The sequence below is a fragment of the Rugamonas rubra genome, assembly GCF_900114705.1.
GTDB classification, from domain to species: Bacteria; Pseudomonadota; Gammaproteobacteria; order Burkholderiales; family Burkholderiaceae_D; genus Rugamonas; species Rugamonas rubra.
The window spans coordinates 169,002-393,554 of sequence record NZ_FOTW01000004.1 but is presented as its reverse complement, the minus strand read 5'-3'; the positions used below and the strand labels follow the sequence as shown (position 1 = coordinate 393,554).

The 224,553-nt window shown below is 67.7% G+C and carries 211 protein-coding genes and 2 tRNA genes (2 of these 213 running past the window's edge); 86 read left to right on the top strand and 127 right to left on the bottom strand.

Annotation, left to right across the window (positions count from 1 at the left end; translation table 11 throughout):
• Both BM252_RS01815 and BM252_RS01810 read right to left on the bottom strand, forming a co-directional pair.
• On the bottom strand, positions 1-984 hold the 5' portion of the coding sequence (locus BM252_RS01815) for a carbonic anhydrase (RefSeq protein ID WP_093382811.1). The gene continues 75 nt to the left of window position 1, outside the view; 984 of the gene's 1,059 nt are visible here — the first part of the coding sequence; its start codon is at positions 982-984; the stop codon falls past the left edge of the window.
• A gap of 198 nt (positions 985-1,182) precedes the next feature.
• Complete coding sequence (locus BM252_RS01810; protein WP_093382808.1) at positions 1,183-1,827, bottom strand: VTT domain-containing protein; 645 nt, start codon at positions 1,825-1,827, stop codon at positions 1,183-1,185.
• 257 nt (positions 1,828-2,084) lie between these two features.
• On the opposite strand from BM252_RS01810, the gene BM252_RS01805 reads away from it, so the two are divergent.
• The 3 genes from BM252_RS01805 to miaA are packed head-to-tail and all read left to right on the top strand — an operon-like array spanning position 2,085 to position 6,073.
• Positions 2,085-3,020, top strand: coding sequence for a peptidylprolyl isomerase (locus tag BM252_RS01805; RefSeq protein ID WP_093382806.1), 936 nt, complete (start codon positions 2,085-2,087; stop codon positions 3,018-3,020).
• Between the two features lie 27 nt (positions 3,021-3,047).
• Positions 3,048-5,105, top strand: a complete 2,058-nt coding sequence (gene mutL, locus BM252_RS01800; RefSeq protein ID WP_093382803.1) for a DNA mismatch repair endonuclease MutL — start codon at positions 3,048-3,050, stop codon at positions 5,103-5,105.
• A gap of 11 nt (positions 5,106-5,116) precedes the next feature.
• Positions 5,117-6,073 carry a tRNA (adenosine(37)-N6)-dimethylallyltransferase MiaA gene (miaA, locus tag BM252_RS01795; RefSeq protein ID WP_093382800.1) on the top strand — a complete coding sequence of 319 codons (957 nt, stop codon included), beginning with the start codon at positions 5,117-5,119 and terminating at the stop codon, positions 6,071-6,073.
• 108 nt (positions 6,074-6,181) lie between these two features.
• Here miaA and BM252_RS01790 read toward each other — a convergent pair whose 3' ends face one another.
• A complete protein-coding gene (locus BM252_RS01790; protein WP_093382797.1) occupies positions 6,182-6,586 on the bottom strand; it encodes a VOC family protein in 405 nt (134 codons plus the stop codon).
• Positions 6,587-6,758: 172 nt separating this feature from the next.
• On the opposite strand from BM252_RS01790, the gene BM252_RS01785 reads away from it, so the two are divergent.
• Positions 6,759-6,835, top strand: a tRNA-Met gene (locus BM252_RS01785).
• Positions 6,836-6,887: 52 nt separating this feature from the next.
• Positions 6,888-6,964 (top strand) — tRNA-Met (locus BM252_RS01780).
• Positions 6,965-7,030: 66 nt separating this feature from the next.
• On the opposite strand, the gene BM252_RS01775 is transcribed toward BM252_RS01780, so the two are convergent.
• Entirely contained in the window at positions 7,031-7,234 is a 204-nt protein-coding gene (locus BM252_RS01775; protein ID WP_093382794.1) for a type II toxin-antitoxin system VapB family antitoxin, read from the bottom strand.
• Between the two features lie 98 nt (positions 7,235-7,332).
• Here BM252_RS01775 and BM252_RS01770 point away from each other — a divergent pair, with 98 nt between their 5' ends.
• Together BM252_RS01770 and BM252_RS29835 are read left to right on the top strand one after the other, a co-directional pair.
• A complete protein-coding gene (locus BM252_RS01770; RefSeq protein ID WP_093382791.1) occupies positions 7,333-7,917 on the top strand; it encodes a type II toxin-antitoxin system antitoxin SocA domain-containing protein in 585 nt (194 codons plus the stop codon).
• Positions 7,918-8,301: a hypothetical protein gene (locus BM252_RS29835; protein WP_139236237.1), complete on the top strand. Its 384-nt coding sequence runs from the start codon at positions 7,918-7,920 to the stop codon at positions 8,299-8,301.
• 182 nt (positions 8,302-8,483) lie between these two features.
• Here the strand turns inward: BM252_RS29835 and BM252_RS01765 are convergent, their stop codons facing one another.
• From BM252_RS01765 to BM252_RS01750, 4 genes are all read right to left on the bottom strand, one after another.
• Positions 8,484-10,211 carry a lactate permease LctP family transporter gene (locus BM252_RS01765; protein ID WP_093382788.1) on the bottom strand — a complete coding sequence of 576 codons (1,728 nt, stop codon included), beginning with the start codon at positions 10,209-10,211 and terminating at the stop codon, positions 8,484-8,486.
• 179 nt (positions 10,212-10,390) lie between these two features.
• On the bottom strand, positions 10,391-11,836 hold the full coding sequence (locus BM252_RS01760) for a LutB/LldF family L-lactate oxidation iron-sulfur protein (protein WP_093382785.1): 1,446 nt from the start codon (positions 11,834-11,836) through the stop codon (positions 10,391-10,393).
• A complete protein-coding gene (locus tag BM252_RS01755) occupies positions 11,833-12,576 on the bottom strand; it encodes a LutC/YkgG family protein (protein ID WP_093382782.1) in 744 nt (247 codons plus the stop codon). Before BM252_RS01755 ends, BM252_RS01760 begins: the two co-directional genes overlap by 4 nt.
• Positions 12,573-13,358: a (Fe-S)-binding protein gene (locus BM252_RS01750; RefSeq protein ID WP_093382779.1), complete on the bottom strand. Its 786-nt coding sequence runs from the start codon at positions 13,356-13,358 to the stop codon at positions 12,573-12,575. The genes BM252_RS01755 and BM252_RS01750 overlap by 4 nt, the downstream gene beginning before the upstream one ends.
• Positions 13,359-13,482: 124 nt before the next feature.
• Between BM252_RS01750 and BM252_RS01745 the strand changes: the two genes are divergently transcribed.
• A complete protein-coding gene (locus BM252_RS01745) occupies positions 13,483-14,193 on the top strand; it encodes a FadR/GntR family transcriptional regulator (protein ID WP_093382777.1) in 711 nt (236 codons plus the stop codon).
• A gap of 117 nt (positions 14,194-14,310) precedes the next feature.
• Here BM252_RS01745 and BM252_RS01740 read toward each other — a convergent pair whose 3' ends face one another.
• A complete protein-coding gene (locus BM252_RS01740) occupies positions 14,311-15,078 on the bottom strand; it encodes a helix-turn-helix transcriptional regulator (protein WP_093382774.1) in 768 nt (255 codons plus the stop codon).
• A gap of 182 nt (positions 15,079-15,260) precedes the next feature.
• Between BM252_RS01740 and BM252_RS01735 the strand changes: the two genes are divergently transcribed.
• The 6 genes from BM252_RS01735 (at position 15,261) to BM252_RS01710 (ending at position 22,391) form a co-directional block, all read left to right on the top strand.
• Positions 15,261-16,193, top strand: coding sequence for a 4-hydroxyproline epimerase (locus BM252_RS01735; protein WP_093382771.1), 933 nt, complete (start codon positions 15,261-15,263; stop codon positions 16,191-16,193).
• A 73-nt stretch (positions 16,194-16,266) separates the two neighbouring features.
• Positions 16,267-17,403 carry an NAD(P)/FAD-dependent oxidoreductase gene (locus tag BM252_RS01730; protein WP_093382768.1) on the top strand — a complete coding sequence of 379 codons (1,137 nt, stop codon included), beginning with the start codon at positions 16,267-16,269 and terminating at the stop codon, positions 17,401-17,403.
• Complete coding sequence (locus BM252_RS01725) at positions 17,396-17,692, top strand: (2Fe-2S)-binding protein (RefSeq protein ID WP_245774031.1); 297 nt, start codon at positions 17,396-17,398, stop codon at positions 17,690-17,692. Before BM252_RS01730 ends, BM252_RS01725 begins: the two co-directional genes overlap by 8 nt.
• Positions 17,689-19,005 (top strand): NAD(P)/FAD-dependent oxidoreductase, encoded by a 1,317-nt coding sequence (locus BM252_RS01720; RefSeq protein ID WP_093382766.1) that lies wholly within the window; start codon positions 17,689-17,691, stop codon positions 19,003-19,005. The genes BM252_RS01725 and BM252_RS01720 overlap by 4 nt, the downstream gene beginning before the upstream one ends.
• A 28-nt stretch (positions 19,006-19,033) precedes the next feature.
• Positions 19,034-19,945, top strand: coding sequence for a dihydrodipicolinate synthase family protein (locus tag BM252_RS01715; RefSeq protein ID WP_093382763.1), 912 nt, complete (start codon positions 19,034-19,036; stop codon positions 19,943-19,945).
• Positions 19,946-20,267: 322 nt separating this feature from the next.
• Positions 20,268-22,391 (top strand): TonB-dependent receptor, encoded by a 2,124-nt coding sequence (locus BM252_RS01710; RefSeq protein WP_093382761.1) that lies wholly within the window; start codon positions 20,268-20,270, stop codon positions 22,389-22,391.
• A gap of 121 nt (positions 22,392-22,512) precedes the next feature.
• On the opposite strand, the gene BM252_RS01705 is transcribed toward BM252_RS01710, so the two are convergent.
• The 4 genes from BM252_RS01705 to BM252_RS01690 all read right to left on the bottom strand — a co-directional run bounded on the left by BM252_RS01705 (position 22,513) and on the right by BM252_RS01690 (position 27,205).
• Positions 22,513-23,823 carry an MFS transporter gene (locus BM252_RS01705; RefSeq protein ID WP_093382759.1) on the bottom strand — a complete coding sequence of 437 codons (1,311 nt, stop codon included), beginning with the start codon at positions 23,821-23,823 and terminating at the stop codon, positions 22,513-22,515.
• A gap of 506 nt (positions 23,824-24,329) precedes the next feature.
• Positions 24,330-24,656: a thioredoxin family protein gene (locus BM252_RS01700; RefSeq protein WP_093382756.1), complete on the bottom strand. Its 327-nt coding sequence runs from the start codon at positions 24,654-24,656 to the stop codon at positions 24,330-24,332.
• An 88-nt stretch (positions 24,657-24,744) separates the two neighbouring features.
• A complete protein-coding gene (locus BM252_RS01695; protein WP_093382754.1) occupies positions 24,745-25,680 on the bottom strand; it encodes a ChaN family lipoprotein in 936 nt (311 codons plus the stop codon).
• 73 nt (positions 25,681-25,753) lie between these two features.
• A complete protein-coding gene (locus tag BM252_RS01690; RefSeq protein ID WP_093382751.1) occupies positions 25,754-27,205 on the bottom strand; it encodes an MFS transporter in 1,452 nt (483 codons plus the stop codon).
• 107 nt (positions 27,206-27,312) lie between these two features.
• On the opposite strand from BM252_RS01690, the gene BM252_RS01685 reads away from it, so the two are divergent.
• Positions 27,313-28,173, top strand: a complete 861-nt coding sequence (locus BM252_RS01685; RefSeq protein WP_093382748.1) for a LysR family transcriptional regulator — start codon at positions 27,313-27,315, stop codon at positions 28,171-28,173.
• 217 nt (positions 28,174-28,390) lie between these two features.
• Positions 28,391-28,714: a PEP-CTERM sorting domain-containing protein gene (locus tag BM252_RS01680; RefSeq protein ID WP_093382745.1), complete on the top strand. Its 324-nt coding sequence runs from the start codon at positions 28,391-28,393 to the stop codon at positions 28,712-28,714.
• Between the two features lie 68 nt (positions 28,715-28,782).
• On the opposite strand, the gene BM252_RS30820 is transcribed toward BM252_RS01680, so the two are convergent.
• The 3 genes from BM252_RS30820 to BM252_RS01670 form a co-directional block, all read right to left on the bottom strand.
• On the bottom strand, positions 28,783-28,953 hold the full coding sequence (locus BM252_RS30820; RefSeq protein WP_174900380.1) for a hypothetical protein: 171 nt from the start codon (positions 28,951-28,953) through the stop codon (positions 28,783-28,785).
• Between the two features lie 80 nt (positions 28,954-29,033).
• A complete protein-coding gene (gene gstA / locus BM252_RS01675) occupies positions 29,034-29,648 on the bottom strand; it encodes a glutathione transferase GstA (protein ID WP_093382742.1) in 615 nt (204 codons plus the stop codon).
• A gap of 79 nt (positions 29,649-29,727) precedes the next feature.
• Complete coding sequence (locus BM252_RS01670) at positions 29,728-31,317, bottom strand: sensor histidine kinase (RefSeq protein ID WP_093382739.1); 1,590 nt, start codon at positions 31,315-31,317, stop codon at positions 29,728-29,730.
• Positions 31,318-31,529: 212 nt separating this feature from the next.
• Here BM252_RS01670 and BM252_RS01665 point away from each other — a divergent pair, with 212 nt between their 5' ends.
• Positions 31,530-31,871: a hypothetical protein gene (locus BM252_RS01665; protein ID WP_093382736.1), complete on the top strand. Its 342-nt coding sequence runs from the start codon at positions 31,530-31,532 to the stop codon at positions 31,869-31,871.
• The gene (locus BM252_RS01660; RefSeq protein ID WP_093382734.1) at positions 31,868-32,734 is read left to right on the top strand and encodes an HDOD domain-containing protein; all 867 of its coding nucleotides are present in this window, start codon (positions 31,868-31,870) and stop codon (positions 32,732-32,734) included. Before BM252_RS01665 ends, BM252_RS01660 begins: the two co-directional genes overlap by 4 nt.
• Before the next feature lie 43 nt (positions 32,735-32,777).
• Here the strand turns inward: BM252_RS01660 and BM252_RS01655 are convergent, their stop codons facing one another.
• Both BM252_RS01655 and BM252_RS01650 read right to left on the bottom strand, forming a co-directional pair.
• Positions 32,778-33,113: a hypothetical protein gene (locus BM252_RS01655; RefSeq protein WP_093382731.1), complete on the bottom strand. Its 336-nt coding sequence runs from the start codon at positions 33,111-33,113 to the stop codon at positions 32,778-32,780.
• Between the two features lie 493 nt (positions 33,114-33,606).
• Positions 33,607-33,903, bottom strand: coding sequence for a hypothetical protein (locus BM252_RS01650; RefSeq protein ID WP_093382728.1), 297 nt, complete (start codon positions 33,901-33,903; stop codon positions 33,607-33,609).
• Between the two features lie 279 nt (positions 33,904-34,182).
• Between BM252_RS01650 and BM252_RS01645 the strand changes: the two genes are divergently transcribed.
• The 9 genes from BM252_RS01645 to BM252_RS01605 all read left to right on the top strand — a co-directional run bounded on the left by BM252_RS01645 (position 34,183) and on the right by BM252_RS01605 (position 43,827).
• Entirely contained in the window at positions 34,183-35,229 is a 1,047-nt protein-coding gene (locus BM252_RS01645; RefSeq protein ID WP_093382725.1) for a PhoH family protein, read from the top strand.
• Complete coding sequence (gene ybeY / locus BM252_RS01640; protein WP_093382722.1) at positions 35,213-35,686, top strand: rRNA maturation RNase YbeY; 474 nt, start codon at positions 35,213-35,215, stop codon at positions 35,684-35,686. Before BM252_RS01645 ends, ybeY begins: the two co-directional genes overlap by 17 nt.
• A gap of 105 nt (positions 35,687-35,791) precedes the next feature.
• Positions 35,792-36,670, top strand: a complete 879-nt coding sequence (locus BM252_RS01635) for a CorC family transporter (protein WP_093382719.1) — start codon at positions 35,792-35,794, stop codon at positions 36,668-36,670.
• 1 nt (position 36,671) lies between these two features.
• Entirely contained in the window at positions 36,672-38,258 is a 1,587-nt protein-coding gene (gene lnt, locus BM252_RS01630; RefSeq protein WP_093382717.1) for an apolipoprotein N-acyltransferase, read from the top strand.
• Between the two features lie 115 nt (positions 38,259-38,373).
• Positions 38,374-39,285, top strand: a complete 912-nt coding sequence (gene glyQ / locus BM252_RS01625) for a glycine--tRNA ligase subunit alpha (RefSeq protein ID WP_093382714.1) — start codon at positions 38,374-38,376, stop codon at positions 39,283-39,285.
• A 21-nt stretch (positions 39,286-39,306) separates the two neighbouring features.
• Positions 39,307-41,415: a glycine--tRNA ligase subunit beta gene (gene glyS / locus BM252_RS01620; protein WP_093382711.1), complete on the top strand. Its 2,109-nt coding sequence runs from the start codon at positions 39,307-39,309 to the stop codon at positions 41,413-41,415.
• Positions 41,416-41,430: 15 nt separating this feature from the next.
• Complete coding sequence (gmhB, locus tag BM252_RS01615; RefSeq protein ID WP_093383271.1) at positions 41,431-41,997, top strand: D-glycero-beta-D-manno-heptose 1,7-bisphosphate 7-phosphatase; 567 nt, start codon at positions 41,431-41,433, stop codon at positions 41,995-41,997.
• A gap of 31 nt (positions 41,998-42,028) precedes the next feature.
• Complete coding sequence (locus tag BM252_RS01610) at positions 42,029-42,769, top strand: lysophospholipid acyltransferase family protein (protein ID WP_093382708.1); 741 nt, start codon at positions 42,029-42,031, stop codon at positions 42,767-42,769.
• A 191-nt stretch (positions 42,770-42,960) separates the two neighbouring features.
• Positions 42,961-43,827 carry a M48 family metallopeptidase gene (locus tag BM252_RS01605; RefSeq protein ID WP_425442252.1) on the top strand — a complete coding sequence of 289 codons (867 nt, stop codon included), beginning with the start codon at positions 42,961-42,963 and terminating at the stop codon, positions 43,825-43,827.
• Here BM252_RS01605 and BM252_RS01600 read toward each other — a convergent pair.
• The 11 genes from BM252_RS01600 to rfbB form a co-directional block, all read right to left on the bottom strand.
• Complete coding sequence (locus BM252_RS01600) at positions 43,824-44,513, bottom strand: PEP-CTERM sorting domain-containing protein (RefSeq protein ID WP_174900379.1); 690 nt, start codon at positions 44,511-44,513, stop codon at positions 43,824-43,826. The genes BM252_RS01605 and BM252_RS01600 overlap by 4 nt on opposite strands.
• Before the next feature lie 326 nt (positions 44,514-44,839).
• The gene (locus BM252_RS01595; protein WP_093382702.1) at positions 44,840-45,181 is read right to left on the bottom strand and encodes a hypothetical protein; all 342 of its coding nucleotides are present in this window, start codon (positions 45,179-45,181) and stop codon (positions 44,840-44,842) included.
• 132 nt (positions 45,182-45,313) lie between these two features.
• Positions 45,314-46,672 (bottom strand): lipid IV(A) 3-deoxy-D-manno-octulosonic acid transferase, encoded by a 1,359-nt coding sequence (gene waaA, locus BM252_RS01590; RefSeq protein WP_093382699.1) that lies wholly within the window; start codon positions 46,670-46,672, stop codon positions 45,314-45,316.
• 2 nt (positions 46,673-46,674) lie between these two features.
• Positions 46,675-47,691, bottom strand: coding sequence for a lipopolysaccharide heptosyltransferase I (waaC, locus tag BM252_RS01585; protein ID WP_093382696.1), 1,017 nt, complete (start codon positions 47,689-47,691; stop codon positions 46,675-46,677).
• Between the two features lie 5 nt (positions 47,692-47,696).
• Positions 47,697-49,079, bottom strand: coding sequence for a phosphomannomutase/phosphoglucomutase (locus BM252_RS01580; protein WP_093382694.1), 1,383 nt, complete (start codon positions 49,077-49,079; stop codon positions 47,697-47,699).
• Between the two features lie 184 nt (positions 49,080-49,263).
• A complete protein-coding gene (locus BM252_RS01575) occupies positions 49,264-49,572 on the bottom strand; it encodes an H-NS histone family protein (RefSeq protein ID WP_093382691.1) in 309 nt (102 codons plus the stop codon).
• A 76-nt stretch (positions 49,573-49,648) separates the two neighbouring features.
• Positions 49,649-50,743 carry an MraY family glycosyltransferase gene (locus tag BM252_RS01570; RefSeq protein ID WP_093382688.1) on the bottom strand — a complete coding sequence of 365 codons (1,095 nt, stop codon included), beginning with the start codon at positions 50,741-50,743 and terminating at the stop codon, positions 49,649-49,651.
• A 259-nt stretch (positions 50,744-51,002) separates the two neighbouring features.
• Positions 51,003-51,860, bottom strand: a complete 858-nt coding sequence (gene rfbD / locus BM252_RS01565; RefSeq protein WP_093382685.1) for a dTDP-4-dehydrorhamnose reductase — start codon at positions 51,858-51,860, stop codon at positions 51,003-51,005.
• Complete coding sequence (rfbC, locus tag BM252_RS01560) at positions 51,857-52,402, bottom strand: dTDP-4-dehydrorhamnose 3,5-epimerase (protein ID WP_093382682.1); 546 nt, start codon at positions 52,400-52,402, stop codon at positions 51,857-51,859. The genes rfbD and rfbC overlap by 4 nt, the downstream gene beginning before the upstream one ends.
• On the bottom strand, positions 52,399-53,301 hold the full coding sequence (gene rfbA, locus BM252_RS01555) for a glucose-1-phosphate thymidylyltransferase RfbA (protein ID WP_093382679.1): 903 nt from the start codon (positions 53,299-53,301) through the stop codon (positions 52,399-52,401). Before rfbA ends, rfbC begins: the two co-directional genes overlap by 4 nt.
• Complete coding sequence (gene rfbB, locus BM252_RS01550) at positions 53,298-54,371, bottom strand: dTDP-glucose 4,6-dehydratase (RefSeq protein ID WP_093382676.1); 1,074 nt, start codon at positions 54,369-54,371, stop codon at positions 53,298-53,300. The genes rfbA and rfbB overlap by 4 nt, the downstream gene beginning before the upstream one ends.
• A 123-nt stretch (positions 54,372-54,494) precedes the next feature.
• Here rfbB and BM252_RS01545 point away from each other — a divergent pair, with 123 nt between their 5' ends.
• On the top strand, positions 54,495-55,355 hold the full coding sequence (locus BM252_RS01545; RefSeq protein WP_245774030.1) for a symmetrical bis(5'-nucleosyl)-tetraphosphatase: 861 nt from the start codon (positions 54,495-54,497) through the stop codon (positions 55,353-55,355).
• On the opposite strand, the gene BM252_RS01540 is transcribed toward BM252_RS01545, so the two are convergent.
• The 6 genes from BM252_RS01540 to BM252_RS01515 form a co-directional block, all read right to left on the bottom strand.
• The gene (locus tag BM252_RS01540; RefSeq protein ID WP_245774029.1) at positions 55,352-56,116 is read right to left on the bottom strand and encodes a lysophospholipid acyltransferase family protein; all 765 of its coding nucleotides are present in this window, start codon (positions 56,114-56,116) and stop codon (positions 55,352-55,354) included. The two genes, BM252_RS01545 and BM252_RS01540, sit on opposite strands and share 4 nt — an antisense overlap.
• A gap of 99 nt (positions 56,117-56,215) precedes the next feature.
• Positions 56,216-57,526 (bottom strand): dihydroorotase, encoded by a 1,311-nt coding sequence (locus tag BM252_RS01535; protein ID WP_093382670.1) that lies wholly within the window; start codon positions 57,524-57,526, stop codon positions 56,216-56,218.
• The gene (locus BM252_RS01530) at positions 57,523-58,488 is read right to left on the bottom strand and encodes an aspartate carbamoyltransferase catalytic subunit (protein WP_093382667.1); all 966 of its coding nucleotides are present in this window, start codon (positions 58,486-58,488) and stop codon (positions 57,523-57,525) included. Before BM252_RS01530 ends, BM252_RS01535 begins: the two co-directional genes overlap by 4 nt.
• Entirely contained in the window at positions 58,481-59,005 is a 525-nt protein-coding gene (gene pyrR / locus BM252_RS01525) for a bifunctional pyr operon transcriptional regulator/uracil phosphoribosyltransferase PyrR (protein WP_093382664.1), read from the bottom strand. The genes BM252_RS01530 and pyrR overlap by 8 nt, the downstream gene beginning before the upstream one ends.
• Positions 59,006-59,079: 74 nt before the next feature.
• Positions 59,080-59,463 carry a Holliday junction resolvase RuvX gene (gene ruvX, locus BM252_RS01520; protein ID WP_425442251.1) on the bottom strand — a complete coding sequence of 128 codons (384 nt, stop codon included), beginning with the start codon at positions 59,461-59,463 and terminating at the stop codon, positions 59,080-59,082.
• Between the two features lie 66 nt (positions 59,464-59,529).
• Positions 59,530-60,189: a YqgE/AlgH family protein gene (locus tag BM252_RS01515; RefSeq protein ID WP_093382661.1), complete on the bottom strand. Its 660-nt coding sequence runs from the start codon at positions 60,187-60,189 to the stop codon at positions 59,530-59,532.
• Positions 60,190-60,389: 200 nt separating this feature from the next.
• On the opposite strand from BM252_RS01515, the gene BM252_RS01510 reads away from it, so the two are divergent.
• A complete protein-coding gene (locus tag BM252_RS01510) occupies positions 60,390-61,856 on the top strand; it encodes a cryptochrome/photolyase family protein (protein WP_425442241.1) in 1,467 nt (488 codons plus the stop codon).
• Between the two features lie 52 nt (positions 61,857-61,908).
• On the opposite strand, the gene BM252_RS01505 is transcribed toward BM252_RS01510, so the two are convergent.
• The 6 genes from BM252_RS01505 to BM252_RS01480 all read right to left on the bottom strand — a co-directional run bounded on the left by BM252_RS01505 (position 61,909) and on the right by BM252_RS01480 (position 71,773).
• Positions 61,909-67,722: a hybrid sensor histidine kinase/response regulator gene (locus tag BM252_RS01505; RefSeq protein WP_245774028.1), complete on the bottom strand. Its 5,814-nt coding sequence runs from the start codon at positions 67,720-67,722 to the stop codon at positions 61,909-61,911.
• A gap of 66 nt (positions 67,723-67,788) precedes the next feature.
• A complete protein-coding gene (locus BM252_RS01500) occupies positions 67,789-70,098 on the bottom strand; it encodes a methyl-accepting chemotaxis protein (protein ID WP_425442240.1) in 2,310 nt (769 codons plus the stop codon).
• 32 nt (positions 70,099-70,130) lie between these two features.
• Positions 70,131-70,697 (bottom strand): chemotaxis protein CheW, encoded by a 567-nt coding sequence (locus BM252_RS01495; protein WP_093382652.1) that lies wholly within the window; start codon positions 70,695-70,697, stop codon positions 70,131-70,133.
• A 3-nt stretch (positions 70,698-70,700) separates the two neighbouring features.
• Positions 70,701-71,108 (bottom strand): response regulator transcription factor, encoded by a 408-nt coding sequence (locus tag BM252_RS01490; RefSeq protein WP_093382649.1) that lies wholly within the window; start codon positions 71,106-71,108, stop codon positions 70,701-70,703.
• Between the two features lie 18 nt (positions 71,109-71,126).
• Positions 71,127-71,540 carry a response regulator gene (locus BM252_RS01485; protein WP_093382646.1) on the bottom strand — a complete coding sequence of 138 codons (414 nt, stop codon included), beginning with the start codon at positions 71,538-71,540 and terminating at the stop codon, positions 71,127-71,129.
• Between the two features lie 80 nt (positions 71,541-71,620).
• On the bottom strand, positions 71,621-71,773 hold the full coding sequence (locus tag BM252_RS01480; protein ID WP_093382643.1) for a rubredoxin: 153 nt from the start codon (positions 71,771-71,773) through the stop codon (positions 71,621-71,623).
• A gap of 96 nt (positions 71,774-71,869) precedes the next feature.
• Between BM252_RS01480 and thiD the strand changes: the two genes are divergently transcribed.
• The 3 genes from thiD to BM252_RS01465 all read left to right on the top strand — a co-directional run bounded on the left by thiD (position 71,870) and on the right by BM252_RS01465 (position 74,900).
• Positions 71,870-72,733 (top strand): bifunctional hydroxymethylpyrimidine kinase/phosphomethylpyrimidine kinase, encoded by an 864-nt coding sequence (thiD, locus tag BM252_RS01475; protein WP_093382640.1) that lies wholly within the window; start codon positions 71,870-71,872, stop codon positions 72,731-72,733.
• A 162-nt stretch (positions 72,734-72,895) separates the two neighbouring features.
• A complete protein-coding gene (gene hemL, locus BM252_RS01470) occupies positions 72,896-74,188 on the top strand; it encodes a glutamate-1-semialdehyde 2,1-aminomutase (protein ID WP_093382637.1) in 1,293 nt (430 codons plus the stop codon).
• Between the two features lie 214 nt (positions 74,189-74,402).
• Positions 74,403-74,900 carry a hypothetical protein gene (locus BM252_RS01465; RefSeq protein WP_093382633.1) on the top strand — a complete coding sequence of 166 codons (498 nt, stop codon included), beginning with the start codon at positions 74,403-74,405 and terminating at the stop codon, positions 74,898-74,900.
• A 144-nt stretch (positions 74,901-75,044) separates the two neighbouring features.
• Here BM252_RS01465 and corA read toward each other — a convergent pair whose 3' ends face one another.
• The 9 genes from corA to mpl all read right to left on the bottom strand — a co-directional run bounded on the left by corA (position 75,045) and on the right by mpl (position 83,912).
• Complete coding sequence (gene corA / locus BM252_RS01460) at positions 75,045-76,013, bottom strand: magnesium/cobalt transporter CorA (RefSeq protein WP_093382630.1); 969 nt, start codon at positions 76,011-76,013, stop codon at positions 75,045-75,047.
• Positions 76,014-76,208: 195 nt separating this feature from the next.
• Positions 76,209-76,664 carry a DUF4124 domain-containing protein gene (locus BM252_RS01455; RefSeq protein WP_245774027.1) on the bottom strand — a complete coding sequence of 152 codons (456 nt, stop codon included), beginning with the start codon at positions 76,662-76,664 and terminating at the stop codon, positions 76,209-76,211.
• A 28-nt stretch (positions 76,665-76,692) separates the two neighbouring features.
• A complete protein-coding gene (mtgA, locus tag BM252_RS01450; RefSeq protein WP_245774026.1) occupies positions 76,693-77,367 on the bottom strand; it encodes a monofunctional biosynthetic peptidoglycan transglycosylase in 675 nt (224 codons plus the stop codon).
• Positions 77,368-77,393: 26 nt separating this feature from the next.
• Positions 77,394-78,212 (bottom strand): shikimate dehydrogenase, encoded by an 819-nt coding sequence (gene aroE, locus BM252_RS01445; protein ID WP_093383253.1) that lies wholly within the window; start codon positions 78,210-78,212, stop codon positions 77,394-77,396.
• A 12-nt stretch (positions 78,213-78,224) separates the two neighbouring features.
• Complete coding sequence (locus BM252_RS01440) at positions 78,225-79,109, bottom strand: TonB family protein (RefSeq protein ID WP_093382624.1); 885 nt, start codon at positions 79,107-79,109, stop codon at positions 78,225-78,227.
• Positions 79,110-79,262: 153 nt separating this feature from the next.
• Complete coding sequence (locus BM252_RS01435; protein WP_093382621.1) at positions 79,263-81,329, bottom strand: ribonuclease catalytic domain-containing protein; 2,067 nt, start codon at positions 81,327-81,329, stop codon at positions 79,263-79,265.
• Positions 81,330-81,331: 2 nt separating this feature from the next.
• Positions 81,332-81,904, bottom strand: coding sequence for a chorismate--pyruvate lyase family protein (locus BM252_RS01430; protein ID WP_093382618.1), 573 nt, complete (start codon positions 81,902-81,904; stop codon positions 81,332-81,334).
• A 50-nt stretch (positions 81,905-81,954) separates the two neighbouring features.
• Positions 81,955-82,533, bottom strand: coding sequence for a YqiA/YcfP family alpha/beta fold hydrolase (locus BM252_RS01425; protein ID WP_093382616.1), 579 nt, complete (start codon positions 82,531-82,533; stop codon positions 81,955-81,957).
• Positions 82,530-83,912: a UDP-N-acetylmuramate:L-alanyl-gamma-D-glutamyl-meso-diaminopimelate ligase gene (gene mpl, locus BM252_RS01420; RefSeq protein ID WP_093382613.1), complete on the bottom strand. Its 1,383-nt coding sequence runs from the start codon at positions 83,910-83,912 to the stop codon at positions 82,530-82,532. Before mpl ends, BM252_RS01425 begins: the two co-directional genes overlap by 4 nt.
• Positions 83,913-83,997: 85 nt before the next feature.
• Between mpl and BM252_RS01415 the strand changes: the two genes are divergently transcribed.
• The 8 genes from BM252_RS01415 to BM252_RS01380 all read left to right on the top strand — a co-directional run bounded on the left by BM252_RS01415 (position 83,998) and on the right by BM252_RS01380 (position 91,294).
• Positions 83,998-84,663, top strand: coding sequence for a hypothetical protein (locus BM252_RS01415; RefSeq protein ID WP_093383251.1), 666 nt, complete (start codon positions 83,998-84,000; stop codon positions 84,661-84,663).
• Positions 84,660-85,208, top strand: a complete 549-nt coding sequence (locus BM252_RS01410; protein ID WP_093382610.1) for a TlpA family protein disulfide reductase — start codon at positions 84,660-84,662, stop codon at positions 85,206-85,208. Before BM252_RS01415 ends, BM252_RS01410 begins: the two co-directional genes overlap by 4 nt.
• 85 nt (positions 85,209-85,293) lie before the next feature.
• The gene (gene aroQ, locus BM252_RS01405; RefSeq protein ID WP_093382607.1) at positions 85,294-85,731 is read left to right on the top strand and encodes a type II 3-dehydroquinate dehydratase; all 438 of its coding nucleotides are present in this window, start codon (positions 85,294-85,296) and stop codon (positions 85,729-85,731) included.
• 91 nt (positions 85,732-85,822) lie between these two features.
• A complete protein-coding gene (gene accB, locus BM252_RS01400; protein WP_093382604.1) occupies positions 85,823-86,287 on the top strand; it encodes an acetyl-CoA carboxylase biotin carboxyl carrier protein in 465 nt (154 codons plus the stop codon).
• Between the two features lie 116 nt (positions 86,288-86,403).
• On the top strand, positions 86,404-87,801 hold the full coding sequence (accC, locus tag BM252_RS01395; RefSeq protein ID WP_093382601.1) for an acetyl-CoA carboxylase biotin carboxylase subunit: 1,398 nt from the start codon (positions 86,404-86,406) through the stop codon (positions 87,799-87,801).
• Positions 87,798-88,739, top strand: a complete 942-nt coding sequence (gene prmA / locus BM252_RS01390; protein WP_093382598.1) for a 50S ribosomal protein L11 methyltransferase — start codon at positions 87,798-87,800, stop codon at positions 88,737-88,739. Before accC ends, prmA begins: the two co-directional genes overlap by 4 nt.
• Positions 88,740-88,747: 8 nt before the next feature.
• On the top strand, positions 88,748-90,346 hold the full coding sequence (locus BM252_RS01385; protein WP_093382595.1) for a DUF3426 domain-containing protein: 1,599 nt from the start codon (positions 88,748-88,750) through the stop codon (positions 90,344-90,346).
• 9 nt (positions 90,347-90,355) lie between these two features.
• Positions 90,356-91,294, top strand: coding sequence for a carbohydrate kinase family protein (locus BM252_RS01380; protein ID WP_093382592.1), 939 nt, complete (start codon positions 90,356-90,358; stop codon positions 91,292-91,294).
• Positions 91,295-91,499: 205 nt separating this feature from the next.
• On the opposite strand, the gene BM252_RS30815 is transcribed toward BM252_RS01380, so the two are convergent.
• The 4 genes from BM252_RS30815 to BM252_RS31380 form a co-directional block, all read right to left on the bottom strand.
• The gene (locus tag BM252_RS30815; RefSeq protein ID WP_174900377.1) at positions 91,500-91,646 is read right to left on the bottom strand and encodes a murein transglycosylase A family protein; all 147 of its coding nucleotides are present in this window, start codon (positions 91,644-91,646) and stop codon (positions 91,500-91,502) included.
• A gap of 42 nt (positions 91,647-91,688) precedes the next feature.
• Positions 91,689-91,994 carry a DUF167 domain-containing protein gene (locus tag BM252_RS01375; protein WP_093382589.1) on the bottom strand — a complete coding sequence of 102 codons (306 nt, stop codon included), beginning with the start codon at positions 91,992-91,994 and terminating at the stop codon, positions 91,689-91,691.
• Positions 91,991-92,506, bottom strand: a complete 516-nt coding sequence (locus BM252_RS01370) for a YggT family protein (RefSeq protein WP_093382587.1) — start codon at positions 92,504-92,506, stop codon at positions 91,991-91,993. Before BM252_RS01370 ends, BM252_RS01375 begins: the two co-directional genes overlap by 4 nt.
• A 94-nt stretch (positions 92,507-92,600) precedes the next feature.
• Positions 92,601-93,422, bottom strand: coding sequence for a hypothetical protein (locus BM252_RS31380; protein WP_217429856.1), 822 nt, complete (start codon positions 93,420-93,422; stop codon positions 92,601-92,603).
• Here BM252_RS31380 and BM252_RS31375 point away from each other — a divergent pair.
• On the top strand, positions 93,412-93,924 hold the full coding sequence (locus BM252_RS31375) for a hypothetical protein (RefSeq protein WP_217429855.1): 513 nt from the start codon (positions 93,412-93,414) through the stop codon (positions 93,922-93,924). The two genes, BM252_RS31380 and BM252_RS31375, sit on opposite strands and share 11 nt — an antisense overlap.
• A 1,046-nt stretch (positions 93,925-94,970) precedes the next feature.
• On the opposite strand, the gene BM252_RS01360 is transcribed toward BM252_RS31375, so the two are convergent.
• The 10 genes from BM252_RS01360 to BM252_RS01315 all read right to left on the bottom strand — a co-directional run bounded on the left by BM252_RS01360 (position 94,971) and on the right by BM252_RS01315 (position 107,445).
• Positions 94,971-96,116, bottom strand: coding sequence for a ribonucleotide-diphosphate reductase subunit beta (locus BM252_RS01360; RefSeq protein WP_093382581.1), 1,146 nt, complete (start codon positions 96,114-96,116; stop codon positions 94,971-94,973).
• A gap of 143 nt (positions 96,117-96,259) precedes the next feature.
• Complete coding sequence (locus tag BM252_RS01355; RefSeq protein ID WP_093382579.1) at positions 96,260-99,190, bottom strand: ribonucleoside-diphosphate reductase subunit alpha; 2,931 nt, start codon at positions 99,188-99,190, stop codon at positions 96,260-96,262.
• Positions 99,191-99,468: 278 nt separating this feature from the next.
• Positions 99,469-100,134, bottom strand: coding sequence for a 1,6-anhydro-N-acetylmuramyl-L-alanine amidase AmpD (gene ampD, locus BM252_RS01350; RefSeq protein WP_093382575.1), 666 nt, complete (start codon positions 100,132-100,134; stop codon positions 99,469-99,471).
• A gap of 56 nt (positions 100,135-100,190) precedes the next feature.
• A complete protein-coding gene (locus BM252_RS01345) occupies positions 100,191-101,705 on the bottom strand; it encodes a sigma-54-dependent transcriptional regulator (RefSeq protein WP_093382572.1) in 1,515 nt (504 codons plus the stop codon).
• 24 nt (positions 101,706-101,729) lie between these two features.
• The gene (locus BM252_RS01340) at positions 101,730-103,475 is read right to left on the bottom strand and encodes a sensor histidine kinase (RefSeq protein WP_093382570.1); all 1,746 of its coding nucleotides are present in this window, start codon (positions 103,473-103,475) and stop codon (positions 101,730-101,732) included.
• 2 nt (positions 103,476-103,477) lie between these two features.
• Entirely contained in the window at positions 103,478-103,753 is a 276-nt protein-coding gene (locus BM252_RS01335) for a PP0621 family protein (protein WP_093382567.1), read from the bottom strand.
• On the bottom strand, positions 103,750-104,553 hold the full coding sequence (locus BM252_RS01330; protein WP_093382565.1) for a cytochrome C assembly family protein: 804 nt from the start codon (positions 104,551-104,553) through the stop codon (positions 103,750-103,752). The genes BM252_RS01335 and BM252_RS01330 overlap by 4 nt, the downstream gene beginning before the upstream one ends.
• A 171-nt stretch (positions 104,554-104,724) precedes the next feature.
• Positions 104,725-105,522, bottom strand: a complete 798-nt coding sequence (locus BM252_RS01325) for an ABC transporter ATP-binding protein (RefSeq protein ID WP_093382563.1) — start codon at positions 105,520-105,522, stop codon at positions 104,725-104,727.
• Complete coding sequence (locus BM252_RS01320) at positions 105,519-106,343, bottom strand: ABC transporter permease (RefSeq protein WP_093382561.1); 825 nt, start codon at positions 106,341-106,343, stop codon at positions 105,519-105,521. The genes BM252_RS01325 and BM252_RS01320 overlap by 4 nt, the downstream gene beginning before the upstream one ends.
• Before the next feature lie 115 nt (positions 106,344-106,458).
• Positions 106,459-107,445, bottom strand: a complete 987-nt coding sequence (locus BM252_RS01315) for an ABC transporter substrate-binding protein (RefSeq protein WP_093382558.1) — start codon at positions 107,443-107,445, stop codon at positions 106,459-106,461.
• A gap of 211 nt (positions 107,446-107,656) precedes the next feature.
• Here BM252_RS01315 and BM252_RS30810 point away from each other — a divergent pair, with 211 nt between their 5' ends.
• Positions 107,657-109,522: an NHL repeat-containing protein gene (locus BM252_RS30810; RefSeq protein ID WP_093382556.1), complete on the top strand. Its 1,866-nt coding sequence runs from the start codon at positions 107,657-107,659 to the stop codon at positions 109,520-109,522.
• A 39-nt stretch (positions 109,523-109,561) separates the two neighbouring features.
• Here BM252_RS30810 and BM252_RS01305 read toward each other — a convergent pair whose 3' ends face one another.
• On the bottom strand, positions 109,562-110,323 hold the full coding sequence (locus BM252_RS01305; protein ID WP_093382553.1) for a substrate-binding periplasmic protein: 762 nt from the start codon (positions 110,321-110,323) through the stop codon (positions 109,562-109,564).
• Positions 110,324-110,463: 140 nt separating this feature from the next.
• Here BM252_RS01305 and ffh point away from each other — a divergent pair, with 140 nt between their 5' ends.
• Complete coding sequence (gene ffh / locus BM252_RS01300) at positions 110,464-111,831, top strand: signal recognition particle protein (protein ID WP_093382551.1); 1,368 nt, start codon at positions 110,464-110,466, stop codon at positions 111,829-111,831.
• A gap of 266 nt (positions 111,832-112,097) precedes the next feature.
• The gene (locus BM252_RS01295) at positions 112,098-112,478 is read left to right on the top strand and encodes an SWIB/MDM2 domain-containing protein (RefSeq protein ID WP_093382548.1); all 381 of its coding nucleotides are present in this window, start codon (positions 112,098-112,100) and stop codon (positions 112,476-112,478) included.
• A 105-nt stretch (positions 112,479-112,583) separates the two neighbouring features.
• Here the strand turns inward: BM252_RS01295 and BM252_RS01290 are convergent, their stop codons facing one another.
• Positions 112,584-113,237 carry a lytic transglycosylase domain-containing protein gene (locus BM252_RS01290; protein WP_093382545.1) on the bottom strand — a complete coding sequence of 218 codons (654 nt, stop codon included), beginning with the start codon at positions 113,235-113,237 and terminating at the stop codon, positions 112,584-112,586.
• Complete coding sequence (locus BM252_RS01285) at positions 113,237-114,973, bottom strand: proline--tRNA ligase (RefSeq protein WP_093382543.1); 1,737 nt, start codon at positions 114,971-114,973, stop codon at positions 113,237-113,239. Before BM252_RS01285 ends, BM252_RS01290 begins: the two co-directional genes overlap by 1 nt.
• Positions 114,974-115,176: 203 nt before the next feature.
• On the opposite strand from BM252_RS01285, the gene BM252_RS01280 reads away from it, so the two are divergent.
• Positions 115,177-115,806 (top strand): RNA pyrophosphohydrolase, encoded by a 630-nt coding sequence (locus BM252_RS01280; RefSeq protein WP_093382540.1) that lies wholly within the window; start codon positions 115,177-115,179, stop codon positions 115,804-115,806.
• 218 nt (positions 115,807-116,024) lie between these two features.
• Here BM252_RS01280 and BM252_RS01275 read toward each other — a convergent pair whose 3' ends face one another.
• Positions 116,025-116,606, bottom strand: a complete 582-nt coding sequence (locus BM252_RS01275) for a malonic semialdehyde reductase (RefSeq protein WP_093382538.1) — start codon at positions 116,604-116,606, stop codon at positions 116,025-116,027.
• A 106-nt stretch (positions 116,607-116,712) separates the two neighbouring features.
• Between BM252_RS01275 and BM252_RS01270 the strand changes: the two genes are divergently transcribed.
• Positions 116,713-117,144: a DUF1841 family protein gene (locus BM252_RS01270; protein ID WP_093382535.1), complete on the top strand. Its 432-nt coding sequence runs from the start codon at positions 116,713-116,715 to the stop codon at positions 117,142-117,144.
• A gap of 75 nt (positions 117,145-117,219) precedes the next feature.
• On the opposite strand, the gene BM252_RS01265 is transcribed toward BM252_RS01270, so the two are convergent.
• Positions 117,220-117,561: a c-type cytochrome gene (locus BM252_RS01265; RefSeq protein ID WP_093383248.1), complete on the bottom strand. Its 342-nt coding sequence runs from the start codon at positions 117,559-117,561 to the stop codon at positions 117,220-117,222.
• Between the two features lie 11 nt (positions 117,562-117,572).
• Positions 117,573-117,914 carry a c-type cytochrome gene (locus BM252_RS01260; protein ID WP_093382532.1) on the bottom strand — a complete coding sequence of 114 codons (342 nt, stop codon included), beginning with the start codon at positions 117,912-117,914 and terminating at the stop codon, positions 117,573-117,575.
• A gap of 236 nt (positions 117,915-118,150) precedes the next feature.
• On the opposite strand from BM252_RS01260, the gene BM252_RS01255 reads away from it, so the two are divergent.
• Together BM252_RS01255 and BM252_RS01250 are read left to right on the top strand one after the other, a co-directional pair.
• On the top strand, positions 118,151-119,017 hold the full coding sequence (locus tag BM252_RS01255) for an AAA family ATPase (RefSeq protein WP_093382529.1): 867 nt from the start codon (positions 118,151-118,153) through the stop codon (positions 119,015-119,017).
• Positions 119,018-119,021: 4 nt separating this feature from the next.
• Positions 119,022-120,191 (top strand): vWA domain-containing protein, encoded by a 1,170-nt coding sequence (locus tag BM252_RS01250; RefSeq protein ID WP_093382526.1) that lies wholly within the window; start codon positions 119,022-119,024, stop codon positions 120,189-120,191.
• A gap of 80 nt (positions 120,192-120,271) precedes the next feature.
• On the opposite strand, the gene BM252_RS01245 is transcribed toward BM252_RS01250, so the two are convergent.
• Positions 120,272-120,451, bottom strand: coding sequence for a hypothetical protein (locus tag BM252_RS01245; RefSeq protein WP_093382523.1), 180 nt, complete (start codon positions 120,449-120,451; stop codon positions 120,272-120,274).
• A gap of 330 nt (positions 120,452-120,781) precedes the next feature.
• Between BM252_RS01245 and BM252_RS30805 the strand changes: the two genes are divergently transcribed.
• Both BM252_RS30805 and BM252_RS01240 read left to right on the top strand, forming a co-directional pair.
• Positions 120,782-121,144 (top strand): hypothetical protein, encoded by a 363-nt coding sequence (locus tag BM252_RS30805; RefSeq protein WP_174900376.1) that lies wholly within the window; start codon positions 120,782-120,784, stop codon positions 121,142-121,144.
• The gene (locus BM252_RS01240; protein ID WP_093382520.1) at positions 121,065-121,637 is read left to right on the top strand and encodes a GNAT family N-acetyltransferase; all 573 of its coding nucleotides are present in this window, start codon (positions 121,065-121,067) and stop codon (positions 121,635-121,637) included. The genes BM252_RS30805 and BM252_RS01240 overlap by 80 nt, the downstream gene beginning before the upstream one ends.
• Here BM252_RS01240 and BM252_RS30800 read toward each other — a convergent pair.
• The gene (locus BM252_RS30800; RefSeq protein ID WP_174900375.1) at positions 121,630-121,791 is read right to left on the bottom strand and encodes a hypothetical protein; all 162 of its coding nucleotides are present in this window, start codon (positions 121,789-121,791) and stop codon (positions 121,630-121,632) included. The genes BM252_RS01240 and BM252_RS30800 overlap by 8 nt on opposite strands.
• Positions 121,788-122,102, bottom strand: coding sequence for a hypothetical protein (locus tag BM252_RS01235; RefSeq protein WP_093382517.1), 315 nt, complete (start codon positions 122,100-122,102; stop codon positions 121,788-121,790). Before BM252_RS01235 ends, BM252_RS30800 begins: the two co-directional genes overlap by 4 nt.
• Positions 122,103-122,410: 308 nt before the next feature.
• On the opposite strand from BM252_RS01235, the gene BM252_RS01230 reads away from it, so the two are divergent.
• The 4 genes from BM252_RS01230 to BM252_RS01215 all read left to right on the top strand — a co-directional run bounded on the left by BM252_RS01230 (position 122,411) and on the right by BM252_RS01215 (position 126,502).
• Positions 122,411-123,613 carry a class I SAM-dependent rRNA methyltransferase gene (locus BM252_RS01230; RefSeq protein WP_093382514.1) on the top strand — a complete coding sequence of 401 codons (1,203 nt, stop codon included), beginning with the start codon at positions 122,411-122,413 and terminating at the stop codon, positions 123,611-123,613.
• 124 nt (positions 123,614-123,737) lie between these two features.
• Complete coding sequence (locus BM252_RS01225; protein WP_093382511.1) at positions 123,738-124,211, top strand: potassium-transporting ATPase subunit C; 474 nt, start codon at positions 123,738-123,740, stop codon at positions 124,209-124,211.
• A gap of 21 nt (positions 124,212-124,232) precedes the next feature.
• On the top strand, positions 124,233-124,682 hold the full coding sequence (locus BM252_RS01220) for a GNAT family N-acetyltransferase (protein WP_093382507.1): 450 nt from the start codon (positions 124,233-124,235) through the stop codon (positions 124,680-124,682).
• A 302-nt stretch (positions 124,683-124,984) separates the two neighbouring features.
• Complete coding sequence (locus tag BM252_RS01215) at positions 124,985-126,502, top strand: RimK family protein (protein WP_093382504.1); 1,518 nt, start codon at positions 124,985-124,987, stop codon at positions 126,500-126,502.
• A 54-nt stretch (positions 126,503-126,556) separates the two neighbouring features.
• On the opposite strand, the gene BM252_RS01210 is transcribed toward BM252_RS01215, so the two are convergent.
• Entirely contained in the window at positions 126,557-128,581 is a 2,025-nt protein-coding gene (locus BM252_RS01210) for an alpha/beta fold hydrolase (RefSeq protein WP_245774025.1), read from the bottom strand.
• A gap of 261 nt (positions 128,582-128,842) precedes the next feature.
• Between BM252_RS01210 and BM252_RS01205 the strand changes: the two genes are divergently transcribed.
• On the top strand, positions 128,843-130,300 hold the full coding sequence (locus BM252_RS01205) for a condensation domain-containing protein (protein ID WP_174900374.1): 1,458 nt from the start codon (positions 128,843-128,845) through the stop codon (positions 130,298-130,300).
• 39 nt (positions 130,301-130,339) lie between these two features.
• Here BM252_RS01205 and BM252_RS01200 read toward each other — a convergent pair whose 3' ends face one another.
• The 12 genes from BM252_RS01200 to BM252_RS01145 all read right to left on the bottom strand — a co-directional run bounded on the left by BM252_RS01200 (position 130,340) and on the right by BM252_RS01145 (position 144,908).
• A complete protein-coding gene (locus tag BM252_RS01200; RefSeq protein ID WP_093382498.1) occupies positions 130,340-131,245 on the bottom strand; it encodes an acyl-CoA desaturase in 906 nt (301 codons plus the stop codon).
• Positions 131,246-131,251: 6 nt separating this feature from the next.
• Positions 131,252-131,536 (bottom strand): acyl carrier protein, encoded by a 285-nt coding sequence (locus BM252_RS01195; RefSeq protein ID WP_093382495.1) that lies wholly within the window; start codon positions 131,534-131,536, stop codon positions 131,252-131,254.
• Positions 131,537-131,557: 21 nt separating this feature from the next.
• Positions 131,558-132,448, bottom strand: coding sequence for an alpha/beta fold hydrolase (locus tag BM252_RS01190; protein ID WP_093382492.1), 891 nt, complete (start codon positions 132,446-132,448; stop codon positions 131,558-131,560).
• 3 nt (positions 132,449-132,451) lie between these two features.
• A complete protein-coding gene (locus BM252_RS01185) occupies positions 132,452-134,545 on the bottom strand; it encodes an iron-containing redox enzyme family protein (RefSeq protein ID WP_093382489.1) in 2,094 nt (697 codons plus the stop codon).
• Positions 134,542-136,302, bottom strand: a complete 1,761-nt coding sequence (locus BM252_RS01180) for a carbamoyltransferase family protein (protein WP_093382486.1) — start codon at positions 136,300-136,302, stop codon at positions 134,542-134,544. The genes BM252_RS01185 and BM252_RS01180 overlap by 4 nt, the downstream gene beginning before the upstream one ends.
• Positions 136,303-136,352: 50 nt before the next feature.
• The gene (locus BM252_RS01175; protein ID WP_245774024.1) at positions 136,353-138,029 is read right to left on the bottom strand and encodes a fatty acyl-AMP ligase; all 1,677 of its coding nucleotides are present in this window, start codon (positions 138,027-138,029) and stop codon (positions 136,353-136,355) included.
• Positions 138,030-138,113: 84 nt separating this feature from the next.
• Entirely contained in the window at positions 138,114-139,034 is a 921-nt protein-coding gene (locus tag BM252_RS01170) for a beta-ketoacyl-ACP synthase (RefSeq protein ID WP_093382483.1), read from the bottom strand.
• A 45-nt stretch (positions 139,035-139,079) separates the two neighbouring features.
• The gene (locus BM252_RS01165; RefSeq protein WP_093382480.1) at positions 139,080-140,228 is read right to left on the bottom strand and encodes a hypothetical protein; all 1,149 of its coding nucleotides are present in this window, start codon (positions 140,226-140,228) and stop codon (positions 139,080-139,082) included.
• Positions 140,225-141,172: a fatty acid desaturase family protein gene (locus BM252_RS01160; protein WP_093382477.1), complete on the bottom strand. Its 948-nt coding sequence runs from the start codon at positions 141,170-141,172 to the stop codon at positions 140,225-140,227. The genes BM252_RS01165 and BM252_RS01160 overlap by 4 nt, the downstream gene beginning before the upstream one ends.
• Before the next feature lies 1 nt (position 141,173).
• A complete protein-coding gene (locus tag BM252_RS01155; protein WP_093382474.1) occupies positions 141,174-141,443 on the bottom strand; it encodes an acyl carrier protein in 270 nt (89 codons plus the stop codon).
• Positions 141,440-143,392 (bottom strand): class I tRNA ligase family protein, encoded by a 1,953-nt coding sequence (locus tag BM252_RS01150; RefSeq protein ID WP_245774023.1) that lies wholly within the window; start codon positions 143,390-143,392, stop codon positions 141,440-141,442. The genes BM252_RS01155 and BM252_RS01150 overlap by 4 nt, the downstream gene beginning before the upstream one ends.
• Positions 143,379-144,908 carry a PLP-dependent transferase gene (locus tag BM252_RS01145; RefSeq protein WP_245774022.1) on the bottom strand — a complete coding sequence of 510 codons (1,530 nt, stop codon included), beginning with the start codon at positions 144,906-144,908 and terminating at the stop codon, positions 143,379-143,381. The genes BM252_RS01150 and BM252_RS01145 overlap by 14 nt, the downstream gene beginning before the upstream one ends.
• A 287-nt stretch (positions 144,909-145,195) precedes the next feature.
• On the opposite strand from BM252_RS01145, the gene BM252_RS01140 reads away from it, so the two are divergent.
• The 3 genes from BM252_RS01140 to BM252_RS01130 all read left to right on the top strand — a co-directional run bounded on the left by BM252_RS01140 (position 145,196) and on the right by BM252_RS01130 (position 147,180).
• A complete protein-coding gene (locus BM252_RS01140; RefSeq protein ID WP_093382465.1) occupies positions 145,196-145,906 on the top strand; it encodes an acyl-homoserine-lactone synthase in 711 nt (236 codons plus the stop codon).
• Between the two features lie 269 nt (positions 145,907-146,175).
• Positions 146,176-146,925, top strand: coding sequence for an autoinducer binding domain-containing protein (locus tag BM252_RS01135; protein ID WP_093382462.1), 750 nt, complete (start codon positions 146,176-146,178; stop codon positions 146,923-146,925).
• 45 nt (positions 146,926-146,970) lie between these two features.
• Complete coding sequence (locus BM252_RS01130; protein ID WP_425442250.1) at positions 146,971-147,180, top strand: DUF7661 family protein; 210 nt, start codon at positions 146,971-146,973, stop codon at positions 147,178-147,180.
• Between the two features lie 255 nt (positions 147,181-147,435).
• Here the strand turns inward: BM252_RS01130 and kdpE are convergent, their stop codons facing one another.
• The 6 genes from kdpE to BM252_RS01100 all read right to left on the bottom strand — a co-directional run bounded on the left by kdpE (position 147,436) and on the right by BM252_RS01100 (position 155,755).
• Positions 147,436-148,134, bottom strand: coding sequence for a two-component system response regulator KdpE (kdpE, locus tag BM252_RS01125; protein ID WP_093382457.1), 699 nt, complete (start codon positions 148,132-148,134; stop codon positions 147,436-147,438).
• Complete coding sequence (gene kdpD / locus BM252_RS01120) at positions 148,127-150,874, bottom strand: two-component system sensor histidine kinase KdpD (protein WP_093382454.1); 2,748 nt, start codon at positions 150,872-150,874, stop codon at positions 148,127-148,129. The genes kdpE and kdpD overlap by 8 nt, the downstream gene beginning before the upstream one ends.
• Positions 150,875-151,085: 211 nt before the next feature.
• Entirely contained in the window at positions 151,086-151,670 is a 585-nt protein-coding gene (gene kdpC, locus BM252_RS01115) for a potassium-transporting ATPase subunit KdpC (RefSeq protein ID WP_093383243.1), read from the bottom strand.
• Positions 151,671-151,683: 13 nt separating this feature from the next.
• A complete protein-coding gene (gene kdpB, locus BM252_RS01110) occupies positions 151,684-153,768 on the bottom strand; it encodes a potassium-transporting ATPase subunit KdpB (protein ID WP_093382452.1) in 2,085 nt (694 codons plus the stop codon).
• A 92-nt stretch (positions 153,769-153,860) separates the two neighbouring features.
• Positions 153,861-155,666: a potassium-transporting ATPase subunit KdpA gene (gene kdpA, locus BM252_RS01105; RefSeq protein WP_093382449.1), complete on the bottom strand. Its 1,806-nt coding sequence runs from the start codon at positions 155,664-155,666 to the stop codon at positions 153,861-153,863.
• Positions 155,666-155,755, bottom strand: a complete 90-nt coding sequence (locus BM252_RS01100; protein WP_093382447.1) for a potassium-transporting ATPase subunit F — start codon at positions 155,753-155,755, stop codon at positions 155,666-155,668. The genes kdpA and BM252_RS01100 overlap by 1 nt, the downstream gene beginning before the upstream one ends.
• A gap of 354 nt (positions 155,756-156,109) precedes the next feature.
• On the opposite strand from BM252_RS01100, the gene dapA reads away from it, so the two are divergent.
• Positions 156,110-157,066 carry a 4-hydroxy-tetrahydrodipicolinate synthase gene (gene dapA / locus BM252_RS01095; protein ID WP_093382444.1) on the top strand — a complete coding sequence of 319 codons (957 nt, stop codon included), beginning with the start codon at positions 156,110-156,112 and terminating at the stop codon, positions 157,064-157,066.
• Positions 157,063-157,626: a hypothetical protein gene (locus BM252_RS01090; RefSeq protein ID WP_093382442.1), complete on the top strand. Its 564-nt coding sequence runs from the start codon at positions 157,063-157,065 to the stop codon at positions 157,624-157,626. The genes dapA and BM252_RS01090 overlap by 4 nt, the downstream gene beginning before the upstream one ends.
• A 174-nt stretch (positions 157,627-157,800) precedes the next feature.
• Here BM252_RS01090 and BM252_RS01085 read toward each other — a convergent pair whose 3' ends face one another.
• From BM252_RS01085 to BM252_RS01075, 3 genes are all read right to left on the bottom strand, one after another.
• The gene (locus BM252_RS01085) at positions 157,801-158,535 is read right to left on the bottom strand and encodes a TorF family putative porin (protein ID WP_093382439.1); all 735 of its coding nucleotides are present in this window, start codon (positions 158,533-158,535) and stop codon (positions 157,801-157,803) included.
• A 78-nt stretch (positions 158,536-158,613) separates the two neighbouring features.
• Entirely contained in the window at positions 158,614-159,258 is a 645-nt protein-coding gene (locus BM252_RS01080; protein WP_093382437.1) for a ParA family protein, read from the bottom strand.
• The gene (locus BM252_RS01075) at positions 159,255-159,605 is read right to left on the bottom strand and encodes a hypothetical protein (protein WP_093382434.1); all 351 of its coding nucleotides are present in this window, start codon (positions 159,603-159,605) and stop codon (positions 159,255-159,257) included. Before BM252_RS01075 ends, BM252_RS01080 begins: the two co-directional genes overlap by 4 nt.
• A 370-nt stretch (positions 159,606-159,975) precedes the next feature.
• Between BM252_RS01075 and BM252_RS01070 the strand changes: the two genes are divergently transcribed.
• Together BM252_RS01070 and parC are read left to right on the top strand one after the other, a co-directional pair.
• Entirely contained in the window at positions 159,976-161,973 is a 1,998-nt protein-coding gene (locus BM252_RS01070) for a DNA topoisomerase IV subunit B (protein ID WP_093382432.1), read from the top strand.
• A gap of 39 nt (positions 161,974-162,012) precedes the next feature.
• Positions 162,013-164,364, top strand: coding sequence for a DNA topoisomerase IV subunit A (parC, locus tag BM252_RS01065; protein ID WP_093382429.1), 2,352 nt, complete (start codon positions 162,013-162,015; stop codon positions 164,362-164,364).
• Between the two features lie 110 nt (positions 164,365-164,474).
• Here the strand turns inward: parC and BM252_RS01060 are convergent, their stop codons facing one another.
• Positions 164,475-165,110 carry an FMN-dependent NADH-azoreductase gene (locus tag BM252_RS01060; protein WP_093382427.1) on the bottom strand — a complete coding sequence of 212 codons (636 nt, stop codon included), beginning with the start codon at positions 165,108-165,110 and terminating at the stop codon, positions 164,475-164,477.
• Positions 165,111-165,236: 126 nt separating this feature from the next.
• On the opposite strand from BM252_RS01060, the gene BM252_RS01055 reads away from it, so the two are divergent.
• On the top strand, positions 165,237-166,220 hold the full coding sequence (locus tag BM252_RS01055) for a LysR family transcriptional regulator (protein WP_245774021.1): 984 nt from the start codon (positions 165,237-165,239) through the stop codon (positions 166,218-166,220).
• A gap of 135 nt (positions 166,221-166,355) precedes the next feature.
• On the opposite strand, the gene BM252_RS01050 is transcribed toward BM252_RS01055, so the two are convergent.
• The gene (locus BM252_RS01050) at positions 166,356-166,838 is read right to left on the bottom strand and encodes a hypothetical protein (RefSeq protein WP_093382424.1); all 483 of its coding nucleotides are present in this window, start codon (positions 166,836-166,838) and stop codon (positions 166,356-166,358) included.
• 227 nt (positions 166,839-167,065) lie between these two features.
• The gene (locus BM252_RS01045; protein ID WP_093382421.1) at positions 167,066-168,508 is read right to left on the bottom strand and encodes an IgA Peptidase M64; all 1,443 of its coding nucleotides are present in this window, start codon (positions 168,506-168,508) and stop codon (positions 167,066-167,068) included.
• A 32-nt stretch (positions 168,509-168,540) separates the two neighbouring features.
• On the opposite strand from BM252_RS01045, the gene BM252_RS01040 reads away from it, so the two are divergent.
• The gene (locus tag BM252_RS01040; RefSeq protein WP_093382419.1) at positions 168,541-169,122 is read left to right on the top strand and encodes an IS1096 element passenger TnpR family protein; all 582 of its coding nucleotides are present in this window, start codon (positions 168,541-168,543) and stop codon (positions 169,120-169,122) included.
• Positions 169,123-169,276: 154 nt separating this feature from the next.
• Here the strand turns inward: BM252_RS01040 and BM252_RS01035 are convergent, their stop codons facing one another.
• Together BM252_RS01035 and BM252_RS01030 are read right to left on the bottom strand one after the other, a co-directional pair.
• A complete protein-coding gene (locus tag BM252_RS01035) occupies positions 169,277-169,939 on the bottom strand; it encodes a hypothetical protein (protein ID WP_139236236.1) in 663 nt (220 codons plus the stop codon).
• Positions 169,940-169,961: 22 nt separating this feature from the next.
• Entirely contained in the window at positions 169,962-170,915 is a 954-nt protein-coding gene (locus tag BM252_RS01030; RefSeq protein WP_093382414.1) for a LysR family transcriptional regulator, read from the bottom strand.
• Between the two features lie 215 nt (positions 170,916-171,130).
• Here BM252_RS01030 and BM252_RS01025 point away from each other — a divergent pair, with 215 nt between their 5' ends.
• Complete coding sequence (locus BM252_RS01025; RefSeq protein WP_093382411.1) at positions 171,131-171,895, top strand: sulfite exporter TauE/SafE family protein; 765 nt, start codon at positions 171,131-171,133, stop codon at positions 171,893-171,895.
• A gap of 86 nt (positions 171,896-171,981) precedes the next feature.
• Here the strand turns inward: BM252_RS01025 and BM252_RS01020 are convergent, their stop codons facing one another.
• The 3 genes from BM252_RS01020 to BM252_RS01010 all read right to left on the bottom strand — a co-directional run bounded on the left by BM252_RS01020 (position 171,982) and on the right by BM252_RS01010 (position 177,238).
• The gene (locus BM252_RS01020; RefSeq protein ID WP_093382409.1) at positions 171,982-173,241 is read right to left on the bottom strand and encodes a cyanophycinase; all 1,260 of its coding nucleotides are present in this window, start codon (positions 173,239-173,241) and stop codon (positions 171,982-171,984) included.
• Positions 173,242-173,399: 158 nt separating this feature from the next.
• The gene (locus BM252_RS01015) at positions 173,400-176,171 is read right to left on the bottom strand and encodes a TonB-dependent receptor (RefSeq protein ID WP_093382406.1); all 2,772 of its coding nucleotides are present in this window, start codon (positions 176,169-176,171) and stop codon (positions 173,400-173,402) included.
• Between the two features lie 41 nt (positions 176,172-176,212).
• Complete coding sequence (locus BM252_RS01010; protein WP_093382403.1) at positions 176,213-177,238, bottom strand: MurR/RpiR family transcriptional regulator; 1,026 nt, start codon at positions 177,236-177,238, stop codon at positions 176,213-176,215.
• 193 nt (positions 177,239-177,431) lie between these two features.
• On the opposite strand from BM252_RS01010, the gene BM252_RS01005 reads away from it, so the two are divergent.
• Both BM252_RS01005 and BM252_RS01000 read left to right on the top strand, forming a co-directional pair.
• Entirely contained in the window at positions 177,432-178,562 is a 1,131-nt protein-coding gene (locus BM252_RS01005; RefSeq protein WP_093382401.1) for a succinylglutamate desuccinylase/aspartoacylase family protein, read from the top strand.
• Between the two features lie 11 nt (positions 178,563-178,573).
• Entirely contained in the window at positions 178,574-179,962 is a 1,389-nt protein-coding gene (locus tag BM252_RS01000) for a YfcC family protein (protein ID WP_093382398.1), read from the top strand.
• A gap of 122 nt (positions 179,963-180,084) precedes the next feature.
• Here the strand turns inward: BM252_RS01000 and BM252_RS00995 are convergent, their stop codons facing one another.
• The gene (locus BM252_RS00995) at positions 180,085-180,516 is read right to left on the bottom strand and encodes a GNAT family N-acetyltransferase (RefSeq protein ID WP_093382396.1); all 432 of its coding nucleotides are present in this window, start codon (positions 180,514-180,516) and stop codon (positions 180,085-180,087) included.
• 167 nt (positions 180,517-180,683) lie between these two features.
• Between BM252_RS00995 and argH the strand changes: the two genes are divergently transcribed.
• From argH to BM252_RS00980, 3 genes are all read left to right on the top strand, one after another.
• Positions 180,684-182,081, top strand: coding sequence for an argininosuccinate lyase (gene argH, locus BM252_RS00990; RefSeq protein WP_093382393.1), 1,398 nt, complete (start codon positions 180,684-180,686; stop codon positions 182,079-182,081).
• A gap of 137 nt (positions 182,082-182,218) precedes the next feature.
• On the top strand, positions 182,219-182,788 hold the full coding sequence (locus BM252_RS00985; RefSeq protein WP_093383238.1) for a TRAP transporter small permease subunit: 570 nt from the start codon (positions 182,219-182,221) through the stop codon (positions 182,786-182,788).
• 34 nt (positions 182,789-182,822) lie between these two features.
• Positions 182,823-184,481, top strand: a complete 1,659-nt coding sequence (locus BM252_RS00980) for a TRAP transporter large permease (protein WP_093382391.1) — start codon at positions 182,823-182,825, stop codon at positions 184,479-184,481.
• A gap of 236 nt (positions 184,482-184,717) precedes the next feature.
• Here the strand turns inward: BM252_RS00980 and BM252_RS00975 are convergent, their stop codons facing one another.
• Positions 184,718-185,374 carry a hypothetical protein gene (locus BM252_RS00975; RefSeq protein WP_093382388.1) on the bottom strand — a complete coding sequence of 219 codons (657 nt, stop codon included), beginning with the start codon at positions 185,372-185,374 and terminating at the stop codon, positions 184,718-184,720.
• Positions 185,375-186,172: 798 nt separating this feature from the next.
• Between BM252_RS00975 and BM252_RS00970 the strand changes: the two genes are divergently transcribed.
• The 14 genes from BM252_RS00970 (at position 186,173) to BM252_RS00905 (ending at position 201,606) form a co-directional block, all read left to right on the top strand.
• Positions 186,173-188,689 carry a M4 family metallopeptidase gene (locus BM252_RS00970; RefSeq protein ID WP_425442238.1) on the top strand — a complete coding sequence of 839 codons (2,517 nt, stop codon included), beginning with the start codon at positions 186,173-186,175 and terminating at the stop codon, positions 188,687-188,689.
• A gap of 220 nt (positions 188,690-188,909) precedes the next feature.
• Positions 188,910-190,142, top strand: coding sequence for a type II secretion system F family protein (locus BM252_RS00965; protein ID WP_093382382.1), 1,233 nt, complete (start codon positions 188,910-188,912; stop codon positions 190,140-190,142).
• Positions 190,139-191,830 (top strand): GspE/PulE family protein, encoded by a 1,692-nt coding sequence (locus BM252_RS00960; RefSeq protein WP_093382380.1) that lies wholly within the window; start codon positions 190,139-190,141, stop codon positions 191,828-191,830. The genes BM252_RS00965 and BM252_RS00960 overlap by 4 nt, the downstream gene beginning before the upstream one ends.
• Positions 191,817-192,662, top strand: a complete 846-nt coding sequence (locus tag BM252_RS00955; RefSeq protein ID WP_245774020.1) for a hypothetical protein — start codon at positions 191,817-191,819, stop codon at positions 192,660-192,662. The genes BM252_RS00960 and BM252_RS00955 overlap by 14 nt, the downstream gene beginning before the upstream one ends.
• Positions 192,659-193,294 carry a hypothetical protein gene (locus BM252_RS00950; RefSeq protein ID WP_093382378.1) on the top strand — a complete coding sequence of 212 codons (636 nt, stop codon included), beginning with the start codon at positions 192,659-192,661 and terminating at the stop codon, positions 193,292-193,294. The genes BM252_RS00955 and BM252_RS00950 overlap by 4 nt, the downstream gene beginning before the upstream one ends.
• Positions 193,282-193,890 carry a hypothetical protein gene (locus BM252_RS00945; protein ID WP_093382376.1) on the top strand — a complete coding sequence of 203 codons (609 nt, stop codon included), beginning with the start codon at positions 193,282-193,284 and terminating at the stop codon, positions 193,888-193,890. The genes BM252_RS00950 and BM252_RS00945 overlap by 13 nt, the downstream gene beginning before the upstream one ends.
• Positions 193,887-194,465 (top strand): hypothetical protein, encoded by a 579-nt coding sequence (locus BM252_RS00940; RefSeq protein ID WP_093382373.1) that lies wholly within the window; start codon positions 193,887-193,889, stop codon positions 194,463-194,465. The genes BM252_RS00945 and BM252_RS00940 overlap by 4 nt, the downstream gene beginning before the upstream one ends.
• On the top strand, positions 194,462-196,456 hold the full coding sequence (locus BM252_RS00935) for a general secretion pathway protein GspD (RefSeq protein WP_245774019.1): 1,995 nt from the start codon (positions 194,462-194,464) through the stop codon (positions 196,454-196,456). The genes BM252_RS00940 and BM252_RS00935 overlap by 4 nt, the downstream gene beginning before the upstream one ends.
• A gap of 2 nt (positions 196,457-196,458) precedes the next feature.
• The gene (locus tag BM252_RS00930; protein ID WP_093382371.1) at positions 196,459-196,965 is read left to right on the top strand and encodes a type II secretion system protein; all 507 of its coding nucleotides are present in this window, start codon (positions 196,459-196,461) and stop codon (positions 196,963-196,965) included.
• A 4-nt stretch (positions 196,966-196,969) separates the two neighbouring features.
• Positions 196,970-197,356 carry a type II secretion system protein gene (locus BM252_RS00925; RefSeq protein WP_093382368.1) on the top strand — a complete coding sequence of 129 codons (387 nt, stop codon included), beginning with the start codon at positions 196,970-196,972 and terminating at the stop codon, positions 197,354-197,356.
• Positions 197,353-197,898 (top strand): type II secretion system protein, encoded by a 546-nt coding sequence (locus tag BM252_RS00920; protein WP_093382366.1) that lies wholly within the window; start codon positions 197,353-197,355, stop codon positions 197,896-197,898. Before BM252_RS00925 ends, BM252_RS00920 begins: the two co-directional genes overlap by 4 nt.
• A 60-nt stretch (positions 197,899-197,958) precedes the next feature.
• A complete protein-coding gene (locus BM252_RS00915) occupies positions 197,959-199,182 on the top strand; it encodes a M24 family metallopeptidase (RefSeq protein ID WP_093382363.1) in 1,224 nt (407 codons plus the stop codon).
• A 237-nt stretch (positions 199,183-199,419) separates the two neighbouring features.
• On the top strand, positions 199,420-199,896 hold the full coding sequence (locus tag BM252_RS00910; RefSeq protein ID WP_093382361.1) for a cache domain-containing protein: 477 nt from the start codon (positions 199,420-199,422) through the stop codon (positions 199,894-199,896).
• Positions 199,897-199,971: 75 nt separating this feature from the next.
• Complete coding sequence (locus BM252_RS00905) at positions 199,972-201,606, top strand: methyl-accepting chemotaxis protein (protein ID WP_093382358.1); 1,635 nt, start codon at positions 199,972-199,974, stop codon at positions 201,604-201,606.
• A gap of 21 nt (positions 201,607-201,627) precedes the next feature.
• Here BM252_RS00905 and BM252_RS00900 read toward each other — a convergent pair whose 3' ends face one another.
• The 18 genes from BM252_RS00900 to paaA form a co-directional block, all read right to left on the bottom strand.
• Positions 201,628-202,086, bottom strand: coding sequence for a hypothetical protein (locus BM252_RS00900; RefSeq protein WP_093382356.1), 459 nt, complete (start codon positions 202,084-202,086; stop codon positions 201,628-201,630).
• A 162-nt stretch (positions 202,087-202,248) separates the two neighbouring features.
• A complete protein-coding gene (paaZ, locus tag BM252_RS00895; protein ID WP_093382353.1) occupies positions 202,249-204,300 on the bottom strand; it encodes a phenylacetic acid degradation bifunctional protein PaaZ in 2,052 nt (683 codons plus the stop codon).
• Between the two features lie 173 nt (positions 204,301-204,473).
• The gene (locus tag BM252_RS00890; RefSeq protein WP_093383229.1) at positions 204,474-205,085 is read right to left on the bottom strand and encodes a phenylacetic acid degradation protein PaaY; all 612 of its coding nucleotides are present in this window, start codon (positions 205,083-205,085) and stop codon (positions 204,474-204,476) included.
• Between the two features lie 20 nt (positions 205,086-205,105).
• Positions 205,106-205,834, bottom strand: coding sequence for an ABC transporter ATP-binding protein (locus BM252_RS00885; RefSeq protein ID WP_245774054.1), 729 nt, complete (start codon positions 205,832-205,834; stop codon positions 205,106-205,108).
• A gap of 2 nt (positions 205,835-205,836) precedes the next feature.
• On the bottom strand, positions 205,837-206,592 hold the full coding sequence (locus BM252_RS00880; RefSeq protein ID WP_093382348.1) for an ABC transporter ATP-binding protein: 756 nt from the start codon (positions 206,590-206,592) through the stop codon (positions 205,837-205,839).
• A gap of 1 nt (position 206,593) precedes the next feature.
• Complete coding sequence (locus tag BM252_RS00875) at positions 206,594-207,616, bottom strand: branched-chain amino acid ABC transporter permease (RefSeq protein WP_093382346.1); 1,023 nt, start codon at positions 207,614-207,616, stop codon at positions 206,594-206,596.
• Positions 207,613-208,488, bottom strand: coding sequence for a branched-chain amino acid ABC transporter permease (locus BM252_RS00870; protein ID WP_093382343.1), 876 nt, complete (start codon positions 208,486-208,488; stop codon positions 207,613-207,615). The genes BM252_RS00875 and BM252_RS00870 overlap by 4 nt, the downstream gene beginning before the upstream one ends.
• A 91-nt stretch (positions 208,489-208,579) precedes the next feature.
• On the bottom strand, positions 208,580-209,731 hold the full coding sequence (locus tag BM252_RS00865; protein ID WP_093382341.1) for an ABC transporter substrate-binding protein: 1,152 nt from the start codon (positions 209,729-209,731) through the stop codon (positions 208,580-208,582).
• A 153-nt stretch (positions 209,732-209,884) separates the two neighbouring features.
• The gene (pcaF, locus tag BM252_RS00860; RefSeq protein WP_093382338.1) at positions 209,885-211,093 is read right to left on the bottom strand and encodes a 3-oxoadipyl-CoA thiolase; all 1,209 of its coding nucleotides are present in this window, start codon (positions 211,091-211,093) and stop codon (positions 209,885-209,887) included.
• A 9-nt stretch (positions 211,094-211,102) separates the two neighbouring features.
• On the bottom strand, positions 211,103-212,431 hold the full coding sequence (gene paaK, locus BM252_RS00855) for a phenylacetate--CoA ligase PaaK (protein ID WP_093382334.1): 1,329 nt from the start codon (positions 212,429-212,431) through the stop codon (positions 211,103-211,105).
• 66 nt (positions 212,432-212,497) lie between these two features.
• Positions 212,498-212,896: a hydroxyphenylacetyl-CoA thioesterase PaaI gene (gene paaI / locus BM252_RS00850; RefSeq protein WP_245774053.1), complete on the bottom strand. Its 399-nt coding sequence runs from the start codon at positions 212,894-212,896 to the stop codon at positions 212,498-212,500.
• 88 nt (positions 212,897-212,984) lie between these two features.
• Positions 212,985-214,541 (bottom strand): 3-hydroxyacyl-CoA dehydrogenase PaaH, encoded by a 1,557-nt coding sequence (gene paaH / locus BM252_RS00845; protein ID WP_093382329.1) that lies wholly within the window; start codon positions 214,539-214,541, stop codon positions 212,985-212,987.
• A gap of 3 nt (positions 214,542-214,544) precedes the next feature.
• Positions 214,545-215,336, bottom strand: a complete 792-nt coding sequence (gene paaG, locus BM252_RS00840; protein WP_093382327.1) for a 2-(1,2-epoxy-1,2-dihydrophenyl)acetyl-CoA isomerase PaaG — start codon at positions 215,334-215,336, stop codon at positions 214,545-214,547.
• 192 nt (positions 215,337-215,528) lie between these two features.
• Complete coding sequence (gene paaE, locus BM252_RS00835) at positions 215,529-216,605, bottom strand: 1,2-phenylacetyl-CoA epoxidase subunit PaaE (RefSeq protein ID WP_093382324.1); 1,077 nt, start codon at positions 216,603-216,605, stop codon at positions 215,529-215,531.
• Positions 216,606-216,609: 4 nt separating this feature from the next.
• Positions 216,610-217,140 (bottom strand): 1,2-phenylacetyl-CoA epoxidase subunit PaaD, encoded by a 531-nt coding sequence (paaD, locus tag BM252_RS00830; RefSeq protein ID WP_093382322.1) that lies wholly within the window; start codon positions 217,138-217,140, stop codon positions 216,610-216,612.
• Complete coding sequence (paaC, locus tag BM252_RS00825; protein WP_093382319.1) at positions 217,141-217,893, bottom strand: 1,2-phenylacetyl-CoA epoxidase subunit PaaC; 753 nt, start codon at positions 217,891-217,893, stop codon at positions 217,141-217,143.
• A gap of 17 nt (positions 217,894-217,910) precedes the next feature.
• Positions 217,911-218,195, bottom strand: coding sequence for a 1,2-phenylacetyl-CoA epoxidase subunit PaaB (paaB, locus tag BM252_RS00820; protein WP_093382317.1), 285 nt, complete (start codon positions 218,193-218,195; stop codon positions 217,911-217,913).
• A 101-nt stretch (positions 218,196-218,296) separates the two neighbouring features.
• Positions 218,297-219,283, bottom strand: a complete 987-nt coding sequence (gene paaA, locus BM252_RS00815) for a 1,2-phenylacetyl-CoA epoxidase subunit PaaA (RefSeq protein WP_093382314.1) — start codon at positions 219,281-219,283, stop codon at positions 218,297-218,299.
• A 273-nt stretch (positions 219,284-219,556) separates the two neighbouring features.
• On the opposite strand from paaA, the gene paaX reads away from it, so the two are divergent.
• Positions 219,557-220,474, top strand: a complete 918-nt coding sequence (gene paaX / locus BM252_RS00810; protein ID WP_093382311.1) for a phenylacetic acid degradation operon negative regulatory protein PaaX — start codon at positions 219,557-219,559, stop codon at positions 220,472-220,474.
• Between the two features lie 57 nt (positions 220,475-220,531).
• Here paaX and BM252_RS00805 read toward each other — a convergent pair whose 3' ends face one another.
• A complete protein-coding gene (locus BM252_RS00805) occupies positions 220,532-220,786 on the bottom strand; it encodes a hypothetical protein (RefSeq protein WP_093382309.1) in 255 nt (84 codons plus the stop codon).
• Between the two features lie 165 nt (positions 220,787-220,951).
• Complete coding sequence (locus BM252_RS00800; RefSeq protein WP_093382306.1) at positions 220,952-222,037, bottom strand: TRAP transporter substrate-binding protein; 1,086 nt, start codon at positions 222,035-222,037, stop codon at positions 220,952-220,954.
• 202 nt (positions 222,038-222,239) lie between these two features.
• Between BM252_RS00800 and BM252_RS00795 the strand changes: the two genes are divergently transcribed.
• Complete coding sequence (locus BM252_RS00795) at positions 222,240-223,364, top strand: M14 family metallopeptidase (RefSeq protein ID WP_093382304.1); 1,125 nt, start codon at positions 222,240-222,242, stop codon at positions 223,362-223,364.
• A gap of 96 nt (positions 223,365-223,460) precedes the next feature.
• On the opposite strand, the gene BM252_RS00790 is transcribed toward BM252_RS00795, so the two are convergent.
• Together BM252_RS00790 and BM252_RS00785 are read right to left on the bottom strand one after the other, a co-directional pair.
• Positions 223,461-224,042: a hypothetical protein gene (locus BM252_RS00790; protein ID WP_093382301.1), complete on the bottom strand. Its 582-nt coding sequence runs from the start codon at positions 224,040-224,042 to the stop codon at positions 223,461-223,463.
• Positions 224,039-224,553, bottom strand: partial view of an AAA family ATPase gene (locus BM252_RS00785; RefSeq protein WP_217429854.1) — the 3' end only. The gene runs 697 nt beyond the window's last position; 515 of the gene's 1,212 nt are visible here — the last part of the coding sequence; the start codon falls outside the window, past its right edge; the stop codon is at positions 224,039-224,041. Before BM252_RS00785 ends, BM252_RS00790 begins: the two co-directional genes overlap by 4 nt.

Sequence of the window (224,553 nt, the reverse complement as noted above, 5' to 3'; positions counted from 1 at the left end):
CAGCGCCATTTGCGCCGGCGAGGCCTGCAGCGGCTCCTTCATCACCAACCACAACACGCCCTCGCTGCACGGCGGCGTGGTCAACGAGCCCATATAGGTGAAGTAGTCGCGCCGCTGCGGGATCAGGTCGGCCGGGTCGAGCACGATCGACGGCGTGCTGGTCTCGTGCTTCTCCAGCGGCAGGTTGTTCCACACCGTCTGGATGGTCGGCTGCGGCCGGCCCCGTTCCAGCATCAGCGCCACCACGGCCAGGCGGCCCTCGGCGTCCTTGTGCACCAGGTGCAGCACCATCTCGTAACCCTTGCCGTTGATGCGCTCCTCCGACGGCCGGTGGAAGTGGAACTGCACCAGCTCGTACATGCGGTTCTGGATGGTGATGAAATTGCCGCCACTGAGCATCACCTGCACGGTGTGGCCGTTGTCGGTCACGCTGAACGAGGACGGCTTGTAGTCGAAGGCGATCTGCTCCAGCTCGACCTTCATGCCGTCGCGGATGTCGATCGGCGACTGGCGGTTGCCGCTGCCGCACTTGGCCCAGTCCGGATTGATGCGGCCCCAGTTGGCCGGCCCCGTCTCGCCCTCGTAGGACCAGTGGTTGCTGCGGAACTGAGGCGGCGGCGTGGCGGCGACCACGGCGGCGGCCTTCCTGGCGCGGGCCTGGGCGGCGACGCGGGCGGCCTGGTTGGCGCGCATCACGGCCAGCCGGGCGGCGATCTTGGCCGACAGCTCGGCCTCGGCCTGGGCCTCGCGTTCGCGCTCGCTCATGCGCGGGCTGGACGCCGAGGAAGACGAGGACGAGGAGGACGACGCGGACGACGACGAGGACGAGCCGCCCGTCTTGGCGCCCTGGTTGCCGGGACCGGGATACTGTGGACGGACCGGTTCGATGCCCTTGGCGGGCGCCGCCTTGATGGGCGGAGGATCGTTCGCGCTTGCCGTCGCGATGACGAAACAGCAGGCTATCAGGGCGATCAGAGTACGCATGGGGATCCAGGTAGTAAAAGAGAATTACATACTGGTTTACGGATGCACTAGGGCAAAACTTGAGCCATGCGGGCCTTGCATTGGAGAATATATATGCTTTGGGGAAAAACCGGGCGCGCGCGAAAACGCCACGGCGGGGGCCGTGGCGTCGGATTCAGGCGTTCGGTCCGGCGCCGGGCCGGACGGTCCATCGGGCGCTCAGCGGCCCAGCATGCGGCGCGACAGCTTCCACATGCCGCCCAGCGCCATCGGCACGACGGCGATGCCGACGCCGAACAGCACGATCTCGGTCAGGTGTTCGCGCACGATGGCGATGTTGCCGAAGAAGTAGCCGGCCGTGGTCAGCGCCACCACCCACAGCAGGGCGCCGGTGATGTTGTAGAGCTGGAAGCGGGCATGGGTCATGTCGGACACGCCGGCGACGAAGGGGGCGAAGGTGCGCACCACCGGCACGAAGCGGGCCAGGATGATGGTCTTGCCGCCGTGCTTCTCGAAGAAGTCGTGGGTGCGGCGCAGCGCGTCCTTGTTGAGCCAGCGGTAATCGTGGGTGAACACCCTCTGCCCGATCTTCTCGCCGATCCAATAGTTCAGCGTGTTGCCCGTGATGGCCGCCGTCACCAGCAGGAACATCAGCAGCGCCAGGTTCATCTCGCCCACCGCGCACAGCGCGCCGGCGATGAACAGCAGCGTGTCGCCGGGGAAGAAGAACAGCACCACCAGGCCGGTCTCGCAAAAGATGATGGCGAACAACACGGCATACACCAGCGTGCCATATTGCTGAATCAGCAGTTCGAGCGTCTTGTCGACATGAAGGATCATGTCCAAAAATTGCATCAAATCCATATTCTTCCCATTGAGGTTGCGGCGGAATCATACACCACCGGCGGGCCCGGCGGCCGGCCGGCGGGGGATATTTGCAGGGGAAATTGTAAGTTTCCATTTCGGCCATATTGCGGATTACAATTGGCGACGGATGGTCCCGCCGCGCGCCGCGTCGCGGCCGGCCCCGCCGCCATTCCCACCAGGAGACCCGGATGCAAGTTTCGACCGCCCAAACCCGCCCACGCGCCGCCCCGGCGCCGACCCTGTTGCCTCTGCGAATGCTGGCGCTGACGCTGGGCGCGCTGGTGCTGGCGCCGGCCGGCGCCGCCCGCGCCAACGCCGCCAGCGAGGCCAAGTCGGCCCCGGCGCCCGTACCGGCCGCCAAGGCCACCGTGGCCGACGTCGTCAAGGCCTCCAAGCCGGGCGACTGGCGCCCGCTCGACCCGAACAACACCCTGTACATGGAGTTGCCGGGCGGCCGCGTGGTGATCGAATTGGCGCCCGACTTCGCCCCCAACAACATCGCCAACATCAAGGCGCTGGTGCAGGAGCGCTACTACGACGGCCTGGCCGTGCTGCGCTCGCAGGACAACTTCGTCGCCCAGTGGGGCGACCCGGACGAGAAGAACCCCAAGCCGTTCAAGAACGCCAAGGCCAAGGTGGCCGGCGAGTTCACCGTGCCGATGGCCAGCGACAAGCACTTCGTGCGCCTGCCCGACCACGACGGCTACGCCCCGCTGGTGGGCCACTCGAACGGCTTCCCGGTAGGGCGCGACCCGAAAATGCGCAGCACCTGGCTGGCCCACTGCTACGGCATGGTCGGCGTCGGCCGCGACAACGACAGCGACAGCGGCAACGGCGCCGAACTGTACGCCGTGACCGGCCACGCGCCGCGCCAGCTCGACCGCAACATCACCGTGGTCGGCCGCGTGGTGGCCGGCATGCCGCTGCTGTCGGCGCTGCCGCGCGGCGCCGCGCCGATGGGCTACTACGACAAGCCGGAGCAACGCACACCGATCAAATCGCTGCGCCTGGCCGCCGAGCTGCCCGAGGCCGAGCGCAGCCGGCTCGAGGTGATGCGCAGCGACTCGCCCACCTACCAGGCCGCCGTCGAGGCGCAGCGCAACCGTGGCGGGCCGTGGAACAAGTACGCGGCCGGCTACATCGAGCTGTGCAACGCTCCCATCCCGGTGCGCGAGCAGGCCGCCAAATAGCCGCCCGCTACCCGGTATAATCGCGGCATGAACGCGCCCGACCCCCCCCCCCGCCCCCCCCGCCCCATCCAGGCCCTGCCCGACCAGCTGATTTCCCAGATCGCCGCCGGCGAGGTGGTCGAGCGGCCCTCCGCCGTGGTCAAGGAGCTGCTGGAGAACGCGCTCGACTCGGGCGCCACCCAGATCACCGTGCGCATCGAGGAGGGCGGCGTCAAGCGCATCGCCATCACCGACAACGGCCGCGGCATCGCCCCCGAGCAGCTGCCGCTGGCGCTGGCGCGCCACGCCACCTCGAAGATCGCCTCGCTCGACGACCTGGAGAACGTCGGCACGCTGGGCTTCCGTGGCGAGGCGCTGGCCTCGATCGCCTCGGTGGCCTCGGTCACGCTGACCTCGCGCACCGCCGACGCCGTCCACGCCTGGGAGATCGTCGGCTCGCACCACGGCACCGTGGCGCCCTCCTCCGGCGCGCACGGCACCACCGTCGACGTGCAGGACCTGTACTTCAACACGCCGGCGCGGCGCAAGTTCCTCAAGTCCGAGCAGACCGAGTTCGGCCACTGCGCCGAGGTGGTGCGGCGCATCGCCCTGGCGCGGCCCGACGTGTCGTTCTCGCTCAGCCACAACGGCCGCACCGTCGACCATTGGAACGTCAGCGAGATGGCCAAGCGCAGCGCCCACATCCTCGGCGACGGCTTCGCCGAGGCGCGCCTGGCCATCGACGAGCAGGCAGGGCCGCTGCGCGTGCACGGCTACGTCGGCCTGCCGACCGCCTCCAAGGCGCGCGCCGACGCCCAGTTCTTCTATGTGAACGGCCGCTTCGTGCGCGACAAGCTGCTGGTCCACGCCGTCAAGGCGGCCTACCAGGACGTGCTGCACGGCGACCGCTTCCCGTCCTACGTGCTGGCGCTCGAACTGGACCCGGTGCTGGTCGACGTCAACGTCCACCCGTCCAAGATCGAGGTGCGCTTCCGCGACAGCCGCGCGGTGCACCAGTTCGTCTTCCACGCCGTGCAGCGCGCGCTGGCGCAAACCTCGGCCACCGCCAACGGCACCGTGCCGGCGCCGCAGGCGGCCGGCGCCGGGCTGGGCGGAGCGCCCGCCCCAGCCATGCGCGAACAGGAGCAGACCAGCTTCGGCGCCCTGCTCTCGCCGCACTACACGCCGACCTTCTCGCCGTCGCCGTTCGGCGCGCGCGGCAGCGGCGGCGGCGTGGCGCAGAGCAGCGAGCGCTATGGCGCGTTGTTCTCCGACTCCGGCTCGGCCGCGCGCTCCGGCGGCGGCTCGGGCGGCTCGGGCGGCGGTTCGACCGGCTCCGCCGGTTTCGGCGGCGGCTTCGGCGCCGAACGCAGCACCTCCGCCGGCGCGGGCTTCGGTAGCAGCAGCGCCGCCAGCACCGGCTTCGGCCCCAGCAGCAGCTTCGACCTGGACAAGACGCTGCCGCAGGCCTCGGCCTACACCGCCACGCCCGAGGCGATGGCGCAGGAGGAGTTCCCGCTCGGCTTCGCCCTGGCCCAGCTGCACGGCATCTACATCCTGGCGCAGAACAGCAAGGGCCTGGTGCTGGTGGACATGCACGCCGCCCACGAGCGCATCCTCTACGAACAACTGAAGAGCGCCCTCGACGGCCAGGTGGCCGGCCACGACATGCAGATCCAGCCGCTGCTGATCCCCATCACCTTCTACGCCGACGCGCTGGAGGTGGCCACGGTGCAGGAGAACCAGGACACGCTGCACGCGCTCGGCTTCGACATCGCCGCGCTGTCGCCGACCACGCTGGCGGTGCGCGCCGTGCCGGTGCTGCTGAAGAACGCCGACGCGCAAACCCTGGCGCGCGACGTGCTGCGCGACGTGCGCGAATTCGGCGGCTCGCGCGTGCTCATCGAGCGGCGCAACGAGCTGCTCGGCACCCTGGCCTGCCACACGGCGGTGCGCGCCAACCGCATCCTGTCGACCCAGGAGATGAACGCCCTGCTGCGCCAGATGGAGGCGACCGAGCGCGCCGACCAGTGCAACCACGGCCGCCCGACCTGGGTGCAGGTGGAGATCGCCGCGCTCGACAAGCTGTTCCTGCGCGGCCAATAAAGAAACGATTCATGACTACTCAAGCACACCGTCCGCTGGCCGTCGCCATCATGGGGCCGACCGCCTCCGGCAAGACCGCCGCCGCCCTCGCCATCGCCGCGCGCATCCCCTCCGAGATCATCTCGGTCGACTCGGCGCTGGTGTACCGGGGCATGGACATCGGCACCGCCAAGCCGACCCGCGCCGAGCGCGCCGCCGCGCCGCACCACCTGATCGACATCATCGACCCGCTCGACGCCTACTCGGTGGCGCAGTTCCGCAACGACACGCTGCGCCTGGTCGACGACATCGTCGGGCGCGGCAAGCTGCCGTTGCTGGTGGGCGGCACCATGTTGTACTTCAAGGGACTGGCCGACGGCCTCGACGAGCTGCCCGGCGCCGACCCGGCGCTGCGCGCCGAACTGGAGGACGAGGCGGCGCGGCACGGCTGGCCCGCCATGCACCAGCGCCTGGCCGCGCTCGACCCGGTGACGGCGGCGCGGCTGGCGCCCAACGACGCCCAACGCATCCAGCGCGCGCTGGAGATCTGCGCGCTGAGCGGCAAGCCGATGTCCGAGCTGTTGGCGCTGCGCGAAAAAACCGAGCTGCCGTTCGAACTGTTGTCGTTCGCGCTGGAGCCGTCCGACCGCGCCGTGCTGCACGAGCGCATCGCGCGCCGCTTCGACATCATGCTCGACGAGGGCAACGACGACAATCTGATCCGCGAGGTGGAGGTGTTGCGCCGGCGGGGCGACCTGCATCCGGGCCTGCCCTCGATGCGCTGCGTCGGCTACCGCCAGGCGTGGGAGTATTTGGACGGGGAGATCGACTACAAGACCATGCGCGAGACCGGCATCATCGCCACGCGCCAGCTGGCCAAGCGCCAGCTGACCTGGCTGCGCTCGATGCCGCAGCGGGGCGTCATCGATTGCCTGGGAAGCGATCCGGCCGCGACGATGCTGGCGCAGATCGCGGCGCACGGCCGCTAGGCCGGCGCCGGTGTTACGCCAACTTAGCGGGCCGGCTTCGAACCTTCGATCTTGCCAAAATTTTAACAGCCCAAACGATTCCGCGTGCGCCGCCGGCCAAAGCGCGCGTCAAGCCGGCGCGCCGGCGCCATCCATATAAATGATTTCCCAAATATGGCCGTCGAGGTCCTGGAAGCCGTGGCCGTACATGAAGCCGTGGTCCTGCGCCGCCTTGTACAGCGCGCCGCCGGCCGCCTGCGCCTTGCCGACCAGGGCGTCGACCTGCTCGCGGCTGTCGACCTGCAGGCAGATCAACACCTCGGTGCTGGTGTGGGCGTCGCAGATCGGCTTTGGCGTGAAGCTGCGGAACTTCTCCTCGCTCAGCAGCATGACGAAGATGTTCTCGGCGACCACCATGCAGGTGGCCGTCTCGTCGGTGAACTGTTGCTTGAAGCTATAACCCAGGCTGCTGAAGAAGGCGATCGACTTGCCCAGGTCCCGCACCGGCAGGTTGACGAAGATGTTGGTGGCCATGCTCTCTCCCGTAAAAGACGGCCGTCGCGCGCGGCCACGCCCCAGCATACCAATTTGCCAATTTTTCGGCGCCGCGCTGGCGGAAAACGCCGGCGGGACGGAAAATCGCGCAAATTTCTCCGGGCCAGCCTTGACAGCTTTTCGCCCACGCCCGATAATGCTGGGCGTTGCAGGTGATATAGCTCAGTTGGTTAGAGCACAGCATTCATAATGCTGGGGTCGGTGGTTCAAGTCCACCTATCACCACCAAGAACACATCAAAACTGGTCCGAGCCTACACCGTTCGGGCCATTTTTGTTTCGGTGATATAGCTCAGTTGGTTAGAGCACAGCATTCATAATGCTGGGGTCGGTGGTTCAAGTCCACCTATCACCACCAATACCGAGAAGCCGCCGTCCCGCAAGGGTCGGCGGTTTTTTCATGGCCGCCCGACGAGTACACCACTCATGTGACCGGCTCGGACCGGCGGCAAGGTACTTCTGATATCTCGGGCATCGTTCCACCCAACGCCGCCAGGCGCTTGTTGGCTCGCACGCGCACAAAGGTCTTGATGGCTTCGCGGAAGAGGTCTGCTTTGTCCATGGATGGGTCTGCGACCTCAAGGGCTTTGTTGTACAGTTCGTCGTCAATTGTGACGGTGGTTCTCATGACTCCTCCTTGCATACTCTGCGCAGTACAGAATACGATACCATGGTGCTATGCTATGAAATCAGCAAAATTTGTATTGGATTGGATCGGAGTGAGCAATGTTCTCTACTGATATCTTTGACGAGAAGAAGGCATCCGAGGCGGCGGCCTACTTTTTACTTCAGTCCGGCGGCCGAATGCCCGCGCTACAGTTGCTGGCATTGCTCTATCTCGCCGAGAGACTCTCGTTTCAATTGCACAGCGAGCCGCTGATTGGGGACTGCCTGGTATCGCTGCCTCACGGCCCCGCCCTCTCGATCACCTGTCGGCACATGAATGGCGAGCTTGACTCGACAATCGGCGGCTGGGATTCATGGCTGGCGCTCAGAGTGGGCAACGACATTGGATTGCAAGATGGTGTGCTCCGCTCACAAGTCGACGATCTGCAGGAACTGAGCGATTCCGATCTCGACACACTTGAGAAAACCTGGACTACGTTTGGCCAAATGTCGCAACATGAACTGCTGGCCTATACGCAAGAAAATTGCTCGGAATGGAAGAATCCCGGCGCGCTGATGATCCCGATAAGCCATAACGATCTATTCGATGCACTGGGATTTTCGCAGGAACGGAAGCGCGACAGTCTCGCGCTGTTGGAGGAGCGCAATGCGATCTCCCGCAGCTTCAAACAGGCTTGCGCGTAAATGCCGGCGGCGGGCGACGCCATATTGATTCCTTCTGGCCCCGCCAGACACCTGTTTATTGTCCTCAATGACCCGATGCCCATATCCGGATATGGCGCTCGCGACCATTGCATCCTGGTAAACATCAGTTCCATTCGCTCGCACGTTCCACACGATCCCACTTGCGTGCTGATGCCGGACGTTCATCCCTTTATCCAGCAACCAAGCTATGTGTACTACCAAGACGTGCGGGTTGAACCGGCGCAGCACATTGATGCCTGCCTTGCGAGCGGCTATTTCATTTTGCGCCCGCCACCGGTGGATTTGGCAGTTGTAGAAAACATCAAGGCGGGATTTCAAATCTCCCGGAAAATCAAGCGAGTGTTCAAAAATCTGTTCCCTTAACCAAGGCGGGCACACCATACCAACGCGTGCCTCCAGCATGGCTGGCGCGCCAACGCAATACGTCTCGGGCGACGTCAACGCTCAGCACGCCGCAGGCGAGGAAAAAGACCGCCAGCGCAAACGCGAGGCGGTCGGATGAAAGTGCCGCGCGCATGGCGGCAGCCTCATCGCGATCAAACTCCTCAGTGCGGAATCATCCCGGTCAGGAAGTAGGCCTGGACGGTGGTGATGATGCCGACGATGGTGGCGAACATCAGGCTGTGCTTGAGCGTGAAGCGGAACAGCTCCGACTCCTTGCCCACCAGGCCGGTGGCGGCGCAGGCCACGGCGATCGACTGCGGCGAGATCATCTTGCCGGTCACGCCGCCAGTGGTGTTGGCCGTCACCATCAGCGTGTCCGACAGGCCGAGCTGGTGCGCGGTGGTGTTTTGCAGCGAGCAGAACAGCGCGTTCGACGAGGTGTCCGAACCGGTCAGGAACACGCCCAGCCAGCCGAGGAAGGGCGAGAAGAACGGGAAGGCGACGCCGGTCCCGGCCAGCACCAGCGCCAGGGTCGACGACATGCCGGAGTAGTTGGCGACGAAGGCGAAGGCCAGCACCAGGCCGATCGACAGGATGGGACGCTTGAGTTCGACGATGGTCTGGCCGAAGGCCTTGACGGCGGCGGCCGGCTTCATCTTCAACAACACCACGGCGATCAGCGCCGTCAGCAGGATGGCGGTGCCGACGGCCGACAGGAAGTCGAGCTTGAGCACGGCGTCGTAGGCCTTCGGCGAGGCGACGATGGGGGCGGTCTTGATGACCAGCTTGTCGAGGTAGGGCACGTGGAACTTGAGCACCGTGTCGGCCAGCGCGCCCTTGCCGGCGAACAGGCCCTTGAACCACGGCAGGCTCCACACCGTGACCACGGCGGTCAGGATCAGGAACGGCGACCAGGCGCGCACCGTCTGCGCCAGTGTGAACGGCGAGGCCTTGCGGCCGTCAGGCTTGGCGCCTCCGCTAAAGCCACCTGCGCCGCCGGCACCACCGAAACCGCCCAGCGCGGCGGCGCCGCCACCGAGCGAGACGCTGCCGCGCGCGGCGGCCTTGGCGCTGGCCGGCTGCCAGACTTTCAGGAAGCCGGTCAGCGAGACCAGGCAGACCAGGGCCGAGGTGATGTCCGGCAGTTCCGGGCCGATGAAGTTGGAGGTGACGTACTGGGTCACGGCGAAGCTGGCGCCGGCCACCAGGGCGGCGGGCCACACCTCGCGGATGCCGCGGAAGCCGTCCATCATGAACACCAGCCAGAACGGCACCAGCAGCGACAGCAGCGGCAGCTGGCGGCCGGCCATGGCGCCGATCAGCATCGGGTCGATGCCGGTCACCTGGCCGGCGACGATGATGGGGATGCCCATGGCGCCGAAGGCCACCGGCGCGGTGTTGGCGATCAGGCACAGGCCGGCCGCGTACAGCGGGTTGAAGCCCAGCCCGACCAGCAGCGCGGCGGTGATCGCCACCGGCGCGCCGAAGCCGGCCGCGCCCTCGAGGAAGGCGCCGAAGGCGAAGCCGATCAGCAGCATCTGCAGGCGCTGGTCGTCGGTGATCGCCACCACGGAGGCGCGGATCACGTCGAGCTGGCCGGTCTGGTCGACCACCTTGTAGAGGAACACCGCCGTGACGATGATCCAGGCCACCGGCCACAGGCCGTAGGCGAAGCCGTAGCCGGCCGCCGCCAGCGCCTGCGACACCGGCATGCCGTAGGCGAAGATGGCCACCACCAGCGCCAGCGTCAGCGTGACGGCGGCGGCGATGTGGCCCTTGATGCGCCAAACGGCCAGCGCGAGGAAGAAGAAGATGATGGGTACGGCGGCCACGAACGCCGACAGCCCTAGGCTGCCGAGCGGTGTGTATATTTGACTCCAGGCTTGCATGGTGACTCCTCCAAGGATGCTTGTTGAACTATTTTTATGTGGTACGACGGGACAGGCAAAACAACAAAATCTGCGGACGCGGGCGGCCGGGCCGGCGGGCGGCGCGGCGGCTTGCGGGTGCTACGTGGACGACGCTTTCGGGCTCAGGGAAAGCGCCGCAACGACTTCGACTCGACGGCCTACTCGGGCTGGTCGCGCTCGCGCAGCAGGTCGGCCAGGCTGCGCGCGGCCGGCTTGAGCGGGGCGCGGTGCGCGGTCCAGCCCAGCTGCTGCTTGGGCGCGAAGGCGCGCAGGCGCGTGGCGGCCCAGCGGAACAGGCGGTACACCTGGGGCCGGGCGAAGGCGCCGCTCCAGAAGCGCCACACCAGCTTGTCGGCGCGCGAGAACTGGGCGCCCTGGCCGCGCAGCGGGTTGTCGACCTGTTGCGCCGGATCGCGGTTGGCCTCGGTGCGCAGGCGGATCAGCAGTTGCGGAATCGGGATGCGCACCGGGCACACCTCGCCGCAGGCGCCGCACAGGCTCGAGGCGGTGGCCAGGTCGGCGGTGGCGGCCAATCCCAGCAGGTGCGGCGAGATGATCTTGCCGATCGGGCCGGGATAGGTGGTGCCGTAGGCGTGGCCGCCGACGCGGGCGTACACCGGGCAGTGGTTCATGCAGGCGCCGCAGCGGATGCACTGCAGGGTCGAGCGCAGCTGCTCGTCGGCGTAGGCCTGGCTGCGGCCGTTGTCGAGCAGGACCAGGTGGACGGCGCGCGGGCCGTCGCGCTCGTCGCCCCGGCGCGGGCCGGAGATCAGGTTGAAGTAGGTGGTGATCGCCTGGCCGGTGGCCGAGCGGGTCAGCAGGCTGGCCAGCGGCACGATGTGCTCCAGCTTGGCCACCACCTTCTCCATACCCATGATGGCGATATGGGTATCCGGCACCGTGGTGCTCAGGCGGCCGTTGCCCTCGTTCTCGACCAGCCACAGCGTGCCGGTGTCGGCCGCCGCGAAGTTCACGCCGGACAGGCCGATGTCGGCGTCGACGAAGGCCTGGCGCAGCGCGCGCCGGCCGGTCTGGATCAGGCTGTCGACGTCCTCGGTGTAGGGCGTGTCGGGGATGTTCTGCTCGAACAGGGCGCCGATGTCGGCCTTGGTCTTGTGGATCGCCGGCATGACGATGTGCGAGGGCTTCTCGCCGGCCATCTGCACGATGTACTCGCCCATGTCCGACTCCAGGCAGGTCACGCCGTGCCCCTCGAGGAAGTGGTTCAGCTCGATCTCCTCGCTGGCCATCGACTTGCCCTTGATGACCTTGCGCGCGTCGGCCTGGCGGGCGATGGCCAGGATGATGGCGTTGGCCTGGTCGGCGTCGGCGGCCCAGTGCACCTGCACGCCGGCGGCGGACAGATTGGCCTCGAGCTGCACCAGCAGGTCGGGCAGGTTGGCCAGCGCGTGCTGGCGGATCGCCTCGCCCAGGTCGCGCATCTGTTCCAGCTCGGCGCCGTCGGGGAACTGCACGACGCGCTTGGCCTGCAAGAAGTCCATCGCGCCACGGAAGCTCTTGCGCAGCTTGGGGTCGTCCAACGCGGCGCGGGCGCGGCTGCGGAAATCCGCCGCCGGCACGAAGTGAAGCGGGGCGGCGCTCATTGCAGGCCTCCCTGCGAGGCCAGCGACAGGCCGGCGGCGGCGCCGGCCAGTTCGCCGTCGAGCACGATCACCACCCACATCCAGCGCGGGCCGTGGGCGCCGTAGGCCAACGTCTGCTGGATGTCCGAGGTCTTCGACGGGCCGGAGGCCAGCACCAGGTTGCTCGGCATGCCCTCGCCCCAGCGCTCGGCCTGCGCGGCGGCGTACAAGTCGCGGTGCAGCGTGCTGGCGTAGACCAGGGCGACGTGCAGCGGCGGCACCAGCGAGACGGTGCGCGGCGTGCCGCGGTCCGGCGCCAGCACCAGCGTGCCGGTGGCGGCGATGCCGGAGCGGGCCACGGTGAAGCCGGCGCCGACGCTGTCGAACAACTCGGCCTTCCAGTGTTCCAGCGGCCAGTCGAAGGCCAGCGGCTGCACCGAGTCAGGCAGGGCCTGGGCCAGCGCGGCGCCCTCGGCGCTGGCCGGGTCGAGCAGCAGGCGGCGCACGCCCTTGGCGGCGAGCTTGTCGGCCAGCAGCCGCGGCCAGTCCGCGCCGTTGGCCAGCCAAACGTCGGCGTGCGAGGCGCTCATCGCCTCCTGCATGGAGTGCACCAGGTCCAGCGGCGCGAGCGGCTGGGCGGCGTGGCGGCCGGCGTAGTAGTCGTCGATGCGCTGCTGCAGCTGCGCCACGTCGCCGCCGTCGGCCGGCGCGGCGGCGCGCAGGCGGCCGAGCATTTGTTCGCGCGCGCCCGGGCCGCTCATTTGGCGCTCCCGGCGGCCTTGCCGTTGACGCGGCGCCAGAGGAAGCTGGCCATGTGCTCGACCTCCAGCGGCGCCTGCTGGAAGCGGGCGGCGTGGCCGATGTTGAGCAGACAGCCGCAGTCGGCCGAGACCAGCCGGCCGGCGCCGGTGGCGCAGGCGGCGGCCACCTTGTCCTTGACCATGGCGCCGGAGATGTCGGCGTGCTTGAGCGCGAAGGTGCCGCCGAAGCCGCAGCATTCCGATTCGTGTTCGTGTTCGATGCGGCGCACGCCGGGCAGCGCGTCGACCAGCGCCACGCCGTGGGTGCGGGTGCCCATCTCGCGGCGCGCGCCGCAGGAGGTGTGCAGCACCACGTCCTCGGCCGGCGCGCCGACGGCGGCGCGGTAGTCCACCTTCAGCACGTGCAGCAGGAATTCGCTCAGTTCGTAGACGCGGCCGGCCAGCTCCTGCGCCTTGGCGGCGTTGGCCGGGTCGTCGGCGAACAGCTGCGGCCAGTGGTGGCGCATCATGCCGGCGCAGGAGCCGGACGGCACCACCACCGGCCAGGGTTGGGCAAACAGGTCGAGCTGGGCCAGCGCCACGGCGCGCGCCTCGTCGGGATTGCCGCTGCTGTAGGCCGGCTGGCCGCAGCAGCTCTGGCCGCGCGGGAAGTGCACCGTCAGGCCCTCGCGTTCGAGCAGGCGCACGGCGTCCAGCCCGGCTTCGGGCATGAACAGGTCGATCACGCAGGTGCCGAACAGGTAGACCTGCTTGGGGGCGGTGGGATAGTCTCGGTCCTGCATGGTGTCTCCTCGATGGGGGCGGTTTGCGTATTGTTTTTATAGCGTCCATAATCCCAGCGTATGCGGCGGGCCACAAATTGGTTGGACCAGTCGCACAATCGGACAAAAAAACGAGGGGACGGCGATGCGCGGCAGGCAGGCGGTTGGACGGGTGGCGGAGGTGATACAGCGGCTGGAGGCGGCCATGCTGGACGGCTCGCTGCCGGCCAACGCCAAGCTGCCGGCCGAGCGCGTGCTGGCCGAGCAGTACCAGGTGTCGCGCAACACGGTGCGCGAGGCGATCCAGCGCTTGGGCGCGCGCGGCTTGCTGCGCAGCCGGCCCGGCGCCGGCGTCTACGTCACCGACCAGCTGCGCACCGGCATCAGCACGCCGTGGGGCGAGCTGGTGGCCGACCACCCCGGCGTGCGCGAGGACATCCTCGAGTTCCGCCGCGTGCTGGAGGGCGCCACCGCCTACTTCGCGGCGCAGCGCGCCACCAGCGAGGAGCGCGCCAACATCAAGGGCCTGATGCAGGAGCTGGAGCAGGCGCGGCGCGACGACAACCGGCCGGCCGAGGCCAACGCCGACACCCGCCTGCACGAGGCGATCGCGCTGGCCTCGCACAACTCGATGTTCCTGCACCTGCACACCAGCATATTGAGCATGCTGCGCGAGCACATCACCCTGAACGGCAACGGCCTGCGCGAGATCGACGCCAGCGTCGCCGAGCAGCTGCTGCAACAGCACCGCAGCGTGGCCGAATCGATCTATTCGAACCGGCCGGAGGAGGCGCGCACCGCCATGCAGACGCATATCGACTTCGTGCGCAGCCGCTTCGGGCCGGAGCTGGACTAGCCCGGCTAGTCGCGCGTGCCGGCGGAATTGGTCCTACCAACGCTCGACAAGTTGGCTCGGCGGCCGCGAAACGGCCTTGGCCGCCGGTCCAACTGATAAAAAAATAGGCAATCTGTCTCACCCCCGCAACATCAAGCGGTACTGGCTGGGCGTTACGCCCACCGTCGCCTTGAACTGCCGGGTGAAGGCGCTGTGGTCGCCGTAGCCGCAGGCCTGGGCGATCTCGGCCACGCTGGCCGGCCCCATCAACAGGCGCGAGGCGGCGTCCAGGCGGGCCTTGATGATCATCTGACGCGGCGTCAGGTGGAAGATGCGCAGGAAGTAGCGCTCGATCTGCGCCACCGACATATTCGCCGTGCGCGCCAGCTGGGTCAACGGCAGCGGCTGGTCGAAGCGCTCCTGGATCATGCGCGCGGCGGCGGCCACCCTGGCGTAGGCCGGATTCTTTTGGTCGGCCATCGCCAGGTCGCGCGACACGCCGCTCAGGCCGACGATGGCGCCGGCCGCGTCGCGCAGCGCCACCTTGCGCGTCAGGCACCAGCCGGGGTCGCGGTTCGGGTACAGGTGCAACTCCAGCTGGTCGTCGATGTCGGCGCCGCCGGCCAGCACCGCCAAATCCTGCGCCAGATAGGTCTGGCCGAAGGGATGGGCGAACACCTCGGCCGGCGTGCGGCTGATCAGCGCCGCCTTCTGCTTGACGCCGCAGCGCTTGACCAGCGCCTGGTTGACCACCACGTAGCGGCCCTCGACGTCCTTGACGAAAAAGACCACGTCGGGCAGCGCGTCGAACAAGTGCTCGGCGAAGAAGGCGTCGACGATGCGGGCGCCGAGCGCGTCGCGGGCGTCGGCGGCTTGCTCTCGTTCTTGCAGCTGTGCTTGGGCCATCTGACTCCTTGCTGTGTGTTTGCCACTGCGGTGGCCTTCGATTAAACCACCGTTTGGCCTTTCTGTCACACCGGAATTGCACCGCGATTGTGCCGCGATTGTGCCGCGATTGTGCCGATTTCGTCATCTTTGATGGCGGGCGCGTGCAAGACAGCGTGGCGCGGCGGGCATATGATTTAGCCATGAAACTCATCTCCATCATCGACTCCCACACCGGCGGCGAACCGACCCGCCTGGTCACCGCCGGCGGCCCCGACCTGGGCAACGGCCCCCTTGCCGAACGCCTGGCCACGCTGCGCCGCGAGCACGACCGGTTCCGCTCGGCGGTGGTGTGCGAACCGCGCGGCTCGGACGTGCTGGTCGGCGCCCTGCTGTGCGAAGCGCACGCCGCCGACTGCGTCGCCGGCGTCATCTTCTTCAACAACGTCGGCTATCTCGGCATGTGCGGCCACGGCACCATCGGCCTGGTCGCCTCGCTGGCCTACATGGGACGCATCGGCGTCGGCCGCCACCGCATCGACACGCCGGTCGGCGTGGTCGAGGCCGAGCTGCACGCCGACGGCAGCGTCACCGTCGACAACGTCGCCTCCTACCGCAGCCAACAACAAGTCAGCGTGAACGTGCCCGGCCACGGCGCGGTGGTCGGCGACGTCGCCTGGGGCGGCAACTGGTTCTTCCTGGTCGCCGAGCACGGCCTCGAACTGCGCGTCGACAACGTCGAGGCGCTGACCGCCTTCGCCGCCCGCGTCGGCGCGGCGCTGGCGCAGGCCGGCATCACCGGCGCCGACGGCGCCGAGATCGACCACATCGAACTGTTCGGCCCCTCGCGCAGCGGCGCCGACAGCCAGAACTTCGTGCTCTGCCCCGGCAAGGCCTACGACCGCTCGCCCTGCGGCACCGGCACCAGCGCCAAGCTGGCCTGCCTGGCGGCCGACGGCAAGCTGGCCGAGCACGCGCTGTGGCGCCAGGAGAGCGTCATCGGCAGCGTCTTCAGCGCCTCCTACCGCTACCGCGACGGCCAACTGATTCCCAGCATCCGTGGCCAGGCCTGGGTCAACGCCCAGGGCCAGCTGATCCTCGACACCAGCGATCCCTTCGTCTGGGGCATCCGCTGATGGCCGTGCTGCTGCGTTTGCGCCGGCCGCGTGGGGGAGTCCGCGCGACCGGTCTCTTCCACCGGAGCGCGCCATGACGGCGGACGTGATCGTGGTCGGCGCCGGCATCGTCGGCGCCGCCTGCGCCGACGCGCTGAGCATGCGCGGCCTGCGCGTCACCCTGGTCGAGCAGGACGGCGTGGGCGGCGGCGCCACGGCGGCCGGCATGGGCCACTTGGTGGTGATGGACGACAGCGCCGCCGAGCTGGCCCTGTCGGCCTATTCGATCCGGCTGTGGAACGAGCTGGTCGAGGCGGCGCCGCTGCGCCACGAGTACAGCCGCTGCGGCACCATCTGGATCGCCGCCGACGAGGAGGAGATGGCCGCCGCCCGCGCCAAGGCGGAGACCCTGGCCGGCCACGGCTTGGCCTGCGAACTGCTCGGCGCCGCAGCGCTGTATGCGCACGAACCGCAGCTGCGCGCCGGCCTGGCCGGCGGCCTGCTGGTGGGCGGCGACGCGCTGGTGTATCCGCCCAAGAGCGCCCGCATCCTGCTCGACAAGGCGCTGGCCCGTGGCGCCACCCTGCTCTGCGCCGAAGTGGCCGCCATCGAGGACCATGGCGTGCTGCTGGCCGACGGCGGCCGCCTGCAAGCGCCGCACGTGGTGCTGGCCGCCGGCACGCGCGCCAGCGCGCTGCTGCCGCAACTGCCGATCCAGCCGAAGAAGGGCCACGTCGCCATCACCGACCGCTACCCCGGTTTCGTGCGCCATCAACTGGTGGAGCTGGGCTACATCAAGAGCGCCCACGCCGCCAGCGGCGACTCGGTGGCCTTCAACCTGCAACCTCGCCCGACCGGACAAATCTTGATCGGCTCGTCGCGCCAGTTCGGCAGCAGCGACCTGGCCATCGACCCGGCGATGATGACGCGCATGCTGCGCCACGCCACCGGCTTCACGCCGGCGCTGGGCAAGATGAACCTGCTGCGCTGCTGGACCGGCCTGCGCGCCGCCAGCCCGGACGGCCTGCCGCTGATCGGCCCCAGCGCCTTGCGCCACGGCCTGTGGTTGGCCACCGGCCACGAGGGCCTGGGCATCACCACCTCGCTGGCCACGGCCCAACTGCTGGCCGCGCAGATCTGCGGCGAGCGATCGGCGATCCCCTGCCAGCCGTATCTGCCGCAGCGCTTCGAAGCGCAAAGCGCCCTTGTCATGGCGGCCGGCCATGCATAACGCCGGCATGGATGGCGCCAGCATGGTTGGCGCCAAGGTCAGCCTGCGCATCGACGGCCGCGAGGTCTGCGTCGCCGCCGGCACCAGCGTGGCCGCCGCCATCGCCATGAGCGGCAGCCCGGTGACGCGCCGCTCGGTCGGCGGTATGCCGCGCGCACCCTTGTGCGGCATGGGCGTGTGCCACGAGTGCCGCGTTTGCATCGACGACCTGCCGCACCAGCTGGCCTGCCAGACGCCGTGCGCGGCCGGCATGCGGGTGGTGACGGCGCAATCGCAGGAGGCGCGATGAGCGGCGCTACAAAGCTAGAAACAACGCAAGCGACAACGCCAACCACGGCGCGCGGCGCGACGCGCGCCGTCGACCTGCTGGTGGTCGGCGCCGGCCCGGCCGGCTTGGCCGCCGCCCACGCCGCCGCGTCCAGCGGCGCGCAGGTGCTGGTGGTCGACGACAACCCGCAGGCCGGCGGCCAGATCTGGCGCGGCGGCCCGCAACACCAGCCGGACCCGCGCGCCCGCGCGCTGTGGGACGCGCTGCACGCCACCCCCAAGGTCGGCTTCCTGCACCAGGCGCGGGTGCTGTACGCGCCGGCGCCGGGCCAGCTGCTGGTGCAAACACCGGACGGCGCCGCAACGCTGGCCTACCAAAGACTGATACTCGCCACCGGCGCGCGCGAGCGCCTGCTGCCCTTCCCCGGCTGGACCCTGCCCGGCGTGACCGGCGCCGGCGGCCTACAGGCGCTGGCCAAGGGCGGCTATCCGCTGGCCGGCAAGCGCGTGGTGGTGGCCGGTTCCGGCCCGCTGCTGCTGGCGGTGGCCGCCACGCTGAGCGAGCGCGGCGCGCTGGTCGTCGCCATTGTCGAACAGGCCGCCCCGCCCCGGCTGGCGCGCTTCGCGCTCGGTCTGCTGGCCACGCCGTCCAAGCTGACCCAAGCCTGGCAGCTGACGCGGCGCCTGCGCGGCGTGCCGTATTGGCGCGACAGTTTCGTGCGCGCCGCCGCCAACGATGGCGGCGGCGCGGCCCTGCGCGTCACCGTGCAACGCGGCGGCGCCAGCGAAACGCTGGACTGCGACTACCTGGCCTGCGGCTACGGCCTGCTGCCCAATCTGGAACTGGCGCTGGCGCTCGGCTGCGCCAGCGCAGCCGGCGCGGTGCGCGTCGACCAGTGGCAGCACAGCTCCGTGGCCGGCGTCTACTGCGCCGGCGAGGGCACCGGCGTCGGCGGCGTCGACCTGGCGCTGGCCGAAGGGCGCATCGCCGGCCTGGCCGCCGCCGGCCTGGCCGAGCAGGCGCGCCGGCACTTCGCCGAACGGGCGCGCTGGCAGGCCTTCGCCGGCCGCCTGGCGCGCGCCTTCGTGCTGCGCCCCGAATTAACCGCACTGGCCGACGACGACACCATCGTCTGCCGCTGCGAGGACGTTTGCCATGGCGAGCTGCGGCAGCACAACAGCTGGCGCAGCGCCAAGCTACACAGCAGATGCGGCATGGGCCCCTGCCAGGGCCGCATCTGCGGCGGCGCCACCGAGCTGTTGTACGGCTGGCGTCCCGACTCCGTGCGTCTGCCGATTTCGCCGGCGCGCATCGACAGCATCACCGCTTCATAACCGCAGTCACAACAACCAGGAGAACAGCATGGCCGCAGCAAAATGGGAAGGCGTATTCCCCGCAGTCACCACCAAGTTCAAGCCGAACGAGGATCTCGACCACGACGCCATGGAGCGCCACTTCGCCTTCCAGATCGACAGCGGCGTGCACGCCCTGCTCACCTGCGGCTCGCTCGGCGAAGCCAGCACGCTGTCCTTCGACGAGAAGCTGGCCGTCACCCAGACCGCGCTGCGCGTCGCCGCCGGCCGCGTGCCGGTGCTGGTCAACGTCAGCGAGACGCGCACGCTGAACGCCTGCCGCTTCGCCGCCCAGGCGCACGAGATGGGCGTGCAGGGCCTGATGGTGATGCCGTCGGTGCTGTACGCGGCCGATGCGCGCGAGGCCAAGGAGAACCTGCGCACCATCGCCGACGCGGCGCGCCTGCCGATCATGGTGTATAACAATCCGGTCACCTACAAGGTCGACCTGACGCCGGAGGACTTCCAGGACCTGGCCGACTGCGAGTGGATCGTCGCCATCAAGGAGTCGAGCGACAACGTGCGCCGCATCACCGACCTGCGCAACGCCGTCGGCCAGCGCTACCAGCTGTTCATGGGCGTCGACGACCTGTCCTTCGAAGGCCTGGCGGTGGGCGCCGACGGCCTGCTGGCCGGCCTGGTGGTGGCCTTCCCCAAGGAGACCGTGGCGCTGTACAAGCTGATGAAGGCCAAGCGCTGGGACGAGGCGCTCAAGTTGTACCAGTGGTTCATGCCGCTGATGCACCTCGACGTGTCGACCAAGCTGGTGCAGAACCTGAAGCTGGTCGAGACCCTGGCCGGCGTCGGCAACGAGAACGTGCGCCGGCCGCGCCAGCCGCTGCAGGGCGCCGAGCGCGAGCGCGTCAGCGCCATCGTCAACCAGGCGCTGGCCACCCGCCCCGACCTGAGCCGCCTGTTCTAGACTAGTCGAGTCCTTCCGGGCCGGCCATCCGCCGGCCCAAGCCCGAGCGCAAGCCCTCCGCCACCCCGTCGGCAGCGCGCTCCGGGCCGGCGGCCGGCCTTATCCGGCCGGGCCGCCGCCTCCCTCCCCGCCCCTGCCGCCGCCGTCGCGCCGCAACCACAAGTCCAGCGAATCCTTAATTAATATCAATAAACAAGTGACTCGGCCTTGTGCCGCGTCAACAGTCCGGCCATAATTTGAATGGTAATGATTCTCATTTGAGCCAGCAAAGCGTGTCACAGCGTGGTAGCCAGCGCATCCCCATATTTGACTAGGACTGTTCATGGCACTCAACAAGACCCCGCTCGCGCTGCTCGTCGCACTGGCCGTTCAATCGCTCTACGCCACCGCCCAGGCGGCCGGGGCCGGCCCAACGCCGGCCGCCGCCGCCGAGCAAACCATGACGGTGGTGACCGTCAGCGGCAGCCAGGACAGCGGCTACAACACCACCAGCGCCAGCAGCGCGACCAAGACCGAGGCGCCGCTGCGCGACATTCCGCAGACCGTCAACGTGGTGCCGCAGGAGCTGCTGCGCGACCAGGCGGCGCGCTCGATGCAGGACGTGTTGAAGGCGGTGCCGGGCATCGGCCTGTCGACCGGCGACGGCCAGCGCGACCAGGTGACCATCCGTGGCTTCTCCGCCATCGCCGACCAGTTCATCGACGGCATGCGCGACGATTCGATGTACTTCCGCGACCTCTCCAACATCGAGCAGGTCGAGGTGGTCAAGGGGCCGGCCTCGGTGTTGTACGGGCGCGGCTCGTCGGGCGGCTTGATCAACCGGGTCAGCAAAAAGCCCGGCGTCGAGCGCAGCGAGGTGAGCGTGCAGGCCGGCAGCAACGCGCAAAAGCGCGCCGAGTTCGACCTGGCGCGCAAGCTGCCGGAGCAGGCCATGGCGCTGCGCGTCACCGGCGCGGTGGAGGATTCGGGCAGCTACCGCGAGCAGCAGTTCCTGCAGCGCGAGGCGCTGGCGCCGTCGCTGCAGTTCAAGCTGGGCGCCGCCACCACGCTGCTGCTGCAGGCCGAGTACCTGCACGACAAGCGCCTGACCGACTTCGGCGTGCCGTCCTACCAGGGCCGCGTGGTCGACGTGGCGCCGGGCACCTACTACGGCGCCGCCAACGCCAAGGACAAGGACTACAGCGAGACGCGGGTGCACTCGCTCGGCTTCACGCTGGAGCACCGCCTCAACCAGGACTGGTCGCTGCGCAACGCCTTCCGCCACTACGACTACTCGCTCGACCGCAACAACACCCTGGTCGGCTCGGTCAACGAGGCGGCCAAGACCGCCTCGCTCACGCGCGGCAACGTCAAGCGCGACGAGCACGGCTACTTCAACCAGACCGAGTTGACGCAAAAGGCCACGCTGGCCGGCATGCCGCACCAGCTGCTGTACGGCCTGGAACTCGGCCAACAGACCAAGGACATCCTGAACCGCTCGCAGACCAACGTCGCCACCGTGTCGCTGTTCAACCCGGTCAATCCGGTGGTGCCGTTCACCGCCGGCGGCGCACCGGGCAGCGACAACCGCGGCACCTTCAAGGTCGCCGCCGCCTACGTGCAGGACCTGGTCAGCTTGACGAGCCAATGGAAGGCGCTGGCCGGGCTGCGCTACGACCAGTTCGAACAGCGGACCGAGGACCACCGCGCCGGCCAGCCCAACCTGGGCCGCACCGACCGCAGTTGGAGTCCGCGCGCCGGCCTGGTCTACCAGCCCAGCGCGACGCAGTCCTACTACGCCTCGTTCAGCCGCTCGTTCCAGCCGTCGGCGGAGAGCGCGGCGCTGGCCGCCAACAACGCCGAGCTCGATCCCGAGGTCACCAAGAACAAGGAGGTCGGCGCCAAGCTCGACCTGTTTGGCGGCAAGGCCACGGCCGGCGTTTCGCTGTTCCGCCTCGAACGCACCAACATGAAGCTGACCGACGCGGTCACCAACAAGCTGGTGCAGATGGGCACCCAACGCACCGACGGCATCGAGCTGACCCTCAGTGGCGAGTTGGGCGACGGCTGGAAAACCTGGGCCGGCTACGCCCTGCTCGACGCCAGCATGGTCGCCTCGCTGGCCAAGGACGACGGCCAGCTGGTGCAGGGCAAACGGCCGACGCTGACGCCGCGCCACAGCGCCAACCTGTGGCTCAGCAAGGCGCTGGGCGGCGGCTACGGCGTCGGCGCCGGCGTCAACTACGTCGGCGACCGCTTCGCCAATCCGGGCAACACGGTGACCCTGCCCAGCTTTGTCACCGCCGACGCGATGGCCTACTACCGCAGCGGCAAGGTCGAGCTGCAGCTCAACGCGCAGAACCTGTTCGACCGCCAGTACATCGTCGCCGGCCACGGCAGCAGCAAGAACCTGAACCTGCCGGGCGCGCCCCGCTCGCTGCAACTGACGGCGCGCTACCGCTTCTGATCGCGGCGGTGCCGGCACACCCCGCACGGCGCCGGCCCGGACTGGGCCGGCGGCGCCGGTTTTGGGGTCAGACCCCGAGGGGTCTGACCCCGGGGTGGCTTAGGGGTTTGCCGGTTCCGCCTCAACCCCAGTCATGCTCCTTCGGCTTGCCGGTCGCCACCAGCGCGGCCAGGCTGAGCAGCGCGGCGGCGGTCAGGTAGTAGCCGACGTACTGCAGGCCGTGGTTGGTCGCCAGCCAAGTGGCGATGTAGGGCGCCAGCGAGGCGCCCAAAATACCGGCCAGGTTGAAGGTCAGCGAGGCGCCGGTGTAGCGCACCTCGGCCGGGAACAGCTCGGACAGCATGGTGCCCAGCGGGCCGTAGGTCATGCCCATCAAACCCAATCCCAGCGACATGAACAAGGTCACCTCCCAGGCGCTGCCGGAGCCGAACATGGGCGCCAGCACCAGGCCGAACAGGGCGATCGCCGCCGACACGGCGATCAAGGTCTGGCGCCGGCCGTGGCGGTCGGCCAGCACGGCGGCGAGTGGAATGGTCAGGCCGAAGAACAGCACCGAGAACAGCTGCAAAATCAGGAAGTCCTTGCGCGAGAAGCCCAGCGCCGTGGTGCCCCAGCTGAGCGCGAACACCGTCATCAGGTAGAACAGCACGAAGGTGGCCATGGCGATCAGGGTGCCCAGCACCAGCGCGCGGCCGTGGTCGCGGAACACCGCCACCACCGGGATCTTGACGCGCTCGTTCTTGTCGAGCACCTGCTGGAAGGCCGGCGTCTCGGTGATCCTCAGGCGCACGTACAGGCCCACCAGCACCAGCAGCGCGCTGGCCAGGAAGGGGATGCGCCAGCCGAAGCTGAAGAACTCGGCGTCGCTCAGCGTCTGGGTGAGCAGCAGGAAGATGCCGCCTGAAAGGAAGAAGCCGATCGGCGCGCCCAGCTGCGGGAACATGCCGTACCAGGCGCGCTTGCCGGGCGGCGCGTTCTCGGTGGCCAGCAGCACGGCACCGCCCCACTCGCCGCCCAAACCCAGCCCCTGGCCGAAGCGGCACAGCGCCAGCAGCAGCGGCGCGGTGGTGCCGATCGCCGCGTAGGTCGGCAGCAGGCCGATCGCCACCGTCGACAGGCCCATCGTCAGCAGCGCCGCCACCAGCGTGGCCTTGCGGCCGACGCGGTCGCCGAAGTGGCCGAACACGGCCGAGCCGACCGGGCGGGCGAAGAAGGCGATGGCGAAGGTGGCCAGCGATTGCAGCGTGGCGGCGGCGGCGTCGCCGGCCGGGAAGAACAGCTTGGGGAACACCAGCACGGCGGCGGTGGCGTAGATGTAGAAGTCGAAGAACTCGATGGTGGTGCCGATCAGGCTGGCGAACAGCACGGTGGCCGGCGAATTGGTCTTGACGGCGGCCGGCGCGGACGGCGGCTTCGGTTGAGGCAAGGACATGGGTAGCGCTCCAATTGGGGAGGGTGCGTGAACACTGCGGGTGGCTCGGATGGGCGACACGGCGCGGGCGCGCGGCGGCGCCGCCAATCGGCGGCGCGGCGGCGCGGCGGCTGGTGCCGGTCGCGGCAGCGGGACGGTGGCGAACGGGCGCAGGGGTGGTCGGCCGGTTTGCCGCGAGCGCCGCGGTCGGGCGCTACGCTTGTGGGGCGCCCGGGGTCGGTGACGGGGCGCGCTGTCCTGCTGAAACGAGGCATGATACGCGGCACCGGCGGCAACTGCCAAGCGCCGCAAGGGCGCTGCGTAATACTACGCAGGCCAGGCGGGCGGCGTTTCCGGCCCCCCGCGCGGGCCGCCGCGCGACTGGAGGAATGGGCGCGGCGGCGGGCCGGCGCGGCACGCGCGCGCGCGCGGGCGACGCGGCATGCGCACGGGCGGCGCCGCGCGAGCGCGCCCGCACCGACGGCGGCAAACGCCGCCGCCGGCTAGGAAGCTAGGAGGCTAGGAGCTTAGGCGGCCGCTTCGATGCGGCTGAAGGCGGCGTCGATCTGCGCGGCCTCGAGCGGCCGCACCAGGCGCGCCAGCTCGACGCCGTCGCGCAGGAAGATCAAGGTCGGCCACAGCTTGACGCGGAAGGAGCGGCCCAGCGCGCGGCCCGGGCCGTCCTCCACCTTGATGTGGCGCACGCCGCCGTGGCCGGCGTAGGCCTCGGCCAGCGGCGCCTGGGTGGCGCGGCAGTGGCCGCACCAGTTGGCGCCGAACTCCAGCAACACGGCGCCGGCCAGGGTGTCGATCTCGGCGCGTTCGGGGGCGCCGGCTTGATAGGTGGTTTCCATGCTGTTCTCCGCGAGGTGCTGCCGTGGCCCGGATGCGCGGCGGCGCGGCGGGTCGACGGCGAAAATCGGACGGTCTGTCCGGTATGGTCTACGATTTCGGCTTGACACCGGCGCACGGGTCGGGTCGGCTCTGCGGCGCCAAGGGATGGCTGGCGTCGTAGCGGCCGGCCGCCTCCCGGCCCTCGGCCTTGCCTTCGACGAAGCCCTCGCTGCGCAGCGTCAGCTTGGGTTCGACCCGGTCCAGCCAATACGGCACGCCGACGTCCTTGCGCACATGGCCGTTGCCGGCGATCAGGACGACGTCGCGCGGGCGCTGGTCGCGGATCAGTTTGGCCATCCAGATGTCGCGCGCCACCTGGGCGTCGACCATGCCGCCGACCATCGCCTCGGGCAGCATATTGCAGTGGCCGGCGACGATCTCCTCTTGCTGCGCGGCGCGCAGGGCGGCCGGCAGCGGCTCGCCCAGGCGGTACTCGGCCACCACCAGCGGATTGAAGGACGAGGCGACGCCGTCGCGCACCACGCGCGAGGCGTCGGCGCGCGACAGGTTGACCGCCACCAGCGGCAGTTGGTACTCCAGCGCCAGCTCGATCAGCGGCCGGTATTGCTGCCAGTCCCAGCGCGGCCCGCCGATCACGCGGATCAGGCACTCGGCGTCCAGGCAGCCGGCCTGCGCCTTGCTCAGCAAGTCCTGCCGCTCGCGGTCGAACTGCTCCATGGCGATGGCCGGCCGCCAGCCCGCCTCGACGCGCCGGCGCAGCAGCTCGTAGCGCTGGCGGTGGCCTTGGGCATTGTCGTGCACCTCGCCGAGCAGCAGCACCTGCGGCTGCACGGCCGCCGCGGCGGCCGCCGCAGCGGCCGGCGCGGTCGGCGCGGTCGGCGCGGCTGCCGTCTTGGCGGCGCCGGCGCCGCCGGACTTGAACAGGCCGCAGCCGCCCGCGCCCAGCAGCAGGGCCAGCGCGGCGGCCAAGGCGGCGGCCCGGGCGGGAACGGCGCGGCGGCCGGTGGAATTCGGTGTCGTCATGGTTCTGCTTCTTCCGCAACATGCATCCCGGAGTGGATGCGCAAACGCTTGCGCAGTATGCCACGCGCCAAATTTATCGCGCAAGCGGCGCCTGCCGCGCGGCGCCGGCCGGCACGCTCCACCAGGCCAGCGCGGCGCCGGCCAGCAGCAGCGCGCCGGCGCAGTACAACGCGGCGCGCATGCCGTCCATCGCGGCGGCCGGCGTGGCGCCGGCCGCCAGCGCGCCCAACAGCGCCACGCCGACGGCGCCGCCGACCTGGCGCGCCGTGTTGAGCACGGCCGAGGCGACGCCGGCCCGGCCCGGCCCGACACCGGCCAGGATGGCGCCGGTCATGGCCGGCACCGCCAGCCCCATGCCGGCCGGGATCAGCAGCAGGCCGGGCAGCATGTCGAGGAAGCCGGCGCCGGCCGACACGCCCAGCAGCGCCAGCAGCGCATAGCCGGCGCCGCCGACCAGGGCGCCCAGCAGCATCGGCGCGCGCGGCCCGGTGCGCGCGGCCAGCGCGCCGCTGGCCAGGTTGGCGACGATGAAGGTGGCCGTCAGCGGCAGGAAGGTCAGCCCGGCCTGCCACGGCGTCATGCCGCGCACGCCCTGCAGGTACAGGCTGAGCACGAACACCACGCCGTAGTAGCTGAGGTTGACCAGCGCGCCGAACAGCACCGGCCCGCTGAAGCCGCGCCGGGCGAACAGGGCCAGCGGCAGCATCGGCGCGGCGGCGCGCCGCTCGACCCGCACGAAGGCGGCGCCGGCCAGCACGGCGGCGGCCAGGCCGGCCAGCACCGCCGGCGCGTTCCAGCCCAGCTGCGGCGCCTCGATCACCGCGCCCACCAGGGCGCCCAGCGCGACAATCGCCAGCAGCTGGCCGGCCAGATCGAAGCCGCGCCCCGGCGCGCGCGGCGGCGTGGCCGGCACCACGCGCCAGGCCAGCCAGAAGCCGGCCAGGCACAGCGGCAGGTTGATCCAGAAGACGGCGCGCCAGCCGGCCAGCGCCAGCAGCAGGCCGCCCAACAGCGGCCCGGCGGCGATCGACACGCCGCCGGCGGCGGTCCAGCAGCCCACCGCCCAGGCCAGGCCGGCGCGGTCGTCGGCGTAGGCGGCGTGCAGGATGGCCAGCGAGTTCGGCAGCAGCAGCGCCGCGCCGGCGCCCTGCGCCAGCCGCGCCAGGTTCAGCGCCGCCACCCCGGGCGCCAGCGCGCAGCCCAGCGAGGCCAGCGCGAACAGCAGCAGGCCGGCGAGGAAGACGGCGCGCGCGCCGAGCCGCTCGCCGAGCGCTCCCCCCGACAGCAGCAGCGCGGCGAAGCCCAGCGTGTAGGCGTCGACCACCCACTGCAGCGCGGCCAGGCCGGCGCCCAGCTGCCGTCCCATCTGCGGCAGCGCCACGTTGACGATGCTGACATCGAGCTGGACCAGGACGAAGGCGACGCTGCTGGCCAGCAGGATCGCCGCCGGTGCGGCGCCGGCGCGCACCGCCGGCGAAGGCAGCGACGGCGGCGAGGACGGAAGCCGAGACGGGGACGGGAACATGGCGCGGGCCTGGACGGTGGACGAGTGTTGAAACTATAGCGCCGCCCACACATCCTGAAAAATGAATAATAATGTCGATCCCCATCACATTTACAGAAGGAACAACCATGGACCTGTCGGCGCTGAGGATCTTCAAGGCGGTGGCCGAGGAAGGCAGCGTGACCCAGGCCGCGCTGCGCCTGCACCGCGTGCAGTCGAACGTGTCGGCGCGCCTGACCCAGCTCGAGGAGTCGCTCGGCGTCGCGCTGTTCCACCGCGCCGGCCGGCGCCTGCTGATCTCGGCCGAGGGCGAGCGCCTGCTCGACTACGCCGGCCGCCTGCTGGCCCTGGCCGGCGAGGCCGAGGCCTCGGTGCGCGGCGAGCAGACGCCGTCCGGCGTGCTGCGCATCGGCGCCATGGAGACCACGGCGGCGGCCCGCCTGCCGCGCCTGCTGGCCGCCTTCCACCGCGACCATCCGCAGGTCGAGCTGCAGCTCGAGACCGGCCCCACCGACGAGCTGCTGCAGGCGGTGTTGCAGCACCGCCTGGACCTGGCGCTGGTGGCCGCGCCGGTCGGCCACGCCGAGCTGGCCCAGCAGGAGGTGTTCGACGAGGAGCTGGTGCTGCTGACCGACGCCGGCCACGCCCCGGTGGCCACGCCGCAGGACGTCGCCAAGCGCACGCTGCTGGTGTTCCGCGCCGGCTGCGCCTACCGCCGCCGGCTCGAGGCCTGGTTCGCCGAGGCCGACGTCGGCATCGCCCGGGTCTGCGAGTTCGGCACCTTCGAGGCCATCCTCGGCTGCGTCGCCGCCGGCATGGGTGTGGCGTTGATGCCACGCGAGGTGCTGCGCCAGCGCGGCCTGGCCGACAGCATCGCCTGCCACACGCTGCCGGCGCGCACGGCGCGCGTCAAGACCGTGCTGGTCTGGCGCGCCGACGTGCTGCGCCAGCCGGCCCGCCAGGCCTTCGCCGCCAGCCTGCTGGCCTGAACCGGCGGCGCAACGGCGCGTCCGAGAAGCCGGCCGGCACCGGCGAATAAGTTGCATGTTGGCAAAAATAAATTACTATATGCAAATATAGATATCAATTTTGAATCGAATGTGCTCTAATCACGTTGTGGAACAAGTTTGCGTTTCATCCAAGTAAGTCGCGTGATGGTCGATCGGGCCGGCAGTGCGCAGTGCCCCAACACCGGAAAGAAAACATATGTTCAAGCTCACCAACCCCCGCATGGCCGCAGCCTTGCTGCTCGCCCTGGCCGGCGCCGCCCAAGCGGCCCCCGCCCCCGCCGCAAGCCGCGTCGCCACCTTCGACAACAGCAGCTGCGCGCAGGCCGCGCCGAACGACGCCTGCGGCTTCGCCGGCTCGACGGAAGAGGAGCCCGGCGCCCCGGCGGCCAACCCGGCGGTCTACGACGAGGCGGCGGCGCCGGTGCCGGAACCGGTCACCGTGCTGATGCTGCTGCTCGGCCTGGCGCTGCTCGGCCTGAAGGGCGGACGCCGCCAAGCCTCGGAGAAATTCGCCGACTAGGCGCCGCCGCCGCAAAAAAAATCCCGCCTCGTCGGCGGGATTTTTTTATGCGCGGGCGCCGCGCGCCGCTACAAGCCGCAGACGGCATGCACATTGCTCAACGCAATGCCGTGCGACAAGGCGCGGAAGACGCAGCCGAGCTTGTCGACGCCGTGGTCGGTCGCGGCCACGGCGCCAACAAACAGGGCCAGCAGCACGCCGGCCAATATCAGGATGCCCTTAATCAGATCTTTGTTCATGCGGCGCCATGGGCGGAAGTCGATCGGCCCCCATTCTAGCCCGCCGCGTCGGCCTCAGGCAATCGGCGGCGGCGGCCGGCTCACTGCGCCGGGACCAGCCCCTCCTCGCGCAGCGCCTGCTGCACCGCCGGACGCGCCGCCACGCGCGCCTGGAAGGCGGCCAGCGCCGGCCAGGGGCCGAGGTCGAGCTCGACCTTGCCGGCCCAGTTGAGCACGGTGAACAGGTAGGCGTCGGCGACGCCGAACTGTTTGCCCATCAGATACTCGCTGGCGGCCAGCGCCTCGCCGGGGTGGGCCAGGCGGCGCGCCAGGTTGGCGCGCGCGTAGTCCTTCACGGCGGCGGCGGCGGCGGGGTCGAACAGCGGGCCGAAGTTCTTGTGCAGCTCGGTGCCGATGAAGTTCAGCCAGGCGGCCAGCTGGTAGCGGCCCAGGCTGCCGGCCGGCGGCGCCAGCTGCTTGTGCGGCGCCAGGTCGGCCAGGTATTGCACGATGGCCGACCCCTCGGTCAGCACCAGGCCGCCGTCGAGCTGCAGCGCCGGCACGTAGCCCTGCGGCTGGATGGCGTAGAAGTCGGCGCCGCCGGCGGTGCGCTTGCTGCGCAGGTCGACCTGCTCGGCGTCGAAGGCCAGGCCGGCCTCGTGCAGCACGATGCGCGGCGAGAGCGAACAGGCGCCCGGACTGAAATAAAGTTTCATACATCCTCCCGTATAAGTGGGGCTAATCGTTGGGGGCCGGGCATAAGCGGGCCTAATGCGCCGGCCGCGCCGGCCCGGCTCAGGCGGTGACCTTGGCGTCCGCCGTGGCGACGTCGGCATGGCCGGCCTCGACCGGCGTGACGAGCGGCATGCGCAGCATGAAACTGGCGCCCTGGCCGAGCGTGCTGCTCACCGTGATGCTGCCGGCAAACTGCTTGACGATCAAGTTGAACACGATGTTCAATCCCAGGCCGGTGCCGCCCTGGCCGCGCCGGGTGGTGACGAAGGGGTCGAACACCTTGTCGAGCATGTCGGCCGGGATGCCCTTGCCGTCGTCGACCACCTGCATCTCGATCCAGTCGCCGTCGCGCTTGACGTTGATGCCGATGCGACCCTCGGCCTCGGGCTCGAAGGCGTGTTCGAGGCAGTTCAGGGTCAGGTTGGTGATCACCTGGGCCAGCGCGCCGGGGTAGCTGTCGAGCACGATGTCGGCCGGGCAGTCGATGGCCACCGCGATCCGCGTCTTCTTCAACTTCGGCTGCAGGCTCGAGACCACCTCGCCGATGTAGTCGCGCAGCTCGAAGCGGCGGCGCGCCTCGCTGACCTGGTCGACGGCGATCTGCTTGAAGCTGTGGATCAGGTGGGCGGCGCGGTAGGCGTTGTTCATGATCAGGCGGGCGCTCTCGCCGGCCGTCTCCAGGTAGCGCAGGATGTCGGACTTCTTGATGTTGCCCTCGGCCACGTCCTGGCGCACCTTGTCGGTCGCCTCCATCAGCACCGAGGCGCTGGTCAGGGCGATGCCGACCGGCGTGTTGATCTCGTGGGCGACGCCGGCCACCAGGCCGCCCAGCGAGGCCAGCCGCTCGGCCTGCAGCAGCGACTCCTGGGTGCGCTGCAGGTCGTCCATCGCCCGCGCCGTCGCCTGCGCCGACTTGCGCGCCTCGTCCTCGGCCTCGCGGATGCGGGCGATGATCGACTTGATCTTGCGCTGGATGGCGTTGAAGCCGCGGATCACCTCGCCGAGCTCGTCGCGCCGGTTGTCGGCCAGCTCCTCGACCTCGTCGCTGCCGCGGGTGGCCAGGTCGAACAGGCCGTCGCGCAGCTGTTTCAGGGGGTCGAACACGATGCGCAGGCTCAGCGCCAGCGCCGCCACCAGGATCGAGTCGAGCAGCAGCACCTCGATGACCTTGCGGCGCACCTCGGCGGCCAGGGTGGCGTCGATCTGGGCGCGGCTGAAGTTGACCACCACGCGGCCGACGATCACCGGCTTCAGGGCGGCGCCGGCGGCGCCCGAGTCGCGGTAGGCCAGCTCGGCCACCACCGCCGAGCCGGGCACCGGCGCGTCGGTGTCGAGGCTGGCGACGCCGCCGTTGTCGCGCCGCAGCTTGCCGGAGAACAGGCCGACCGAGGTGTCGTAGACGCGGATCGCCACCAACTCGGGCGGCAGCATCTCGGCGGCGACGATGTTGTCGACCTTGGCCTTGTCCAGGTCCCACAGCGCCGACGGCAGGCTGGTCTGCAGGCGCGTCAGCACGCCCTGGCGCAGGCGCTGGTTGCCGACCTCGAGCTCGTGGCCCAGGCTGTACTGGGCGTAGGTGCCGGAAATGCCCAGCACCACCGTGACGATCAACACGAACAGCAGTGTCAGCCGACCTTGGATTCCAAACATCTACCACTCCCCCCTCGCCCGCGCGGGACGCCAGCTGTTTTCGACGGCAACGCCCCAATGTACGGGAAGCCCCGCGACTTGGCAAGAAGTTGCCACCTCCTGCCACCGCGCGCCGCCTGATGCAGCGCAACGTTGCGAAGCGTCAATGCAGGGCGCGGCAGACATGGCCGGCCGGCAATGGTAAGATCGGACAAAGCGATCAGGGAGGATGTATGACCACCAACTACCAGCAGCTGCCGCTGGCGCAAGTGCTGCCGGGCATGAGCTTGTCGGACGAGCTGCTCGACGTGCAGGGCCACGTGCTGCTGCCGCAGGGCACGGTGCTGAGCGAGGCGATGATCGCGCTGATGCCGCGCCACGGCATCGCCGTGCTGCCGATCGCCCTGCAGCCCGTCTCGGCCGAGCAACTGGCCGCCGAGCGCGAACAACGGCTCGAGCGCATCGCCCACCTGTTCCGCAAGAACGACCCGGAGGCGGAGCAGGACTGGGCCACCGCCCTGCTGCGCAGCCACGTCAGCCATTTCCGCGCCGGCGCGCCAGGGGAGCCGGCATGAGCGCCGCCGCCGTCCCCGCCCCGCTGCCGCTGAGCTACGACGACGTCGTCAAGAACTTGGAGGACCTGCCGTCGCTGCCGGCGGTGGTCATGGAGCTGCTCAACAGCATCGACCAGGAGGACGTCGACATCTCGGTGCTGGCCAAGAAGGTGTCGAACGACCAGGCGCTGACGGCCAAGACCTTGCGCCTGGCCAACTCCTCGCTGTACGGCCTGCAGATCAAGGTGACCACCATCCAGCAGGCGATCACCTACCTGGGCTTCCAGACCACGCGCAACCTGATCACGGCGGCGGCCGTCACCGGCTGCTTCGCCGAGGGCCGCTGCCGCGGCTTCGACCACCGCGCCTTCTGGCGCCACTCGATCGCCACCGCCGCCTGCGCCAAGGTGCTGGCGCGGCAGATGCGCTTCAACCAGGACTACGCCTTCACCGCCGGCCTGCTGCACGACATCGGCCGGCTGGTGCTGGTGGCCAGCTTCCCCGAGCGCTACGAGCAGGCGCTGGCCTACCGCGCCGAGCACGACTGCTTCATGCTCGACGCCGAACGGGCCGTGCTGGGCATCGACCACGTCGAGGCCGGCATGGCGCTGGCCGAGCACTGGAACTTCTCCGACACCATGCGGCTGGCCATCGGCGGCCACCACGACCCGGAAAAGCCGGGCGCCGGCTTCCTCGCCGCCATCATCCACGTGGCCGACGCCGTGGTCCACGCGCTCGACCTGGCGCAGGCGCCCGACGGCCTGGTGCCGCCCGTCTCGCCGGTGGCCTGGAACGCGCTCGGCCTCGACGAGGCCGTCTACCTCCAGCTGTTCCGCGAAACCGAGCTGCAGTACGAGGAGATCACCATGGCCCTGCTCTCCTGAGCAAGGCCGGCCGCGCGCCGCCGGGGCGCCGGCCCGGCCCGCCTCAGTGGTGGGCGTAGTTGCCGCCGGCTTCCTTCTTGTCGCCACGGTCTTCCGGCTTGGGCCGGCCCTGGGCGTCGGACAGGCGGTACTTGGTGCGCCGGTCGCCCATCAAGTCGCGCAGGTCGCGGATGCTCATGCCGGTCACCTCGTGCATGCGGATCAGCAGCGAGGCGCCGACCGGCAGGCGGTGGTGGCGGATCTTGCTGATCACCGGCGGCGCCACTTCGAGCAGGCGCGACAGGGCGGCGTCGTTCTTCAACTGCATCTTGCCGAGCAGGATGTCGAGCAGATGGTTGGGGTTGTAGCTCTCTTGGGATGCAAGCGCGTGATGTGCCATGATTTTCCTCGTCTGTGTTGGTGAATCAAATAGTGCGGTTCCGAACTTAAGGGCGACTTAGAGACCCCCGCCAGGGTTGTTGCCTATCTCCCCGCCCGCGCCTGGCGCGCCGGCGGCGATGCCAGCCACTCTCGCCCTCCTTTTTTGCATTGCAATTTAAACAATATTCTATACCAAAATTGCTAGTTTCCCCCTTGGCGGGCACCAGCGAAGATTGTGTAAGATCAATCATTGGCTGGAAAGCTTGACAACTTTGATGCCATTTCAACACATGGCGGCGATGGGTGGCGCACGCAAGAACCTGTAGGAAATTGTTACAAAATGGATGGCCGGGCGGCCGGCGGCCTGGCCGCCGCCCGGACAACTGTGAAATATCGGGCGCGGCGGCCGCCACGCGGCGGTGCAAAGGGAGGGATGGCGGGGGACGGCGGGGGACGGCGGGACGTGCGGCGAGCGCCGGCCGGCGAGCGTCGCGCAAGTGAAACCGGGGGACTCAGGCGGTGGTGTCGATATGCCGGCCCAGGGTGGCGCGCTCCTGCTGCGCCTTGACCTGCTGCTGCGCCGCCTCGACGCGGGCGCCGGCCTGGCGCTGCTGCTCGGCCTTGGCGGCCTGCTCGCGCTCGCCCAGCTTGGCGGCCGACTCGGCCGCCTTGCCGCCGGCGCGCGCCTGCTGGCTGCGCTCGGCCTGCTGGCTGTCGTCGACGCGCCGCTCGCTGCGGCGTTGGGCGGTCTGCTGCAGATTGGTGGCCGGCGTGGCGGGGCCGGCGGGGGCGGCGGGACGAACGGACATGGCGGGCTCCTATCGAGGGGGGGGCGGCGGCGCCGAACATTGCCGGCGGGCTACATCTTCACTGTAGAGCGCGGCGGCGGGAATGCAAGCAAAAAACCGCGCCGGCGCGGCCGGACAGGCTGTCCACCCCGGCAATTTACGTTACACTTACGCCTATCCGGCCGGCGCGCCGCCGCGCCGCCACCACCCTGCGGCCGCAGTGCCCAGCCCGGCCGCTGCGCCCCGCCCGGCGCGCCGCGGCCACGCCGCCGCGCCCTCACACAAGAAGCACACGTCCCATTGAAAACCAAGACCCCAGTCCAGCCGCACTACTTCATCCCCGAGCCGCTCGATAACACGCGCCTGGCCCACCTGTGCGGCCCGCTCGACGAGAACCTGCGGCAGATCTCCGCCGCGCTCGACGTCACCATCTTCCGCCGCGGCGAAAAGTTCATCGTCAGCGGCAGCAACGCCGAGCGCGCCGTCGAGATCCTCGAGCAGTTCTACCAGATCGCCAACAAGGTGGTGCCGATCGAGGAGGTGCAACTGGCCCTGGTCGAGCAGCGCGCCGGCCTGTCGGCCGCCAGCGAGCACCACGCCCCGACCGCCTTCGTCGAGCCCGACATCGCCAGCCCGGTGCTCAAGACGCGCCGCACCGACCTGCGCGGCCGCACGCCGCACCAGATCAAATACCTGCGCCACATCCTCGAGCACGACATCAGCTTCGGCGTCGGCCCGGCCGGCACCGGCAAGACCTACCTGGCGGTGGCCTGCGCCGTCGACGCCCTCGAGCGCGACGCCGTCAAGCGCATCATCCTGACCCGTCCCGCCGTCGAGGCCGGCGAACGGCTCGGCTTCCTGCCCGGCGACCTGGCGCAGAAGGTCGACCCCTACCTGCGCCCGCTGTACGACGCGCTGTACGACCTGCTCGGCTTCGACCGCACGCAGAAGATGTTCGAGAAGCAGATCATCGAGGTGGCCCCGCTGGCCTACATGCGCGGGCGCACGCTGAACCACGCCTTCGTCATCCTCGACGAGGCGCAGAACACCACCGTCGAGCAAATGAAGATGTTCCTGACCCGCATCGGCTTCGGCAGCAAGGCCGTGGTCACCGGCGACGTCACCCAGATCGACCTGCACAAGAGCCAGAAGAGCGGCCTGGTCGACGCCATCGCCGTGCTGCGCGAAGTGCGCGGCATCGCCTTCACCCAGTTCGGCAGCGAGGACGTGGTGCGCCACCCGCTGGTGGCGCGCATCGTCGACGCCTACGAGGCGGCGCAGGAAGCCAACGCCGACATCACCCATTTGATCAAACCCACCGCCGTCAAAAATGTCCGAAAAAAATAAACTCTCGCTGTCGGTGCAATACCCCGACGCCCGCCTGCAGGCGAGCATCACCCGCGCCAAGGTGCGCCGCTGGGTCCAGGCCGCGCTGCTGGCGCCGGCCGAGCTGACCATCCGCTTCGTCGCCGCCGCCGAGGGCCAGGCGCTGAACCGCGACTACCGCGGCAAGGACTACGCCACCAACGTGCTGACCTTCGCCTACAACGAGGGCGAGCAGATGGCCGACGACGCGCCGACCCAGGCCGACATCATCCTCTGCACCGACGTGCTCGAGCGCGAGGCGGCCGAGCAGCACAAGACGGTCGAGCAGCACAGCGCCCACCTGATCGTCCACGGCGTGCTGCACGCCCAGGGCTACGACCACATGGACGACGCCGAGGCCGCCGAGATGGAGGGCCTGGAGACCGCGATCCTGGCCGCGCTGGGCATCGCCGATCCCTACGCCGACGCGGCCGGCTAAGTCCACCGATGGCGGCGCAGGCGGACATGTCCTTTTGACAAAATCCGTTTGCCCCGTCCATTTGGTGTATCCTATACCCCTTCGAAACAACGGCTCACGCCTCCTATGCAAGAGCACCCTAGTGGCGTCAAGACTGACGCCAAGCCCCACCGGTCACTGTTTGAACGCCTGACCGCACTGATTTCCCCCGAGCCCGAGAACCGCGCGGAACTGCTCGAAGTTCTGCATGACGCCCACGAACGCAACCTGATCGACGCCGACGCCCTGTCGATGATCGAAGGCGTGTTCCAGGTGTCGGACCTGTCCGCCCGCGACATCATGATCCCCCGCTCGCAAATGGACGTGATCGACATCTCCAAGCCGATCGAGGAATGGATGCCGACCGTGCTGCAGACGGCGCACTCGCGCTTCCCCGCCATCGAGGGCGAGCGCGACAAGGTGATCGGCATCCTCTTGGCCAAGGACCTGCTGCGCTACTACGCCGAGGAGTCCTTCGACGTGCGCGACATGCTGCGCCCGGCCATCTTCATCCCCGAGTCGAAGCGCCTGAACGTGCTGCTGCGCGACTTCCGCGCCAACCACAACCACATGGCCATCGTGGTCGACGAGTACAGCGGCGTGGCCGGCCTGATCACCATCGAGGACGTGCTCGAGCAGATCGTCGGCGACATCGAGGACGAGTACGACTTCGACGAGGAGGAGGACAACATCCTCTCGATCAAGGAGGGCGTCCACGGCCCGCGCTGGCGCATCAAGGCGCTGACCGAGATCGAGCAGTTCAACGAGGAGCTCGACACCGCGCTGCCCGACGACGACGTCGACACCATCGGCGGCCTGGTCGCCAAGCACCTGGCGCGCATGCCGCACAAGGGCGACGTGTTCGACTTCGAGGGCCTGCGCTTCGAGGTGCTGCGCGCCGACGCCCGCCAGATCCACGTGCTGCTGGTGGAAAAACTGCCGACCGCGCCAGGCGACGACGCCTGACATGCGTTTTCGCTCCGCCCGCCCCGACGCCCCTCCCCCGCCCCAACGCAGCACCCGTGGCCGCATGGCCATCGCCGCGCTGGCCGGCGCCGCCTGCGTGTTCGCCTTCGCCCCCTTCGGCTGGTGGCCGCTGCAGATCCTCGGCCTGGCCGTGCTGTTCTACCAGGTGCTGCGCAGCGCCACGCCGAAAAGCGCGGCGCTGGTCGGCTGGGCCTTCGGCTTCGGCTGGACCGCCGCCGGCACCCACTGGCTCTACGTCTCCCTGCACAACTTCGGCGGCATGGCCGCGCCGCTGGCGGCCGCCGCCGTCGCCCTGCTGGCCTTCGGCATGGGCGCCTACGTCGCCCTGGCGATGGGCGGCGCCGCCTGGCTGCGCCGGCGCTGGGCGCTGCCGCTGCCGGCCGCCAACCTGCTGCTGCTGCCGGCCATGTGGGCGCTGTTCGAATGGATCCGTGGCTGGCTGTTCACCGGCTTCCCCTGGCTGTCGGCCGGCTACGCCCACAACCACGGCCCGCTGGCCGGCTACGCCGCCATCGTCGGCGTCTACGGCCTCGGCTGGCTGGCCGCCGTCTGCGCCGGCGCCCTGCTGCTGCTGGCGCACCGCACCCGCTGGCGCGCCGCCGGCCTCGTCGCCGGCATCATGGCCGCCGGCCTGGGCCTGGGCCAGCTGCACTGGACCCACGCCGAGGGCAAACCGATCAGCGTCCGTCTTTTACAGGGCAACATCCCGCAGGACGAGAAGTTCAACGGCGCCCACGTCATGACCACGCTGCGCCAGTACCAGGAGGCCATCATGGCCGCCCCGGCCGACCTGATCGCCACGCCGGAGACGGCGGTGGTACTGCTGCCGCAGCAGCTGCCGCCCGACTACCTGCCGACGCTGGCCCAGTTTACCCAGAAGACCGGCAGCAGCCTGGTGCTCGGCATCCCGCTGGCCGACAGTCCCAGCGTCTACCACAACAGCGTGATCGGCATCGCGCCGCGCGCCGGCGCCGCCGTCTACCGCTACGACAAGCACCACCTGGTGCCGTTCGGCGAGTTCATCCCGCTCGGTTTCCGCTGGTTCGTCGACCTGATGTCGATCCCGCTGGGCGACCAGACCCGTGGCGCCGCCGTGCAGCCGGCGCTGGCCGTCAAGGACCAGCGCGTGCTGCCCAACATCTGCTACGAGGACTTGTTCGGCGAGGAGATCGCCGAGCAGCTGAACCACCCGGCCGCCGGCCAGCTGCCGGCCACCCTGCTGCTCAACGTCTCCAACCTGGCCTGGTTCGGCGCCACCATCGCCATTCCACAACACCTGCAGATCTCGCAGATGCGCACGCTGGAGACAGGCCGGCCGATGCTGCGCGCGACCAACACCGGCGCCACCGCCGTCATCGACGGCCGTGGCGTGGTGCGGGCTGAGCTGGCGCCCGATACCCGTGGCACCCTGGCGGCGACGGTGCAGGGCATGGCCGGCAGCACGCCGTACATACTTTGGGGCAATAAACTATTCCTCGCCCTGGCCGCCCTGGCCCTGGGCGGCGCCTGGCTGGCGGCGCGGCGAAATGCCGCGTCGCGGGCGAAAAACCCGGCGCAAGCGGGTTAGACTCGGCTTAAACTCTGCTTAAACTCACCAGCCGCCCGCTAAAACCCGCTAAAATTAGCCGCTTTAGCGAACCTGCAACCGCTCGCGCAGCGCTGCGCCCTACCGACCAAACAAGATGCTCACATTTCAACAAATCATTCTGACCTTGCAAACCTACTGGGACAAGCAAGGCTGCGCCCTGCTCCAGCCCTACGACATGGAAGTCGGCGCCGGCACCTTCCACACCGGCACCTTCCTGCGCGCGATCGGACCCGAGCCTTGGCGCGCCGCCTACGTGCAGCCGTCGCGCCGCCCCAAGGACGGCCGCTACGGCGAGAACCCGAACCGCATGCAGCACTACTACCAATACCAGGTGGTGCTCAAGCCGGCGCCGGAAAACATCCTCGACCTGTACCTCGGTTCGCTGGCCGCGCTAGGCCTGGACTTGCAGCAGAACGACGTGCGCTTCGTCGAGGACGACTGGGAAAGCCCGACCCTGGGCGCCTGGGGCCTGGGTTGGGAAGTCTGGTTGAACGGCATGGAGGTGACCCAGTTCACCTACTTCCAGCAGGTCGGCGGCCTCGATTGCAAGCCGGTGCTGGGCGAGATCACCTACGGCATCGAGCGTTTGGCCATGTATCTGCAGGGCGTCGAGAACGTCTACGACCTGGTCTGGACCGAGTGGGAAGAAAACGGTATCAGCAAGAAGCTGACCTACGGCGACGTGTTCCACCAGAACGAGGTCGAGCAGTCGACCTATAACTTCGAGCACGCCAACACCGATCTGCTGTTCGCCCAGTTCGCCAACCACGAGTCCGAGGCCAAGCGCCTGATCGAGTTGCAGCTGACCCTGCCGGCCTACGAGCAGATCATGAAGGCCTCGCACAGCTTCAACATGCTCGACGCCCGTGGCGCCATCTCCGTCACCGAGCGCGCCGCCTACATCGGCCGCGTGCGCACCTTGTCGCGCCTGGTCGCGCAAGCCTACTACGACTCGCGCGAACGCCTGGGCTTCCCCATGCTCGGCACCGCAGCGGCAGCAGCCTAAGCCCCACAGAATATGAACAATATGAACCAGACCCTCCTCATCGAACTGCTGACCGAAGAGCTGCCGCCGAAGGCGCTGGCCAAACTGGGCGCCGCCTTCGCCGCCGGCATCGTCAACGGCCTGAAAGCGCGCGACTTCCTCGAGGCCGACAGCGTCGCCACCTCGTTCGCCTCGCCGCGCCGCCTGGCCGTGTCGATCACCAAGGTGCGCGCCACCTCGCCCGACAAGGCGATCCGCGAGAAAGTCCTGCCGGTCAGCGTCGCGCTCGACGCCAACGGCAACGCCACCGCGCCGCTGGCCAAGAAACTGGCCGCGCTGGGCTTCCCCGAACTCACCGTGGCCGAGCTGGAACGCGCCGTCGACGGCAAGGCCGAGAGCTTCTTCTACACCCACACCGCCGCCGGCAGCGCGCTGCACAGCGGCCTGCAGGCCGCGCTGGAGGAGTCCGCCGCCAAGCTGCCGATTCCCAAGCTGATGAGCTACCAGCGCCCCGACGGCACCACCGTGCAGTTCGTCCGCCCGGCGCACAGCCTGATCGCCCTGCACGGCGCCGCCGTGCTGCCGCTGACCCTGCTCGGCCTGGCCGCCTCCAACACCAGCCTGGGCCACCGCTTCCTGATGGCCGACGGCAGCAAGAAGATCGTCATCGCCGACGCCGACAGCTACGCCGCCACCCTGGCCTCCGAAGGCAAGGTCATCGCCAGCATCGAGCAGCGCAAGGAGAAGATCCGCGCCGCCCTGCTGGAGAAGGCCGGCGCCGACCAGGTGCTGATGCCCGAGGCCCTGCTCGACGAGGTCACCGCGCTGGTCGAATGGCCGGTGGTCTACGAGTGCCGCTTCGAGGACGAGTTCCTCGCCGTGCCGCAGGAATGCCTGATCCTGACCATGCAGACCAACCAGAAGTACTTCGCCCTGACCGACAGCGCCGGCAAGCTGCGCTCGCGCTTCCTGATCGTCTCCAACATCGAGACGGCGACGCCGGCCGCCATCGTCGGCGGCAACGAGCGCGTGGTGCGTCCGCGCCTGGCCGACGCCAAGTTCTTCTTCGAGCAGGACAAGAAGAAGACGCTGGAATCGCGCCTGCCGCTGCTCGACAAGATCGTCTACCACAACAAGCTGGGCACCCAGGCCGCGCGCGGCGAGCGCGTCGCCGCGCTGGCCGGCCACATCGCCGGCCTGATCGGCGGCGACGCCGCGCTGGCGATCCGCGCCGCCAAGCTGTCCAAGGCCGACCTGGTGACCGACATGGTCGGCGAGTTCCCCGAGCTGCAGGGCATCATGGGCACCTACTACGCCCGCAACGACGGCGAGCACGAGGACGTGGCGCTGGCCGCCTCCGAGCACTACCAGCCGCGCTTCGCCGGCGACAGCCTGCCGAGCACCGTCACCGGCACCGCCGTGGCGCTGGCCGACAAACTGGAAACCCTGGTCGGCATCTGGGCCATCGGCCTGGCGCCGACCGGCGACAAGGACCCGTTCGCGCTGCGCCGCCACGCCCTCGGCGTGCTGCGCATGCTGATCGAGAAGCGCCTGGCGATCTCGATCGGCGCGCTGCTGTCGACCGCCGCGCAGATGTTCGAATTCGTCGCCGGCTTCAAGGACCCGTCGGCCGAGATCTACACCTTCATGATCGACCGCCTGCGCGGCATCCTGCGCGAGCGCGGCTTCTCGCCCAACGAGATCGAGGCCGTGGTGGCGCAGAACCCGGACCGCCTGGACGACATCGTGCAGCGCCTGGAGGCCGTGCAGGCCTTCGCCGCGCTGCCCGAGAGCGCCTCGCTGGCCGCCGCCAACAAGCGCATCACCAACATCCTGAAGAAGAACGAGGAGGCGCTCACCGCCTCCGGCAACGTCGGCGTCAACCCCGCGCTGTTGGTCGACACGGCCGAGAAGAACCTGGCCGCCGCCGTGCTGCGCGTGCAGCCGCTGGTCGACGCCGCCTTCGCCGCCGGCGACTTCGCCGACACGCTGAAAACGCTGGCCCAGCTGCGCGACGACGTCGACGCCTTCTTCAACGACGTCATGGTGATGGCCGAGGATGTCGCCCTGCGCAACAACCGCCTGGCGCTGTTGTCCTCGCTGCACGGCATGATGAACCGCGTCGCCGACATCTCCAAACTGGCGGCATAAATGGGAGCGCCGGCCATGAAACTGATCATTCTGGATCGCGACGGCGTGATCAACCATGACTCGCCGGACTTCATCAAGTCGCCCGCCGAGTGGCAAGCCATTCCCGGTTCGCTCGAAGCGATCGCCCGCCTGAACCAGGCGGGCTACCGGGTGGTGGTGGCGTCGAACCAGTCGGGCATCGCCCGCGAGTACTTCGACATGAGCATCCTCAACGCCATCCACCAGAAGATGCATTTGCTGGCGCAGCAGGTCGGCGCCACCATCGACGCCATCTTCTTCTGCCCGCACGCGGCGGCCGACAGCTGCGACTGCCGTAAACCCAAGCCCGGCATGTTCGCCGAGATCTCCAAGCGCTACCAGGTCAGCCTGAAGGGCGTGCCCACCGTCGGCGACTCGCTGCGCGACCTGCAGGCCGGCTTCGTCAGCGGCTGCGTGCCCTACCTGGTGTTGACCGGCAAGGGCGAGAAGACCCACAGCACCGGCGGCCTGCCGCCCGGCACCATGGTCTTCCCAGACCTGGCGGCGATGGTCAACCACCTGCTCAAGACCGGCGCGGCGCCCGCGCTGCACGTCGTCAACTGAACCAACCAAAAAAATAATTCCGGAGTCCGCATTGCGCCATACCTTCCTGTTCCTGCGTTCCCTGCTGTTCATGACCATCATGACGGTGGCCACCATCGTCTGGGCCTGCGTCTGCTTCCTGGTCGCGCCGCTGCCGTACAACCAGCGCTTCTACGTCACCTCGCGCTGGAACGTGTTCATCATCTGGTGCGCCAAGGTCATTTGCGGCATCCGCTACGAGATCAAGGGCGCCGAGAACTTCCCCGACGCGCCGGCCGTCGTGCTGTCGAAGCACCAGTCGGCCTGGGAGACCATCTTCCTGCTGCCCAGCATGCCGCGCCCGCTGGTGTTCGTCTTCAAGAAGGAGATTTTGTACATTCCCTTCTTCGGCTGGGCCATGGCGCTGCTGCGCATGATCCCGATCGACCGCAAACAAGGCAAAAACGCCTTCAAACACGTGGTCACCCACGGTAAACGTCGCCTCGCCGACGGCCAATGGATTATCATGTTCCCCGAGGGGACCCGCATCCCGGTCGGACAAAAGGGCAAATACAAGAGCGGTGGCACGCGTTTGGCCATCGAGACCGGCGCGGTGGTGGTGCCGATCGCCCACAACTCCGGCGAATGCTGGCCCAAGAATTCGTTTATTAAGCGTCCCGGCCTGATCACGGTGTCGATCGGCAAACCGATTCCTTCGGCCGGGCACACACCGGACAGCTTGATGCAACAGGTGGAAAATTGGATAGAATCAGAAATGCACGTCATTTCGCCCCACGCCTACAACGCTGGCTAGATGACATCGCGAGCGTAGTCCGGCCGGCAGCCGCCGCGGCGCCGGACGACGCTTCGCAGCTCGACCTGTTCGGGCAGACCGGCGCGGCCGCGCCGGCCGCCGCATTGCCGGCCCAGGCGACGCCGGCCCCGCCGTCACCCCCCAACTTGTGGCAGCGCACCGCCTTGCCGGCCCACCCGGCGCCGGCCCAACTGCTGCGCGAACCCGACTCCGCCTTTCCCGCCGCACCGCGCGCCACCGCGCCGACCTCCACGCCCTTCCCGCAATCGCCACCACCGGTGCCGCGCAAGCCGCCCGCCGTGGCGCCGCCGCCGCCGCCCGACGCCGCGCCCAAGCGCCAACTGCTGGTCGGCCAGTTCGTCCTCGAATACACACTGCGCCGCTCGACGCGCCGCTCGATCGGCTTCATGATCGACGACGACGGCCTGCGCGTCACCGCGCCCAAGCGCATCAGCATCGCCGAGGTCGACAACGCCATCCGCACCAAGCAGGCCTGGATCCTCAGCAAGCTGCACGAGCGGCGCGAGCGCCGCGCGGCGCGGCTGGAAAAGCCGCCGGTGGAATGGGTCGACGGCGCCACCCTGCCCTACCTGGGTGGCGAGATCGTGCTGCGCCTGCTGGTGGGCGGGCGCAACCGCAGCAGCTACAACCCGGCCACGCGCGAGCTGTCGATGGTGCTGGTGCCCGGCGCCACCGAGCTGCTGCTCAAGGAGCGTGTGCGCGCCTGGCTGCAGCTGGAGGCGCGCCAGCTGTTCGAGCAGCGCCTGGATTTGTACGCGGCCCGGCTGGGCGTGCGCTACCACTCGTTCGCGCTGTCCTCGGCCGGCACGCGCTGGGGCTCCTGCACGGTCGACCGCAAGATCCGCCTGAACTGGCGCCTGGTGCACTTCTCGCTGCCGCTGATCGACTACGTGGTGGCGCACGAGCTGTCGCACCTGCTGGAGATGAACCACAGCGCCCGCTTCTGGGACACCGTCGGCACCATCTACCCCGAATACGAGGAGGCCAAGCAGCTGCTGCGCAAACGCGCGCAGGAGCTGCCGGTGCTGTTCGGCTAGCTGGAACGGGGGCGGCGCGCCGCGCAGGCCGCCGCCGCCGCGCCGATGGCCAGCAGGGGCAGGCTGGCCGGCTCCGGCACCGCCGCCGTGACGTCGAGCGACACCGCGTCGAGCAGAAAACCGGCCGGGCCGGCGAAGTTCTCCGGCACGATGGTGCTGAAGGCGATGTTCAGATTCTCGCCGACATGCGCCGCCAGCAGCGCGCTCAGGTCCAGGCTGTGCGCGGTCAAGCCGAAGCCGGTACTCGCCCCGGCGGCGAACGCCTCGTTGTACAGGTTGGCGATCAACACATTGCCGGCGTCGCGCAAGTCGATCGAAAACTCCCTCGGCAGGCTGCCGAAATTGTCCACCTGGGCCGCCTCCGACCAGGCCAGGGTCGCCGCCGACAACCCGGCCAGGACGAAGGATTGGCTGATGGTGCGGGTCAGCGGACCGCTGCCGTCAAGCGAGGTGTAGGCGCCGAAGCCGCCCACCGGCGCGCCCAGCGGCTGGCACTCCGAACCGCTGGCGGCGACGGTCCAAGGCTGGTCGCAGCCTCCCGCCCCGGGATTGGGGCCGACGTTCCAGCCGGTGAAGTCGCCCGTTTCAAAGCCGCCGTTCAACAGAATCTCAGTCGCCTGCAGCGGCGCCGCCAAGGGCAGACCCAGCAGCAGCGCCGACAAACTGCGTAGCCATCGCGTTTTCATTTTTTTCTCCTTTGAACTCCATCGTTGGTCCCGTCCCGCCGGGCCGGAACGGCGGCGGCGGCGGACAGCACAGACGAGCATAAAGGGTGCCAATCGGCCGCGCGCCTGTCGCGGCGCGGCGGCGCAGGCCTGCGTGGGGCCACCGCATGGCGCCGTGTGTAAGAACGGGCGACAGGCCGGCCGCCGGACTCGGCGGGAGGAATAGAATAGTATGCGGCGGAGGGACCGGGGAGCGCTCCCAAGCGGACTCAGCCTAGCCGCCCGGGGAAACGGACTCAGCGCGGCAGCAGCAAAGCGGGCGGGCGGCGGACCAGCTTAATGAAGGATCATGCCGATTTCACGCAGGCACCAGGGTCCAACGTCAACTTGTGCATTTGCTGGCCAAACCAAGTTTCGTATTCTGCAGGAGTATTGAACTGAGGCACGCCTGAACGCGCCAGTAAGCGATACAGCGGCGCGTCCACGACTCCCGCATCGACCGCCAATATGGCCAAATCGCCGTAAGCTTCGGCTAGCGCCGACAGCGCCAACATCCCGCCCACCCGCTCGTCGGTGTGTTCGAGCGACTGCACGGCAAGCCTCAGATACTCGACAGCCAGCTCCCGATCAGCCCGCAACTCCGCGACTTCACGTTCGTGGTGGGAAACGTGCGCAGGGAATGCGTTCATGTGTGCCTCCTTTTCCAATCGCTCCAAAAACGCCTGGCGTTTTAAAACTTGGAGGCGATATCCAGCTTAGGATCTAAAAAAGGCAATTGCAAGCCCAGCAAGCACTTGCTGTTGGCTGGAACGTTCGTATGTTTAGCCAGACGGCAATAACGTCCGCAGCAAGGCCAGCGTGCGCGCGGTGGCGCCACGGTGCTGGTTGGCGAAGGCCAGTGCGCGCCGGCCCATGTCGGCGCGGGCGGCGGCGTCGCCGAGCAGGCGCGCCGTCCCGGCCATCAGCTCGGCGGCGTCGGCCACGCGCAGGGCGCCGCCGGCGGCCAGCGCGTCCTCCGTCACCACGGCGAAATTGAAGGTGTGCGGGCCGATCAGCACCGGCTTGCCCAGCGCCGCCGGCTCGATCAGGTTCTGTCCGCCCAGCGGCAGCAGGCTGCCGCCGACGAAGGCGCAGTCGCAGGCGGCGTAGTAGGCGAACATCTCGCCCATCGAGTCGCCCAGCAGCACCGCCACGTGGACCGGCAGCGCGGCGCCGTCGAGCGCCAGCTTGCTGCGCCGCTCGACCGGCAGGCCGCGCTCGGCGACCAGCTTCTCCACCTCGTCGAAGCGCTGCGGATGGCGCGGCACGAGCAGCAGCAGCACGTCGGCCGGCAGGGCCTCGCGGGCCTGCTGGAAGGCGTCCAGTATCAGCGCCTCCTCGCCCTCGCGCGTGCTGGCGCACAGCAGCACCGGACGGCCGCCGATGTGGCCGCGCAGCGCGGCGCCGGTGGCCAGCGCGGCGGCCGGCACCACGACGTCGAACTTGATGCTGCCGGTGACCTCGACGCGCGGCGCGCCCAGCGTGGCCACGCGCGCGGCGTCGGCCTCGGTCTGCGCCGCCACCAGCGTGATGCCGCGCGCGGCGTCGAGCAGCAGGCGGCCGAAGCGGCCGGCCTTGCGCAGCGAGCGCTGGGACAGGCGGGCGTTGGCCAGCACCACCGGCACGCCGCCCCGGCCGCACTCGGCGATCAGGTTGGGCCACACCTCGGTCTCCATCAGGATGCAGATCTGCGGCGCGAAGTGGCGCAGGAAGCGGCGCACCATGGTCGCCGTGTCGTATGGCAGGTAGGACTGCACCAGCCGCGCGCCATGGCGGGCGAACAGCGTGGCGCCGGTGGCGCGGCCGGTCGGCGTCATATGGGTCAACACGATGCGGTGTTGCGGATAGGCGGCCAGCAGGGCGTCGACCAGCGGCTCGGCGGCGCGCGTTTCGCCGACCGACACGGCGTGCAGCCAGATCGTCGGCATCGCCGCGCCGGTGCGGCGGGAATCGGCGCCGGCCGCGCCAAGATTGGCGGTGGAACCGGCTGCGCTGGCGGTGGCGGCGGCGGCACGGCCATAGCAACCCAGCCGCTCGCCCCAGTGGGCGCGGTAGCCCGGCTCCTTGCGGCCGCGCAGCCACAGCCGCGCCAACACCAGCGGCAGGGCCAGCCACCACATCACGGAATAGAAGGTGCGCATGCTCAGGCCAGTAGACTCTTGGCGGCGGCGGCCACCTCGGCCACGCCGGGCGGCGCGCCCTGGTCGCCCAGGTTGATGATCTTCGGCGACCAGTTGCCCTCGGTCTTCCAGCGCGGCGAGTCGACGTAGATCTCCACCGTCGGCACCGTGAAGGCGGCGGCGATGTGGGTCAGGCCGGTGTCGACGCCCACCGCCAGCGCGGCGTGGCGCGCCAGCAGCACCGCCTCGGCCATGCTCAGCTTGGGCAGCAGGCGGGCGTTGGGCAGGCCGGCGGCCAGTTGTTCGGCCTCGGCCTTTTCCTTGGCCGAGCCCCAGGGCAGCAGGATGGGCATAGGTGCTAATTGGCGGCCCAGTTCTATCCAGTGCTGCGCCGGCCACTTCTTGGCGTCGCGGGCGGTGCCGTGGAAGTAGACGGCGTAGGGTTCGGCCGGCATCCAGTCCGGCCGGGGCGCGCCGGCGTCCAGCGCCGGCAGGCCGAAGTCGGCCGGCGTGTCGACCGAGTAGCCGAGCGCCGCGCCGGCCACCAGGCGGCCGCGCGCCACCGCGTGGGTGCGCGGATCGGTCGGCACGCTCTCGCTGTGGAAGATGCGCGAGACGCCCTCGTAGCCGGAGCCCTCGCTGCCGTTGGCCAGGCCGACCTTGCGGCCGCCCTTGACCACCCGCGCCATGCCCATGATGGCGCCGGTCTTGAGCAGGCCCTGGGTGTCGAACACGTAGTCGTACTGCTGCTCGCGCAGGCGGCGCCAGAAGGCCTTCATCTCGGCGCGCGTCCCGGGCTTGCCCAGGCTCTTGCGCCAGCGCCGCAGCGCGAACGGGATGATGTTGCGCACCCGGCCGTTCTGCCGCACCAGGCTGACAAAGCCCTCCTCCACCACCCAGTCGATGTTGGCGTCGGGGCAGTGGCGGGCGATGTCGGCCACCATCGGCAGGTTGTGCAGCACGTCGCCCAGCGAGGAGACGCGCACCAGCAGGATGTTCAGCGGCCGGGGGCCGCCCGCGCGCGCGGCCGGGGAAACCATGGCGCTTAGAACGGCAGCACCGCGTCCGGCTTGGCGGCCAGGATCACGCTCTTGAACTGGCCCTGGATGCGCGCCAGCGCGGCCGGCGTCTCGGCCTCGAAGCGCATGACGATCACCGGCGTGGTGTTCGACGAGCGCGCCAGGCCGAAGCCGTCGGCGTACTCGACGCGCAGGCCGTCGATGGTGATGATCTGCTCGTGGCCGGGGAACACGGCGTCGCTGCGCAGCTTGTCCATCAGGGCGACGTTCTCGCCCTCCTTGAGCTCCAGGTGCAGCTCGGGCGTGCTGTCGGACTGCGGCAGGCCGTTCAGCAGGGCCGACGGGTCGCTCTCGCGGGTCAGGATCTCGAGCAGGCGGGCGCCGGCGTACAGGCCGTCGTCGAAGCCGTACCAGCGGTCCTTGAAGAAGATGTGGCCGCTCATCTCGCCGCCCAGCGGGGCGCCGGTCTCGCGCAGCTTGGCCTTGACCAGCGAGTGGCCGGTCTTGTACATCAGCGGACGGCCGCCGTGCTGGCTGATCCACGGCGCCAGGTGGCGCGTGCACTTGACGTCGTAGAGGATCTGCTCGCCCGGATGGCGCGTCAGCACGTCGGCGGCGAACAACATCATCTGGCGGTCCGGATAGATGATCTGGCCGTCCTTGGTGACCACGCCGAGGCGGTCGCCGTCGCCGTCGAAGGCGATGCCGATCTCGGCGTCGGTCTCGGCCAGGCAGCGGATCAGGTCCTGCAGGTTCTCCGGATGGGCCGGGTCGGGATGGTGGTTGGGGAAGTTGCCGTCGACCTCGCAGAACAGCTCGACGACCTCGCAACCCATGCCACGGAACAGGTCGCCGGCGAAGGCGCCGGCCACGCCGTTGCCGCAGTCGACGGCGAGCTTGATCGGCCGCGCCAGCTTGACGTCGCCGATGATGCGCTGCAGGTAGGCGGCGCGGATGTCGTGGGTGCTGTAGCCGCCCGGCTGGGCCGCCTCGTCGCCGCCGTGCTCGACGATGCGCTGGTGCAGCGAGGTGATCGCCTCGCCGTGGATGGCCTCGCCGGCCAGCACCATCTTGAAGCCGTTGTAGTTGGGCGGGTTGTGGCTGCCGGTGACCATGATGCCGGACTGGGCGTCGAGCACGTTGGTGCCGAAGTAGACCATCGGCGTGGCCACCACGCCCAGGTCGACCACGTCGACGCCGGCGGCCTGCAGGCCCTGGGCCAGCGCGGCGGCCAGCTCGGGGCCGGACAGGCGGCCGTCGCGGCCGATCACCACCTTGGTCTGTCCCTTGGCCAGCGCGGCTTGGCCGAAGGCCAGACCGATCTGCCGGGCCACGCCGGCGTCCAGTGTCTGGTCGATGATGCCGCGGATGTCGTAAGCTTTAAAGATCGTTTTTGACAGGGAAACCATGGTGTTTGAATTCACGTGATGCGGCAGACGCGCCGCGGCGGCGCCGCCGGCGCGGGTCTGGCCCGCTGGATGGATGGGGAAAAGAGTGGCGGCCCGCGCAGTTCACGGGCACAACATTGATATAGTAAGTGCGATGCCAGCGGCAGGCAAGCCCCGCCGCCTCATCGGCGCGTGGGAAACGCGCTCAGAGGCGCAGCAAATCGATCGCTTTGCCGGCGTCGACCCATTCCTTGACCCACTTCGGCTGGCGGCCTCGGCCGGTCCATTGCTGGCTGGCGTCGGCCGGATTGCGGTAGCGCGGCGCCACCGTGCCGGTCTTGGCGCGCACGCCGTTACCGATCAAGTCCTTCAGCGGGACGCCGACGCTTTGCGCGATGGCGAATATCTGCTCGCGCGCCTTGGCCTGGTCCTGCGATTCACGTTTTTTTAATTCGCGTTTGATTTGTTCCTGCAGATTGCGCAAATCGGCCGCCGACAAATTGGATAGATCCATCTTTGCTTCCTTTTAAAAGGTGGTGAAACCATTAAAACCGTTGACGATATAAATATACTACAAAGCGCGCCGGATACTAGTTCCTCTTGTGTCGTATCATCCAGCGCGGCGCCTTGAAACGGACAATGCGTACATACAGCCAGATATAACTGACGATAAACAACAGGCAGAACACCATTAACACCCAGGTGTGGCGCCAGAATACCGTGGCCGGAATCACCGCCATCAGCGAAAACATCCACAAATAGGGCGAGGTCAGCGAATTGCGCCGCATTAAGGCGCGCGCCTCCTTGCGGCCGACCGCCCATTGCACGATGCGGCGGAAGATCAGGCTGTGCAAATGTATGCCGTCGGGCATGGCCGGCGATTTGCCGCGCACAAACATGCGCCGATACACCGAAAACAGGGTTTCGAAGGTCGGGTAGAGCAGCAGCAGCGCGGCGTACCAGGTCGACACCTGCGGGTTGCGCATCACCAGCAGCAGGGCCAGCTCGCCCAGCATGAAGCCGATGAAATAGGCGCCGCCGTCGCCGAGGAAGATCAGGCCGACCGGGTAGTTCCACACCAGGAAGCCGGCGGTGGCGCCGGCCACCATCAGCGCGGCCACCAGCACGAACATGTCATTGACCTGCAGCGCGACATAGCCGAGCGAGAGCAGCATGCAGATGGTGACCACGCTGGCCAGGCCGTTGAAGCCGTCGATGATGTTGACGGCGTTGGCGATGCCGGCCACCGCCAGCACCGTCAGCGGCAGGGTCAGCCACATGTATTGCAGCTGCCAGGCCGAGAAGGCCCAGTCGATGCGGTCGACGCGGGCGTCGAGCAGGTAGTAACCCATCAGCGCGGCGAGCATGGTCAGCACCAGGCGCCGGGTCGCGCTGACGCGGCCGGTGTAGTCCTCGACGATGCCGCCGACGAAGGCCACGCTGGCGCAGCCGAGCAGGGGGATCAGCAGGCCGGCCATGGCCGGCACGCGCCAGGCGGAAATGGCGCAGCCGAGCGCCACCGAGAGAAAGATCGACAGGCCGCCGATCCGCGCCACCGAATGCGAATGGACCTTCTGCACCGCCTGGAAGTCGTCGTCCAGCGCCGGGCCGTGCAGGCGCGACTCCTTGATGACCAACAGCGTCAGCAGCGCGGAGGCGACAAAGCTCAGTAAAAAAGAAAACATTATTTTTATCAGTACAAAAATGCCGGCCGCGCTGACGCCCCGGCAACACCATACGATGTGGCGATTATCCCGTGCCTTGACACTTTATTATCGGCACGCCAAGCCGCGATTGTACCGGATTCGGCAATCGGCAATTCCCAATTCGGGCAAAGCGACTGGTTGACGGCGTTGAATGCGCGGATTCTAACAAACCGCGCCGGCCGCGCGGCCGACGCTTACCAATCGATACAACTGGGCGCGCCGCCGCCTCCCCTGCCCGCTACTTCAGGCACAGGCGCAGCGCCTCGCGCCAGTGCGGCAGGCGGCAGAACTGGCCCATCAGGCGCTCGGACGAGAGCACCGAGTTCTGCGGGCGGGGCGCCGGCAGCGGATACTCGGCAGTGCTGATGGGCAGCAGGCGGCAGTCGATCTGCGCCTCGGCCAGGATGGCCTGGGTGAATTCGAACCAGGTGGTCTGGCCCTGGCTGCTCAGGTGGTAGGTGCCGCCGTGGCGCTGCCACCAGTCGGCGCCGCCGGCCTGGGCCTGGGCCAGGATCAGTGCCGTGCTGTCGGCGATGCTGCGGCTCCAGGTCGGCGCGCCGTGCTGGTCGGCGACCACGCGCAGCTCGTCGCGCTCGCGCGCCAGGCGCAGCATGGTCAGCAGGAAGTTCTTGCCGCGCATGCCGTAGACCCAGCTGGTGCGCAGGATCAGATGCCGGATGCCGGCCGCCGCGATGGCCTGCTCGCCGGCCAGCTTGCTGCGGCCGTAGACGTTGATCGGGCCGGTGGCGTCGGACTCGACGCGGGGGCCGGCCTGCGTGCCGTCGAACACGTAGTCGGTCGAGTAGTGCACCAGCGCCGCGCCCAAGCGCCGGCACTCCTCGGCCATCACGCCCGGCGCCTCGGCGTTGACGCGGAACGCCAGCTCGGGCTCGCGCTCGGCCTGGTCGACCGCCGTGTAGGCGGCCGGGTTGACGATCAGGCCGGGCCGCACCTCGCGGATGACGGCGCGCACCTGGTCCAGGTCGGCCAGGTCCATGCGCGCGCGGTCGACCGCGACCACCTCGCCCAGGCCCTGCAGGCTGCGCTCGAGCTCGTAGCCGACCTGGCCGCTGCATCCGGTCAGCAGGATTTTCATGCGAACACCTCGGCCTCGGCCAGCGGCACGGCGGCCTGGTCCTTGCCGGACAGCAGCGGCGCGCCGTCCAGCGGCCACTCGATGCCGATCGCCGGGTCGTTCCACAACACGGCGCGCTCGTGCTCGGGGGCCCAGTAGTCGGTGGTCTTGTAGAGGAACTCGGCGTGCTCGCTGGTGACCATGAAGCCGTGGGCGAAGCCGGGTGGAATCCACAGCTGGCGCTTGTTGTCGGCCGACAGCTCGACGCCGTACCACTGGCCGAAGGTGGCCGAGCTCTTGCGCAGGTCGACGGCGACGTCGAACACCGCGCCGCTGCTCACCCGCACCAGCTTGCCCTGGGCCTGCTCGATCTGGTAGTGCAGGCCGCGCAGCACGTTCCTGGCCGAGCGCGAATGGTTGTCCTGCACGAAGGCGGCCGTCACGCCGGTCAACTCGGCGAAAGTGCGGGCGTTAAAGCTCTCGTAGAAGAAGCCGCGTTCGTCGCCGAACACGCGCGGCTCGAGCAGGACCAGGCCGGCCAGCGGGGTCGCAATCGTCTTCATCGTGGAATGACCTTGTCTTCAAGAATTTGCAGCAGGTATTGGCCGTAGTTGTTCTTCTTCAAGGGCTCGGCCAGCCTGCGCAGCTGGGCGGCGTCGATATAGCCCTTGCGGTAGGCGATCTCCTCCGGGCAGGCGACCTTCAGGCCCTGGCGTTTCTCGATGGTGGCGATGAACTGCGAGGCGTCGAGCAAGGAGTCGTGGGTGCCGGTGTCGAGCCAGGCCATGCCGCGCCCCATCAGCTCGACGTTCAATTGCTGGCGCTCCAGGTAGACCCGGTTGACGTCGGTGATCTCCAGCTCGCCACGGGCCGAGGGCTGGATGCTGGCGGCGATGTCGCACACCTGCTGGTCGTAGAAGTACAGGCCGGTGACGGCGTAGTTCGACTTCGGCTCGAGCGGCTTCTCCTCGATGCTGACGGCCTGGCGCTCGGCGTTGAACTCGACCACGCCGTAGCGCTCCGGGTCTTGCACGTGGTAGGCGAAGACGGTGGCGCCATGGCCGCGCTCGGCGGCGCTGCGCAGCAGGGCGTCGAGGTCGTTGCCATAGTAGATGTTGTCGCCCAGGATCAGGGCCGACGGCGAGTCGCCGACGAACTCCTTGCCGATGATGAAGGCCTGCGCCAGGCCGTCCGGCGAGGGCTGCACCGCATAGCTCAGCTGGATGCCCCACTGACTGCCGTCGCCCAGCAGGTCCTGGAAGCGCGGCGTGTCCTGCGGCGTCGAAATGATCAGGATCTCGCGCATGCCGGCCAGCATCAGCGTGGTCAGCGGGTGGTAGATCATCGGCTTGTCGTAGATCGGCAGCAGCTGCTTGGACACGCTCATCGTCACCGGATACAGCCGGGTGCCCGAACCGCCGGCCAGGATGATGCCCTTGCGGGTGTGGATGGCGTCGCTCATTGTGGGTTCTCCCGGTTGAAATAGTTGGCGGCGACCCAGTTGGCATAGCCGCCCGACTGCACGTCGGCGACCCATTCCTGGTGGTCCAGATACCACTGGACGGTCTTGGCGATGCCGCTCTGGAAGGTCTCGGCCGGTTTCCAGCCCAGTTCGCGCTCCAGCTTGCGCGCGTCGATGGCGTAGCGGCGGTCGTGGCCGGGACGGTCCTTCACATAGCTGATCTGGGCGCGGTAGCTGGCGCCGTCGGCGCGCGGCTTGAGCTGGTCGAGCATGTCGCACAGGGTGTGCACCACGTCGAGGTTGGCCATCTCGTTCCAGCCGCCCACGTTGTAGGTCTCGCCCAGGCGGCCCTCCGCCAGCACCCGGCGGATCGCCGCGCAGTGGTCGCTCACATACAGCCAGTCGCGCACCTGCTGGCCGTCGCCGTAGATGGGCAGCGGTTTGCCGGCCTGGGCGTTGGCGATGATCAGCGGGATCAGTTTTTCCGGGAAGTGGTAGGGGCCGTAGTTGTTCGAGCAGTTCGTCGTCACCGTCGGCAGGCCGTAGGTGTGGTGGTAGGAGCGCACCAGGTGGTCGGAGGCCGCCTTCGAGGCCGAGTACGGGCTGTTCGGCGCGAACGCGGTGGTCTCGCTGAACGGCGCGTCGTCCGGCCCCAGCGTGCCGTACACCTCGTCGGTGGAGACGTGCAGGAAGCGGAAGGCGGTTTTGTCGGCCTCGGCCAAGCCGCCCCAGTAGGCGCGGGCCGCCTCGAGCAGGCTGAAGGTGCCGTTGATGTTGGTGTTGATGAACTCGCCCGGGCCGAGGATGGAGCGGTCGACGTGGCTCTCCGCCGCGAAGTGGACGATGGCGCGCGGCTTATGTTCCAGCAACAGAGCCAGCACCGTGTCCTTGTCGCAGATGTCGCCGCGCACGAACAGGTGGCGCGCGTCGCCCTTCAGCGAGGCGAGGTTGTTCAGATTGCCCGCGTATGTCAATTTATCGAAGTTCAGCACCGCCTCGTCGGACTGGGCCAGCCAGTCGAGCACGAAATTCGAACCGATGAAACCAGCCCCGCCTGTCACAAAAATCATTTAGTATCCCGTCCGGCATGTTAAATCAGTTGTATGCATGATTTTAGGTGAAACTGGAGCATTGCCGCTAAAAAATATCGGTCTTTTTACCAGACTATTCCTTAATTCACACACTGGGAAAACATGATGCAACGCAGCACCTATGTGATCGGCGACCTGCAAGGCTGCCACGCGCAGACCGTGGCCCTGCTCGAGCGCATCGCCGCGACGGAAGGCGGCGCGGCCGCGCCGCGCATCCTGTTCGCCGGCGACCTGATCAACCGCGGCCCCGACTCGCTGGCCACCCTGCGCCACGTGCGCGCGCTGGCCGAGGCCAGCGGCGGGCGGGTCGACAGCGTGCTGGGCAACCACGACCTGCACCTGCTGGCGGTGGCCCACGGCATCCGCCCGCCGCACCCGTCCGACACCCTGGACGCCATCCTCGCCGCGCCCGACCGCGACGAGTTGATCGACTGGCTGCGCCGGCGCCCGCTGGCCATCGAGGCCGACGGCCACCTGCTGGTGCACGCCGGCGTGCTGCCGCAGTGGAGCAAGGCGCAGGCCTTGGCGTTGGCCGGCGAGGTCGAGGCGCGGCTGCGCGGCGCCGACCTGGCCGGCTTCCTCGGCGGCATGTACGGCAACGCGCCGGCCGCCTGGGACGAGGCGCTGCAGGACGCGGCGCGGCTGCGCGTCGTCGTCAACGCGATGACGCGGCTGCGCTTTTGCGACGCCGCCGGCGTGATGGATTTCAAGATGAAGGAGAGCGGCACGGCGCCCGAGGGCTCGGGCCTGATGCCCTGGTTCGAGGTGCCCGGCCGGCGGACCGAGAACGACACGGTGGCCTTCGGCCACTGGTCGGCGCTGGGCCTGCTGCTGCGGCCGAACTTGATCGGCCTCGACAGCGGCTGCGTCTGGGGCGGCCAGCTGACGGCGGTGCGCCTGCACGACCGCGCGCTGTTGCAGGTGCCCTGCCCGTCCTACCAGCAGCCGGGCGGCAAGAACTAGACCGGCGGCGTGTGCGCGGCGGCCGGGGCGATGCCGAGCGCGCCGGCGACGGCGGCGTGGGCCGCCTCGGCCAGCTCGCGGCGGTGGGCGCCGTCGCTGGGTATGCCGGCCAGGCAGCTCAGCCGCGCCGTCACCGGGGCGCCGCCGAGGATCATCACCAGGCTCTCGGCGAAGCTCATCTCGCCGACGAAGTCGATGGCGCCGTGCGGCCGCCCGGCCGGGTCGACATAGGCCAGCGCCAGCGGCTGCACCGGCGCCTTGGCGTCGATGGCGGCCTCGAACAGGTTGGCGTGGAAGGGCAGCAGGCTGCCCTGCACCGCCGTGGTTCCCTCGGGGAAGAAGGCGACCCGCTCGCCGGCCTGCAGGCTGTGCACCAGGCCCTTGAAGATGTGGCGCAGGTCGCGCCGGCTGCCGCGCGAGATGAACACGGTGCCGGCCTGCTGCGCCAGCCAGCCGAGCAGCGGCCAGGCGCGGATCTCGGCCTTGGCGACGAAGCGGCAGGGGTACAGGGAATTGATGACGAAGATGTCCAACCAGGAGACGTGGTTGGCCACCATCATCGCCCGTGGCAGGATGGCCTGGCCGTTGGCCGCCTGCTCGACCGTCACATTGCACATCGCCATCAACTGGCGCGACCAGCGGCGGATGTGGCCGTTGCGCTTGTCGGCGCCTATCCAGGGGAACACCACGGCGCAGGTGGCCATGCCGGCGAAGACGTGGCACATCACCCGCGCCAGGCGGAACATCAGCTTAATTTTCAAATCACACCACACAAAAAGCGCCGGGGCCGCGGGCCGGCGCCGCCCTCCGCCATGGCGGAAGGCGCCGGCCGGCGGCCCCGGGGTTGAGCCCGGGAAGGCTTAGCGCGCGGCTGCGCGTTCGAAGGCGACGTGGCCGGCGACGATGGTGGCGCGCACCTGCCCGCTCAGCTCGTAGCCGAGGAAGGGCGTGTGCTTGCCCTGGCTGGCCAGGGCCGAGGCCGCCACGGTCCAGCGCGCGGCCGGGTCGAACAGGCAGACGTCGGCCACCGCGCCGACCGACAGCGTGCCGCTGGCCAGGCCGGCGACGCGGGCCGGATCGGCGCTGATCTTGCCGACGGCGCGGGCCAGCGGCCGCACGCCGCCGTCGGGCTGGCCGGCGGCGTAGTCGTCGGCCCACTTCAGCGCCAGCGACAGTAGCAGCTCGAGGCCGGTGGCGCCGGGCGAGGCCTCGCCGAAGGGCAGCAGCTTCTCGTCGTCGTCGACCGGGGTGTGGTCCGAGCACAGCGCGTCGACGGTGCCGTCGAGCAGGCCGGCGCGGATCGCGTCGCGGTCGCGCTGGCTGCGGAACGGCGGCGTGACGCGGGCGTTCGAGTCGAAGAAGCCGATGTCGGCGTCGGTCAGGTGGATGTGGTGGGCGCCGACGTCGCAGGTGACCGGCAGGCCCTCGCGCTTGGCGGCGCGCACCAGTTCGAGGCCGGCGGCCGAGGACATGCGGCACAGGTGGACCCGCGCGCCGGTCGAGCGCATCAGCTCGAAGATGGTGTGCAGGGCGATGGTCTCGGACATCACCGGCACGCCCGACAGGCCCAGGCGCGAGGCCAGCGGGCCGGCGTGGGCGATGCCGCCACGGCCGATGTGGGCGTCCTGCGGGCGCAGCCAGACGGTGTATTCGAAGGTCTTGGCGTACTGCATGGCGCGCAGCAGCACGGTGGTGTCCTCGATCGGCTCCTCGGCCTGGGCGAAGCCGATGCAGCCGGCCTCGGTCAGCTCGGCCATCTCGGTCAGCGCCTGGCCCTTCAGGCCGACGGTCAGCGCGCCCAGCGGGTGGACGTTGGCCAGGTTGAGCGTCTTGGCGCGGTGCTTGAGCATCTCCACCAGGCCGGGCTCGTCGAGCACCGGGTCGGTGTCGGGCGGGCAGACCAGGCTGGTGACGCCGCCCTGCATGGCCGCCTGCAGCTCGGACTCGAGCGTGGCCTTGTATTCGTAGCCCGGTTCGCGCAGCCGCGCCGACAGGTCGACGAAGCCGGGCGCGACCACCAGGCCGGCGGCGTCGATGGTGCGCTCGGCCGTGAAGCCGGCCGGCGCGGCGCCCACCGCGACGATCTTGCCGTCGGCGATGAACAGGTCGTGGGGGGCGTCGATGGCGTTGGCCGGGTCGACCAGGTGGCCGTTCTTGATATGTAGTTTCATCCTTGGTTTCCTGCCAAAATGCTCATTACCGCCATCCGCACCGCGATGCCGAAGGTGACCTGCGGCAGGATCACTGCCTGCGGGCCGTCCGCCACCGCCGAGTCGATCTCGACGCCACGGTTCATCGGGCCCGGGTGCATGACGATGGCGTCCGGCTTGGCCAGCGCCAGCCGCTCCGGCGTCAGGCCGTAGCTCTTGAAGTATTCCTGCGCCGACGGCAGCAGCGCGCCGCTCATGCGCTCGTTCTGCAGGCGCAGCATGATGATCACGTCGACGCCCTTCAGACCCTCGTCCATGTTGGTGAAGGTGCGCACGCCCATCTGCTCGAGGCCGCCCGGCAGCAGGGTGTGCGGACCGATCGCCCGCACTTCCGGCACGCCCAGCGTGGTCAGGGCGTGGATGTCGGAACGCGCCACCCGGCTGTGCAGGATGTCGCCGACGATCGCCACCGTCAAATTGGTGAAGTCCTTCTTGTAGTGGCGGATGGTGTACATGTCCAGCAGACCCTGGGTCGGGTGGGCGTGGCGGCCGTCGCCGGCGTTGACCACGTGGACGTGCGGCTGCTTGGTGTCGATCAAATGCTTGGCGATCAGGTAAGGCGCGCCGGACTGGGCGTGGCGCACCACGAACATGTCGGCGTGCATGGCCGACAGGTTGTCGATGGTGTCGAGCAGCGACTCGCCCTTGCTGGCCGAGGAGGCCTGGATGTTCAGGTTGATGACGTCGGCCGACAGGCGCTTGGAGGCGATCTCGAAGGTGGTTCGGGTGCGCGTCGAGTTCTCGAAGAACAGGTTGAAGACGCTCTTGCCGCGCATCAGCGGCACCTTCTTGACGTCGCGGTCGGAGATGCCGACGAAGGAGGAGGCGGTGTCCAGGATGTGGTTGACGATGGCCTTGGGCAGGCCCTCGATGGTCAACAGGTGCTGGAGTTCGCCGTGTTTATTCAGTTGCGGATTAAGCATGGTCGTCGTCTATGGTTAGCGTGAATGTTCCGTCTGCGGCGCGGCCGAGCACCAGCGCCTGGCCCTCGGCCACGGCGACGGTGGCGGCGACGAAGTCGGCGGCCACCGGCAGCTGGCGGCCGCCACGGTCGACCAGGGCGGCCAGCATGATGCGCGCCGGGCGGCCGTAGTCGAACAGCTCGTTGATGGCGGCGCGGGTGGTGCGGCCGGTGTAGAGCACGTCGTCGACCAGCACCAGGGTGGCGGCGTTGACGTCGAAGCCGATCTGGGTCGGCTTGATGTCGGCGTGCAGGCCCTTCTCGGCGAAGTCGTCGCGGTAGAAGGAGACGTCGATGACGCCGAAGCGGGCGGTCAGGCCGAGGTCGGCGGCGAGCCGCTCGGCCAGCCAGGCGCCGCCGGAGTGGATGCCGACGATGGCGACGTCGCTGGCGCCGGCCAGGCCGGTCTTCAATTGCGCCAGCAGCGTGGCGTACAGCGCCTCGGCGTCGAGCGCGGTGGTGGGGCTTGAGTTGGACATGGGTGGTGGCGCTCTCAGGGGGTGGTCAATTCGGGAATGGTGGTTCTTGTCTCGCTGTGCTCGCTGGGCGGCCCTCAGCCCTGCGAGTCGAAGTATTGTTGCAGGATGATGGCGGCGGCGCGGTCGTCGATCACCTCGCCGCGCTTGGCCGAGATCACCGCCGACGAGTAGCGCTCGTCGACCAGCTCGACCGGCAGGTTGAAGCGGCCGTGGAGCTGGTTGGCGAAGCGGCGGCAGCGCGCCGTCATCTCGTGCTCGGCGCCGTCCGGGTGGGTCGGCAGGCCGACGATCAGGCGCGCCGGCGCCCACTCGGCGATCAGCGCGGCGATGGCGCTGAAGCGGGCGGCGTTGTCGATGGCGGCGATCACCTTGAGCGGCTGGGCCTGGCAAATCATGGTGTTGCCCATCGCCACGCCGATGCGTTTGACGCCGAAATCGAAGCCGAATACCGTTTCCAGACTCACCGCGCGCACCCCGCCGGGGTGTTGGCGGCGGGGGCGGCGGCGTTGGCGCGGTTGGCAAGCTCAAGCATGGCCGACCTCGGTGGTCAGCATCAGCGGGTCGAAGCCGAGCAGCTTGATGGCGGCCGTGTAGCGCTCCTCGATCGGCAGGTCGAAGACGACGCGCGGGTCGGCGGCGACGGTGAGCCAGCCGTTGCGGCTGATCTCGTCCTCCAGCTGGCCCGGGCTCCAGCCGGCGTAGCCGATCGACACCAGCAGGCGGGTCGGGCCGGTGCCGGCGGCGACCGCCTCGAGCACGTCGATCGAGGTGGTGAAGGCGACCTGGTCGGTCACCGTCAGCGACGACGAGTATTGCGCGCCGGGGGTGTGCAGCACGAAGCCGCGGTCGTCCTGCACCGGGCCGCCGAACATGATGGGCTCGTCGACGACGGCGCTGTCCAGGCCGGCCTGCAGCGGCAGGTCGATGCGCTCGAACAAGACCTGCATGGTCATGTCGGTGGGCTTGTTGATGACCACGCCGAGCACGCCGTTGTCGTTGTGTTCGCAGACGTAGACGACGGTGCCGCCGAAGATCGGGTCCTGCATCGATGGCATTGCAATCAGGAAATGATTAGCCAGGTTCAAGGCCGGCGGCTTCGCCACGTGCAGCGACGCCAGCGGGTCAATCGGCTCCGGCGGCAGGCCGGGCACAGCCAGAGACTGGTCGATTTTGCTTTTCTTCATACACGTTGCTCTCTCTGCAGGGCTGCTGTTCTGGTGCGGCAAGTCCGCCGTTTGCTGTAGGATACGCTCGGCGGAGCGCTATGGTAATTTCGATAGTTTACACTGAATTGACGCCACCACCACCCGCAGCGCCTGTCGGACGGCCTTCCAGCCCGATGGTAGGCGGTAAAACCCGCCCCGACCTTGACCTCCAACACGAGATGGACACCCCCGACATGGCCTTCAACACCTCGCTGGTGTGGTTCCGGCGCGACCTGCGCGCCTTCGACCACGCCGCCCTGCACCACGCCCTGCGCCAAAGCAAGAGCGTGTACTGCGTCTTCGTCTACGACAGCGCGATCCTGGCCGGCCTGCCGCGCGCCGACCGCCGCGTCGACTTCATCCATGCCAGCCTGGCCGAGCTGGCCGCCGAACTGGAGCAGCTGGGCGGCCATCTGATCGTGCGCCACGCCGACGCCGCCGAGGCCATCCCGCGCCTGGCCGCCGAGCTGGGCGCCGACGCCGTCTTCGCCAACCACGACTACGAGCCGCAGGCGATAGCCCGCGACGGCGCCGTCGCCGCCGCGCTGCAAGCGGCCGGGCGGCACTGGTCCAGCCACAAGGACCAGGTGGTGTTCGAGCGCGCCGAGGTGCTGTCGCAGACCGGCGGCGTGTTCTCGGTCTACACGCCGTACAAGAACGCCTGGCTGAAAAAGCTGCTGGCCGACCCGACGGTGTTAATTCCATACAACATCGAGCCCCTGAAGGCGGCCCTGGCGCCCGGCCGCAGCGTCCTGCCCCCGCTGGCCGAGCTCGGCTTCGAGCCCAGCAACCTGGGGCAACTGGCGATTCCGACCGGCATGTCCGGCGCCGCCGGCCTGTTCGAGCAGTTCCTGCCGCGCCTCGCCAACTATGGCGTGGCGCGCGACTTCCCCGCCGTCAAGGGGCCGTCCTACCTGTCCATGCACCTGCGCTTCGGCACGCTGTCGATCCGCCACCTGGTGCGCACCGTGCTCGACCTGATGGCGCGCGGCGCCGGCGGCGACGGCGCCCAGGTCTGGCTCAACGAGCTGGTCTGGCGCGAGTTCTACGCCATGATCCTGTTCCACCATCCGCACGTGGTGGCCAGCGCCTTCAAGCCGGCCTACGACGCCATCGAATGGGAGGCCGGCGGCGAGGCCGACGCCGCCTTCGCCGCCTGGTGCGAGGGCCGCACCGGCTACCCGCTGGTCGACGCCGCCATGGCCCAGCTGAACCAGACCGGCTATATGCACAACCGCCTGCGCATGGTCACCGCCTGCTTCCTGATCAAGGACCTGGGCATAGACTGGCGCCGCGGCGAAGCCTATTTCGCCCTGCACCTGAACGACTTCGAGCTGGCCTCCAACAACGGCGGCTGGCAGTGGGCCTCCTCGTCCGGCTGCGACGCCCAGCCCTACTTCCGCATCTTCAACCCGACCACCCAGTCGGAGAAGTTCGACGGCGCCGGCCGCTTCATCCGCCGCTACCTGCCGCAGCTGGCGGCGCTGGGCGACAAGGAGATCCACGCGCCCTGGCTGGTGCCGCGCATGCTGCTCGAGCAAAGGAACATCGTGCTCGGGCGTGACTACCCGCAGCCCATCGTCATGCACGACGAGGCGCGCAAGCGCACGCTGGAGCGCTACGCGGTGGTGAAGAAGCCGGGCTAGCGGTGCGACAAAACAAGGGGGCCGGCGGCCCCCTTGTCGATTCCAAGCCGGGCTAGCCGAGCAGGCTGGCGATGGTGCCGAGCAGCACCGGCTCCTGGAAGGGTTTGCCGAAGTAGGCGTTGACGCCCAGCGCCAGCGCGACGTTGCGGTGCTTGTCGGCGCTGCGCGAGGTGATCATGATGATCGGCACGGCCGCCGTGCGCTCGTCGCCGCGCACGTTGCGGGTCAGGTCGAAGCCGTCCATGCGCGGCATCTCGATATCGACCAGCATCAGGTCGGGCACCCGGCCCTGCAGCTGTTCGAGCGCGTCGACGCCGTCCTTGGCCAGCAGCACCTGGTAGCCCTCGCGCTCGAGCAGGCGCTGGGTGACCCGGCGCACCGTCAGCGAATCGTCGACCACCATGATGGTCTTGCCCTGCGCCGGCGGCAGCGCCGGACTGTCGACGGCCGCCGCCGCGTACTGCGCCTGCAGCTCGGGATGCTGGGCCAAATGCTGGGCCAGCGCCACCGGGTTGAGGATCAACACGATGTCGCCCGAGCCGAGCACGGTGGCGCCGGCGATGCCGACCATGCGCGCCAGCTGCGGCCCGACGTTCTTGATCACCACCTCGCGGTTGCCGAGCACCTCGTCGACCTGCAGCGCCAGCCGCTCGCTGCCGCTCTTGAGCAGCAGCACGGGACTGGAGCGCTGGCCGGCCGGGCGCGCCCGCCCCTCGCCCAGCAGCACCGGCAGGTAGTGCAGCGCAGCGTGCTGGCCGTGGCTGGCGATGTGGCCCTGCCGCCAGGCCTCGGCCAGCGCCGCCTCCTTCAGCTGCAGCACCTGCTCGACCAGCACCGACGGCAGCGCGTAGGTCTTGCCGCCGGCGCCCAGCAGCACCACCTGGGCCACCGCCAGGGTCAGCGGCAAGTGGATGGTGAAGCGGGCGCCCTTGCCCGGATCGGAAAACAGGTCGACGCGGCCGCCCAGCGCCTGCGCCTCGGACTGCACCACGTCCATGCCGACGCCACGGCCGGACAGCTCGGTGAGCGCCTCGGCGGTGGAGAAGCCCGGCGCGAAGATCAGGTTGGCGGCCTGCACGTCGCCGATCTCCTCGCCGGCGGCCAACAGGCCGAGGCTGGCCGCCTTGGCGCGGATGCGCGCCAGGTCCAGGCCGCCGCCGTCGTCGGAGAAGTCGATCACCACCTCGTTGCCCTGCTGGCTGACCTGCACCAGCAGCTCGCCCGTTTCGTTCTTGCCGGCGGCGGCGCGCGCGGCGCGCGTCTCGACGCCGTGGGCGATGGCATTGCGCAGCAGGTGCTCGAAGGGCGCGGCCATGCGTTCGAGCACACTGCGGTCGATCTCGACGGCGCCGCCGCGAATGTCCAGGTTGACGCGCTTGTCGACCTCCTTGGCGCTCTGCCGGGCGACGCGGAACAGCCGCTCGGCGATGCTGGCGAAGGGCACCATGCGCACCCGCATCAGGTCGCGCTGCAGGTCGCGCGTCAGGCGCGCCTGCCGCACCAGGTCCTCGCCGGCGCTGTCGACGCTGCGGCTCAGGCTCTCGTGGAAGGAGGCGACGTCGTTGACGCTCTCGGCCATCATGCGGGTCAGTTCCTGCAGGCGGGTGAAGCGGTCGAATTCGAGCGGGTCGAACTCGCGCTCGCTCGACACCGCCATGCGCGAGGCGATCTGCGATTCGGCCTGCATCTCCACCTCGCGCAACTGGCGGCGCAGGCGGGCCAGGTTGTCGGAGAAGTCGAACAACGAGCCGCGCAGCGCCGCGACCTCGTTCTCCAGCCGCGAGCGCGAGATCGACACCTCGCCGGCCTGGTTGACCAGGCGGTCGAGGATGTCGGCGCGCACCCGCACCAGCGCCGTCTTGGCGGCCGGCGCCTCGTCCGGCGCGTGGAGCTGGGCGGCCGCCGGCTCGGCCGGGTCGCCCACCGTGGCCGCCGTGGCGCGGCCGCCGTCGGCGCCGTCGGCCGGGCTTGGCGCGGCGTCCGCCGGCGCCTGCTGCAACTGCTCGAACAGCAGCATGGCGTGGTCGTAGTGGGCCAGCAGCTCGTCGAAGGCCTGCGGCGTGGCGCTGCCGGCGTGGACCATGTTCTCGATGTGGGTTTCGATCTCGTGGGCGTGCTGGCCGAGGCGCATCGCGCCGGCCATGCGCGCGCTGCCCTTGAGCGTGTGCAGGATGCGCAACAGCGACTGGGCCGGGGCGGCGTCGGCCGGGGCGGCGTGCCAGGCGCGCAGCAGCTGGCCCACTTGCGGCAGCAGGTCGGCGCCCTCCTCCAGGAACACCGGCAGCAGGTCGGCGTCGATCTCGTCGTGGAACAGCGCCGGCGCGGCGGCCAGCAACTCCGACGCGGCCGCCAGCGGCAGGATGGTGGCGGCGAAGGACAACGCGGTCTCGGTTTGCAGCGGCGGCGCGGTGACGACTTCGGCCGGGGCCTCCAGCTCGGCCAGCGGTTCGGGTTCGGGTTCGGGTTCCGGCTCGGACTCGGGCTCGGGTGTTGGTTCGGCTTCGGCTTCGGGCTCCGCTGCCGCTTCCACTTCGGATTCCGACTGCGCCACCGGCGCTGGCTCGGCGTCCGGCACGCTTGGCGCGGCGATCTGGGTCAGCGCCGGCTCGTCGAAGGCGTCGTCGAAGGCGGAGTTGAACAGGTCGTCGATGTCGTCGGCGGTGCTGACGGGCTTCGGTTTTTGCACCACCGGCGCCGGCTCCTCCAGCGGAATCGTGCCGCTAATGCTGTTGAAGCACTGGCGGAACAGCGCGTCCAGCGGCGTCGCGTCGACCTCGTCGGCTGCGGGAGCGGCCGGCTGGACCGGCGGCGCCGTGATGCTTTCCATCGTCTCGGCCAGCAAGCTGTCCAGGCGGGCCTCGATGTCGTCGCTGGCCGCCGGCGCGGTCGCCGCCAGTTGGGCGCGCAGGGCCAGCAGCGCGGCGACCAGCTCCGGTTGCGCGGCGGGCATGTCGCCCTGGGCGAAGCTTTGCAGCATCTGGCGTATCCGCTCGATGGTGAAGTCGAGCAGATCGTGCTGCGCCGGGTCCAGATGCGGCGCCGGTGGCAGCAAGGCCTCCAACGTCATCTCCAGCGCGTGGGCCAGCTCGCGCAGCGCCATGAAGCCGACCGTGGCGGAGGTGCCGGCCAGCGTGTGCGCCGCCTGCAGCGCCTCGCCGCTGACGGGACGGCGCGGCTCGTGGCGCCATTCGCCGAAGTCGCGCGCCAGCAGACGCACCAGCTCGTCCGTTTCGGCCAGGTAGATGTTGAACAGCGGCAGAGGGATGTCGAGCTCGCCGATGTGCTTCAGATTGTCGTCGCGGGCCGGGCGCGGCGCGCCGATGCCCGGGAACTCGATCACATTGCCGGCCGGCGCGGCGCTCGGCGCGGGCGCCGGGACTGCGGCCTCAACAAGCGGCTCCGGCGGCTCGGGCTCGATGGTCTGCGCGGACGATCCAGTTCCGGCGATCTGCCCCGCTGTGTCGGGCGCGGCGACCGTGGCGGCAGCTTCGGCAAATTCTGCTGGCGCAGCCGGTTCGGCCGGCGTGTCGTCCGGCGGCGGCGCGAGCGCCTCGAGCTGCTCGTCGACCCGCGTTTCGGCCGGCGCCATGGCGAAGGCGCCGCCCTGCTGCACCACGGCGGCGGCGGCGACCAGCGCGGCGCCGTCGCGCGCCGAGCGGCCGCTGGCGGCCAGCTCGGCCACCCACCGGCCCAGCTCCTGCGCGGCGTGCTCGAGCAGCGCGAACAAGGCGTCGTTGGCCGGCCAGGCCTCGGCCAGCCAGACGTTCATCACCCGCTCGACGCCGGCGGCGGCGTCGGCGAAGTGGCCCAGGCCGACCATGCGGCCGCTGCCCTTGAGCGTGTGGAAGGAACGGCGCAGCATGCTCAGGTTGTCGACGCCGCCGGCCAGTTGGCGCGGCTGCGCCAGCGTGCGGTCGACGAACAACAGCACCTCGCGCGCCTCGTTGATGAAGATGTCGAGCAGCTCGGCCTCGACGGCGGCGTCGCTGGCGGGCGCCGGCGGGGCGACCTGCGGTCCGGCCGGCGGCGGCGCCGCCGGCATGGCCTCGTCGAGCAGCGGCACGGCGCCGGCCGCCGCGATCTTCTTGAACGGCAGCGAGCGGAAGGTGCCGCGCTCGGCGTCGAAGGCGAAGCGCTCGCGCGCGCCGGCGGCGTTCTGCGCCAGCATGTCGACAAAGAAGCCGAGCGCGCCGACGTTCTGCGCGATCTCGTCGAGCGCGCGGGCCTGCTGCGCCGCCTCGCCCCGCCCCTCGGCCAGCTGGCGCACCGCCTCCCTCAGCTGCAGCACGGCGCGCATGGCCTCGTCCTGGTCGAGCATGGCCAGGGCGCCGTGCAGCTGGTGCAGGGTCGGATCGAGCGCGCCCAGCGCCGGCCGCGTGGCGGCGTCGACGTGGTATTCGTCGAGCACCTTTTCGACCTGGCGCAGGCCGTTTTTCATTTCGGCCGACAAGGCGGCCACCGTGTCGTCCTGGCGCATGCGCTGGGCCAGGCCGCCCTGCCACTGGGCCGGCTGCGGCGGCGTCTCGCCGGCCACCAGCGCCAGCAGGCGCGCGCCGATGGTGTCGGCGTGGGCGCTGAAGTCGTCGGGCAGGTGGCGGATCTGCTCCAGGCCGTGTTCGGCGAACAGCAGCGCGGTGGCCATCTCCAGCGCCAGCTCCTCGCCGCGGCCGGCGCTGACGGCGCGGGCGGCGACGTCGGCCAGCTGGCGCAGCAGCGTGCTCAGCGCGGCCAGCCCCAGCGTGTCGCAGTGCTGCGCGCTCTGGCGCAGGGCGGCGTCGAAGGCGGCGCCCTGCGCCGGGTCGACCGGCGCCTCGGCCTGGCCGTCCCAGCTGGCCTTGGCCTGCGCCATGCCGGCGCGGGCGCCGGCCAGCGCCTGCTGGTCGATCTGGCCGTAGCGGCGCGCCTCGTAGTCGGCCGGCAGCAGGCCGTCGAGCGCGAAGGCGCGGCGCAGCTGGCGCGCCACCGGCGCGGCGGCGGTGGCGGTGGCGGTGGCGGAATCGTCCTCGGTGGCGGGGTCGGCGGCGGCGACGAAGAACAGCGCGTCGCGCAGCATGCCCTCGGGCTGGGCGGCGCTGCCCTGGCTGAGGCGGCGGATCTGCAGATTGATCAGGCCGAACAGCTGCTTGACGTACAGGCCGCCGGCCACGCGGCCGGCCGCCACCAGCTCGGCGAAGCCCTGCTGCGCCAGCCAGAAGGCGCGCGCGGCCGGTTCGCGCTGGGCGCCGGCCACCAGGGCCACGGCGTCGCGCAGCGCGGCGGCGTGCTCGCGCTGCTGCGCCGCGTCGGTGCTTTTCAGGTAGGGCAGCAGCGCCTTCTCGAAGCGCTGGCGCCAGGCCGCGTAGTCGGCCACGCCGGCGGCCACGCCGGCGGCGGCGGCCGGCGCCAGGGCCGCCGAGGCGGCCGCCGACAGGTCGGGGAAGAACAGGTCGGCCGGATGGATGCGCTCGGCGCCGAGCATCTCCAGCGCCGCGCGGTAGTAGGGGAACAGGCGCGCCGGCTGCGGCGCCGCGCCGTCGAGCAGCTCCTCGACGTATTCGACCAGCGCCTGGTACAACTGGGCGACGACGTGGACGTGGTCGGCGCTGCATTTGAGGCTGCCGTCCTTGAAGCGCCCGAGCGCGTGCTCGGCCGCCGCCGTCAGCAGGGCGGCGCCGTCGACGTCGACCATCTGCAGCGCGCCGTGGGCCTGGTGCAGGTGCGACTTGGCGTGCTGCAGCTGGGTCGCCTGGTCTTCCTCCGCCCGCCCGCCCGCCTCGAACAGCGCGGTGCGCGAGCGCGCCAGCGCCTCGCGGATCTCCACCATCACCCAGGACAGGGGTCCGGTGTCGAATTGCGCCTGCGCTGGGTTCGGAACATCAGTCTTCATGCTTGCTCGGCCTTTCAATGGATGCGCGCGGGCGGTTGCCGGCCGCCCGCGCGTGGGTGGTGCCGCTCAGGCCGCGATGCGGAAGCGCGACACCGAGTTTTTCAATTCCTGCGCCAGCTGCGACAGCAGCTGGATCGACTGCGCGGTCTGCTGGGTGCCGCCCTGGGTCTGCTCGGTCACCGTCAGGATGTGCTGGATGTTGCGCGCCACGCCGTTGGCCGAGGTGGCCTGCAACCCGGTGGCGAAGGAGATCCCGGAGATCAGCTCGGCCAGCCGGTTCGACACCTGGCTGATGTCGTTGAGGGCGGCGCCGGCCGCGTCGGACAGGCGCGCGCCCTCGACCACGCCCTGGGTCGAGCGCTCCATCGCCGCCACCGCGTCGTGGGTGTCGGTCTGGATGGTGCGCACCAGCGCGCCGATCTGCTTGGCCGCCGCCGCCGAGCGCTCGGCCAGGCGCTGCACCTCCTCGGCCACCACCGAGAAGCCGCGCCCGGCCTCGCCGGCCGCGGCGGCCTGGATCGCCGCGTTCAGCGCCAGCACGTTGGTCTGCTCGGTGATGTCGGAGATCAGCTCGGTGATCTCGCCGATCTCCTGCGACGACTCGCCCAGCCGCTTGATGCGCTTCGAGGTCTCCTGGATCTGCTCGCGGATCTCGTGCATGCCCTTGATGGCGTTCTCCACCGCCGTCGAGCCCTGCCGCGCCGCCGCCACCGACTGGCGCGCCACGTCGGCCGACTCGCTGGCCGAGCGCGACACGTCGGTGATCTCGCCGGCCATCTTGACCACGGTGGCGCTGGCGTCCTCGATCTCGCGCGACTGCCGCTGCGAGGCCAGCAGCAGGTCGCTGGCGATGCCCTGCGCCCGGCCGGAGGCCTCGGTGACCTGCTCGGCGGTGCTGGTGACGCGGCCGACCAGGCCGCGCAGCTCCTCGACCGTGTAGTTGACCGAGTCGGCGATGGCGCCGGTGATGTCCTCCGACACCGTGGCCTGCACCGTCAGGTCGCCGTCGGCCACCTCCTGCAGCTCGTTCATCAGGCGCAGGATGGCCGCCTGGTTCTGGTCGTTCATCGCCTTGGCCTCGGCCTCCTGGCGCTGCGACTGCTGGCGCATCGCCTCGGCCTCGCGGCGGCGCCGCTCGGCGCCGCGGGCGCGGTTGTGCGAGTCCTGCAGCAGCACGCGGCCGATGGCGGCCGCCGCCGTCAGCGTCAGCAGGCCGCCGGCCACCATCAGCCAGAAGGTCAGGTCGAGCGAGTCCTGGTCGGCGCGGTAGGCCTGCTGCAGGGTGGCCAGGTGCTGGCGCAGCGTCTCGTTCTGGCCGAAGATGAGCTGCTCGGCGTTCTTCGCGGCGCTGAACTTGTCGAGGTTGTCGAGGATGGCGCCGACCTGCTTCTGGTAGTGTTCGAAGGCGCCCTCGAGGGCCTCGAAGCGGCCGCGCAGCTCGCCGTCGCGGCTGGCCGGCAGCTGCAGCGCGGCGCTGCCGTTGAGGAAGCCGTCGATGGTGGCGCGGAACACCGTGGTGTCGCGCCCCAGCTGGAAGGCGGTCTCCGAGCTGATGCCGCCGGAGGTGAGGAACTCGCCGGCGCTGCGGCTCATGCGCTGGGTCAGCATGGTCAGCCGGCCGATCGCCGCCAGCTCGTGGCCGCTGCCGCCGCGCGCCAGCTTCAGCGCCGAGATCTCCTCGCACATCGCCAGCAGGCGCGGCGAGGCGGCGTTGATCTCGCGCAGCGCGTGGTCGAAGCCGCCCAGGTCGGCCTTCAGCAGCAGGATGGTGGCGGCCGCCTGGTCCGAGTTGTTCCACTGCTGGCGCGCCGCCGCCACCACCGGCGCCAGGGCGGCGCGCGGCGCGGCGATGCCGCGCCCCTGGTAGTTGCCGCCGCCGGCCATCAGGCGGAAGTCGTCGTTGAGCTCCTTGCGGCTCTCCTCCAGCTGGCGGAAGGCCTCGGCGTTGCCCTGCACGGCGTTGGGCGCGGCCTTGCCGATGCGCTGCGAGTGCATCAGCGCGTCGCTGGCCACCTGGGTCTGGGTCGAGCGGCCGGCGCTGCGCACCGTGTTGAGCGCGACGAACAGCACCGACAGGCCGAGGCTGACGGCCAGCGTGCTCGACAGGATGCTCAGCTGGCGCTGCGGCGGCAGGTGGCCGATCAGCGGCAGCTTCAGGCCGGGGCCGGCGTCGGCCGGCGCGGCGGCGGCGCCACGGCGGCGGATGACGTCGCGCAGGCGCAGCGGCGCGTCGGCCTCGGCCGCGCCGGCGGCCGCGGCGGCCGGCGGCGCGGCGGCGCCGAGGAACTGCGAGTCGCCGGCGTCGGCGAAGGCCGAGTCGGGGCCGGGGCCGGGGCCGGCCCGGTCGCGCGAGAACAAACCCTTCATGAATCCCATTCCACCGTCTCCCATTCGTGCGGCCAGGCCGACTACAAACCGACTTGCAAAAAGCGTGGCTCGCGCAGCAACAGCGCCAGGTCGAGCCGGGTCCAGTGGGCGCCGTCGCGCTCGCGGAAATGCTGTTCGCACCAGGGCGCGGCCGGCGCCGCCGTGGCCGGCGCGGCGGCCGGCTCGAGCTGGTCGAGCCGGCGCAGGCCCAGCACCTGCTCGACCAGCAGCGCGCAGGGGCAGCCCAGGCCGGGCGCGAAGCTGACCAGGCGCGCCTGCGGCCCGCCGGCCACGCCGCCGAGTTCAAGGTAGCGGGCCAGGTCGACCACGCCGCACAGCGCGCCGCGCAGCTTGGCCAGGCCCAGATACCAGGGTTGCGCCAGCGGCACCGTGGTCAGCGCCTGCGGCGGCGCGATCTCGCCGATCTGCGTCAGGTCGAGCAGGAAGCGGCGCCCGCCCAGCTGCACGCCGAGCTCGCGGCCGCCGGCCGCCGGGCCGCTGGCGGCCGCCTGCACCCGTTCGAGCAGTTGCACCTGGTACTGGCGCAGACGGCTGCGCCGCTCGGCGCCGTCGGGCGCCGTCACGGGATCGCGGCCGCTGGCGCCCATCGCCTAGCTGGACTCGCCGGGGGCGGCGCTGCGCTTGAGCTCCGCCAGGTCGAGCGCGGCGATGCAGGCCAGCAGCGCCGCCGCGTCGACCGGCTTGACCAGATAGTCCTTGGCGCCCTGGCGCAGGCCCCAGATGCGGTCGGTCTCCTGGCTCTTGCTCGAGCAGATGATCACCGGCACGTCCTGCAGCGTCGTGTCGCGCGCGATGGCGCGGGTCACCTGGAAGCCGTTCGGGCCGGGCATGACCACGTCCATCAGGATCAGCTCGGGCTTGTCGGCGCGGATCTTCAGCAGCGCCGCCTCGCCCGTTTCGGCGCTGCTGACGGAGTAGCCGTTGCGCTCGAGGATGTCGGTCAGGTAGTAGCGTTCGGTCGCCGAGTCGTCGACGATCAGGATGCGGTGGATGGGCATGGGGTGCCTGCGGCTTTCTTATGCATGGGGGGGCGGGACGGCCGCGCCGGCGGTGTGCTCGCGCACCGCCGCCAGCAGGCTGTCCTTGCTGAAGGGCTTGGTCAGGTAGGCGGCCGAGCCGACCATGGCGCCACGGGCGCGGTCGAACAGGCCGTCCTTGGACGACAACATCAACACCGGCGTGGCGTGGAAGCGCGCGCTCTTCTTGATCAGCGCGCAGGTCTGGTAGCCGTCCAGGCGCGGCATCAAAATATCGCAGAACACCAGCGCCGGGTGGTGGTCGTTGATCTTGGCCAGCGCGTCGAAGCCGTCCTCGGCCAGCACCACCTGATAGCCGGCCTGGCTCAGGAAGATCTCGGCAGAGCGACGGATCGTGCTGCTGTCGTCGATCACCATGATTTTCAAACCTGTCGATTGCGGCGTCGTCGTCATAGTCGGTTCACTGGGATGAGGCTACACGATAGCATAGCGCGGTGCCGCCGCGCGCCGGCGACGGCCCGGCCGGGCGGATATTAGAACGCCACCATCTCGAAATCGTCCTTGCGGGCGCCGCATTCCGGGCAGGCCCAGTTCATCGGCACGTCGGCCCAACGGGTGCCCGGGGCGATGCCCTCGTCGGGCAAACCGGCCGCCTCGTCGTAGACCCAGCCGCAGATCAGGCACATCCAGGTCTGGAACTGCTGCGTTGTTTCGTTGCTACTCACGTTCGCCCATCCTTCTATCTAGTAAAATGCTGAATTAGGTATCTTAATCTACCCGCCGTGCAAAACCAAACTTCTCCTCTCATATTCAGCTTCGGCGTCGCCGATCCGGTCGGCGCCATCGGCGTCCAGGCCGACCTGGCGGTGTTCGCCGCCCACTCCTGCAACGGCATCTCGGTGACCACCGCCCTGCTGATCGGCGACAGCGCGCGCATCGAGGACCAGCAGCGGATCGACCCCGACTGGGTCAGCGACCAGGCCCGCGTGCTGCTCGAGGACATGCCGGTGGCCGCCTTCAAGGTCGGCGCGCTGGACAACGTCGAGCACGTCTCGGCGATCGCCGAGATCCTCTCCGACTACCCGGACGCGCCGCTGATCCTCGACCCGTTCAGCTCGCGCATGCCCGAGCAGCCCGACGACGGCGAGCACGAGGAGCTGCTGACGGCGCTGCGCCAGCTGCTGATCCCCCAGGCCACCCTGCTGATGCTGTCGCAGGTCGAGCTGGGCCGCCTGGCCGAGACCTGGCGCGAAAGCGCCGACGAGACCATGGAGTCGGACGTCGAGCACCTGCTGGCGCTGGGCTGCGAGTTCGTGCTGGTGACCGGCACCCCGGCCGGCGTGGGCGGCGAGGCGGCCCAGGCGGCCACCCTGGCCAACACCCTGTTCGGCGCCGACGGCATGATCAGCCACGACACCTGGCAGCACCTGCCCGGCCCCTTCATCGGCGCCGGCGGAACGCTGTCGGCGGCGATCACCGCCAACATGGCGCGCGGCGCCGACGCCATCGAGGCGGTGCTGGCGGCGCAGGAATACACCGTCGGCGCGCTGGCCAACGCCCAGCGCTACGGCATGGGCAAGCTGGTGCCGAACCGCTTCTTCATGCTCAACGCCGGCGCCGCCGCGCCGGCCGCCGGCAGCCAATGAGCGTAGCCGGGCGCCGCCGGCCCGACGTGGCGCGACCGAACCTGGCGCGGCCGAACGCGGCCCGACCGATCCACCGTCGCGGCGCCGGGCCGCCGCCCGGCGGCTAGCCCGCCCGGCCCGCCGGCGCCGCAGTCCCCCCTACAACCTTGTGAAGAACCGACCATGACCACGATCTCCAACAACGACACGCTGTTCGCCCGCGCCCAAAAAACCACCCCCGGCGGCGTCAACTCGCCGGTGCGCGCCTTCCGCTCGGTGGGCGGCACGCCGCGCTTCATCACCCGCGCCGACGGCCCCTACTTCTGGGACGCCGACGACAAGCGCTACATCGACTACATCGGCTCCTGGGGCCCGGCCATCGTCGGCCACGCCCACCCGCAGGTGGTCAAGGCGGTGCAGGAGGCGGCCACCCGTGGCCTGTCGTTCGGCGCGCCGACCGAGGGCGAGGTGCTGATGGCCGAGGAGATCTGCCGCCTGGTGCCGTCGATCGAGCAGGTGCGCCTGGTTTCGTCGGGCACCGAGGCGACCATGAGCGCGCTGCGCCTGGCGCGCGGCGCCACCGGCCGCGACAAGATCGTCAAGTTCGAGGGCTGCTACCACGGCCACGCCGACTCGCTGCTGGTCAAGGCCGGCAGCGGCCTGCTCACCTTCGGCAACCCCACCTCGGCCGGCGTGCCGGAGGACTTCGTCAAGCACACCCTGGTGCTCGACTACAACAACGTGCAGCAGCTCGAGGACGCCTTCGCCAACATGGGCGGCGAGATCGCCTGCGTCATCGTCGAGCCGGTGGCCGGCAATATGAACCTGATCAAGGCCAGCCCCGAGTTCCTGCAGGCCATGCGCCGCCTGTGCACGGCGCACGGCGCCATCCTGATCTTCGACGAGGTGATGTGCGGCTTCCGCGTCGCCCTCGGCGGCGCCCAGCAGGTCTACGGCATCGTGCCCGACCTGACGGCGCTGGGCAAGGTGATCGGCGGCGGCCTGCCGGTGGCGGCCTTCGGCGGCAGCGCCAAGCTGATGAGCCACATGGCGCCGCTGGGCGCCGTCTACCAGGCCGGCACCCTGTCGGGCAACCCGGTGGCGGTGGCGGCCGGCATGACCACCCTCAAGCTGATCCAGGAGGACGGCTTCTACGAGCGCCTGGGCGCCAGCGCGCGCCGCCTGGCCGACGGCCTGACCGCCGCCGCCAAGGAGGCCGGCGTGGTGTTCTGCGCCGACGCCATCGGCGGCATGTTCGGCCTGTACTTCAGCGCCACGCCGCCCAACAACTACGCCGAAATGATGGCCGGCGACCGCGAGCGCTTCAACGTCTTCTTCCACCACATGCTCGACGAGGGCGTCTACTTCGCGCCGGCCGCCTACGAGGCCGGCTTCGTCTCGGCCCAGCACGACGACGCCGTGATCGACGCCACCATCGAGGCGGCGCGCCGCGTCTTCAAGAAGCTGGCCGCCTAAGGGCAGCGCCGACACGGCGGCGCCGCGCGCGCCGCCGCTCCCCCCGGACAGGCCGCCGCCGCATCGGCGGCGGCCCGCTCCCGCCCCGCCCGCTTGAAAGAATATTTCATTTTTTGCTAAAATTTGAAATATTTATCAATGTGTGAATGTTGGTGAATATTTAAGCAGTGCAAACGCGGCATAATCAGACTCTTGATTTGATAGCGACACCGGCATGAAACTGATAGCGGAAAAACGCTCCAAGACGGACAAGTACGACGTGCTGCGCTTCGTGCGCAACAACGGCAGCTGCGGCGACACCCTGATGCCGCGCCAAGGCATCCTGCCGCACGACCTGGTGCACTACGTGGTCGAGTCGGCGCTGCCGCTGCGCTTCGGCTTTCTCAGCCTGCTGGCGCGCGGCGCCGAGGTGCAGGCGGTGATGGACGAGGTGCACGACAAGGGCAACCCCCACGTCGCCCAAGAGGCGGTGCAAGCCGAGGCCATCGTCGAGGGATTGCAGACCCAGTTGTGGGCCGGGGTCTTCGACCTCGACGCCTTCCTGGCCGGCGCCGCCAGCGCCTGCACGGCGCGCGAGCGCAAGCCCTTCGACTTCGGCCAGCTCGACGTCAAGAGCGCCTTGTTCGACCGCGCCGTCGCCCTGCACCAGCAATGGCAGGCGGCACCCTACTACAGCACCCTGTCGCTGGAGTTCAGCCCGCGCGCCCTGTAAGCCGCACTGAGCCAGATCAAACCGCGCGCAAGGCGCCGGAACCGCCCCGCCAGCACAGCGGCCTACACCATGAACCCCCTCGGGAGCGCATCATGGTTCTGGCCGACATCCTCCGCACCGCCTTCCATCACCGGCCGCAGCCGCCTACTTGAGCCAGCCGCGCCGGCGGAAGTACCAGAACGGCGCGATGGCGCTGGTGAGCATCAGCGCCAGCGCGAAGGGGTAGCCGAGCGTCCAATCGAGTTCGGGGAACCAGCCGTGGAAGTTCATGCCGTAGATCGAGGCGATCAAGGTCGGCGGCAGGAAGGCCACGCTGGCCACCGAGAAGATCTTGATGATCTTGTTCTGGTTGATGTTGATGAAGCCGACGGTGGCGTCCATCAGGAAGTTGATCTTGTCGAACAGGAAGGAGGTGTGGCCGTCCAGCGATTCGATGTCGCGCAGAATCTGCCGCGCCTCCTCGAACTGCTCCGCGTTGAGCAGGCGGCCGCGCATCAAAAAGCTGACGGCGCGGCGGGTGTCCATCATGTTGCGGCGGATGCGGCCGTTCAAGTCCTCCTCGTGGGCGATGGCGTTCAGCGCGGCGGCCGCGTCCTGGTCGGTGAACTCCTCCTGCAGCACGCGGCCGGAGACCTCCTCCAGGTTCTGGTAGATGCCCTCGAGGGCGTCGGCCGAGTACTCGGCGTCGGTGGCGTACAGGTCGAGCAGCACGTCCATGTAGTCGGCGATCGAGCCGGGCCGCGAGCGGGCGCGCATGCGCACCAGGCGGAACACCGGCAGGTCGTCGGTGTGCACCGAGAACAGCATCTTGCGCGCCAGGATGAAGGCCACGGTGACGACGCGCGACGGGCCGTCGTCCTCCTCCAGCAGGAAGTCGGTGCGCAGGTGCAGGTCGCCGTTCTCCGCCTCGTAGTAGCGGGCCGAGGCCTCGATGTCCTTGACTTCGTCCTCGCCCGGCAGGGTCACGCCATAAATCGTCTTGACCCAGGCCCGCTCGTCGTCGTTCGGATCGGTCAGGTCGACCCAGACCGGCTCCACGTTTTCCAGGTCTTCGCGCGAGTCGATGGGAACCTGGTTGAGCCGGCCATTTTGCAGGACAAAAACATTAATCATGGGCACTCTCAGCCGACGGTTGGTATGGGCGGCGACCCCGCGCGGCAGGGTGCGGGCGGGCGGGGGTGACGCGGCATGGCGGGCGCGGCCCCGTTCAGGTGCGCCAAATTCGAAACAGCGCAAGTGTACCCGCAAAGCCCTTTTGCCGACCACCCCGGCGTGCTATTTTTTACACGGCCATGCGCGCCGGCGCGCTCAGCGCGTTGCCTTTTCGATCATCTTGTCCTGCATCGTCGGCGGCCCCGCCTCGGCCGGCTCGGCCTTGGGCGCCCGGGGTGGCTCGATGCCGCGCGTGTCCAGCGGCTTGACCACGCGGCTGCTCGGATTGGCCGCCGTGCAATCGACGTCCGACAGCACGGTCTTGCCGTCGATCAGGCACTTGCGCAGCACGCCGGCCGGCGCCGCTGCGGCGGCCGGCTCGGCAGCGGCGCGGGCGCCGTTGCTGTTGGCCGCAGCGCCAGGGCCGCCCTGCCCCGCCGTCCGCTGCTGTTGCTGCTGGTGTTCCACCGTCTGGCCGCGCAGCCGCGCCAGCGCGTCGGCGAACAGGTTGCGCTCCTGGCGCATCGACATCAGCGCCGCCATGGCGACGGCCGCCAGCGCCGCCATCACGATCGCCACCTGGATCAGACCGATACCGCGCTGCCGCTCCATCGCACCCTCCTTGGCGCCACCTAGTTTATCAAGGCAATTCGGCCGAACCCATGCGGCGCAGGATCACCCCGGTGCGCCGCGCCAGGTAGCCGGAGTCGCGGTGCTTGTCGAAGAAGCGTGGATTGGGCAGCATCACCGCCAGCTTGGCGGCCTGCGCCGCGCCCAGCTTGGCCGCGCTGACGCCGTAGTAGTGCCGCGCCGCCGCCTCGGCGCCGAACACGCCGGTGCCGAACTCGACCACGTTCAGATAGATCTCAAAGATACGCTCTTTGTCCATCATCGTCTCGAGCATATAGGTGATGGCCAGCTCCTGGCCCTTGCGCAGATAGCTGCGCGAACCGGACAGGAACAAATTCTTGGCCAGCTGCTGAGTGATGGTCGAGCCGCCCGACACCACCTTGTGCTTCTTGTTATTCTTTTCATACGCCTTTTGCAGCGCCTCCCAGTCCACCCCCTCGTGCTCGGAGAAGTTGGCGTCCTCCGAGGCGATGATGGCCCGCTTCAGATTGTTGGAGATGCGCGCGTAGGGCACCCACATCTGCTGGATGTTGGCGTTCGGATTCTTCTGCTGCAACGCGCTCTGCTGCTCGCGCATGAAGCTGCTCATGGCCGGATTGTGCTCGACCCACCAGCAGATATGCAGGAAGTAATACAGCTGCACAAACAGCACCAGCAGCACGGGGATGATGAAAATCCACTTCAACCAGCCGCCGCGCGCGGCAGCCCGGCTCACAGGGCGGCCCGCAGCTGCGCCAGCACGGCGGCCGTGTCCGGCCGCACGCCGCGCCAGACGGCGAAGGCCTCGGCGGCCTGCTGCACCAGCATGCCCAGACCGTCGCGCGTGCGCGCGCCGTGGGCGGCGGCGAACTGCATGAAGACGGTCGGCTCCTTGCCATACATCATGTCCAGCGCCAAGGTGGCGGGGCCGAACACGCCGGCCGGAATCGGCGGCAGCTCGGCGCTCAGGCTGGCCGAGGTGGCGTTGATGACGATGTCGAATTCGCCCTCGATGTCGGCGAAGCCGCAGGCCGACACCACGCCGGCGCCGCCCAGCGCGGCGAACTGCTGCACCAGCGCCTCGGCCGTGGCCACGGTGCGGTTGGCGATCAGCAGCTTGGCCGGGCAGTGTTCCAGGATCGGCAGCACGACGCCGCGCGCCGCGCCGCCGGCGCCCAGCAACAGCACGCGCTTGCCGGCGATGGCCGTGCCGGCGTTGTCGACGATGTCGGCCACCAGGCCGGCGCCGTCGGTGTTGTCGCCGATGATGCCGTCGGCCGTGAAGTGCAGCGTGTTGACCGCGCCGGCCGCCTGCGCCCGCATGGTCAGCGCCTGCGCCACCTTGCAGGCCTCCAGCTTGAAGGGCACGGTGACGTTGGCGCCCTTGCCGCCCTCGGCCATGAAGCCGCGCACGGCGGTGAAGAAGCCGTCGAGCGGCGCCAGCCGTTTCTCGTACAGCAGTTGCTGGCCGGTCTGGGCCGCGAAGGCGGCGTGGATGTCGGGTGATTTACTATGGGCAATCGGGTTGCCAAACACGCAGTAGCGGTCCATCTGGTCCATTGTTTAGTGTCCTCCACCGTTCATGTCGGCTTGCAGCCGGTCTTCGCGGGTGAATTTGAAGGTGGTGATGATGACCCACAGGTCGTCTTTTTCGTTCGACAGCATGTTGGGCGGGAACTTGCCGAACGGCGCCGAGCGGCGCACGATGTTCAGCGCCGCCGCGTCGAGCGCGGCGTTGCCCGAGCTGCGGTCGATCTTGGCGCCGCCGTCGCGCTGGTAGATGGTGCCGTCCTGGAACACCGGGATCGAGATCACCAGCTGTCCGTACAGCTTGCGGCCGTTCTGCTGCGGGAAGTTCAGCGTGCCGACGTCCTCGATGCGCTTTTGCATCGTCTTGTAGTAGATCGCGTAGCCGACCCCGCGCGTGCTCGGCGTGACGAAGGTCTTCTTGGGCCGCTTGTTCTGGTCCTCGATGGTCTCGCTGATCTCGGCGCTCATGCGGGCGATGGCCTTGCTGGTTTCCAGCAGGTCGGCGCCGCTGGGGGCCGGGTCGGGCTTGTTCTTCTCCGTCACCGGCGCGGCGGCGAAGGGGTTGGGCCTGGCCTGGGTCAGCAGCTCGCTCTGCTTTTGCTCCAGCTCGCTGATGCGGCGCTTGACCGCCTTCACGCTGTCGCCGGTCTCGACCTTGCGCATGTCCGGCAGCGGCGACTTGCTGCGGCCCTTGTCGACCGTGCCGCCGCCGTCCAGGTTGGCCTGGGCCAGCGCGTCGGCCTTCAAGGGCGCCTTGTTGTGCTTGGCGTTGACCAGGATGACTTCGAGGCCGGGGTCGGCCGGTTGCAGGCGGAACGCCGTCGGCGCGACGAAATGCACCGCCAGCAAGGCCCCATGGACCAGCAGGGAAATGCCGATGGCGGTGTAGAGGAAGCGGTTTTCTTGGAAGGACTTCACGCGGTGCCGGGCGGATGGTTGGAACGAAAGATGGCCTGATTCTACGTCATGGCACCGGACGGCTGCGATATTTTTGTGTGCGGCGGGAAGTTTTGCTTGTTGGCGCGGCAAGCCAGAGTCAGACCCTAGGGTCTGACCCTCGGTTCGCCGGAGTTAGCCAGCCGGCGGCGTGGCGCCGGCCTCGCCATCCGCCTCGACTACTTCGAGCTCGATGTCGGCGGCGCCCTCCACCATGGCCGCGTCGGCCCCGGCTTGCGGCGTGCCGTCGCCACCTTCCTCGTCCTCGTAGTCCAACTCGGCGTCGGCGGCCACCGTGGCGGCCAGCGGAATCTCCAGCAGGCGCGCCTCGATCGACAGGTCGACCTCGTCCCAGCGCAGGATGTCGAGCTTGACCTGGGCGCCGCGCGCCACCTGCGGCATGCCCGGCAGCTTGATGATCAGCGGAATGTCCACCAGGCGCAACACTTCATCCTTCAGCACCACCGCCTCGACCTGGCGCGCGTTCTCCTGGCCCAGCCAGCGCAGGCACCAGTAGCGCTCCATGTTCGACTGGAAGTCGCCGTAGGCGGCGTAGGCGGCGTCGAAGGCCGAGACGATGGCGAACAGGTTGGCGTCCTTCGGCTTGAACGGCGCCACCAGCGGCGCCGTCACGCCGTGCTCGGCGCAGGCCAAAATCTGCCACTGGTTGACCAGGTCGGTGTAGCGGCGCAGCGGCGAGGTGCTCCAGGCGTACTGGTCGACGCCCAGGCCCTGGTGCGGCGCGGCGTGGGTGACCATGCGCACCTGCATTTTGGCGGCCCAGCCGCCGCTGCCGCCGCCCTGGGCGCGGTAGATGCCCGGCACGCCGTGCTCGTGCATCAGCTTGCCCCAGGTGCTGTTGGCGAAGATCATCAGCTCGGCGACGATCTTGTCGAGCGGCGCGCCGCGCTTGCGGCGGCTGACGGTGACCACGTCGTCCTCGACGTAGAAGTTGAAGTCGACGCGGTTGTTCTGTTCCGGCTTCAGGCCGAAGCCCTCGCGCTTGGCCATGCGGCCCTGCTCGAGCTGCTGGGCCCATTGCCACAGCAGCGCCAGCTCGGCCTTGTGGGCGTATTCGCCCACGCCGCTGGCCAGGGTTTCCTCGTTGACCAGCTCGTCGAGGTCGTTGTGGCGCAGGTTGTTGGCGATCGGCACCATCTCGGCGCGCGTCTCGGTCTTGACCACGCTCCAGTCGGCCGGGTCCAGGGTGGCGTACAGCGACAGCGCCGGGCAGGTCTTGCCCTCGGCCAGGGTGAAGGCGTTGACGATGGAATCGGGCAGCATGGTGATCTTGTCGCCCGGCATGTAGACGGTGGACATGCGGCCGCGCGCCATCTTGTCGACCACGTCGTCGGGCTTGATGCCCAGCGCCGGCGCGGCGATGTGGATGCCGACCTTGACCTTGCCGTCGGCCAGGTGGGTGATCGAGAAGGCGTCGTCGATCTCGGTGGTGGTCACGTCGTCGATCGAGAAGGCCTGCACCTCGGCCAGCGGCAGCTTGCTCGGCGCCTGCGGCACGGGCACGTCGGGGAAGCCGGCGCCACGGGGGAAGTTCTCGAACAGGAACTTCGACATGTGCAGGTCCTTCGGCGAGGCGATGCCGCCGGTGGCCAGCATCAGCCGCTGCGGATTGCTGTGCAGCTCGTTGCAGGCCGCCTCCATCGCCTTGTACTCGATGGAGTTCTTGTCCGGCTTGAACAGCAGTTGCAGCACGATGTTCTGCATCGATTCCGGCAACTGGTTGGCCTTCAGCTGCTCGACATACTCGGCCTGGACCAGCGCCTGCTGCTTCTTCTTCTCGATGCCGGCCTGGGCCGCGCGCAGCGATTGCTCCGGCGCCGCCTTGTAGCGGCCCCGGCCTTTTTTATAGAAGTAGATCGGCGCCGTGTGCAGGCTCAGGATCAGGCCGGCCGCCTCGTAGGGCAGCGGGGCGTGGCCGAAGTACTCGACGCCCAGCTCGGCGAAGCCGAACTCCTCCTCGCCGGCCACTTCCCACAGGAAGTCCAGGTCGATCTCGGCGGCCACTTTCTTGGCCTGCTCGTGCAGCTCGGCCGGCGCCGGCTTCTCGTACTGCAACAGCACGTCCTTGACCTTGACCTTGGTGCGCTTGCCGCTGGCCATCTCCACCTGATAGGCCTCGCCCGCTTGGGAGAGCACGGTGCCGACCTTGAAATCGCCGGATTCTTCAAAAAATAGGTTCATTGCTAGCTTCGATTCATCATTATTGTTGTGTTGTTCTGCAATACCAGGTCCAGCACGCTAGGCAGGAAGACCTCGGTAACCAGCAGCAATCCTTGGTGGCGCCGATACAAACAGCGCCGGGCATACAGTATCTGTTCGGGCGGCAGCGGTCCGCCCGCTCCGTTCAAGCCGCCCAGCGCCAGCCGGGCCCGCTCGTGCAATGGGTGGCCGCCGCGCAGGCGGGCGAACTCCAATTCGCCGCGCCGCACCTGCGGGTCGCCGAACAGCGTCGAACCGAGCGAGCGTTCGCCCAGCGCGCTGAACAGCGGCCAGTCGCTGGCCGTGGCCGCCACCGGCACCGCCGTGTGGGCGTACACCACCGGCGTATTATCACACCGCAGCAGCACTTCGCGTTCCCAAACCCGGCCGGCGCGTGGCAAACCGATCGCCGCCGCCTCGTCGCTCAGGCAGCGGCCGCTGCGCTGGCGCAGGCGCTGCACGCGGAAGGCCAGGCTGTGCGCCTTCAATTTGGCCGTCAGCGAGGCGCCGGTGGTGAGCCAGTGGCGCAGCGCGGCCGGCGCGTTGACGCCGCCCACATGTTCTATCCAACGTGCCTGGCGCAGCGACGATGGCCGTGCCGGCCCCGTCACCGCCCCGCCCCGACGCCGCAGAAGGCCAGCACCGGCGCGACGTGCTCGGCGAACTCGCCGATGGCGTGGTCGCTGCCTTCGATCACGTGCTGGCGCGCGCCCGCATAGTGCGCCAGCATGTCGCGATAGTCCAGCACTTCGTCGCCGCTGGCGGCGATCAGGAAATAGCGCTCGGGCCGGCTGATTTTTGCCACCGCCAGCGCGTCCAGCTCGGCGATATATTCCTGTTTGAACTCGAACGGTTCGTCCGAGTGGAACTGGGTGGTGACGCCGACATGCTGGTCCAGGTTGCGCAGCGGCGTCACCGCCGGGTTCAGCACCACGGCGCGGCAGCCGACGCGCTCGGCCAGCCAGGTGGCGTAGTAGCCGCCCAGCGAGGAGCCGACCACGCACAGCCGCTCGGCCGGCACGCCATCTATTAGGTTGAGCGCCAGCGCCATCGCCGCCGCCGGCGAGGCCGGCAGTTGCGGGCAGACGAAGTCGGCGGCCAGGCCCAGCTCGGCCATGCGCTCGCCGACCAGACGCGCCTTCATCGAGCTGGGCGAGGAACGGAAACCGTGCAGGTACAGGATCATCGCGCCAGCGCCTCGAGGATCTTCTGGTGCACGCCGCCGAAGCCGCCGTTGCTCATCACCACGATCTGGTCGCCCGGGCGGGCGGCGCCGGCGATGGCCGCCACCAGCGCGTCGATCTGCTCGTAGGCCGAGGCCTTGGCGCCCAGCGGCGCCAGCGCGTCGGCCAGGCTCCAGCCCAGCGCCTCGCGGCTGCCGAAGCCGAACACCAGGTCGGCCTCGGCCAGGCTGCCCGGCAGCGCGTCCTTCATGGCGCCCAGCTTCATGGTGTTCGAGCGCGGCTCGAGCACGGCCAGGATGCGCGTCGCCGCGCCGACCTTCTGGCGCAGGCCGCCGACGGTGGTGGCGATGGCGGTCGGATGGTGGGCGAAGTCGTCGAACACGGTGACGTCCTTGACCACGCCGCGCACCTCCATGCGCCGCTTGACGTTCTCGAAGCGGGCCAGCGACTGCGCCGCCTGGGCGATCGGCACGCCGACGTGGCGCGCCGCCGCGATGGCGGCCAGCGCGTTGGCGCGGTTGTGCTTGCCGGTCAACTGCCACTCGACGCGGCCCGCCGTCTCGCCGCGGAACACCACGTCGAAGCTGCCGTCGGCGTGCTCGTTGAGGGTCCAGTCGGCGCCGGCGCCGTGGCCGAAGCCCTCGTGCTCGCTCCAGCAGCCGCGCGCGACGACGCGCCGCAGCGATTCCTCGTCGGCGTTGACCACCAGCCGGCCGATGCCGGGCACGGTGCGCACCAGGTGGTGGAACTGGGTCTCGATGGCGGCCAGGTCGGGGAAGATGTCGGCGTGGTCGTATTCCAGGTTGTTCAGCACCGCCGTCTTGGCGTGGTAGTGGACGAACTTGCTGCGCTTGTCGAAGAAGGCGGTGTCGTACTCGTCGGCCTCGATGACGAAGAAGGCCGTCTCGGCGCTCTTGCCGTCGGCGTGGCCGGACAGGCGCGCCGAAATGCCGAAGTTCATCGGCACGCCGCCGATCAGGAAGCCCGGCGCGTAGCCGGCGTCCTCCAGGATCCAGGCCAGCATGGCCGAGGTGGTGGTCTTGCCGTGGGTGCCGGCGACGGCCAGCACCCATTTGTCGCGTAATATATGTTCGCCCATCCACTGCGGCCCGGACACATAGGGCAGGCTGCGGTTGAGGATGGCCTCGACCAGCGGATTGCCGCGCGAGACAACATTGCCAATCACATAAAGGTCGGGATTGAGTTCGATCTGCTCGGGACCGAAGCCCTGGATCAATTCGATGCCCTGGGCTTCCAGCTGGGTGCTCATCGGCGGATAAACGTTGGCGTCGCAGCCGGTGACACGGTGGCCGGCCTCTTTCGCCAGTACGGCAAGGCCGCCCATGAAGGTGCCGCAGATGCCGAGTATATGAATATGCATGTTGTGAGTTGCGTTAGGCGAATGGTCAAGTATGGGATTTTACCTGACGCAGTGACTTTTACCGGTTGAGAGTATGATCTCGTCCATGATGCCCAAGCCACCCGATGATGCCCAGCTGTTGCGCGCCGAGATCGCCGCCGCCGCCGCGCGCCTGATCGCCCAGGACGGCGCCGACTACGGCAGCGCCAAACGCAAGGCGGCGCGGCAGATCCTCGGCGAGGCCCAGGCGCCCGCCAACGTGCTGCCCGACAACGCCCAGATCGAGGTCGAGCTGCGCCTCTACCACGCCCTGTTCAAGGCCGACAGCCAGCCGGCCCGCCTGTTCCGCCTGCGCACCATGGCGCTGCAGGTGATGGAATCGCTGGCCCAGTTCAACCCCTTCCTGACCGGCGCCGTGCTCAACGGCACCGCCGGGCCGCACGACGACATCCACCTGCAGTTGTTCGCCGACAGCGCCAAGGAGGTCGAGATCTTCCTGCTCAACCGCAACGTCAACATCGACATCAGCGAGACGCCCCACTTCAAGGGCGCCCGCCACGACCCGGTCGAGACGGTCAGCTTCCTGTGGCACAAGGAGGGCGTGCACGCCGCCCTGTACGAACTCGACGACCTGCGCGGCGCCCTCAAGGCGCGCGCCGACGGCAAGACCATCCGCACCGACATCGCCGGCCTGCGCGCCCTGCTAGTTAATAGCAGCCCGGGCGACGGCGCCGGCGACACCGAATATTCCACCACCGACCTGCCATCATGACCAAAAAGAACCTGATTGCCTACACCGTCATCGCCCTGATGTTCGGCGCCATGGGCGCCTATGTGGGCACCCACCGCAAGGAGGCGGCGGGGCCGCTCACCACCACCGTCGCGCCCGGCGTCACCGGTCCGGTCGACGCACTATATAAGCAGTCGCTGCCCGACGCCGCCGGCACCACCCAGGCGCTGGCCCAGTTCAAGGGCAAGGCCCTGCTGGTCAACTTCTGGGCGCCGTGGTGCGGCCCCTGCGTGCAGGAAATGCCGGAACTGTCCGCGCTGCAGGCCGAAGGGGTCGGCAAGAACGTGCAAATCATCGGCATCGGCATCGATTCTCCGGCGAACATCGCCGAATTCGCCGGCAAATTCAAGATCGCCTACCCCGTCTACGTGGCCGGCATGGGCGGCACCGACCTGTCCCGCCAATTCGGCAACAGCGCCGGCGGATTGCCATACACGGTATTGATCGGCGCCGATGGACAAGTCAAGAAGACTTATCTAGGGCGCCTGAAGTTTGACCAGCTGCGTGCGGACTTGGCAACACTGTAAATAGTTTTGCAAGATATTTTTGTCTTGCCAAGGCCGGCGGTTGGCGGCAAAATGCGGAACTTTCGCGGAAAACGGTCTCGACTACATGGCAAAAAACCTCCTACTGCTCAACGGCCCCAACCTGAATTTGCTGGGGACGCGCGAGCCCGAGGTGTACGGCGCAAGCACTTTGGCCGATGTTGAACACGCTGCCCAGGCCCAAGCCACGGCGGCCGGGGCGCAGTTGTCTTGTTTTCAGAGCAACCACGAAGGCGCCTTGATCGACCGCATCCACACCGCCAAGGCGGAGGGCGTCGACGCCATCGTCATCAATCCGGGCGGGCTCACCCACACCAGCGTGGCCCTACGCGATGCCTTGGCCGGTGTCGCCATCCCGTTTGTCGAGGTGCATATTTCGAATATTTATTCGCGCGAGGCGTTTCGCCACCATTCTTTTCTCAGCGCGATCGCGCAAGGGACGATCTGCGGCCTGGGTATCGAGGGATATCGCTTTGCCATCGACTTTGCGCTTAAAAACCGTTAATCTACGCGATCTGCGCGCATTCTAGCGCGGCGACGCCCATAAGGCGGCACCGCACTCACTCACAAAACAAGATAATTCCAAGGGGTTTCAGATGGATCTACGCAAGCTCAAGACCTTGATTGACTTGGTCGCCGAATCGGACATCGCCGAACTCGAAGTGACCGAGGGCGAAAGCAAGGTACGCATCGTCAAGTCCTCCGCCATGCCGCAAAACCAAGTTGTGATGATGCAGCCGCAGGGCATGCAGCAGCATTACCAGCAGGGCGCGCCGATGGCCGCCGCACCGGCCGCCGCCGTCGTCGCCGCCGTGGTCGAACCGACCGGCTACGTGGTCAAATCGCCGATGGTCGGCACCTTCTACCGCTCGTCGGCCCCCGGCTCGCCGGCCTTCGTGGAAATCGGCAGCACCGTCAAGGAAGGCGACACCCTGTGCATCATCGAAGCGATGAAGCTGTTGAATGAAATCGACTCCGACAAAGCCGGCGTCGTGACCCAGATTCTGGTCGAAAACGGCCAACCCGTCGAATTCGGTCAACCCCTGTTTGTGATAGGCTAAGTCCGCCGCGCGCACCGGCCAGGCTCCCGCCGGCCGGTGTCCCGGACTTCGTACCGCATTCTCCCTCCAGATGTTTTGCCGGCTTGCCGGCGCTCACAGACATACGCGAACCTATCATGTTTGAAAAAATCCTCATTGCCAACCGTGGCGAAATTGCCCTCCGTATCCAACGCGCCTGCCGCGAAATGGGCATCAAGACGGTCGTGGTCCACTCGGAAGCGGATAAAGACGCCAAGTACGTGAAGTTGGCCGACGAATCGGTGTGCATCGGCCCGGCGCAGTCCTCGCTGAGCTATCTGAACATGCCGGCCATCATCAGCGCGGCCGAAGTGACCGACGCCGAAGCCATCCACCCCGGCTACGGCTTCCTGTCGGAGAACGCCGACTTCGCCGAACGGGTGGAAAAATCCGGCTTCGTCTTCATCGGCCCCCGCTCCGAATCGATCCGCCTGATGGGCGACAAGGTCTCGGCCAAGCAAACCATGATCAAGGCCGGCGTGCCCTGCGTGCCCGGCTCCGAGGGCGCGCTGCCCGACGATCCGAAGGCCATCGTGCAGATCGCCCGCAAGGTCGGCTACCCGGTCATCATCAAGGCGGCCGGCGGCGGCGGCGGACGCGGCATGCGCGTGGTCCACACCGAGGCGGCCCTGATCAACGCCGTGGCGATGACCAAGACCGAGGCCGGTTCGGCCTTCGGCAACCCCGAGGTCTACATGGAGAAGTATCTGGAGAATCCGCGCCACGTGGAGATCCAGATCCTCGCCGACGAGCACAAGAACGCCGTCTGGCTGGGCGAACGCGACTGCTCGATGCAGCGCCGCCACCAGAAGGTCATCGAGGAGGCGCCGGCGCCGGGCATCCCGCGCAAGCTGATCGAAAAGATCGGCGACCGCTGCGCCGAGGCCTGCCGCAAGATCGGCTACCGTGGCGCCGGCACCTTCGAGTTCCTGTATGAAAACGGCGAGTTCTACTTCATCGAGATGAACACCCGCGTCCAGGTCGAGCACCCGGTCACCGAAATGATCACCGGCATCGACATCGTGCAGGAGCAGATCCGCATCGCCGCCGGCGAGAAGCTGCGCTTCCGCCAGCGCGACGTGATGCTGGCCGGCCACGCCATCGAGTGCCGCATCAACGCCGAGGACCCGTTCAAGTTCACGCCTTCCCCGGGCCGCATCGCCTCCTGGCACACGCCGGGCGGCCCCGGCATCCGCGTCGACTCGCACGCCTACGCCGGCTACTACGTGCCGCCGCACTACGATTCGATGATCGGCAAGGTCATCGCCTACGGCGCCACGCGCGAGCAGGCCATCAAGCGCATGCAGATCGCGCTGTCGGAAATGGTGGTCGAGGGCATCCAGACCAACATCCCGCTGCACCGCGAGCTGATGATCGACGCCCGCTTCATCGAGGGCGGCACCAACATCCATTACCTGGAACAGAAACTGGCCGATATGCCGGATCTGCACAAGCTGAGCTTGAGCAACAAACCCGACCTGAAGGCGGCATCATGAGCTGGACCGAAATCGTTATTGAAATTGCCCGCGAACACGCCGAGGCATTGTCCGACGCGCTGATGGAAACCGGCGCCCTGTCGGTTTCCGTCGAGGACGCCGACGAGGGCACCGACGCCGAGCAACCGCTGTTCGGCGAGCCGGGCATGGAACCGAAGGAAGCGGCCTGGGAACACAGCCGCGTCGTCGCGTTGACCGACGAGGCGGCCGACCAGGCCGCCATCGTCGCCGCCGCCGCCGCCCGGATCAAGCTGGCGGTGCTGCCCAAGTACACCCTGCGCAAGGTCGAGGAGCAGGACTGGGTGCGTTTGACCCAGTCGCAGTTCGCCCCCATCCACATCGGCAAGAACATCTGGGTGGTGCCGAGCTGGCACGAGGCGCCGGACCCGTCCGCGCTGATCCTCGAGCTCGACCCCGGCCTGGCCTTCGGCACCGGCAGCCATCCGACCACCCGCCTGTGCATGGAGTGGCTGGAAGCCCATCCGGCGCCGGCCAAGACGGTGCTCGACTACGGCTGCGGCTCCGGCATCCTGGCGATGGTGGCCAAGAAGCTCGGCGCGGCCGAGGTGGTCGGCGTCGACATCGATCCGCAGGCGATCGAGTCGGCGCATGACAACGCCGAACGCAACAAGTGCGCCGTCGACTACTACCTGCCGGACACCTTCGCCACCACCAAGCACGCCGAGCAGAAGTTCGACATCGTCGTCGCCAACATCCTGTCGAGCCCGCTTAAGGTGATGGCGCCGATGTTGTCCGGCCGCGTCGCCCCCGGCGGCGCGCTGATCCTGTCGGGCGTGCTGGCACGCCAGGCCGAGGAAGTGGCCGCCGCCTACGCGCCGTTCATCAAGCTGGGCGTGTGGGCCGAGCTCGAAGGCTGGGTCGCCCTGCATGGCCGCCTCGGCAGCGATGTGGTGCCGCCAGCACGCGAAGGCGCGTAACCACCGCGATGGCGCTCGCCACCAAATGCCCCCACTGCAACACGATATTTCGGGTCGCCCTCGACCAGTTGAAATTACGTGGGGGCATAGTGCGCTGCGGCGCCTGCAACCAAGTCTTTGACGGCAACGCGGCGCTGATCGAGCCGCCCGCCAGGGGCGCGGCGGAAACGCCGCCGCCCTCCCCCACGCCAAGCCCAGCCTCGGCTGCCAGTCCCGCCCCCGCTCCAGTACCTTCTGCCGCATCCGCTTTGACGGCCGCGCCGACCAGCTACGCCCCGGCGCCGTTCGACGCCGCCATGGCCGCGCTCGACACCCGCGCCGCCGAGGTGCTGCCGCCGCCGACCGAACAGCCGTATGCGCTCGATCTGGGCGGCCACGACGGCGCCGACGACGCGCCGACCACCCCGCTGCGGGAAATCGACGCCGAGGCCGTCCAGGCGCCGGATATCGTACCGGATGCGCCGCCGCGCGCGCCGATGACGGTGGCCGACCTGGCGCCGGCGCCGGCGCCAACCGCGTTCGAGCAGGCGCTAGAGCTGGACCTGGAAATCGAGGCGGAAGCGCCGGCGGCGCCTGCCGAAGTCGCAGCGCCGGCGAAGGCCGCCGTCTGGCGCAAGGCGGCAGCGCCCTTGGCCGAGGCCGAACCATCACCGCCGGCCGACTCCGCACCCCAGCGCGCGCCCCTGCCTGAACGCGCGTCCGCGCCATGGGCCGAGCCACCATCCGCGCCCGCGCCGGAGCGCGCGCCTTCGCCCGAGCACGAGGTCGCGTCCAGGGCCGGGCCGAACACCGAGTCCGAGTCCTCTCCCGCGCGCGACGCCACGTCTTGGCCCGAGCCGGAGGAAACCGAACTCGAACACGAACCATTGCCCGAACGCGAGTCCGCGCCCTGGCCCGAGGTGGAGCCATGGTCGACGGCGGCGGCGGACCCGCTCGCGCTGCAAGCCGAGCCGGCCGCCGCGCCATCGGCGCGCCAGGAGCCCGTGCTGGGCGAGCCGGCCGTCGAGCCGGCCGACGACGCCGTCGCACACCAGCCGCCCGCCACACCGGCAGCGGCGGGCGACGAGCCGGCCGACGCCGGCGACGAGGAACCCGGCTTCGTCAAACGCGACCGCAGGAACCAGCGCGTCGGCAAGGCCGCGCGCATCGTCATGGCGCTCGGCTCCGTGCTGCTGCTGGCGGCGCTGGCGGCGCAGACGGTGGCCACCTTCCGCAACCCGCTGGCCGCGTACCTGCCGGCGCTCAAGCCGGCGCTGCTGGCGATCTGCGCGCGGGCCGGCTGCAAGGTCGAGCTGCCGTCGCAGATCGACGAGCTGAGCATCGAGCCGGGCGAGCTGCTGACGGTGAGCGAGACCACCTTCTCCTTCGCCACCCAGCTGCGCAACCAGGGCCGGGTCGGCCAAAGCTGGCCGCACATCGAGCTGACCCTGAACGACGCCAACGACAAGCCGGTGTTGCGCCGCGTCTTCACGCCGCGCGAATATCTGGCCAGCCAGGCCGAAGTCGACAAAGGCTTCTCGCCGCGTAGCGAACAATCTGTCAAACTGTACTTCGAATTAGCCCACGTCAAGGCGTCCGGCTATCATATCGCCGTCTTCTACCCCTAAAAAACTATCATGAACAAGACCTCCCTGATCTGCGGATCGCTCGCCATCGACACCATCATGCAATTCCCCGGCCGCTTCGGTGACACCCTGCTGGCCGATCAGCTGCACAAGGTCAACGTCTCCTTCCTGGTGCCGACCATGCGCACCGAATACGGCGGCTGCGCCGGCAACATCGCCTACAACCTGGCGCTGCTGGGCGGCGAGCCGCGCATCGTCGGCGTGATCGGCCTCGACGGCGGCCCCTACCTGGAGCGCCTGAACAAGCTCAACATCGCGACCGCCAACATCCTGCTCAAGGACGACAGCTACACCGCGCAGTGCTTCGTCACCGCCGACGCCGACAACAACCAGATCAACGCCTTCCACCCGGGCGCCATGTCGTTCGCCCACGAGAACCCGATCGCCAAGGCCGGCGCCGCGCGCGTCGCCATCATCTCGCCGGACGGCCACCTGGGCATGCTCCAGCACGCCGCCGACCTGGCCGAGCTGAACATCCCCTTCATGTTCGATCCGGGCCAGCAGCTGCCGATGTTCAGCGGCGAGCAGTTGATCGACTTCATCAACAAGGCCACCTACCTCACCGCCAACGACTACGAGATCGAGCTGCTGATGGACCGCACCGGCCTGACCCTGCCGCAGATCGCCGAGCGCCTCGAGGCGCTGATCGTCACGCGCGGCGAGAACGGTTCGGAGATCTACACCAAGGGCCAGCGCATCGAGATCCCGGCCGTCAAGGCCGAAGCCGAGCTGGACCCGACCGGCTGCGGCGACGCCTACCGCGCCGGCCTGCTGTTCGGCATCACCAACGACTGGAGCTGGGAAACCACCGGCCGCCTGGCCAGCCTGCTGGGCTCGATCAAGATCGCCCACAAGGGCGGCCAGAACCACAAGCTGAGCACGGCGCAGATCGCCGACCGCTTCGAGGCGGCCTTCGGCTACCGCTACTAACAGCGCGCGTCGCCGTGGACGCCAGCAGCACCCCGGGACGTCAATGGGGTCAGACCCCGTACGGCGCCAAGGCGGGGAGTCTGACCCCGCCCTACCCGGGTTTGCCTGGCGCCGCCGAGTCCCGCAAGTAAAAAAGCCCCGGCCGCAGCGATGCGGTCGGGGCTTTCGCGTTGCGCCGCGAAGGCGGACGCGGTGGCGGCGGGCCTTAGCGCGCCGGCGCCGGCGCGGCGGGCGCCGCGTCCGGGCCGAACAGCGACTGCTCGTACTTGCCCCACTCGTAAGTCGGCTGGCTGGCGCAGCCGCTCAGCACCAACAAGGCCACGCCACAAAATAGGATCGATCGTTTCATCATGCCACCTCCAGGTTATCAACAAAATGGACGCTGCCGGCTCGCTTATGGCTCGCCCAGCAGCAGTTTCGCCACGCTCTCCGGCGTCAGTTTGCTGCTGGACAGCTCCAGCAGCTTGCGTTTGTTCGTTTGTCCGTGCGTCAGCGCGATCGCGCTCTTCGGCACGGACAGGGCATCGGCCAGGAAGCGGATCAACGCCTCGTTGGCCTTGCCTTCGATCGGCTGCGCGTGCAGCTTGATCTTCAGCGCGTCTTCCAACACGCCGATCACCTCGGTCTTCTTGGCGTTGGCCTGAATTTGCACCGCCAGGCGGACTCCGCCCGGCAGCGCTGAGCACCAAGCTGGCTTCATAGACCGCTAAACAGCATCCCCAGCACCAACTGGGCGATCTGCAACAGGATCAAGGCCACCAGCAACGACAGGTCCAGATTGCCGACCAGCGGCACGACGCGGCGCAGCGGGCTGAGCAGCGGCTCGTTGAGCGCGCGCACGAACGGCGCCAGCGGCGCGTGCGGGTTGACCCAGCTGAAGATGGCCTCGACCACCAGCAGCGCCATGAAGCCGTAGAGTATCCACTGCAGGAAGCGCTGCAGCGCCTGCATCAGCACGGCGTGCACGGTCCAACCGGCGACGAACAACACCGAGGTGGCCAGCAGCACGATAAGGAAGGCGCCGATCAGGCTGGCCCAGTCGTAGCCGCCGACGCCCGGCACGACGCGGCGCAACGGGCGCACCAGCCAGTCCGACAATTGGAAAGTGAATTGGGCGACCGACGACGGCGGCCTAACGCGGATAGCCTGCATCCAGAAGCGCAACAGCAATGCCCCGCCCAACAGGGTGGCGATGGCATCGACAATCAACATAACAATACTAAGCACGAGGTCCCTCCAAAAAAAAGCCGCTGTGTGATTGTCTCACACAGCGGCAGCTTGCCTCAGCAGGCACCTAAGTATTTGCTTAGGATGGGCGCGTGCTGGTTGGGAAAGGCCAAGCGGCGGCCGGCGCCAGCACGGTCTTCGCGGCTGGCGTTGCGGCGACTGCGGGTGCCGGTTTGGCGACTGCGGCCTTCTTCGGCGCGGCGGCTTTTTTCACTGCTGGCTTGGCTGCTGCGACCGGTGCCGCTGCCGCAGGTGCGGCTGCTGCAGCTGGTGCTGCTACCACTGGCGCCGGAGCGGCCACCGGTTTGGCGGCGGCTTTCTTGGCGACCGGCTTGGCTGCTGCCGGCTTGGCCGCTGCTACTGGCTTGGCTACGGCTGCTGGCTTGGCTGCTGCTGGCTTGGCTGCTGGAGTAGCGGCTGGCTTGGCGGCGGCCTTAGCTACCGGCTTTTTTGCCGCTGGCTTAGCCGCAGCCTTTGCAGCCGGCTTGGCTGCTGCAACTTTGACGGCTGGTTTAGCTGCTGCCTTGGCGCCCGCCTTGGCGACAGCTTTGACGACCGGTTTTTTCGCTGCCGGTTTGGCGGCGGCTTTGGCTGCTGGCTTGGCGGCGGCTTTGGCTACCGGTTTCGCTGCGACCTTGGCGGCTGGTTTGGCGACGGCTTTCTTGGCAACCGGCTTGGCGGCGACCTTGGCTTTGGCGACCGGCTTGGCGGCGGCTTTCACTTTGGCTGCTGGCTTGGCGGCGGCTTTCTTGGCGACCGGCTTGGCGGCGACCTTGGCTTTGGCGACCGGCTTGGCGGCGGCTTTGGCTTTGGCTGCTGGTTTGGCGGCGGCTTTTTTCGCGACCGGCTTGGCGGCGACCTTGGCCTTGGCGACCGGCTTGGCGGCGGCTTTGGCTTTCACTGCAGGTTTGGCTGCCGCTTTTTTGGCGACTGGCTTGGCTGCGGCTTTTTTGGCGACCGGCTTGGCCGCTGCCTTGGCTTTCACTGCTGGCTTGGCTGCTGCCTTGGCCTTGACGGCTGGCTTGGCTGCGGCGGCTTTTTTGGCCACCGGTTTGGCTGCTGCCTTGGCTTTGACGGCCGGCTTCGCAGCGGCTTTCACCGCTGGCTTGGCGGCGACTTTCGCTGCCGGCTTGGCTTTTGCCGCCGGCTTGGCGACGGCTTTCACCGCTGCTTTTGCGGCTGGCTTGGCGGCTGCTTTGACTGCTACTTTCACTGCTGGTTTTGCGGCTGGTTTTGCTGCGGCTTTCGCGGCTGGCTTGGCAGCGGCCTTGGCTGCGACTACCGGCTTTTTAGCGGCAGGGGCGGCCTTGGCGGCTGGTTTCTTTACTTCGGATTTCTTAGCGGCTGTAGCCATTTTTGTCTCTCCTTCATCTGGGATGGGAAAAAATCACGCACAAGATTAAAACCCGTCCAGCCCAGGATTGGGCCAGGCGAATTATTCATCGGCGCAAACCAAGGGTTTGCGCTAATGAATTCGGCACCAGCTGAACTGCTGCAATTGCTCACGTATTGCAGCGCTTCAGCCATCGACTTGGGCCGCCGCCCTGTTGCGGACTGGCGGCCTTGTCTGAATCTTGTCGCGACGTCTCGCGGTTTTTCGGGCGTGCGCTCAGCACCGTCACCGACGTCGTTGTCACTGCACCGTTTTAATTTTCAAAGAAAAAACCGCCCGGCCTGAACTCAATCAGGCAAGGCGGCCGAAAAAAAACGGTGTGGACTTGTGCATATCTGTGCGAATCTCGTTCCCATTTTTTCGATCTTCCAGCGTGCTGCGCGGTTCGTGTTACGCCGCTTTCACAAACACACTATTACAATCTCGTAAAGTACACGAAAACCTTACTTGTACGCAACCAGCACGGCAACTATTCAACGCTTTTTTGCAGCATACGTCCGCCGGCCGCGGCGCCCGGCGCGCTGCGTCGTCGTCGCAGCCGCCGCCGCGACGCTGGGTCGCCGCGCCATCGGCGCGGTTTTTGGCGCCGCCGGGCGCGGCGAAAAAAACCGCCGCGTCAAAGCGCACCAATTGCCGCCTGGGTGTATGCGATCGCGCCCGCTTCGGCGCGGGCCGCCGCGCCGATCGCGGCGCGCCGTCCGACGCGGCACACGCCACGTCCTTCTCTACTCTGCTCTGTTTTCAAATTCGTCGCGATTATGAGACACGGGGAAGGTATTGGCAAGCGGATTGCCGCAGCGGTGCGCGCGGACGGCGCATGAACACTGGCGCGCGGCGGCGCGCGCGCGGAAAAAGCGCCGCAATCAAGGCGCCGGTGACGCGGGCAAAATCCAAGGCCGAAGAGCCAGGGTCAGACCCTGAGGGTCTGACCCTCGATGTCTGCCGCCGGTTTTCTTCGACGTGTCGGCGCGCCGCGCGGGCATAAAAAAAACCCGGCGCCGAGGCGCCGGGTTGGCAGTGTGGCCGGCCGCCGCGCGCGGCGGCGCTGGCCGATGCTTAGTCCCAGTTCAGCGCGCCGCCGGTCTGGTATTCGGTGACGCGGGTCTCAAAGAAGTTGCGCTCCTTCTTCAGGTCGATCATCTCGCTCATCCACGGGAACGGGTTCTCTTCCTGGTCGAACAAGGTCTCCAGGCCGATCTGTTGGGCGCGGCGGTTGGCGATGAAGCGCAGGTAGCCCTTGAACATCGGCGCGTTCAGACCCAGCACGCCACGCGGCATGGTGTCTTCGGCGTAGGCGTATTCCAGGTCGACGGCCTTGAGGAACAGCACCTTGATCTCCTCGCGGAAGGCCGGCGTCCACAGCAGCGGGTTCTCCATCTTGATCGTGTTGATCAGGTCGATGCCGAAATTGCAATGCATCGACTCGTCGCGCAGGATGTACTGGTACTGCTCGGCGGCGCCCATCATCTTGTTCTGCCGGCCCAGCGCCAGGATCTGGGTGAAGCCGACGTAGAAGAACAGGCCTTCCATCAGGCAGGCGAAGACGATCAGCGACTTCAGCAGCTTCTGGTCGTTTTCCACCGTGCCGGTGGCGAAGGCCGGGTCGGTCAGGGTGTTGATGAAGGGGATCAGGAACTCGTCCTTGTCGCGGATCGACTTGACCTCGTTGTAGGCGTTGAAGATCTCGCCCTCGTCCAGGCCCAGCGATTCGACGATGTACTGGTAGGCGTGGGTGTGGATGGCCTCCTCGAAGGCCTGGCGCAGCAGGTACTGGCGGCATTCCGGCGCCGTGATGTGGCGGTAGGTGCCCAGCACGATGTTGTTGGCGGCCAGCGAGTCGGCGGTGACGAAGAAGCCCAGGTTGCGCTTGACCAGGCGGCGCTCGTCGTCGGTCAGGCCGTTCGGGTTCTTCCACAGCTCGATGTCGCGCTGCATGTTGACCTCTTGCGGCATCCAGTGGTTGGCGCAGCCGGCCAGGTATTTGTCCCAGGCCCATTTGTACTTGAAGGGCACCAGTTGGTTGACGTCGGTCTTGCCGTTGATGATGCGCTTGTCGTCGGCGTTGACGCGCAGCGCGACTTGTTCGGCGTTGGCCTCGCCGGCGATGCCGAGGCCGGTGGTCGGCTCGGCGGTGCCGAGCGGCGTTTGGTTGGCTGGACGCGGCGCGGCGGCCGACGTGGCTTCATCATCCCAAGACAACATGGTGGTGTTCCTTCCTATGGCCGGCGGGGCGCCGGCGTGTTCTGTAAAAAGAAGCGCCCGGCGGGGCCGGGTCGGTTCTAGGTGTATATTTTAGCGCCGCCGGCCGGGGCCGGGCGGCGGCGCTTTACTGCCGATTTACTTCATTACTGGCAGGCTTCGCATTCCTCGAAACCGTCGTCGCCCGGACGCAGGTAGCAGGCGGCGCCGTCGGCTTCGGCCTGGGCCGCGGCGGCGGCGGCCACACCGGCCGCCTGGGTCGCCAGCGCGCTGGCCGACATGCCGCCGTCGACCGACACGGCGTTCAACGCGCCGGTCTTGGAGGTCGACTTCTCCATGTGGGTGGCGGCGATGGTGCGCAGGTAGTAGGTGGTCTTCAGACCGCGCAGCCAGGCCAGCTTGTAGGTCTCGTCGAGTTTCTTACCGGAGGCGCCGGCCATGTAGATGTTCAGCGACTGGGCCTGGTCGATCCACTTCTGGCGGCGCGAGGCGGCCTCCACCAGCCAGCTTGGCGACACTTCGAAGGCGGTGGCGTAGATGTCGCGCAGGTCTTGCGGGATGCGGTCGATCTTGGCCAGCGAACCGTCGAAGTACTTCAGGTCGGAGATCATCACCTCGTCCCACAGGTCGCGCGCCTTCAGGTCGCGCACCAGGTAGGCGTTGATTTCGGTGAACTCGCCCGACAGGTTGGACTTGACGTACAGGTTCTGGAAGGTCGGCTCGATGCAGGCCGACACGCCGATGATGTTCGAGATGGTCGCCGTCGGGGCGATCGCCACGCAGTTCGAGTTGCGCATGCCGAACTGCTTGATGCGGTCGCGCACCGGGGTCCAGTCCATCGCCGACGAGCCGTCGACCTCCAGGTAGCCGCCGCGTTCTTCGGCCAGCAGCTTGACCGAGTCCTGCGGCAGGATGCCGCGGTCCCACAGCGAGCCCTTGTACGAGGCGTAGTGGCCGCGTTCCTCGGCCAGCTCGGTCGAGGACAGGTAGGCGTAGTAGCACACCGCTTCCATCGAGGTGTCGGCGAAGGCCACCGCCGTGTCCGACGAGAACGGCACGCGCATCATGTGCAGGCAGTCCTGGAAGCCCATCACGCCCATGCCGACCGGACGGTGGCGCATGTTCGAGTTGCGCGCCTTGTCGACGGCGTAGTAGTTGATGTCGATCACGTTGTCGAGCATGCGCATGGCGGTGCGGACGGTCTTTTGCAGCTTGACGTGGTCGAGCTTGCCTTCCTTCATGTGGGCCGGCAGGTTGACCGAGCCCAGGTTGCAGACGGCGATCTCGTCCGGACCGGTGTTGAGGGTGATCTCGGTGCACAGGTTGGAGCTGTGCACCATGCCGACGTGCGACTGCGGCGAGCGGATGTTGCACGGGTCCTTGAAGGTGATCCACGGGTGGCCGGTCTCGAACAGCATCGACAGCATCTTGCGCCACAGGTCGAGCGCGGCGATCTTCTTGCTGACGCGGATCTCGCCGGCGGCGGCCTTGGCTTCGTAGCCCAGGTAGGCCTTCTCGAAGGCCTTGCCGACCAGGTCGTGCAGGTCCGGCGCGTCGCTAGGCGAGAACAGGGTCCAGTCGGCCTTTTCCATCACGCGCTTCATGAACAGGTCGGGAATCCAGTTGGCCGTGTTCATGTCGTGGGTGCGGCGGCGGTCGTCGCCGGTGTTCTTGCGCAGGTCGAGGAACTCCTCGATGTCCATGTGCCAGGTTTCCAGGTAGGCGCAGACGGCGCCCTTGCGCTTGCCGCCCTGGTTGACCGCGACGGCGGTGTCGTTGACCACTTTCAGGAAGGGCACCACGCCCTGCGATTTGCCGTTGGTGCCCTTGATGTGGGCGCCCAGCGCGCGCACCGGGGTCCAGTCGTTGCCCAGGCCGCCGGCGAACTTGGCCAGCAGCGCGTTTTCCTTGATGGCGTCGTAGATGCCTTCCAGGTCGTCCGAGACGGTGGTCAGGTAGCACGACGACAGCTGCGAGCGCAGGGTGCCGGAGTTGAACAGGGTCGGGGTCGAGCTCATGAAGTCGAACGACGACAGCAGGTGGTAGAACTCGATGGCGCGCGCCTCGCGGTCGCTCTCGTTGAGGGCCAGGCCCATCGCCACGCGCATGTAGAAGGCCTGCGGCATTTCGATGCGGATGTCGCGCACGTGCAGGAAGTAGCGGTCGTACAGGGTCTGCAGGCCGATGTAGCCGAACTGCAGGTCGCGGTCGGCGACCAGGGCCTTGGCCAGGCGGGCCAGGTCGAACTCGGCCAGTTTGGCGTCGAGCAGCTCTTCCTTGATGCCGTTGGCGATGTAGCTGCCGAAGTATTCGACGTAGGCGGCGGCGGCGGCGGCCTGCGGCACCTCTTTGCCGAACACTTCCTTGCGGATGGTGTGCAGCAGAATGCGGGCGGTCACCTGCGAGTAGGCCGGGTCCTTCTCCATCAGCGCGCGGGCGGCCAGGATGGCGGACTTGTGCAGCTCTTCGACGGGCACGCCGTCGTACAGGTTCTTGACGGTCTCGGCCAGGATGGCGTCGGCGTCGACGTGTTTCTCCAGACCGACGCAGGCGGCGGCGATCAGGTCGCGCACCAGTTGCATGTCGAGCACGCGGCGTTGGCCGTTTTCGATGACGTGGATCTGCGGCGCGTCGATCTGCGCGGCGGCGCCCAGCGCCTCCTTCTGCGCGCGGCGCTCTTCCATGTGCTTGGCGCGGTACAACACGTAGGCGCGCGCGACGTCGTGCTCACCCGAGCGCATCAAGGACAATTCCACCTGGTCCTGCACATCCTCGATGTGGAAGGTGCCGCCGCCCGGCTGGCGGCGCACCAACGCCGCGACCACGCCGGCGGTCAGCTGTTCCACCAACTCGCGCACGCGGGCCGAGGCGGCGCCCTGGCCGCCGGTGACGGCGAGGAAGGCCTTGGTCATGGCGATGGCGATCTTCGACGGCTCGAAAGCGACGACGGCGCCGTTGCGGCGCAGGATGCGGTAATCGCCGAGCAGGCTCGCCGCCGTGGTGTGGCCGCTTGCCGCGCTCGCAGACGCTGGCGATACCGGCGCTGGATGGATGGAAGTGTCTTGTGTAGATTGCATTTAAGCTCCCCGGGATAACAGCGTGCAGTCGTACTGCGCGGCTAGTTGTTGTGTAAAAAAGGCCAAAATGAAGCGCCCAGCCTAGCTGCGGGCTGGGGTGACAGCGACAAAAAGGATTAGAAATCGGTTCGGTGGGCTAGTGGCGGACAGCTGAGCGTTCGGTGAACCTTTGACATGTTTGACCACTACATTTAGTGAATTGCGTGAATCGATACACTGATTGTAGTGTTCAAAAATGCCCAAGACAAGCGGAAATTTTGTTCAAAGCGGGAATATTCCTATTGACTTTCCGGCAGGCCAACCGGGAAGCGCAGCTCCCGGTTAGCACATACTAACGCATCGGCCCCGCTTGCCTTTTCCTTAAGCAGATGCATCCATGAAACAATGTATTTTTCCCAACTAAAACACGGCCCCGGGTCGGTTTTGCGGCCCGGCGCGATGTGTTCGTGGCCCTGCACGTCGCGCAGCGGATAGCGCTCCTGTAGTGCCAGGGTCAGCGCCGCCAGGGTGGCGTACTGGGCCGGCTCGAAGGGCAGATCGTCCGTCCCCTCCAGCTCGACGCCGATGGAAAACTCGTTGCAGCGCTCGCGGCCGTGGAACATCGAGACGCCGGCGTGCCACGCCTTGTCGTTGCAAGAAACATATTGCACGAGGCGGCCGTCGCGCCGGATGAAGAAGTGGCTGGACACCCGCAACCCGCGCAGGCCGGCCAGGGAGGGATCGGCATTATAGTCTAAGCGGCCGGTCAACAAGTCGGACACGTGCGGCCCGCCGAAGCGCCCGGCCGGCAAACTGATGTTGTGCACCACCAGCAGGCTGATGCCGGCGCCGTCCGGACGGGCGTCGAAATGGGGCGAATCGTAGCGGCGCGCGCCGGCGCACCAGCCGTCGGCGCCGAGCAGCAGCGGCGCGGACGGTGGCGGATTGCTGGTCGAAGTGTTCATCGAATTGGGCGTTGGATTGGGCGTTGGATTGGGCGTCGGAAGGTTCATTGAATGGCTCAGGTCTCCGGCTCCTGGATGCCCAGCTTTTGCATCTGGTAGCGCAGCTGGCGGAAGCTGATGCCGAGCAGCTGGGCCGCCTGGGTGCGGTTGTACTGGGTCTGCGCCAGCGCGCGCACGATGATGTCGCGCTCGATCTGGTGCAGGTAGTCGGGCAGGCTGGCCGGCAGCGCCTCCAGCGCAAGCAGCGGCGGCGCGGCCGGTTCGGCGGCGCACGACGACGCGCCCAGCTGGGCGGATTGGGCTGGCTGGGCTGCCTGGGCGGCGGCGGGGCCGGCGGCCGGCGCCGAGGCTGTCCCGGCGGGCGGCGCGCCGGCGGTGGCGCCGGCGGTGGCGCCGGCGCCGCCCTCGGCCGGCCGCGCGGCCTTCAGCGCCAAGTCGGCCACCTCGATGACGCCGTCGTCGGAGAAGGCCAGCGCGCGCTCGAGGATGTTCTCCAGCTCGCGCACGTTGCCGGGGAAGGCGTAGCCGCGCAGCGCCTCGAGCACCTGCGGCGCCAGCACCACGCGCTGGGCGAAGCTGCCCAGGCGGGCCAGGATGGCGTCGGTCAGCGGCCCCAGGTCGTCGAGCCGCTCGCGCAGCGGCGGCAGTTGCAGCTCGATGACGTTGAGGCGGTAGAACAGGTCCTGGCGGAAGCGCCCGCTCTCGACGCACTGCGCCAGGTCCTGGTGGGTGGCGCTGATGATGCGCACGTCGACCGGCTCCTCGGCGGTGGCGCCGAGCTTGCGCACGCGCCGCTCCTGGATGGCGCGCAGCAGCTTGACCTGCATCGCCAGCGGCAGGTCGGCCACCTCGTCGAGCAGCAGGGTGCCGCCGTTGGCGGCCTGGAAGAAGCCGTCGCGCTCCTCGGCGGCGCCGGTGAAGGCACCCTTGCGGTAGCCGAAGAACTCGGCCTCCATCAGCGCCTCGGGGATGGCGCCGCAGTTGACGGCGACGAAGGGCTTGCCGGCGCGCGAGCTTTGCGCGTGGATCTCGCGCGCGGCCAGCTCCTTGCCGCTGCCGGACTCGCCGTGGATGGCGATCGGCGCCATCGAGCGGGCCAGCCGGGCGATCTGCGCGCGCAGCGCCTGGATCACCGCCGAGTCGCCCTTCAGCCGACTGGCGGCCGGCGGCGCCGGCGCCTCGGCGGCCGGCGCGTTCAGGCGCAGCGCCGACTGCACCATCAGGCGCAGCTGGTCCAGCGCCACCGGCTTGGAGACGTAGTCGAAGGCGCCGGCCTTGAGCGCGACGACGGCGTTGTCGGCGCTGCCGAAGGCGGTGACGACGGCGATCGGGGTGTTCTTGTAGGCGGCCACCACCTCGCGCACCAGCTCCAGGCCGAGGCCGTCGGGCAGGCGCATGTCGGTCAGCACCAGCGCGTAGTCGTGCTCGGGCAGCAGGGCGCGCGCCTGCGCCAGGGTGGCGGCGCTGTCGACGTCGAGGCCCATGCGCACCAGGGTGATCTCGAGCAGCTCGCGCAGGTCCGCCTCGTCGTCGACGACCAGGACGCGGGGACAGGCGCGGACAGCGGTCATGGCACTTCCTTTACTGTGGCGCGCTCAGGCGACCGGCACGGCCGCCGCGGCCGGCCGGGCGAAGGTGACGACGAAGCGGCCGCTGGAACGGCGGCCGTCGGCGCCGGCCTCGGCCCCGACGGCGCCGGCGGTCTCGCCGTCGGCGTCGAAGCGGTACTCGTAGTCGAGCATCGCTTCGTTATTCAAGCACAGTTCGCGCGCCAGATACAAGCCCAGTCCGGTGCCCTTGCTCGAGGTGGTGTAGAACGGTTCGAACAAATGCGCCCTCACCTCGGGCGTGATGCCCGGGCCGTCGTCCTGCACGTGCAATTCGAGGCGGCGGCCGTTGTCGCTAATCAGATACAGGCGGATGCTGGCCGGGCCGCCGCTGGCGTAGCGCACCGCGTTGTTGAGCAGGTTGAGCACCACCTCGCGCAGGTGCAGCGGGTCGAAGCGCACCGCCGCGCCGGCGGCCACGTCGAGCCGCAGCAGTTCGGCCGCCAGGCCGTGGCCGGCGTCGAACTCGGCCTTGAGCTCGGCCAGGAAGGCGGCCAGCGCCAGCGGCTCGCCGTGCGGCTGCACCTTGCGCGACAGTTGCAGGATGTCCTCGACCATGCGGTTGACGCGGGCCACGTTGTCGCCGACGATCTGCAGCAGGCGCTGCTGGCCGGCGCCGGCCAGGTCCTCGGCCAGCAGCGCGGTGGCGTGGCCGATGGCCGACAGCGGGTTGCGCACCTCGTGGGCGATGCTGGCGGTGAGCCGGCCCATCGAGGCCAGCTTGAGCTCCTGGGCGCGGTTCTCGATGCCGCCGACGTCCTGCAGGAAGATCACGCTGCGTTCGGTGTCCAGGCCGCTGGTGTCGACCGCCGCGAAGCGCAGCTTGAGGTGGGCCAGCAGGTCGCGCCGCGCGCGCCAGGCCGCCGTCACGCCCTGCAGCGCGTTGTCGTGGTAGGGCTTGATGGTGACGAAGGCGCTGTCCTGCGCCGGCGCGGCGCGCCAGCGGGCGTAGGCCTGGGCCAGCGGCTGCAGCGCCGCCGCGTCGGCCAGGCGCGGCCGGGCGGTGCCGTCGAGCCCCTCGAGCGCGGCCAGGCCGAGCATCTGCTGGGCCGCCGGGTTGCCGGCCAAGACCTCGCCGTCCGGCCCGATGACCAGGATGCCGTCGCCCACCGTGGCCATCACCAGGCGGTTGACGGCCTGCTGCACGTCGATCTCGACGCCGCGTTGCAGCGCCAGCGCCTCCTGGCCGATCAGGCGGGCCGCCATGCGGTTGACCACCAGCACGGCGGCGAAGAAGGCGGCGCAGTACAGGCCGGCCTGCAGCAGCGCCGTCTCGCCGTCGAGCAGCAGGGTGCGGTAGATGCTCTCGCCCAGCACGAACAGGGTGACCAGGGCGGCGCAGAACAGCGCCAGCAGCAGCGGCGCCAGGATCGCCACGCCGGCCAGGGGGAACAGGTAGAGGATGGCCAGGCCGCTGCGGGCGCCGCCGGCGGCCAGGTAGAGCAGCGAGATCAGCGCCAGGTCGCAGACGATCTGCGCCATCAACTGCAGCAGGAAGCGGCGCCGCACATACAGCGTGGTCAGGGCGAAGCCGAGCGCCAGCAGCAGGTAGGCGACGCAGACGCGGCCGTACAGCGGGTCGGCGCCGCCGCGCGCGCCGTGGCCGGCCTGGTCGACGCTGAGGTAGACCAGCAGCACCAAGGCGATTGCCACCCGCGTGCCGTTGAGCGTTTGCAGGGAGCGCCAGAAGGTCTCGCGCGTTGCTGCCGACAAGGCCTGCAGGCGCGCGACCACCGTCAGGGAGCCGGCAGGCGGGCGTGCGCGGCGCTGCAGTAGTCCAGGCCCTTGGCCTGCACCGTCTCCGAGGCCGGGTAGTAGATGCCGCAGTGGGCGCAGCACAGCATGGTTTCGATCTCGGCGGCGGCGCGGCGGCCGCGCGCCGCGCCGCCCCGCTCCGCGTCCGGCGGCGGCGCCTGGCGGCGCGGCTGCGGCGGACGGCCGCCCTGCAATTTGGTACGGATGGCGAACATGACCAGGAAAACCAGGCCCAGCCAGAACAAGATGCGCGTCATGCCAATCCCCGATGCAAGACCACTTCAAACACGAACCGGCTGCCGACGTAGGCCAGCAGCAGGGTGGCGAAACCGGCCAGGGTGAAGCTGAGCGCGGTCTTGCCGCGCCAGCCACGGAAGCGGCGGCCGGCCAACAGGGCCGCGAACAGCAGCCAGGACAGCATGGTGAAGACCGACTTGTGGTCCCATTTCAGGGCCTGGCCGAACAATTGTTCCGAAAACACGATGCCCGACAGGACGGTCAGGCTGAGCAGCACGAAGCCGAAGCCGATCAGGCGGAACAGCAATTTCTCCATCGTCAGCAGGGCCGGCAGCTGGTCCAACGCGCCGGCCAGGAAGCCGCCGCCCTCGGTGCGGGTGTGCAGGCGCGACTCCTGCAGCGCCATCAGCACGGCGTGGAAGGCGGCGATGGTCAGGCTGCTGTAGGCCATGATGGCGATGGCGATGTGCCAGCCGAACATGCCGGACTTGCCCTCCAGCGTCACCAACACGCCGGGGAACAGCGCCTGCAGCGCCACCGACAGGGCGGCGCTGGGCATGACCAGGCGGCGCAGGCCGTCCAGGCTGAAGTTGCGGTTCTCCACCCAGTAGGCGCAGACCGAGACCCACAGCGCCGACGACAGCATGGTGGCGAAGCCGATGCGCAGGGTGCCGGGCGCCAGCACGTCGAACCACAGGGCGACGCCGTGCACCAGCCAGGCCAGGCCGGTGACGGCGGTGATCAGGGCGCCCTGGCGCGCGGGCAACAGGGCACAAACGAGGTACAGCGCGGCGGCTGCGATGAGGAGGATGGTCTGCATAGGCGAAGTTTACACCACAAGGGCGGGCGTGTGCGCTCCGCCGCGCTTTTCGCGCCGTGCCGGCCGCCACCCCGCAATGCGGCTGGCAGGGGTCAGACCCCGCATGGCGCCAAGGCGGGGAGTCTGACCCCGGCGTCCGGGGTGCGGGGTCAACGCTCAATCCCAAGCCGCCTAGTCGATGGCGGCGACGCGGATCTCGTCGTTGTGGTGGCGCTGCTGCTCCTCCATCACCAACTGGCCCAGCTCGCGCTTGAGGGCGTTGAACTCGGCCGAGGCCGGGTCGCGCAGGCGCGGCAGGTCGACCAGGATGTCGCGCTTGACGGTGCCGGGGCGGTAGGTCATGACGACGATGCGGTCGGCCAGGTAGATCGCCTCCTCGATCGAGTGGGTCACGAAGATGATCGTCTTCTTTAACTCGGACCAGATGCGCAGCAGCTCGTCCTGCAGGTTGCGCCGGGTCAGCGCGTCGAGCGCGCCGAACGGTTCGTCCATCAGCATGATCGGCGAGTCGAGCGCCAGCACGCGGGCGATGGCGACGCGCTGGCGCATGCCGCCCGACAGGTCCTTGGGGAAGCGCGTCTTGAAGTCGCCCAGCGACAGCATCTGCAGCAGCTGGTCGACCTTGGCGTCGATCTGCGCCGGCGCCAGGCCCTTGATCTCCAGGCCGAAGGCGATGTTCTTCTCCACCGTCATCCAGGGGAACAGCGCGTATTCCTGGAACACCATGCCGCGCTCGGGGCCGGGGCCGGTGACCAGCTTGCCGTCGGCGCGGATCTGGCCGGACGAGGGCGGCGCGAAGCCGGCCACCGCGTTGAGCAGGGTCGACTTGCCGCAGCCCGAGGGGCCGAGCAGGCAGACGAACTGGCCCTGCGGAATGTCGAGGTTGATGTCCTTGAGGGCGACGACCTCGCGGCTGTCGGTCTTGAAGACCTTGTTGACGCCGGCGATGGTGATGTGGGCTGCGCTCATTGGTTCTCCAGGCCGCGGTGCCAGCGCAGCAAGTGGTTGTTGAGTTTGTTCATGGCGACGTCGATGGCCAGGCCGATCAGGCCGATGCTGATCATGCCGGCGATGATCTTGTCCGACCAAAAGTATTCGCGCGCCTCGAGGATGCGGAAGCCCAGGCCGTTGTTGACGGCGATCATCTCCGAGACGATGACGACGATGAAGGCGGTGCCGATGCCGATGCGCACGCCCGACAGGATGTACGGCACGGCGGCCGGCAGGATCACCCGCAGGAACATGGTCGAGCCGGAGGCGCCCAGGTTGCGCGCGGCGCGCAGGTAGATGCCGTCGACCTGGCGCACCCCGGCGATGGTGTTCATCAGCACCGGGAAGAAGGCGCCCAGGGCGATCAGGAACACGGCCGGCGGGTTGCCCAGGCCGAACCAGAGGATAGACAGGGGGATGTAGGCGATCGGCGGGATCGGCCGCAGCAGTTGCACCAGCGGGTTGAGCCAGGCATAGACGCGCGGCTGGGCGCCCATCGCCAGGCCGAGCGGCAGGGCCAGGCCGGCGCCGATGACGAAGCCGAGCACCACGCGGTACAGGCTGCCGATGGAGTCGGTGATCAGCTCGCCGGAGACGGCCCACAGCAGCCAGGAGCCGGCCGCCGGATCATAGGGTTGCATCGGCAGCAGGTAGGCGATCCACTTCTCCAGCACCGCCAGCGGCGACGGCAGCACCTGCGGATTGACCAGGCCGGCCATCGCCGCCGCCTGCCACAGGGCCACCACCACGACCGGGACGACCAGGCCGACGCCGACCTCGCGCCACTTCGAATTTGCCATGCAGACTCCCCTGCCGCCGCGCGGCGGCCTGTGATTAGCGAGTGATAAGCGGCGCTTACGGCGCCGCCCTTCTTATTAGTGCTACTTATATATGTATGTAGCGCCGCTTGGCCACCTACTTGACGTTCAGACTCTTCTTGGCGGCGTCGAGCAGGTCGGTCTTGACCCAGTCCTTGGCCACTGGCGGCTTGCTCATCTTGCCGACGCCGGTCTTGACCATCACGTCGGTGGTGGTCTGGATGTGCTCGGGGCTGATGTCGTAGGAGTACGGCGAGTTGCCGATGGCGTCGTCGAAGTCGTCCTTGGTGAGCTGGCCCTTGAACACCGTCTCGCGCACGTACTTCTCGGCGATCGCCTTGTTGTCGATGAAGGTCTTGGTCGCCTCGACGAAGCAGCGCATGAACTTCTCGGCCACCGGCCGCTTGTCCTTGTAGAACTTCTCGGTCATCACCATGGTGCGCACCGGCTCGCCGATCGGCGTGTCGTAAGGCTTGACGATCTCGTTGCCGAAGCCCTTGTTGATGGCCTGCGACGATTGCGGCTCGGACTGCATCATGGCGTCGATGTTCTTGCCCAGCAGCGCCTGGTTCAAATCGGCGTAGGCGAGGAACACCAGTTGCACGTCCTTGCCCGGCTGGTCCGACACCGTCAGGCCGTTCTGCTGCAACTCGGCCAGCAACAGCACCTCCTGGATGCCGCCGCGCGTCACGCCGACCCGCTTGCCCTTCAGGTCCTTGATGCTCTTGAGCTTGAGGTCGGCGCGGCCGACCAGCCGCGCGCCCCCCTTGGCGAAGCCGGCCACGATGAAGATCGGCGCGCCGCCGGCGCGGCCGGAGATGGCCGCCTCGGAGGCGGTGGTGCCGACGTCGAGCTCGCCGGCGATGATCGCCTGCATCACGTCGAGCCCCTTGGCGAAGATGTGCTCCTCGACCTTGATGCCGCACTTGGGGGCGATCTCCTTGATGTAGGCGACGGCGCCGTAGTGGGCGAACTTCAGGTTGCCGAGGCGCACCACGTCCTGCGCCCGCGCCGCGCCGGCGGCCAACAACGCAGTCGACAACGCTGCCAGGGTCAGGGTCTTGCCTATCGATACGAGTTTCATCCGCGCTCTCTCCAAGTGGGTGTTGCAAAGGTGCACCGATCATACCAAGCCCGGGCGCGCTTGCCTATCGCCGGTCCGCCCGCGCCGCGCCGGCGTGACATTGTGTGTATTTATCCATGTTGAAAAAGTGCATAATGGCAAGTTTTTAAAAATTCACAACAGTCAATATTGACTGATTCAACACGCGCGCGAACGCACGAAACAAAGGTAGATGATGACGAAGCAAACCAAACCCTCCCTTCCACAACTGGCCCGCCGCGCCTGCGCCCTGGCGTTGGCGCTCGGCGTGGCGGCCTGCGGCGGGGGCGGCGGCGGCGGCGGCGCGGCGGCCACGGTCGCCGCACCGGCCACGGTCGCCGCACCGGCCGGTCTGAGCGCCATCGCCGGCAACACCGGCGGCCGTTTCCTGCTCGACGGCAAGGGTGCCGACGCCCGCTTCGCCGATATCGTCGATTTCGCCGGCGACGCCGCCGGCGGCTTCTACGTGGCCGACGCCGCCTATGGCCAGACCGGCGCCGTGCGCAAGGTCGACAAGGACGGTGTGGTGACCACGCTGACCAACGCGGCCCCCGGCCACGTCGACGGCGACCGCGCCCACGCCCGCGTCGAGGGCGTGCGCAGCGTCAGCGTGGCGCCCGACGGCAAGGTCTACCTGCTCGATGGCGGTGCCCAGGGCGTCCACGTCCGCCTGCTGGGCGCCGACGGCGCCATCCGCACGCTGGCCACGCTGGAGCGCGACTTGGCCGGCGCCGGCCGCATCGCCGCCGCCAGCGGCGGCGTGGTCTACATCGCCGCGCCCGGCGCGCTGGCCCGCATGGCGGCCGACGGCCGGGTCGCGCTGGTCCAAGGCAGCGCCTACGGCGGCGGCAACGACTATCTGCGCGACGACATCGCGCTGGCGCCGAACGGCGACGTGTATGCCATCAGAGACGCCAGCATCAGCCGGGTCACGCCGGACGGCAAGCTCAGCGTGCTGGCGCGCCGCGACCCGATGTCCGACGGCCGCGACGGCACGTTGGCCGAGGTCGGCGTGGGGCGGGTGCTCGGCCTGGCCGTGCGCAGCAACGGCGACATCCTGCTGGCCGACGGCGGGCGCGGCTTCGGCGGCAGCGAATACAAGCTGCGTCAGATCAGCGGCGGCCGGATCACCACCCTGTTCAGCGAGCACAGCCGCGCCGGCTACCCGTTCCAGCGCGATATCGGCGCCAAGCCGCTGCGCCTGGCGGCCGACGGCACGATGCTGATCGCCAGCAACGGCATGCTGCACCGCGTCGGCAGCGACGGCGCGCTGGCGCCGCTGGCCGGCCTGGCCGACGACAACGAGGGCTACGGCGTCGACGGCCGGGGCGCGGCGGCGCGCTACTTCGCGCCCGGCATGCTGGGCGCCGACGGCGCCGGCAACGTGTATTCGATCGAAGGCACCGGCGGCGTGGTGCAGGCCATCTTCGCGCCCTCCTCGCTGGTGCTGCGCAAAACCGCGCCGGACGGCACCGTCAGCACGCTGGCCAAGTCCGACGCCGGCGCGCCCAGCGGCATCGCCGTCAGCCGCGACGGCAAGGTCTACGTCTCGCTGCAGCCGGCCGGCATCGGCCAGCAGCGCTGGCTGGGCGGCGCGGTCTACCAGGTGCTCGACGGCCAGCGCCTGGTGCTGCTGGCCGGCGTGCCCGAGGCGGCCGCCAGCGAACCGCGGCAGCGCGACGGCGTCGGCGCGGCGGCCCGCTTCAACCATCCCGCGCTGGCCGGCATCGACGCCGACGGCAACCTGTTCCTGCGCGACGGCGACGGCTTCCGCAAGATCGACGCCAAGGCGGCGGTGAGCACCATCGCCGCCCTGCCGGCCGGCCTCAACGCGGCGGCGGACGGCAACGTCTACACGGCCGACGCCAAGCACGGCGTGGTCTACCGCACCACGCCGGCCGGCGCGCGCAGCGTGGTGGCCGGCGTGCTGGACCAGCACGGCACCATCCTCGGCGCGCTGCCCGGCCAGCTCGACCACCCGAGCTCGATCGTCGCCACCGGCCCCGGCAGCTTCGCCGTGGCCAGCGGCGCCGCCATCGTGCGCCTGGTGCTGCCCTAACCGTGGCCGTGGCCGGCGCCGCGTCGGCGCCGCCGCGCCCTACTCGCCCCGGTACTTGCCGTAGATGGCGCGGTAGCGCCCGCTCTTGCGCAGTTGCGCCAGGCCGGCGTTGAAGTCGTCGCGCAGTTGCGCGTCGCGGAACACCGGCCGGTAGTCGCGCGGGTCGGCGCGGGTGAAGGCGTGCTCGTCGACGGCCGGCATGACGAAGGCCGGGTCGCGCTCGCGCCGCTGCCACACATAGTATTGGAAGATGGTGCGGTCGCTCAGCACCACGTCGTAGCGGCCCAGCGCCAGCAGCAGCGGCTGGGCCGCCTGGTTGTTGCGCTCGACGTAGTCGGGCGAGCGGCTCAGCGCGCCCAGCCATTCCGGGTAGCGCTTGGCGGCGCCGACGAAGGCCATGATGCTGCGCCCGCGCAGCTGCTCGGGCCGCTCGATGTGCAGCTTGCGCGCGCGCAGGGTGTAGAACACGTTGTCGTACAGCACCGGCGGCTCGGCGTAGTGGCCGCGCCCGGCCATGTCCTCGCCGACGTCCATCATGATGGCGTCGACCCGGCCGCTGCGGTAGGCGACCGGCAGGCGCCCCATCGGCAGGTACTCGGCGCGCAGCGTGTGGCCGCGCAGCGCCAGCGCCTCGCGCACCACCTCGACCTCGATGCCGCCGTCCTGTTCGACCAGGATGTAGGGCGGCAGGTTGTCGCCGAAGCCCATGCGCACGGTGGCCGCCGGCGCGGCGCCGCCGGCCAGCGCGCCGCCCAGGGCGGCGCACCACAGCAAGCAGCGCCAACGCCACACTCTTCTCATGCGCACTCCCGGGAAACCGCAACGGCCAAAGGCGAAATGATAACAGGACTGGCGCCGCCGGCCCCTGCCCGATGGGGTAAAATGGCGGCCATCGTCCGGCCCGCCGCCGGCACCCACCCAGACAGATTGCAGGTTTCCCCATGCTAGATAATCTTACCCAACGCCTCGCCAAGGTCGTCAAGACCATGCGCGGCGAGGCGCGCCTGACCGAGGCCAACACCGCAGAGATGCTGCGCGAAGTGCGCCTGGCCCTGCTCGAGGCCGACGTCGCCCTGCCGGCCGTGCGCGAGTTCATCGCCAAGGTCAAGGAAAAATCCATGGGCGAGGAGGTGATCTCCTCGCTGACGCCGGGCCAGGCCCTGGTCGGCGTGGTGCAGCGCGAGCTGGCCGCCATCATGGGCGCCGACCTCGGCCCCGAGGCCTCCCAGCTCAGCTTCGCCCAGCAGCCGCCGGCGATCATCCTGATGGCCGGCCTGCAGGGCGTCGGCAAGACCACCACCGTCGGCAAGCTGGCCAAGTACCTGAAGGAGGAAAAGAAGAAGAAGGTGCTGACCGTCTCGGCCGACGTCTACCGTCCCGCCGCGATCGCCCAGCTGCAATCGGTGACCGCCCAGGTCGGCGCCGACTTCTTCCCCTCCACCGCCGCCGACAAGCCGGTCGACATCGCCCTGGCCGCGCTGGACTGGGCCAAGAAGCACTACCACGACGTGCTGATCATCGACACCGCCGGCCGCCTCGGCATCGACGAGGAGATGATGCGCGAGATCGCCGCCGTGCACGCCGCCGTCAAGCCGATCGAGACCCTGTTCGTGGTCGACGCCATGCTCGGCCAGGACGCCATCAACACCGCCAAGGCCTTCAACGACGCGCTGCCGCTGACCGGCATCGTGCTCACCAAGCTCGACGGCGACGCCCGCGGCGGCGCCGCCCTGTCGGTGCGCCACATCACCGGCAAGCCGATCAAGTTCGCCGGCGTGTCGGAAAAACTCGACGGCCTGGAGGCCTTCGATCCGCAGCGCATGGCCAACCGCATCCTCGGCATGGGCGACATCATGGCCCTGGTCGAGGAGGCGCGCAAAGGCGTCGACACCAAGGCGGCCGCCGAGCTGGCGCAGAAGATCAAGGTCGGCGGCAAGTTCGACATGAACGACTTCAAGGCCCAGCTGGGCCAGATGAAGAAGATGGGCGGCATGGCCAGCCTGGTCGACAAGCTGCCGGCCCAGTTCCAGCAGGCCGCCGGCGGCGCCAACATGGACCAGGCCGACAAGCAGGTGCGCCGCATGGTCGGCATCATCGATTCGATGACGCCGCAGGAGCGCGCCAAGCCGGAGCTGATCAAGGCCACCCGCAAGCGCCGCATCGCCGCCGGCGCCGGCGTCCAGGTGCAGGAGGTCAACCGCATGCTGACCCAGTTCGAGCAGATGCAGACCATGATGAAAAAGCTCTCCGGCGGCGGCATGATGAAGATGATGCGCTCGATGAAGGGCATGATGCCGGGCATGCGCTAGGCGCCTTGCGCCCGCTGTTCGCCCTCTATATTAGTACGGCGACAAGACCGACGACACCGCCCCGCAGCCCCTGCGCGGCGGTGTTTTTTCGTGCAAAAGCCAGTGTCCACGCCCTTTCGCGGTGCACGGGCGCGCCGCGGCCCCCATTTACGTGGCGTTTGCGGGAAAAATAACGAAAAACACTTGCATCCACGGTAAATCCCCACCAATATTAGCCGTGCGATCAATTGCGCAATTTTCCATGTGTTCGTTAAGGAGGCTCGAAGATGGCAACAGCCAAAAAAACCCCAGCAGCAGAACCAGCTAAAAAGGCCGCGGCCGCCAAACCCGCAGCCGTGAAAAAAGCAGCACCCGCCAAACCAGCCGCAGCCAAGAAAGCCGCTCCTGCAACGCCGCGCAAGCCGAACGCCGCTTTCATGAAAGAGATGACGCCTTCCGCCGTGTTGGCCGCCGTCGTCGGCGCCACGCCGCTGCCGCGTACCGAAGTGACCAAGAAGGTCTGGGACTACATCAAAAAGCTCGACCTGCAAGATCCGGCCAACCGCCGCATGATCAATGCCGACGACAAGCTCAAAGCAGTATTCGGCGGCAAAGCCCAAGTGTCCATGTTCGAAATGACCAAGCTCATTTCCGACCATCTGAAATAAGCGCAGCGGCCCGACGGCCGCGCCGAAGTGCCCCCGCTCGCGTCGCGACGGGGGCATTTTTTTCGTTTGAAGGTTTGTGGCGGCGCGACGCCGTGGCGGGCGCGCCTACAGCGGCGCCGCGGGCTTCCAGTTGTTCCAGGCCGCCAGCACGGCGTTGGGGTACTCCGGCCGGCCCCGGCTGCCGTTGTAGCGGCCCAGGGCGAGGAACAGGTTGCCCGCCTCCATGTCGATGTACATGCGCAGGATGGCGCAGCCGTAGCGCAGGTTGGTTTGCATGTCGAACAGGGCGCGCCGGTCGCGGTCGCCGATCACGTTGGTCCAGAACGGCATCACCTGCATGTAGCCGCGCGCGCCGACCATCGAGACGGCGTACTTGCGGTAGGCCGACTCGACCTGGATCAGGCCGAGCACCATGGCCGGATCGAGGCCGGCGCGCTTGGCCTCGTACCAGGCGGTGGCGAGGAACTCCTCGCGCACCTGCTGGTCCGGCAGCTTGCGCCGCAGCCGCTGCGACATCTGCGCCAGCCAGTCCTGGTAGCGCAGCCGCTCGGCCGCGTTGGCGAAGGCCGGCCGTGGCGGCCGGCTGTCGCGGATCGAATTGGCCAGCGCCAGCCGCACCGCGTCGGCCAGCGCCTCCTCCTTCTGGTTGCCGGCCCGCGCCGGCGCGCACAGCAGGACGCCGGCCAGCGCCAGCGCCAACAGCGCCAAGCAAGGCGCCGGCGGCGCCGGCGCGCGGACGGCGGGGACCGCGCGCGGCATCACTTCTGCATCTTGCCCTGGACGAAGGCGATGATCTCGGCCAGCGGCACGGCGCTGGCCTCGGTATCGCGGCGGCCCTGGTATTCCAGGTTGCCTTCCTTCAGGCCGCGCTCGCCGATGACGACGCGGTGCGGCACGCCGATCAGCTCCCAGTCGGCGAACATGGCGCCCGGACGCTGGCCGCGGTCGTCGACGATGACGTCGATGCCGGCCGCCTGCGCGTCGGCGTACAACTGCTCGGTGGCCTGTTTGACCATCTCGCTGCGGTCCATCCCCATCGGGCACAGCACCAGCTCGAACGGCGCCAGCGCGGTCGGCCAGATGATGCCCTTGTCGTCGAAGTTCTGCTCGATCGCCGCGCCCAGGATGCGGGTGATGCCGATGCCGTAGCAGCCCATCTGCAGCGGCGCCGGTTTGCCGTTCTCGTCGAGGAAGGTGGCCTTCATGCTCTCCGAGTAGGCGGTGCCGAGCTGGAACACGTGGCCCACCTCGATGCCGCGCTCGATGGCCAGCACGCCCTTGCCGTCCGGCGAGGCGTCGCCCTCGACGACGTTGCGCAGGTCGGCCACCAGGGCCGGCTCGGCCACGTCGCGGCCCCAGTTGGCGCCGGTGTAGTGGAAGCCGGCGTCGTTGGCGCCGCAGACGAAGTCGGCCATGTTGGCGACGCTGCGGTCGGCCACCACGGTGACCGCCGCCTTGGTGCCGATCGGGCCCAGGTAGCCCGGCACGCAGCCGTACACGTCGAGGATCTCCGCCTCGGTGGAGAAGCGGTGGTTGGCCAGGCCGGCGACCTTGCCGGCCTTGATCTCGTTGAGCTCGTGGTCGCCGCGCAGCAGCAGCATGAAGTGCTGCTGGGTGGTCTTGCCGTCGGCCTCAAGGTCGACGGTCAGCGCCAGCGTCTTGACGGTCCGGCTCAACGGCAGGCCCAGCTGGGCGGCCACCTGCTCGCACTTGGTGGCGTCCGGCGTGGCGGTCTTGACCAGGGCGGCGCCGGCGGCGGCGCGCGGCGCGGCCGGGGCGACCGCCTCGGCCGCCTCCATGTTGGCGGCGTAGTCGGAGTCGGGGCAGTAGACCAGCGCGTCCTCGCCGGTGCTGGCGATGACGTGGAACTCGTGCGAGCCGGAGCCGCCGATGGCGCCGTTGTCGGCCGCCACGGCGCGGAACTGCAGGCCGAAGCGGTTGAAGATGCGCGTGTAGGCGTCGAACATCACCTGGTAGGAGGCCTGCATGCCGGCCGCGTCGCGGTCGAAGGAGTAGGCGTCCTTCATGGTGAACTCGCGGCCGCGCATCAGGCCGAAGCGCGGACGGCGCTCGTCGCGGAACTTGGTTTGGATGTGGTAGAAGTTCAGCGGCAGCTGGCGGTAGGACTTGATCTCGCTGCGCACCACGTCGGTGATGACCTCCTCGGAGGTCGGCTGGAAGGCGAATTCGCGGCCATGGCGGTCCTTCAGGCGCAGCAGTTCGGCGCCCATCTTGTCCCAGCGGCCGGTCTCCTGCCACAGTTCGGCCGGCTGCACCAGCGGCATCAGCAGCTCGATGCCGGCGGCGCGGTTCATCTCCTCGCGCACGATGGCCTCGACCTTGCGGATCACCCGCAGGCCCATCGGCATATAGGTGTAGATGCCGGAACCGAGGCGTTTGATCATGCCGGCGCGCATCATCAACTGGTGGCTGACGATTTCGGCGTCGGACGGCGCTTCTTTAAGCGTGGAAATAAAAAATCGGGAGGCGCGCATAACGGTGAATTCTTTTTAAAAAGAGAGGGTTATAATCAACCTAATTTTAAAGGATTAGCTGGCTGATGCGTCCATACTTTATACAAATGCGATCAATTGATGGCGTTCCGGCCGTTTTCGTACCCCGAAAACCCAGCCGGCGCGCGGATTTGTGGGCAAAAATATAAGAGGGACGCGCTGTCGCAGAAAGTTTGAGGTGCAATATGCTCGACCGTGAAGGGTTTCGGCCCAACGTCGGCATCATCCTGCTCAACGCCCAAAACGAGGTGTGGTGGGGCAAGCGGGTGCGCGAGCACTCATGGCAATTTCCGCAGGGCGGCATCAAATACGGGGAAACGCCGGAGCAGGCGATGTACCGCGAGCTGGAGGAGGAGATCGGACTACGACAGGAGCACGTCAAAATCGTCGGCCGCACGCGCGACTGGCTGCGCTATGAGGTGCCCGACCACTTCATCAAGCGCGAGATCCGCGGCCACTACCGCGGCCAGAAGCAGATTTGGTTCCTGTTGCGCATGTGTGCGCGCGACAACGACGTCAACCTGCGGCTGACCGACCATCCCGAGTTCGACGCTTGGCGCTGGCACGACTACTGGGTGCCGCTCGACGTGGTCATCGAGTTCAAGCGCGAGGTGTACCAGCGCGCGCTGCAGGAGCTGTCGCGCTTCCTGACCTGGCCGGCGCACGGCAGCGGCCACCACCGCCACACGGCGCGCTACCTGCGCCAGCCGCACGGCCCCAAGCCGGCCGCCGAGGCCGAGGCCCAGCCGGCGACGGCAGAGTGCGCCGCCGAAGCCGAGCCGCAACTGGCGCTGCCGGCCAAGAGCGGCGGCTGAGCCAGCGGCAACGGAATGAACAAGGGCCGGATCGCCAGATCCGGCCCTTTTCTTTTGCACCGCACAACCGGGGTCAGTGCCGACATTCGGACACGAGCTCAACAATTAGCGGATGAGGTTCGCGCCTCCCCGCCTCTTCCTATCCCCGTGGAACCGGCACTACGGTTGAGGCCGTGTCCGAATGTCGGCACTGACCCCGGGGTTACGAGGTTGCGGGCTTAGACGATGCGGCAGGCCTCGGCGAAGCTCAGCCGGGGCGCGCGCGGGCGCACCTTGGCCGGCTCGCCGTAGCCCAGGCTGCAGACGAAGTTGGCGCGCACCGGCGTGCCGGCGAAGAAGGCGGCGTCGAGCTTGTCGGCGTCGAAGCCGGACATCGGCCCGCAGTCCAGGCCGATGGCGCGCGCCGCCATGATCAGGTAGGCGCCCTGCAGCGAGGAGTTGCGCAAGGCGGTGTCGGCGATCGCCTTGGCGTTGCCGACGAACCAGCTGCGGGCGTCGACGGCCGGCGACAGCTGCGGCAGCTTTTCGTAGAACTCCATGTCCATGCCGACGATCACCGTCACCGGCGCCTGCTCGACCTTGGCCTGGTTGCCCGGCGCCATGCACGGCAGCAGCCTGGCCTTGGCCTCGGCGCCCTTGACGAAGACCAGCCGCGCCGGCGATGAGTTGGCCGCCGTCGGCGCCCACTTGAGCAGGTCGAACAGATGCTCCAGTTGGGCGTCGCTGACCTCGCGCGGCTGCCAGCCGTTGTGCGTGCGGGCGGCGTAGAACAGGGTGTCGAGGGCGGTGTCGTTGAGCATGTCGGCTCCAGCAAAGGTTGGTTGGGGAACGGAAACACCCTGTCAGCCTACACATTTTCTCCAGGGGGTACAATGGCGCCTGCCTTTTCCTCACCAGCACACGACCATGTTCACACCCTCCTCCGACGACGTGCGCCGCTTCTTCTGCGACGCCCACCGCAAGCACCACGCCAAGGAAATCCTCAGCCCGATCGAGGCCATGGCGGCCGACTGGATCGTCCAACACCCCGAATACGACGAGGCGCTGCGCGACGTCGAGGCGGCGCTGGCGCGCGACTACTCGGTCGAGGGCGGCCAGGCCAACCCCTTCCTGCACCTGGCTATGCACCTGTCGATCAGCGAGCAGTTGTCGATCGACCAGCCGCGCGGCATCCGCGCCGCCTGCCAGGAGCTGGCGCGCCGGCTCGACTCCGAGCACGCCGCCCATCACGAGGTGATGGAGTGCCTGGGCCAGATGATCTGGACCTCGCAGCGCGCCGGCCTGCCGCCGGACACCGAGAGCTATGTCGAGGCGGTGCGGCGGCGCGCGCGCGGCTAGGCCGCGACGCGAAAACGCAGACGAAAAAAAGCCACGCTAGCGTGGCTTTTTGTTCACAAGCGACCGTGTCGCGCGTCAGCGGTGGGTCACCAGCGTGGTCGGCAGGCTGTGCAGATAGGCCGCCAGGTCCTTGATGTCCTGCTGGCTCAGCGCCTTGACCTGCAGCGTCATGGTGCCGTCGTTGCGGCCGTTGGCGCCGTCGCCGCGCTTGTAGGCGGTCAGCGCGTGCTCCAGGTAGTCCTTGTGCTGGCCGGCCAGCTTCGGATAGTCGGGCGAGATCGGCGTGTTGAAGTCCTTGCCGTGGCAGGTGAAGCAGGTGTACTTGTCGGCCAGTTGCTTGCCTTTTTCGATACTGCCGCCGGCCATGGCGGACAGCGACACGGCGGACAGGAACAGTGCGGTCATCAGTTTTTTCATCGTGGTCTCCTTCATTTCGCCGCGGTGTGTTGGGCAGGCTGCTGCGAATAGTAGGCGGCGATGTCGGCCATGTCCTGGTCGGACAGGCTGGCGGCGATGCCCTTCATCGACGGATGCTTGCGGTCGCCTTTTTGGTAGGCCTTCAAGGCCTTCTCGATGTACTTGGCCGACTGGCCACCAATCATCGGCACCTGGAACACTTCGGGGAAGGTCGCCTTGTAGCCCGGAATGCCGTGGCAGCCGATGCACATTTCAATCTTTGCCGGGGCGGCCTTGGCGTCCCCAACGATGTCTGCCGCGGAGGCGGCATTGGCGACGCCGGCGAGCACGAGAAGTGCGTAGATTTTTTTCATGGTGGTGGCAAGCTAATCAATGGGGAATCGGAGACCGCAATTGCGAAATAATTGATGTATGCCCTATCAAAAATCGCAAAAACATGCTTGTTGTACTATCAGAGTCCGATTCTAACTCAATAACATTCTTAGAGTCCACATGGATTCTGGCCGCCACCGCACGGCCGCCGGACTGCGCGCCGGGCCGGTTCTGGCATATACTCGGCGCTACTTCAACACTCTGCGAGACCGTCCCAATGCACGCACAACCGGCCCAGGCCCAACGCTTCCAAGGCTCCGACAACTACGTCGCCACCAACGACTTAAAACTGGCCGTGAATGCGGCTTTGACGCTACAACGGCCGCTGCTCATCAAGGGCGAACCGGGCACCGGCAAGACCATGCTGGCCGAGGAGGTGGCGGCGGCGCTGAACATGCCGCTGATGCAGTGGCACATCAAGTCGACCACCAAGGCGCAGCAGGGCCTGTACGAGTACGACGCGGTGTCGCGTTTGCGCGACTCCCAGCTGGGCGACGAGCGCGTGCGCGACATCCACAACTACATCGTCAAGGGCGTGCTGTGGCAGGCCTTCACCGCGCCCGAGCCGGTGGTGCTGCTGATCGACGAGATCGACAAGGCCGACATCGAGTTCCCCAACGACCTGCTGCGCGAACTGGACCGCATGGAGTTCTACGTCTACGAGACGCGCGAGATGGTGGTCGCCAAGCACCGCCCGCTGGTCATCATCACCTCCAACAACGAGAAGGAGCTGCCCGACGCCTTCCTGCGCCGCTGCTTCTTCCACTACATCAAATTCCCCGACAAGGACACGATGGAGCAGATCGTCGCGGTGCACTATCCGAACCTGAAGAAGGAGCTGCTGGCCACCGCGCTGCAGACCTTCTACGAGGTGCGCGACGTGGCCGGCCTGAAGAAGAAGCCGTCGACCTCCGAGTTCCTCGACTGGCTCAAGCTGCTGCTGGCCGAGGACATCCCGGCCGAGGCGCTGCGCAGCCAGGACAGCAAGGCCGTGGTGCCGCCGCTGCACGGCGCGCTGCTCAAGAACGAGCAGGACGTACACCTGTTCGAGCGCCTGGTCTACATGTCGCGCACCAACCGCTGACGCCATGCTGATCGATTTTTTCTTCACCCTGAAGGACGCCAAGATCCCGGTGTCGATCAAGGAGTTCCTGACCCTGCTCGAGGCGATGCAGAAGAACGTCATCGCGCCGTCGATGGACGACTTCTACTATTTGTCGCGGCTGACCATGGTCAAGGACGAGGCCCACTACGACAAGTTCGACCGCGCCTTCGCCCAGTACTTCAAGGGCATCAACGCCGCCTTCGACAACAACGGCGCGATCCCGCTCGACTGGCTGGTCAAGCGCATGCAGCGCGAGCTGAGCGAGGAGCAGAAGGCGCAGCTGGAGAAGTTCGGCTACGACAAGCTGATGGACCGCCTGGCCGAGCTGCTCAAGGAGCAGAAGGAGCGCCACGAGGGCGGCAGCAAGTGGATAGGCACCGGCGGCACCTCGCCCTTCGGCAACGGCGGCACCAACCCCGAAGGCGTGCGCATCGGCGGCAAGGGCGGCAACCGCACGGCGGTCAAGGTGTGGGAGGCGCGCGCCTACAAGGACTACGACACCGAGCGCGAGCTGGGCACGCGCAACATCAAGGTGGCGCTGCGGCGCCTGCGCAAGTTCGCCCGCGAGGGCGCCGAGGACGAGTTGGCGCTCGACGCGACCATCCGCGCCACGGCCAACAACGCCGGCTTCCTCGACATCAAGATGCGGCCGGAGCGGCGCAACAAGGTCAAGGTGTTGATGCTGTTCGACGTCGGCGGCACCATGGACGACCACATCGAGCGCACCGAGGAGCTGTTCTCGGCGTCGAAGACGGAGTTCAAGAACATGGAGTTCTTCTACTTCCACAACTGCGTCTACGACTACATGTGGAAGAACAACCGGCGGCGCAACTCGGAGCGGTTTCCGACCTGGGACATCCTGCGCAAGTACCCGCCGGACACCAAGCTGATCTTCGTCGGCGACGCCACCATGAGCCCGTATGAGATTTTGCAGCCGGGCGGCTCGGTCGAGTACAACAACGAGGAGGCCGGCGCCGCCTGGCTGGCGCGCTTCACCGCCGCCTTCCCCAAGTTCGTCTGGCTCAACCCGGAGCCGGAGCAGCTGTGGCAGTACCGCCAGTCGGTCGCCATCATCCGCCAGTTGATGAACAACCGCATGTACGGGCTGACCATCAGCGGGCTGGAACAGGCCATGCGCACGCTGAGCAAGTAGGCCGTCGACGCCCTAGTCCGCTACACGGCAAAAGGGTCAGACCCTCGGGTCTGACCCTGCGGTGCGGGGTCAACGCTCAATCAGCGCCCCGCGCCCCACCAAGCCAGCAGCACATGCAGCGACATACCGGCCGCCACCATGGTCACCACCAGATAGGCGATGCCACGGCTGGCGCGCCGCGCCCGCGCCAGCCGCGCGCAGCGGTCCGGTTCGCGCCACACCTTGGCGGCGCCGTGCTCGAAAGAAGAATGTCCACTCATACGCCCTCGCCCCTGTTTGATTTCGGTATCGATCAGCTTAGCCAGGCGCGTCTAAAATTGGTGTAAAGAGTTGTGCCCGGCGCGCATACACGGCATAAAAACCACCTCCAGCAAACCGGCCGCCAGCATTGATGGCACCCGCAGCGACTCAAGCGCGAACAATATTTACGCGGCGTATACAAGAACGGACGCACTGTTTATGACGTTTTTACGTCCAGACCGCTAACATTCCAAGTGACGCACAAAGCGCATGTCCACGCCGCCACGATCCGGCCGCACCGGGCGGCGGCGTCATCGCTGTCTTCCTTCCCGACCTTGGAGCCCAACGCCATGCTGCAAATGAACCAGGAACGCTACCATCGACACAACCGCGGCCGGGTTCGCCGCGTCCGCCACGACAACGCGGCGGGCCAGGACAGGCACGGCCTGAACGGCTACGCCGTGTTTTGGACGGCCATGATCGCCGCCGTGGTCCTGCTTTGGTACACCGTGATCTCCCTGCTGCTCGCCGAAGGCGCGACTAACATACCGCCGCCGCCGGCCGTCATCGGCAGTGCGCCGTCGGCGCACGCCGAACGCAGCACCAACCCATCCCTTTCGCCCGCCCCCGCCTATGCATTCCACCTTCAATCTCACCGCCAAGCGCATCAGGCTGCGCCTGCTGGAGGACCGCGACGCCAAGGCCTTGCTTGAGCTGTACGCCGACCCCGAGGTCATGCGCTACTGGAACCACGCGCCATGGACCACGCTCGACCAGGCCGAGGCGGCCATCGCCGAGGCCGGGGCGGACTACGCCAGCGGCGCCGCCCTGCACTGCGCGATCGAGCACAGCGCCAGCGGCGCACTGATCGGCAGCTGCGCCCTCTACGCCTTCGTGCCGCAGCACGGCTGCGCCAGCCTCGGCTACCTGCTGGCCAAACCCTACTGGCGCCAAGGCTATCTGTCGGAGGCGATGCGCGCGCTGCTGGAGCACGCCTTCGGCGAGCTCGGCCTCAACCGCATCGAGGCCGACGTCAACCGTGGCAACACCGGCTCCGTGGCGGCCCTGGAAAGACTGGGCTTCCGCCACGAGGGCTGTCTGCGCGAACGTTGGATCGTCGACGGCAAGAAGCACGACACGCAGTTGTACGGCCTGCTGCGCGGCGACTGGCGCGGCGGCGCCCCTGCGCTGCACCTAGTCAAATAGCCCGGGCGGCGGCGCAGGCGCAGCGCCCCTGGCCGCAGTCGAACGCGTCGGCCAGCGGCACCTTGCGGCCGCTGCGGGTGCGCAGCACCGCCAGCTTGTTGGCGACAAGCCCCCTGCGACGGGCGCCCGCTTGATTGACGATGGCGATGATCATGCTGTCTTTCCCTCCGTTTGAGTCAGTGTGATTGGCGCCAGCCGGCACAGCCTGGCGTCCGGTAAAAACCGCCCGACGGCGTCGACGACGGCGCCCGCCGCCGCCTCCGTCAGGCACAGCGCGACGCGCATTCTGCTGTTGTGCTGATAGGCCTCGGCACGGACGAAGCGCAGCGCGTCGCCGGCGACACGGAAGACGATCTGCCGCAGGGTGGTGAGCGATTCGGCCGCGATGTCCAGGTGGACGATGCACAGCGGACAGGGCCGGACGGCCGCGCGCCGACGCCGTGTCGGCAGCAGGGGAAAGCGCATGACGACCTTCCGACTAAGTGTTTATGTACTGAAAAGGTTAACAGTTCGACTGTAAAAATTTTCTAAAAGATCCGGCCGAAGTCGTATGGGCGGTATATAGATGCGCGAAGAAACGTCGAGGCGGGGCGCGGATTTACACAATCTTGACGGGATAAGCCCGGCAATTTACGCGGCGTTTATGCCTTCGCCGGTATATTTCCGCCAGGGGGCCCGGGCCGTGCCCCGCCGGTGCCGGCGCAGCCGCCACAGCCATCCCATTGATCCATGGCGCCCAGCGCAAGCGCCAGCAACCCTCCCGTCCATCCCACATGCTCACTCTCACTCTCAAGCCAGGCAAGGAAAAAAGCCTGCTGCGGCGCCACCCCTGGATCTTCCCCGCCTCGATCGCTCGCGTCGACGGCCAGGCGGGCGCCGCCCCCCCGCCCGGCGCCACCGCGCTGGTGCGCTCGGCCAGCGGCGAGCTGCTGGCCCGCGCGGCCTACAATCCGAGTTCGAAAATCTGCGCCCGCATGTGGACCTTCGACGACGAAGCGGTCGACCCGGCCTTCATCGGCAAACAGATCGGCAAGGCCCTGGCCTACCGCGCCGCCAACGTGCACGGCACCGACGCGGTGCGCCTGGTGTTCGGCGAGGCCGACGGCTTCCCCGGACTGGTGGTCGACTGGTATGGCGGCCGCGACGGCCACCTCGTCTGCCAGTTCCAGTCGGCCGGGGTCGACAGCTGGAAGGGCGAGATCGTGCAGGCCCTGGTGGCGCAGACCGGCTGCGCCAACGTCTACGAGCGTTCCGACGCCTCGGTGCGCGAACGCGAGGGCCTGGCGAAGGCCACCGGCGTGCTGGCCGGCGCGGCGCCACCCGAACACATCCACATCGAGGAGCACGGCGTGCGCTACGCGGTCAACGTGCGCACCGGCCACAAGACCGGCTTCTACATCGACCAGCGCGACAACCGCCAACTGGTGATGCAGCACGCCAAGGGACGCGAGGTGCTCAACTGCTTCTGCTACACCGGCGGCTTCACCCTGGCGGCCATGCGCGGCGGCGCCGCCGGCGTCACCTCGGTCGACTCGGCCGGCGACGCGCTGGCCCTGGCGAAACGCAATTTCGACCTGAACGGCTTCGATCCCGCCAGGGCGCATTGGTGCGACGCCGACGTGTTCGGCCTGCTGCGCCAGATGCGCCAACAGGGCCGCAGCTTCGACCTGATCGTACTCGACCCGCCCAAGTTCGCCTCCTCCGCGCAGCAGGTCGAGCGCGCGGCGCGCGCCTACAAGGACGTCAACCTGCTGGCGCTGCAGCTGCTGCGCGAGAACGGCCTGCTGTTCACCTACTCCTGCTCGGGCGCGATCAGCGCCGAGCTGTTCCAGAAGATCATCGCCGGCGCCGCCACCGACGCCAAGGTCAACGCCCGCATCCTGCGCCGCATGCACGCCGGCATGGACCATCCCTTGATGACCAGCTTCCCCGAAGGCGATTATCTGAAGGGCTTGCTGCTGATGCGCGTGGCCTGAGCGGGCGCGCCGGCCGGGCGGCGTTTTTACGCATCCGATACGCCCGACGCGCAACTCTTTACAAAATATTTAGCCGCATCCCGCTAAGCTTTCTCCCACTGACAGCCAACACGGGGGGCGTGACATGAAGACACATCGTTGCGACAGCGGCACCACGGTGCCGCCAAAGCGCCGCGCGCCGCCGTCGCTGGCGCGGCGCACCGGCCAGCGCCTGTTGTGCCTGTTGTGCCTGGCCGCCGCGCTGTGGGCAGCCAGCGCCGTGGCCCAGCTGACGCGGGCCGACGCGCCGGCGCCGGCGCGCCAGCGCAGCCAGCGCGAACTGCCGCCGCCGCCGCCGACGACGCGCCTCGCCCAGCTGTACTTCCAGGCCGGCCGCAACGGCGCGCCGCCGCCCGGCCACGCCGCCGGCCTCGAGCTGAGCGCCGCGCACGAACAAGTGGCGCGCGTGGCGGCGACGCGGCGCGCCAGCCCGACCGCCGTGGCCAGCCTGCTGGCGGCCAGCGTCGCGCCGCAACCGGCCGGCCGGGTCGGCGAGCCGCGCGTCAGCCTGCTGGCGCTGAACCTGGCGCTCGACCTGCAACTGCCGGCGCCGCACTGACACCATCGAACGAGAACCGACTTGATCCACATCGCCACCGCCCAGGACATCACCGCCCTGCTGAGCATCGAGAACGCCAGCTTCGCCGGCGACCGCATCAGCCGCCGCAGCTTCCGCCACCTGCTCGGCCACGGCAACACGCTGACCCTGCTCGACGCCCGCGTCGGCGCGCCGCGCGGCTACCTCATGCTGCTGTTCCGCGCCAACAGCTCGGTGGCGCGGCTGTACACCATCGCCACCCATCCCGACTTCCTCGGCCGGGGCGTGGCGGCGGCGCTGCTGCGGCGCGCCGAACTGGCCGCGCGGGAGCGTGGCTGCGACCGCCTGCGGCTGGAAATCCGCCACGACAACCAGGCCTCGCTGGGCCTGTTCCACAGCCGCGACTACCGCATCTTCGGCCAGTACGCCGACTACTACGAGGACGGCATGCACGCCCACCGGCTCGAGAAGCCGCTGGCGGGCGCGCGCTAGCGCCGCCTGCGCGGCGGGCGCGCCGCGCCGCCCGCCACGGCCGCGCTTACTCAATTTTTATGAAACCGGGCGCTTTCTTTGCACGGTTTTTACAGCCGTCCCGGTACAGTAACGAAACACAACGACGAACCACACCGACGCTTCAACCCAGGCCGCCCGTGCCGCTAACAGGGCGTTCGCGCGCGAGCGCATCCACCGGTCCACTCATGACTACCACCAAACTATCCGCCGCACCCGCGCCGCTCCAAGCGGTCCAACAACCCAGCAAAGGCGACGACGAACCGCCCGCCAACCCGCCCCCCATGCCGCGCCCGCGCGCCGGCAGCCGCCGCCTGCTGCTGGTCGAAAGCGCGCAGGACGGTCAGGCGCTGGCGCCGGGCGCCACCTGCATGACCGCCGCCGACTTCCTCGACGCCGCCGCGCCGACACTGGCGCCGGGCACCACCATCGTCAACCTGTGCCGCAGCTACAAATACCTGTCGCTCGGCTACTACTGCTCGCTGCTGGCCGAGGCCCGCGGACACCGCGTCTACCCCTCGGTGAAGACCATCAACGACCTGTCGCGCAAGGCCGCCTACAGCCACGAGATCGACGACCTCGACCATGCCTTGAACCGCGCCCTGGGCGGCCCCGACTGCCGCCCCATGCCGTCCGAGTTCGCCATGGATATCCATTTCGGCAGCGCCGACTTCGCCCCGCTGGACGCTCTGGCGCGGCGCATCTTCGCCACCTTCCCGGCGCCGGCCATGCGCGCCGAGTTCGAGCGCGGCGGCGAACACGGCGGCGACTGGCACATCCGCGCGCTGCGCGTGCTCAACGTGGCGGCGTTGGAGCCGCACCGCCACGCCCTGTTCGGCGCCGCCCTGCAGGCCTTCCAGCCGGACGCGCCGGCGCTGCCCGCCAGCGCGCGGCGCGGCGCGCGCCACCACGTCGCCATCCTGCACGACCCGGACGAGGCGCTGCCGCCCAGCAACCGCGCCGCGCTCGACAACTTCATCCGCGTCGGCCGCGAGCTCGACATCCACGTCGCGCTGATCGAGAAGAAGGACTTCGCCGGCCTGGCCCGCCACGACGCGCTGCTGATCCGCGAGACCACGGCCATCAACCACCACACCTATCTGTTCGCCAAGCAGGCCGAGAGCGAGGGCCTGGCGGTGATCGACGACGCCGCCTCCATCCTGCGCTGCACCAACAAGATCTTCCTGGCCGACCTGCTGCGCCTGAACGGCATCCCCACCCCGCGCACCTACGTGCTGCAGGCCGGCCAGCTGGGCGACACGCAATGGCTGGAGCGGGAGATCGGCTATCCGATGGTGATGAAGGTGCCCGACGGCGCCTTCTCGCGCGGCGTGTCGAAGGTGGCCGACCGCGCCGAGTTCGAGCGCACCGCGCGCGAGCTGCTGGCGCAATCGTCGCTGATCCTGGTGCAGGAGTACCTGTACACCGACTTCGACTGGCGCATCGGCGTGCTCAACGGCGAGGCCATCTTCGCCAGCCAGTACTACATGTCCAAGGGCCACTGGCAGGTCGCCAAGCGCGGCATGGACGGCAAGGCGGAGTTCGGCCTGAGCCGCGCCGTGCCGCTCGAGGCGGTGCCGGCCGATATCCTCGACCACGCCGTGCGCGCCGCGCGCCTGATCGGCGACAGCCTGTACGGTGTCGACATGAAGATGAGCGCCAGGGGGCCGGTGGTGATCGAGGTCAACGACAATCCGAACATCGACGCCAGCAACGAGGACGGCGTGCTCGGCGACGAGCTGTACCGCATGGTGCTGCGCGACCTGACCCGCCGCGCCGACCTGCTGGCGCGGCGCCATTGACGGCTGCGGCGCGGCGCCGGCGCGGGCGGCCGCCCCGGCGCGCGGCCTTTGACGTCAACGGCTGAGGGCCACCCCGAGTTCGCGCGGGGTGGGCACGCGTGCGGCTTTGCCGCCTGTCCGCGCCAGAACCCAGTCGACCAGGGTGTTAGCGACCAGGCTGCTTCCAGGCATGCCCGGGGCAGGCGCAAAGGCTCGTTCACCCAGGGAGTCGTCGGCGGCGACGAAGTCGGTGTGCTTGTAATATCGGGTGTTGATGCTCGCCGATATAGGGGACTTGGCCGCCGCGGCCGGCGACTGGACCGTGCCCGTGGCGCCAATATTGGTATAGTCCGTCACCAAGGGGAAGACCGAAGGGACGGTCGACGACACCGGCCGTTGGTTCGCGTAGTACAAGGGAATGTCGATCAGGCTCTTATCGATGTCCAGATTGACCCCTTTGTAATCGAACGTGAAAGTCGGCCCGGCGCTGACCAGCTTCATCTCGAGCTCATAGCGCTCCGACGGATACCAGTTGCTGGTGACAATTTCACGCGCGTCGATCGACACGGTGCCGCTGACCGGGAAGCGATAGGTGACTGGCCGGATGTTGGTGCGATTGCTGGTCCAGGCATACCCTTTCATAAACTGCGCGGCCTTGCCGACGCCGACCTTCTGCGCCGGCGGGATGACGGAGCCGCCGCCCGCCTCCGTCCATCCATAGATTTTCTCCTCGTCGATTTGCGAGAGCAGCGGGACGCAGCGGTCCGGCGGCGAAGTGCTGTCGCAGTGATGCTCCGTGGCGGGCACGGGTTCGAAGTTGAGCAAACCAAGGCTCTCGCCCACGGCTATGACCAGGGGCTCCTGCAGGTTGACCTGCAAGGGCAGCGACGCCGCGCTGGTGGGGCTGGTATCGAAATTCATGCCCGCGCGTGCCAGATGCGACAGGCGGATGTGGCCCAGGAAGGCGTTCGCGCTGGCCGCGGTGGTTCCCGGAAAGCCGGCCGACGCCGTGATCATGCCCGTCTGGCGGGGGGCGAACAAGGACTCGGCGCGGGGATTTTCCCTCGCGTAGTAACGCGTGCTGGCCAACTCGCGCGCCCCGGCGGCGGGGCCGGAGGCCAGGTTGAGGCCGGTGGCGTCGGTGTAGACCGGGCGGCTGCCGTCCCGCAACGCGTCAATGGCCGCCTGATGCGCCGTCCTCTGCGCCTCCGACGGCAAGCCGGGGGTGCCGTAGGCGCCGGCGTCGTCCAACATCACAATGCCCGCCAGATGCTGGTAGCCGCGGGTGCGGTCGGGCCGCAGGCGGCCGGCATAGACACTGGTGAAGCTGCCCCCCTGCGAGTGCCCCGCCAGAAACACGTTCTTGGTGTCGGCTTCCTGGCCGATCAAGGCCAGCATGCGGTCCACGTCGCCTGCAAAGGTTTCCACGCCCCAATCCGCGATAAAGCCCAGGTCGCCTTGCTCAAGCGGACGCCAGGTGGCGTCGGGACGGCCCGTCAGCAGCTTGGGCCCGACGACGGGAAACTTGCCACGTCCATCCAGGGCGGTCCGGCCGTCGCTGCCCATGATCGATTCGCCGAAATAGTAGGCGACCGCCGCCAACGGCTCGTCTTGCACGATCGCCCGGCGCGCGCCCAGCGTATCGGCGAGGTGGGCGCCGCGGCGCTGGACGATCCACACTTCGAGCCGGCAATCGACGATTTTATCGCCGTCCTTGCAGGCGTTTTTTTTCCGGTTCGCCTTGTGGACGAGTTGCGACGCCAAATACATCCAGTTCCCTGGCGTGCTGGAGAATCCCGGCATCGCCAGAATGACCGCGTTGGCCTTTCTTGGCTTGACGCCATCGAGCGCGGAGCGCACGCGCAGGAAGGTCGCGGTGTTGAATTCCTCGGGCGTTGCGATGACGTGGATGTCATCGGCCTGGCGGGCGCCGGGGATTTGCACATATTCGCCAACCACATCGGGATAGTCGGGCATCAGCGCGTGCCTGAGCGGTCCGCCGCCCTTTTCCCGGCTCGCGTTGTCGTCGGCCAGAGCGCCGGTTGCCAACGAGGCCAGGGCGATTGCGACCGCCATTCGGTTCACCGCGTGTAGGAGCATGAATTTTCCTCTGTTTTCAAGTAAGGATTCGATACCCCGCCACATAGCCGGGGCGGCACGGGCGGCGGGGCACCCAGGGTTTTTCGGATGCGGGCCGCCAGCGAACAAGCGCTTGCGGCGGCAAGTGGAAAACATAATCCAGCCGCGCGCCGTTGATAACTGTCCGGATGGACAGCAGGCTTCGCGCCGGACGGCGCCTAAGATATCGCGACGAGCGATGGACGATGGACGAAGCGTCACCCACAAGAAGGAGGCTTTGCCTTGGACCCTGAAGAGAATATCGGATCTCGGCGCAACAAACATTGGTCCGGACATGCGGCCGGCAGGGCGGCCGCAAAGATTGGCGAACATATCGCATTCACCGAAAGAAGCCCGATACCCGGCCCGGCCGGCGGTTTGGAATGCATCCTTCATCCCGCGAGCATCGTCCCCGCCCCGTCGAATCTGGAAGTCCTCATCCACGAGCACAATTACGATCCCGCCGATACGGCGGACCAGGCGCACAGCGCGCTGGTGCTGAAAGGCCGGCTGGACGTGGTGGCCTTGGAGGCCGCCCTGTCCGATCTGGTCGCCCGGCACGAGGCGCTACGCACCACCTATCGCGTCGACGCCAACGGCGGCGCGGTACAAACCATCCATCCCCCGTGGACCGCGATACTGCATGTTGACAAGGTCGATGCCGGCGCCCGGCCGGGGGCGACGCCGGCGCCGGCGGCGGGCGGCATGCCGGTTCAATTCGATCCGGAAAAGTTGCCGCTGATTTGCTGGAGCTTGACCGAAATCGGCGATACCGAGCATGTGTTGCGCCAGGTCGAGCACCGTTTTCTCCATGACGAGTGGTCGTCGAAAATACTCAAGCGGGAACTGGCGCACTTTTACACTATCCGGACCTCGGCCAAGCACCGGCCATCCCCGCCCGACTGCTCGCAGTTCAGAAAATTTTGCGCGCACGAACGGCATTGGTTGAACTCGCACGCGTGCAAAAAATCGATCAATTTTTGGCGCGACTATCTGCGGGGAGCCGGCGCGTTGTTGGAGCTGCGCGGCGCCAAGCACAGAAGCGCGAAAAAGACCTTCGGCGGCAAGCAACGCCGTCTTTCCCTGCCGTATTCCAACTGGGCGCTGATCGGGGCCGCCGCGGAGCGCTTGCGCGTGACGCCGTTCCAGCTGATGTTCTCCGTTTTCAGCGAGCTGGTGGGGGAACTGAGCGGCACAAGCGATTTCCTGATCGGCACGGAAGTCGCCAATCGTGCGCAAAGCGAATTCCACGACACCGTCGGAATGATCGCCAATCTTTTGCCGGTTCGCCTGCGGCGCGACGAGGGCGAGCCATGGCGCACGAGGATGGCGAAATACGCCGGCTCCCTTCAACAGGCGCTGGCGCACGAAGCCGTTCCGTTGCCCGCCATCATGGCCGTCGCGGATCTGCACGGCCGCCGGGTCGGCACGCCGCCGGTGCAGGTCTGCTTCAGTTTCCACCGCGCGCCGGCGCGGGATGAACTGCCATTCGCGGGCTTGAACGCGGAGGCCGTGGAACAGGTCCACTACGGCAGCGTCAAGCACGAACTCGCGGTGACCGTCACGCCACCCGCCGCCGGCGGCGACTTCTCCCTTGTTGTCGCCTACAACACGTCGGTGTACTACGACGCCATCGTGGATGCCGTCATCGGCGACTATGTGCGGCGCTTGGCCGCGCTGAACGAGGCCGTGGGGCGATAACGCGGCACCGCTCCCGCGGCGCCGGAAGGGCGCGCCGGGTCAACGCCAGTTTGGCTTGGCGGCCCAGCCGCACAGGACGAACAGGCGGATGAGCCACGCGCCCGGGTCCAGCTGCCACCACGTTTTTTGCGTGCTGGCGGCGGCCGGGTCGGCATGATGGTTGTTGTGCCATCCCTGTCCGAAGGTCGGCAACGCCAGCCACCAGCAATTCGTGCTGCGGCCGACCAGCTTGTTGCTGAAGGGCCGGCTGCCGACGCGATGCCCGAAAGCGTTGATCATCCAAAACAGATGCTGCGTGATGCAAACAGGGACCAGTCCGCCCCACAACAAGCCCATCAGCGCGCCCTCCACGGACTGCCGAACCAGCGCGCCAACCACGGCCGGGATCAGGATGCCGGCCAGCGCGATCATGGCGAAATTGGAATGCACCTTGAACAAGATGCGGTTCTTGTACAGGTCCGTGCCGAATTGCTGCCACCCCTCCTTGAGCTTGACGTCGGTATCGATGGTCCAGCCCACGTAGCCATACAGGAACGACTGCAAGTTTTTCCAGAGCCCGTCCAGGTTCCTGTTCGGGGTATGCGGATCGTCCGCCGTGTCGACAAAGCGGTGGTGCCGCCGATGGGTGGTCACCCACCAGATCAACGGGCCGTGCCCCCCCATCGAACCGGCCACGGCGAGAACCCATTCGAGGCCGGGGGTGGCGCGAAAGGCCCGGTGCGCGAAGCAGCGGTGAAAACCCACTTCGATCCCCATCATCGTGAACAAATACATCCCCAGGCACATCAGTATCTCCAGCCAGCCGATCCGCCAATCGGCGAACAGCAGCGCGACCGCCGCGATCAGGCCGATGACCGGCAACGCCACGAAGAGCCGGCCCAGCACATAGTCGTACCTGCGCAGGCGCGCCTGGTGCAGCTGTTTAAATGTATCCATCTTTTCCATGTGTCGTTATGGTTGCTTGCCGGCGCCACCCAGCGTGGAGACGTATTTCGCCAGCGCGGCGATCGTCGGGTACTCGTAGAGGACGGTTGGATCGATATTGCGGCCCGACCATTCCGCCAGGTCGCCGGACATCACGATGGCCATCATCGAATCGACGCCCTGCTCGGCGAACGTCATGGCCGGGTCGACCCGCTCCGGCGCCAGGTCCAATTTGCCGGACAGGTGGCCGACCAGCCACCGCGCGATCGCTTGCTCGTCGAGTACTGCGTGTTCCGCGACTAAATTACCCATGGGTTATCTCCTTCTGAAATATTAATGTTGTGCTTGTAAATGCGCGGCCAGCCAGTCTTCGACATACCGGGTTTGGTCGACGCTCATCAGGTGGGGGAAATGCCCGGCGTCGGGCACTTCGAAAACTTCCATGCCGGGCATGGTCGCCTTCATGCGTTCGAGCATGGACGTGGTGAGCACCTGGGAGTGCCTGCCGTGCACCACCAATACCGGACACTTCACTTTCTCCCATACATCCCAGATATCGGCCGGCCGCTGCCCTTGTTCCGTGTAGAGCTTGGGGAGCGCCGGATCGTAGGCCAGGCTGAACTTGTCCGGGCCGATTTGCCGGACGCCATGCCGCAGCAAATGGTCGAACATCTCGTCGGACGCGCCGCCGCTCTGCTTCATCGCCGCCCGCACCCACACCCCGGCCGATGTCATGGAGCCGAAGACCGGGTAGTAGCTGATCATTTTCGCCATTTTTTCAAACAGCGCCGGATCCAGCCCCGGCCCCGTGTCGTTGAGGACCAGGCACGAGATCCGGCGGTCGGGCTCGGCCGCGAGGAGTATGCCCAACAGGCCGCCATAGGAGGTGCCGACATAGCCCAGCCTTTTTTGCCCTATCCGCCCAAGCAAGTGGGACAGCTGGGCGAGAAACATCTCCTTGCGGTAAACCAGCCCTTCGCCCAGCCACTCGCTCTCGCCATGCCCCATCAAATCCGGCGCGTAGGTGGCGAACCCGCGTTCCAAGCGCGACGCCAGGAAGCGGAAATCGTGCCGGGTGCGCGTGATGCCGTGGACGCAGACCACGGCCGGCGCGTCGGCCCGGTCTTGCTGGCGGGATTCAAGCGAGTACCGGAGCCGCCTTCCGCCGAAGTCGAAATCGGAATCGTGGAGAAGAGGTGAGGAATATTTTTCTATGATCGCCATCGCTTAAGCCACGGTTTGGTTGATTTTCTTTTGAGACAGCAGGACGGCCAGTTCAATCCGGAATAGATAGATCATCGTCAAGAAACCGCGCCAGATCCTGTTCCAGACCAGCACCGACTCCTCGCGCCCGGCATAGCGTTCGATCCTGCCCATGTGGTGCTGGATCAGATGCACGCTTTGCCTGGCGTGCCCGGTGGAGAAGTTGTCCGCCGACACGTGCACCCGCCAAAAATCGGCGCGCATTTTTCTGCGCTCCAGGTTGTCGATCATCGCCTCGTAAAAGCCGTCCAGACCGGACATTTCGATGGCCAGGTTCAGCCCCAGTATTTCGTGGAAATATTCGGTGTGGCGCAGGTTGATGGCGACCAGGAAGGCGGGCACCTTGAACGCCTGGTGCGGAATCCGCTGGTCGGCGGCGAAGCCGGCGTGGCACGGCGGCGGCAGCGCCAAGCCGAAATCGCCCATCAGCCGCTGATAGATGTTGGCGTGGTTCGCCGCGTCGATCCCGTTGCCGATCTCGTCGGCGAATATCGAGAACAGCAATTCGCCGGCGCGGTCGCCCCGGTTGGCGGCGCTGATATTCTTGAGCCAGCATCCGTCGACCATGGCGAACGGGGCGAAAGCGAGATGGATCGCGGCCAGGGCGTCGTCGTCCACGGCCAGGTTCAAGGACTTGGTCTGCCTGGACTGGGAATAATAGATCTCCTCGACGCGCCGTTCAAACGCCTCGCTCGAATAGGGAAACGCCCGCATCTCCACATCCCTCTCCAGGGCCGGGCGGCACTTGTCGAACTCGGCGAAGACGGCGTGGACGACATGTTGCGCGTCGGCGATGCCGGCGGGCCGCCACTCCGCGTTGATCGTCGAATAGTACGCCGCGCGGTGGTCGACGGGCGGCCCGCCGGCGCCGGGCGGCGCCTCGAGCACCGCCCGCGCGTGGCGGCTCAGGAACTGGAGCAATTCGGACGGCGCCGTGGAATGCGGCGTGTCCTGCCGGGCGTGGCGCTTCGACCTGAAATAATTTTTCAGCGCGTCGATTTCAACCTGGCTGAACACACCGTGCATCTTTCCGCCGACACCGAGCAGCCGCTTGAAGAACCTGCTCTCGTCGACGGCGTCCGGGTCTATCCAATCGGACGCCTCCAGCGCGTCGAGAATGGCGGCGCCCGACGCCGTGGCGTCGGTGAACAGCTCCACCAGGCGCCGCCCGCCCAGCATGACCTTCTCGTGGTGGATAAGGGCGAACTGGCTTTTTTCCCGCATGATCTGCGCCGCCCGCCGCGCCGAGCGCGCCGCGTTCCCACGGCTGGCCTCCTCCAGCAGGCCGAGGCAGAACGCGAGGGTGCGCGCGCCCCGTTCCAAGGCGCGCGACAGCGCCGCCGCGCCGCCGCCCTGCCGCTCCATGCATTCGAGCGCGGCGGACAAGCGGCGGTACTGCCGTCCATAGTATTCGCCCTCGGGCGTGTCGCGGGCGACCCGGGCCATGGCGCGCCACAGCGCGTAGGTGAAGCCGAAAATCTCCGGCAGCCGCTCCACGGCCAGCGCCGACAAGGCCAAGGGAATGCTCGCGGCCAGGTAGGATTCATCCTCCATGCACAGGTCGGACAGGTAGGAATCGAGCGTCCGCGTATGCTTGAACGTCGGCTTCTCGGCCAGGATGAACGCTTTCAGCGTCGCCGAGATCGATAGATGGTCGAAATTCTCCACCAGGGAGAACAGCGGATGCATCATGGGCCGGGAGAAATTTCTGACGTCGGCCACGCGGACCAACAGCCGCTCGCAAACGCAGGCCATCAGTTGCAGATGGATCAGCAGCGGCTCGTTGTGGCGCGCGCCCCGCACGCACGCCGACAGGGCGCGCGCGGCGGCCTCGGCCGCCCCGTCGAGGCCGCTGTCCGTCCCGCCGCCGCGCTGGTCGAGAAACGCCGCGACACCCTGGGCGAGAAACAGGCGGTACTCCGTGACGGGTTCTTCGGCAAGTGTTTCACACACCCGCCGCATGTCCGCCGCCCGCGCGCCGGCGATGGCGTCGACGCCGTGCGCGGAGTACGCGGGCGCTCGGGCGCCCGCTGGCGCCGGGGCGGCCGCCGGTATCACGCCGATACCTCTTCGTCTTTTTGGAACACCTCGTCGTCGATCACCAGCAGGTCCAGGCCGGACGACAGGAAAACGCTGATCGCGTCGGCCGCGCTGTGGACGATCGGCTTGCCCATCACGTTCAAGCTGGTGTTGAGCAGCATCGGCGTGCCGGTGATCTCGTTGAAGGCGCTGATCAGATCGTAGAAGCGGGGATTCCACTCGCGCCGCACCGACTGCAGACGGCCGGTGTTGTCGGCATGGCAGACCGCGGCGATTTCCGCGCGGCGCGAGGCGCGTATGGTCAGCGTCCTTTCCATATACGGGGTGCTGGAATAGTTCTCGAAGTAGCGCTCGCCGAATTCATCGAGCACGGAGGGCGCGAACGGACGGAAGCTTTCCCGGAACTTGACGATGGCGTTGATCTTGCCCTTCATCGCGGCATTGCGCGGATCGGCCAGGATGGACCTGTTGCCCAGCGCGCGCGGACCGAATTCCGCCCGGCCCTGGACCCAGGCCACCACCTTGCCCTTGGCCAGCTCGGCGGCGACGTAGCGGCAGATGTTTTCCGGCGCGATCTCGACGCGGCCGAGCCGAGCGGCGTTCTTGCGGAACAGGTCGAGTTCCTTTTTCTCGATGGCCGAGCCGAGATAGGGGCTGTGGAAACGCCGCGCCGGCACGCCGCCGCCATCCTCCTGCAAGGCCAGCAGCGCCGCGCCGACGGCGTTGCCGTCGTCGGAGGGCGCGGGCGGGACATGCAGGTGCCGGAAGTCGGTGGCCGCCTCGACCAGTCCGTTCGTGGTGGAGTTCAGCGCGCAGCCGCCGGCGAGGACCAGGTTGTCCGATATGCCCAGCCCGTGAAGGTGGCGCAACACCCCGAACATCAACTCGTTGAAATGATGTTGCGCCGTGTGGGCGATGTCGGCCATGTCCTGATAGGTCTGGCCGGGCCGGCGGGCGTAGGCGCGCAGTTGCCGGTAGGAGGCGGCGGCGTGTTCGCCGACGACCAGGTTCAAGCCGTCGACATGGATGTGGCGCTGCAGAATCGCATACAGCTCCCCGTCCAGTTTCCCGTAGGGCGCCAGGCCCATCACTTTCCATTCCTCGCCGTTGACGATGTCGAAGCCGAACAGGGAGCAGATGGTATAGCCGTAGTAGAGGCCGAGGCTGGACAGCGAGCCGAACAAGTTGTTCGGCGAGGCCTCGTGCTCGATCAGCGCGAGCCGGCCGTCGGCGTAGCGGAAGAAGCTGCTGTGCACGCCCTCGCCGTAGCCGTCGAACACCGCGCAGACCGCCCGCTCGAACGGCGAGGTGAAGCAGGCGTAGGCGGCGTGGGTCAGATGATGGTCGTAGGCGCGGGAAATGAATTTCTTTCCTTGCATATTGCAATACCGCTCCACGCCGTTGCCGGCCAGTTGGCGGTTCGGCCCGATCAGCTTGTCCCACAGGCCGGCGTGGAACACGACCCGGTTGATCCAGTCGCGGTCGGCCACCGGATCGGCGCCGGCGACCGCCTTGAAGATCCGCGCCGCGTCGGCCTGCATCTTGGCGGCGGAGAGTTGGCTCCAGGTTTTGGCGACGACGATCTCTTCGCTCGAGGCGCAGTACTTTTCCATCAGGTCGCGGATGCGCAGCGGGTCGTCGGCCGGCGTGTTGACGGCCCGCTTGTTTTGCAGGAAGCGCTCGGTCGCCTCGGCGAACAGGATCTCGCCGGACGAGTCGACGATGGCCAGGGCGTTCTCGTGGCCGGTGCAGGCAATACCGATATAGTGTCTCATCTTGTCAATTGAACTTATAGAACGTTGTGGTCGAAACGACGGCGGCCGGCTCAGGTGTTGGCGGGCCGCTTTTCCAGGTAACTTTTTTTCATCGCCGTGCGCATGAGTTTTCCGCTGGAGGTCCGTTGCATCGCGCCCTGGTCGAGCAGGACCACCTCGTCCGGGGCGATGTCGTATTCCTCGACCATGGCGGCGACGATCCGCGTCCGGACCTCGCTGTCGACGACCTCCTTGGCGTTGCGCTTCAACTCCGCCACCACCACCAGCCTTTCGGTGAGCTCCGCGGCGCAGGAAAAGACCACGATGCCGTCGGGATTCAAGGCCGGGTGCGACACGCGGATCGCGTTTTCCAGATCGGTCGGGAAATAGTTCGCTCCGCGCAGCACCACCATTTCCTTGGCCCGGCCCAGCAGATACACCTCGCCGTCGATCAGCACGCCCAGATCGCCCGTGCGCAGGAAGCGCCCCGGGCGATCGGCCAGGGCGCCTTCGAACGCGGCGTTGTCGGCGTTCCAATAGCCGCGCGCGACGCTCGGCCCGGAGAACCATATTTCGCCGACGCCGCCCTCGCCGAGCGCCACTCCGCTGTCGGCGTCGACCACCAGCAAGGCGTGCCCGTCGATCACGGAACCGCAGCACACCACGTCGCGCGACCAGCCCTCCCCGCCGCCGGCGATGTGCCGCTCGACCCGGAAAGCCTCGCCTTGCACGCCGCCGCTGATCATCAGCGTGGCCTCCGCCATGCCGTAGGTGGGATAGTGCGCGCGTCCGTCAAACCCGCAGCGGGCGAACTTGGCCGTGAACCGCTCCAGGGTTGCGGCGTTGACCCTTTCGGCGCCGTTGAAGGCCAGTTGCCAGCAGCGCAGGTCCAGGTCGGCGCAATCGGCGTCCTGTATCCGGTCGACGCAGGCTTGATAGCCGAAGTTCGGGCCGCCGCTGGCGGTGATGCGGTAGCGGCTGACCAGTTCCAGCCAGCGCAGCGGTTTCTGTATGAAAAGGAGCGGGGCCAGCAAGGTGACCGGATAGCCGACGAACAGCGGGTTGAGGATGCCGCCGACCAAACCCATGTCGTGATAGGGCGGCAACCAGACCAGTCCGCGGGATGCGCGTGTCAGGCCGAATTTGCCGGTGATCGCCGCCAGGTTGGCGAGAATGTTGGCGTGCGTGACGATCACGCCCTTGGGGGCGCTGGTGGAGCCCGACGTGTATTGCAGGAACGCGATGTCGTCCGCCGCGATGTTCGCGCGCCGCCAAACGTTGTCCTCGTCCGACAATTGCACCGGATCGACGACTTCGATCTCATACAGTCCGAATGAATCGAGCAGCGTGCGCATTTTCGGCGCGGACGGCTGGTCGCACACAATCAGTCCGGGGCCGCAGTTCTGTATGATCTGGAGGATCTTGCTTTGGTTGCGCGAGGCTTTGATCGGCGTGCAGGGCACGGCGATGGCGCCGGACAGCAGGCATCCGAACAGCGTGGAGACATAGTCCTCGCCGATGGAGCACAGGATCAGCACCCGTTCCCGCGCCAAGTTGCGGCGCTGGAGCGCCGCCGCGATGGTCTTCGCGCGCGCCACCAGGGTGGCGTAGCTCCATTCGACGGGCTCGCCGTCGGCGCGCATGATAAAGCGGTAGGCGGTGTTCCCGTCGCATCCCGTTTCGCGGTCCAGCAACAATTGTTCCAGGGTCCCGGCCATGCCATGGAGCTCATTGACGGTGGAAGTCATTCGAATTGTCCTCTGCTAAAGCTTCGATGTGCGCCGGCCGTTTTGAACGGCGGCGTGTGGCGGCGCCAGCGGCCGGAAAATACCTCATGTCTTCACCAGCAACGATGCGAACCAGGTGCTCGATCCGGTCGCCAGGCACAGCAGCTTGTCGCCCGGGGCGGGGGGCGACTCGGTCAGCAGGCGCTGCAGGTTGATCGCGATGTCGCAGGCGTAGGCATGGGCGGTGCCGGCGACGTCGCCCTTGAAATGCAGCGCGCTCTTCAGGCCGGCGACATAGCTGAACATCGCCAGCACGGGCATGGAATAATTGCCCGTCACGAAGGCACTGATTTGCCCGCGGCTGGTGGCATGGCCGGCCAGCAGGTTTTCAACGCAGTCCTTCATCCCGTCCGTGGACAGCTTCAGGTAGCGCGGCAAATAGGTGCCCGAGGTCTCCAGGCGCAGCCGGTGATTGCTCCGTTGCAGCGTGTCCACCAGCTGGAAATCGTTGCCGGGATCGGAGTTCACGATGAAACAGCTGGCGCCGTCGCTCACCACGACGTTTTCATCGATGATGCGTTTGTTCTCGTCAAGACAGACGTCGGCCGAGATCACCAGGATGGTGCCGGCCTTGCCGCTGCGGATCAGGCTCTGCGCGACCAGCAACGCGCTGCCCAGGTTGCCGCACTCCGAGGAGAACAGACCCACCATGTTGACCTGCTCCAAACCCAGGCCCACCAGGCAATCCCCCAGTTGCTCGTTGTAAAACTCGCTGTCGCGCAAGGTCAGGCTGGCGTAAACAATGGTGTCGATTTGATTCGCCAGCGACGGATGCTTGTCGAACAGTTGTTCGACGCAGGACCGGGCCAGCTGCGCGGGCGACTTCGCGGCGCGGCGATAGTGGCGGAAGCCGCATTTTGCTATGCCGGCGCGCAATTCGTCCCGCCCGGACAGCTGGGCCAAGCCTTCCACCGGAAAGGCTTCGCCAAGCTGGTGGTTGAACATTCCGAAGTAAACATTCCGCATTAGTCTATTCCTGTGATTCGGGGGGATGGGCGCGCGGGTCCGGCCTCATGCACGTCTATGCTCGACCAACGCGGCCAGCAACTCGTCGATGTAGCCGGACAGCCACGGGCTGCAGGCGCCATCCGGATTTCCCTGGTGCTTGGGCGGGATGATCGGGTTCGACGAATTCAGACGACACCACATGCCTTGAACCGGAGCGTCCAGACGCGTGGGGGGATACACGGCGCACAAGGTGTAGCCACGGCCTTCCACTGTCGCCTGGGCGGCCAGATAGGCTTCCGTGAGGGGCAGGACGACCACGGCGGTGCTGCCGGCCAGGTTTTCCAGCCTGTCAAAGGCCGCCTCGAATGTTTCCTTGCCCGGGCCGACCAGCAGCTTGACCGGATTTTTTTGCTGCTGATAGTCCTCTTCAAGCAAGCTCCATCCGACCGGCGGCGCCGGCGCCGCGTCGCGGCGCTCGGCAAGCCGCGGAGAGAAGCCCCAGTTGCTGGTGAAGACGCCCTCGACGAACCTGGCCGCCGCGGCGCTGGCGACATGGACCGTGGTGGAGGCGATGGACGGATGGCGATCCACGTCGTCCGGCAAGCGGACGAAGAAATCGAGCAGCTCGTAGGAGCCCGAGCCGGTGTCGGGCATCAGGTACCAGGGCGCGTAGCCCCATTGCGTCATCCGCATCACCCGCGCAACCAGATATCGCACCGCCGCGCCGGCGCGCACCCGCCCCTCCTTGGCCGGCCGGCTGCCACAGTTCCTCGAAGTACAAAAGAAACTACGGTACTTCAAGCCCCTGGCATGGCTCTCCCTCCAGTGCCGTTCAAAGAGCGCGAAGCCATACTTCGCGCCGCCGTCGCTGGGCGAGCCGCTTTTCCCAAGCTCGCCGATGTTCGGCCCGAAGGGGAAACCCGCGTCGTACAGCGAAAGGGTGCCGTACTGGTCCGCATCGCGGGTTTGCGGATTCAGCGACCAGACGGCGCTGAGCTGCGACTTGCCGTTCAAGGCGCTCACCAGGTAGCTGCTGTCGCGGGTGGGCGCCGGATACTCCGAGCCATAGCACTCGTTGACGATGGCGGCGATGATCTGCGCGTACTTTCCGGCGTTGCCGCCGACCTCTTCCGGACTGACGAAATGAAAGTCGGCCGGCACTGTCTCGCTGTCCGAAAGACTTTGGATGAAACGTTCCATCGCTTTGTTCACGCCGCTTCCCTTTCGGTTCGCCCTGTTTGCTTGAGGTCCCGGAACACCTTCAGATGAAAACCGATGTAGCTCGGCTCATAAAACAGCAAGTCGTTCTCCAGCAGCTTGTGGGCTTTCGGCAGGTTGTAGAAAGGAATATATGGAAACGCGTGATGGACGGTGTGGTAGTTGATATTCCAAAATATCATGCGTGCCAGCCAGTTCGACTTGACGGTCCGCGTGTTCTGGATCGCGTTGTCGCCGCTATTGACCTTGTAGTGCTCCGGCAGGCTGATGACGTACAGGATGAACGGGAAGAAAAATACGATGGGCACCAGGAATGTGTAGAGCACAGGCCAGAAATTGCTGTACGCGAGATAGCCGAGGGCGGCGCACCATGCGACCATGACGAAGAAGTCGGTCCGCACCTTGCCCAGATCGGCATCCTTGGTGTTGAAGAAGGCGCTTTTTTTGCCCAGGAAGGCCAGAACGCTGTATTTCCATTCGTTGTAAAAGAAGGAATTGAATATGCTGGACCAGGACAGCAAATCCTTCAGATACTGCGACAACGTGCGATAGCCGTACAAGCCGATCTCGTTCTGGGTGTCGCCCTCCTGCGTGGTGTGCGCATGGTGCTTGAGGTGGTAGCCCCGATGGAGTGTGAAGTTCAAAAAGTTCGACGCCATGAGGACGGAACCGACGACGCGGTTGATTCTCGCCGAGTTCGAGAACGAGGAATGGACGCATTCATGGGCGATGAGGTTCAGCCCACCCAGGATCGCGCCCAGCACGATCCAGATGGGGATCCAAAGCCATAGCGAATCCACGCGCAAGCCGGCGTAGGCGAGGCAGGCATAGATCGCGGCCAGGAAGACGAATCGGACAACGACGATCGCGGGTCGCTTTGCTGCAAGAGCCCGTTTTTCATCGATGCTCAGCTTGATGTTCACATACGAATCTTCCATGTCAGTTTCCGCTCACCTGGTAGTTGTCGTTCAGTAGGGATGTGATCGAATTGGCCGATTTGAAATGCTCGACCTCCAGTTCCTCGCCGATCAGCCTTATCTCGAATTCGGCTTCCAGCTCATCGATCAAAAACAGCAGGCACAGTGAATCGAGGCCCTGGTCTTTCAGGCTTTTTTCGGCGACAAGGTCTTGCACGTCCATTTGCAACACCCCGGCAATGATCGCTTTGACGCGGGCCGACAGCATGTCCTGGTCGATTCTTGCGTTCATTGATTTTCCCCGCTGCCCGATTCGCCGCAAAAGCTCGGGTGGAATGGATAGAGCAATTTCAAGAAGCCGATTTTTGCGGAGTGCGTCTTGAATACAATCTTGCGCTGGTCGATCACCGACAACAATTTCTTGTAGGCGTGTCCGATCTTGTACCCCTCCATCAACGCGTCGATTTCAGTGCGCAGGTATTGCACGGCCGAATCCGTGATGACGTTGTCGGCGCTTTCGTCGGCGTGTTCGTCGGCGTGTTCGTCGATCTCGTGCTCCAGCAGCCTGGCTTTGAGTTCGGCGATATAGCTGTGGGCGGGGCTGAAATCGGCGGGATCGAATTTTATGAATGGCCTGTCGTGGTTGTTGTAGACGCAGTCATACACCACGGTGCGCAGTGTGTCGACGCCGTACCGGTCCACCAGTCCGGCGAGGCCGACCACGTTGCCTTTCGACTTGGTCATCTTCTCGCCGGATTGGTCGACCAACAAGCCATGCACCATCAAGCCGCCAAAACCCGCTTCATAGCCCAAGGCGCAGGCCAGTATGTTTTTCAACGAGCCCCAGTAGTGGTAGATGTCATGGCCGCAGATGGTGAAATCGACCGCGTTCCTCCTCAGCGACGAAGGATTGGTCGACGCTCCCATCAGGCAGCAACTGAAAAAGATGGATATCACCTCGCCGGACGCCTCGAACCGCCGCGCGCCGCAGGCGCGGCATTGATCGGGTTCGTGTGCCGCGACGCTCACCGTGCCGCACTCCAGGCAGCGCAGCACGGGCAATGGCTGGCCCCAGCCGGATTGGCTCGAAACGAGGAAGTCGCGGTTGCTGGAGTATCCCCCGTAGTGACTGGTGTTCATCGATTCATGGAATGCATTCTCCAGCGGCCGCCGCAGTTTTTCCATCCACAGCTCAAACCCTTTTTTCCACAGTTTGGAGTGGAATTCCGGGTTTCTGCGGGTGCGCTCCAGTCCCTTGGCGATATCGAAATACCACTGCTCGGAAATCATCGGATGCACCTCGGCATTGCAGACGGCGCAATGCGGCGTGTGGTGGTCGACGGCCTCTTTTTCGACGCTCCAGCCGTCCTCCACCAGCCTGGCTTCGAGCGCGTTGCGGCTCGCTGCCAGATTGTCCGCGCGAAAATCCCGATGGGCCGCGCCGATGTTTCCGTCCCTGTCATAGAGGTTCGCGCCGGCGCTCGAACCGGCGGCGCGGAAGTCGGCGGGATTGACCTGCGGGTTGATGGCGATCAGCACGGACGGATCGGCGAAATCCCCGGGGCCGGCCTTTGTGACCGCGATCTCGCGCCCGAGCAAGCGGACACGGGTGCCGTCGAGCTCATCGGCAAATCGGTGGCGCGGCGAGACCGCCAGCGCCGTGGCGCCCAGCAGGCGTTCCAGGCCGAAGGTCGCGATGGTGAACCCCGGCTTGCTATCGGACAAGGACAGCAGATACCGCGTGCCGGCCTTGCAGGAAAATTTGACGTCGATATCGGGCAGCGAGGAGTCGCAGCACGGGCACCAGTTGACCATCTCCGTCGATGGATAGATGAAGCCGTCGTTGCTCAGCTTTACGAACGCGCCACGAATGAATTCCACCCGCCGATCGTCCATCGAGTTGTATTCGTCGCCCCAATCGGCGTCCACCCCCATCAGTTTGATCTGGCCGATAATCGATTGCCGCGTTTTGTCCTGCCATGTCAGGAAATCCGGCTTGTCCCGCCCCGCGCCCAGACGCGCGTAGGCGATCTCCGCGCGCGACCCGGCGTGCTCGGTTCCCGGATGGAAACGCACGGTTTCGCCGCGCTTGCGCAGGAATCGAACATAGGTATCCAGCAAGGTGAAGCTGAAGCCGTGGCCGAGGTGGAGGTCGCCCGTGACGTTGGGCGGCGGCAGTAGGACGAACGTGCCGGCTTCGTCCGCCTTCGCCCGCGGCCGCGTCGAACTATGCGGGTTCATCGACATTCCCCGACCCCAGATACTTGCCTTCCAGCAGAGAGTATTCAATCGCCTTGCACAACTCGAGAATCGAGTCGGACTCCAGGGCGCCCACAAACAGGCGGATATACGGCTTGTCGAAACCGGCCATCGCCGACGACGCGGAAATGCGTGGAATCGTATGGCCGAACGACACGCCCTTGATCAGCTGGACATTGTTGGCCTTGCATACGCCGATCAGTTCGCTGATGAAGCGATTCAGCTTGTCATAACCGTTTCCGGAATGAAATTTGAACGACACGCATCCGCCCAGTGTCCTGTATTGCTTTCCGACGTTGAAATCCGGATGCGTATGGTGTCCCGGATAATGCACCTCGATCAGCTTATGGATCGCCGGCAGTTTGTCGAAATAGTCGACGACGGCCATCGCGTTCCTCTGGATGACGTCCATCCTTTTCCACAACGTGGCCGCCGAATAGCGCGGGAAGGTGTTGGCGCAGTCCCGGGCCAGAATCGCCCCGGTGTTCCTGCGGATTTCCGCCATTTTTTTCTTCCACTCGACGGGCGCCAGCACATAACCGCTCATCGTGTTATCAAAACCCAACTGCAGATACTTCGAGCAGCTCTCGTAGTAGATGATGTCGACATTGCCGCTATGGGTGCGCCACTTGTCCTTGTAACAGCCCGGCGACATGGTTCCATCGATGACGACAGTGACCCTGTCGATGATGCGTCCGCCCAGCTTTTCAAAGAACGCATCGAGGTCGATTAACCTCTGCTCAGGCGTATTCGACAACGGATCAAGAAAAATCACCTTGGGCTGAAGGGTTTCCGCGCTGTCGAGCATTTGTTCTGTCTCGTAGCTCGTTGCGAAAACCACGTTCAGCGAATTCAACGTGGTTAATTGTCCCGATGCTTCAAAATATATATACGGCGACACCAGGACGGTATCAAGGTAATCCTTCAGCAATTCGCGCGTGATAAATGCCTCGACCACCGCATAGGCGGACATGCCCGACGAGGTGAGCAGCACGGCTGTTTTCTCCGTGCTATAGGATAGAATATCCGCCAATTGCCGCTCGATCGCCTCCACCTCTTTCGACTCATAGCGCTCGTAATTGACGGTGGTGTTTTTTTGCCCGCGCAGATCGAAGAATTGATTTGCCAGGGACTGGTCGTAGGACGGCGCGCACCATTCGAAACTCTGAACAACATAGCTTTTGGTTTGCAGCATCAACCTCGCCATCTGTTCACACTCGACGGTTTGCCGGTCCACTTCGCCCAGAGAATATAGCGCCAGTTCACGATCGATTTTTGTTTTGGCCGCCTCGATGGCCGAGGAGAGGGTCGATTCCAGATGGGAAATAATGGGGCGAAGCAGCGGCACGTCATTGGCGACGCAGTAGGCCTGATAGTCGTGGAAGCGGGTCTTTAACTCGACAACATCGTCCGTCGCCGAAATAAGTTGAATAAGACCGAGGGTTTGTTCCGCGGTCCGCAGTGCAAGGGGCGTGCCAGTATCTACTTCGCCGTACATCCTCATCTCCTTTATTCACACGCATGGTTCGCGCCAATGTCAGAATTTCTGATTTTATTATCTTATTATTATGGAAGCGTAACATGCATGGAAACCAGGCATTACTGCCCGAAAGGACAGGTCGGCGCCGGCCGCCCTTGCGTGGCGCGTGGCGCGTGGCGGGTCGGCCGCGATGTGAATTGTTCGGCGGCGCACCATGCCGTCGACTGTCCAGCCGGACAGGTGACAAAAGTCGCAAGGGCGCGTTTGAATGCCCATCCCCCCCAAACTACGACAGGTGAATACACATGATGCTGAAGTCCATTGGTTTTGAAGAGAAGGGTCTGTTGGTGCGAACCGTGACCAGCGAGGATGACAAGGTGGCGGTCTACACGTTGCGGCACAAAGTGTATTGCGAGCATCTATGCTGGGTGCCGGCGTCCATCACCGGCCTCGAGATCGACGCCTACGACCAGGGCGCGGTGCATATCGGAGCGTTCCGGAAGGACGGCAAGCTGGCGGCGACCATGCGTTTCATTTCTCATGACGCGCCGTACATGATGGAGAAGGAATTTCTTCCGGTATTGCCGCCCGGGTATCGCGTCCGCAAAGGCCAGGATACCGCCGAAGTCACACGCCTGGCCACGGTGGTCCCGCTCGAGCGGGACCAGGCCAGCAACAAGTTTGTTTTGGACGTCATATTCAAGGGGATGTATGCCTGGTCCAGGGCGAACCAGATCCGGCAACTGTACTTCGTTGTGGAACTGGCCATGTTTCGGCTGATGCAGGCGCGGGGTTTCCCGGTCGAAGCGATCGCCCCCGCGCGTGCCGTGGTTCGAGGAGGGCCCATGTGCCTTGCCGTGTCGCTGAACTGGGATCTGTTGGACAGTCAAACCAGCGGCGCGGCCAAGCGGCGCTACGTGGACTGGTTGTGCGATGTTTCCAGAGAGGACGCGGACGATCTGGCGACGATCCAGTCGCAAGAGGGTTTTGCCGTGGAATGCATGTCCGGTCTCTGATCTGCCGCCGCCGGCGGGGCCGAAGCGGCCCTCCCGGGCATCCTGCGGCCCGGGCGGACAACTAGTCTCATGCTATCGACCGCGCCGGCGGCGCAGATCCATTGTGGTATTGATCTTTTGAAAATTAAAGCGGTTCCATGACATAATATCCAGACAATACGATGCCAGCACATCTTGGCTGGCGGCTACTATTATAATGAAAGCCTGATAGACATGCGCTTTTTTTTCGATGAAACGGCATTCCTAGCGCGGTATACAGGAGCGGAGCGATGATGAATCCAAATTTGGTGTCGCATAAGGATCTAGCGGATGTTTTGAGTTTCGTGAACGATTGTGTCGTTCTGCCCCCCGGCGAAGTAACGAACAATTTGGCCAGCCGGATTGGATCACTATTGCCGGTCGACGGTATCGCCGCGGTCGTCGCGGAAATGGGCAGCGATGGCGATGTTCACAAAACCCATGTCGTCAATATAAACTACCCTGCCGAGTGGATCGATATCTATGAACGCTGCGGCTACGCGGAGGTGGATCCGGTTGTCCAGAAACATTTTTCCACATTCGCGTTGCAAAAATGGTCGGATACATTCGCCGCGGCGACTTCGTGTACCCATCGTAGTTTTTTGGAGGAGGCGAGGCGGTTCGGTTTGGTATCCGGCATCACGGCCGGCATACGCGATGTCAATAAGACGCGCGCCAGTCTTTTTTCATTTTGCGGCGCGGAGATCGAGAAAGATCCGCGACATTTGACGATACTGAAATATATTGTCCCTCATCTGCACGAGATTTTTTATAAAGCCGCCGGCGTTGAGAATTCGCCACGGCCGGAGGTCAGCTTCCGCGAGAAAGACGTTCTCAAATGGGTGAAGTATGGCAAGACGAATTGGGAGATAGGACAAATTCTGATGATCAGCGAAAGAACGGTCAAATTCCATTTGAAAAATCTGGCGGTGAAATTCAACGCGCATGGCCGCTCGCATATTGTTGCGGTTGCTTTGTCAAGGGGCATCATAGATTTTTAATACAATGGCCCATTGGGGTCAAGGAGGACGATAAAAGTGCCGGCTATTAAATTCAACGTGTTTGGGCGTCTGGTGCAGGTGGTGCACACTGCCGAGGGCTGGCGCTCATATTATCCGGGAGCCGATGGCAAGCGGCGGCCCGCCAGCTTCATCATTCCAGACTTTATCGAGGAGGACGAGCTGGTGCAGTATCTGGGCGATCTGTTTCATGAATCCGCCAGCCCCGGCAACCCGGAAGTGCTCAGGTTGGATTGACATCCGCCGGACGGACAGGCGGGCTTTGCCCGCGACTCCGTCGCCAGGAAAGTGGTTCGGACGTGGTTCAAAAAAGGCCACTTTGGGGTAACAAAGGGCGAGCGTATTACTTCCATCTGAGCAATGGAAGTTCCGTGTTTCGGGAGAACCGCCACGGTGGGACGCTCGCGGTTCAGTCCGTTGACTTGGCGCAAACCGGGATGCGCCCGACGACAGGGCTGTGCAATTGCGCGACAGCCAGGCGCATCTGCCGCCTCAGGCCGGCAGTTGCAGGCGGTAGCCGACCGCCGTCTCGGTCAGCAGGTAGCGCGGCTGGGTCGGGTCGTCCTCCAGCTTGTGCCGCAGATGCCCCATGTAGATGCGCAGGTAGTGGCCGTTTTCGCCCTGCGACGGTCCCCACACGGCGCGCAGCAGCTGCGGATTGGTCATCACCCGGCCGGCGTTGGCCACCAACACGGCCAGCAGGCGGTACTCGGTCGGCGTCAGGTGCACGCTCTCGCCGTTGCGCGTGACGCGGCGGTTCTGCAAATCCACCGCCACCGCGCCGAACTGCACCAGGCCGGCCTGGTCGGCCGCCGGCTGGCGCTGCCGCCGCAGGGTGGCGCGCACCCGCGCCAGCAGCTCGCCGACGCCGAAGGGCTTGGTCAGATAGTCGTCGGCGCCGGCGTCCAGCGCGCGGATCTTGTCGGCCTCGTTGACGCGGGCCGACAGCACGATCACCGGCACCGCCGACCACTTGCGCAGGTCGGCGATGAAGTCGATGCCGTCGCCGTCGGGCAGGCCGAGGTCGAGCACCACCAGGTCGGGCTTGCGGGTGCCGGCGTCGATCAGGCCGCGCTGCAGGTTGGCGGCCTCGAAGATCTGCCAGCCCTCCTCCTCCAAGGCGCTGCGCACGAAGCGGCGGATCTGCGGTTCGTCCTCCACCAGCAGGGCGGTGGGCATGGTTTCATTCATCGTTGTTTCCTATACGTTCGGCGTCCAGATCCGGCATGGCCGGCGGCGTGCCCAGCGGCAGTGTGAAGACGAAGGCGGCGCCGCCGGCCGGCGACTCGGCCGCCTGGATGCTGCCGCCGTGCGCCTCGACGATGGCGCGGCAGATCGCCAGCCCAAGGCCGACGCCCGGCTTGGCCGACTCGCGCTCGCCACGGGTGAATTTTTCGAAGATGGCCTCCTCGCGGCCGTGCGGCAGGCCGGGGCCGTCATCATAAACCATCACGTTGAGCCAGACGCCGTGCAGCGCCGCCGTGACGACGATGCGCGAACCGGCCGGCGTGTACTTGGCGGCGTTCTCCAGCAGGTTGCACAGCACCCGCTCGATCAGCACGGCGTCGAAGCGCACCAGCGGCAGCCCGGCCGGCAGCTCGGTGCCGACCTGGTGGCCCTTGAGCTGCGAACCGCTGGCGCGCAGCGCGCTGCCGACCACCTCCTCCAGCGCGTGCCACTGCAGGTTGAACTTGATCTCGCCGCTCTGGATGCGCGCCATGTCGAGCAGGTTGGACACCAGCGCGCTCATGCGCAGCGCCTCGTCGTGCAGCGCGGCGGCCACGTCGAGCTGGGCCTCGGACAGAGCCGGCTTCGAGCCGGCCAACGACTCGGACAGGCCGACCAGCGACGTCAGCGGCGTGCGCAAATCGTGCGACAGCGCCGCCAGCAGCGAGTTGCGCAGCCGCTCGGACTCCATGTTGACCAGCGCGTTCTGCGCCACCTCGATGTAGTGCACCCGCTCGAGCGCGATGGCGGCCAGGGCGGCGAAGGTGTCGAGCTGCTGGCGCTGTTCCGGGATCAGTATCCAGCGGCGCTGCTCCGGTTCGATCGCCAGCACGCCCCGGGTGCGCATCGGCGCCACCAGCGGCAGGTAGAAGATGCGGCTGGCCGGCAGCGTGTCGGTGCCCAGGCCGGCCACCTCGGCGCGGTCGAAGGACCACTGCGCGATACCGCTGTCGAGCACCGACAGCTGCGCCTTGGCGCCGCCCGGCACGGTCGGCGGCGGCAGCAGGCGGCCGTCGTCGTCGGGCAGCAGCAGCACCGAGCGGGCGCGGAAGGCGCGCTGGATGAAGCCCTGGGTGGTCTCGAAGATCTGCTCGGTCTGCAGCGCGCCGGACAGCTCGCGGGCGAACTCGTACAGCGCGCGCGAACGGGCCTCGCGGTGAGAGGCGACGCGCGCCTGGAAGCGCAGGCCGGCCGTCAGGTGGCCGGTGATCAGGCCCACCGCCAGCATCACCACGAAGGTGATCACGTACTGGAAGTCGGAGACGGCGAAGGTGAAGCGCGGCGGCACGAAGAAGAAGTCGAAGCAGGCCACGCAGACACAGGTGGCCAGCACCGACGGGCCGCGGCCGAAGCGCACCGCCACCAGCACCACCACCAGCAGGAACAGCATGGCGATGTTGGCCAGGTCGAGGTAGGCCAGCAGCGGCGTGGCGGCCAGCGCGGTGGCCAGGCTGGCCGCCGCCGCGCCGCCGTAGCCGAGCAGGCGGCGCTTGGCGCGGCCGCTGTTGTCGATCTCGCCGTCGGGCTCCTCGGCGGCGGCCGGCTTGGCCGGCGCCGGCTCGGTGCTGGCCTCGCCGATCTCGATCAGGTCGATGTCGGGCGCCTGGCGGGCGATGCTCTTGATGTGCGGCGTGCGCCAGGGCCAGGTGGGGTGGCCGCGCGCCATGACGATTTTCGACAGGTTGTTGCCGCGCGCGTACTCGACGGCGGCGGCGGCGATGTCGGCGCCGGACACCACGGCGGTGGTGGCGCCCAGGTCGCGCGCCAGCTTCAGGGTGTTGAGGATCTGCTCGCGCTGCGCCGCCGGCAGCCGCTGCAGGGTCGGTGTTTCGACGTAGATGGCGTGCCACTCGGTGCCCAGCTGGCCGGCCAGGCGCGCCGCGCTGCGCACCGTGTGCTCGCCGCCGGGGCGCGGGCCGACGCAGGCCAGCAGCGCCGCGCCGGTCTTCCAGATGCCGTTGATCGACTGCTCGACGCGGTAGGCGCGCACGTCGTCCTCGACCCGGTCGGCGGTGCGGCGCAGGGCCAGTTCGCGCAGGGCGATCAGGTTGCCCTTGCGGAAGAAGTTTTTCGAGGCCCGTTCGGCCTGCTGCGCCTGGTAGACCTTGCCGCCCTTCAGTCGGGCCAGCAGTTCGTCGGCCGGAATGTCGACCAGCACCACCTCGTCGGCGTCGTCGAACACGGTGTCGGGCACGGTCTCGCCGACGCGGATGCCGGTGATGCCGCCGACCACGTCGTTGAGGCTCTCCAGGTGCTGAACGTTGACGGTGCTGAGCACGTCGATGCCGGCGTCGAGCAGTTCGTCGACGTCCTGCCAGCGCTTGGGGTGGCGCGAGCCGGGCGCGTTGGTGTGGGCCAGCTCGTCCATCAGGATCAGCGGCGGGCGGCGCTCCAGCGCCGCGTCGATGTCGAACTCGGCGATGCTCTTGCCGCGGTACTCGACCAGCTTGGGCGGCAGCACCTCGAGCCCGGCCAGCATGGCCGCCGTCTCGCTGCGGCCGTGCGTCTCGACCACGCCGACCAGCACCGCCTGGCCGTCGGCCTGCAGCTTGCGCGCCGCCGCCAGCATGGCGTAGGTCTTGCCGACGCCGGCCGAGGCGCCGAAGTAGATGCGCAGCTTGCCGCGCACGGCGCGGCGCTCCTGCGCCTGCACCTGGGCCAGCAGGGTGTCCGGATCGGGGCGCTGCTTATCGGAAGGGAACATGGGTCATGGTTCGGTTTCGTTCAGTACAAAAGGGCGTCGAGCGCCAATGAGGTCATAGCAGCCCTTGGCAGCTTCGTTTCTACCCCGCACCCCGATCCGCCCGGGGTCTGACCCCGCATGGGGTCAGACCCCTTTGCCTGTGGGGTAAGGCAGGCCCTCACTTAGCGGCATGCGCGCCAATTGCCGCAAGCGCGATCATACCGCGTCCCAATTAGCGCGTGCGGCCGGTTTCGGCGTCCAGCGCCAGGTTCAGCGCCAGCACGTTGACGCGCGGCTCGCCGAAGAAGCCGAGCACCTGGCCGCTTTGCTTGGCCTCGATCAGGGCGCGCACCTTGGCCGGGTCGAGCTGGCGGGCGGCGGCGACGCGCCCCGCCTGGTACTGCGCGGCGGCGACGCTGATGTCCGGGTCCAAGCCGCTGCCCGAGGCCGTCACCAGGTCGACCGGGATCGGCGCCGTGTTGGCCGGGTCGGCGGCGCGCAGCGCCTCGATGCGGCCCTTGACGGCGTCGGTCAATGCCGGATTGCTCGGACCGAGGTTCGAGCCGCTCGAGCCGGCGGCGTTGTTGGGCATCGGGCCGGTGGCCGACGGACGGCCCCAGAAGTACTTCGGCGACGAGAAGGACTGGCCGATCAGCGCGGAGCCGACCGGCTTGCCGCCGACCTCGACGATGCTGCCGCCGGCCTGCTCGGGGAAGGCGACGGCGCCGATGCCGGTCACGGCGAAGGGATAGATGACGCCGCAGATCAGGGTCAGCGCGCCGAACAGGACGACGGCGGGACGGATGGTGGAAGACATGTTCACTCCTGGTTTAAATAAGGTTCAGCGCCGACAACAGCATGTCGATCAGCTTGATGCCGACGAAGGGCAGGACGATGCCGCCGACGCCGTAGATCCAGATATTGCGGCGCAACAGGGCGGCCGCGCCGATGGCGCGGTACTGCACGCCCTTCAAGGCCAGCGGGATCAGGAACACGATGATCAGGGCGTTGAAGATCACCGCCGACATGATCGCCGAGTTCGGGCTCGACAAATGCATCACGTCGAGCGCCTTCAGGCTCGGATAGGTGCCGACAAACGCCGCCGGGATGATGGCGAAGTACTTGGCGATGTCGTTCGAGATCGAGAAGGTGGTCAGCGAGCCGCGCGTCATCAGCATCTGCTTGCCGATCTCGACGATCTCGAGCAGCTTGGTCGGGTTCGAGTCCAGGTCGACCATGTTGCCGGCCTCCTTGGCGGCCTGGGTGCCCGAGTTCATCGCCACGGCGACGTCGGCCTGGGCCAGCGCCGGCGCGTCGTTGGTGCCGTCGCCGGTCATCGCCACCAGGCGGCCTTCGGCCTGGTAGCTGCGGATCAGCTTGAGCTTGTCCTCAGGCGTGGCCTCGGCCAGGAAGTCGTCGACGCCGGCCTCGGCGGCGATGGCGGCGGCGGTCAGCTTGTTGTCGCCGGTGATCATCACGGTTTTAATCCCCATGCGGCGCAGCTCGGCGAAGCGCTCCTTGATGCCGCCCTTGACGATGTCCTTCAGCTCGACCACGCCCATGACGCGGCCGTCGTCGACCACCACCAGCGGCGTGCTGCCGCGGCGCGACACGTCGTCCACGGCGCGCCCCACCTCGGCCGGATACGGCTGGCCCAGCGCCTCGACATACTTCTTCACCGAGTCGGCGGCGCCCTTGCGGACATGGCGTGCGCCGATGTCGACGCCGCTCATGCGGGTGTTGGCCGAGAACGGCACGAAGACGGCGTTCAGGCCGGCCATCTCGCGTTCGCGGATGTTGAAGCGCTGCTTGGCCAGCACCACGATGCTGCGGCCTTCCGGCGTCTCGTCGGCCAGCGAGGCCAACTGGGCCACGTCGGCCAGCTGCTGCTCGGTCACGCCGGGGGCGGCGAAAAAGGCGGCGGCCTGGCGGTTGCCCAGGGTGATGGTGCCGGTCTTGTCCAGCAGCAGCACGTCGACGTCGCCGGCCGCCTCGACGGCGCGGCCGGAGGTGGCGATCACGTTGGCCTGCATCATGCGGCTCATGCCGGCCACGCCGATGGCCGACAGCAGGCCGCCGATGGTGGTCGGGATCAGGCAGACCAGCAACGCGATCAGCACGGTGATGGAGATCGGCGTGCCGGCCTTGGCCGCCTCGACCGAGAACAGCGAGAACGGCAGCAGGGTCACGGTGACGATCAGGAACACGATGGTCAGCGCCACCAGCAGGATGGTCAGGGCGATCTCGTTCGGCGTCTTCTGGCGCTTGGCGCCTTCGACCATCGAGATCATGCGGTCGAGGAAGGTCTCGCCCGGGTTGGCGGTGACCTTCACCACCAGCCAGTCCGACAGCACGCGGGTGCCGCCGGTGACGGAGGAGAAGTCGCCGCCGGACTCGCGGATCACCGGCGCGGACTCGCCGGTGATGGCGCTCTCGTCGACCGAGGCGACGCCTTCGATGACCTCGCCGTCGATGGGGATCACGTCACCGGCCTCGACCAGGATGAAGTGGCCTTTGCGCAGGTCGGTGGCGGTGGCCGGCAGCCAGGTGGTGCCGTGGCGCGGGCTGGCCAGCTTCTTGGCCATCACGCTCTGCTTCAGGCTGCGCAGCGAGGCCGCCTGGGCCTTGCTGCGGCCCTCGGCCAGCGCCTCGGCGAAGTTGGCGAACAACACGGTGAACCACAGCCAGATGCTGGTGGCGAGGATGAAGCCGGGGTTGGCCTCGCCCTGGCCGAACAGCGCCTGGAAGTACAGCAGCGTGGTGATGATGCTGCCGACGTAGACGACGAACATCACCGGGCTGCGCAACTGGGTGCGCGGGTCGAGTTTCTTGAACGATTCAATGATCGCCGGGACCAGCAGCACCGAGTCGAACAGCTTGAGCGACTTGGCGGGCGGGTTGGTAAAAATCGTCATCTCTTTCTGAGATGGTTGGGCGTTTGGCATCTTGTACTCCTGGGTTTATCGGCGGCGGAGGCGCTCGGCGCACTCCGCCCCGTCAAAGGGTTTTACTTGGCGAACACCTGGAGGTGTTCGACCACCGGACCGAGCGCGACGGCCGGCACATAGTTCAGCACGCCGACCAGCGCGACCACGCCGATCAGCAGGCCGACGAACATCGGCCCGTGCGTCGGCATGGTGCCGGAGTTGGCCTCCAGGCGCTTTTTGCCGGCCAGCGAACCGGCGATCGCCAGCACCGGCACGATCACGGCGAAGCGGCCGAACCACATGGCGATGGCCAGCATGGTGTTGTAGAACGGCGTGTTGGCGGACAGGCCGGCGAAGGCGCTGCCGTTGTTGTTGGCGGCCGAACTGAAGGCGTACAGCACCTCGGAGAAGCCGTGCGCGCCCGGATTGAGGATGCCGGCCTTGCCGGCGTCCAGCATGACGGCGATGGCGGTGCCGGCCAGCACCAGGGTGGGGGTGACCAGGATGGCGATCGAGGTCATCTTCATTTCATGCGCCTGGATCTTCTTGCCCAGGTATTCCGGCGTGCGGCCGATCATCAGGCCGGCGATGAACACCGTCATGATGGCGAAGACCAGCATGCCGTACAGGCCCGAGCCGACGCCGCCGAAGACCACCTCGCCGAGTTGCATCAGCAGCATCGGCACGGCGCCGCCCAGCGGCGTGTAGGAGTCGTGCATGGAGTTGACCGCGCCGCAGGAGGCGGCCGTGGTCACCGCCGCGAACAGGCCGGAGGCGCTGATGCCGAAGCGGGTCTCCTTGCCTTCCATGTTGCCGCCCGATTGCAGCGCCGTCGCGCTCTGGTCGACGCCCATCGCCTGCAGCGCGGGCAGGGTTTGCTGCTCGGCGCTCTGCGCCGCCACCGTGGCGACGACGAACAGCACCGTCATCGCCGCCAGCACGGCCCAACCCTGGCGCTTGTCGCCGACCATGCGGCCGAAGGCGAAGCACAGGCCGGCCGGGATGATGAAGATGGCGATCATCTGGAAGAAGTTGGCCAGCGCCGTCGGATTCTCGAACGGGTGGGCCGAATTGACGTTGAAGAAGCCGCCGCCGTTGGTGCCGAGCAGCTTGATCGCCTCCTGCGAGGCGACCGGGCCCATGGCGATGGTCTGGGTGCTGGCGGTCACCGTTTCGGTGACGACCTGGCCGGCGGCGTCCTTCAGCGGCTGGCCGTCGGCGCCGACTTTCGGCTGGCTATAGGTGACCGGGTCGAGCAAGGTCACATCTTTATATGCCGAGAAGTTCTGGATCGCGCCCTGGCCGATCAGGAACACGGCGAAGATCAGCGACAGCGGCAGCAGGATGTACAGGGTCGAGCGGGTCATGTCGACCCAGAAGTTGCCGATCGACTTGGCCGAGCGCGACGAGAAGCCACGGATCAGCGCGTAGGCGACGGCCATGCCGGTCGCCGCCGAGAAGAAGTTTTGTCCGGCCAGCACCAGCATCTGGCTCAGATAGCTCATGGTCGTTTCACCGCCGTAGCCCTGCCAGTTGGTATTGGTGACAAAGCTGACCGCCGTGTTGAACGACGAGTCGGGACTGATGTTGGCCATGCCCTGAGGATTGAGCGGCAGCCAGGCCTGCAGGCGCTGCACGGCGTAAACGGCCAGAGCGCCGATGCCGTTGAACAGCAGCAGCGCGACGGCGTAGGATTTCCAGCCCATGCCCTGTTCGGGCGAGACGCCGGCCAGGCGGTAGAGCAGCTTCTCGAGCTTGGCGAGCCAGCCCATGCCGGGCACGGCCGTGCCGTCGCCGACGCGGGCCAGCAAAATGCCGAGCGGGTAGGACAGCGCCAGCAGCACCACCAGGAATGCCGCCAGCAGCATAAACGATTGCATAGTCATTACAGTTCCTCCGCTTTCAGCAAGGCCACTACCAGATACACCAGCAAGCCGGCCGAGGCCAGCGCTCCAATCAGATAAAAGGTGTTCATTCCTGATCCCCCAGCTTGGCGCAGCCAATGGCGAAAGCCCAGCAGATTGCCGTAAAGACGACGATTGCACCGATAAACACGATGTCCATTTTTTCCACCCTCACAGGTCTTGTTTTGATAGTTGAAAGCTTAGCCAGAAGCGTCTAAAAGTTTTGTAAAGACTTGTCGGAGGGGTGTAAACAAGATGTAAAAAACAACACCCGCGGGCGCGCCGCCACGGCGCCATTGCCGAGATGTATTGAAACGCCGCGGCGGACGGCGTTTACGCCTTGTTTACCATCGCGGCGCGACTATTTAGACTCTTTTTACGGGGGAAGGACTACCCTTTCCATACCCCAACAGCAGAGAGTCGGTATGTCAAGTCCGCGTTTTTCCCATCGCAGCGCGCCGCTGCGTGGCATCTGGGTGCCGCTGGTCACGCCGCTGCGTGACGGCGAAGTCGACCTGAACCGCCTGCAGTTGCTGGCCGACCGCATCATCAAGCAAGGCGTGCACGGCCTGGTGGTCTGTGGCAGCACCGGCGAGGCGGCCCAGCTCGACCTGGCCGAGCAAGGCTCGGCGCTGGCCGCCGTGCTGGAGACGGCCGGCAAGCGCTGCCCCGTCATGATGGGCATCAGCGGCGCCGACACCTACGCCGCAGCCAGCAAGGCGCTGCAGTTCGACGAGCTCGAGCTGGCCGGCTACCTGGTCTCCACGCCGTGCTATGTGCGGCCCTCGCAGGACGGCCTGCGCCGCCACTTCGAGGTGATCGCCGACGCCACCGGGCAGCGCATCGTGCTCGACAACGTGCCGGCCCGCAGCGGCGCCAACCTGGCGCCGGCCACCGCGCGCCAGCTGGCCGAGCGGCCCCAGTTCGCCGCCATCAAGGAGGCCGGCGGCAACTTGCAACAGATAAGCGACCTGGTCGAGCAGACCCCGCTGGCCGTGCTGTGCGGCGACGACGCCCTGCTGTTCGGCGCCCTGTGCGCCGGCGGCCACGGCGCCATCTCGGCGGCGGCGCACATCCGCCCCGACCTGTACGTGCAGTTGTACGACCTGGTGCGCGCCGGGCGCCTCGACGCCGCGCGCGCCCTGTTCCGCCGCCTGCAGCCGCTGATCCATCTGCTCTACGCCGAACCGAACCCGGCGCCCTTGAAGGCGGCGCTGGCGCGCCAGGGTCTGCTGCGCGACGAGCTGCGCCAGCCGCTCACGCCGGCCAGCGCGGCCAGCCGCGCCGGCCTGGCCTGCGCCGTCGACGCGCTGATGGCGCTGCCCAGCTATCCGCCCGAGTCTTTCCGCCTGCCGCAGGTGGCCACCGTGGGGGCCATGTGATCGTCGCCCTGACCGGCACGGACGGCCATCAAGCGTCCGACCTGGCCCAGCAACTGGCCCAGCTGCGCGCCTCGGCCGGCAGCAAGGTGCTGCTGCTGTCGCGCCAGCACGGCCCGGCGCAGGTCGACCTGCGCCAGCCCTATGACGACGTGGTGATCGACATGGCCGACCACAAATACAGCGAGGCGACACTGGCCGCCGCCGGCGTCATCGTCGTGCTGATTCAACCGGACGAGCTGGAACGGCAGGACCACGGCGCCCTGCTGGGCCGCATCCAGCACGCGCAGGGGGCCAATCCGCAGGCCCAGGTGCTGGTGGCGGTGGGCCACACGGCGCAGGCGCTGACGCCGCACGAGGTCGGCTGCGTGCTGGTGTTCGTCGCGCAGATCGCCTCGGCGCGGCTGGTCGACACCCTGGTGCTGGGCGCCGGCGGCGCCTACCGCAGCCGCCACGGCGCGCCGGAGCTGGCCGAGCACAAGCGCGAGAAATCGCTCGGCGCGACCGAGCTGCGCCATCTGTACCGGCAGGTGTTCCAGCCGGCGCTGTCAACCGTCGATTGAGCGTTGACCCCGTACCCCGGATGCTGGGGTCGGACCCCGTACGGGGTCCGACCCCTTTCGGCCGCATTGCGGGGTGGCGCATCGAAGATCCGCGCACGCCAAAAACGGACCAACAAAAAAACGGGAGCAAGGGCATCGCCCCTGCTCCCGTTCTTCCTTGCGGCCGCTGGCGGCTTAGAAGGTCTTGCTGATGGTCAGAACCAGCGCGGTCTTGCCGAGGAACTTGCCGTTGACCGGCGAGCTGTAGGCTACTTCGCGGGCGTTGGTGCCGATCACGGCCAGCGCGCCGCTGACCACGCCGAAGTCCTTGGTGGCGCCGATTTTCCAGTCGGTGTAGTTGGCCAGGTCGCTGCCCTTGACCTTCTGGTGGCCGGCGTGCAGGTTGACGGTGAAACCGTTGCCGGCGTCGATGTTGGCGCCCAGGTCGACGTAGCCGCTGTTCTTGCTGTCGGCGTAGCCGAACAGGTTGGTCAGCGAGTGCGAGTACTTCAGATAGGCCGGGCCGTAGCCGACCTGGCCGTAGACCTCGGTGGTGTTGGCGCTGGTGGCCAGGCCGTTCGACGGGTACACATAGGTCAGCACGCCGACGTCGTAGGACACCTCGCTGGTGATCTGGCCGCGCTTGCCGGCGTACAGGTCGACCTCGATCTGGCCGCTGCCGCCGGCGTCCTTGGTCCATTTGATGTTCGACGCCCATGCGCCCACGTACAGGCCGGTCGGGTTGTTGACGTAGTCGACGCCGCCCTGCACGGCCGGCTTGACGCGGGTCTGCGAGATGCCGCGGAAGCGGTAGTCCGACACGACGCTGGCGTTGAAGCTGACTTCGTTGTCCGGCTTGATGTCCTCGGCATGGGCGTAGCTGCCGGCGAATGCTGCCATCACAGCTGTGGCGAGTATCAATTTCTTCATGATGCGGTCTTTCTTTTGGTGGGTGAAAAAACATGGCCGCCGGCGCGAACCGGCGGCCTGGAAAACGGGTCGAAACGACTAGGGGATGAAGACTTCCTTGTACAGCGCGTTCATCTCGGCGGCGGCGCGCACGTGGCAATCGGCCGCGTCGCAGACGCAGCGGCCACGGCCACAGGCCTGGTGCGCCGTCTGGTGGGCGTGGATGACGGTGCTGGCCAGGCTGGCCGACATGACGCGGGCGACGTAGGCGCGGATCGCCGCCGTCTCCTCCTCGTTCGGGTCGTGCTCGCCGCCGACGGTGACGAACAGCACGCGCAGGCCGGGGTTGAACATGCGCGCCGAATTGAGCCGGGCGATCAGCTTGTACTGGCTGGCCAGGTCGACCTGGTCGGCCGACACCGGCACCACCACCAGGCGCGCGGCGATCAGCGCGGCGCGGCTCTCGGGCGTGTCGCGGCCCTCGGTGTCGATCAAAATATCGTTGTAGTGCAGGCGCAGCGCCTCCAGCTCGGTCGCCAGGCCGCGTCCGCTGATGGCGCGCGCCGCCAGCTTGGGTTGCAGGCCGGCGGCGGCCCGTTCGCCGCTCCAGGTGCTGGAGGTCTTCTTCGGGTCGGTGTCGATCAACATCACCTTGCGGCCGCTGCGCGCACGCAGCAGCGCCAGGTTGTTGGCGACCACGGTCTTGCCGCTGCCGCCGTTCTGGTTGGCGATGGCAATGATCATTGCAGTCCCTGCCCCGCCACGCGCCGGCTGCCCGGCGTGGAGAAGCGGCCGAACTCGGCGCCGGGCAGCAGGCGCATCACCGCCTCCATCACCTGGCCCACCAGCGAGCGGCCGATGCACAACCACACCTTCATGCGGGTGCCGTGCTCGCAGGCCTCGATACGCATGAACTGCAGGGCGTCGCCGCACAGGCGGGTGACGGTTTGGCGCAGGGCGGTGACGGCGCCGGCGTCGACGGTCAGCTGCATCAGGCACACCGGCTGCGGCGCCTTGGCGGCCTGCCCGGCGTGTTCCTTGGCCCAAAACGAACGGCGCTGCGCCGGCTGCGTGTAGAAGAATGCGTGCATCGCCCACCTCCTGTTTCGATCAATTCGATATGAAGAAGCTTACCGATCCGGCCGTAAAAACAGTCTAAAAAGACGCTGGCGGGGTGTAAACGCGGCGTATAAATCGCGCCACGGACGGCGCCGCTGCGGCGCCGGTGCGACGCCGGTGCGACGCCGGCGGCGGCGATCAAGCGCACACAACTGTACGCGCATACAGTACAATTCCCGTCGCGACCGGCAGTTTGTGGGGAAAATCCCGCAAGCATTTGCAGTTTCACCATGAAATCTGCCCGTTTCCCGCCAAGGGATTGCCGCCGATCCGCCCTGTTGAGGATAGAATGCGCAGGCGTCCGCATAAACCAAGTATCGCTTTTACCCAGCTTGATCACGTATGGCCACTAAAAAACCAGCATCCGACTACAGCGAATCATCCATCCGCGTCTTGAAGGGCCTCGAGCCAGTCAAGCAACGTCCGGGCATGTATACCCGCACCGAAAATCCGCTGCACATCATCCAGGAAGTGATCGATAACGCCTCCGACGAGGCGCTTGGCGGCCATTGCAAGAACATCGCGGTGACCCAGAACGTCGACGGCTCCATCACCGTGGAGGACGACGGCCGCGGCATCCCGGTCGGCATCCACCCGGAAGAAGGCGTGCCGACCGTGGAAATCGTGTTCACCCGGCTGCACGCCGGCGGCAAGTTCGACAAGGGCTCCGGCGGCGCCTACGCCTTCTCCGGCGGCCTGCACGGCGTCGGCGTGTCGGTCACCAACGCGCTGTCGACGCGCCTGGAGATCACCGTCTGGCGCAAGGAGAACGACGGCAACGGCCTGCACCAGATGGCCTTCTCCGCCGGCGACGTGATCGAGCCGCTGACCTCGCGCCCCGCCCCGCGCGACGGCAAGAAGTCCGGCACCCGCGTCACCGCCTGGCCCGACCCGAAATACTTCGATTCGCCCGTCATCTCGCAGACCGAGCTGCAGCGCCTGCTGCGCTCGAAGGCCGTGCTGCTGCCCGGCGTGACCGTCACGCTGACCAACGCCAAGACCGGCGACGTGCAGACCTGGCAGTACAACGAGGGCCTGCGCGGCTACCTGACCGAGGCGCTGGCGCAGGGCTCGAGCGGCGAGACGCTGATCCCGCTGTTCGAGGGCGCCGGCTACGCCAGCGCCGAGACCGAGGGCTTCGCCGAGGGCGAGGGCGCGGCCTGGGTGGTGGCCTGGACCGAGGACGGCGGCGTGGTGCGCGAGTCCTACGTCAACCTGATCCCCACCTCCAACGGCGGCACCCACGAGTCCGGCCTGCGCGACGGCCTGTACGGCGCCGTCAAGAGCTTCGTCGAGATGCACTCGCTGCTGCCCAAGGGCGTCAAGCTGCTGCCCGAGGACGTGTTCGCACGCGTCTCCTTCGTGCTGTCGGCCAAGGTGCTCGATCCGCAGTTCCAGGGCCAGATCAAGGAGCGCCTGAACTCGCGCGACGCGGTGCGCCTGGTGTCGAGCGTGGCCAAGCCGCCGCTCGAGCTGTGGCTGAACCAGCACGTCGAATACGGCAAGAAGCTGGCCGAACTGGTCATCAAGCAGGCGCAGTCGCGCCTGCGCTCGCTGCAAAAGGTCGAGAAGAAGAAGTCCTCCGGCGTCGCCGTTTTGCCCGGCAAGCTGACCGACTGCGAATCGTCCGACATCCAGCGCAACGAACTGTTCCTGGTCGAGGGCGACTCGGCCGGCGGCTCGGCCAAGATGGGCCGCGACAAGGAGTTCCAGGCCATCCTGCCGCTGCGCGGCAAGGTGCTGAACTCCTGGGAGACCGACCGCGACCGCCTGTTCGCCAACAACGAGATCCACGACATCTCCGTGGCCATCGGCGTCGACCCGCACAGCTTCGCCGACTCGCCCGACCTGTCCGGTCTGCGCTACGGCAAGATCTGCATCCTGTCGGATGCGGACGTGGACGGCTCGCACATCCAGGTGCTGCTGTTGACGCTGTTCTTCAAGCACTTCCCGGCGCTGATCGCGCACGGCCACATCTGCATCGCCCGGCCGCCGCTGTTCCGCGTCGACGCGCCGGCGCGCGGCAAGAAGCCGATCCAGAAGCTGTACGCGCTCGACTCGGGCGAGCTGGTGGCGATCGAGGACAAGCTGCGCAAGGACGGCGTCAAGGACGGCGCCTGGTCGATCTCCCGCTTCAAGGGCCTGGGCGAGATGAACGCCGAGCAGCTGTGGGAAACCACCATGAACCCGGACACCCGCCGCCTGCTGCCGGTGTCGCTGGGCGAGTTCGCCCACACCGAGTCGGCCGCCCGCTTCAACATGCTGATGGGGAAAGGCGAAGCCGCCGCCCGCCGCGCCTGGATCGAGGAACACGGCAACGAGGCCGAGGCCGACATCTAAGCCGCCATCGCACACTAGAATCCGCACACCGAATACACCATGACACAAGCAAACCTCTTTGAAGAACAGCTGCCCGACCCGGACGACTCCGGCCTGCCGGGCGGCCCCAACGGCGGCGACGGCGGCGAAACGCTGACCCTTTCGACCTTCGCCGAACGCGCCTACCTCGACTACGCCATCTCGGTGGTCAAGGGCCGCGCCCTGCCCGACGTCTGCGACGGCCAGAAGCCGGTGCAGCGCCGCATCCTGTTCTCGATGAACGAACTGGGCCTGACCGCCAGCGCCAAGCCGCGCAAATCGGCGACGGTGGTCGGCGACGTGCTGGGCAAACTGCACCCGCACGGCGACCAGTCGGTCTACGACGCGCTGGTGCGCATGGCGCAGGACTTCTCGCTGCGCTATCCGCTGATCGACGGCCAGGGCAACTTCGGCTCGCGCGACGGCGACGGCGCGGCGGCGATGCGTTACACCGAGGCGCGCCTAACTCCGATCGCCCGTCTGCTGATGGACGAGATCAACCTCGGCACGGTCGACTTCCAGGCCAACTACGACGGCTCCTCCGAGGAGCCGTGCCTGCTGCCGGCGCGTCTGCCGATGGTGCTGCTGAACGGCGCCTCCGGCATCGCCGTCGGCCTGGCCACCGAGATCCCCTCGCACAACCTGGTCGAGGTGGCACAGGCGGCGGTGGCGCTGATCCGCAATCCGAAGATGAGCCACGCCGAGCTGATGGCGATGGTGCCCGGCCCCGACTTCCCCGGCGGCGGCCAGATCATCACCCCGCCGGCGCAGATCGCCGACATGTACGCCAACGGCCGTGGCAGCATGAAGGTGCGGGCGCGCTGGAAAATCGAAGAGCTGGCCCGTGGCCAATGGCAGGCGGTGGTCACCGAACTGCCGCCGGGCACCTCGTCGCAGAAGGTGCTCGAGGAGATCGAGGAGCTGACCAATCCGAAGATCAAGCTGGGCAAGAAGGCGCTGTCGCCCGAGCAGGTGGCCCTGAAATCGCTGATCCTCAACTCGCTCGACACCATCCGCGACGAGTCCGGCCGCGCCGCCCCGGTGCGCCTGGTGTTCGAGCCGAAGTCGAAGAACCAGGACCAGACCGAGTTCATGCTGATGCTGCTGGCGCACACCTCGCTCGAATCGTCCGCCTCGATCAACCTGGTGATGATCGGCGGCGACGGCCGGCCGCGCCAAAAGGGCCTGGGCGACATCCTGCAGGAGTGGATCGACTTCCGCTTCGAGACGGTGACCCGGCGCACCCGCTACAAGCTGGGCAAGGTCGACGACCGCATCCATATTCTGGAGGGCCGCGAGACCATCCTGTTGAATATCGACGAGGTGATCCAGATCATCCGCAACTCGGACGAGCCGAAGGCCGCGCTGATGGCGCGCTTCAAGCTGTCCGACCGCCAGGCCGAGGATATTCTTGAGATCCGCCTGCGCCAACTGGCGCGTTTGGAAGCCATCAAGATCCAGCAGGAGCTGGCCGATCTGCGCAAGGAACGCCAGTCGCTGCAAGACCTGCTGGAGAACCCGGGTTCGATGAAGCGCGCCATCATCCGCGAGATCGAAGCCGACACCAAGACCTTCGGCGACCCGCGCCGCACCCTGATCGAAGAGGCGCAGAAGGCCGTGGCGGAGCAGAAGGTGGTGGACGAACCGGTCACCGTCATCATCTCCGAAAAAGGCTGGATCCGCGCCCGCACCGGCATCGGCCACGACGCCGCCCTGTTCACCTTCAAGGCGGGCGACTCGCTGTACGGCGCCTTCGAGTGCCGCACGGTCGACACCCTGCTCGGCTTCGGCAGCAACGGCAAGGTGTATTCCGTGCCGGTGGCCGCCCTGCCCAACGCGCGCGGCGACGGCGTGCCGATCACCACGCTGGTCGATTTGACCGGCGGCGCGCGCATCCTGCACTTCTACGCCGGCCCGGCCGACACGCAACTGCTGCTGGCCTCCAGCGCGGGCTACGGCTTCATCGCCAAGGCCTGCGACATGGTCAGCCGGCTCAAGGGCGGCAAGTCCTTCATCACGCTCGACGAGGGCGCCGTGCCGCTGCCGCCGAGCGTGGTGGAAGACAAGGCCAGCGCCGTCGCGGTGGTCTCCGAGCAGGCCCGCCTGCTGGTGTTCGGCCTCGACGAGATGAAGGTGCTGACCAACGGCGGCCGTGGCGTGATCCTGATGGAGCTGGAGGACAAGGAAACCTTGGTGGCCGCCCGCGCCATCAGCCAGAAGGGCGTGATCGTCTCGGGCATGGGTCGCGGCGCCAAGCCGCAGGACCTGAGCCTGTCGGCCTCCACGTTGGCGGTCCACATCGGCAAGCGCGCCCGCAAGGGCAAGGCGCTGGCCTCGAAGATCAAGCCGGAGAAGCTGACCGCGATCGTCTGATCGCGCCCGGCCGCAGCACGGCCAGCATAAAAAAAACCGGCCCGCCATCACTGGCGCGCCGGTCTTTTTTCATAGTTGCGGGAGCTTGGCGGCGCATCCGCCGCCGCGCTTCATTCCACCAGGGAGTAGTCGCTCGCGGCGGCCTGCTCGATGGCGGGCTGCAGCTTGGCCAGGAAGGCGTCCATCGTCTGCTCGCGCAGGTCGACGGCCTTGGCGCCGCCACCGGCGACGACCGTCACATCGTCGATGCCGATCACGTTCAGGATGAGGCGCAAATACCCAGTCGCGATGTCGCGGTCGCGTATAGGCGATCCTTCGGTGTAGACGCCACCGGAGGCGAGCAGCACGGTCGCCTTCTTGCCGGTGACAAGACCCTTTCCGTCGAAGCCCAGCGTCAAGCCCTTGCGGACGATGTGGTCGATCCACGCCTTCAGCGCGGCCGGCACATTGTAGTTGTAGACCGGCGTGGCGATGACGAGGTGGTCGGCGGTGAGCAGTTCCGCGACCAACTCGTCGGATAGGCTCAAACGTTCCTTCATTTCCACCGTGAGTTGCGGACCGGGCGTGAAATAGGCCTGCAGCCAGGCGGCGGTGACAAACGGCAGCTCGGTTTCCGCGAGATCGCGGACGACCACTTCGCCGCCCGGATGGCCGGCCCGCCATTGTTCGACAAAATGGCGGGTCATTTGGCGCGAGACGGAGGCGTCGCCGCGTGGACTGGTTTCAACAACGAGAAGTTTGGTCATGAAAAGGCTCCTGGGAAAATGGCCCGCCGAAGCGAAAGCCGGAAGTCGGCTTGGCTGGCGCGAGTGGACAGAATTGCTTGCGTGAAGGCAGTGTAAGCATTCAGGAACTCCACCGTAAGTGATTAAATGATGATATTCTCGATCTTATTTTGTGATATATTGAGGTTGAATATGATCGGCAGCCTTACCCTTGACCAACTGCGCGTCCTCGTCACGATCGCCGACGCCGGCAGTTTTTCGGCCGCCGGTCGCATACTCAAACGGGTGCAATCGGCGATCAGCCAAACCGTCGCCACGCTGGAGGCGATCCAGGGCGTTGAGCTGTTCGACCGGCGCGGCCACCGACCGCAGTTGACCGACACCGGGCGCGTGCTGGTCGAGCAGGCGCGCCAGGTACTGGCGAGCGCGGCGCGCTTCGAGGCGGTGGCGGCGAACACCCGGGCGGGACTGGAGCCGGAACTGGTGCTCGCCATCGATCCCCTGGTCCCGACCATGCCTTTGATCGAAAGCCTGCGCGCGCTCAGCGATAAATTTCCGGATCTTCCGGTGAGTTTTTCGACCGAAGGCCTGGGAGGCTCGCTGCGGCGCCTACGCAGCGGCTCGGCCGCGCTGGCCATCTGTTTGCTCCTGCCCGCCGTGCCCGAGGACATCGTCGCCCACCCTCTGCTGCGGGTTGGCATGCGGCCGGTGGTGGCACCCACGCATCCGCTGGCGTCGCTCGCCGGGCCGGCCAGCGCGAACGATCTGGCGCCATACGTGCAGCTTGTGTTGTCCGACCCGATCGATCCCAACAGCGCGAACTACGGGCTGTCGAGCGCGCGACTGTGGCGCTTCGTCGACCTGGGGCGGCGGCTCGATTTTCTGCTTGCCGGATTCGGCTGGTGTCGGATGCCCGAGCATCTCGTGATGGAGCCGCTAAGGGCCGGGCTGCTGAAGGAGATTCAGATTCAAGACGATCCAACGCCACGTGATGGACTCACTATCTACGCCGCCCACCAGCGAGACCGTGCGCTTGGCCCGGCGGGGCGCTGGCTGCTGGAGGAACTCCAGCGGAATCTCAGCATACAGCCGCCGGCGGGTGTCGACACGAAGGCGGAGCTTGCCCTTTAGGTGCCGAGCCTCGCGCGCTGATCGCCGGACGCGGCAAGCCCACAATGAAAAAGACCGGCGCGCCAGTGGTGGCGGGCCGGTCTTTTTCATGCTCCGAACGGGCGCCTTGCGGCGCCCGCCGGATCTGGCGGCAGCTTAGTGCTTGGCTGCGGCTTCCTTGACTTCGGCAGCGCCCTTGGCCTTGGTGGCTTCGGTTTTGTTGGCCGCTTCTACCTTGTCGGCGGTGGCGTCGACGGTGGCCTTGATCGCTTTGGCGTCAGCCTTGACGATCTTCTTGTTGGCCTTTTCGTTGGCTTTGGCGTTGGTGTGCTCGGCCTTGGCCGCTTCCGTCATCTTGTCCTCAGGGTCGGCCAGAACCACCTTGGCGTGGGCCTTGGCTTTGGTTTTTTTGGCGTCATGGACCGCGTCGGAGGCTTTCTCGTCGGCTTTGGCGACAGCCTTGTTGGCCTTCTCGTCGGCCTTGGCGTCGACCTTCATTTCGGAGGCGACCGCCTTGGCGTTGGCCTTGTTGGCGCTGGCTTCGGCTTTCACCACGGCCGGCGTTTGCGGCGCCGGGGTTTGGGCCATCACGGCGGTGGCAAACAGAGTGCCGATCAGAGTAGCGAGTAATTTGTTCATGGTGTGTCCTTTGGGTTCGATGTGAAATCGGGAGTGATCAATTGCGGGCGGTTTGAATCCACCGCCTCGCGCTGCGCCCCGTGGTGAAGGAACGCCACAGCACAAGGCCAGAATAGGCCCATGCAGAGATACGCTCTGTTCGCTAGCGAACCCAAGACCAAAATAATAAAGGCCGGGGAAATCCCGGCCCTCCTTGTACTCTACTGCGCCGCGCCGCCGCGCCGCGCCTACTTCGCCGGCCCGGCGTACAGGTCGATGATGGTGCCAATGCCGTCCTGGCACACCGGGCAGAAGGCGTCGCTGCGGTCGAACATCAGGCACTGCATGGCCGGCCGGTAGTAGCCTGTGGCCTCGTAGTTGGCGCCCTCGAAGGCGCCGACCTTGCGCCGCTCGGGCGCCGTCGAGAACAACTGCTCGGTGTAGGCCAGGTCCTTGCGGAACAGCGCGTTCATCTCCGCCTCGGGACGGTTGGCGGCGCGCAGCGCGGCGCGCTGCTTCTGGTACTCGCGCGAGTGGGTCTCGTATTCCGCCTTCGGCCACGCGGTCGGCAGCGCCGTGCCGGCCTTGACGAACTTGCTCCACTTCAGATGCGCCGGGTCCTGCAGCGCGGTGGCGTTGGGCTCCCACGGTTCGATGCGCGCGCCGCCGGTCTGGTAAGCCACCGGCGAGGTGTAGTACTCGTCGGCCAGGCCGGCGAAGTGGTGGCCGAACTCGTGAACGAACAGGTAGTTGGCCCAGTCGTTGTTGGCCGCCGCCGTGCTGAACTGGCCGAAGATGCCGCCACCGCCGTAGGTGTCGTTGTTGACCAGGATCTCGATAAACTCATACGGCGCGTACTGCGCCAGCTCGCGCAGGGCGCGGTTGTCGGTGGTGAGCACATAGCGCTCGCTGCCGAAGATGTCGTAGCGGGTGCCCAGCGGCGAGGCGTGGTGCACGCCGGTCGACGGCCGCGACACGCCCGACTCCTGGGTCGGCAGCGCCAGCGCCCACACGTTGAAGTCGCGCGCCCGCTCGCGGAACGGCGACACCTTGAACAGGTGCTCGGCCAAGCGGCGCGCGCTGGCCTCGAACTTGGCCATCTCGGCCTTGGTGTAGCCGTCGCCGACGATCAGCAGGTCGACCTTGTCCGGCGAGGCGCCGCTGACGCGGATGGGAATCGGCTTGGCCGGCGCCGGCCCCTGCTTGCGCACCACGTCGAGCGCGTCGGTGTCGACCAGCGTGCTCCACGCCTCGACGAAGGCGTTCTGCGCGTCGCGCTTGAGGATGCGCACCTTGACCGGGCGCTCCGGCTTGGGGAAGCGCACCGACTCCTGGAAGCCGCGATTGCCGCGCTGCGCCTCGTCGGTGCTGCTCCACTCGCCGAAGATGGTGGAGAAACCGCGCGAGTACAGCAGCTTGCCGCTGGCCGCGTCCGTCACCTCGACCAGGTTCATGCCCCGGTTGCTCTGGTCGACGGTGCGCGCCATGTCGCCCGGCCACGGCAGCGGCTCGATGACGACGCGGTCGACGGCGTACTGCTCGCTCTTGGCGTTGCCGCTGTGTAGATAGTCGAGCCGCACGGTGGCCGGCTGGGCGGCCGCGGCCAGCGCCGGCGCCAGCGACGCGCTCAGCGCCAGCGCGCCGGCCAGCCGACGCAGGGAATGGGAGGGGCGGAACGAAGGGACGGGCATGGCGCTTCCTTGTAGGCGGACGTGGCGGAAAAATGAAACGTATTGTAATCTGCCGCATTGCGTCGGTTCGGACTTTAGCGAACAACAATGACAGGATGAACTCAAGCATCAATCGTCTGACGCGAGCGGCCGTCGACAACACAACATTTTCCGAGTGGAGAGCAAGAGCAATGAGTGCGATTTTCAAATTGACCATCGAGTGCGTCGGCGGCAGGTATCTTTATGCCCCCTATCATTTTGTGATGGAGGCCCCGGTCGAATTGGCGCTGGGAGAATTGGCAAGCTACATTCTCGACACGATAGACTTCGAGGGGGGCTATCACCTCGACGAGTTCTACCTCGCCAACAACAATCGAGGTAGGAAGACTTTTCTCACGCCGGACGGTGAGTGGAGCGGGGACGACGACACGCATGTGATGGCGATGCCTTTGTCCGCAGTCTTCCCGACGCCCAAGAACAAGAAGCTGTACTACCTTTACGATTTCGGGGCGTCATGGTGCTTCCAGATCAGCAAACAAGGTAAGCAAAAGGACGCGCTGGCCTCAACCGAGTATCCGCGCCTCGTTTCCGAGCATGGCGTGAAGCCGCAGGAGTACGGCGACGACGACATGTAGCAACGGCAGGGTCAGTGCCGACATTCGGACACGGACTCAACAGAATAACGAAACGTTTTTTTCAGGCTCCTCACTTGGAAGGGATGGTGCCAGACATACGGTTCAGGTCGTGTCCGAATGTCGGCACTGACCCCGGTTTCTCGCAGTAGCCGTTTTAGCGCGGGCAGCTGGTGACCTTGGTGCGCACGCCGTCCTTGAACGGGTCGCGGCCGCCGGTGACGGCGTTCGATTCCTTGTAGGCGCAGTAGGTGCCGCTCGGCGTGTGCACCTTGCTCATGCGGCTGCCGTCGTCCATCAGGACTTCTTCGACCGTTGTGGCCTGCCGCTTGAAGGCGCTGGCGATATTGCTGGCCAGTGCGGTCTGCTCGGCCATCGGCTTGCGGTCGGTCATGTTCAGGCTCTTGGCGCGCAGGTCGCGGTCGATGGCGCCGACGCTCTTCTTGGCGCGCTCGACCAGGCTGTCCGCGCCCAGCTTGGCGGCCGGCTGCGTCCAATCCGGCTCGGCAGGGGTGTTCGTCACCGCAGGCGCCTCGGCCACCGGCGCCACCATCGTTATCGGCTGCGGCTGGCGCTGCGCCGGCTCGCGCGCCGGTGACAGGGCGACGGTACGCCGCTCGCGCGCGCTGGCCGAAGTCGGCACCGGCGGCACCGACACCGGCGCGGCGGCGCGGCGTGGCGCGGGTGGCGCCAGGAAGACGATGTTGGTGCTGCGCGCGGCGAGCACCTGCGCGATCTGCGTGCGCGGCCGGGTGACGAGGTAGATGGTCAGCAAATGCAAGGCCGCCACGACGAGCAGGCCGATACCGCGCGATGCCACCACTGGTTTTCTCATCGCGTCGTTAACCTGGCTCGCGCGGCTCGCGCGCCGCCTCGTGCAGCCCGGCGATGGCCTGCGCGTCCTCGCGCACCGCCTCGAGGAACAGCCGCGCGCCCTTGCCCAGCCGGGGCGAGGCGGACACCGCGTGCATGCTCGGGTCCTGCCATTTGGACGAGGCCAGCCGGTAGGCCGGGCAGACCCGCACCAGCCGGCCGGCGGCCACCTCCGGCTCGGCCAGCCAGCCGGCCAGGCGGGCGATGCCGGCGCCCTCCAGCGCGGCCTGGAAGGTGGCGATGCCGGAGCTGAAGCGGTGGCGCGGCCGCGCCGTGTAGCGCAGCGTGCGCGCGCTGGAGACGAAGTACCAGTCGCGCAGGATGCGCGGCGCGGTGTGCACCACCATGTCGTGCGCCTCCAGCTGCTCCGGCTCCTGCGGCGTGCCGCCGCCCATGCGCGCCAGGTAAGCCGGCGCGGCGTACAAATGGCGGCGGTAGTCCCACAGCCGGTAGCCGATCAACTCGCTGGACTGCGGGAAGGCGCCGCGGATCGAAAAATCGAGCTGGTCCTCGACCGGGTCCAGGCTCTTGTCGGAGAAGCGGATGTCGACCATCACCTCGGGATACTGGCTGGAGAAGCGCGCCACCGTCTTCGGCAGGAAGCCCAGCGCCAGGATCTCCGGCGCCGAGATGCGCACCCAGCCCTGCGGCGCGGCGCCCAGCTCGGCCAGCTGGTCGAGCGCCTCGGCCTGGGTGGCCAGCAGGCGCTGGGCGAACAGGTGGTAGCACTCGCCGGCCGGGGTCAGGGTTAGCTGCTTCTGCGCCCGCAGGATCAGCTCGGTGCCGATCTCCTCCTCCAGGTGCTGCACGGCCCGCGTCATGGCGCTGGGCGAGCAGCCCAGCTGGCGGGCGGCGTGGATGAAGCTGCCCTTGTCGACCACGGTGCAAAAGGCGCGGATTTCCCACATCAGTTTGAGCGACATGCGGCGGCGGCTCCGGTGCTTGGTAAAAAAGCAAAGTGTCCTATCGATTGGCAAGAAACGCAAGGGGTAGATTGCGTTTTCCGCAATGGCCGGTTGCAACCACTCTGTTCCCCGCTACCTATAATCGGCCGCAGCAGTTCTCCGCCGGCGCCGCCGGCCTGCCACCGGATACCCACCACCATGACCACCTCCCCGTCGACCCGCGCGAGCCGCCCATGACCACCACCATCACCCTGCTCTGCCTGTTCGCCTTTTTCGCCGGCCTGATCGACGCTGCCGTCGGCGGCGGCGGCCTGATCCAAATTCCGGCCTTGTTCAACCTGCTGCCGAGCACCGCCTCGGCGGCCCTGCTGGGCACCAACAAGGTGGCCTCGGCCTGCGGCACGGCGTTCGCCGCACGCTCCTATGTCGGCCGGGTCAGCGTGCCCTGGCTGCTGGTGCTGCCGGCCGCCGTGGCCGCCTTCGCCATGGCCTTCCTCGGCGCCGCCGCCGTGTCCTATGTGCCGCAGCAGGTGGCGCGGCCGGTGGTGTTGGTGTTGATCGTGCTGATCGCCATCTACACCTTCATCAAGAAGGACTTCGGCCAGATGCAGACGGCGCGCGTGATCGGCCGCCGCGAGCGCCTGCTGGCGGTGGCCATCGGCGGCGCCATCGGCTTTTACGACGGGCTGTTCGGGCCGGGCGCGGGGAGTTTTTTGATCTTCCTGTTCATCCGCTTCTTCGGCTTCGACTTTATCTTGGCCTCGGCTTGCTCGAAGCTGGTCAATCTGTCGACGAATATCGCGGCGTTGGCGTTTTTCATTCCGGCCGGGAAGGTGTTGTACATGGTGGCAGCACCTATGGCGGTGTGCAATGTGCTCGGCGCGTTGACCGGCGCCTGGGTGGCGATGCGGCACGGCGCCGGCTTCGTGCGCGTGCTGTTTTTGCTGTTGTTGGTGATCTTGATCGTTAAGCTCAGTTACGACGTGTTCTTGCACTGAGGTGCGCTGGGGCGAAAGTCGAGGGTCAGACCCTTAGGGTCTGACCCTGGGTGGGTGCCGCCGGCTTCGGCGGCACCCACTGCGGCTTATTTGTAGCGGTACAGCGGTTGCTGCAGCTGGATGGGGCGGATGTCCAGGCGCAGCTTGAGCACCGAGTAGGCCTCGGCCTCGGTCGAGCTATAGCCGACGCTGTTGACGGTTTTGCTGAAGCGGAACTCGAAGCCGAGGTCGGGATACGGGTCGCGCGGGTTGCCGAAGGCGATGCCGATGGCCTCCTGCTGGGCGTTGTCGATCAAATTGCCCATCAGGTCGAGCACGGCGTTGTTGCCCAGGATGTCGTTGGTGAACACCGGCTCGCGCATGTCGGGCTGGTTCGGGTCGAGCTTGTTGTCGGCCTTGTCCGGCGAGGGGTAGAAGGTGCGCGAGACCAGGTTGAACTTGTCGCCCCGGTCCAGGTAGCTGATCGCCGCGTTGCTGATGTTGAAGCCCTTGACGCCACGGTCGGTGATGGCGCGCGACAGGTCGATCAGCAGCGCGCCGCTGTAGCCGATGATCTCGACGTCGCGGTTGGCGCTGACCACCATGGCGCTGTTCTCGTCGATGCCCAGGCCGATCTGGTAGCCCTTCTTGAGCATCACCGGGATCATGCGGGCGAAGCGGCCGCGCACCAGCAGGTGCTGGTCGACGAAGACGTCGCCGCCGATGAAGCCGAGGCCGGGGGCGATCTCGCGGCCGTCGGTGACGCCCAGCTTGAGCATGTCGAGCACCGGCTTGGCGTCGTAGAACATGGTGGTGCTCATGATGGCGGCGCCGGCGCTGGAGCCGGCGATCACGCCGCCGCCACGGTACACCGCCCACACCGCCTCGAGCGCGGCGGTGCGGTTGCCGTCCTCGCGCACCAGCGCCTGGGTGATGCGCGACTGGTCGCCGCCGGCGAAGTAGATGCCGCTGGCCGAGCGGATGTCGGCGACGATGGTCGGGTTCTCGGCCGCCTGGCGGTAGTCGCTGCCGGCCAGCTTGACGCCGATCGGCACGAAGAAGGCGTCGGCGCCGTACTGGGTCAGCTTGGCGATCACGCCCTGCGCCGACTTCTCCGGGTTGATCGAGGCGGCGCCGAACACGGCGATGCGCGCGCCCTTGCCGCCGGACAGCTTGACGATGCGCTGCCAGACCTCGGCGTTGTCGGCGCGCAGGCCGCCGCCGATGATCACCAGCGTGCCCTGCGGCGCCGGCACGGCGGCGCGCGAGGCGGCCGGCGAGGCGTTGGCGGCCTGCACGCCGACGACGGCAATGCAGGCCAGGAAGGCGACGCACAGGCGCCGGATCGATGATGCAACTGGTTTCATACTCATTCTCCTACGAACAAAAGTTTCTTACGGCTTGCCGGGGGGCCGGCTTCTCCCCCGCAAACCAGGGGTCTGACCCCGCATGGGGTCAGACCCCGACCGTGGCGCACAGCGGGGTGGGGTTTCCCCCGCTCAGACTACCCGCCCATCCTTAAGGCTTACTTGAAGGCGTAGCTGGCCGCCAAATAATAGCGGCGGCCGCGCGGATCGGTGTAGCTCGGATCGTAGCCCGACAGGAAATGGTAGGCCTGGTTCGAGTACGGCGGGCTGGTGTCGAACAAATTCTGCACGCCGGCGCGCAGTTTGAACTGCTTGCTGACGGCGTAGGATCCGGTCAAATCCCACAATGAGTAGGCCTTGACCTTGTTCGGCGCCACCACGCTGCCGTCGTCGATGTTGATCGCCGAGTTCTGGTCGGTGTAGCCGCTCGAATAGCTGTTGAGCAGGCTCAGCGACAGCGGCCCCTGGTCCCAGTCCAGGCTGATGCTGTGGCGCCAGCGCTGCACCACGCCGTCGGTGACGAAGGCGTTCAAGTTGCTGATGTAGGCGTCGCCCGGGTTGGTCTGCAACTTGGACTGCAACACGTAGGTGCCGTTCAGGCGGGCGCCGAAGGTGCCCCAGGCGCTGCGCAGGCCGTGCAGGTCAAGCGCCAGGTCGAGGCCGCTGGCCAGCTGGGCGCCGCGGTTCTCCTTGCGCAGCTCGATGTAGTCGATGGCGCCGTCCTCGTCGCGGTGCACCAGGCTGCCGTACTTGGCCAGGTTGCCGAGGATGACGTCGTCGCCGATCTCGCTGATCAGGTCGCTGCGCTTGATGTTCCAGTAGTCCAGGCTGGCGCTCCACAGCTTGCTCGGCTCGAACACCGCGCCCAGCGACAATTGCCGGCTGTGCTCGGGCTTGAGTTCGACGTTGCTGTAGCGCCGGGTCGCCCAGTTGTCGGCGCAGTCGGCGTAGTTGTTGCCCTCGGCGGCGCACTTGACCGGGTCGGGCAGGGTCGCCGTCTGGCTGTAGACGGTGGGGCGGAACAGGTCGGACATGGACGGCGCGCGGAAGCCCTTGCCGGCCGAGGCGCGCAGCAGCAGCGTGTTGCTCGGCGTGTAGGTCAGGCCCAGCTTGGGGCTGAAGGCGCCGCCGACCACCTGGTAGTGGTCGTAGCGCGACGACAGTTGCGCCTGCCATTGCTTGGAGAACGGCAGCAGCAGTTCGCCGAACACGCCGGCCACCCGGCGCGAGTCGCTGGTGGCGCGGCCGCCCTCGGGGGCGTCGTCGTTGTTGATGTTGTTGCTCATGAGCAGGGCCGACGGCGTGAAGTCGGTGCGCTCGCGGCGCACCTCGCCGCCCAGCGCCAGCGCCAGGTCGCCGCCGCCCATGGCCAGCAGCGCGCGCGAGGCCTTGAAGTCGAGCGCGTCCATGGTGCCACGGGCGTGGCGCACGTCGTCGTTGACCTGGATGCTGTCGAGCAGCGCCACGCCGGCCGCGCCGGACGGGCCGAAGGGGTTGATGCGGCCGTCGGCGATGCCCTCCTTGAGCTTGTCGTACAGCAGGTAGCCGTGGGTGTCCTTGTCGGAAATGGTGCTGACGCTGTGGTTCAGGCCGACGTCGTAGTCCCAGCCGCCCAGCACGCCGTTGAGGCCGACCACGACGCGGCTGCTGCTGCTGGTCAGTTCGCTGGTGCGGCGGCCGGCCTCGTTGAGGCGGATGCGCAGCTCGAGTTGCTCGGGGTCGTCGTCGTCGACGTTGATCAGGCCGCTGTTGGCCAGCGCCGGCACCTTGCGGTAGTCGATGCTGGCGTTGACCCGCGCCGCCGAGCCGACGTACCAGGTGCGCGCCCGGCTCAGCGCCACTTCGGCGTAGAGCTGGTGGTCGGCGCCGAGCTTGACGACGCCACGGCTGAGCAGGTTCTGCTTCTCCGACTTGGGATACAGCTCGGTGTCGCCCATGTAGTCGTAGGTGCAGGCGTCGACGCCGCCGGTGCCGGCCGGCAGGTACAGATTGGCCGGCGCGGCGCAGCCGGGAATCGACAGGTTGATCATGCGGTTGGTGATCGGCTTGCCGTTCAACAGGAAGTTGTTCTCCTGCAGGTAGTCGCGCTGGGCGCCGCTCAGGCGGATGTTGGCCGGGCCGGTGTAGCTCGACAGCAGGTGGCCGAGCCGCCGCGGCACCTGCAGCTCGCCGACGAACTTGCGCTGCGAGGTGCTGAGGCGCTCGGTGTTCTGCACGTCGAGCACGGCGAAGACGTTGTAGCCGTCGCTGTCGATATTGCCGTGGCCGGCGCTGACGCTGGCGGTGCGCTTGCCGGCGCCGCCCTCGCGGGTGTTCATGGCCGAGGCGTTCAGCTCGACGCCCTGGAAGTCCTTGCGGGTGATGAAGTTGATGACGCCGCCGATGGCGTCGGTGCCGTACAGCGAGGAGGCGCCGTCGAGCAGCACCTCGACGCGCTGCAGCGCGGCGGCCGGGATGTTGTTGAGGTCGACGCCGGCGTCGTCGCCGGGCGAGGCGAAGTTGGCCATGCGCCGGCCGTTCAGCAGCACCAGCGTGGACGAGGTGCCGATGCCGCGCAGGTTGGCGCTGTTGAAGCCGCGCTGGTCGCCGCCGACGTTGATGCTGGCGCCGTCGCTCAGGCCGCCGACGTTGGCGGCCAGGCGCGCCATCAGCTCGGCGGCGGTGGTCACGCCGGCCTTGTCGATGTCGGCGCGGGTGATCACCTGCACCGGCAGCGCCGTCTCCGTCTCAAGCCGCTTGATGGCCGAGCCGGTGATCTCGATGCGCTGGATCTTTTCCGCCACCTCGGACTGCGCCCAGGCCGGCTGGGCCAGCGCGCCGGCGGCGGCCGTCAGGCCCAGCGCCAGGCGCAGCGCGCGCGCCAGCGGCAGTTGCCGTGGCAATGGACGATGCTGTTGTTCTTGCGGTTCTTGGTGTTCTTGGTATGCCATTCAAACGCTCCCCAGTGTGTGTTGGTGCCAACACGGTTTTTTTATTGGCCGGGTCCGACCTTGCGGTCGGCCCGGCGGCTTTTTTTCACGACTGCCACTGCTTGCGGAGCCGGCTTGCGCGGCCCCGTTTTTCTTTGCGCGCCATGCGCCGCCAGCTGGGCAGGATCGCTGCCGTACAGGTAGGCGGCGATGGCCTCGGTCAATCGGCTGGCCTTGTCGACATTGTCGGCGTTCGACACCATCAACGCCACCGCCAGCGCCTCGATGATCGCCAGCGCCGTGCTGGCGCTGCTCGGCAGCACCGGGTGGGTGCTCTGCGCGTACAGCGTGTGGTCGGCCAGTTCGGCCAGCGGCGAGGCCGGCGAATCGGTCAGCGCGACCAGGCAGGCGCCGCGGTCGCGCACGAAGTTGGCCAGGCGGATGCAGTCGAGCGTGTAGCGCGGCAGCGAGATGGCCACCAGCACGTCGCGCCCGGTGATGTGCACCAGGTGGCCGGCCGCCACCTCGGAGCCGCCGATGCCGACCACCTCCACCACGTGCGGGCAGAAGGAGTGCAAATGCTGCGCCAGCATGCCGGCCAGGTGGGACGACAGGCCGAAGCCCATCACGTAGACGGTCTTGGCGGCCTTCAGCTTGCGCACCACGGCGTCCAGCTCGGCCAGCGACAGGGCCGCGCCGGTGGCGGCGATGTTGGCCGCCGCGTACTCCAGGCTCTCGCTGACCGGCGACGGCGCACCATTGCGGCGCTCGATCGAGTTGCGCAGCTTGTCGACCGGCTGCAGCACCGCCTGTAGCGTTCCCGCCACAGCGGCGCGCATGGCGGCGTAGTTTTTGTAGCCGATGTCGCGCGCGAAGCGGCTGATGGTGGCGCTCGACACCTGGCACGATTCGGCCAGTTCGCCGATGCCCAGCGCCGTCACGCGCATCTGGTTGCGTAGCAGGTAGTCGGCGATGCGCTTGTGCGACACCGAGCCGCCACCCAGCGCCCGCAGCAGCGCCTGGCCCAGCACCGACTGCGCGAAGGCGACGTCGGGCGAGGACGGTGGGGCGGATCTGGCTGGCGTCATGGACTCTCCGGGCGGCATGCGGGGGCGGTAAAATGGCTGGCAAAAATGGAACTGTTGAGGCCACTCTACGCATATCAAAAAATAAACTCAACCATTTTTTGCATATTTTTTTTCATCGATTTACTTGATGAAAATATTGCTACATAATCTTCCACACAACGACAACCACGCCCCACAACGGGGCACGCCCCCCATGCGCACGCAAACCCACGCCATCTCCGCCCCGCACGCCAACGCCGCCTACCAGTTGAGCAGCTTCCACTTCGGCACGCCCGGCGCCGGCAAGAAGGTCTATATCCAGGCCGCCCTGCACGCCGACGAGGTGCCCGGCATGCTGGTGGCGCAGTTCCTGCGCCGCCGCCTGCTCGAGCTGGAGGCGGCCGGCCAGATCCTCGGCGAGGTGGTGCTGGTGCCGGCGGCCAACCCGATCGGCCTGGCCCAGGCCATCCACGGCGCCCCCTTCGGCCGCTTCGACCTGACCACCGGCACCAACTTCAACCGCGCCTACAAGCACGTCGCCGACGAGTTGAAGCTGTCGCTGGCCGGCCTGCTGAACGACGACGCGGCCCACAACGTGGCCACCATCCGCGCCCACGCGCTGGCCTCGGTGGCACGCTGGCAGCCCAACACCGACGCCGAGGCGCTGAAGAAGATTTTGCTCGGCATGGCCATCGACGCCGACATCGTGCTCGATCTGCACTGCGACAACGAGGCGGTGCTGCACATCTACGCCGGCACGCCGCTGGCGGCGGCGGTGGCGCCGCTGTCGGCACTGATGGGCGCGCACGCCGTGCTGCTGGCCCTGGCGGCCGGCGAGGAACCCTTCGACGAGGCCTGCAGCCGCCTGTGGTGGGACCTCGACGCCCACTTCGAGGGGCGCCACCCGATCCCGCCGGCCTGCCTGTCGACCACCGTCGAACTGCGCGGCGAAATGGAGGTCGGCTACGCCCTGGCCGAGCGCGACGCCGAGGCGCTGCTGGCCTTCCTGGCGCACAGCGGCGTGCTGGCGGCCGACGCGTCGAGCCTGCCGGCCGAACTACCGGCGCCGCTGTGCCAGCCGACGCCGCTGGAGGGCGTCGAACCGATCCTGGCGCCGCACGCCGGCGTGCTGGTCTACACCCGCGACATGGGCGAGCGCTTGCAGGCCGGCGACGCCTTCGGCGACCTGATCGACCCGGTCACGGGCGCCACCACCACCCTGCGCTGCACAGTGCCGGGCGTGTTCTTCGCCCGCAGCGGCCACCGCCACGTGCTGCGCGGCATGAACGTGGGTAAAATCGCCGGCGCCACCGCCTTCCGCGCCGGCAAACTGCTGAGCCAATAACCAGAAGCCCCATGAAAAAATTCAAACTCCCGCACACCTTCGTCCTGCTGTTCGGCATATTGGCGCTGATCGCGCTGGCCACCTGGCTGGTCCCGGGCGGCAAGTACGAGACCCACCTGGTCAACGGCAAGCAGATGATCGACCCGGACTCCTTCCACCTGGTCGCCAGCGCGCCGCAGGGCTTGGCCGCGCTGATGATGGCGCCGATCAAGGGCTTCGTCGACGCCGGCCTGATCATCGGCTTCGTGCTGATCGTCGGCGGCGCCTTCGCCGTGCTGCAAAAGACCGAGGCGATCGACTCGATGATCAAGGCCATCGCCAAGGCCCACAGCACTTCCAAGTTCGTGCGCGCCGCGCTGATCCCGGTGTTCATCACCCTGTTCTCGATCGGCGGCGCCACCTTCGGCATGAACGAGGAGGCCATCCCCTTCATCCTGATCTTCGTGCCGCTGGCGCTGGCGCTGGGCTACGACACCATCGTCGGCGTCTCCATCCCCTTCCTCGGCTCGCAGGTCGGCTTCGGCGCCGCCTTTTTGAACCCCTTCAACGTCGGCATCGCCCAGGGCATCGCCGGCCTGCCGGTGTTCTCCGGCATGGCCTACCGCGTGCTGGTGTGGGCCATCGCCACCGCCGTCACCGCGCTGTTTTTGATGTGGTACGCGGCGCGGGTCAAGCGCACGCCGGAGAAGAGCCCGACCTGGGCGCTCGACTGCGACAAGCGGCGCGAGGCGCCCGACGGCCTGGGCGAGTTCCACGGCATGACGCGCACCCACAGCCTGGTGCTGTGGATCTTCGTCGCCACACTGGGCACAATGGTCTGCGGCGTCATCATGTACGACTGGTACATCGAGCAGATCGCCGCGCTGTTCCTGACCATGGCCATCGTCGTCGGCCTGGTCGGCCGGCTCGACTCGGACGAGCTGGTCGACGCCTTCATGCAGGGCGCGCGCGACCTGGTCGGCACCGCGCTGGTCATCGCGCTGGCGCGCGGCACCATGATCCTGGCGCGCGACGCCCACATCATCGACACCATGCTGCACGCGCTGATGCCGCTGGTGCAGTCGTCCAGCCCGATCTTCGCGGCGCAGAAGATGTACCTGATCCAGTCGGTGATCAACTTCTTCATCCACTCCGGCACCGGCCAGGCCGCGCTGACCATGCCGATCATGGCGCCGCTGGCCGACCTGGTCGGGGTGACCCGCCAGACCGCCGTGCTGGCCTTCCAGATGGGCGAGTTCAACACGCCGATGCTGCCCACCTCCGGCATCACCGTCGGCGTGCTGGCGCTGGCGCGCGTGCCCTGGATCACCTGGGCCAAGTGGATGGTGCCGCTGCAGCTGATCTACGCCGTGATGGCCCTGCTGCTGCTGATTCCGCCCTGCCTGATGAACTGGCAGTAACAACCAGCGGCGGGGTCAGTGCCGACATTCGGACACGGACTGAGCCCTACAGTCGGTTTAACGCCGCCATACTGTTCAGCTTGTGTCCGAATGTCGGCACTGACCCCGGGGTTACGGACCGACTACTTCGCCGGCTGGTAGATGTCGGGGAAGTAGCGCTCCATCAGGCTGGCCGGGCGCAGCGGCGCGGTGAAGCCGAACTGGGCGTACAGGCCGTGCGCGTCGGCGGTGGCCAGCATGAAGCGGCGCAGGCCCTGCAGCTCCGGATGCGCCAGCACCGCCGCCATCAAGGCCTTGCTGTAGCCGCGCCCGCGATACTCGGGCAGCACGAACACGTCGACCAGGTTGGCGAAGGTGGCGCGGTCGCTGACCACGCGGGCGAAGGCGATCTGCCGCCCGTCCAAATAGCCGCCGAAGCACAGCGAGTTGGCGACGGCGCGCTCGAGCAGCGCGCGCGGCATGCCGCCGGCCCAGGTCGACTGCTCGCTCAAATAGCCGTGCACCACGGCCATGTCGAGCCGGGCCGGCTCGCTGCTGATCTCGAATTGGCTCATGCTCGTCTAGCCTTTTTGACAAAGTTGAATGACAGAAACCACAATAATCGCCGATTTTCAAGCCGCTGTCACCGCGCGGCGGCCTAAATGTCCTGCGCCCAGCCAACCTTGTTTATAATCGTCCCAGACAAAACCGCAGCAAAACCGCAGCCCCTAACTCCAATACCATGACAGCACAACTCTCCAAAAAAGGCGAGGCCTGGTCGGCCCGCTTCTCCGAACCCGTCTCGGACCTCGTCAAACGCTACACCGCCTCCGTCTTCTTCGACAACCGCCTGGCCAAGGCCGACATCCAGGGCTCGCTGGCGCACGCCGAAATGCTGGCCGCGCAGGGCATCATCAGCGCCGCCGACCACGCCGAGATCGTGCGCGGCATGACGCAGATCGGCCAGGAGATCGAGGCCGGCAAGTTCGAATGGCTGCTCGACCTGGAGGACGTGCACCTGAACATCGAGAAGCGCCTGACCGAGCTGGTCGGCGACGCCGGCAAGCGCCTGCACACCGGCCGCTCGCGCAACGACCAGGTGGCCACCGACATCCGCCTCTACGTGCGCTCGGCCATCGACGACATCGGCGTGCTGCTGGCGGCGCTGCGCGGCGCCCTGACCGACCTGGCCGAACAGCACGCCGACACCATCATGCCCGGCTTCACCCACATGCAGGTGGCCCAGCCGATCACCTTCGGCCACCACATGCTGGCCTACGTCGAAATGTTCGGCCGCGACGCCGAGCGCATGGCCGACTGCCGCAAGCGCGTCAACCGCCTGCCGCTGGGCGCCGCCGCGCTGGCCGGCACCACCTTCCCGATCGACCGCCTGCGCGTGGCCAAGACGCTGGGCTTCGACGACGTCTGCCACAACTCGCTCGACGCCGTCTCCGACCGCGACTTCGCCATCGAGTTCTGCGCCGCCGCCGCGCTGGTGATGACCCACATCTCGCGCATGTCGGAGGAGCTGGTGATCTGGATGAGCCCGCGCGTCGGCTTCATCGACATCGCCGACCGCTTCTGCACCGGCTCGTCGATCATGCCGCAAAAGAAGAACCCCGACGTGCCGGAACTGGCGCGCGGCAAGACCGGCCGCGTCTACGGCCACCTGATGGGCCTGCTGACCCTGATGAAGGGCCAGCCGCTGGCCTACAACAAGGACAACCAGGAGGACAAGGAGCCGCTGTTCGACACCGTCGACACCCTGGTCGACACGCTGCGCATCTTCGCCGACATGGCCGGCGGCATCAGCGTCAAGCCCGAGGCGATGCGCGCCGCCGCCCTGCAGGGCTACGCCACCGCCACCGACCTGGCCGACTACCTGGTCAAGAAGGGCCTGCCCTTCCGCGACGCCCACGAGGCGGTGGCCCGCGCCGTGCGCGCCTGTGTCGACGCCGGCTGCGACCTGGCCGACCTGTCGCTCGAGCAGCTGCAAGCGTTCTCGCCGCTGACCGGGGCCGACGTCTTCGAGGTGTTGACGCTGGAGGGCTCGGTGGCCGCGCGCGACCACGTCGGCGGCACCGCGCCGCGCCAGGTGCGCGCCGCCATCGCCCGCGTGCGCGCCCAGCTGGCCGGCTAGCCCGCCGGCCCGGCGCGGCAAACCGAGCGCCACATTTGCGACACACTAGCGACACACTTAGCATTTCCCGAAAAGCCGGGCGCCAAAGCAGCGTCCGGCATCGTCTGCAACAGAGGATAGAGGAGACACCCATGTTTATGTCAGTTTCGCGGGCGATCGACACGCTCAACGAGAAAATCGCCGCCGTCGTCGGTTGGGCCCTGCTGGCCGCCGTCGTCATCTGCACCGTCAACGCCCTGATACGCTACACCTTCAACGCCAGCTCCAACGCCTGGCTGGAGATCCAGTGGTATCTGTTCGCCGCCATGTTCATGCTGGCCTCGAGCCACACGCTCAAGCGCGACGAGCACGTGCGCATCGACGTCATCGCCGGCCGCTTCTCCAAGCGCACCCAGGTCTGGATCGACCTGTTCGGCTTCCTGCTCTTCCTCATGCCCATTTCGCTGCTGATCGTCTACTACGGCGTGCCCTTCGCCCTGCTGTCGATCCAGAGCGCCGAGATGTCGAGCAACGCCGGCGGCCTGATCGTCTGGCCGGCCAAGCTGCTGGTGCCGCTGGGCTTCCTCCTCATGCTGCTGCAGGGCGTCTCCGAGATCATCAAGCGCATCGCCTTCCTGGCCGGCAAAATCGACGGCCACGAGTTCGCCAAGCACGTCGCCACGCCCGAGGAAGAGATCGAGGCGATCAAGGCGGCCAACAAGCTGTAATCTCAAAACACGACAAGAAGAGAGCGAACGAGACATGGAATTATTCTTAACAGCGAATCTGGCGCCGATCATGTTCGGCGCCCTGGTGGTCTTCCTGCTATCGGGCTTCCCGGTGGCGTTTTCCCTGGCCGCCAACGGCCTGTTCTTCGGCCTGGTCGGCATCGAGCTGGGCCTGCTCAAACCGGAGCTGCTGCAGGCCCTGCCCAACCGCATCTTCGGCATCATGGCCAACGACACCCTGTTGGCCATCCCCTTCTTCACCTTCATGGGCCTGATCCTCGAGCGCTCCGGCATGGCCGAGGACCTGCTCGACACCATCGGCCAGTTGTTCGGGCCGGTGCGCGGCGGCGTCGCCTACGCGGTGATCTTCGTCGGCGCGCTGCTGGCGGCGACCACCGGCGTGGTGGCCGCCTCGGTCATCTCGATGGGCTTGATCTCGCTGCCGGTGATGCTGCGCTACGGCTATGACAAGAAGCTGGCCTCCGGCGTCATCGCCGCCTCCGGCACGCTGGCGCAGATCATCCCGCCGTCGCTGGTGCTGATCGTCATGGCCGACCAGCTCGGCCGCTCGGTCGGCGACATGTACAAGGCCGCCTTCGTGCCGGGCCTGCTGCTGACCGCGATGTACGCCGGCTACGTGTTGGCGGTGTCGATCTTCAAGCCGTCGCACGTGCCGGCGCTGCCGCTGGAGGCGCGCAACCTGCGCGAGGCCAACGGCAACAGCGGCGCCGTCTCGCTGCTGTTCCTGGTGGTCGGCGCGGTGGCCGCCTCGTTCGCCTTCGCCAAGGTGTACGGCGCCAGCCATCCGCTGCTGGCGGCCGACGAGCTGGGCATCTTCTCGGCCGGCGTCGGCATCGTCGGCTCCTTCGTCTTCGCGCTGGCCAACCGCCACCTGAAGATCGGCCTGCTGTCGCGCATGGCCGAGCGCGTGGTGTTCGTCATGATCCCGCCGCTGGCCCTGATCTTCCTGGTGCTGGGCACCATCTTCATCGGCCTGGCCACCCCCACCGAGGGCGGCGGCATGGGCGCGATGGGCGCCATCATCCTGGCCATGGCCAACGGCCGCCTGTCGTGGAGCCTGATGAAGCAGGCGATGAACTCGACCACCCGGCTGTCCTGCTTCGTCATCTTCATCCTGATCGGCTCGACCGTGTTCTCGCTGGTGTTCCGCGGCGTCAACGGCGACCTGTGGGTCGAGCACCTGCTGTCGTCGCTGCCGGGCGGCACCACCGGCTTCCTCATCGTCGTCAACATCATGTTCTTCCTGCTGGCCTTCTTCCTCGACTTCTTCGAGTTGGCCTTCATCCTGGTGCCGCTGGTGGGCCCGGTGGCCGAGAAGCTGGGCATCGACCTGATCTGGTTCGGCGTGCTGCTCGGCGTGAACATGCAGACCTCCTTCATGCACCCGCCGTTCGGCTTCGCCCTGTTCTACCTGCGCTCGGTGGCGCCGAAGGAGGTCAAGACCTCGGACATCTACTGGGGCGCGATCCCCTTCGTGCTGATCCAGATCATCATGGTCACCCTGATCATCGCCTTCCCGCACCTGGTGTCGGTGGAGAAGAAGGTCGACATGAAGGAGCAGATCGAGCTGAAGATCGAGGCACCGGCCGACTACGGCACGCCGGCCGACGAGGAGAAGAAGGACGACGAGGCGCCGGCGCTGAACTTCTCGACCGACACGGACAAGAAGTAAGGGCGCGGCCGGCGGAGGAGGGCAACCGCCGCCGGCCGCTGGTCCCGCCCTCCCCAAGCCGGAGTCGGCCAAGCCGCAAGCCGGGGTCAGTGCCGACATTCGGACACGGACTCAACAACACGACGGGGCTGTCGGCAGGTTCTCATGCGTGGACAAAATCGAACGTGGCGCACTGCTCAGGCCGTGTCCGAATGTCGGCACTGACCCCGCCGTTTCTCCACTACCGCCGCCGGCGCTCAGCTGGCGACGATGCGCGACAACACCGAGAAGGCCGCCCCGGTCTGGTTCTTCTCGAGCAGGATGGTCAGCTCGGTGTAGGTGCAGATCATGTTGATCAGGTTGATCTTGTCCCAGGCCAGCTGCTTGAGGATGGCGTGGTAGATGCCCGGCGTGCGGCAGGTCTCAGGATTCAAATGCAGGGTCACCGCGTTCAGGTTCTCCAGCCGCGCCATCTCGCGCTCGCCGGCGAACACGTGCTCGACCACCCCGGTCAGCGATTTGCTACACACCACCATCACCTCCTTGACGCCGCGCGTGACCGTGACGAAGGCGCCGCGGTGCGGCTCGGCCAGCGCCAACAGCTGGCGGTGGCACTCGTAGGTGTTCTCGGAATAGCGGTAGGTGAACTCGGTGAGCTCGGTGCGGGTGGTCAGCTCGCCGGTCTTCTGCGGCAGCACGATCTCGCTGCCGCGCTGCGGCGGCAGCCGCTCGGCGACGCGGCGCAGCGCCATCACCACGGCGGCCTGGCCGACCGGCTTCCACAGGTCGGTCTCGAGCTGCGGCTGCAACTGGCGCGCCAGCTCGGACAAGTTGATCAGGCCCCTTCCCAGCCCCTCGGTGAGGAAGGACGACTCGAGCACGATCCGCTCGACTTTGGTGGATATCGACAGCATGGTTTCTCCCCTTGCCCCAACCGGGCGTGACTAGCCCGCATCACGCGCCGCGTCGGCGAGCAATTTCCTGGAGCGACAATCAAAATGACGGCGGATGCCAGGCGGCGGAACGCTGTCCACTCCGCGCGCGGCGACGCTGTGCGCCGGGAGCGGCGGCTATGGCGGTGGCGGCAAGGCCGTGTGCGAGGCGGCGGCGGACATGCGGTGGCGAGGCGCCAGTGCTGTGAATGGAGTCATGTTTTCCTTCCTGTGGTTCCCGAATGCGCTGTGTTTTTTGCGGGTTGTGCCCTGCGCTTTTTATGGGCCGGCGGAACAGTATTCCGGCCGGTATTGGCTAGTGTAAATCGCAATATTAAAATTTCGCAACTGTCATTTGCCGAAGACCCGGCCATTGTGTCGCATTGTTGACGAATTTAGAGTGTTAATTCTATTCCGTGGCGGATTTAACACATTTCCGGCCTATCGTGCGCGCCTTGCCGGCCGTTTCGCGCTAGATAGGCGGCGAAGGGCACCGAAGCGGGCCCGTGGCGCGTGCCGGCGGCCGCCCCCATCCTCCCCCATGCCGGCAAGAATGTCCAATTTTTAACATTCCACACCCCGTCCGACCAATTTCCGAAGTTTTTTGACTTGCCACCGGCGATGGGAATAGTGTCGCCCCTGCCCGCCGTTTTCATGCCGTCGCGCCGCCGCCCGCTACCCGCGAAGCGGCGGCGGAAGGCGCCGGGCCGGCCGCGCACGCACAGGCCGGGTCGCCCATCCAACATACCCACACCACACGGAGAAGAGATGAATTTACGTATGACCCTAATCGCCGCTTCCATCGCCGCGCTGCCGCTGATGGCCCACAACCCAGCCCAGGCCAACGGCCAGCTGATGGCGGCGCCGGCCGGCCAGGCCTCTCCACAAGAGAACGCCGGCCTGGTGGCCCGACTCAAGGCGCGCGGCGGCGCCCTCGGCCTCGACGCCGCCCACGGCTTCGCCATCGCGGCGCAGCACCCGGGCGTGGTCGGCACGCGCATCACGCGCGCCCAGCACACCTACAACGGCCTGCGCATCTACGGCTCGGAGTCGGTGATCGTCACCAACGACGCCGGCGAGATCGTCAGCGAGTCGGTGGCCGACCGCCGCGCCGGCCTGTCCGCCAAGGACGGCGCGCGCGGCACGGCGGCCGCGCCGCTGGCCGACCTGGCGCCGGCCTTCGGCGCCGCCGAGGCGATCGACAAGGTGGTCAAGGCGGTGGCGCCGCGCGGCCTGCACCGCTGGGAGCCGCAGGCCGAGCTGATGATCTATCCGGTGATGAAGACGGTGCGCGCGGCCGGCGCCGAGAACAAGGCCGAGGCGGCCCTCAACGCGATGGACCTGGAGCAGGTGCTCGACCACTACGAGCTGGCCTACCTGGTCAAGACGCGCATGGCCGACAAGCGCAAGCTGGTCTACCGCGACACCATCCTGAACGCCAAGACCGGCGCCGTGCTCAAGCAGTGGGAGGCGCTGCAAACCGTGGTCGGCACCGGCAACAGCCAGTACAACGGCGCCGTGCCGATCAACACCACGCTGTCGGGCAGCACCTATTCGATGAAGGACGCCAGCCGCGGCGTGGGCGGCAAGTTCGGCGCGATGGCCATCACCAACGCCAACCACAGCCCGGAATCGAACCCCAACCCGGGCAGCGTCTACACCAACAGCAGCAACGTCTGGGGCGACGGCCAGCAGTACATCAGCGGCGGCAGCACCACCAACGCCAACGGCCAGACCGCCGCCGTCAACGCCATGTGGGGCCTGATGAACACCTACGACGCGCTGAAGAACGTGCTGGGCTGGCAGAGCCTGGACGGCGCCAACACCTCGACCTACATCGCCGCCCACGTCGACAACGACTACGACAACGCCTTCTTCGACCCCGGCTGCAAATGCATGTACATCGGCGACGGCAGCAGCTTCAAGAGCCTGGGCTCGCTCGACGTGATCGGCCACGAGATGTCGCACGGCGTCACCGACGCCACCTCCAACCTGGAGTACTCCGGCGAGTCGGGCGGCCTGAACGAGTCGAGCTCGGACATCGGCGGCGACATGGTCGAGGCCTACGCGCGCGCCGGCGGCACCGGCACCACCATCCCCGGCGGCAACGACTGGATGATGGGCGTGGAGATCAGCAAGACCGGCCAGCCGCTGCGCTGGATGTACAAGCCGAGCAAGGACGGCAAGAGCCCGAACGCCTGGAGCAGCTCGATCGGCAACCTGAACGTCCACTACAGCAGCGGCCCGAACAACCGCATGTTCTACTTCCTGTCGCAGGGTTCCAACGCCAGTTCGAGCAGCGACTACTACAGCTCCTACCTGAACAAGAGTCCGGCGGCGATGACCGGCATCGGCAACGACAAGGCCTTCCGCATCTGGTTCAAGGCCAACACCACCAAGTTCACCCAGCTGACCAACTACGCCGACGCGCGCAACAAGGTGCTGCAGGCGGCCGAGGAGCTGTACGGCGTGGGCAGCAAGGAGGCCACCGCCGTCAAGCGCGCCTACGCGGCGATCAACGTCGGCGCCGACGTCGACGAGTCCGGCGTGCCGGGCGGCGTGTCGATCTCGACCCAGCCGAGCAGCGTCACGGTGGCGCCGGGCGGATCCGCCTCGTTCACCGTCGGCGCCAGCGGCGGCACCGCGCCCTACAGCTACAAGTGGCTGCGCAACGGCGCCGTGATCAGCGGCGCCACCGCGCCGACCTACACGCTGACGGCGCAGACGGCCGACAGCGGCGCGGTGTTCAGCGCCACCGTCACCGACTCGGCCTCGCCGGCCAGCAGCGCCACCTCGAGCGGCGCCACGCTGACCGTGACCGGCGGCGGCGGCAGCACCGAGCGGGTGGCCAACGGCGGCTTCGAGTCGGGCGCCACCGGCTGGGGCGGCAGCACCGGCGTGATCGGCAGCTACGCCGGCCAGACGGCCTACGAGGGCACGAAGTTCGCCTGGCTGGGCGGCAACGGCAACAGCGCCACCGAGACGCTGACGCAGAGCGTGGCGATCCCGGCGGCGGCCACCTCGGCCACGCTGAGCTTCGCGCTGCACATCGACACGGCCGAAACCGAGGCGGTGGTCTACGACAAGCTGGTCGTCACCGTGAAGAGCAGCAGCGGCGCCGTGCTCGGCACGCTGGCCACCTACTCCAACAAGAACGCGGCCAGCGGCTATCAAATGCGCAGCTTCGACCTGTTGGCCTACAAGGGCCAGACCGTGCGGCTGTCCTTCGCCATGACCGAGGACGCCTCGCTGCAAACCTCCTTCGTGGTCGACAAGGTCAGCCTGCTGACCCAGTAAGCCGGTAGCCAAACGGCCCCGCCGCGCCGGCGGGGCCGTTTTACAACAGGACTTCGAACAACGTTGATTTTTTTACACCAGCGGTCTAAGGTAGCTCAGCCTACCCGACTGTTCTGCATTTTTTCCGATTGCGATCGACCGATGCGTACACAGATTTCGTCCCAGCCCGCCGCCCGCCCCGCCACCCCAACGCGCGCGGGGTGGCGCGCCTGAGGCCGCGATGCGCTTCCATCTGCAGGTACAGGGCGGCGCCGGCGCGCGCAGCGTGGCGCTCGACGCCGCCAGCGAGGCCGAGGCGATCCGCCAGGCCGCGCGCAACGGCTGGCGCGTGCTGTCCATCGCCGGCGCGCCGGCCGGCGCTGGCATCGGCACCGGCGCCGGCACCGCTGGCGGCTTGGCCGGCGCCGCCGCCGCCGCGCGCGGCCGCCAGCCCTTGCCGCTGCTGCAGTTCAGCCAGGAGCTGCTGGCCCTGCTCGAGGCCGGCCTGAACCTGGGCGAGGCCATGGCCACGCTGCACAACAAGGAGGGTCGCGCCGGCGCCCGCGCCACCTTGGCGGCGATCCGCCTGGCGCTGCAGCAGGGCCAGAGCTTCTCCGACACGCTGGCCGGCTTCCCGGCCGTGTTCCCCGACCTCTACGTCGCCACCGTGCACGCCGCCGAACGCTCCGGCAACCTGCCCGAGGCGCTGGCCCGCTTCGTCGCCTACCAGCTGCAGTTCGACGCGATCCGCAAGAAGCTGGTGTCGGCGGCGATCTACCCGACCATGCTGCTGGCCGTCGGCACCCTGGTCACCCTGTTCCTGCTCGGCTACGTGGTGCCCAAGTTCAGCGTGGTCTACGAAAGCTCGGGCCGCGAGATCCCCTGGCTGTCGCAGATGCTGCTGGCCTTCGGCCAGTCGCTGGCGGCGCACCCCTGGCTGTGCCTGGCCGCGCTGGGCGGCACGGTCGCCGCGCTGGTGCTCGGCCTGGGCAACGCCGCGCTGCGCGCCCGCCTGGTGCTGGCCGTGCTGCGCCTGCCGCTGCTGGCGGCCAAGGCCGCCGAGTTCCGCCTGGCGCGGCTGTACCGCGCCCTCAGCCTGCTGCTGCACGCCGGCATTCCGCTGTCGAAGGCGCTGGCCATGAGCGGCGCCATGCTGCTGCCGCAGCAGCGCGAGCAGCTGCTGCGCGCCCGCCGCGCCGTCGAGCAGGGCCTGCCCTTCTCCGCCGCGCTGGAGCAGAACGGCCTGGCCACGCCGGTGGCGCAGTCGCTGCTCCGGGTCGGCGAGAACACCGGCCGGCTGGGCGACATGCTGGAGCGCTCGGCCAAGTTCCACGACGAGGAGTTCGCCCGCTGGGTCGACTGGGCCTCGCGCCTGCTCGAGCCGTTGCTGATGACCTTGATCGGCGTGGTGATCGGCGGCGTGGTGGTGCTGATGTACATGCCGATCTTCGAGCTGGCCGGGAGCCTGTCGTGAACGCGCGCGAACCGGCCGTGCTCGGCGCCGAGCTGCTGCACGCGGCGCGCGCCGCCGCCCAGGCGCAGGGCCGGCCGCAGCTGACCATTTTGCAGGAGCTGGCCGGCCTGACGCCGGAGGAGTTCACCCGCCAGTTGGCCGCGCTGTTCTGCTACCCGGCCTGGAACATGGCGCGGCTGCAGGCGGCCCGTCCGGCCTTCGAGCTGCTGCCCTACACCGACTGCGCCCAGCGCGACTGCGTGCTGCTGCACTGCCCGCAGGCCGGCGCCCCGGTGCTGGTGGTCGCCGACCCCTTCGCCGACGACCTGCTGCAATGGGCCGACTACGCCGCCGGCGCCGCCGGCGCCACCTTTAGCGTGGCGCTGGCCCACGCCGACGACCTGGCCGCCTACCTGGCGCAGCTGGAGAGCGTGCAGCAGGCCATGCAGGACATGGCCGACGACGACGGCGCGGCGGGCGCCAACGCCGAGCAGAACGTCGAGGACATCTCGCTGATCCGCATCAGCGAGGACAGCAGCCCGGTGGTCAAGCTGGTCAACTCGACCATCTACGACGCGCTCAAGTTCCAGGCCTCCGACATCCACCTCGAATGCGACGTCGCCAGCCTGGTCATCAAGTACCGCGTCGACGGCGTGCTGGTGCAGGCCGGCCAGGTGCAGGGCCTGCAAATGGCCGAGCAGGTCATCTCGCGCATCAAGGTGCTGGCCGACCTCGACATCGCCGAGCGCCGCGTGCCGCAGGACGGCCGCTTCAAGGTGCGCGTCAAGGGCAGCGAGATCGACTTCCGCGTCTCCATCATGCCCAACATCTTCGGCGAGGACGCCGTGCTGCGTCTGCTCGACCGGCGCGCCCTGACCGAGGCGGCCGCCGCGCTGCGGCTGGAGAGCCTGGGCCTGAACGCCGACGCCATCGCGCAGATCCGCCGGCTGGCCGCCAAGCCGCACGGCATGCTGCTGGTGACCGGGCCGACCGGCTCGGGCAAGACCACCACGCTGTACGCCGCCATCACCGAGATCAACACCGGCCGCGACAAGATCGTCACCATCGAGGACCCGGTCGAATACCGCCTGCCGCGCGTGCTGCAGATCCCCGTCAACGAGAAGAAGGGGCTGACCTTCGCGCGCGGCCTGCGCTCGATCCTGCGGCACGACCCGGACAAGATCATGATCGGCGAGATCCGCGACGACGAGACGGCGCAGATCGCCGTGCAGGCCTCGCTGACCGGCCACCTGGTGTTTACCACCGTGCACGCCAACAACGTGTTCGACGTGGTCGGCCGCTTCCTGCACATGGGGGTGGACCCGTACAGTTTCGCGGCGGCGCTCAACGGCATCGTCGCGCAGCGCCTGCTGCGGCTCAACTGCGAGCACTGCGCCGTCGACACCGCGCCCAACGCGCAGGAGCTGCGCGACAGCGGCCTGACGGCGCCGCAGGTGGCCGGCTGGCGCTTCATGGCCGGCGCCGGCTGCGGCCACTGCCGGGGCACCGGCTACAAGGGCCGCAAGGCGGTGGCCGAGGTGCTGGTCCTGAACGACGCCATGCGCGAGATGATCTGCACCCGCGCCCCGCTCAGCCGCATGAAGGAGGAGGCCGCCGGCATGGGCTTCCGCCTGGCGCGCGAGGCCGCGCTGGACCTGGTGCGGCTGGGCGAAACCACCTTGACGGAGCTGAACCGTGTCACTTATTGAGCATGTTGAACACCTCGCGCCGGCCACCCTGTGCCTGCACCTGGGCCCGCAACAGCTGCTGGCGCTGCCGCGCCGGGGCCGCCGGCCCGACCCGGCCGGCGCGCAGCGCCTGGCCTACGCCAGGCCGGACGGCCACTGGCAGAACGCGCTCGACGCGCTGCGCGAGTATTTGCTCGGCTTGGCGCAGAGTGCCAGCGCAGACAAACCCGCCGGCGCCACTGCGCGCGCGCCGCTGGAGATCAGCCTGGCCGGACGCTGGTGCCAGATGACGCTGGCGCCGTGGAGCGAGGCCCTGCTGGCCGAGCCGGGCGCGGCGCGCTTCCTACAAAACCAATTGGCCGCCGTGTACGGCGACGCCGCGCGCGGCTGGAGCCTGTGCGCCGACGACGCCCCCTACGGCCAACCGCGCCTGGTCTGCGGCATCGACGCGGCGCTGCTGCAAGGCCTGCGCCAATTGGCCGAGGAACAGGGCCGGCGCTGCCGCGTGGTCGAACCGCTGCTGGGCGCCGTCTGGCGCGCGCTGGCGCCGGCCAAACCGCAGGCCTTCGCCGTGGTCGAAGCGGGCCGCATGACGCTGGCCGCGCTGGCGCGCGGCGGCATCGCGGCGATCCAAACGCAGCCCTGCGGCGCCGGCTGGCACGCCGAACTGGCGCAGGCCTGGCAGCGCTGGACGCTGCGCGCGCCCGAGCTGGCCGGCATCGCCGAGATCCTGGTGGTCGACATGAGCGGCGCCGCCCGCCCGCAGGAGCTGCTGGCGCCGCAATTCAAGCTGGTGGCCGGCCCCTACGGCGCGCCAAGCTCGGCGTCGGGCGCGCTGATGGAGGCGGCATGAGCGACTTGAGCGAACTGAACAAATTGGGCGCCGCCGCCGGGCGGCGCGGCGACAGCCGGCTCAACTTCGTCCACCGGCCCGGCGGCGCGGCCACGCGCGGCTGGCGCCTGGCGCTGCTGGCGCTGGGCCTGGCCGCGCTGCTGCCGGCCGGCGCCAATTGGCTGGCCCAGTGGCAGGACGTGCGGCGGTTGGAAGCGCAACTGGCGCAGGCACAACCGCGCCCGGTCGCCCGCGCCGTGCTCGACCCGGCGCGCCAACGCGAGCTGGACCTGCAACTGAAAGCCATCGCCGAGGCGGTGCGCCAGCTCAACCTGCCGGTGGCGCGCCTGATCAAAACGCTGCAAGCGCCGCGCGACATCCGCGTCGCCCTGCTGTCGCTGGACCTGAACGGCCAACCCGAGCTGGAGCAGACCGAGGCCGGCGCCAGCGTCGCCAAGGGCATGGCGGATAGCCCGGCCGGCGCCTTGAAGATAGGCGCCGAGGCGGAGACGGCGCAGGACATGATCAACTACCTGGCCTTCCTCAACCAGCAGCCGCTGTTCAAGTCGGTCTATCTGGTCAAGCACGAGATGAGCGCGACGACGGCGGAGCACGCCTATCGATTCCAACTGGAGGCCCAATGGCGGCAATGAACCCGCGCCCGGCGCCATCCCTGCGCCTGCCCGCCAACCTGGTGCCGCGCCTGCTGTGGCAGGCCAAACGCATGGCGCGCCAACTTGGCGCTGGGGCGCTGGCCGGTGCCGCCGCGCTGGTGTTGGCGGCGCTGGCGCTATGGCACGGCGCCGCTCTGGAGCAGCACAAACTGACGCTGGCGCGGCAACTGGAGCAGGCCGCGCGCGCCGCCGCCCAGCCGGCCGCGCCGGCATCGCTGGTCGCCAGCGACGCCGGCGCCGTGGCCGCCTTCCAAGCCTATCTGCCGGCGCACGACATGATCCCCGACCAGTTGAAGGCGCTGGTCGAAGTGGCCCTGGCCAACGGCGTCACCCTGGCCAAGGCCGACTACAAGGCGCAGGCCGAACCGCGCGGCGGCTTCACCCGCTACCAGATCACGCTGCCGATCAAGGCCGACTACGCCAAGGTGCAGGCCTTCATCCTGGCCGCGCTGCAGGCGTTGCCGACCTTGACGCTGGACTCGGTGGCATTGCGCCGCGAGCAGATCGAGGCCGGCGAGGTCGAGGCGCGCATTCAGTTCCAGCTGCTGGTGCGCCAGCGCGGCGGGCGGCCATGAGAAAGCTGCTGATCGCCGCCGCCGGCGCCACCCTGCTGGCCGCCTACTTCGCGCCCGACCAGGACGGCGGCGTGGTCGGCCCGGCCGGCGCCAGCACGCGCGAGCGCCCCGCCGTCGCGCCGGCCGCCGCGCCGGTGCTGCCGGCCACGCCGCTGATTCCGGCGGCCCAGGCCGACGCCGCCAACGCCCTGCGCATCCAGCCGCGCCGGCACAACGGCGATGGTCACGACGGCGACGACGACGAGCTTGGCAACGTCTTCGCCAAACAAAGCTGGCAGCCGGAGGCGCCGAGGAAGCCCATGCCGGCGCAACAGGAGTCCTCGCCAGCGGCGGCGCCGCCCAAGCCGGCCGGGCCGGCCGGCGCGCCGCCGCTGCCCTTTCTGTTCATGGGCCGCTTCGTCGACGAGGGCAAGGCCGCCTTCTTCCTGCAACTGGACGGCCGCAACATTGTCGCCCACGCCGGCGACAAGATCGACGACAGCTATGTGCTCGACAGCGTCGGCGCCGACGCCCTGCACTTCATCTATTTGCCACTCAATCAAAAGCAATCACTGGTCGTAGGGGACACGAATTGAACAACACCACCACCGGCCTGCCAACGCTGCTGCCAGCACTGCTCCTTGCGTTGCTACTCACGGCCTGCGCCGGCAGCCAGACCTTCAAGGAGGGCAACGCCCTGCTCGACGCAGGCCAGGTCGAGCCGGGTCTGGCCAAGCTGGAGCAGGCGGCGCGCGACGATCCGCACAACGCCGAGTTCCGCATCGTTCTGCTGAACCGCAAGCTGCGCCTGGTCCACGCGATGAACACGCGCGCCGACGCGCTGCGCATGAAGGGCGACCTGGCCGCCGCCGAGCAGGCCTACAAGCAGGCGCTGGCCATCGACGCCAACAACACGGTGGCGCGCCAGGGGCTGGAGGCGCTGGCGCAGGACCGCCGCCACCAACAGGCGCTGGCCGCCGCCGAGGCCCTGCTCGGGCGGGGCGGCGAGGTCAACCTCGGCCAGGCGCAGGAGCTGCTGCGGCCGGTGTTGCTGGAACGCCCCAACCAGCGCGACGCGCTGCGCCTGAAGACGCGGCTGAACGACGCCATGGGTCGGCTGCGCCCGGCCGGCGGCCGGCTCGCGGCGGCCTACCGCAAGCCGGTCACGCTGGAGTTCCGCGACGCGCCGCTGCGCGCCGTGTTCGACTTCATCAGCAAGGTGTCGGGCCTGAACTTCGTCTTCGACCGCGAGGTCGATCCCAACATCCGCGCCACCATCTCGGTGCGCGACACCAGCATCGAGGATGCCATCGGCATGCTGTTGGGCGCCAACCAGCTGGAACAAACCGTCACCGGCGAACGCTCGGTCACCATCTACCCCAACACGCCGCAAAAGGTGAAGGACTACCAGCAGCTGCTGGTGCGCAGCTTCTTCCTCACCAACGGCGACGTCAAGACCGTGGCCTTCTCGTTGAAGACCCTGCTCAAGGCGCGCGACCTGGTGACGGACGAACGCACCGGTATCATCATCATGCGCGACACGCCGGCGATGATCCGCATGGCCGAGCGCATCATCGCCGTGCAGGACCTGGCCGACCCGGAGGTGATGCTGGAGGTCGAGGTGCTGGAGGTGAAGCGCTCGCGCATCCAGGAGGTCGGCATCGAGTGGCCGGACAGCGCCACCCTGAGCCTGGGCGGCGCCGCCAATTCGCAGAACGGCCTGTACGTGAACGACCTGCGCCACATCAACGGCAAAAACATCAAGCTGGGCCTGGGGCCGGTGGTGCTGAAGGCCGGCCTGACCGACAGCGACAGCAAACTGTTGGCCAATCCGCGCATCCGCGTACGCAACAAGGACAAGGCCAAGGTGCTGATCGGCGACCGGGTGCCGGTCATCACCGTCACCACCAACAACGGCGTCAGCTCGGACAGCGTCAACTACGTCGACGTCGGTCTCAAGCTCGACGTCGAACCGAACGTCTACCTGGACGACGAGGTGGCCATCAAAATCAACCTGGAGGTCAGCAACGTGATCAAGGTGGTGACCAGCAAATCCGGCACCCAGGCCTACCAGATCGGCACGCGCAGCGCCACCACCACGCTGCGCCTGAAGGACGGCGAGACCCAGGTGCTGGCCGGCCTGATCAGCGACGAGGACCGCGCCTCCGGCAACCGCGTGCCCGGCGTGGGCGAGCTGCCGGTGCTGGACCGCCTGTTCGGCAGCCACAAGGACGACAGCCTGCGCAGCGAGATCGTGCTGTCGATCACGCCGCGCGTGCTGCGCGCCATCCGCCGCCCCGAGCTGAGCGCCGCCGAGTTCAACTCCGGCACCGAGAGCGACATCGGCGGGCGCGGTCCGCTGCTGGCCGGCGTCGGCCCCGCCGCGCCGGCCCTGCCCGAGGCGCCGCAGGAAAGCGGTGGATCGCCGATGACCGGCGGTGGCAACGCCATGACCGGCGGCGACGCCGACGGCGCGCCCGTCGCGCCGCCCGCCCCCGCCCCCGCGCAGGCGGCCGAGCCGCCGCCGACCACCAGCCGGGCCAAGCCTGGCGCCACGCCCAACAACACGCCGAAGAAGGGCCAGTGACCATGGCCAGCCCTAGCCCGCGCCGGCGCGCCTCCGGCTTCACCTTCATCGAGCTGATGATCACCCTGGCCATCATGGGCACGCTGGCGATGGTGGCCGTGCCGATGACCCAGGTGGCGCTGCAGCGCGCCAAGGAGCACCAACTGCGCGACGCGCTGATCGAGCTGCGCGAGGCGATCGACGCCTACAAGCGGGCCGCCGACGCCGGCCGCATCAAGCTGGCCATCGGCGACTCCGGCTTTCCCAAGAAGCTCGACGACCTGGTGCGCGGCGTGCCGGACGAGCGCAGCCCGCGCAAGCAAAACATCTACTTCCTGCGCCGCCTGCCGCGCGACCCCTTCGCCAGCAATAACGCCACCAGCGCCGACAGCGACGGCGCGGCGGCCGGCTGGGCGCTGCGCAGCTACAACTCGCCGCCCGACAATCCCAGCGAGGGCGACGACGTGTTCGACGTCGCCTCGCGCTCGCCCAAGGTGGGCCTGAACGGCGTGCCGCTGCGGCTATGGTGAATGCATGGTGAATCCAACTCACAAGCGCGGCGGCTTCACGCTGATCGAGCTGCTGGTGGTGCTGGCCATCATTTCGCTGCTGCTGACCATCGCGCTGCCGCGCTACTTCGGCTCGGTGGAAAAGTCCAAGGAGGTGGCGCTGCGCGAGAACCTGCAGGTGCTGCGCAGCGGTATCGACAAATACTACGCCGACAAGGGCGAGTACCCGGCCGCGCTGGCCGACCTGGTGACGCAGCGCTACTTCCGCAGCGTGCCGCTGGACCCGGTGACGGAATCGGCCGCCACCTGGCAGCTGCTGCCCTCGCAGGACGCCGACAAACCCGGCGTGGCCGACATCCGCAGCGGCGCCAAGGGCCGCACGCGCGAGGGCGTGCCCTTCGGCCAGCTATGAGCACCCCGCCCGCGCGCGGCTTCGCCTACCTGTGGACGCTGCTGCTGCTGGCCTTCATGGGCGTCGGCCTGGTGGTCACCTCCGGCCTGTTCGCCACGGCGGCGCGGCGCGACAAGGAGCGCGAGCTGATCTTCATCGGCCACGAGTTCCGCGCCGCCATCGAGCGCTACCACAACGCCGGCGGCAACGGCGCCATCAACGGCCAGAACCAATACCCGCTGCGGCTGGAGGACCTGCTCAAGGACCCGCGCTTTGCCAACCCACGGCGCCACCTGCGCCGCCTGTACGCCGACCCGATCAGCGGCAAGGCCGAATGGGGTCTGGTGCTGCAGCAGGGCCGCATCGTCGGCGTGCATTCGCTGTCGGAGAAGATCCCGCTCAAGCAGGACAACTTCGACCCGGACGACGCCGCCCTGCGCCGCAAGGCACGCTATGCCGATTGGCTGTTCACCTACCCGGCCGAGCTGTTCACGCCGGCCAAGGACGGCGAAAAGATCACCCTGGGCGGCGCGCCGGCCGCCGTGGCGGTACGACAAAACTGATATCATCGGCGGCGGCGCGGACGTGGAGCCGCGCCGCCACGCAAACCATCAGGAGACAATATGAGCATAGGCGGCGGCAGCATCGAACAAGCATTGGCCACCCTGTCCGAGATGACCGCCGGCGCGGTCGCCATCGGCAAGGCGGAACACCTGCAACGCATCGAGAAGGCCCAGGCCTTCATGCGCGACCAGGGCATCGCGGCGATCTACCTGAACGCCGGCTCCAACCTGCTGTACTTCACCGGCACGCGCTGGTATCCGAGCGAGCGCATGGTCGGCGCCATCCTGCCGGCCAGCGGCGCGGTGGAATACATCGCCCCGGCCTTCGAGGAAAGCACGCTGAAGGACTTCATGCTGGTCGAGGGCGCGGTCAACTGCTGGCACGAGCACGAGAGCCCCTACCAGTTGTTCGTCGATGTGCTGGGCCGCATGGGCGTGGCGCCGGACGCGGCGCGGCCGCCGCGCGTCGGCATCTGCGAGAGCGCCGCCTTCTTCATCTACGACGGCATCCGCCCGCTTGCGGCCGGCTACGCGCTGGAGAACGCGCGCAGCGTGACGGCGCACTGCCGCACGCGCAAATCGGCCGCCGAGATCGCGCTGATGCAGCGCGCCAAGGACATGACGCTGGCCGTCCACGTCGCCACCGCGTCCATGCTGCGCGAGGGGATCAGCACCACCGAGGTGGAGGAGTTCATCGCCCGCGCCCACCGCAAGGTCGGCGCGCCGGGCTCCTACTTCGTCATCGTGCTGTTCGGCGAGGCCACCGCCTACCCGCACGGCGTCAGCTACGTGCAGACGCTCAAGCCTGGCGACACGGTGTTGATCGACACCGGCTGCAAGCTGCACAACTACATCTCCGACATCACCCGCACCTACGTCTTCGGCACGCCGAGCGAACGCCAGCGCAGCGTGTGGAACAGCGAGAAGGCGGCGCAGGCGGCGGCCTTCGCGGCGGCCCAGCTGGGCGTGCCCTGCGAGGAGGTCGACCGCGCCGCCCGCCGCTCGCTCGAGGCCGACGGCTTCGGCCCCGGCTACAAGCTGCCCGGCCTGCCGCACCGCACCGGCCACGGCATCGGCCTCGACATCCACGAGTGGCCCTACCTGGTCGGCGGCGACACGACGCCGCTGGCGCCCGGCATGTGCTTCTCCAACGAGCCGATGATCTGCATCCCCGGCGAGTTCGGCGTGCGCCACGAGGACCACTTCTACATGACCGAGAGCGGCCCACGGTGGTTCACCGAGCCGGCCCACAGCATCGACGATCCCTTCGGCCTGCGCAAGTAAATTCGGCACCGCCTGCTGCGGCCGGCTTCTCCGTATCAAATCGCAAGCGGCGCGGCGGCCCGCCGCGCCGTTGCAAAAAGCCGCGCGCCGGGATGAAATTGCCCTTGCGTACTAGCACGGGAGGGCACAACGCGCTAGTATCCAAGGTGTCGGCCGCGCGCATGGCCGACACACCCAACGGGTATGCATGCTCCGTCCAAGCCCGGGTGTCCCTGCCAATTTGAAAGAGACCTCATCATGCACAAGATGTTTTCCCTCGCCGGCCGCAGCATCGCCCTGACCGCCCTCTCCTCCGCCCTGCTGCTGCCCGCCGCCTTCGCGGCGGACGGCGGCGCCACCCGCACCGACGCCGAAGCCATGGTCAAGAAGGGCGTGGCCTTCATCAAGGCCAGCGGCGACCAGGCCGGCTACGCCGCCATCACCGGCAAGGACGCCAAGTTCATCGACCGCGACCTGTACCTGGTGGTGTACAAGCTCGACGGCACAGTCGCCGCCCACGGCGCCAACCCCAAGATGGTCGGCAAGAACCTGATCGAGCTGAAGGACATCGACGGCAAGGCCTTCGTCAAGGAGCGCGTCGATATGGGCAAGGCCAAGCCGCAGTTCTGGCAGGACTACAAGTTCACCAATCCGGAAACCAAGAAGATCGAACCGAAGCAGATGTACTGCGAGCGGCTCAACGAAACCGTGGTCTGCGGCGGCATCTACCTGTAAGCGCCGGCGGCGCGCCGAGCGGCGCGCATCCCGGCCGCGGACAGACCGGCGGTCCCTCCAACTCACGGTCCCCATATGAAAATAGCCCACAAGATCCTCATCGTCCCGGCGGCGGCCTTCGGCTGCCTGCTGTTGATGGGGCTGCTCTCCTTCTTCTCCATGCGGCAGAACGAGGCGCGCATGCACGACCTCAAGGAGAACACCTTCGCCGCCTTCCGCGCCGCCAGCCAGCAAACCATCGCCATCGGCCAGTTGCACGCCGAGGTGTACGCCAAGATGGCCATCGCCGCCAGCCTGTCGGAGCAGGACATGAAGGCCTTCGGCGAGAAGGTCAACCAGGAGGTCGCCCAGGTCAACAAGGAGGTGCAGCGCCTGCAGTCCAACCCGGAGGCGGCCGAACTGGCGCGCCAGGTGCCGCCGCTGCTGGAGAAGTACCGCAGCGGCGTGGCGCAGGCGCTCGACCTGGCGTCGATGGACCCGAACACCGGCGTCGCCGCCATGCAGGGCGCCGGCGACAGCTACAAGCAGCTGCGCGCCCTGCTGGCCGGCGTGCTGGCCCGGCTCGACGCCCACACCAACGAGTCGCTGCTCGACACCAAGAGCGCCAACGGCCGCGCCATGTGGGCCAGCCTGTTCACCATGCTGGCCGGCGTGGCGGTGCTGTCGGCCATTTCGCTATGGTTGGCGCGCGCCGTGGTCACGCCGATCGGCGCGGCCTGCGCGGCGGCCGAGCAGCTCGCCTCGGGCGACCTGACCACCCGCATCGAGGTGCGCAACGACGACGAGATCGGCAAGCTGTCGGCCGCGCTGGCCACGCTGGTGGCCAACTGGCGCGCCCTGCTGGGCGACATCCGCGTCGCCGGCAGCACCATCACCGCCGAGGCGCGCGACATCGCCCAAGGCAACGCCGACCTGTCGGCGCGCACCGAATCGCAGGCCAGCTCGCTGGAGCAGACCGCCGCCTCGATGCAGGACCTGACCAACACCGTGCGCGAGAACGCCGACCACGCGCGCCAGGCCAACCAGCTGGTGCTGTCGGCCTCCGACGTGGCGCTCAAGGGCGGCCAGGTGGTCAGCCAGGTGGTGCACACCATGGCCTCGATCAAGGAGAGCTCGAACCGCATCGTCGACATCATCGGGGTGATCGACTCGATCGCCTTCCAGACGAATATTTTGGCGCTCAACGCGGCGGTGGAGGCGGCCCGCGCCGGCGAACAGGGACGCGGCTTCGCCGTGGTCGCCACCGAGGTGCGCAACCTGGCGCAGCGCTCGGCCACGGCGGCGCGCGAGATCAAGGGGCTGATCGCCGATTCGGTGGAGAAGGTGGAAACCGGCAGCCGGCTGGCCGACGACGCCGGCCAGACCATGGGCCATATCGTCGAATCGGTCAAGCGCGTCACCGACATCATGGGCGACATCACGCTGGCCAGCCAGAAGCAGAGCGCCGGCATCGACGAGGTCAACTCGGCGATCACCGAGATGGACGATATGACGCAGCGCAACGCGGCCCTGGTGGAGCAGTCGGCGGCGGCGGCGCAGAGCATGCAGGACCAGGCGGTCGAGCTGCTGCGCGCGGTCAGCAATTTCCGTTTGGACGAGCATGCGGCGCAGCCCCTGGCCGCGCCGACCAGCCTGGCCGGCCTGCCCGCCGGGCGGCGCAAGGTGGCGGCCGCCGCGCCGGAACGCCTGACGGCGAGCCAGCACGGCTAGCGCGCCAAGTGCGGTCGGCGCTTAGGTAGCTTGGCGCGCCGGGCGCGCCGGCCCAGCCCAGTTCTGCCGGGCGCCGACGGCGAAACCCAGCCCGGCGACAAACCAGACCAGCGAGCCGACCACGTCGAAGGTGTCCAGCAGTTGTGGCACGTTCCAGGCGTAGGGCAGCAGCGCCAAGCCGCGCAGCAGGCCGACCGCGGCGATCACCACCAACGCAGTCCGTGGCAGCGGCAGGCGCGCCATCCGGCCCATACCGGACCAGGCGTACAGCGCGCAGATGAACATCAGGCCGCCGATAAGCGCGGCGCAGGTCGGCGCCAGCCAGGTGCCGGCGCGGGCGGACTCCACCACGAACTTGGGCGCGCGCAGCCAGGCGTACCAGTCGGGGCCGAGCAGCGGCGAGATCCAGTGGATGACGGCGCCGAACAGCGAAATGGCGGCGCCGGTCAGCAGCGCGGTTTGTTTGGGTTGCTCGTTCAACTATAGTCTTTCCAGAGGAGGGGGAAACGCGCCTTGAACGCCCGCCGCTACCCCAAGGCGCATGCAGCGGGGTCTGACCCCGTACGGGGTCAGCCCCCTTCGCACTTGGGGTAGGCCTTTGTGCCGGCGCGCGGCTAGCTTAGCACGCCCCGCGCGGCGGCATCAGCCGCGCTTCATCACCAGGGTCAGGATGTCGTAGCTGGCCACCAGCTCGTCGTTCTGGTTGGTCACCTGCACGTCCCACGCCACCACGCCCTGGCCGACGCCCTTGTCGTCGACGCGGTTGCGGTCGACCTTGCGCTTGCAGGTCAGGCGGGCGCGGATGGTGTCGCCGATCGCCACCGGCGTGATGAAGCGCAGGTTGTCCAGCCCGTAGTTGGCCAGCACCGGACCCGGCGCCGGCGAGACGAACAGCCCGGCCGCCGCCGACAGCACGAAGTAGCCGTGCGCGATGCGCTTGCCGAACTGGGTATCCTTGGCGGCGATGTCGTCGAAGTGCATGTAGAAGTAGTCGCCGGAGACGCCGCCGAAGTTGACGATGTCGGCCTCGGTCACGGTGCGGCGGTGGGTCAGCAGCGAGTCGCCCATCTTGAGCTCCTCGAAGTACTTGCGGAACGGGTGCAGCGGGCTTTCCTGCACGGCGGCGCCGCGCACGTACTCGCCGGTGACGGCGGCCAGCATGGTCGGCGAGCCCTGGATGGCGGCGCGCTGCAGGAAGTGGCGCACCGCGCGGATGCCGCCCAGCTCCTCGCCGCCGCCGGCGCGGCCCGGGCCGCCGTGCTTGAGCTGCGGCAGCGGCGAGCCGTGGCCGGTCGAGTCGACCGAGGCCTCGCGCTCGAGGATCAGCACGCGGCCGTGCGAGGCGGCGGCGATCGGCACGGCGCGCGCGGCGATCAACGGGTCCTTGGTCACCAAGGTGCTGACCAGGCTGCCCTTGCCGCGCGCCGCCAGTGCCAGCGCCTCGTCCATGTCGCCGTAGCTGATGATGGTGCTGACCGGGCCGAAGGCCTCGACGTCGTGCACCGCGTCGTTGCGCATGCCGTCGCGGCACAGCAGCAGCGTCGGCGAAAAGAAGCAGCCGTCGGCCACGCCTTCGCCGAGCGGCTTGAAGCCGTCGGCCGCGCCGAACAGCACCTCGTTGCCGCGCGATAGAATGGCCACCCGTTCGGCCACGTCGCGCTGCTGGTCCTTGGAGGCCAGCGCGCCCATGCGCACGCCCTCGACCGAGGGGTCGCCCACGCTGACCTTGGCCAGGCGCTCGCGCAGGCGCGTGCCGACCGCGTCGACATGCTGCTGCGGCACGATGATGCGGCGGATCGCCGTGCACTTCTGGCCGGACTTGCCGGTCATCTCGCGCGCCACCTCCTTGATGAACAGCTCGAACTCGACGTCGTCGGGCGACACGTCCGGCGCCAAAATGGCGCAGTTGAGCGAGTCCGCCTCGGCCGTGAAGGGCACCGAGTTGGCGATCAGGTTGCGGTTGGTGCGCAGCTTGGCGGCGGTGTCGGCCGAGCCGGTGAAGGTGACCACGTCGGCACCGTTCAGGCGGTCGAGCAGGTCGCCGGTGGAGCCGATCACCAGTTGCAGGCTGCCCTCGGGCAGCAGACCGGATTCGTGCATCATGCGCACCACCGCCTCGGTCAGGTAGCTGGTGGCGGTGGCCGGCTTGCCGATGCAGGGCATGGCGGCCAGGAAGCTGGGGGCGAACTTCTCCAGCAGGCCCCAGATGGGGAAGTTGAAGGCGTTGATGTGCACCGCCAGGCCGCCGCGCGGCACCAGGATGTGGGTGCCGGAGAAGCCGCCGTTCTTACCCAGCGCGATGGCCGGGCCCTCGTGCAGCACGTTCGACGAGGGCAGCTCGCGGCTGCCCATGCTGGCGTAGGCGAACAGGGTGCCGGTGCCGCCCTCGATGTCGACCCAGCTGTCGGCGCGGGTGGCGCCGCTCAGGTGCGAGATGGCGTACAGCTCCTCCTTGCGGCTGGCCAGGTACAGCGCCAGCGCCTTCAGGCGCGCGGCGCGCTGCTGGAAGTCGAGCGCCATCAGGCCGGGCACGCCGGTCTTGCGGGCATAGGTGACGGCCTCGTCGAAGTCGATCTTCTCGGCGTGGGTGTGGTAGATCAGCGAGTTGTTCAGCGCGCTGTGCAGCGGCATGGACGCCTCGGCGCCGAGCCAGCGGCCGCCGATCCAGCTTTGTAGGGTTGCTACTGTAGCCATCTGATGTTCTCCAAATGTGTATGTAAATTGCGTTAAAGGTTAGCGCGTCCGTTCCGGCAAGCGACCCCAGCAATCGGGGTCAGTGCCGACAATCGGACAAATTCTGCCTGCCCGAAGAACGTTCCGCTTGAGCTCGTGTCCGAATGTCGGCACTGACCCCGGGTGGGGGAGCGTCAGGCGGACGCGTTTTTGTGCAGGTGCAGCGGCAGCGCGCTGTCCCAGTCGATGCGCTTGCGGTCCGACTCCACTTCGCTCAGGGCCTCGACCAGGCGCATGGTTTGCATCGAGCGGATCGCCAGCTCCTGGTACTGGCCGGTGCCGGCGCTCTTCCATTTGATCTCGTCGTCGCTCAGCGCGCGCAGCACGCGGGCCGGCGAGCCGACCGCCATGCTGCGCGGCGGGATGACCATGCCGGCCTTGACGAAGCTCATCGCGGCGACGATGCTGTCGGCGCCGACGACGGCGTTGTCCATCACCACCGCGTTCATGCCAACCAGGGCGTTGCGGCCGATGCGGCAGCCGTGCAGCACGGCGCCGTGGCCGATGTGGCCGTCCACCTCGACCACCGTGTCGCAGCCGGGGAAGCCGTGCATGACGCAGGTGTCCTGCAGGTTCGAGCCCTCCTCCATGATGAGGCGGCCGAAGTCGCCGCGCAGCGCCGCCAGCGGGCCGATGTAGCAGCGCGGGCCGACGATGACGTCGCCGATCAGCACCGCGCTCGGGTGCACGTAGGCGCTGGGGTGGACGACCGGCGTGACGCCGTTGATCTCATAAACTTTTACCATGCTCGTTTCCTCGTTTTCGCTCACATGCCCAGGTAGGCGCTCTGCACTTGTTCGTTGTCCAGCAGCTCGGGGCCGGGGCCGGACAGCGTGATGGCGCCGGTCTCGATGACGTAGCCGACGTCGGCGATCGACAGCGCGGCGCGGGCGTTCTGCTCGACCAGGAAAATGGTGATGCCCTGGTCGCGCAGGCTTTTGACGATACGGAAAATCTCGGCGATCAGCAAGGGAGCCAGGCCCATGCTCGGCTCGTCGAGCAGCAGCAGCTTGGGCCGGCCCATCAGCGCGCGCGCCATCGCCAGCATCTGCTGCTGGCCGCCGGACAGGGTGCCGGCCAACAGCAGGCGCTTCTCCTTGAGGATGGGGAACAACTGGTACATGCGTTCCATGTCGCCGGCCAGGTCCTCCTTGGGCCGGGTGAAGGCGCCCAGGCGCAGGTTGTCCTCGACCGACATGGGGCCGAACACCTGGCGCCCCTCGGGCACCTGGCAGATGCCGGCGCGCACGCGGCGGTCGGCGCTGACGCGGGCGATCTCTTCGCCGCCGAAGCGGATGCCGCCGCCGCTGATCGGCTGCACGCCGGAGATGGCGCGCAGCAGCGTGGTCTTGCCGGCGCCGTTGGCGCCGACCAGGGCGACCAGCTGGCCCTGGCCGATCTGCAGGTCGATGCCGTGCAGCGCCTGGATGCGGCCGTAGTGGCTGGTCAGTCCTTCGATGGCCAACAGCGGCCGGATAATCGGGTTCACGTCCATCTTCATGCCGCCACTCCCAAATAGGCCGCCACCACGTCCGGGTTGGCGCGCACTTCGGCGGCGCTCCCTTCGGCCAGTTTTTTGCCGTAGTCCAGCACCAGGATATGGTCGGACAAATTCATCACCAGTTTCATGTCGTGCTCGACCAGCACCACCGTCACGCCGGACTGCGCCACCTTGCGGATCAGCGCTTCGATCTCGCCGGTCTCGGTGTGGTTCAGGCCGGCGGCCGGTTCGTCCAGCAGCAGCACCTTGGGCCGCGCCGCCAGGGCGCGGGCGATCTCCAAGCGCTTCAGGGCGCCGTAGGGCATCTGGCTGGCCTCGGCGTCGATATAGCGGCCGACGCCGACGAAGTCCATCAACTGCGCCGCCTCGTCGCGGCAGGCCACATCGGCGCGGCGCAGCGAGGGCAGGCGCAGCATGGCGGCGAACAGGCTCTGGTTCAGCCGCAGGTGGGCGCCGACCATCACGTTGTCGAGCGCCGTCATGTTCATGCACACCTGCAGATTCTGGAAGGTGCGGCTCATGCCACGGCGCGCCAGCGCGTCCGGCGACAGGCCGGCGACGTTCTCGCCGCGCAGGATGACCTGGCCGGCGCTGGGCGTATAGACGCCTGTGATCAGGTTGAACAGCGTGGTCTTGCCGGCGCCGTTCGGCCCGATCACCGAGTGGATAGCGCCCTCCTTGATGGAGAAGCTGACGTCCTGCACGGCGTGCACGCCGCCGAAGCTCTTGCTCAGGTTTTGTATGGTCAGCATGTCAGCTCCCCTGTTTGGCGCTGGTTGCGACCTTGGCCACGGCCTTGGCCGCGACCTTGTCCACTGCGGCGTGCCCCGGTTCGGCCGCCTTGTGCTTGTGGCGGCGCTGCGCCAGGCTGGGCACCAGGCCGCGCGGCATGAAGATCATGGTGGCCATCAAGATCACGCCGAACACCACCGTCTCCCAGCCCTCGAAGCTCGACAGCAGTTGCGGCAGGATGGTCAGCAGCGCGGCGCCGACGATGGAGCCGAACACCGAGGCCATGCCGCCCACCACCACCATGGTCACCAGCTCGATCGAGTGGAAGAAGCCGGCCAGGTTGGGCGTGATGAAGCCGATGTAGTGGGCGCTGATGCTGCCGGCGATGCTGGCCACCACGGCCGACAGCACGAACACCTTGACCTTGAAGCGGGTGGTGTCGATGCCGGCGACGCGCGAGGCGACCTCGGAGCCGTGGATGGCCTGCAGCGCGCGGCCGGCCGGCGAGTCGATCAGGTTCAGCGCGAACCAGGTGAACAGCAGCAGCAGGGCGGCGCAGACGGCGTACCAGGACTTCTCGCCGCCGATCTCCAAGCCCAGCAGCGTGAAGGCGGGAACGGCGATGCCGTCCGGGCCGCCGGTCCACTGCGTCTCGTTGTTGATGACGATGGAGATGATGATGCCCAGCCCCAGCGTGGCCATGGCCAGGGTGTGGCCCTTCAGCTTGAGCACGGGACGCGCCAGCAGCAGCGCCAGCAGGCCGGTGGCGACGGCGCCCGCCGCCAGCGCGGCCAGCGGCGGCCAGTTGTAGTGGGTGGTCAGCACGGCCGAGGCGTAGGCGCCCAGGCCGTAGAAGCCGGCGTGGCCCAGGCTGATCTGGCCGGTGTAGCCCATCAGCAGATTGAGGCCGATGACCACCACGGCGTTGAGGGCGATGCGGATCGCCACGTCGTAGTAGAAGGCGTTGGGCAGCACCAGCGGCAGCGCCGCCAGCACCAGCGCCAACAGCAGCAGGCCGCGATTGCGGTCGAACAGCATCTTCATACACGCTCCGATACTTTGGCGCCGAACAGGCCGCGCGGCAGGAAGAACAGGATCAGCAGGATCAGCACGAAGGGCACGGCGTCCTTGTAGGCCGACGAGATGTAACCGGCCGTCATGGCCTCGGCGATGCCGAGGATCAGGCCGCCGGCCACCGCGCCCAGGCCGCCGCCAAGGCCGCCCAGCACGGCGGCGACGAAGCCCTTCAAACCCAGCATGATGCCGGCGTCGTAGGAGGTGTAGGTGATCGGCGCCACCAGGATGCCGCCGACGGCGCCCAGCAGGGCCGCCAGGCCGAAGGAGAACAGCAGCACGCGGCGCGTGTTGATGCCGACCAGGCGCGCCGCCAGCTTGTTGTGCGAGGTGGCCAGCATGGCCTTGCCGAGCAGGGTGCGGCCGAAGAACCAGCCGAGCGCGCCGACGATGGCCAGGGTGACGCCGAGCACCCACAGGCTTTGCGGCAGCAGGCTGGCGCCGAAGATGACGATCGGCGTGTCGCCCGAGAAGGCCGGCAGCGAATGGGTCGCCTTGCCGAGCCAGATCTGCACCAGGCCGCGCACCACCAGCGAGGCGCCGATGGTGATGATGATCAGCGTGACCACCTGGGCGTTCTGCGCCGGCTCGATGACCAGTTTTTCCATCAGCAGGCCGACCAGGCCGGTGAGCACGACGGCGACCACGATGGCCAGCGGCAGCGGCACGCCGGCCGAGGCCATGATGGCGGCCAGCATCCCGCCGAGCATGATGAACTCGCCCTGGGCGAAGTTGATCACGCCGCTGGTGTTGTAGATGATGGTGAAGCCGAGCGCGGCCAGCGCGTAGGCCGCGCCGACCGTCATGCCGGAAAAGAGGAACTGCAAAAATTGGGCAAGCATTGGTGTCTCCGTCTTGGTTCTGAGGTGCGCGGGTCGGTCGACCCGGGGCGCGCCGGCTGCTCTTGCGGCAGCCTGCGGCGCGCCGCGCTAGTTACTTGAGCAACTGCCAGTCGCCGTTTTTGACTTCGACCATGCGGAAGGCCGACAGGTCGAGCCCCATATGGTTGGTCGGCGACATATTGAACACGCCGGTGGTGCCGACGAATCCCTTGGTGGTTTCCAGCGCGGTGCGCACCTTCTCCTTGTCGGTGGAACCGGCGCGCTTGATGGCGTCGACCGACAGGTTCAGCGCGTCCAGCGCGTAGCCGCCGAAGGTCGACGGGTCGATCTTGTAGCGCTCCTTGTAGGCCTTGTCGTAGCCGACCACGATGTTCTTCTGCACGTCGGCCGCCGGCAGCATGGCGCCGACCAGCAGCGCCGGCGTCGGCAGGCGCACGCCCTCGGCCGCCTTGCCGGACAGCTTGATGTACTCGTCCGAGGCGACGCCGTGCGACTGGTACATCGGCAGCGCGGTCATGCCCAACTGGCCGTAGTTCTTGGTCACCACCGCCGGGCCCTGGCCCAGGCCGAAGACGAACACCGCCTGCACGCCGGCGGCGCCCTTGATGCGGGTCAGCTGGGCGGTGATGTCGGTGTCCTTCGGTCCGTAGGTCTCGTCGGCCACCAGGGTGATGCCGTACTTGGCCGCCACCGTCTGCGATTCCTTGCGGCCGGACGAGCCGAAGCCGCTGGTCTCGGACAGCATGCCGACCTTGCTGATGCCGCGCTTCTTCATGTCCTCGAAGACCTTCTCGGCGGCCATGCGGTCGGTGTGCGGGGTCTTGAACACCCATTTTTTCACCGGGTCGATGATCACCACCGCGCCGGCCAGCGAGATGAAGGGCAGGCCGGCCTTGTCGACCAGCGGCGCCATCGCCATGGTCGCGCCGGTGGTGGTGCCGCCGATCAGCACGTCGACCTTGTCGGACTCGATCAGGCGCTTGGTGAAGCCGTTGGCCTTGGCGGCGTCGCTGCCGTCGTCGTAGTGCACCAGTTCGAGCTTGCGGCCCAGCACGCCGCCCTCGGCGTTGATCTTCTCGATGTACATCTGCAGCGTTTTCAGCTCCGGGTCGCCCAAAAAGGCGGCCGGGCCGGAGACGGACAAGACCGAACCGATCTTGATGTTCTCGACGGCGAAGGCGGATTGCGCCAGCAGCGCGAGCGCGGCGGCGATGACGGACTTCTTGACGATTTTCGACAGCATGCTTGTCTCCCAGATTGATGTCATTTTTATGGATGCTTCTTGATGCCTGCCCTGCCCTCTTCGATTGAGCGTTACCCCCAAACCCGGATGCCGGGGTCAGACCCCATGCGGGGTCTGACCCCTTTCGGCCGCATTGCGGGTTTGGGTTCGATGCTACGCCACCCGCTCGATGATCAGCGCGATGCCCTGGCCGACGCCGATGCACATGGTGCACAGGCCGTAGCGTCCGCCGGTGCGCTCCAACTGGTTGAGCGCGGCCAGCACCAGCCGCGCGCCGGAGGCGCCCAGCGGATGGCCGATGGCGATGGCGCCGCCGTTCGGGTTGACCTGCGGCGCGTCGTCGGCCAGGCCGAGGTCGCGCGTCACCGCCAGGCCCTGCGCGGCGAAGGCCTCGTTGAGTTCGATCACGTCCATCTGTTCGATGGTCAGGCCGGTCAGCGCCAGCACCTTCTTGCTGGCCGGCGACGGGCCGAAGCCCATGATGCGCGGCGCCAGACCGGCGGTGGCCATGCCCAGCACGCGGGCGCGCCTCTTCAGGCCGAAGCGCTCGGCGGCGGCGGCCGAGGCCAGCAGGATGGCGCAGGCGCCGTCGTTGACGCCGGAGGCGTTGCCGGCGGTGACGCTGCCGTCCGGCCGCACCACGCCCTTCAGCTTGGCCAGCATCTCGATGGTGGTGTCGGGACGCGGATGCTCGTCGGTGTCGACGATCTTCGGCTCGCCCTTCTTCTGCGCCAGCACCACCGGCACGATCTCCTGGGCGAACACGCCGGCGGCATGGGCGGCGGCCCAGCGCTGCTGGCTGCGCACGGCGAAGGCGTCCTGGTCGGCGCGGCTGACGGCGAACTGCTCGGCCACGTTCTCGGCCGTCTCGGGCATGCTGTCGATGCCGTACTTGGCCTTCATCATCGGGTTGACGAAGCGCCAGCCGATGGTGGTGTCCTCGATCTTGGCGGCGCGCGAGTAGGCGCTGTCGGCCTTGCCCATGACGAAGGGGGCGCGGCTCATGCTCTCGACGCCGCCGGCGATGACCAGCTGCGCCTCGCCCGCCTTGATGGCGCGCGCGGCCATGCCGACCGCGTCCAGGCTGGAGCCGCACAGGCGGTTGACGGTGTTGGCCGGCACCTCGACCGGCAGGCCGGCCAGCAGCGCGGCCATGCGGCCGACGTTGCGGTTGTCCTCGCCGGCCTGGTTGGCGCAGCCGTAGAAGACGTCGTCGACGGTCGTCCAGTCGACGCCGGGGTTGCGCGCGATGAGCGCGGCGATCGGCAGCGCCGCCAGGTCGTCGGCGCGCACGGTGGCCAGCGCGCCGCCGTAGCGGCCGAAGGGGGTGCGTACCGCGTCACAGATAAATGCGTCGTTCACATCAGCTCCTTAGTTCGGGGTTCTTGGTCGCTTGTCGACCACGCGCTTGGCCTTGCCGGTCTGCGTGCGTTCGATGCTGTTGGCCGCCAGCAGGCGCACCTTGGTGGTGACGCCGACGTGGGTCTTGATATGGTGTTCGAGCTCGCGCGCCAGGGCGTCGGTCTCGAAGTCGGTCAGGCGGCCGGAGATGTCGGCGCGCAGTTCGCCGATCACGTCGAGCTTGTCGAGGTGGCCCTCGCGCGAGACCACCAGCTGGTAGTGCGGCGCCAGCTTGGGCATCTTCAGGATCAGCTCCTCGATCTGGCTGGGGAAGACGTTGACGCCACGGATGATCAGCATGTCGTCGGAACGGCCGGTGATCTTGTCGATGCGGCGCATCGAGCGCGAGGTGGGCGGCAGCAGCCGCGTCAGGTCGCGCGTGCGGTAGCGGATGATCGGCAGCGCCTCCTTGGTCAGCGAGGTGAACACCAGCTCGCCCTCGGCGCCGTCGGGCAGCACCTCGCCGGTCTCTGGGTCGATGATCTCGGGGTAGAAATGGTCCTCCCAGATGACCGGGCCGTCCTTGCTCTCGATGCACTCGCTGGCCACGCCGGGGCCCATCACCTCGGACAGGCCGTAGATGTCGACCGCGTCGATGCCGGCGCGGCTTTCGATCTCGCCGCGCATGGCGCCGGTCCACGGCTCGGCGCCGAAGATGCCGACCTTGAGCGAGCTGTCCGCCGGGTCGATGCCCTGGCGCTGGAACTCCTCGATGATGTTCAACATGTACGAGGGCGTGACCATGATGATGTCCGGCTTGAAGTCGCAGATCAGCTGCACCTGCTTCTCGGTCTGGCCGCCCGACATCGGCACCACGGTGCAACCCAGGCGCTCGGCGCCGTAGTGGGCGCCCATGCCGCCGGTGAACAGGCCGTAGCCGTAGGCGATGTGCACCATGTCGCCGGCGCGGCCGCCGGCAGCGCGGATCGAGCGGGCCACCACGTTGGCCCAGGTGTCGATATCCTTCAGGGTGTAGCCGACCACGGTCGGCTTGCCGGTGGTGCCGCTGGAGGCGTGGATGCGGGCGATGCGCTCGCGCGGCACGGCGAACATGCCGAAGGGGTAGTTCTCGCGCAGCTCCTTCTTGCCGGTGAAGGGGAACTTGGCCAGGTCGGCCAGCGTCTTCAGGTCGTCGGGGTGGACGCCGGCCGCGTCGAAGGCGGCGCGGTAGTGCGGCACGTTGTCGTAGGCGTGCTGCAGCGACCATTTCATCCGTTGCAGTTGCAGCGCTTGCAGCTCGTCCTTGCTGGCGCGCTCGATCGGCTCCAGGTCGGCTGGAGCGGGGGTACGTTGGACCATCGGTGTCTCCTTGATTTTTTATGCTGGTACTGATACTGGTTCGGGTCGGGGCGCGCGGCCGCGCGGTCAGGCCGGCGCGGTGGTCGGCACCACCTCGCCGTTGACGCGGTGCGATTTGCCGCGGAACAGCGCGATGAGGCGGCCGTCCTGGTTGCTGACCCGGATGTCGTAGATGCCGCTCTTGCCGGCCAGCGCCTGCTCCTGCGCTTCCGCGCACAGCGTGTCGTGCTGCCGGCCGGGGGCCAGGTAGTCGATCGTGCAGCCGGCGCCAACCGTGTTTTGGTTGTGGCTGTTGCACGCGAACGCGAAGGCGCTGTCCGCCAACGCGAAGATAAAGCCGCCGTGGCAGGTCTGGTGCCCGTTCAGCATGTCCTCTCGCACCGGCATGCTCATGCGCGCATAGCCGGGGCGTATTTCATCCAATGTCATGCCCAGCGCCTGGCTGGCGCGGTCGCGCGCGAACATGGCGGCGCCGGCCTGCTTGGCCAGCGCCAGGGCCAGGGTTTGCGTTTGCGTTTGCGCTGCGGCGGCGTCCAGCGCCGGGTGGGCGTCCTTATGCATGGAAGCTCCCTCCCGCCGCTTGTTTGCGGCGCAGCAGCGGCGCGACACGGTAGCGGTCCTCGCCGTAGGCCGAAGCCAGGTTGTGCAGCACCGTGACGATCTGGTTGATGCCGACGGCGTCGGCCCAGGCCAGCGGGCCGCGCGGGTAGTTGACGCCCTTCTGCATGGCGGTGTCGGCCGCTTGGGCGCTGCAAACGCCCTGGTTGACGGCGTCGGCCGCCTCGTTGGCCAGCATGGCGACGGTGCGCATCACGGCCAGGCCGGGCACGTCGTCCAGGCGGGTGACGACGAAGCCGGCGGCCTGGAACAGGCCGACCACGGCCCGGTAGGCGGCCGGGTCGCACTGGTCGGAGCAGGCCACGGCGATGCGGCTGGCCTTGGCGTAGTCCAACGCCAGGTCGAACAGCACGGTGTCCGGATGCTGGTTGTCGCGCGCCCGGGCGGTGGCGCTGCGGCCGTCGCTCAGGTAGACGGCGGCGCCGTTGCAGTGGAAGGCCGGCGCCAGGTCCGGCGAGCCGTGGCCCTCGGCCGGTTTGCGCGCGCTGACCTCGATGCCGGCCTGCTTGAGGCGGGCCGCCAGCGCGTCGCAGACGGCGCTGCGGGCGCCGCTGTCGAAGGTGTAGCTGACGAATTCGGGCCGTGGCTGCGGCGCCTCGGCTTGCGCCTGCGGCGCCACGGCGCCCTCGCCGTACTGGTAGAAGCCGCGTCCCGATTTGCGGCCGAGGAAGCCGGCGTTGACCATCTCCAGCTGCAGCACCGACGGCGTGAAGCGCGGGTCGCCGTAGTAGGCGTTGAATACCGACTGCGTCACCGAGTAGTTGACGTCGTGGCCGATCAGGTCCATCAGCTCGAACGGCCCCATGCGGAAGCCGCCTGCCTCGCGCAGCACGGCGTCGATGGTGGCGGCGTCGGCGGCCTGCTCGTTCAGCAGGCGCAGGCCCTCGGCGTAGAACGGCCGCGCCACGCGGTTGACGATGAAGCCGGGGGTGGACTTGGCGTGCACCGGGCTCTTGCCCCAGGCGGCGGCGGTGTCGAACACGCTGGCGGCGACGGCGGCGTCGCTGGCCAGGCCGCTGACCACCTCGACCAGCGCCATCAAGGGCACCGGATTGAAGAAGTGCATGCCGACCAGGCGCTGCGGCAGGCGCAGCTTGGCGGCGATGGCGGTGACCGAGATCGACGAGGTGTTGGTGGCCAGGATGCAGTCGTCGCCGACCACCGCCTCCAGCTCGGCGAACAGGCCGCGCTTGACGTCGAGGTTCTCGACGATGGCCTCGACCACCATGGCGGCGTCGGCCAGTTCGGCCAGCGTGGCGGCGCCGCGCAGGCGGGCGTTGGCGGCGGCCGCGTCGGCGGCGCTCATGCGCTCCTTCTCGACCAGCTTGGCGAACACCTTGGCGATGTCGGCCAGGGCCTTGGCGACGGCCTCGGGCCGGGTGTCGTACAGTTTGACGGTGTGGCCGGCCACGGCGGCCACCTGGGCGATGCCGGCGCCCATGGCGCCGCTGCCGACGACGGCGACGATCTTATCTGTGCTCAATGCGCTCATCGTTCACTTCCCCTGGAACTGCGGCGCGCGCTTGGCCATGAAGGCGGCCACGCCCTCGCGGTAGTCCTCGCTGTTGCCCAGCTCGCTCATCATGCCGCATTCCAGCGTGAGCTGCTGCTGCAGGGTGTTCTGCGCGCTGGCGTGCAGCGCCTGCTTGGTGAAGGCCAGGCCCTTGGTGGGCGCGCTGGCGAAGTGGCGCGCCAGCTTGTCGGTCTCGGCCGCCAGCTCCTCGTCGGGCACGCATTTCCAGATCAGGCCCCAGGCCTCGGCCTTTTCGGCCGTGAGTTTTTCGCCCAGCATGGCCATGCCCATGGCGCGCGCGCTGCCGACCAGGCGTGGCAGGAAATAGGTGCCGCCGGTGTCGGGGATCAGGCCGAGCTTGCAGAACACCTCGACGAAGCTGGCCGACTTGGCCGCCAGCACGATGTCGCAGGCCAGCGCCAGGTTGGCGCCGGCGCCGGCGGCCACGCCGTTGACGGCGCAGATCACCGGCATCGGCAGGGCGCGCAGGGCCAGCACCAGCGGGGCGTAGTTCTGTTCCACCGAGTCGCCCAGGTCGACGCCCTTGGAGCCGGGTTCGACGGCGCGGTCGGACAGGTCCTGGCCGGCGCAAAAGCCACGGCCGGCGCCGCCCAGCACGAACACGCGCACCGACTTGTCGGCGTTCACCTGGCGCATGGCGTCGCGCACTTCCTCGTGCATCTGCTGGGTGAAGCTGTTCAGTTTGTCGGGACGGTTCAGGGTCAGCTTGGCGATGCCGTCGGCGATCTCGAAGAGGATGGTGTCGTAGTTCATGGCGTCTCGTCTATGTTGTGGTTTTCTGGGGCTATCCAAGGTGCTGCTCAATCCGGCAAAACCCGGCGGCGTCAAGCTGGGGTCAGACCCTCGATGCGCCGCGTGGTCGAAGTCGGCGGCGCCAATACAGGGTCTGACCCCGGGTTTGCGCCGCTGGGTTAACCCCGGCTTGCGCCGCTGGCGTCATATGCCTTACTCGGCTTGGTCGAAGTCGACCACCACCTTGTCGGTGACGGGGAAGCTTTGGCAGCTGAGCACGAAGCCACGGGCGATCTCGTAGTCCTCCAGCGCGTAGTTGACGTCCATGTCGACCTTGCCGTCGACCAGCTTGCAGCGGCAGGTCGAGCACACGCCGCCCTTGCAGGAGTAGCGCATGTCGATGCCGGCGCGCAGACCGGCGTCGAGCAGCGACTCCTTGTCCTTGTCCATGGTGAAGGTGGTGTGGTTGCCGTCCATGATCACGGTGACCTCGGTCTCCTGGTGGCCGGCGACGTCGAGCGCGCGCGGCTTGTGCTGGTGCTTGGGGATGCTGGCGGCGAACAGCTCGATCTTGATGTTCGCCTTCGCCATGCCGGCCTCCTGCAGCGCCTCGGAGACGCCCAGCATCATGTCCTCCGGGCCGCAGATGAAGGCCACGTCCATGTCCTTGATGTCGATCCAGTGCTGCAGGAACTGGGCGCACTTGTCCTTGGTGATGCGGCCGTTGAACAGGTCGATGTCCTGCTGCTCGCGGCTCATCACGTAGACCAGGTTGAGGCGCTGCATGAAGCTGTCCTTCAAATCGGTCAGCTCCTCCTTGAAGATCACCGTCGACGAGGCGCGGTTGCCGTAGAACAGGGTGAACTGGCTGTGCGGCTCGGCCAGCAGGGTGGTCTTGATGATCGACAGGATGGGTGTGATGCCGCTGCCGGCGGCGAAGGCCAGGTAGTGCTTGCGGTTGGCGGCGTCCAGCGGCGTGTTGAAGTGGCCCATCGGCGGCATCACGTCGAGCACGATGCCGGCTTTGAGCGTGTCGTTGGCCCAGGTGGAGAACAGGCCGCCCTGGGTGCGCTTGATGGCGACGCGCAGCGCGCCCTCCTGCACCGACGAGCAGATCGAGTAGGAGCGGCGCACGTCCTCGGCGTTGATGTGGGTGCGCAGCGTCAGGTGCTGGCCCTGCTGGAAGGCGAAGCTGTCGCGCAGCTCGGGCGGCACGGCGAAGGTGACGGCGATGGTGTCGCGGGTTTCGTTGCGCACCTGCGAGACGGACAGCGGATAGAATTTGCTCATGGTTTTAGTGGCACTTGAAATAGTCGAAGGGCTCGCGGCAGTCGAGGCACTTGTACAACGCCTTGCAGGGGGTGGAGCCGAACTGGCTGGCCAACTCGGTGTGCGGCGAGCCGCAGCGCGGACAGGCCACGCTGGGCTTGGGCGGCAGCGAGTGGCGCTTGACGCCGGCGGTCAGGCCGCTGATGTCGACCACCTGCTGGGCCGGCGGGGCGATGCCGTAGTCCTTCAGCTTGATCCTGCCGGCCTCGCTCATCCAGTCGGTGGTCCAGGCCGGCGACAGCTGGTTGACCAGCCGCACGTGCTTCAGGCCGTGGCCGCGCAGGGCGCCGGTGACGGCGTCGGCGATGACCTGCATGGCCGGGCAGCCCGAGTAGGTCGGCGTGATGGTGACCACGCATTCCTCGTCGTTGAGCACCTCGACGGCGCGCACGATGCCCAGGTCGACCACGGAGATGACCGGGATCTCGGGATCGGACACCTCGCCCAGCCAGGCCCAGATTTGTTCAGGGGTGACGCTGCTATGCGGGGCGTCCATCTACCACTCCGCACCCGGATAGGCGCGCTGCAGGAACTGCATCTCGGCCAGGATGTAGCCCAGGTGCTCGCTGTGCACACCTTGCTTGCCGCCCTTTTGCATCCAGGCGTCCGGCGCCGGCATGGCCAGCGTGGCCTCGGCGAAGATCTCGCCGACGTGCTCCAACCAGTGGGCGCGCAGTTCGTCGGCCGGCGGGGCGATGCCGGCGTCGACCATCGCCTGGTCGACCGCGTCGTAGGCGAACACCTCGCCGCTGTACATCCACAGGTCGTCGACGGCGGCCTGGGTCTTGGCGTGGCTGACGGCGCTGCCGTCGCCCAGGCGGACGATCAAGTCGCCGCTGCGGCGCAGGTGGTAGGTGACCTCCTTCAGCGATTTTTCGGCGATGTCGGCGATGCGCTGGTCGGCCGCGCCGCACAGGCCGCGGACCAGGAAGTAGTGCCAGGTGTCGAAGAAGAACTGGCGCGTCATCGTGTCGGCGTAGTTGCCGTTCGGTTGCTCCAGCAGCAGGCAGTTCTTGAACTCGTGCGCGTCGCGGTGGAAGGCGATCTTGTCCTCGTCGCGGCCGGCGCCTTCGAGTTCGCCGGCGTATTCGTACCACAGGCGGGTCTGGCCCAGCAGGTCGAGCGAGACGTTGGTCAGCGCCATGTCCTCCTCCAGCGCCGGGCCCTTGCCGCACCACTGCGACAGCTGCTGGCTGAGGATCAGGGCGTTGTCGCCCAGGCGCAGCAGGTAATTGACTTTGTCATCCACGATTTGGCTCTCCGCGCTTACAGGTTTTTGACTTCTTCCGGCATCGGGAAGAAGGTCGGATGGCGGTAGACTTTGCTGTTGGACGGCTCGAACAGCGCGCCCTTGTCGGCCGGGCTGCTGGCGACGATGTCGGCGGCGCGCACCACCCAGATACTGACGCCCTCGTTGCGGCGGGTATAGACGTCGCGCGCGTTGTTGACGGCCATTTCGGCGTCGGAGGCGTGCAGGCTGCCCACGTGTTTATGCGCCAGCCCGTGCTGGCTGCGGATGAAGACTTCCCACAACGGCCATTCTTTGCTCATCTCGATCTCCTCAGTGTTTTTTTGTATGCTGCCAGCCATGGGCAACGTGCCAGGGTCAGACCCTAGGGTCTGACCCTCGAATCGCTGACCCTCGAACGTCCCTAGGCGGCTTTGCGCGCGGCTTGTTTGTCGGCGTAGGCGACCAGCGCGTCGCGGAACCACTCGCCGTCGTCGTAGGCCTTGACGCGGGTGCGCAGGCGCTCGCGGTTGCAGGGGCCGTTGCCCTTCAAGACGTTCTGGAACTCGGACCAGTCGATCGCGCCGAACTCGTAGTGGCCGGTCTCGGCGTTGAACTTCAGGTCGGGGTCGGGCACGGTCAGGCCCAGGTACTCGGCCTGCGGCACGGTCTGGTCGACCATGCGCTGGCGCAGCTCGTCGTTGGAGAACAGCTTGATGCGCCACTGCGCCGACTGCGCGCTGTTGACCGACTCGGCGTCGGACGGGCCGAACATCATCAGCGACGGCCACCACCAGCGGTTCAGCGCGTCCTGCGCCATGGCCTTCTGTTCCGGCGTGCCCTTGGCCAGCGACATCATGATGTCGTAGCCCTGGCGGGCGTGGAAGGATTCCTCCTTGCAGACGCGGATCATGGCGCGCGAATACGGGCCGTAGGAGCAGCGGCACAGCGGGATCTGGTTGATGATGGCCGAGCCGTCGACCAGCCAGCCGATGGCGCCCATGTCGGCCCAGCTCAGCGTGGGGTAGTTGAAGATGCTTGAATACTTGGCCTTGCCCGAGTGCAGCGCGGCGAGCAGGTCATCGCGCGACACGCCCAGCGTTTCGGCGGCGCTGTACAGATACAGGCCGTGGCCGGCCTCGTCCTGGATCTTGGCCAGCAGGATGGACTTGCGTTTGAGCGTAGGTGCGCGGGTCACCCAGTTGCCCTCGGGCAGCTGGCCGACGATCTCCGAGTGGGCGTGCTGCGAGATCTGCCGGATCAAGGTCTTGCGGTATGCCTCGGGCATCCAGTCCTTGGCCTCGATCTTGACACCGGCGTCGATGCGCGCCTGGAAGGCGCGTTCTTCGGCGCCCATGTCATCGAGGGAACGAACGTTTTTGAGGCCGGTTTCCACCATCTGTGCGTACATGTTTGTCTCCAAGTGCGATGGGTCAATAATACGATACATAATTCGCTTTGACTACGAAATTTGTGTGTCAGATTGCGATTCTGTATCTTATTTGGCCTCAAATACAGTGTTTGACGTCGTTTTTTCATCGCCGGGCGGGCGCTTCGACCGCGTTTACGCGCCGTTTATTGCCTGAAAAATGAAAATTTATGCTGCGCCCATGCCGCGGCAAAGTAAACTCCTGTTTTTTTACCCAAGGTTGAGAACCGCCGCGTTTTTTGCCAAAATGAAAATATGACCTGCAACGACTGGATCGCCCACTTCCTCGCCAACGACCCGCCGCGCTCGAAATCGCTGGTGGTGACCATCTTCGGCGACGCCATCGTGCCGCACGGCGGCCTGGTCTGGCTGGGCAGCCTGATCAACCTGCTCGAACCGTTCGGCGTCAACGACCGCCTGCTGCGCACCTCGGTGTTCCGCCTGGCGCAGGAGGGCTGGCTGGGCGCCCAGCGCGACGGCCGGCGCAGCTCCTATTCGATCACGCCGGAGGCGATGGCCCGCTTCAGCCGCGCCTACCGGCGCATCTATGCGCCGCTGACCCTGCACTGGGACGGCACTTGGACCCTGGTGCTCAGCGGCGCCGGCAACATCGGCGCGGCCGAGCGGGCGGCGCTGCGCAAGGAGTTGTTGTGGGAGGGGTATAGCGTGGTCGCGCCCGGCGTGTTCAGCCATCCGGCGGCGGACGCCCAGGTGTTGGAGCAATTGCTGACGCGCACGGGCGTCAAGGACAAGCTGTTCGTCTGCCAGGCAAGCGCCCTGCCCGGGGCCGGCGGCCGGCCGCTGCGCGAGCTGGTCGAGGACGGTTGGGACTTGTCCGCCGTGGTGGCCGGCTACGAGGGGTTCACGGCGCAGTTCCAGCCGCTGCTGGCGCTGTTGCAGGGCGCGCCGGCACTGGAACCACAGCAGGCCTTCATCATCCGCAGCCTGCTGGTCCACGCCTACCGCCGGGTCCAGCTGCACGATCCGCAACTGCCGGTCGAGCTGCTGCCCGAGCCATGGCCGGGCGCCCAGGCCTACGAGCTGGCGCGCGCCATCTACCAGCTGAGCTACGCGCCGGCCGAGCAATACATCATGGCCACGTTGCACCGCGAGGACGAGCTGGCGGCCGAGGCGGACGCCTCGTTCTACCAGCGCTTCGGCGGCCTGCACTAGCCTAGCGTGGCCTTGCGTGGCGCGGCATGCTTGCCGCCGCGCCAGACCTTCTACGAACTATTTTTGCACCACCTGCTTGGCGCCGGCCAGCAGGTCGTTGCCCAGTTTTTCCAACAGCACCACCTGGGTCTGCATCGAGTCGAGGATGGCGACGTTGAAGATGAACTCGGCCGGCGTGGTGTAGCCGGGGAAGCGGATGATTTTCAGTAGTTCCTGCATGCTGGTGCCCTTGCCCAGATGGGCCAGCGCGTCGCTGAGCGCGGAGATTTTTTTCTCCAGCTCTTTGATATGGTTATCGCCCTTGTGATCCATTGCAATCTCCTGGTGAGTGGCGCCGCGCGGGATTGCGCAGCCACTACCAACTTAGCAAAACCAAGGCGACAATGTTAGGGAAAGTTCAATTGTGCGCGACTTTCAAACCGCCCGGGAACTTGACTTTTGTCGCGTTCCGGCGGGCGGCTTGGGCCGTGCCGGCGCCTACTTGCGGCCGATGCTGATCAGGTAGTTCTGCATGGTCGCCTCGGCCACCGAGGCCCACTGGTTCTGGTCGTGGCGGAAGCGTTTCCACGGCTCGTAGATCTTCTTGAACTTGGCGTTCTTGGCGGCCTCCTCCTCCATGACGATGGTCGACATCTTGTAGGCCTCGTCCAGAATATCCTTGGAGAAGTTGTGCAGCTTGACGCCGTTCTTCATCAGGCGCGCCAGCGCGGCCGGGTTCTTGGCGTCGTACTCGGCCTGCATCACCACGTGGCACTCGTAGCTGGCCGCCTCGATGGCCGCCTGGTATGCCTTGGGCAGCTTTTCCCACTCCTTGATGTTGATATAAAACGACAGTTGCGGCCCCGCCTCCCACCAACCGGGCGAGTAATAGTGCGGCGCCACCTTGGCCAGGCCCAGCTTTTCGTCGTCGTAGGGGCCGACCCACTCGGCCGCGTCGATGGTGCCTTTCTCCAGCGCGGCATAGACGTCGCCGGCGGGAATCTGCTGCGGCACCACGCCCATGCGTTCCATCACGCGGCCGGCGAAACCGGCGACGCGCATCTTCAAACCCTTCATGTCGGCGACCGACTTGATCTCCTTGCGATACCAGCCGCCCATCTGCGTGCCCGTGTTACCGGCCAGGAAGTTGACGATGCCGTAACCCTTGAAGAACTCGCGGGTCAACTCACGGCCGCCGCCCTGGTCCATCCAGGCGGTCTGCTGGCGCGAGGTCAGGCCGAAGGGCACCGCGCAGTCGAAGGCGAAGGTGGGGTTCTTGCCGAAGTAGTAGTAGGACGGCGTGTGGCCCATCTCCACCGTGCCGGCCTGGACGGCGTCGAGCACCTGCAGGCCGGGGACGATCTCGCCGGCGGCGAAGGGACGGATGACGAACTTGCCGCCGGTCAGCTCGGAGACGCGCTTGACGAACTTGTCGCAGGCGCCAAAGATGGTGTCCAGGGTCTTGGGAAAGCTCGAGGCCAGGCGCCAGCTAATGGCGGGGTGGACCTGCGCCAGGGCCGGGGCGGCCAGCGCGGCGGCCGATGCGCCGACGGCGGTTTTTTTCAGGAAGGAACGACGTTCCATTAGTAAGTCTCCAAAGAATTATTCGTTTGAAAAACGCTGGCCGGGCCGGGTCGGTCGCCGCCGCCGCCCCAGTGTAGAGGTAGACAGACAAGCTTGCAATGGCCGCATGGCCCGCTGACGGGCTTGCCGAAGTAGTATCATGGCGGCATGCGCCACGAGCGCAAACCATACTATTTACATTGAATTCAACAGGAATCAAGCAATGTCCATCAAAATCAGCCACCAATTCGACGCCGGCGCCATCGACGTGCTGCGCGCGGAAGACCCGTCCGCCATCGAGCTCAACATCCGCAAGGACTCGCACGCCGACATCGTCCAGTGGTTCTACTTCCGCGTGCAGGGCGCCCAGGCGACCCCGCTGAACCTGCGCTTCCTCAACGCCGGTTCCTCCGCCTACCCGGACGGCTGGATCGACTACCAGGCCGTGGCCAGCTACGACCGCGAAACCTGGTTCCGCGTGCCAACCAGCTACGACGGCAAGGTGATGACGATAGCCCACACGCCGGAATTCGACAGCGTCTACTACGCCTACTTCGAGCCCTACTCGTGGGAACGCCACCTGGCCTTGCTCGACAGCGCTCAGCTGTCGCCGCTGGTCACGCTGGTCGACCTGGGCAGCACCGTCGAGGGCCGCGACCTGAACATGTTGGTGATCGGCGATCCGGACAGCGAGAAGAAGGTGTGGGTCATCGCGCGCCAGCACCCGGGCGAGACGATGGCCGAGTGGTTCGTCGAAGGCATGGTCGAGGCCCTGCTCGACCCGGCCAACCCGTTCGGCCGCCAGTGCCTGAACGAGGCGGTGTTCTACGTGGTGCCGAACATGAACCCGGACGGCTCGGTGCGCGGCAACCTGCGCACCAACGCGGCCGGCGCCAACCTGAACCGCGAGTGGATGACGCCGACCATGGAGCGCAGCCCGGAGGTGTTCCTCGTCAAGCAAAAAATGCACGAGATCGGCTGCGACCTGTTCCTCGACATCCACGGCGACGAGGGTTTGCCGTATGTGTTCGTGGCCGGCAGCGAGTCGTTGGAAACCTTCAGCGCCGCGCAGGCGGCCGAGCAGCAGCGCTTCGTCGACGACTTCAAGGTGGCCAGCCCGGACTTCCAGGACGCGCACGGCTACGGCGTCACGCCGTTCACGCCGGAAACCCTGACCATGGGCTCGCCGCACATCACCCACGCCTTCGGCTGCCTGTCGCTGACCTTGGAGATGCCGTTCAAGGACAACGCCAACGACCCGGACCCGGAAGCGGGCTGGAGCGGCCCGCGCAGCGTCGAGCTGGGCAAGTCGATACTGCAGCCGGTGCTGCGTTCGCTGCTGGCCTAAACGCCGCAGCGGCGGCGAGGGGGCACTGCCTCCTCGCCCCGCCAAACAAATACCGGCCACACAAAGCTTGCGAAAGTATCCACGTAGCGAGACGAATTAATTCGCTTCCTCGGCCAGTTTTTTTTCTACCGCGTCCGCAATCAAGGGGGCCACTCGCCGCAGACCGGAAAGTGGCAACTCTCCGGCCAGGTACATGTCGTACCAGGATTGTCGCCAGCGAATTATCCGTTCGCCATCGCGGAGCTTCAAGCGCTTCAGCGTGTGCTGTGCCTTGGCGCGATGGGCCGCTGGCACTATGTCGGTGATCTTCATTTGCAATGATGGCAGAATTACCTCAAACCATCCTGCGCCGACCTCATATGGGTCTAACACAGTATCGTCGGCGTTCTTTTTCGACGAATTGAGCGTGCCCGAAGCAAACCTGTAATTCTCCCAATCATAGGCCTTGTCTGGGTGGTTCTTGTAGCTCAAGTAGTGATCCACCGTCCCGCCGGTCGGGTCTAACATCGCGGCGTAACCACAAAGACCGGAAAATGCTTTCGACAAAGCTGCCGTATGACTGTTCCAAAATGCGCTGGGACGCTTGGCGCCAGGATTCACCGCCAACCAAGCATTGCCAGGCAATCGGACGCTGTCGTCGAAATCATCGGGTTCATCCGGCGTTGCCACCGGTATCATGCGCCCCCCCCATCCAAGCCCGGAATGATTTTGGCATGGACCAACCAACGCGGCCAGAACACATCTCCGGCAGGCAACAGTCTCGACAACTCTGCATGTATCGCCTTCTTCGTTTGCAAACTCTTGGTTGCAGGGCTATCCCCCCGCATGAAAGCTTCGGCAGCTTCTATTGCCTGTTCCGCCTCCACGGAGCGAGCTTGCTCAAGCCCAAACGTCTCAGAAACTAGCCAGTTGGTCGCATCCCCTTGCGTTGCCCAGCCCCCTTGCTCCACCACCACACGGCCACTTTGAAGTGACAGATGTATCAAATCATCCGTGTCCCTATTAAACATGGGTTCCAACGACGCGGTCACCAAGGGCGAATGTGTGGCAATGAGCATTTGCGGCGCCTTTCCACGTTTGCCGCGCAACACATCTATTGCCGCAAAAACGCTGGGAAGTACCGTGCGTTGCCAGCGCGGATGTAGGTGGGTCTCCGGCTCGTCGAACAGTATGACCACGCGCTCTTCCG

What these genes read in the sequence shown, in the direction of transcription:
- BM252_RS01810 (WP_093382808.1), bottom strand. Translation starts at nt 1,827, where the DNA reads ATGGATTTGATGCAATTTTTGGACATGATCCTTCATGTCGACAAGACG.
- BM252_RS01805 (WP_093382806.1), top strand. Translation starts at nt 2,085, where the DNA reads ATGCTGGCGCTGACGCTGGGCGCGCTGGTGCTGGCGCCGGCCGGCGCC.
- mutL (WP_093382803.1), top strand. Translation starts at nt 3,048, where the DNA reads ATGAACGCGCCCGACCCCCCCCCCCGCCCCCCCCGCCCCATCCAGGCC.
- miaA (WP_093382800.1), top strand. Translation starts at nt 5,117, where the DNA reads ATGACTACTCAAGCACACCGTCCGCTGGCCGTCGCCATCATGGGGCCG.
- BM252_RS01790 (WP_093382797.1), bottom strand. Translation starts at nt 6,586, where the DNA reads ATGGCCACCAACATCTTCGTCAACCTGCCGGTGCGGGACCTGGGCAAG.
- BM252_RS01775 (WP_093382794.1), bottom strand. Translation starts at nt 7,234, where the DNA reads ATGAGAACCACCGTCACAATTGACGACGAACTGTACAACAAAGCCCTT.
- BM252_RS01770 (WP_093382791.1), top strand. Translation starts at nt 7,333, where the DNA reads ATGTTCTCTACTGATATCTTTGACGAGAAGAAGGCATCCGAGGCGGCG.
- BM252_RS29835 (WP_139236237.1), top strand. Translation starts at nt 7,918, where the DNA reads ATGCCGGCGGCGGGCGACGCCATATTGATTCCTTCTGGCCCCGCCAGA.
- BM252_RS01765 (WP_093382788.1), bottom strand. Translation starts at nt 10,211, where the DNA reads ATGCAAGCCTGGAGTCAAATATACACACCGCTCGGCAGCCTAGGGCTG.
- BM252_RS01760 (WP_093382785.1), bottom strand. Translation starts at nt 11,836, where the DNA reads ATGAGCGCCGCCCCGCTTCACTTCGTGCCGGCGGCGGATTTCCGCAGC.
- BM252_RS01755 (WP_093382782.1), bottom strand. Translation starts at nt 12,576, where the DNA reads ATGAGCGGCCCGGGCGCGCGCGAACAAATGCTCGGCCGCCTGCGCGCC.
- BM252_RS01750 (WP_093382779.1), bottom strand. Translation starts at nt 13,358, where the DNA reads ATGCAGGACCGAGACTATCCCACCGCCCCCAAGCAGGTCTACCTGTTC.
- BM252_RS01745 (WP_093382777.1), top strand. Translation starts at nt 13,483, where the DNA reads ATGCGCGGCAGGCAGGCGGTTGGACGGGTGGCGGAGGTGATACAGCGG.
- BM252_RS01740 (WP_093382774.1), bottom strand. Translation starts at nt 15,078, where the DNA reads ATGGCCCAAGCACAGCTGCAAGAACGAGAGCAAGCCGCCGACGCCCGC.
- BM252_RS01735 (WP_093382771.1), top strand. Translation starts at nt 15,261, where the DNA reads ATGAAACTCATCTCCATCATCGACTCCCACACCGGCGGCGAACCGACC.
- BM252_RS01730 (WP_093382768.1), top strand. Translation starts at nt 16,267, where the DNA reads ATGACGGCGGACGTGATCGTGGTCGGCGCCGGCATCGTCGGCGCCGCC.
- BM252_RS01725 (WP_245774031.1), top strand. Translation starts at nt 17,396, where the DNA reads ATGCATAACGCCGGCATGGATGGCGCCAGCATGGTTGGCGCCAAGGTC.
- BM252_RS01720 (WP_093382766.1), top strand. Translation starts at nt 17,689, where the DNA reads ATGAGCGGCGCTACAAAGCTAGAAACAACGCAAGCGACAACGCCAACC.
- BM252_RS01715 (WP_093382763.1), top strand. Translation starts at nt 19,034, where the DNA reads ATGGCCGCAGCAAAATGGGAAGGCGTATTCCCCGCAGTCACCACCAAG.
- BM252_RS01710 (WP_093382761.1), top strand. Translation starts at nt 20,268, where the DNA reads ATGGCACTCAACAAGACCCCGCTCGCGCTGCTCGTCGCACTGGCCGTT.
- BM252_RS01705 (WP_093382759.1), bottom strand. Translation starts at nt 23,823, where the DNA reads ATGTCCTTGCCTCAACCGAAGCCGCCGTCCGCGCCGGCCGCCGTCAAG.
- BM252_RS01700 (WP_093382756.1), bottom strand. Translation starts at nt 24,656, where the DNA reads ATGGAAACCACCTATCAAGCCGGCGCCCCCGAACGCGCCGAGATCGAC.
- BM252_RS01695 (WP_093382754.1), bottom strand. Translation starts at nt 25,680, where the DNA reads ATGACGACACCGAATTCCACCGGCCGCCGCGCCGTTCCCGCCCGGGCC.
- BM252_RS01690 (WP_093382751.1), bottom strand. Translation starts at nt 27,205, where the DNA reads ATGTTCCCGTCCCCGTCTCGGCTTCCGTCCTCGCCGCCGTCGCTGCCT.
- BM252_RS01685 (WP_093382748.1), top strand. Translation starts at nt 27,313, where the DNA reads ATGGACCTGTCGGCGCTGAGGATCTTCAAGGCGGTGGCCGAGGAAGGC.
- BM252_RS01680 (WP_093382745.1), top strand. Translation starts at nt 28,391, where the DNA reads ATGTTCAAGCTCACCAACCCCCGCATGGCCGCAGCCTTGCTGCTCGCC.
- BM252_RS30820 (WP_174900380.1), bottom strand. Translation starts at nt 28,953, where the DNA reads ATGAACAAAGATCTGATTAAGGGCATCCTGATATTGGCCGGCGTGCTG.
- gstA (WP_093382742.1), bottom strand. Translation starts at nt 29,648, where the DNA reads ATGAAACTTTATTTCAGTCCGGGCGCCTGTTCGCTCTCGCCGCGCATC.
- BM252_RS01670 (WP_093382739.1), bottom strand. Translation starts at nt 31,317, where the DNA reads ATGTTTGGAATCCAAGGTCGGCTGACACTGCTGTTCGTGTTGATCGTC.
- BM252_RS01665 (WP_093382736.1), top strand. Translation starts at nt 31,530, where the DNA reads ATGACCACCAACTACCAGCAGCTGCCGCTGGCGCAAGTGCTGCCGGGC.
- BM252_RS01660 (WP_093382734.1), top strand. Translation starts at nt 31,868, where the DNA reads ATGAGCGCCGCCGCCGTCCCCGCCCCGCTGCCGCTGAGCTACGACGAC.
- BM252_RS01655 (WP_093382731.1), bottom strand. Translation starts at nt 33,113, where the DNA reads ATGGCACATCACGCGCTTGCATCCCAAGAGAGCTACAACCCCAACCAT.
- BM252_RS01650 (WP_093382728.1), bottom strand. Translation starts at nt 33,903, where the DNA reads ATGTCCGTTCGTCCCGCCGCCCCCGCCGGCCCCGCCACGCCGGCCACC.
- ybeY (WP_093382722.1), top strand. Translation starts at nt 35,213, where the DNA reads ATGTCCGAAAAAAATAAACTCTCGCTGTCGGTGCAATACCCCGACGCC.
- BM252_RS01635 (WP_093382719.1), top strand. Translation starts at nt 35,792, where the DNA reads ATGCAAGAGCACCCTAGTGGCGTCAAGACTGACGCCAAGCCCCACCGG.
- lnt (WP_093382717.1), top strand. Translation starts at nt 36,672, where the DNA reads ATGCGTTTTCGCTCCGCCCGCCCCGACGCCCCTCCCCCGCCCCAACGC.
- glyQ (WP_093382714.1), top strand. Translation starts at nt 38,374, where the DNA reads ATGCTCACATTTCAACAAATCATTCTGACCTTGCAAACCTACTGGGAC.
- glyS (WP_093382711.1), top strand. Translation starts at nt 39,307, where the DNA reads ATGAACCAGACCCTCCTCATCGAACTGCTGACCGAAGAGCTGCCGCCG.
- gmhB (WP_093383271.1), top strand. Translation starts at nt 41,431, where the DNA reads ATGAAACTGATCATTCTGGATCGCGACGGCGTGATCAACCATGACTCG.
- BM252_RS01600 (WP_174900379.1), bottom strand. Translation starts at nt 44,513, where the DNA reads ATGAAAACGCGATGGCTACGCAGTTTGTCGGCGCTGCTGCTGGGTCTG.
- BM252_RS01595 (WP_093382702.1), bottom strand. Translation starts at nt 45,181, where the DNA reads ATGAACGCATTCCCTGCGCACGTTTCCCACCACGAACGTGAAGTCGCG.
- waaA (WP_093382699.1), bottom strand. Translation starts at nt 46,672, where the DNA reads ATGCGCACCTTCTATTCCGTGATGTGGTGGCTGGCCCTGCCGCTGGTG.
- waaC (WP_093382696.1), bottom strand. Translation starts at nt 47,691, where the DNA reads ATGGTTTCCCCGGCCGCGCGCGCGGGCGGCCCCCGGCCGCTGAACATC.
- BM252_RS01580 (WP_093382694.1), bottom strand. Translation starts at nt 49,079, where the DNA reads ATGGTTTCCCTGTCAAAAACGATCTTTAAAGCTTACGACATCCGCGGC.
- BM252_RS01575 (WP_093382691.1), bottom strand. Translation starts at nt 49,572, where the DNA reads ATGGATCTATCCAATTTGTCGGCGGCCGATTTGCGCAATCTGCAGGAA.
- BM252_RS01570 (WP_093382688.1), bottom strand. Translation starts at nt 50,743, where the DNA reads ATGTTTTCTTTTTTACTGAGCTTTGTCGCCTCCGCGCTGCTGACGCTG.
- rfbD (WP_093382685.1), bottom strand. Translation starts at nt 51,860, where the DNA reads ATGAAAATCCTGCTGACCGGATGCAGCGGCCAGGTCGGCTACGAGCTC.
- rfbC (WP_093382682.1), bottom strand. Translation starts at nt 52,402, where the DNA reads ATGAAGACGATTGCGACCCCGCTGGCCGGCCTGGTCCTGCTCGAGCCG.
- rfbA (WP_093382679.1), bottom strand. Translation starts at nt 53,301, where the DNA reads ATGAGCGACGCCATCCACACCCGCAAGGGCATCATCCTGGCCGGCGGT.
- rfbB (WP_093382676.1), bottom strand. Translation starts at nt 54,371, where the DNA reads ATGATTTTTGTGACAGGCGGGGCTGGTTTCATCGGTTCGAATTTCGTG.
- BM252_RS01545 (WP_245774030.1), top strand. Translation starts at nt 54,495, where the DNA reads ATGATGCAACGCAGCACCTATGTGATCGGCGACCTGCAAGGCTGCCAC.
- BM252_RS01535 (WP_093382670.1), bottom strand. Translation starts at nt 57,526, where the DNA reads ATGAAACTACATATCAAGAACGGCCACCTGGTCGACCCGGCCAACGCC.
- BM252_RS01530 (WP_093382667.1), bottom strand. Translation starts at nt 58,488, where the DNA reads ATGCTTAATCCGCAACTGAATAAACACGGCGAACTCCAGCACCTGTTG.
- pyrR (WP_093382664.1), bottom strand. Translation starts at nt 59,005, where the DNA reads ATGTCCAACTCAAGCCCCACCACCGCGCTCGACGCCGAGGCGCTGTAC.
- BM252_RS01515 (WP_093382661.1), bottom strand. Translation starts at nt 60,189, where the DNA reads ATGAAGAAAAGCAAAATCGACCAGTCTCTGGCTGTGCCCGGCCTGCCG.
- BM252_RS01510 (WP_425442241.1), top strand. Translation starts at nt 60,390, where the DNA reads ATGGACACCCCCGACATGGCCTTCAACACCTCGCTGGTGTGGTTCCGG.
- BM252_RS01505 (WP_245774028.1), bottom strand. Translation starts at nt 67,722, where the DNA reads ATGAAGACTGATGTTCCGAACCCAGCGCAGGCGCAATTCGACACCGGA.
- BM252_RS01500 (WP_425442240.1), bottom strand. Translation starts at nt 70,098, where the DNA reads ATGGGATTCATGAAGGGTTTGTTCTCGCGCGACCGGGCCGGCCCCGGC.
- BM252_RS01495 (WP_093382652.1), bottom strand. Translation starts at nt 70,697, where the DNA reads ATGGGCGCCAGCGGCCGCGATCCCGTGACGGCGCCCGACGGCGCCGAG.
- BM252_RS01490 (WP_093382649.1), bottom strand. Translation starts at nt 71,108, where the DNA reads ATGCCCATCCACCGCATCCTGATCGTCGACGACTCGGCGACCGAACGC.
- BM252_RS01485 (WP_093382646.1), bottom strand. Translation starts at nt 71,540, where the DNA reads ATGACGACGACGCCGCAATCGACAGGTTTGAAAATCATGGTGATCGAC.
- BM252_RS01480 (WP_093382643.1), bottom strand. Translation starts at nt 71,773, where the DNA reads ATGTGCCTGATCTGCGGCTGGGTCTACGACGAGGCGGCCGGTTTGCCC.
- hemL (WP_093382637.1), top strand. Translation starts at nt 72,896, where the DNA reads ATGACCACGATCTCCAACAACGACACGCTGTTCGCCCGCGCCCAAAAA.
- BM252_RS01465 (WP_093382633.1), top strand. Translation starts at nt 74,403, where the DNA reads ATGAAACTGATAGCGGAAAAACGCTCCAAGACGGACAAGTACGACGTG.
- corA (WP_093382630.1), bottom strand. Translation starts at nt 76,013, where the DNA reads ATGATTAATGTTTTTGTCCTGCAAAATGGCCGGCTCAACCAGGTTCCC.
- BM252_RS01455 (WP_245774027.1), bottom strand. Translation starts at nt 76,664, where the DNA reads ATGGAGCGGCAGCGCGGTATCGGTCTGATCCAGGTGGCGATCGTGATG.
- aroE (WP_093383253.1), bottom strand. Translation starts at nt 78,212, where the DNA reads ATGGACCGCTACTGCGTGTTTGGCAACCCGATTGCCCATAGTAAATCA.
- BM252_RS01435 (WP_093382621.1), bottom strand. Translation starts at nt 81,329, where the DNA reads ATGAACCTATTTTTTGAAGAATCCGGCGATTTCAAGGTCGGCACCGTG.
- BM252_RS01425 (WP_093382616.1), bottom strand. Translation starts at nt 82,533, where the DNA reads ATGATCCTGTACCTGCACGGTTTCCGTTCCTCGCCCAGCTCGATGAAG.
- mpl (WP_093382613.1), bottom strand. Translation starts at nt 83,912, where the DNA reads ATGCATATTCATATACTCGGCATCTGCGGCACCTTCATGGGCGGCCTT.
- BM252_RS01415 (WP_093383251.1), top strand. Translation starts at nt 83,998, where the DNA reads ATGATGCCCAAGCCACCCGATGATGCCCAGCTGTTGCGCGCCGAGATC.
- BM252_RS01410 (WP_093382610.1), top strand. Translation starts at nt 84,660, where the DNA reads ATGACCAAAAAGAACCTGATTGCCTACACCGTCATCGCCCTGATGTTC.
- aroQ (WP_093382607.1), top strand. Translation starts at nt 85,294, where the DNA reads ATGGCAAAAAACCTCCTACTGCTCAACGGCCCCAACCTGAATTTGCTG.
- accB (WP_093382604.1), top strand. Translation starts at nt 85,823, where the DNA reads ATGGATCTACGCAAGCTCAAGACCTTGATTGACTTGGTCGCCGAATCG.
- accC (WP_093382601.1), top strand. Translation starts at nt 86,404, where the DNA reads ATGTTTGAAAAAATCCTCATTGCCAACCGTGGCGAAATTGCCCTCCGT.
- prmA (WP_093382598.1), top strand. Translation starts at nt 87,798, where the DNA reads ATGAGCTGGACCGAAATCGTTATTGAAATTGCCCGCGAACACGCCGAG.
- BM252_RS01385 (WP_093382595.1), top strand. Translation starts at nt 88,748, where the DNA reads ATGGCGCTCGCCACCAAATGCCCCCACTGCAACACGATATTTCGGGTC.
- BM252_RS01380 (WP_093382592.1), top strand. Translation starts at nt 90,356, where the DNA reads ATGAACAAGACCTCCCTGATCTGCGGATCGCTCGCCATCGACACCATC.
- BM252_RS30815 (WP_174900377.1), bottom strand. Translation starts at nt 91,646, where the DNA reads ATGATGAAACGATCGATCCTATTTTGTGGCGTGGCCTTGTTGGTGCTG.
- BM252_RS01375 (WP_093382589.1), bottom strand. Translation starts at nt 91,994, where the DNA reads ATGAAGCCAGCTTGGTGCTCAGCGCTGCCGGGCGGAGTCCGCCTGGCG.
- BM252_RS01370 (WP_093382587.1), bottom strand. Translation starts at nt 92,506, where the DNA reads ATGTTGATTGTCGATGCCATCGCCACCCTGTTGGGCGGGGCATTGCTG.
- BM252_RS01360 (WP_093382581.1), bottom strand. Translation starts at nt 96,116, where the DNA reads ATGTTGTCTTGGGATGATGAAGCCACGTCGGCCGCCGCGCCGCGTCCA.
- BM252_RS01355 (WP_093382579.1), bottom strand. Translation starts at nt 99,190, where the DNA reads ATGCAATCTACACAAGACACTTCCATCCATCCAGCGCCGGTATCGCCA.
- ampD (WP_093382575.1), bottom strand. Translation starts at nt 100,134, where the DNA reads ATGAACACTTCGACCAGCAATCCGCCACCGTCCGCGCCGCTGCTGCTC.
- BM252_RS01345 (WP_093382572.1), bottom strand. Translation starts at nt 101,705, where the DNA reads ATGACCGCTGTCCGCGCCTGTCCCCGCGTCCTGGTCGTCGACGACGAG.
- BM252_RS01335 (WP_093382567.1), bottom strand. Translation starts at nt 103,753, where the DNA reads ATGACGCGCATCTTGTTCTGGCTGGGCCTGGTTTTCCTGGTCATGTTC.
- BM252_RS01330 (WP_093382565.1), bottom strand. Translation starts at nt 104,553, where the DNA reads ATGCAGACCATCCTCCTCATCGCAGCCGCCGCGCTGTACCTCGTTTGT.
- BM252_RS01325 (WP_093382563.1), bottom strand. Translation starts at nt 105,522, where the DNA reads ATGAGCGCAGCCCACATCACCATCGCCGGCGTCAACAAGGTCTTCAAG.
- BM252_RS01320 (WP_093382561.1), bottom strand. Translation starts at nt 106,343, where the DNA reads ATGGCAAATTCGAAGTGGCGCGAGGTCGGCGTCGGCCTGGTCGTCCCG.
- BM252_RS01315 (WP_093382558.1), bottom strand. Translation starts at nt 107,445, where the DNA reads ATGAAACTCGTATCGATAGGCAAGACCCTGACCCTGGCAGCGTTGTCG.
- BM252_RS30810 (WP_093382556.1), top strand. Translation starts at nt 107,657, where the DNA reads ATGATGACGAAGCAAACCAAACCCTCCCTTCCACAACTGGCCCGCCGC.
- BM252_RS01305 (WP_093382553.1), bottom strand. Translation starts at nt 110,323, where the DNA reads ATGAGAAGAGTGTGGCGTTGGCGCTGCTTGCTGTGGTGCGCCGCCCTG.
- ffh (WP_093382551.1), top strand. Translation starts at nt 110,464, where the DNA reads ATGCTAGATAATCTTACCCAACGCCTCGCCAAGGTCGTCAAGACCATG.
- BM252_RS01295 (WP_093382548.1), top strand. Translation starts at nt 112,098, where the DNA reads ATGGCAACAGCCAAAAAAACCCCAGCAGCAGAACCAGCTAAAAAGGCC.
- BM252_RS01290 (WP_093382545.1), bottom strand. Translation starts at nt 113,237, where the DNA reads ATGCCGCGCGCGGTCCCCGCCGTCCGCGCGCCGGCGCCGCCGGCGCCT.
- BM252_RS01285 (WP_093382543.1), bottom strand. Translation starts at nt 114,973, where the DNA reads ATGCGCGCCTCCCGATTTTTTATTTCCACGCTTAAAGAAGCGCCGTCC.
- BM252_RS01280 (WP_093382540.1), top strand. Translation starts at nt 115,177, where the DNA reads ATGCTCGACCGTGAAGGGTTTCGGCCCAACGTCGGCATCATCCTGCTC.
- BM252_RS01275 (WP_093382538.1), bottom strand. Translation starts at nt 116,606, where the DNA reads ATGCTCAACGACACCGCCCTCGACACCCTGTTCTACGCCGCCCGCACG.
- BM252_RS01270 (WP_093382535.1), top strand. Translation starts at nt 116,713, where the DNA reads ATGTTCACACCCTCCTCCGACGACGTGCGCCGCTTCTTCTGCGACGCC.
- BM252_RS01265 (WP_093383248.1), bottom strand. Translation starts at nt 117,561, where the DNA reads ATGAAAAAACTGATGACCGCACTGTTCCTGTCCGCCGTGTCGCTGTCC.
- BM252_RS01260 (WP_093382532.1), bottom strand. Translation starts at nt 117,914, where the DNA reads ATGAAAAAAATCTACGCACTTCTCGTGCTCGCCGGCGTCGCCAATGCC.
- BM252_RS01255 (WP_093382529.1), top strand. Translation starts at nt 118,151, where the DNA reads ATGCACGCACAACCGGCCCAGGCCCAACGCTTCCAAGGCTCCGACAAC.
- BM252_RS01250 (WP_093382526.1), top strand. Translation starts at nt 119,022, where the DNA reads ATGCTGATCGATTTTTTCTTCACCCTGAAGGACGCCAAGATCCCGGTG.
- BM252_RS01245 (WP_093382523.1), bottom strand. Translation starts at nt 120,451, where the DNA reads ATGAGTGGACATTCTTCTTTCGAGCACGGCGCCGCCAAGGTGTGGCGC.
- BM252_RS30805 (WP_174900376.1), top strand. Translation starts at nt 120,782, where the DNA reads ATGCTGCAAATGAACCAGGAACGCTACCATCGACACAACCGCGGCCGG.
- BM252_RS01240 (WP_093382520.1), top strand. Translation starts at nt 121,065, where the DNA reads ATGCATTCCACCTTCAATCTCACCGCCAAGCGCATCAGGCTGCGCCTG.
- BM252_RS30800 (WP_174900375.1), bottom strand. Translation starts at nt 121,791, where the DNA reads ATGATCATCGCCATCGTCAATCAAGCGGGCGCCCGTCGCAGGGGGCTT.
- BM252_RS01235 (WP_093382517.1), bottom strand. Translation starts at nt 122,102, where the DNA reads ATGCGCTTTCCCCTGCTGCCGACACGGCGTCGGCGCGCGGCCGTCCGG.
- BM252_RS01230 (WP_093382514.1), top strand. Translation starts at nt 122,411, where the DNA reads ATGCTCACTCTCACTCTCAAGCCAGGCAAGGAAAAAAGCCTGCTGCGG.
- BM252_RS01225 (WP_093382511.1), top strand. Translation starts at nt 123,738, where the DNA reads ATGAAGACACATCGTTGCGACAGCGGCACCACGGTGCCGCCAAAGCGC.
- BM252_RS01215 (WP_093382504.1), top strand. Translation starts at nt 124,985, where the DNA reads ATGCCGCGCCCGCGCGCCGGCAGCCGCCGCCTGCTGCTGGTCGAAAGC.
- BM252_RS01210 (WP_245774025.1), bottom strand. Translation starts at nt 128,581, where the DNA reads ATGCTCCTACACGCGGTGAACCGAATGGCGGTCGCAATCGCCCTGGCC.
- BM252_RS01200 (WP_093382498.1), bottom strand. Translation starts at nt 131,245, where the DNA reads ATGGAAAAGATGGATACATTTAAACAGCTGCACCAGGCGCGCCTGCGC.
- BM252_RS01195 (WP_093382495.1), bottom strand. Translation starts at nt 131,536, where the DNA reads ATGGGTAATTTAGTCGCGGAACACGCAGTACTCGACGAGCAAGCGATC.
- BM252_RS01190 (WP_093382492.1), bottom strand. Translation starts at nt 132,448, where the DNA reads ATGGCGATCATAGAAAAATATTCCTCACCTCTTCTCCACGATTCCGAT.
- BM252_RS01180 (WP_093382486.1), bottom strand. Translation starts at nt 136,302, where the DNA reads ATGAGACACTATATCGGTATTGCCTGCACCGGCCACGAGAACGCCCTG.
- BM252_RS01175 (WP_245774024.1), bottom strand. Translation starts at nt 138,029, where the DNA reads ATGACTTCCACCGTCAATGAGCTCCATGGCATGGCCGGGACCCTGGAA.
- BM252_RS01170 (WP_093382483.1), bottom strand. Translation starts at nt 139,034, where the DNA reads ATGCGGAATGTTTACTTCGGAATGTTCAACCACCAGCTTGGCGAAGCC.
- BM252_RS01160 (WP_093382477.1), bottom strand. Translation starts at nt 141,172, where the DNA reads ATGGAAGATTCGTATGTGAACATCAAGCTGAGCATCGATGAAAAACGG.
- BM252_RS01155 (WP_093382474.1), bottom strand. Translation starts at nt 141,443, where the DNA reads ATGAACGCAAGAATCGACCAGGACATGCTGTCGGCCCGCGTCAAAGCG.
- BM252_RS01150 (WP_245774023.1), bottom strand. Translation starts at nt 143,392, where the DNA reads ATGAACCCGCATAGTTCGACGCGGCCGCGGGCGAAGGCGGACGAAGCC.
- BM252_RS01145 (WP_245774022.1), bottom strand. Translation starts at nt 144,908, where the DNA reads ATGTACGGCGAAGTAGATACTGGCACGCCCCTTGCACTGCGGACCGCG.
- BM252_RS01140 (WP_093382465.1), top strand. Translation starts at nt 145,196, where the DNA reads ATGATGCTGAAGTCCATTGGTTTTGAAGAGAAGGGTCTGTTGGTGCGA.
- BM252_RS01135 (WP_093382462.1), top strand. Translation starts at nt 146,176, where the DNA reads ATGATGAATCCAAATTTGGTGTCGCATAAGGATCTAGCGGATGTTTTG.
- kdpE (WP_093382457.1), bottom strand. Translation starts at nt 148,134, where the DNA reads ATGAATGAAACCATGCCCACCGCCCTGCTGGTGGAGGACGAACCGCAG.
- kdpD (WP_093382454.1), bottom strand. Translation starts at nt 150,874, where the DNA reads ATGTTCCCTTCCGATAAGCAGCGCCCCGATCCGGACACCCTGCTGGCC.
- kdpC (WP_093383243.1), bottom strand. Translation starts at nt 151,670, where the DNA reads ATGTCTTCCACCATCCGTCCCGCCGTCGTCCTGTTCGGCGCGCTGACC.
- kdpB (WP_093382452.1), bottom strand. Translation starts at nt 153,768, where the DNA reads ATGACGATTTTTACCAACCCGCCCGCCAAGTCGCTCAAGCTGTTCGAC.
- kdpA (WP_093382449.1), bottom strand. Translation starts at nt 155,666, where the DNA reads ATGACTATGCAATCGTTTATGCTGCTGGCGGCATTCCTGGTGGTGCTG.
- BM252_RS01100 (WP_093382447.1), bottom strand. Translation starts at nt 155,755, where the DNA reads ATGAACACCTTTTATCTGATTGGAGCGCTGGCCTCGGCCGGCTTGCTG.
- dapA (WP_093382444.1), top strand. Translation starts at nt 156,110, where the DNA reads ATGTCAAGTCCGCGTTTTTCCCATCGCAGCGCGCCGCTGCGTGGCATC.
- BM252_RS01085 (WP_093382439.1), bottom strand. Translation starts at nt 158,535, where the DNA reads ATGAAGAAATTGATACTCGCCACAGCTGTGATGGCAGCATTCGCCGGC.
- BM252_RS01080 (WP_093382437.1), bottom strand. Translation starts at nt 159,258, where the DNA reads ATGATCATTGCCATCGCCAACCAGAACGGCGGCAGCGGCAAGACCGTG.
- BM252_RS01075 (WP_093382434.1), bottom strand. Translation starts at nt 159,605, where the DNA reads ATGCACGCATTCTTCTACACGCAGCCGGCGCAGCGCCGTTCGTTTTGG.
- BM252_RS01070 (WP_093382432.1), top strand. Translation starts at nt 159,976, where the DNA reads ATGGCCACTAAAAAACCAGCATCCGACTACAGCGAATCATCCATCCGC.
- parC (WP_093382429.1), top strand. Translation starts at nt 162,013, where the DNA reads ATGACACAAGCAAACCTCTTTGAAGAACAGCTGCCCGACCCGGACGAC.
- BM252_RS01060 (WP_093382427.1), bottom strand. Translation starts at nt 165,110, where the DNA reads ATGACCAAACTTCTCGTTGTTGAAACCAGTCCACGCGGCGACGCCTCC.
- BM252_RS01055 (WP_245774021.1), top strand. Translation starts at nt 165,237, where the DNA reads ATGATGATATTCTCGATCTTATTTTGTGATATATTGAGGTTGAATATG.
- BM252_RS01050 (WP_093382424.1), bottom strand. Translation starts at nt 166,838, where the DNA reads ATGAACAAATTACTCGCTACTCTGATCGGCACTCTGTTTGCCACCGCC.
- BM252_RS01045 (WP_093382421.1), bottom strand. Translation starts at nt 168,508, where the DNA reads ATGCCCGTCCCTTCGTTCCGCCCCTCCCATTCCCTGCGTCGGCTGGCC.
- BM252_RS01040 (WP_093382419.1), top strand. Translation starts at nt 168,541, where the DNA reads ATGAAACGTATTGTAATCTGCCGCATTGCGTCGGTTCGGACTTTAGCG.
- BM252_RS01030 (WP_093382414.1), bottom strand. Translation starts at nt 170,915, where the DNA reads ATGTCGCTCAAACTGATGTGGGAAATCCGCGCCTTTTGCACCGTGGTC.
- BM252_RS01025 (WP_093382411.1), top strand. Translation starts at nt 171,131, where the DNA reads ATGACCACCACCATCACCCTGCTCTGCCTGTTCGCCTTTTTCGCCGGC.
- BM252_RS01020 (WP_093382409.1), bottom strand. Translation starts at nt 173,241, where the DNA reads ATGAAACCAGTTGCATCATCGATCCGGCGCCTGTGCGTCGCCTTCCTG.
- BM252_RS01015 (WP_093382406.1), bottom strand. Translation starts at nt 176,171, where the DNA reads ATGGCATACCAAGAACACCAAGAACCGCAAGAACAACAGCATCGTCCA.
- BM252_RS01010 (WP_093382403.1), bottom strand. Translation starts at nt 177,238, where the DNA reads ATGACGCCAGCCAGATCCGCCCCACCGTCCTCGCCCGACGTCGCCTTC.
- BM252_RS01005 (WP_093382401.1), top strand. Translation starts at nt 177,432, where the DNA reads ATGCGCACGCAAACCCACGCCATCTCCGCCCCGCACGCCAACGCCGCC.
- BM252_RS01000 (WP_093382398.1), top strand. Translation starts at nt 178,574, where the DNA reads ATGAAAAAATTCAAACTCCCGCACACCTTCGTCCTGCTGTTCGGCATA.
- BM252_RS00995 (WP_093382396.1), bottom strand. Translation starts at nt 180,516, where the DNA reads ATGAGCCAATTCGAGATCAGCAGCGAGCCGGCCCGGCTCGACATGGCC.
- argH (WP_093382393.1), top strand. Translation starts at nt 180,684, where the DNA reads ATGACAGCACAACTCTCCAAAAAAGGCGAGGCCTGGTCGGCCCGCTTC.
- BM252_RS00985 (WP_093383238.1), top strand. Translation starts at nt 182,219, where the DNA reads ATGTCAGTTTCGCGGGCGATCGACACGCTCAACGAGAAAATCGCCGCC.
- BM252_RS00980 (WP_093382391.1), top strand. Translation starts at nt 182,823, where the DNA reads ATGGAATTATTCTTAACAGCGAATCTGGCGCCGATCATGTTCGGCGCC.
- BM252_RS00975 (WP_093382388.1), bottom strand. Translation starts at nt 185,374, where the DNA reads ATGCTGTCGATATCCACCAAAGTCGAGCGGATCGTGCTCGAGTCGTCC.
- BM252_RS00970 (WP_425442238.1), top strand. Translation starts at nt 186,173, where the DNA reads ATGACCCTAATCGCCGCTTCCATCGCCGCGCTGCCGCTGATGGCCCAC.
- BM252_RS00965 (WP_093382382.1), top strand. Translation starts at nt 188,910, where the DNA reads ATGCGCTTCCATCTGCAGGTACAGGGCGGCGCCGGCGCGCGCAGCGTG.
- BM252_RS00950 (WP_093382378.1), top strand. Translation starts at nt 192,659, where the DNA reads ATGAGCGACTTGAGCGAACTGAACAAATTGGGCGCCGCCGCCGGGCGG.
- BM252_RS00945 (WP_093382376.1), top strand. Translation starts at nt 193,282, where the DNA reads ATGGCGGCAATGAACCCGCGCCCGGCGCCATCCCTGCGCCTGCCCGCC.
- BM252_RS00940 (WP_093382373.1), top strand. Translation starts at nt 193,887, where the DNA reads ATGAGAAAGCTGCTGATCGCCGCCGCCGGCGCCACCCTGCTGGCCGCC.
- BM252_RS00930 (WP_093382371.1), top strand. Translation starts at nt 196,459, where the DNA reads ATGGCCAGCCCTAGCCCGCGCCGGCGCGCCTCCGGCTTCACCTTCATC.
- BM252_RS00925 (WP_093382368.1), top strand. Translation starts at nt 196,970, where the DNA reads ATGGTGAATCCAACTCACAAGCGCGGCGGCTTCACGCTGATCGAGCTG.
- BM252_RS00920 (WP_093382366.1), top strand. Translation starts at nt 197,353, where the DNA reads ATGAGCACCCCGCCCGCGCGCGGCTTCGCCTACCTGTGGACGCTGCTG.
- BM252_RS00915 (WP_093382363.1), top strand. Translation starts at nt 197,959, where the DNA reads ATGAGCATAGGCGGCGGCAGCATCGAACAAGCATTGGCCACCCTGTCC.
- BM252_RS00910 (WP_093382361.1), top strand. Translation starts at nt 199,420, where the DNA reads ATGCACAAGATGTTTTCCCTCGCCGGCCGCAGCATCGCCCTGACCGCC.
- BM252_RS00905 (WP_093382358.1), top strand. Translation starts at nt 199,972, where the DNA reads ATGAAAATAGCCCACAAGATCCTCATCGTCCCGGCGGCGGCCTTCGGC.
- paaZ (WP_093382353.1), bottom strand. Translation starts at nt 204,300, where the DNA reads ATGGCTACAGTAGCAACCCTACAAAGCTGGATCGGCGGCCGCTGGCTC.
- BM252_RS00890 (WP_093383229.1), bottom strand. Translation starts at nt 205,085, where the DNA reads ATGGTAAAAGTTTATGAGATCAACGGCGTCACGCCGGTCGTCCACCCC.
- BM252_RS00885 (WP_245774054.1), bottom strand. Translation starts at nt 205,834, where the DNA reads ATGGACGTGAACCCGATTATCCGGCCGCTGTTGGCCATCGAAGGACTG.
- BM252_RS00880 (WP_093382348.1), bottom strand. Translation starts at nt 206,592, where the DNA reads ATGCTGACCATACAAAACCTGAGCAAGAGCTTCGGCGGCGTGCACGCC.
- BM252_RS00875 (WP_093382346.1), bottom strand. Translation starts at nt 207,616, where the DNA reads ATGAAGATGCTGTTCGACCGCAATCGCGGCCTGCTGCTGTTGGCGCTG.
- BM252_RS00870 (WP_093382343.1), bottom strand. Translation starts at nt 208,488, where the DNA reads ATGCTTGCCCAATTTTTGCAGTTCCTCTTTTCCGGCATGACGGTCGGC.
- BM252_RS00865 (WP_093382341.1), bottom strand. Translation starts at nt 209,731, where the DNA reads ATGCTGTCGAAAATCGTCAAGAAGTCCGTCATCGCCGCCGCGCTCGCG.
- paaK (WP_093382334.1), bottom strand. Translation starts at nt 212,431, where the DNA reads ATGGTCCAACGTACCCCCGCTCCAGCCGACCTGGAGCCGATCGAGCGC.
- paaI (WP_245774053.1), bottom strand. Translation starts at nt 212,896, where the DNA reads ATGTTCGCGCGCGACCGCGCCAGCCAGGCGCTGGGCATGACATTGGAT.
- paaH (WP_093382329.1), bottom strand. Translation starts at nt 214,541, where the DNA reads ATGAGCGCATTGAGCACAGATAAGATCGTCGCCGTCGTCGGCAGCGGC.
- paaG (WP_093382327.1), bottom strand. Translation starts at nt 215,336, where the DNA reads ATGAACTACGACACCATCCTCTTCGAGATCGCCGACGGCATCGCCAAG.
- paaE (WP_093382324.1), bottom strand. Translation starts at nt 216,605, where the DNA reads ATGAGCAAATTCTATCCGCTGTCCGTCTCGCAGGTGCGCAACGAAACC.
- paaD (WP_093382322.1), bottom strand. Translation starts at nt 217,140, where the DNA reads ATGGACGCCCCGCATAGCAGCGTCACCCCTGAACAAATCTGGGCCTGG.
- paaB (WP_093382317.1), bottom strand. Translation starts at nt 218,195, where the DNA reads ATGAGCAAAGAATGGCCGTTGTGGGAAGTCTTCATCCGCAGCCAGCAC.
- paaA (WP_093382314.1), bottom strand. Translation starts at nt 219,283, where the DNA reads ATGTACGCACAGATGGTGGAAACCGGCCTCAAAAACGTTCGTTCCCTC.
- paaX (WP_093382311.1), top strand. Translation starts at nt 219,557, where the DNA reads ATGACCTGCAACGACTGGATCGCCCACTTCCTCGCCAACGACCCGCCG.
- BM252_RS00805 (WP_093382309.1), bottom strand. Translation starts at nt 220,786, where the DNA reads ATGGATCACAAGGGCGATAACCATATCAAAGAGCTGGAGAAAAAAATC.
- BM252_RS00800 (WP_093382306.1), bottom strand. Translation starts at nt 222,037, where the DNA reads ATGGAACGTCGTTCCTTCCTGAAAAAAACCGCCGTCGGCGCATCGGCC.
- BM252_RS00795 (WP_093382304.1), top strand. Translation starts at nt 222,240, where the DNA reads ATGTCCATCAAAATCAGCCACCAATTCGACGCCGGCGCCATCGACGTG.
- BM252_RS00790 (WP_093382301.1), bottom strand. Translation starts at nt 224,042, where the DNA reads ATGATACCGGTGGCAACGCCGGATGAACCCGATGATTTCGACGACAGC.